This window comes from Pseudomonas sp. NY5710, from assembly GCF_013305665.1.
GTDB lineage: Bacteria > Pseudomonadota > Gammaproteobacteria > Pseudomonadales > Pseudomonadaceae > Aquipseudomonas > Aquipseudomonas juntendi.
In genome coordinates this window covers 1,431,571-1,656,907 of record NZ_CP045554.1, presented here as the reverse complement: position 1 = coordinate 1,656,907, position 225,337 = coordinate 1,431,571, and the positions used below count along the sequence as shown (strand labels likewise).

Annotated in this window: 204 protein-coding genes, 7 tRNA genes and 7 pseudogenes (2 of these 218 running past the window's edge); 89 read left to right on the top strand and 129 right to left on the bottom strand. The window is 61.4% G+C overall.

The genetic code is table 11. The annotated features are described in order from the left end of the window. From flgD to GEV39_RS07535, 5 genes are all read right to left on the bottom strand, one after another. Window positions 1-39, bottom strand: partial view of a flagellar hook assembly protein FlgD gene (gene flgD / locus GEV39_RS07555; RefSeq protein WP_054913399.1) — the beginning only. The gene continues 666 nt to the left of window position 1, outside the view; the window shows 39 of its 705 coding nt (coding positions 1-39); its start codon is at window positions 37-39; its stop codon lies beyond the left edge, outside the window. Window positions 40-54: 15 nt separating this feature from the next. Beyond that, window positions 55-498, bottom strand: a complete 444-nt coding sequence (gene flgC, locus GEV39_RS07550) for a flagellar basal body rod protein FlgC (RefSeq protein WP_025340101.1) — start codon at window positions 496-498, stop codon at window positions 55-57. 2 nt (window positions 499-500) lie between these two features. Beyond that, complete coding sequence (flgB, locus tag GEV39_RS07545) at window positions 501-911, bottom strand: flagellar basal body rod protein FlgB (protein ID WP_009684247.1); 411 nt, start codon at window positions 909-911, stop codon at window positions 501-503. Between the two features lie 322 nt (window positions 912-1,233). After that, window positions 1,234-2,061 carry a protein-glutamate O-methyltransferase CheR gene (gene cheR / locus GEV39_RS07540; protein WP_173888040.1) on the bottom strand — a complete coding sequence of 276 codons (828 nt, stop codon included), beginning with the start codon at window positions 2,059-2,061 and terminating at the stop codon, window positions 1,234-1,236. A 49-nt stretch (window positions 2,062-2,110) separates the two neighbouring features. Continuing rightward, window positions 2,111-3,040 carry a chemotaxis protein CheV gene (locus GEV39_RS07535; RefSeq protein WP_009684249.1) on the bottom strand — a complete coding sequence of 310 codons (930 nt, stop codon included), beginning with the start codon at window positions 3,038-3,040 and terminating at the stop codon, window positions 2,111-2,113. Between the two features lie 77 nt (window positions 3,041-3,117). Between GEV39_RS07535 and flgA the strand changes: the two genes are divergently transcribed. From flgA to GEV39_RS07510, 5 genes are all read left to right on the top strand, one after another. Beyond that, window positions 3,118-3,870, top strand: a complete 753-nt coding sequence (gene flgA, locus GEV39_RS07530) for a flagellar basal body P-ring formation chaperone FlgA (protein ID WP_173888039.1) — start codon at window positions 3,118-3,120, stop codon at window positions 3,868-3,870. A 163-nt stretch (window positions 3,871-4,033) separates the two neighbouring features. Continuing rightward, window positions 4,034-4,348 (top strand): flagellar biosynthesis anti-sigma factor FlgM, encoded by a 315-nt coding sequence (gene flgM / locus GEV39_RS07525; protein ID WP_009684251.1) that lies wholly within the window; start codon window positions 4,034-4,036, stop codon window positions 4,346-4,348. 49 nt (window positions 4,349-4,397) lie between these two features. Continuing rightward, window positions 4,398-4,865, top strand: a complete 468-nt coding sequence (locus GEV39_RS07520) for a flagella synthesis protein FlgN (protein ID WP_054913401.1) — start codon at window positions 4,398-4,400, stop codon at window positions 4,863-4,865. Window positions 4,866-4,944: 79 nt separating this feature from the next. After that, a complete protein-coding gene (locus GEV39_RS07515) occupies window positions 4,945-5,688 on the top strand; it encodes a flagellar brake protein (protein WP_173888038.1) in 744 nt (247 codons plus the stop codon). Window positions 5,689-6,060: 372 nt separating this feature from the next. Then, window positions 6,061-7,421, top strand: a protein-coding gene (locus GEV39_RS07510; RefSeq protein WP_238706607.1) for an IS3 family transposase whose coding sequence is annotated in 2 segments (ribosomal slippage) — window positions 6,061-6,529 and window positions 6,529-7,421 — 1,362 coding nt in all. Because the reading frame shifts where the segments join, the coding sequence is not laid out codon by codon here. Between the two features lie 102 nt (window positions 7,422-7,523). On the opposite strand, the gene GEV39_RS07505 is transcribed toward GEV39_RS07510, so the two are convergent. Further along, entirely contained in the window at window positions 7,524-8,864 is a 1,341-nt protein-coding gene (locus tag GEV39_RS07505; protein ID WP_173888037.1) for an MFS transporter, read from the bottom strand. 230 nt (window positions 8,865-9,094) lie between these two features. After that, a complete protein-coding gene (gene bkdR / locus GEV39_RS07500; RefSeq protein ID WP_003254485.1) occupies window positions 9,095-9,580 on the bottom strand; it encodes a Bkd operon transcriptional regulator BkdR in 486 nt (161 codons plus the stop codon). 198 nt (window positions 9,581-9,778) lie between these two features. Between bkdR and GEV39_RS07495 the strand changes: the two genes are divergently transcribed. Genes GEV39_RS07495 through lpdA form a run of 4 tightly spaced genes read left to right on the top strand, consistent with a single transcriptional unit; the run spans window position 9,779 to window position 14,713 of the window. Next, window positions 9,779-11,011, top strand: a complete 1,233-nt coding sequence (locus GEV39_RS07495) for a 3-methyl-2-oxobutanoate dehydrogenase (2-methylpropanoyl-transferring) subunit alpha (RefSeq protein WP_029887003.1) — start codon at window positions 9,779-9,781, stop codon at window positions 11,009-11,011. 1 nt (window position 11,012) lies between these two features. Beyond that, window positions 11,013-12,071: an alpha-ketoacid dehydrogenase subunit beta gene (locus GEV39_RS07490; protein ID WP_173888036.1), complete on the top strand. Its 1,059-nt coding sequence runs from the start codon at window positions 11,013-11,015 to the stop codon at window positions 12,069-12,071. Further along, window positions 12,072-13,331: a dihydrolipoamide acetyltransferase family protein gene (locus tag GEV39_RS07485; protein WP_173888035.1), complete on the top strand. Its 1,260-nt coding sequence runs from the start codon at window positions 12,072-12,074 to the stop codon at window positions 13,329-13,331. Window positions 13,332-13,333: 2 nt separating this feature from the next. Beyond that, window positions 13,334-14,713, top strand: a complete 1,380-nt coding sequence (gene lpdA, locus GEV39_RS07480) for a dihydrolipoyl dehydrogenase (protein WP_173888034.1) — start codon at window positions 13,334-13,336, stop codon at window positions 14,711-14,713. An 81-nt stretch (window positions 14,714-14,794) separates the two neighbouring features. Here the strand turns inward: lpdA and GEV39_RS07475 are convergent, their stop codons facing one another. Both GEV39_RS07475 and GEV39_RS07470 read right to left on the bottom strand, forming a co-directional pair. After that, window positions 14,795-15,793 (bottom strand): sensor domain-containing diguanylate cyclase, encoded by a 999-nt coding sequence (locus GEV39_RS07475; protein ID WP_173888033.1) that lies wholly within the window; start codon window positions 15,791-15,793, stop codon window positions 14,795-14,797. A gap of 471 nt (window positions 15,794-16,264) precedes the next feature. After that, window positions 16,265-16,917, bottom strand: a pseudogene (locus GEV39_RS07470) (IS3 family transposase); the annotation flags it as partial. A gap of 584 nt (window positions 16,918-17,501) precedes the next feature. Here GEV39_RS07470 and GEV39_RS07465 point away from each other — a divergent pair. Further along, window positions 17,502-18,518, top strand: coding sequence for a Tle-like phospholipase domain-containing protein (locus GEV39_RS07465; RefSeq protein ID WP_173888032.1), 1,017 nt, complete (start codon window positions 17,502-17,504; stop codon window positions 18,516-18,518). 120 nt (window positions 18,519-18,638) lie between these two features. Here GEV39_RS07465 and GEV39_RS07460 read toward each other — a convergent pair whose 3' ends face one another. Together GEV39_RS07460 and GEV39_RS07455 are read right to left on the bottom strand one after the other, a co-directional pair. Then, window positions 18,639-19,322, bottom strand: a complete 684-nt coding sequence (locus GEV39_RS07460) for a metallophosphoesterase family protein (RefSeq protein WP_173888031.1) — start codon at window positions 19,320-19,322, stop codon at window positions 18,639-18,641. A gap of 106 nt (window positions 19,323-19,428) precedes the next feature. Further along, entirely contained in the window at window positions 19,429-20,277 is an 849-nt protein-coding gene (locus tag GEV39_RS07455) for a hypothetical protein (protein ID WP_173888030.1), read from the bottom strand. Window positions 20,278-20,784: 507 nt separating this feature from the next. Here GEV39_RS07455 and GEV39_RS07450 point away from each other — a divergent pair. Then, complete coding sequence (locus GEV39_RS07450) at window positions 20,785-22,581, top strand: reverse transcriptase domain-containing protein (protein WP_173888029.1); 1,797 nt, start codon at window positions 20,785-20,787, stop codon at window positions 22,579-22,581. Between the two features lie 291 nt (window positions 22,582-22,872). Here the strand turns inward: GEV39_RS07450 and drt2 are convergent, their stop codons facing one another. The 4 genes and pseudogenes from drt2 to GEV39_RS07435 all read right to left on the bottom strand — a co-directional run bounded on the left by drt2 (window position 22,873) and on the right by GEV39_RS07435 (window position 26,786). Continuing rightward, entirely contained in the window at window positions 22,873-24,168 is a 1,296-nt protein-coding gene (gene drt2 / locus GEV39_RS07445) for an antiviral reverse transcriptase Drt2 (RefSeq protein ID WP_249414326.1), read from the bottom strand. A gap of 691 nt (window positions 24,169-24,859) precedes the next feature. Next, window positions 24,860-25,072, bottom strand: a pseudogene (locus GEV39_RS25995) (hypothetical protein). 194 nt (window positions 25,073-25,266) lie between these two features. Further along, complete coding sequence (locus GEV39_RS07440; RefSeq protein WP_173888028.1) at window positions 25,267-25,494, bottom strand: hypothetical protein; 228 nt, start codon at window positions 25,492-25,494, stop codon at window positions 25,267-25,269. Between the two features lie 129 nt (window positions 25,495-25,623). Continuing rightward, a protein-coding gene (locus tag GEV39_RS07435) for an IS3 family transposase (protein WP_173888027.1) occupies window positions 25,624-26,786 on the bottom strand; the annotation gives its coding sequence in 2 pieces (ribosomal slippage) (window positions 25,624-26,531 and window positions 26,531-26,786; 1,164 coding nt in all). A 266-nt stretch (window positions 26,787-27,052) separates the two neighbouring features. On the opposite strand from GEV39_RS07435, the gene GEV39_RS07430 reads away from it, so the two are divergent. Both GEV39_RS07430 and GEV39_RS07425 read left to right on the top strand, forming a co-directional pair. Continuing rightward, entirely contained in the window at window positions 27,053-27,385 is a 333-nt protein-coding gene (locus tag GEV39_RS07430) for a DUF7693 family protein (RefSeq protein WP_173888026.1), read from the top strand. A 249-nt stretch (window positions 27,386-27,634) separates the two neighbouring features. Further along, window positions 27,635-28,774, top strand: coding sequence for an AAA family ATPase (locus tag GEV39_RS07425; protein ID WP_173888025.1), 1,140 nt, complete (start codon window positions 27,635-27,637; stop codon window positions 28,772-28,774). A gap of 234 nt (window positions 28,775-29,008) precedes the next feature. Here GEV39_RS07425 and GEV39_RS07420 read toward each other — a convergent pair whose 3' ends face one another. Further along, on the bottom strand, window positions 29,009-29,572 hold the full coding sequence (locus GEV39_RS07420) for a hypothetical protein (RefSeq protein WP_173888024.1): 564 nt from the start codon (window positions 29,570-29,572) through the stop codon (window positions 29,009-29,011). A gap of 8 nt (window positions 29,573-29,580) precedes the next feature. Then, window positions 29,581-33,525, bottom strand: coding sequence for a YobI family P-loop NTPase (locus GEV39_RS07415; RefSeq protein ID WP_173888023.1), 3,945 nt, complete (start codon window positions 33,523-33,525; stop codon window positions 29,581-29,583). A gap of 525 nt (window positions 33,526-34,050) precedes the next feature. Between GEV39_RS07415 and GEV39_RS07410 the strand changes: the two genes are divergently transcribed. Further along, on the top strand, window positions 34,051-34,251 hold the full coding sequence (locus tag GEV39_RS07410) for a hypothetical protein (protein ID WP_173888022.1): 201 nt from the start codon (window positions 34,051-34,053) through the stop codon (window positions 34,249-34,251). After that, the gene (locus GEV39_RS07405) at window positions 34,208-35,179 is read left to right on the top strand and encodes a hypothetical protein (protein ID WP_249414325.1); all 972 of its coding nucleotides are present in this window, start codon (window positions 34,208-34,210) and stop codon (window positions 35,177-35,179) included. Before GEV39_RS07410 ends, GEV39_RS07405 begins: the two co-directional genes overlap by 44 nt. A gap of 152 nt (window positions 35,180-35,331) precedes the next feature. On the opposite strand, the gene GEV39_RS07400 is transcribed toward GEV39_RS07405, so the two are convergent. The 6 genes from GEV39_RS07400 to phnN form a co-directional block, all read right to left on the bottom strand. Further along, on the bottom strand, window positions 35,332-36,507 hold the full coding sequence (locus GEV39_RS07400; protein WP_173888021.1) for a restriction endonuclease: 1,176 nt from the start codon (window positions 36,505-36,507) through the stop codon (window positions 35,332-35,334). Between the two features lie 45 nt (window positions 36,508-36,552). After that, complete coding sequence (locus GEV39_RS07395) at window positions 36,553-37,911, bottom strand: SNIPE associated domain-containing protein (RefSeq protein ID WP_173888020.1); 1,359 nt, start codon at window positions 37,909-37,911, stop codon at window positions 36,553-36,555. A 566-nt stretch (window positions 37,912-38,477) separates the two neighbouring features. Then, window positions 38,478-38,930 carry a DUF8453 domain-containing protein gene (locus GEV39_RS07390; RefSeq protein WP_218581701.1) on the bottom strand — a complete coding sequence of 151 codons (453 nt, stop codon included), beginning with the start codon at window positions 38,928-38,930 and terminating at the stop codon, window positions 38,478-38,480. An 81-nt stretch (window positions 38,931-39,011) separates the two neighbouring features. After that, window positions 39,012-39,284, bottom strand: coding sequence for a hypothetical protein (locus GEV39_RS07385; RefSeq protein WP_173888019.1), 273 nt, complete (start codon window positions 39,282-39,284; stop codon window positions 39,012-39,014). Window positions 39,285-39,534: 250 nt separating this feature from the next. Further along, window positions 39,535-39,611: transfer RNA gene (locus GEV39_RS07380), tRNA-Arg, on the bottom strand. 108 nt (window positions 39,612-39,719) lie between these two features. Further along, complete coding sequence (gene phnN, locus GEV39_RS07375) at window positions 39,720-40,316, bottom strand: phosphonate metabolism protein/1,5-bisphosphokinase (PRPP-forming) PhnN (RefSeq protein ID WP_173888018.1); 597 nt, start codon at window positions 40,314-40,316, stop codon at window positions 39,720-39,722. A 346-nt stretch (window positions 40,317-40,662) separates the two neighbouring features. On the opposite strand from phnN, the gene GEV39_RS07370 reads away from it, so the two are divergent. Beyond that, window positions 40,663-40,989 carry an Arc family DNA-binding protein gene (locus GEV39_RS07370; RefSeq protein ID WP_009681471.1) on the top strand — a complete coding sequence of 109 codons (327 nt, stop codon included), beginning with the start codon at window positions 40,663-40,665 and terminating at the stop codon, window positions 40,987-40,989. A 213-nt stretch (window positions 40,990-41,202) separates the two neighbouring features. Here the strand turns inward: GEV39_RS07370 and mgtE are convergent, their stop codons facing one another. The 9 genes from mgtE to alaS form a co-directional block, all read right to left on the bottom strand. After that, entirely contained in the window at window positions 41,203-42,645 is a 1,443-nt protein-coding gene (mgtE, locus tag GEV39_RS07365) for a magnesium transporter (protein WP_009681472.1), read from the bottom strand. Window positions 42,646-43,065: 420 nt separating this feature from the next. Next, window positions 43,066-43,142 (bottom strand) — tRNA-Arg (locus tag GEV39_RS07360). A gap of 72 nt (window positions 43,143-43,214) precedes the next feature. Beyond that, window positions 43,215-43,291 (bottom strand) — tRNA-Arg (locus tag GEV39_RS07355). A gap of 72 nt (window positions 43,292-43,363) precedes the next feature. After that, a tRNA-Arg gene (locus GEV39_RS07350) sits at window positions 43,364-43,440 on the bottom strand. 71 nt (window positions 43,441-43,511) lie between these two features. After that, a tRNA-Arg gene (locus tag GEV39_RS07345) sits at window positions 43,512-43,588 on the bottom strand. A gap of 106 nt (window positions 43,589-43,694) precedes the next feature. After that, window positions 43,695-43,785, bottom strand: a tRNA-Ser gene (locus GEV39_RS07340). A gap of 72 nt (window positions 43,786-43,857) precedes the next feature. Continuing rightward, window positions 43,858-44,046: a carbon storage regulator CsrA gene (csrA, locus tag GEV39_RS07335; protein ID WP_003254503.1), complete on the bottom strand. Its 189-nt coding sequence runs from the start codon at window positions 44,044-44,046 to the stop codon at window positions 43,858-43,860. 165 nt (window positions 44,047-44,211) lie between these two features. After that, window positions 44,212-45,447 (bottom strand): aspartate kinase, encoded by a 1,236-nt coding sequence (locus GEV39_RS07330; protein WP_009681473.1) that lies wholly within the window; start codon window positions 45,445-45,447, stop codon window positions 44,212-44,214. Window positions 45,448-45,592: 145 nt separating this feature from the next. After that, a complete protein-coding gene (gene alaS, locus GEV39_RS07325) occupies window positions 45,593-48,217 on the bottom strand; it encodes an alanine--tRNA ligase (RefSeq protein ID WP_009681474.1) in 2,625 nt (874 codons plus the stop codon). 136 nt (window positions 48,218-48,353) lie between these two features. On the opposite strand from alaS, the gene GEV39_RS07320 reads away from it, so the two are divergent. Next, window positions 48,354-49,760, top strand: coding sequence for a M91 family zinc metallopeptidase (locus tag GEV39_RS07320; RefSeq protein WP_236184172.1), 1,407 nt, complete (start codon window positions 48,354-48,356; stop codon window positions 49,758-49,760). A gap of 8 nt (window positions 49,761-49,768) precedes the next feature. Here GEV39_RS07320 and astE read toward each other — a convergent pair whose 3' ends face one another. The 13 genes from astE to acs all read right to left on the bottom strand — a co-directional run bounded on the left by astE (window position 49,769) and on the right by acs (window position 64,643). Continuing rightward, complete coding sequence (gene astE / locus GEV39_RS07315; RefSeq protein WP_173888017.1) at window positions 49,769-50,776, bottom strand: succinylglutamate desuccinylase; 1,008 nt, start codon at window positions 50,774-50,776, stop codon at window positions 49,769-49,771. Between the two features lie 10 nt (window positions 50,777-50,786). Then, window positions 50,787-51,077, bottom strand: a complete 291-nt coding sequence (locus tag GEV39_RS07310; RefSeq protein WP_009681477.1) for a hypothetical protein — start codon at window positions 51,075-51,077, stop codon at window positions 50,787-50,789. 13 nt (window positions 51,078-51,090) lie between these two features. After that, window positions 51,091-52,440: an N-succinylarginine dihydrolase gene (gene astB, locus GEV39_RS07305; protein WP_009681478.1), complete on the bottom strand. Its 1,350-nt coding sequence runs from the start codon at window positions 52,438-52,440 to the stop codon at window positions 51,091-51,093. A 23-nt stretch (window positions 52,441-52,463) separates the two neighbouring features. After that, window positions 52,464-53,927 (bottom strand): succinylglutamate-semialdehyde dehydrogenase, encoded by a 1,464-nt coding sequence (astD, locus tag GEV39_RS07300; protein WP_173888016.1) that lies wholly within the window; start codon window positions 53,925-53,927, stop codon window positions 52,464-52,466. Beyond that, entirely contained in the window at window positions 53,928-54,956 is a 1,029-nt protein-coding gene (gene astA / locus GEV39_RS07295; RefSeq protein WP_054912724.1) for an arginine N-succinyltransferase, read from the bottom strand. A gap of 78 nt (window positions 54,957-55,034) precedes the next feature. Beyond that, window positions 55,035-56,054, bottom strand: a complete 1,020-nt coding sequence (aruF, locus tag GEV39_RS07290) for an arginine/ornithine succinyltransferase subunit alpha (RefSeq protein WP_054912723.1) — start codon at window positions 56,052-56,054, stop codon at window positions 55,035-55,037. 135 nt (window positions 56,055-56,189) lie between these two features. Continuing rightward, window positions 56,190-57,410: an aspartate aminotransferase family protein gene (locus GEV39_RS07285; RefSeq protein ID WP_054881942.1), complete on the bottom strand. Its 1,221-nt coding sequence runs from the start codon at window positions 57,408-57,410 to the stop codon at window positions 56,190-56,192. 371 nt (window positions 57,411-57,781) lie between these two features. Next, window positions 57,782-58,762, bottom strand: coding sequence for a transcriptional regulator ArgR (gene argR / locus GEV39_RS07280; protein ID WP_009681484.1), 981 nt, complete (start codon window positions 58,760-58,762; stop codon window positions 57,782-57,784). 98 nt (window positions 58,763-58,860) lie between these two features. Beyond that, window positions 58,861-59,625: an ABC transporter ATP-binding protein gene (locus tag GEV39_RS07275; RefSeq protein WP_009681485.1), complete on the bottom strand. Its 765-nt coding sequence runs from the start codon at window positions 59,623-59,625 to the stop codon at window positions 58,861-58,863. Window positions 59,626-59,647: 22 nt separating this feature from the next. Further along, window positions 59,648-60,346, bottom strand: a complete 699-nt coding sequence (locus tag GEV39_RS07270) for an ABC transporter permease (protein ID WP_029887202.1) — start codon at window positions 60,344-60,346, stop codon at window positions 59,648-59,650. Continuing rightward, window positions 60,343-61,032 carry an ABC transporter permease gene (locus GEV39_RS07265; RefSeq protein ID WP_173888015.1) on the bottom strand — a complete coding sequence of 230 codons (690 nt, stop codon included), beginning with the start codon at window positions 61,030-61,032 and terminating at the stop codon, window positions 60,343-60,345. The genes GEV39_RS07270 and GEV39_RS07265 overlap by 4 nt, the downstream gene beginning before the upstream one ends. An 88-nt stretch (window positions 61,033-61,120) precedes the next feature. After that, window positions 61,121-61,906 (bottom strand): L-arginine-binding protein AotJ, encoded by a 786-nt coding sequence (aotJ, locus tag GEV39_RS07260; RefSeq protein WP_173888014.1) that lies wholly within the window; start codon window positions 61,904-61,906, stop codon window positions 61,121-61,123. Window positions 61,907-62,681: 775 nt separating this feature from the next. Then, window positions 62,682-64,643 (bottom strand): acetate--CoA ligase, encoded by a 1,962-nt coding sequence (gene acs, locus GEV39_RS07255; RefSeq protein WP_173888013.1) that lies wholly within the window; start codon window positions 64,641-64,643, stop codon window positions 62,682-62,684. Between the two features lie 398 nt (window positions 64,644-65,041). Between acs and GEV39_RS07250 the strand changes: the two genes are divergently transcribed. After that, complete coding sequence (locus GEV39_RS07250) at window positions 65,042-65,296, top strand: DUF2790 domain-containing protein (protein WP_009681490.1); 255 nt, start codon at window positions 65,042-65,044, stop codon at window positions 65,294-65,296. Between the two features lie 84 nt (window positions 65,297-65,380). Here the strand turns inward: GEV39_RS07250 and GEV39_RS07245 are convergent, their stop codons facing one another. Then, window positions 65,381-66,940, bottom strand: a complete 1,560-nt coding sequence (locus GEV39_RS07245) for a sigma-54-dependent transcriptional regulator (protein WP_173888012.1) — start codon at window positions 66,938-66,940, stop codon at window positions 65,381-65,383. Between the two features lie 253 nt (window positions 66,941-67,193). Here GEV39_RS07245 and phhA point away from each other — a divergent pair, with 253 nt between their 5' ends. The 4 genes from phhA (at window position 67,194) to GEV39_RS07230 (ending at window position 70,030) form a co-directional block, all read left to right on the top strand. Beyond that, window positions 67,194-67,982: a phenylalanine 4-monooxygenase gene (gene phhA / locus GEV39_RS07240; protein WP_173888011.1), complete on the top strand. Its 789-nt coding sequence runs from the start codon at window positions 67,194-67,196 to the stop codon at window positions 67,980-67,982. 39 nt (window positions 67,983-68,021) lie between these two features. Continuing rightward, a complete protein-coding gene (locus tag GEV39_RS07235; protein ID WP_173888010.1) occupies window positions 68,022-68,378 on the top strand; it encodes a 4a-hydroxytetrahydrobiopterin dehydratase in 357 nt (118 codons plus the stop codon). Window positions 68,379-68,623: 245 nt separating this feature from the next. Beyond that, window positions 68,624-68,752: a hypothetical protein gene (locus GEV39_RS26340; RefSeq protein ID WP_009681494.1), complete on the top strand. Its 129-nt coding sequence runs from the start codon at window positions 68,624-68,626 to the stop codon at window positions 68,750-68,752. A gap of 90 nt (window positions 68,753-68,842) precedes the next feature. Next, window positions 68,843-70,030, top strand: coding sequence for an MFS transporter (locus tag GEV39_RS07230; protein ID WP_173888009.1), 1,188 nt, complete (start codon window positions 68,843-68,845; stop codon window positions 70,028-70,030). Between the two features lie 44 nt (window positions 70,031-70,074). Here the strand turns inward: GEV39_RS07230 and ydiJ are convergent, their stop codons facing one another. Beyond that, entirely contained in the window at window positions 70,075-73,095 is a 3,021-nt protein-coding gene (gene ydiJ / locus GEV39_RS07225; protein WP_173888008.1) for a D-2-hydroxyglutarate dehydrogenase YdiJ, read from the bottom strand. 151 nt (window positions 73,096-73,246) lie between these two features. Between ydiJ and GEV39_RS07220 the strand changes: the two genes are divergently transcribed. After that, window positions 73,247-74,131, top strand: a complete 885-nt coding sequence (locus GEV39_RS07220) for a LysR substrate-binding domain-containing protein (protein ID WP_173888007.1) — start codon at window positions 73,247-73,249, stop codon at window positions 74,129-74,131. Window positions 74,132-74,599: 468 nt separating this feature from the next. On the opposite strand, the gene GEV39_RS07215 is transcribed toward GEV39_RS07220, so the two are convergent. The 6 genes from GEV39_RS07215 to GEV39_RS07190 all read right to left on the bottom strand — a co-directional run bounded on the left by GEV39_RS07215 (window position 74,600) and on the right by GEV39_RS07190 (window position 81,085). Continuing rightward, window positions 74,600-76,018, bottom strand: coding sequence for an amino acid permease (locus GEV39_RS07215; protein ID WP_173888006.1), 1,419 nt, complete (start codon window positions 76,016-76,018; stop codon window positions 74,600-74,602). A gap of 702 nt (window positions 76,019-76,720) precedes the next feature. Then, window positions 76,721-77,788, bottom strand: coding sequence for a 23S rRNA pseudouridine(2605) synthase RluB (gene rluB / locus GEV39_RS07210; RefSeq protein WP_009683647.1), 1,068 nt, complete (start codon window positions 77,786-77,788; stop codon window positions 76,721-76,723). A 185-nt stretch (window positions 77,789-77,973) separates the two neighbouring features. Continuing rightward, window positions 77,974-78,744, bottom strand: a complete 771-nt coding sequence (gene scpB / locus GEV39_RS07205; protein WP_173888005.1) for an SMC-Scp complex subunit ScpB — start codon at window positions 78,742-78,744, stop codon at window positions 77,974-77,976. Continuing rightward, the gene (locus tag GEV39_RS07200; RefSeq protein WP_009683649.1) at window positions 78,731-79,585 is read right to left on the bottom strand and encodes a segregation and condensation protein A; all 855 of its coding nucleotides are present in this window, start codon (window positions 79,583-79,585) and stop codon (window positions 78,731-78,733) included. The genes scpB and GEV39_RS07200 overlap by 14 nt, the downstream gene beginning before the upstream one ends. Further along, window positions 79,582-80,211 carry an L-threonylcarbamoyladenylate synthase gene (locus GEV39_RS07195; RefSeq protein ID WP_173888004.1) on the bottom strand — a complete coding sequence of 210 codons (630 nt, stop codon included), beginning with the start codon at window positions 80,209-80,211 and terminating at the stop codon, window positions 79,582-79,584. The genes GEV39_RS07200 and GEV39_RS07195 overlap by 4 nt, the downstream gene beginning before the upstream one ends. 13 nt (window positions 80,212-80,224) lie before the next feature. Beyond that, the gene (locus GEV39_RS07190) at window positions 80,225-81,085 is read right to left on the bottom strand and encodes a PHP domain-containing protein (protein ID WP_029887819.1); all 861 of its coding nucleotides are present in this window, start codon (window positions 81,083-81,085) and stop codon (window positions 80,225-80,227) included. Between the two features lie 67 nt (window positions 81,086-81,152). On the opposite strand from GEV39_RS07190, the gene GEV39_RS07185 reads away from it, so the two are divergent. The 5 genes from GEV39_RS07185 to GEV39_RS07165 all read left to right on the top strand — a co-directional run bounded on the left by GEV39_RS07185 (window position 81,153) and on the right by GEV39_RS07165 (window position 84,906). Next, complete coding sequence (locus GEV39_RS07185; protein WP_029887818.1) at window positions 81,153-81,746, top strand: septation protein A; 594 nt, start codon at window positions 81,153-81,155, stop codon at window positions 81,744-81,746. Window position 81,747: 1 nt separating this feature from the next. After that, window positions 81,748-82,047, top strand: a complete 300-nt coding sequence (locus GEV39_RS07180) for a YciI family protein (protein WP_054881893.1) — start codon at window positions 81,748-81,750, stop codon at window positions 82,045-82,047. A gap of 207 nt (window positions 82,048-82,254) precedes the next feature. Next, window positions 82,255-82,932, top strand: a complete 678-nt coding sequence (locus GEV39_RS07175) for a response regulator transcription factor (RefSeq protein WP_029887817.1) — start codon at window positions 82,255-82,257, stop codon at window positions 82,930-82,932. Between the two features lie 160 nt (window positions 82,933-83,092). After that, on the top strand, window positions 83,093-83,509 hold the full coding sequence (locus GEV39_RS07170; RefSeq protein WP_009683655.1) for a Spy/CpxP family protein refolding chaperone: 417 nt from the start codon (window positions 83,093-83,095) through the stop codon (window positions 83,507-83,509). Window positions 83,510-83,568: 59 nt separating this feature from the next. After that, a complete protein-coding gene (locus tag GEV39_RS07165) occupies window positions 83,569-84,906 on the top strand; it encodes a sensor histidine kinase (RefSeq protein ID WP_110678668.1) in 1,338 nt (445 codons plus the stop codon). A gap of 56 nt (window positions 84,907-84,962) precedes the next feature. On the opposite strand, the gene GEV39_RS07160 is transcribed toward GEV39_RS07165, so the two are convergent. Continuing rightward, on the bottom strand, window positions 84,963-85,520 hold the full coding sequence (locus GEV39_RS07160; protein WP_054905570.1) for an NAD(P)H nitroreductase: 558 nt from the start codon (window positions 85,518-85,520) through the stop codon (window positions 84,963-84,965). A gap of 171 nt (window positions 85,521-85,691) precedes the next feature. Between GEV39_RS07160 and GEV39_RS07155 the strand changes: the two genes are divergently transcribed. Further along, window positions 85,692-87,146 carry a TrkH family potassium uptake protein gene (locus GEV39_RS07155; protein WP_054881891.1) on the top strand — a complete coding sequence of 485 codons (1,455 nt, stop codon included), beginning with the start codon at window positions 85,692-85,694 and terminating at the stop codon, window positions 87,144-87,146. Here the strand turns inward: GEV39_RS07155 and GEV39_RS07150 are convergent. Then, the gene (locus GEV39_RS07150; protein ID WP_173888003.1) at window positions 87,103-88,164 is read right to left on the bottom strand and encodes an AraC family transcriptional regulator; all 1,062 of its coding nucleotides are present in this window, start codon (window positions 88,162-88,164) and stop codon (window positions 87,103-87,105) included. The genes GEV39_RS07155 and GEV39_RS07150 overlap by 44 nt on opposite strands. A 152-nt stretch (window positions 88,165-88,316) precedes the next feature. Between GEV39_RS07150 and GEV39_RS07145 the strand changes: the two genes are divergently transcribed. Then, window positions 88,317-88,628 carry an Mpo1-like protein gene (locus tag GEV39_RS07145; RefSeq protein WP_009683661.1) on the top strand — a complete coding sequence of 104 codons (312 nt, stop codon included), beginning with the start codon at window positions 88,317-88,319 and terminating at the stop codon, window positions 88,626-88,628. A 90-nt stretch (window positions 88,629-88,718) separates the two neighbouring features. Further along, window positions 88,719-89,603: a DMT family transporter gene (locus GEV39_RS07140; protein WP_173888002.1), complete on the top strand. Its 885-nt coding sequence runs from the start codon at window positions 88,719-88,721 to the stop codon at window positions 89,601-89,603. A 1-nt stretch (window position 89,604) separates the two neighbouring features. Here the strand turns inward: GEV39_RS07140 and GEV39_RS07135 are convergent, their stop codons facing one another. Next, window positions 89,605-89,886 carry an Rdx family protein gene (locus GEV39_RS07135; protein WP_009683663.1) on the bottom strand — a complete coding sequence of 94 codons (282 nt, stop codon included), beginning with the start codon at window positions 89,884-89,886 and terminating at the stop codon, window positions 89,605-89,607. Window positions 89,887-89,953: 67 nt separating this feature from the next. On the opposite strand from GEV39_RS07135, the gene GEV39_RS07130 reads away from it, so the two are divergent. Beyond that, window positions 89,954-92,140: a patatin-like phospholipase family protein gene (locus GEV39_RS07130; RefSeq protein ID WP_173888001.1), complete on the top strand. Its 2,187-nt coding sequence runs from the start codon at window positions 89,954-89,956 to the stop codon at window positions 92,138-92,140. Between the two features lie 80 nt (window positions 92,141-92,220). Here GEV39_RS07130 and GEV39_RS07125 read toward each other — a convergent pair whose 3' ends face one another. Together GEV39_RS07125 and recQ are read right to left on the bottom strand one after the other, a co-directional pair. Further along, the gene (locus GEV39_RS07125) at window positions 92,221-92,658 is read right to left on the bottom strand and encodes a MarR family transcriptional regulator (RefSeq protein WP_054914113.1); all 438 of its coding nucleotides are present in this window, start codon (window positions 92,656-92,658) and stop codon (window positions 92,221-92,223) included. A 150-nt stretch (window positions 92,659-92,808) separates the two neighbouring features. Continuing rightward, a complete protein-coding gene (gene recQ / locus GEV39_RS07120) occupies window positions 92,809-94,956 on the bottom strand; it encodes a DNA helicase RecQ (RefSeq protein WP_173888000.1) in 2,148 nt (715 codons plus the stop codon). A gap of 242 nt (window positions 94,957-95,198) precedes the next feature. Here recQ and GEV39_RS07115 point away from each other — a divergent pair, with 242 nt between their 5' ends. From GEV39_RS07115 to GEV39_RS07105, 3 genes are all read left to right on the top strand, one after another. After that, window positions 95,199-95,786 carry a YecA/YgfB family protein gene (locus tag GEV39_RS07115; protein WP_009683669.1) on the top strand — a complete coding sequence of 196 codons (588 nt, stop codon included), beginning with the start codon at window positions 95,199-95,201 and terminating at the stop codon, window positions 95,784-95,786. A gap of 7 nt (window positions 95,787-95,793) precedes the next feature. Continuing rightward, window positions 95,794-96,159: a YbaN family protein gene (locus GEV39_RS07110; RefSeq protein ID WP_173887999.1), complete on the top strand. Its 366-nt coding sequence runs from the start codon at window positions 95,794-95,796 to the stop codon at window positions 96,157-96,159. 310 nt (window positions 96,160-96,469) lie between these two features. Then, on the top strand, window positions 96,470-97,828 hold the full coding sequence (locus tag GEV39_RS07105; protein ID WP_009683671.1) for a TolC family outer membrane protein: 1,359 nt from the start codon (window positions 96,470-96,472) through the stop codon (window positions 97,826-97,828). Between the two features lie 574 nt (window positions 97,829-98,402). Here the strand turns inward: GEV39_RS07105 and GEV39_RS07100 are convergent. The 4 genes and pseudogenes from GEV39_RS07100 to GEV39_RS07090 all read right to left on the bottom strand — a co-directional run bounded on the left by GEV39_RS07100 (window position 98,403) and on the right by GEV39_RS07090 (window position 101,693). Beyond that, on the bottom strand, window positions 98,403-99,002 hold the full coding sequence (locus GEV39_RS07100) for a tRNA-uridine aminocarboxypropyltransferase (RefSeq protein ID WP_173887998.1): 600 nt from the start codon (window positions 99,000-99,002) through the stop codon (window positions 98,403-98,405). A gap of 93 nt (window positions 99,003-99,095) precedes the next feature. Next, window positions 99,096-100,073, bottom strand: a pseudogene (locus GEV39_RS26490) (methyl-accepting chemotaxis protein); the annotation flags it as partial. Between the two features lie 279 nt (window positions 100,074-100,352). Continuing rightward, window positions 100,353-100,655: pseudogene (locus GEV39_RS26485) on the bottom strand (PAS domain-containing protein); the annotation flags it as partial. Between the two features lie 144 nt (window positions 100,656-100,799). Next, window positions 100,800-101,693: a LysR family transcriptional regulator gene (locus tag GEV39_RS07090; RefSeq protein WP_054881883.1), complete on the bottom strand. Its 894-nt coding sequence runs from the start codon at window positions 101,691-101,693 to the stop codon at window positions 100,800-100,802. A 223-nt stretch (window positions 101,694-101,916) separates the two neighbouring features. Between GEV39_RS07090 and speB the strand changes: the two genes are divergently transcribed. Both speB and GEV39_RS07080 read left to right on the top strand, forming a co-directional pair. Continuing rightward, window positions 101,917-102,867 (top strand): agmatinase, encoded by a 951-nt coding sequence (gene speB, locus GEV39_RS07085; protein WP_173887996.1) that lies wholly within the window; start codon window positions 101,917-101,919, stop codon window positions 102,865-102,867. A gap of 105 nt (window positions 102,868-102,972) precedes the next feature. Continuing rightward, the gene (locus GEV39_RS07080) at window positions 102,973-104,352 is read left to right on the top strand and encodes a sodium:solute symporter family protein (RefSeq protein ID WP_173887995.1); all 1,380 of its coding nucleotides are present in this window, start codon (window positions 102,973-102,975) and stop codon (window positions 104,350-104,352) included. Between the two features lie 128 nt (window positions 104,353-104,480). On the opposite strand, the gene GEV39_RS26335 is transcribed toward GEV39_RS07080, so the two are convergent. From GEV39_RS26335 to GEV39_RS25930, 5 genes and pseudogenes are all read right to left on the bottom strand, one after another. Beyond that, the gene (locus tag GEV39_RS26335; protein WP_009683677.1) at window positions 104,481-104,609 is read right to left on the bottom strand and encodes a PA1414 family protein; all 129 of its coding nucleotides are present in this window, start codon (window positions 104,607-104,609) and stop codon (window positions 104,481-104,483) included. A 187-nt stretch (window positions 104,610-104,796) separates the two neighbouring features. Then, window positions 104,797-105,723: a DMT family transporter gene (locus GEV39_RS07075; RefSeq protein WP_173887994.1), complete on the bottom strand. Its 927-nt coding sequence runs from the start codon at window positions 105,721-105,723 to the stop codon at window positions 104,797-104,799. A gap of 106 nt (window positions 105,724-105,829) precedes the next feature. Further along, a complete protein-coding gene (locus GEV39_RS07070; RefSeq protein ID WP_173887993.1) occupies window positions 105,830-106,225 on the bottom strand; it encodes a transcriptional regulator in 396 nt (131 codons plus the stop codon). Window positions 106,226-106,300: 75 nt separating this feature from the next. Further along, entirely contained in the window at window positions 106,301-106,555 is a 255-nt protein-coding gene (locus tag GEV39_RS07065; RefSeq protein WP_173891662.1) for a BrnA antitoxin family protein, read from the bottom strand. Between the two features lie 21 nt (window positions 106,556-106,576). Further along, window positions 106,577-106,675 (bottom strand): annotated as a pseudogene (locus tag GEV39_RS25930) (BrnT family toxin); the annotation flags it as partial. 214 nt (window positions 106,676-106,889) lie between these two features. Between GEV39_RS25930 and GEV39_RS07055 the strand changes: the two are divergent. Then, window positions 106,890-107,162, top strand: a complete 273-nt coding sequence (locus tag GEV39_RS07055; RefSeq protein ID WP_173887992.1) for a hypothetical protein — start codon at window positions 106,890-106,892, stop codon at window positions 107,160-107,162. A gap of 119 nt (window positions 107,163-107,281) precedes the next feature. On the opposite strand, the gene GEV39_RS07050 is transcribed toward GEV39_RS07055, so the two are convergent. After that, window positions 107,282-108,643, bottom strand: coding sequence for a DEAD/DEAH box helicase (locus tag GEV39_RS07050; RefSeq protein ID WP_173887991.1), 1,362 nt, complete (start codon window positions 108,641-108,643; stop codon window positions 107,282-107,284). A gap of 103 nt (window positions 108,644-108,746) precedes the next feature. Between GEV39_RS07050 and GEV39_RS07045 the strand changes: the two genes are divergently transcribed. The 4 genes from GEV39_RS07045 (at window position 108,747) to GEV39_RS25990 (ending at window position 113,111) form a co-directional block, all read left to right on the top strand. Beyond that, window positions 108,747-110,048 carry a mechanosensitive ion channel family protein gene (locus GEV39_RS07045; protein ID WP_173887990.1) on the top strand — a complete coding sequence of 434 codons (1,302 nt, stop codon included), beginning with the start codon at window positions 108,747-108,749 and terminating at the stop codon, window positions 110,046-110,048. A 593-nt stretch (window positions 110,049-110,641) separates the two neighbouring features. Next, a complete protein-coding gene (locus GEV39_RS07040; protein WP_173887989.1) occupies window positions 110,642-112,186 on the top strand; it encodes an ATP-dependent nuclease in 1,545 nt (514 codons plus the stop codon). After that, entirely contained in the window at window positions 112,183-112,842 is a 660-nt protein-coding gene (locus GEV39_RS07035; RefSeq protein WP_249414324.1) for an AbiJ-related protein, read from the top strand. The genes GEV39_RS07040 and GEV39_RS07035 overlap by 4 nt, the downstream gene beginning before the upstream one ends. Before the next feature lie 8 nt (window positions 112,843-112,850). Then, window positions 112,851-113,111, top strand: a complete 261-nt coding sequence (locus GEV39_RS25990) for a putative endonuclease domain-containing protein (RefSeq protein WP_249414323.1) — start codon at window positions 112,851-112,853, stop codon at window positions 113,109-113,111. Window positions 113,112-113,140: 29 nt separating this feature from the next. Here the strand turns inward: GEV39_RS25990 and GEV39_RS07030 are convergent, their stop codons facing one another. Then, complete coding sequence (locus tag GEV39_RS07030; protein ID WP_173887988.1) at window positions 113,141-114,193, bottom strand: DUF3800 domain-containing protein; 1,053 nt, start codon at window positions 114,191-114,193, stop codon at window positions 113,141-113,143. 227 nt (window positions 114,194-114,420) lie between these two features. Between GEV39_RS07030 and GEV39_RS07025 the strand changes: the two genes are divergently transcribed. Next, entirely contained in the window at window positions 114,421-115,182 is a 762-nt protein-coding gene (locus GEV39_RS07025; RefSeq protein WP_173887987.1) for a hypothetical protein, read from the top strand. A 529-nt stretch (window positions 115,183-115,711) separates the two neighbouring features. Here GEV39_RS07025 and GEV39_RS07020 read toward each other — a convergent pair. From GEV39_RS07020 to GEV39_RS07005, 4 genes are read right to left on the bottom strand one after another with little or no spacing between them, the layout of a single operon-like run. Beyond that, entirely contained in the window at window positions 115,712-117,529 is a 1,818-nt protein-coding gene (locus GEV39_RS07020; RefSeq protein WP_173887986.1) for a hypothetical protein, read from the bottom strand. Further along, window positions 117,529-117,960, bottom strand: coding sequence for an ABC-three component system middle component 2 (locus GEV39_RS07015; RefSeq protein ID WP_173887985.1), 432 nt, complete (start codon window positions 117,958-117,960; stop codon window positions 117,529-117,531). Before GEV39_RS07015 ends, GEV39_RS07020 begins: the two co-directional genes overlap by 1 nt. A gap of 3 nt (window positions 117,961-117,963) precedes the next feature. Then, complete coding sequence (locus GEV39_RS07010; protein WP_173887984.1) at window positions 117,964-119,034, bottom strand: ABC-three component system protein; 1,071 nt, start codon at window positions 119,032-119,034, stop codon at window positions 117,964-117,966. Window positions 119,035-119,088: 54 nt separating this feature from the next. Continuing rightward, window positions 119,089-119,394: a hypothetical protein gene (locus tag GEV39_RS07005; protein WP_173887983.1), complete on the bottom strand. Its 306-nt coding sequence runs from the start codon at window positions 119,392-119,394 to the stop codon at window positions 119,089-119,091. 470 nt (window positions 119,395-119,864) lie between these two features. Between GEV39_RS07005 and GEV39_RS07000 the strand changes: the two are divergent. Continuing rightward, window positions 119,865-120,473, top strand: a pseudogene (locus GEV39_RS07000) (mechanosensitive ion channel family protein); the annotation flags it as partial. Between the two features lie 100 nt (window positions 120,474-120,573). Here GEV39_RS07000 and arfB read toward each other — a convergent pair. From arfB to GEV39_RS06980, 4 genes are all read right to left on the bottom strand, one after another. Continuing rightward, window positions 120,574-120,987, bottom strand: a complete 414-nt coding sequence (gene arfB / locus GEV39_RS06995) for an alternative ribosome rescue aminoacyl-tRNA hydrolase ArfB (protein WP_173887982.1) — start codon at window positions 120,985-120,987, stop codon at window positions 120,574-120,576. A gap of 1 nt (window position 120,988) precedes the next feature. Beyond that, complete coding sequence (locus GEV39_RS06990) at window positions 120,989-121,864, bottom strand: carboxylate/amino acid/amine transporter (protein WP_173887981.1); 876 nt, start codon at window positions 121,862-121,864, stop codon at window positions 120,989-120,991. Between the two features lie 286 nt (window positions 121,865-122,150). Beyond that, a complete protein-coding gene (locus GEV39_RS06985; RefSeq protein WP_054882185.1) occupies window positions 122,151-122,750 on the bottom strand; it encodes an FMN-dependent NADH-azoreductase in 600 nt (199 codons plus the stop codon). A 111-nt stretch (window positions 122,751-122,861) separates the two neighbouring features. Further along, complete coding sequence (locus GEV39_RS06980) at window positions 122,862-123,176, bottom strand: 3-phosphoglycerate kinase (RefSeq protein ID WP_173887980.1); 315 nt, start codon at window positions 123,174-123,176, stop codon at window positions 122,862-122,864. Between the two features lie 48 nt (window positions 123,177-123,224). Between GEV39_RS06980 and GEV39_RS06975 the strand changes: the two genes are divergently transcribed. The 4 genes from GEV39_RS06975 to GEV39_RS06960 all read left to right on the top strand — a co-directional run bounded on the left by GEV39_RS06975 (window position 123,225) and on the right by GEV39_RS06960 (window position 127,421). Beyond that, complete coding sequence (locus tag GEV39_RS06975) at window positions 123,225-124,148, top strand: LysR family transcriptional regulator (protein ID WP_009683100.1); 924 nt, start codon at window positions 123,225-123,227, stop codon at window positions 124,146-124,148. A 13-nt stretch (window positions 124,149-124,161) separates the two neighbouring features. Further along, window positions 124,162-124,974, top strand: a complete 813-nt coding sequence (locus GEV39_RS06970; RefSeq protein WP_009683101.1) for an alpha/beta fold hydrolase — start codon at window positions 124,162-124,164, stop codon at window positions 124,972-124,974. Beyond that, entirely contained in the window at window positions 124,968-125,525 is a 558-nt protein-coding gene (locus GEV39_RS06965) for a peptidylprolyl isomerase (protein WP_173887979.1), read from the top strand. The genes GEV39_RS06970 and GEV39_RS06965 overlap by 7 nt, the downstream gene beginning before the upstream one ends. 63 nt (window positions 125,526-125,588) lie before the next feature. Then, window positions 125,589-127,421 (top strand): ABC transporter ATP-binding protein, encoded by a 1,833-nt coding sequence (locus GEV39_RS06960; RefSeq protein WP_173887978.1) that lies wholly within the window; start codon window positions 125,589-125,591, stop codon window positions 127,419-127,421. Between the two features lie 207 nt (window positions 127,422-127,628). Here GEV39_RS06960 and GEV39_RS06955 read toward each other — a convergent pair whose 3' ends face one another. Continuing rightward, window positions 127,629-128,756 carry a GNAT family N-acetyltransferase gene (locus GEV39_RS06955; protein WP_173887977.1) on the bottom strand — a complete coding sequence of 376 codons (1,128 nt, stop codon included), beginning with the start codon at window positions 128,754-128,756 and terminating at the stop codon, window positions 127,629-127,631. A 262-nt stretch (window positions 128,757-129,018) separates the two neighbouring features. Here GEV39_RS06955 and GEV39_RS06950 point away from each other — a divergent pair, with 262 nt between their 5' ends. After that, complete coding sequence (locus tag GEV39_RS06950) at window positions 129,019-130,263, top strand: putative porin (protein ID WP_173887976.1); 1,245 nt, start codon at window positions 129,019-129,021, stop codon at window positions 130,261-130,263. A 128-nt stretch (window positions 130,264-130,391) separates the two neighbouring features. Here GEV39_RS06950 and GEV39_RS06945 read toward each other — a convergent pair whose 3' ends face one another. Both GEV39_RS06945 and hrpA read right to left on the bottom strand, forming a co-directional pair. Continuing rightward, on the bottom strand, window positions 130,392-131,513 hold the full coding sequence (locus GEV39_RS06945; protein ID WP_173887975.1) for a beta-ketoacyl-ACP synthase III: 1,122 nt from the start codon (window positions 131,511-131,513) through the stop codon (window positions 130,392-130,394). Window positions 131,514-131,669: 156 nt separating this feature from the next. Then, complete coding sequence (hrpA, locus tag GEV39_RS06940) at window positions 131,670-135,575, bottom strand: ATP-dependent RNA helicase HrpA (protein ID WP_173887974.1); 3,906 nt, start codon at window positions 135,573-135,575, stop codon at window positions 131,670-131,672. A 320-nt stretch (window positions 135,576-135,895) separates the two neighbouring features. On the opposite strand from hrpA, the gene GEV39_RS06935 reads away from it, so the two are divergent. From GEV39_RS06935 to GEV39_RS06925, 3 genes are all read left to right on the top strand, one after another. Further along, window positions 135,896-136,060 carry a hypothetical protein gene (locus GEV39_RS06935; protein ID WP_009686760.1) on the top strand — a complete coding sequence of 55 codons (165 nt, stop codon included), beginning with the start codon at window positions 135,896-135,898 and terminating at the stop codon, window positions 136,058-136,060. 85 nt (window positions 136,061-136,145) lie between these two features. Further along, window positions 136,146-137,510 carry a glutamine synthetase family protein gene (locus tag GEV39_RS06930; protein WP_173887973.1) on the top strand — a complete coding sequence of 455 codons (1,365 nt, stop codon included), beginning with the start codon at window positions 136,146-136,148 and terminating at the stop codon, window positions 137,508-137,510. Between the two features lie 25 nt (window positions 137,511-137,535). After that, window positions 137,536-138,843, top strand: a complete 1,308-nt coding sequence (locus GEV39_RS06925) for an NAD(P)/FAD-dependent oxidoreductase (protein ID WP_029885384.1) — start codon at window positions 137,536-137,538, stop codon at window positions 138,841-138,843. A 150-nt stretch (window positions 138,844-138,993) separates the two neighbouring features. On the opposite strand, the gene fadD1 is transcribed toward GEV39_RS06925, so the two are convergent. Next, window positions 138,994-140,691, bottom strand: a complete 1,698-nt coding sequence (gene fadD1 / locus GEV39_RS06920) for a long-chain-fatty-acid--CoA ligase FadD1 (protein ID WP_173887972.1) — start codon at window positions 140,689-140,691, stop codon at window positions 138,994-138,996. Window positions 140,692-141,025: 334 nt separating this feature from the next. After that, entirely contained in the window at window positions 141,026-142,714 is a 1,689-nt protein-coding gene (gene fadD2 / locus GEV39_RS06915) for a long-chain-fatty-acid--CoA ligase FadD2 (protein WP_173887971.1), read from the bottom strand. A gap of 219 nt (window positions 142,715-142,933) precedes the next feature. Between fadD2 and GEV39_RS06910 the strand changes: the two genes are divergently transcribed. Continuing rightward, complete coding sequence (locus GEV39_RS06910; protein WP_173887970.1) at window positions 142,934-143,878, top strand: alpha/beta hydrolase; 945 nt, start codon at window positions 142,934-142,936, stop codon at window positions 143,876-143,878. Between the two features lie 34 nt (window positions 143,879-143,912). Then, window positions 143,913-144,383 carry a MaoC family dehydratase gene (locus GEV39_RS06905; RefSeq protein ID WP_009686767.1) on the top strand — a complete coding sequence of 157 codons (471 nt, stop codon included), beginning with the start codon at window positions 143,913-143,915 and terminating at the stop codon, window positions 144,381-144,383. 56 nt (window positions 144,384-144,439) lie between these two features. On the opposite strand, the pseudogene GEV39_RS06900 reads toward GEV39_RS06905, so the two are convergent. Next, window positions 144,440-144,568 (bottom strand): annotated as a pseudogene (locus GEV39_RS06900) (polyketide cyclase); the annotation flags it as partial. A gap of 36 nt (window positions 144,569-144,604) precedes the next feature. Then, the gene (locus GEV39_RS06895) at window positions 144,605-144,862 is read right to left on the bottom strand and encodes a DUF2790 domain-containing protein (RefSeq protein WP_173887969.1); all 258 of its coding nucleotides are present in this window, start codon (window positions 144,860-144,862) and stop codon (window positions 144,605-144,607) included. A gap of 351 nt (window positions 144,863-145,213) precedes the next feature. Here GEV39_RS06895 and GEV39_RS06890 point away from each other — a divergent pair, with 351 nt between their 5' ends. Next, window positions 145,214-145,582 carry a GNAT family N-acetyltransferase gene (locus tag GEV39_RS06890; protein ID WP_173887968.1) on the top strand — a complete coding sequence of 123 codons (369 nt, stop codon included), beginning with the start codon at window positions 145,214-145,216 and terminating at the stop codon, window positions 145,580-145,582. On the opposite strand, the gene def is transcribed toward GEV39_RS06890, so the two are convergent. From def to GEV39_RS06875, 3 genes are all read right to left on the bottom strand, one after another. After that, complete coding sequence (gene def, locus GEV39_RS06885; RefSeq protein ID WP_173887967.1) at window positions 145,537-146,073, bottom strand: peptide deformylase; 537 nt, start codon at window positions 146,071-146,073, stop codon at window positions 145,537-145,539. The two genes, GEV39_RS06890 and def, sit on opposite strands and share 46 nt — an antisense overlap. Then, entirely contained in the window at window positions 146,070-147,029 is a 960-nt protein-coding gene (locus GEV39_RS06880) for a YihY/virulence factor BrkB family protein (RefSeq protein WP_009686772.1), read from the bottom strand. Before GEV39_RS06880 ends, def begins: the two co-directional genes overlap by 4 nt. Before the next feature lie 152 nt (window positions 147,030-147,181). Continuing rightward, entirely contained in the window at window positions 147,182-147,361 is a 180-nt protein-coding gene (locus tag GEV39_RS06875; protein WP_173887966.1) for a CsbD family protein, read from the bottom strand. A gap of 242 nt (window positions 147,362-147,603) precedes the next feature. Between GEV39_RS06875 and GEV39_RS06870 the strand changes: the two genes are divergently transcribed. Next, window positions 147,604-149,076, top strand: coding sequence for a right-handed parallel beta-helix repeat-containing protein (locus tag GEV39_RS06870; protein WP_173887965.1), 1,473 nt, complete (start codon window positions 147,604-147,606; stop codon window positions 149,074-149,076). A gap of 164 nt (window positions 149,077-149,240) precedes the next feature. Next, window positions 149,241-149,621 (top strand): hypothetical protein, encoded by a 381-nt coding sequence (locus GEV39_RS06865; protein ID WP_173887964.1) that lies wholly within the window; start codon window positions 149,241-149,243, stop codon window positions 149,619-149,621. On the opposite strand, the gene GEV39_RS06860 is transcribed toward GEV39_RS06865, so the two are convergent. Next, window positions 149,622-150,458, bottom strand: a complete 837-nt coding sequence (locus GEV39_RS06860) for a CvfB family protein (RefSeq protein ID WP_009686776.1) — start codon at window positions 150,456-150,458, stop codon at window positions 149,622-149,624. A 131-nt stretch (window positions 150,459-150,589) separates the two neighbouring features. Between GEV39_RS06860 and GEV39_RS06855 the strand changes: the two genes are divergently transcribed. Beyond that, on the top strand, window positions 150,590-151,450 hold the full coding sequence (locus GEV39_RS06855) for a DUF6279 family lipoprotein (protein WP_173887963.1): 861 nt from the start codon (window positions 150,590-150,592) through the stop codon (window positions 151,448-151,450). Window positions 151,451-151,474: 24 nt separating this feature from the next. Here the strand turns inward: GEV39_RS06855 and aceK are convergent, their stop codons facing one another. Then, window positions 151,475-153,190: a bifunctional isocitrate dehydrogenase kinase/phosphatase gene (gene aceK / locus GEV39_RS06850; protein WP_173887962.1), complete on the bottom strand. Its 1,716-nt coding sequence runs from the start codon at window positions 153,188-153,190 to the stop codon at window positions 151,475-151,477. A gap of 149 nt (window positions 153,191-153,339) precedes the next feature. Here aceK and GEV39_RS06845 point away from each other — a divergent pair, with 149 nt between their 5' ends. Both GEV39_RS06845 and GEV39_RS06840 read left to right on the top strand, forming a co-directional pair. Then, window positions 153,340-154,215, top strand: a complete 876-nt coding sequence (locus tag GEV39_RS06845; RefSeq protein WP_029885395.1) for a DMT family transporter — start codon at window positions 153,340-153,342, stop codon at window positions 154,213-154,215. 13 nt (window positions 154,216-154,228) lie between these two features. Then, a complete protein-coding gene (locus GEV39_RS06840; protein ID WP_054881627.1) occupies window positions 154,229-154,687 on the top strand; it encodes a DUF4265 domain-containing protein in 459 nt (152 codons plus the stop codon). 3 nt (window positions 154,688-154,690) lie between these two features. Here GEV39_RS06840 and GEV39_RS06835 read toward each other — a convergent pair whose 3' ends face one another. From GEV39_RS06835 to cysK, 4 genes are all read right to left on the bottom strand, one after another. After that, entirely contained in the window at window positions 154,691-155,572 is an 882-nt protein-coding gene (locus tag GEV39_RS06835) for a DMT family transporter (protein WP_173887961.1), read from the bottom strand. A 115-nt stretch (window positions 155,573-155,687) separates the two neighbouring features. Next, window positions 155,688-155,849 carry a hypothetical protein gene (locus GEV39_RS06830; protein WP_009686782.1) on the bottom strand — a complete coding sequence of 54 codons (162 nt, stop codon included), beginning with the start codon at window positions 155,847-155,849 and terminating at the stop codon, window positions 155,688-155,690. 128 nt (window positions 155,850-155,977) lie between these two features. Next, window positions 155,978-156,913, bottom strand: a complete 936-nt coding sequence (locus GEV39_RS06825; protein WP_173887960.1) for an aspartyl/asparaginyl beta-hydroxylase domain-containing protein — start codon at window positions 156,911-156,913, stop codon at window positions 155,978-155,980. Window positions 156,914-157,085: 172 nt separating this feature from the next. Continuing rightward, window positions 157,086-158,060: a cysteine synthase A gene (gene cysK, locus GEV39_RS06820; protein WP_009686784.1), complete on the bottom strand. Its 975-nt coding sequence runs from the start codon at window positions 158,058-158,060 to the stop codon at window positions 157,086-157,088. Window positions 158,061-158,194: 134 nt separating this feature from the next. Between cysK and GEV39_RS06815 the strand changes: the two genes are divergently transcribed. The 3 genes from GEV39_RS06815 to GEV39_RS06805 all read left to right on the top strand — a co-directional run bounded on the left by GEV39_RS06815 (window position 158,195) and on the right by GEV39_RS06805 (window position 161,526). Beyond that, window positions 158,195-159,268 carry a DUF748 domain-containing protein gene (locus GEV39_RS06815; RefSeq protein WP_009686785.1) on the top strand — a complete coding sequence of 358 codons (1,074 nt, stop codon included), beginning with the start codon at window positions 158,195-158,197 and terminating at the stop codon, window positions 159,266-159,268. A gap of 220 nt (window positions 159,269-159,488) precedes the next feature. Then, window positions 159,489-160,334 (top strand): AAA family ATPase, encoded by an 846-nt coding sequence (locus tag GEV39_RS06810; protein WP_009686786.1) that lies wholly within the window; start codon window positions 159,489-159,491, stop codon window positions 160,332-160,334. Window positions 160,335-160,347: 13 nt separating this feature from the next. Further along, complete coding sequence (locus GEV39_RS06805) at window positions 160,348-161,526, top strand: vWA domain-containing protein (protein WP_173887959.1); 1,179 nt, start codon at window positions 160,348-160,350, stop codon at window positions 161,524-161,526. Window positions 161,527-161,643: 117 nt separating this feature from the next. On the opposite strand, the gene GEV39_RS06800 is transcribed toward GEV39_RS06805, so the two are convergent. Genes GEV39_RS06800 through GEV39_RS06790 form a run of 3 tightly spaced genes read right to left on the bottom strand, consistent with a single transcriptional unit; the run spans window position 161,644 to window position 164,020 of the window. Continuing rightward, entirely contained in the window at window positions 161,644-162,561 is a 918-nt protein-coding gene (locus GEV39_RS06800) for a 5-oxoprolinase subunit C family protein (RefSeq protein WP_173887958.1), read from the bottom strand. Beyond that, on the bottom strand, window positions 162,558-163,244 hold the full coding sequence (gene pxpB / locus GEV39_RS06795; protein WP_173887957.1) for a 5-oxoprolinase subunit PxpB: 687 nt from the start codon (window positions 163,242-163,244) through the stop codon (window positions 162,558-162,560). The genes GEV39_RS06800 and pxpB overlap by 4 nt, the downstream gene beginning before the upstream one ends. Beyond that, window positions 163,244-164,020, bottom strand: coding sequence for a 5-oxoprolinase subunit PxpA (locus GEV39_RS06790; protein ID WP_173887956.1), 777 nt, complete (start codon window positions 164,018-164,020; stop codon window positions 163,244-163,246). Before GEV39_RS06790 ends, pxpB begins: the two co-directional genes overlap by 1 nt. 259 nt (window positions 164,021-164,279) lie before the next feature. Between GEV39_RS06790 and GEV39_RS06785 the strand changes: the two genes are divergently transcribed. Both GEV39_RS06785 and GEV39_RS06780 read left to right on the top strand, forming a co-directional pair. Continuing rightward, complete coding sequence (locus GEV39_RS06785; protein ID WP_173887955.1) at window positions 164,280-164,765, top strand: Hcp family type VI secretion system effector; 486 nt, start codon at window positions 164,280-164,282, stop codon at window positions 164,763-164,765. A gap of 104 nt (window positions 164,766-164,869) precedes the next feature. Continuing rightward, window positions 164,870-165,478: a DUF4225 domain-containing protein gene (locus tag GEV39_RS06780; protein WP_173887954.1), complete on the top strand. Its 609-nt coding sequence runs from the start codon at window positions 164,870-164,872 to the stop codon at window positions 165,476-165,478. A 345-nt stretch (window positions 165,479-165,823) separates the two neighbouring features. Here GEV39_RS06780 and GEV39_RS06775 read toward each other — a convergent pair whose 3' ends face one another. From GEV39_RS06775 to GEV39_RS06765, 3 genes are read right to left on the bottom strand one after another with little or no spacing between them, the layout of a single operon-like run. Further along, on the bottom strand, window positions 165,824-166,345 hold the full coding sequence (locus tag GEV39_RS06775) for a DUF2937 family protein (RefSeq protein WP_173887953.1): 522 nt from the start codon (window positions 166,343-166,345) through the stop codon (window positions 165,824-165,826). A 9-nt stretch (window positions 166,346-166,354) separates the two neighbouring features. After that, window positions 166,355-167,128: a class II glutamine amidotransferase gene (locus GEV39_RS06770; RefSeq protein ID WP_054881632.1), complete on the bottom strand. Its 774-nt coding sequence runs from the start codon at window positions 167,126-167,128 to the stop codon at window positions 166,355-166,357. A gap of 14 nt (window positions 167,129-167,142) precedes the next feature. After that, window positions 167,143-167,640 carry an MFS transporter gene (locus GEV39_RS06765; protein ID WP_173887952.1) on the bottom strand — a complete coding sequence of 166 codons (498 nt, stop codon included), beginning with the start codon at window positions 167,638-167,640 and terminating at the stop codon, window positions 167,143-167,145. Between the two features lie 122 nt (window positions 167,641-167,762). On the opposite strand from GEV39_RS06765, the gene GEV39_RS06760 reads away from it, so the two are divergent. Further along, a complete protein-coding gene (locus GEV39_RS06760) occupies window positions 167,763-169,805 on the top strand; it encodes a S9 family peptidase (RefSeq protein WP_173887951.1) in 2,043 nt (680 codons plus the stop codon). A gap of 288 nt (window positions 169,806-170,093) precedes the next feature. Here GEV39_RS06760 and GEV39_RS06755 read toward each other — a convergent pair whose 3' ends face one another. After that, a complete protein-coding gene (locus GEV39_RS06755) occupies window positions 170,094-170,372 on the bottom strand; it encodes a hypothetical protein (protein WP_009686797.1) in 279 nt (92 codons plus the stop codon). Between the two features lie 132 nt (window positions 170,373-170,504). Here GEV39_RS06755 and GEV39_RS06750 point away from each other — a divergent pair, with 132 nt between their 5' ends. Together GEV39_RS06750 and GEV39_RS06745 are read left to right on the top strand one after the other, a co-directional pair. Next, entirely contained in the window at window positions 170,505-170,876 is a 372-nt protein-coding gene (locus tag GEV39_RS06750) for a YajD family HNH nuclease (protein WP_009686798.1), read from the top strand. A gap of 72 nt (window positions 170,877-170,948) precedes the next feature. After that, entirely contained in the window at window positions 170,949-171,419 is a 471-nt protein-coding gene (locus GEV39_RS06745) for an RNA methyltransferase (RefSeq protein WP_009686799.1), read from the top strand. 102 nt (window positions 171,420-171,521) lie between these two features. On the opposite strand, the gene GEV39_RS06740 is transcribed toward GEV39_RS06745, so the two are convergent. The 5 genes from GEV39_RS06740 to GEV39_RS06720 form a co-directional block, all read right to left on the bottom strand. Continuing rightward, window positions 171,522-173,012, bottom strand: a complete 1,491-nt coding sequence (locus GEV39_RS06740) for an aldehyde dehydrogenase (RefSeq protein ID WP_173887950.1) — start codon at window positions 173,010-173,012, stop codon at window positions 171,522-171,524. A 14-nt stretch (window positions 173,013-173,026) separates the two neighbouring features. Next, a complete protein-coding gene (locus GEV39_RS06735; protein WP_173887949.1) occupies window positions 173,027-173,920 on the bottom strand; it encodes a dihydrodipicolinate synthase family protein in 894 nt (297 codons plus the stop codon). Window positions 173,921-173,992: 72 nt separating this feature from the next. Next, the gene (locus tag GEV39_RS06730) at window positions 173,993-175,321 is read right to left on the bottom strand and encodes an MFS transporter (RefSeq protein WP_173887948.1); all 1,329 of its coding nucleotides are present in this window, start codon (window positions 175,319-175,321) and stop codon (window positions 173,993-173,995) included. Between the two features lie 182 nt (window positions 175,322-175,503). Next, window positions 175,504-176,823 carry an NAD(P)/FAD-dependent oxidoreductase gene (locus tag GEV39_RS06725; RefSeq protein WP_173887947.1) on the bottom strand — a complete coding sequence of 440 codons (1,320 nt, stop codon included), beginning with the start codon at window positions 176,821-176,823 and terminating at the stop codon, window positions 175,504-175,506. Window positions 176,824-176,884: 61 nt separating this feature from the next. Further along, the gene (locus GEV39_RS06720) at window positions 176,885-177,601 is read right to left on the bottom strand and encodes a GntR family transcriptional regulator (RefSeq protein ID WP_173887946.1); all 717 of its coding nucleotides are present in this window, start codon (window positions 177,599-177,601) and stop codon (window positions 176,885-176,887) included. 325 nt (window positions 177,602-177,926) lie between these two features. Between GEV39_RS06720 and GEV39_RS06715 the strand changes: the two genes are divergently transcribed. Continuing rightward, window positions 177,927-178,265: a DUF2892 domain-containing protein gene (locus tag GEV39_RS06715; RefSeq protein ID WP_173887945.1), complete on the top strand. Its 339-nt coding sequence runs from the start codon at window positions 177,927-177,929 to the stop codon at window positions 178,263-178,265. Between the two features lie 132 nt (window positions 178,266-178,397). Here GEV39_RS06715 and GEV39_RS06710 read toward each other — a convergent pair whose 3' ends face one another. After that, entirely contained in the window at window positions 178,398-179,606 is a 1,209-nt protein-coding gene (locus tag GEV39_RS06710) for a hypothetical protein (RefSeq protein ID WP_173887944.1), read from the bottom strand. Window positions 179,607-179,646: 40 nt separating this feature from the next. Beyond that, a complete protein-coding gene (locus tag GEV39_RS06705) occupies window positions 179,647-180,096 on the bottom strand; it encodes a YcgN family cysteine cluster protein (protein WP_009686804.1) in 450 nt (149 codons plus the stop codon). A 143-nt stretch (window positions 180,097-180,239) separates the two neighbouring features. On the opposite strand from GEV39_RS06705, the gene GEV39_RS06700 reads away from it, so the two are divergent. Beyond that, a complete protein-coding gene (locus GEV39_RS06700) occupies window positions 180,240-180,833 on the top strand; it encodes a nitroreductase family protein (RefSeq protein ID WP_173887943.1) in 594 nt (197 codons plus the stop codon). 104 nt (window positions 180,834-180,937) lie between these two features. Here GEV39_RS06700 and GEV39_RS06695 read toward each other — a convergent pair whose 3' ends face one another. The 4 genes from GEV39_RS06695 to GEV39_RS06680 form a co-directional block, all read right to left on the bottom strand. Then, entirely contained in the window at window positions 180,938-181,870 is a 933-nt protein-coding gene (locus GEV39_RS06695; protein WP_173887942.1) for a D-2-hydroxyacid dehydrogenase, read from the bottom strand. Window positions 181,871-181,872: 2 nt separating this feature from the next. Next, a complete protein-coding gene (locus GEV39_RS06690) occupies window positions 181,873-182,166 on the bottom strand; it encodes a YcgL domain-containing protein (protein ID WP_009686808.1) in 294 nt (97 codons plus the stop codon). Further along, window positions 182,163-183,296, bottom strand: a complete 1,134-nt coding sequence (gene rnd / locus GEV39_RS06685; RefSeq protein WP_173887941.1) for a ribonuclease D — start codon at window positions 183,294-183,296, stop codon at window positions 182,163-182,165. Before rnd ends, GEV39_RS06690 begins: the two co-directional genes overlap by 4 nt. 112 nt (window positions 183,297-183,408) lie before the next feature. Beyond that, window positions 183,409-185,046, bottom strand: coding sequence for a phosphoethanolamine transferase (locus tag GEV39_RS06680; protein ID WP_173887940.1), 1,638 nt, complete (start codon window positions 185,044-185,046; stop codon window positions 183,409-183,411). A gap of 252 nt (window positions 185,047-185,298) precedes the next feature. Between GEV39_RS06680 and GEV39_RS06675 the strand changes: the two genes are divergently transcribed. Then, window positions 185,299-185,535, top strand: coding sequence for an HP1242/YdcH family protein (locus tag GEV39_RS06675; protein ID WP_029886178.1), 237 nt, complete (start codon window positions 185,299-185,301; stop codon window positions 185,533-185,535). Between the two features lie 126 nt (window positions 185,536-185,661). Here the strand turns inward: GEV39_RS06675 and GEV39_RS06670 are convergent, their stop codons facing one another. Next, window positions 185,662-186,843: a trans-sulfuration enzyme family protein gene (locus GEV39_RS06670; protein WP_173891661.1), complete on the bottom strand. Its 1,182-nt coding sequence runs from the start codon at window positions 186,841-186,843 to the stop codon at window positions 185,662-185,664. A 92-nt stretch (window positions 186,844-186,935) separates the two neighbouring features. On the opposite strand from GEV39_RS06670, the gene GEV39_RS06665 reads away from it, so the two are divergent. Continuing rightward, window positions 186,936-187,397, top strand: a complete 462-nt coding sequence (locus GEV39_RS06665; RefSeq protein ID WP_173891660.1) for an Lrp/AsnC family transcriptional regulator — start codon at window positions 186,936-186,938, stop codon at window positions 187,395-187,397. A 368-nt stretch (window positions 187,398-187,765) separates the two neighbouring features. Here GEV39_RS06665 and GEV39_RS06660 read toward each other — a convergent pair whose 3' ends face one another. Next, window positions 187,766-190,096 (bottom strand): FdhF/YdeP family oxidoreductase, encoded by a 2,331-nt coding sequence (locus GEV39_RS06660; protein WP_173887939.1) that lies wholly within the window; start codon window positions 190,094-190,096, stop codon window positions 187,766-187,768. A gap of 237 nt (window positions 190,097-190,333) precedes the next feature. On the opposite strand from GEV39_RS06660, the gene moaA reads away from it, so the two are divergent. Both moaA and GEV39_RS06650 read left to right on the top strand, forming a co-directional pair. Further along, entirely contained in the window at window positions 190,334-191,338 is a 1,005-nt protein-coding gene (gene moaA / locus GEV39_RS06655) for a GTP 3',8-cyclase MoaA (protein WP_009686815.1), read from the top strand. Window positions 191,339-191,358: 20 nt separating this feature from the next. Further along, window positions 191,359-192,258, top strand: a complete 900-nt coding sequence (locus tag GEV39_RS06650) for a bestrophin family protein (RefSeq protein ID WP_173887938.1) — start codon at window positions 191,359-191,361, stop codon at window positions 192,256-192,258. Between the two features lie 110 nt (window positions 192,259-192,368). Here the strand turns inward: GEV39_RS06650 and moaB are convergent, their stop codons facing one another. Continuing rightward, window positions 192,369-192,908: a molybdenum cofactor biosynthesis protein B gene (moaB, locus tag GEV39_RS06645; RefSeq protein ID WP_173887937.1), complete on the bottom strand. Its 540-nt coding sequence runs from the start codon at window positions 192,906-192,908 to the stop codon at window positions 192,369-192,371. 517 nt (window positions 192,909-193,425) lie between these two features. Here moaB and GEV39_RS06640 point away from each other — a divergent pair. After that, window positions 193,426-194,313 carry a LysR family transcriptional regulator gene (locus GEV39_RS06640; RefSeq protein WP_173887936.1) on the top strand — a complete coding sequence of 296 codons (888 nt, stop codon included), beginning with the start codon at window positions 193,426-193,428 and terminating at the stop codon, window positions 194,311-194,313. Here the strand turns inward: GEV39_RS06640 and GEV39_RS06635 are convergent. Next, window positions 194,301-195,083, bottom strand: a complete 783-nt coding sequence (locus GEV39_RS06635; RefSeq protein WP_173887935.1) for an AraC family transcriptional regulator — start codon at window positions 195,081-195,083, stop codon at window positions 194,301-194,303. The genes GEV39_RS06640 and GEV39_RS06635 overlap by 13 nt on opposite strands. A gap of 376 nt (window positions 195,084-195,459) precedes the next feature. On the opposite strand from GEV39_RS06635, the gene GEV39_RS06630 reads away from it, so the two are divergent. The 5 genes from GEV39_RS06630 (at window position 195,460) to GEV39_RS06610 (ending at window position 202,146) form a co-directional block, all read left to right on the top strand. Beyond that, window positions 195,460-197,076: an APC family permease gene (locus GEV39_RS06630; protein ID WP_173887934.1), complete on the top strand. Its 1,617-nt coding sequence runs from the start codon at window positions 195,460-195,462 to the stop codon at window positions 197,074-197,076. Between the two features lie 175 nt (window positions 197,077-197,251). Then, window positions 197,252-198,178 (top strand): 4-hydroxyproline epimerase, encoded by a 927-nt coding sequence (locus tag GEV39_RS06625; protein ID WP_173887933.1) that lies wholly within the window; start codon window positions 197,252-197,254, stop codon window positions 198,176-198,178. A 45-nt stretch (window positions 198,179-198,223) separates the two neighbouring features. Next, on the top strand, window positions 198,224-199,171 hold the full coding sequence (locus GEV39_RS06620; RefSeq protein WP_173887932.1) for a dihydrodipicolinate synthase family protein: 948 nt from the start codon (window positions 198,224-198,226) through the stop codon (window positions 199,169-199,171). Between the two features lie 147 nt (window positions 199,172-199,318). Continuing rightward, window positions 199,319-200,896 (top strand): aldehyde dehydrogenase (NADP(+)), encoded by a 1,578-nt coding sequence (locus GEV39_RS06615; protein ID WP_173887931.1) that lies wholly within the window; start codon window positions 199,319-199,321, stop codon window positions 200,894-200,896. 2 nt (window positions 200,897-200,898) lie between these two features. After that, on the top strand, window positions 200,899-202,146 hold the full coding sequence (locus tag GEV39_RS06610; protein ID WP_173887930.1) for an NAD(P)/FAD-dependent oxidoreductase: 1,248 nt from the start codon (window positions 200,899-200,901) through the stop codon (window positions 202,144-202,146). A gap of 54 nt (window positions 202,147-202,200) precedes the next feature. On the opposite strand, the gene xenA is transcribed toward GEV39_RS06610, so the two are convergent. After that, the gene (xenA, locus tag GEV39_RS06605) at window positions 202,201-203,292 is read right to left on the bottom strand and encodes a xenobiotic reductase XenA (protein ID WP_029886570.1); all 1,092 of its coding nucleotides are present in this window, start codon (window positions 203,290-203,292) and stop codon (window positions 202,201-202,203) included. A 49-nt stretch (window positions 203,293-203,341) separates the two neighbouring features. Here xenA and GEV39_RS06600 point away from each other — a divergent pair, with 49 nt between their 5' ends. Further along, entirely contained in the window at window positions 203,342-203,677 is a 336-nt protein-coding gene (locus GEV39_RS06600; protein ID WP_173887929.1) for an ArsR/SmtB family transcription factor, read from the top strand. Between the two features lie 90 nt (window positions 203,678-203,767). On the opposite strand, the gene mqo is transcribed toward GEV39_RS06600, so the two are convergent. After that, complete coding sequence (gene mqo, locus GEV39_RS06595) at window positions 203,768-205,405, bottom strand: malate dehydrogenase (quinone) (RefSeq protein WP_173887928.1); 1,638 nt, start codon at window positions 205,403-205,405, stop codon at window positions 203,768-203,770. A 333-nt stretch (window positions 205,406-205,738) separates the two neighbouring features. On the opposite strand from mqo, the gene GEV39_RS06590 reads away from it, so the two are divergent. The 3 genes from GEV39_RS06590 (at window position 205,739) to GEV39_RS06580 (ending at window position 209,922) form a co-directional block, all read left to right on the top strand. Then, window positions 205,739-206,269, top strand: a complete 531-nt coding sequence (locus GEV39_RS06590) for a sigma-70 family RNA polymerase sigma factor (RefSeq protein WP_173887927.1) — start codon at window positions 205,739-205,741, stop codon at window positions 206,267-206,269. A gap of 4 nt (window positions 206,270-206,273) precedes the next feature. Beyond that, window positions 206,274-207,239, top strand: a complete 966-nt coding sequence (locus GEV39_RS06585) for a FecR domain-containing protein (RefSeq protein WP_173887926.1) — start codon at window positions 206,274-206,276, stop codon at window positions 207,237-207,239. Window positions 207,240-207,486: 247 nt separating this feature from the next. Next, window positions 207,487-209,922, top strand: a complete 2,436-nt coding sequence (locus tag GEV39_RS06580) for a TonB-dependent siderophore receptor (RefSeq protein ID WP_173887925.1) — start codon at window positions 207,487-207,489, stop codon at window positions 209,920-209,922. Window positions 209,923-210,013: 91 nt separating this feature from the next. Here the strand turns inward: GEV39_RS06580 and GEV39_RS06575 are convergent, their stop codons facing one another. From GEV39_RS06575 to dapA, 9 genes are all read right to left on the bottom strand, one after another. Beyond that, complete coding sequence (locus GEV39_RS06575) at window positions 210,014-210,205, bottom strand: YhfL family protein (protein ID WP_003254720.1); 192 nt, start codon at window positions 210,203-210,205, stop codon at window positions 210,014-210,016. A 113-nt stretch (window positions 210,206-210,318) separates the two neighbouring features. Further along, window positions 210,319-211,527: a hypothetical protein gene (locus tag GEV39_RS06570; protein WP_173887924.1), complete on the bottom strand. Its 1,209-nt coding sequence runs from the start codon at window positions 211,525-211,527 to the stop codon at window positions 210,319-210,321. Window positions 211,528-211,537: 10 nt separating this feature from the next. Next, entirely contained in the window at window positions 211,538-213,370 is a 1,833-nt protein-coding gene (locus GEV39_RS06565) for a hypothetical protein (RefSeq protein WP_173887923.1), read from the bottom strand. Between the two features lie 7 nt (window positions 213,371-213,377). Then, on the bottom strand, window positions 213,378-214,238 hold the full coding sequence (locus GEV39_RS06560; RefSeq protein ID WP_173887922.1) for an SH3 domain-containing protein: 861 nt from the start codon (window positions 214,236-214,238) through the stop codon (window positions 213,378-213,380). Between the two features lie 572 nt (window positions 214,239-214,810). After that, window positions 214,811-214,900: transfer RNA gene (locus tag GEV39_RS06555), tRNA-Ser, on the bottom strand. 91 nt (window positions 214,901-214,991) lie between these two features. Continuing rightward, window positions 214,992-215,702, bottom strand: a complete 711-nt coding sequence (purC, locus tag GEV39_RS06550; protein ID WP_004375217.1) for a phosphoribosylaminoimidazolesuccinocarboxamide synthase — start codon at window positions 215,700-215,702, stop codon at window positions 214,992-214,994. Between the two features lie 30 nt (window positions 215,703-215,732). Beyond that, entirely contained in the window at window positions 215,733-216,491 is a 759-nt protein-coding gene (locus tag GEV39_RS06545; RefSeq protein WP_009682009.1) for an MBL fold metallo-hydrolase, read from the bottom strand. Further along, window positions 216,492-217,613: an NlpB/DapX family lipoprotein gene (bamC, locus tag GEV39_RS06540; RefSeq protein WP_173887921.1), complete on the bottom strand. Its 1,122-nt coding sequence runs from the start codon at window positions 217,611-217,613 to the stop codon at window positions 216,492-216,494. It abuts the gene before it with no gap. 15 nt (window positions 217,614-217,628) lie between these two features. Next, a complete protein-coding gene (gene dapA, locus GEV39_RS06535; RefSeq protein WP_173887920.1) occupies window positions 217,629-218,516 on the bottom strand; it encodes a 4-hydroxy-tetrahydrodipicolinate synthase in 888 nt (295 codons plus the stop codon). A gap of 259 nt (window positions 218,517-218,775) precedes the next feature. On the opposite strand from dapA, the gene GEV39_RS06530 reads away from it, so the two are divergent. Together GEV39_RS06530 and GEV39_RS06525 are read left to right on the top strand one after the other, a co-directional pair. After that, entirely contained in the window at window positions 218,776-219,336 is a 561-nt protein-coding gene (locus GEV39_RS06530; RefSeq protein WP_009682012.1) for a glycine cleavage system transcriptional repressor, read from the top strand. Between the two features lie 10 nt (window positions 219,337-219,346). Continuing rightward, on the top strand, window positions 219,347-219,820 hold the full coding sequence (locus tag GEV39_RS06525) for a peroxiredoxin (protein ID WP_173887919.1): 474 nt from the start codon (window positions 219,347-219,349) through the stop codon (window positions 219,818-219,820). 794 nt (window positions 219,821-220,614) lie between these two features. On the opposite strand, the gene GEV39_RS06520 is transcribed toward GEV39_RS06525, so the two are convergent. Then, window positions 220,615-221,685 (bottom strand): AI-2E family transporter, encoded by a 1,071-nt coding sequence (locus GEV39_RS06520; RefSeq protein ID WP_029887111.1) that lies wholly within the window; start codon window positions 221,683-221,685, stop codon window positions 220,615-220,617. A gap of 20 nt (window positions 221,686-221,705) precedes the next feature. Continuing rightward, the gene (locus tag GEV39_RS06515) at window positions 221,706-221,945 is read right to left on the bottom strand and encodes a sulfurtransferase TusA family protein (RefSeq protein WP_009682015.1); all 240 of its coding nucleotides are present in this window, start codon (window positions 221,943-221,945) and stop codon (window positions 221,706-221,708) included. Window positions 221,946-222,068: 123 nt separating this feature from the next. Between GEV39_RS06515 and GEV39_RS06510 the strand changes: the two genes are divergently transcribed. After that, complete coding sequence (locus tag GEV39_RS06510) at window positions 222,069-223,505, top strand: M48 family metalloprotease (RefSeq protein ID WP_154211255.1); 1,437 nt, start codon at window positions 222,069-222,071, stop codon at window positions 223,503-223,505. A gap of 54 nt (window positions 223,506-223,559) precedes the next feature. On the opposite strand, the gene GEV39_RS06505 is transcribed toward GEV39_RS06510, so the two are convergent. Then, window positions 223,560-224,291 (bottom strand): amidotransferase, encoded by a 732-nt coding sequence (locus GEV39_RS06505; RefSeq protein WP_009682018.1) that lies wholly within the window; start codon window positions 224,289-224,291, stop codon window positions 223,560-223,562. A 218-nt stretch (window positions 224,292-224,509) separates the two neighbouring features. On the opposite strand from GEV39_RS06505, the gene GEV39_RS06500 reads away from it, so the two are divergent. After that, complete coding sequence (locus GEV39_RS06500) at window positions 224,510-224,752, top strand: hypothetical protein (protein ID WP_173887061.1); 243 nt, start codon at window positions 224,510-224,512, stop codon at window positions 224,750-224,752. A 66-nt stretch (window positions 224,753-224,818) separates the two neighbouring features. Beyond that, on the top strand, window positions 224,819-225,337 hold the 5' portion of the coding sequence (locus GEV39_RS06495; RefSeq protein ID WP_173887918.1) for a cytochrome c. It continues 282 nt past the right edge of the window; only the first 519 of its 801 coding nucleotides appear in the window; the start codon lies at window positions 224,819-224,821; the stop codon falls past the right edge of the window.

The window sequence follows — 225,337 nt, the reverse complement described above, 5'->3', positions numbered from 1 at the left end:
CACATCATTGAGGTTGACGCCGGTAGTCTCGATTGCCATGGTCTGGATTCCTTATCACTGCCCGAGGGTCAGCACTTTCTGCATCATGCTCTTGGCCGTGTTCATCAGCTCGGCGTTGGTCTGGAACGCGCGGCTGGCCGAGATCATGTCAGCCATCTCCTCGACCACGTTGACGTTCGGGTAGTAGACATAGCCGTCCTTGTTCGCCGCCGGGTGGTTCGGCTCGTAGCGGGCTTCAAGGTTGCTCTGGTCTTCGACGATGCCCTTTACCTGCACGCCCTGCCCGGCTTCACCCTGGTCCTCGAACAGCGACTGGCTGCCGCCAGCCTGTGCATCCTGGAAGGTCGTGGCGAACACCGGATGGCGAGCGCGGTAGGTCTGGTCGATGCTCGACGAGACTGTCTCGGCGTTGGCGATGTTGGAAGCGACGGTGTTCAGGCGCGTGTTCTGCGCGCTCATGCCGCTACCGGCAATATTGAAGACACTGGAAAGGGACATGGTCATTCTCCCCGCAGGGCGGAAACCAGCCCTTTGAATTTACTGTTGAGCAAGGTGAAGCTGGCCTGGAAGCCAATGGCGTTTTCGGTGTAGTTCGACTGCTCGATCTGTGCGTCGACGGTGTTCTGGTCTATCGAAGGCTGCAGCGGCGTGCGGTATTTGAGCGTGTCGTCAGCAGCGACGGCCAGGCCTTCGGCTTCGATGTGCCGGCTGTTGGTCCGCTCCATGGCAAAGCGGCCACTTTGCTGCTTGCTGGTTTCGGCGGCGAGCACCGAAGAGAAGTCCATGTCACGCGCCTTGTAGTTGGGCGTGTCGGCGTTGGCAATGTTGTTGGCCAACACTTCGGCGCGCTGGGCGCGGAAGCCCAAAGCCTTTTCGTGAATACCAAGCGCCTTGTCGAAACTGATGCTCATATCGGGGAAACCTTCAGAGGTTGACCGGTGTTTTGTTGAGCAAGCTATAGCAAGGGCTGTGCCAACCCCCGTGAGCCCCGAAATTACGGGGTATGCGCGCGGCATGCTGTCAGGGTGATGCCAGAAAAGCGGCAAAGGCCTTCCGCCTTTGGCAGTGAAAGCGGCAATTGCCGGTTGGCAAAAGCGGCAAAACAAAAATTTGACGTCAGGTTTTCCTGAGCCGGCCTCTTCGCGGGCATGCCCGCTCCCACAGGGGCCATGCAGGCCTGAAGGCGGTACAGGCAAACAAAAAGGCCGGCAACTTTCGCCGCCGGCCTTCTGCTTACTTGGCCTGGTAGATGATCCCCGGGCTGCACTGCACCATCTGGTAATGATCCGGCAACCCGTTCAACGCCTCCGAGGCGCCGAGGAACAAGTAGCCACCCGGCTTCAGTGTGCTGTGAATACGCAGCAGGATGTCGCGCTTCACCTGTGCCGAGAAGTAGATCAACACGTTGCGGCAGAACACGATGTCGAACTTGCCCAGGCTGGCATAGCTGTCGAGCAGGTTGAAGGCACGAAACTCGACGCGGCTGCGGATCGCCGGCTTGACCGCCCAGCGCCCAGGCCCCTTGGGGTCGAAATAACGTTGCAGGCGCTCCTGGGACAAACCGCGGGCAATCGCCAGGCTGTCGTACTCACCGGTCTTGCAGTTGGTCAGCATGGTACCGGAGAGGTCGGTAGCCACGATTTGCGCACCCATCTTCAGCTGGCCGAGGTTGCTGCGCTCGAACTCGTCAATGGCCATCGAGATGGAATACGGCTCCTGGCCCGACGAGCAGGCAGCGGACCATATGCGCAGCCGCTGCCCAGGGTTGTTGCGAATGAACTCGGGAATGACCTTGTTCTTCAGCACTTCGAACGGATAGGTGTCGCGAAACCACAAGGTCTCGTTGGTGGTCATGGCATCGACCACCTGCTCGCGCAGGCCGCCGCGCGGCTGGGTCTGGATGCGCTGCACCAGCTCACCCAGGCTCTTGATGCCCTGTTGCTCCATCAGCTTGTTGAGACGGCTGGAAACCAGGTACTGCTTATTTTCCCCCAGCAGGATGCCACAGGCTTTCTCCAGGAAGACCCGGAACTGTTCGAAATCCAAATTACCCGTAGACACTACTGCCGCCTCTTTTCAATCACTGGTGCCAGGGCTAGCCCCGGCTGCTTCAATGCGCTGCCTTGATCCGGTCGACCACCCGCTGGGCCAGGTCGTCCGGCTTGAACTTGGCCAGGAAGTCATCAGCGCCGACCTTCTTGACCATCGCCTGGTTGAACACCCCGGAAAGCGAAGTATGCAGGCAGATGTGCAGTTTTTGCATGCGCGGGTCACTGCGAATTTCTGCGGTAAGCGTATAGCCGTCCATTTCCGGCATTTCAATGTCGGAGATCATCATCAGGAACTCCTCTTCCGGCTTCTTGCCCTCCTCCACCAGCTGGCGCAGGTAGTTCAAGGCCTGGCGGCCATCATTGAGCGCCACCACTTCCACCCCGACGGTCTGCAGGCAGCGGCTGACCTGCTTGCGTGCCACCGACGAATCGTCGACGGTCAGCACCCGCAGCAGCACGGCCTTGTCCTGCACCTCGGCATCGACCACCCCGGCCGATACCGATTCGGAAGAAGGTGCCACCTCGGCCAGCACTTTCTCCACGTCGATGATCTCGACCATGCGGTTATCCACCCGGGTGACGGCGGTCAGGTAGTGGTCCCGGCCGGTGCCCTTGGGTGGTGGGTGGATCTCTTCCCAGTTCATGTTGACGATGCGTTCGACCGAATGCACCAGAAAGCCCTGAGTCTTGGTGTTGTACTCGGTGATGATCACGAAACTCTTGCGCGTGTCTTCCTGCAGCGGTCGCAGCCCGGTCGCCATCGACAAGTCGAGGATCGGGATGGTCGCCCCACGAATGTTGGCCACCCCGCGCACCACCGGGTGCGCCTTGGGCAGCAGGGTCAGCGCAGGGCATTGCAGCACTTCCCTGACCTTGAATACGTTGATGCCGTAAAGCTGTTCGCCATTGAGGCGGAACAGCAGCAACTCCAGGCGATTCTGCCCCACCAGCTGCGTGCGCTGGTTGACCGAATCCATCACACCCGCCATGCCAGACTCCTTAACATTTCAGCCTTACGTTGCAACTCGAACAGTGAGTCGGCACGGGCTTTGCTTTTTTGAGCGTCATGTACACGAAAACGACATTTTTCCGACGATTGACGCGCCTGCTGACTGGCTCGCTGGCCACGCTGTGCCTGCTGATGCCCGGCGTTCGCACGCTAGCGGACGCGTTCACCTTGCCTGAACAGCTTATCGGTGTCACCCAAGGGTTTCTTGAATTTACCGTCGAAGATTATCTGGCCAGTACCCAGACCGCCGGCCGCTATGAAATCGAGGTCAGCTCGCTGGACCCGCGCCTGCGCATGCCGTTGTGCAGCCAGCAACTGGACGCCTCGCTGGAAAGCCCCGCGCAGCCACTGGGCCGGGTGACCGTACGGGTGCGCTGCAACGGCGCCGCGCCGTGGACGGTATTCGTTCCCGCCACGGTGCGGCTGTTCCGCGACGTGGTGGTGGTAACCCGCCCGCTCAAGCGTGACAACGTCGTTGGTGAAGGCGACGTGGCCCTGCGCGAACGGGATGTCGGCACCCTGGGCCAAGGCTTCCTCAGCGAACTGGACCAAGCCGTGGGCATGAAGATGCTGCGCCCCACGGTGATCGACCAGGTGCTCACCCCGCAGCACCTGGAGCAGGCCGAGGTGGTGCGCAAGGGTGATCAGGTGGTCATCGTGGCGCGCACCGGCAGCCTGAGCGTGCGCATGCCAGGCGAAGCCCTGAGCAAGGGCGGCCTCAGCGAGCAGATAAGGGTACGCAACCTCCATTCGAAACGGGTGGTCAAGGCCAGGGTCACCGGCCCAGGCCAGGTCGAGGTCAGCATGTAGACCAATCGCCAGAAGGCGCTGGCGGTGCGGAACCGCATTTCCTAAACTGTGTCAGAAAACGGGTGGCGAGCTTGCTGACAGGCGGCAACGCATTTGTGCCTAAAGTTTCTATCGGGTTGGCCGAAAACAAGGCAAGCGTCCAAATACCCAGAGGTTTCTGATCATGGTCATCGACTTCAGTCGTTTGAATAACTCTCCGTCCGTCACGGGCGGCGTGCGCGGTAACAGCGCCACCGGCAGCGCCGAAAAACCGGCAGCCAGCCAGGAAGCGGTGAAAGACACCGGCGCCAGCGGAGAAGCGGTACACCTCAGCCAAGAGGCCCAGCAGTTGCAGAAGATCAGCGACAAGCTGCGCGACGAACCGGTGGTCAACAGCGCCCGTGTGGCCCAGTTGAAACAGGCTATCGCCGACGGCAGCTACCAGGTCGATGCCGGCCGGGTCGCCAGCAAACTGCTTGATTTCGAAGCCCAGCGCTGACCGAGCGGCGCGCTGACTTCACGGACGCTAGAAAAGCCAAGAGTTAGCCATGCACGACACCACATTGCTGCAACTGATCGAAGATGACATTGCCCCGCTGCAGGAGCTGCTTGAGCTCCTGCAGAAAGAAGCCGTTGCTTTGCATGGTCGCGACATGTCGCCACTGGAGAGCATCTTGGCGCGCAAGCAGTCTTTGATCGTGCTGCTCGAGCAGCAAGGGATCCGTCGCGGCAACCTGCTCACCAGCCTAGGCCTTAGCGCCGATCGCGCAGGGGTCGAGGCCGTTGCCGCTCAATCGCCAAATGGTGCATTGCTACTGCAGCAACTCGACGTCATTAGCCAGCTGATGCAAGCCTGCCAGCAAGTCAATGAGACCAATGGCCGTATCATCCAGGTGCAGCAACACGTCACCAATAACCAGATCCGCATCCTTCAAGGCGGTGATTCACCGTCGCTGTACAATAGCCGTGGCGGCACATCGCTGCTGAGCAAGCCACGCGCCCTCAGCCAAGTCTGATTTTTCTATCAAGGCACGGAACATACTGGCAAAATGCCGTTACTTGCGTGAGTCGCTTTTGCCTGGAGAACGATAAGCCGTGTTCAATGAATCAGATGCCCCGCAACCGCCAAAGGTGCTGAGCACCCCTTTGGAGATTGCGGCCAACTTGCGGCAACTGCAAGAAAGCCACGACCCGCTGATCATCACTTTCCATGACCGCAGCCACCGCTTCCAGAGCTACGTGACGCACGTGGACCGTGAAAGCAACACCCTGGCGCTGGATGAAATGATCCCCCGTGACGGCGAGAAGTTCATCGAGAGCGGTGAACACTTCCGTGTCGAAGGCTTCCACGACGGCGTGCGTATTGCCTGGGAATGCAACCACGCACTGAAGATCAGCGAAGTCAACGGCCACCGCTGCTACAGCGGCCCCTTGCCACTCGAGATGACCTACCACCAGCGCCGCAATGCCTTCCGCGCCGCGCTAAAGCTGTCGCAACTGGTCGACGTGATCCTTGACGGTACCCACCTCAAAGGCAACGGTGCCCTGCGCGGCAAGCTGCTGGACATCTCCGCCACCGGCTGCAAACTGCGCTTCGAGGGCGATGTCGAAAGCCGCCTGCAACTGGGCCAGGTGTATGAGCGCTTCAAGGCGGGTAACCCGCTGGGCCTGGTCGACACCATGGTCGAGCTGCGCCACCTGCATTATGAAGAGCGCATCAACACCACCTTTGCCGGCGTACGCTTCCACAACCTCAGCGGCCCGGCACAGCGCAAGGTCGAGAGTTTCGTGTACCAGCTGCAGCGTGAGGCGCGGCGGTTCGACAAAGACGACTATTGACCGTCGGCTGGTTGAAGCAGAAACGCCACCTTTCGAGGTGGCGTTTTCGTTTGTGTTTCTCCTGTGCTGGCCCCTTCGCGGGCTTGCCCGCTCCCACAGGGTTCACCGCCAGCCTCGAGGGCTGTGCAGTACCTGTAGGAGCGGGCGAGCCCGCGAAGAGGCCAGCACAGGCTTACACTGACTTGATCGCGTCTTCAGCCTCGGGCGCCTGTTGGTCGGACAACCAGCCCAGCGTCAGCGTAACGCCACCGTTCGAGGTGGCGTTTTCGTTTGTGTTTCTCCTGTGCTGGCCCCTTCGCGGGCTTGCCCGCTCCCACAGGGTGGACTGCCCCCAAGAAGTTGGACACCAATCCAATTTCTTGGGGTGTCCATATGAGCAAGTACTCAGACCAATTCAAGCTTACAGCCGTTCATGCCTACCTGGAGGGTGGTGAAGGTTTCCGAAAAGTAGCCCAGCGACTTGCAGTGGACTTCAGCCTGCTGCGGCGCTGGGTCTCCAGCTTCCAGAAACATGGCCAGTTCAGTCTGCGTAAACCAGGCCAGCGGTACAGTGCGACCTACAAGCGCTCAGTCCTTGAGTACATGCACAAGCATCAGCTTTCCTTGCGCCAGACCGCCGCCCATTTTGGTCTTGGTCAGTCTTCGCAGATAGGCATTTGGGCGCGGCAGTACTACAGTGGAAGTCCGGCTTCGCCTGCTCCCAAGAGAAGAAAACCTGCTGCCATGTCGAAAAAGCCTTACCCCATCAAACCCACAACCTCTGATGACACCGATAAAAGCCGCGACCAGTTGCTGGCTGAGCTTGAATGGCTGCGCATGGAGAACGCTTACCTAAAAAAGCTGGAAGAGTTGAAGAAGCAGGAGCGAAGGCAGCCCAAAAAACCCTGATCGTGTCTGCGCTCAAGGACAGGTTTCCCTTGGCCGCTGTTCTGGAGTTGGCGGATCTGCCGCGCAGTACGTTCTATTACCAGCTTCAAGCGCAGGCCAAACCTGATAAGCATGCTGCTCTGAAGCAGATGATTCAGCGTGTCTATCACGAGGAAAAAGGGCTTTACGGTTACCGGCGCGTTGCGATCGTGATCCGCAATGGCGGGACCTTGGTTAACAAAAAAGTGGTGGAGCGTTTGATGATCGAGCTTGATCTTCGCTCACTCGTGCGGCCGAAAAAATATCGGTCGTACAAGGGAGTCGTCGGCACCATCGCGCCCAACCTGCTGGAGCGAAACTTTATCGCCCAGCGCCCGAATCAGAAGTGGGTGACCGATGTGACCGAGTTCAAAGTGGCTCAGGAAAAAGTCTACCTCTCCCCCGTGATGGACTTGTACAACGCCGAAATTGTGGCCTACGAAGTGGCCAGCAGGCCATGCCTTGGGCTGGTTACCAACATGCTGGGCAAGGCCTTCAAGCGCCTGGGAAACAAGCCGAAACTGGTACTCCACTCGGATCAAGGCTGGCACTACCAACACTCGCAGTACCGCCACAAACTGGCCGAGCAAGGGGTGAAGCAGAGCATGTCACGCAAAGGAAACTGCTTGGATAATGCGGCTATGGAGAGCTTTTTTGGTACGCTTAAGTCCGAATTTTTCTACCCGCAGCGCTTCAAGAGCGTTGAAGAACTGAAATCCGGTCTGGATGAGTACATCCACTACTACAACCATGACCGCATCAAGCTAAAGCTCAATGGCATGAGCCCTGTGAAATACAGGGCTCATGCTGCAGGGGCTGCTAGCTGAAACTGTCCAACTTATTGGGGGCAGTCCAGGGTTCACCGCCAGCCTCGAGGGCAGTGCAGTACCTGTGGGAGCGGGCAAGCCCGCGAAGAGGCCAGCACAGGCTTACACTGACTTGCTCGCTTCTTCAGCCTCGGGCGCCTGTTGCTCAGCCCCCTTCTCTTCCGCCTCGGTATCCTCTGCCGCCACCGGCGCCTGCATTACATCCTGCACGGTCTGCTCATCCACGCGCGGGTCCAGGGCCGCCGACAATGGCGAACCGGCCGCCGGCATCGCCACGTGACCAAGCGGTGCGTCCTGCACCTGGTGCAAGCCGGTAACCGCCTTCGGCCGGATGCGCCACACCAGCACCAGCGCAAAGAACACGAAGAAGGCATACAGCATCTGCGCGCCTAGCACCTTCATCAGCACGCCAGCCGCCAATGGCCCGATACAGGCGCCAACGCCGTAAGTCACCAGCAGCATCGCGGTCAACGACACCCGCCGCTCACTTTCCACGTGGTCGTTGGAAAACGCCACCGCCAGCGGATACAGGCAGAACTGCAACAGCGAAATTACGAAGCCGATGCCGAACAGCAACTCCAGCGGCACGCTGGGCAGTACTGCCAACGGCGCTGCCGCCAGTGCCAGGCCCACCGCCACGCTGCGGATCAGTACCGCACGGTCGTAACGGTCGGACAACCAGCCCAGCGGCCACTGCACCAGCAGGCCGGCAAAGATGCAACTACCCATGAACAGACCGATCTGCTCCGTGCTCATGCCCTGGCTGGAGGCATACAACGGCGCCAGGCCGTAGAACGAACCCACGATCAGCCCCGAGCCGAGCACGGTGCTGAGCGACTGCGGCACGCGCTTGATGAAGAACTTCGGCTCCATCGGGGCCGGGCGCAAGGGTGCCGGGTGAATACGCCGGGTCATGGCCACGGGCACCAGGCACAGGGCAAAGCACATAGCCACCAGCATCAGCAATTCCGGGCCAAGCGCCGGGTGCACCACCAAAATCAGCTGGCCGAGTACCAGGCCCAGGTACGAGGCAATCATGTACCCGCTGAACACCGCGCCGCGGTGCTTCACATCCGCCTGCTCGTTGAGCCAACTCTCGATGACCATGTACTGGCACATCATGCCCAGGCCAACAATCATACGCAGGCCGACCCACGCCGGCAGCCAGTTGGTCAGGCCATGGCCAAGCACCGCCGCGCCAACGATGCCGGCGCAGGTGGCATAAGCGCGTATGTGCCCGACCCGACCGATCAGCCGGTGGCCGACCTTGCCGCCCACTGCCAGGCCAAAGTAGTTGGCCGCCATCAAGGCACCTACCCACAAGCTGTCGACGTGGTCGGCGGCCAGGCGCAGGGCGAGGTAGGTACTGAGCAGACCCGAGCCGATCAACATCATCAGCGCGGCGAAATACAACGACTGAAACGGCTTCCATACATTTCGCATAGGTACCGAGGAGCTCCCTGGTCAGGTGGCGGGCTGCTAGCAGCATAAGGGCAAAACCCGCTCGGCGCAGGCCCCCTTGAGCGATTTGCCGCCATGGCGGCGTGTCCGGTGCAGGTGGTGTCGCGATCAGGCTGGTACTGCCAGCACGCGCTGTTTGGCACGGCTGCTGGCGACCTAGCCTTCGATGAATTCGCAGTTCAACAGTTCCCAAGGCAACGGCGCTGCATGGCTCACTCGCGCAAGGTCATGCCATTGGCTGGCAGCGGCAGGGCGGTTTTATAGCGCACCTGCTTCAGGGCAAAACTCGAGCGAATATTGGCCACACCCGGCAACCGGGTCAGGTAATCGAGAAACCGCTCCAGCGCCTGGATGCTGGGCAGCAGTACCCGCAGCAGGTAGTCAGGGTCACCGGTCATCAGGTAGCACTCCATCACCTCGGGCCGCTCGGCGATTTCTTCCTCGAAGCGATGCAGCGACTGCTCCACCTGTTTCTCCAGGCTGACATGAATGAACACGTTCACATCCAGCCCCAGCACTTCGGGGGACAACAACGTCACCTGCTGCCGGATCACGCCAAGCTCTTCCATGGCCCGCACCCGATTGAAACAGGGCGTGGGCGACAGGTTCACAGAGCGTGCCAGCTCGGCGTTGGTGATGCGGGCGTTCTCCTGCAGACTGTTGAGAATGCCGATATCGGTACGATCGAGTTTGCGCATGAGACAAAATCACCGGTTTTTTTTGGTTATGCGGAATGTTTATCTGCCGCGCACGGCAAAGGCAATCAACTTGAGAGAAAAATTCTCCTGCCGGGCCACTAAGATGTAGGTGACGCTGACCTGCCAGTCACAAGCCGGCACTCAGCGGCGGCCGCTTCAAAGCTCACAAAAACAAATACCCGAGCGAGCGTAAAAAGCATGAACGAGTACGCCCCCCTGCGTTTGCATGTGCCCGAGCCCACCGGCCGGCCAGGCTGCCAGACCGATTTTTCCTACCTGCGCCTGAACGACGCAGGTCAAGCCCGCAAGCCCCCCGTGGATGTCGATGCTGCCGACACCGCCGACCTTTCCTACAGCCTGGTCCGCGTCCTTGACGAGCAAGGTAACGCTCAGGGCCCGTGGGCTGCAGACATCGACCCGCAGGTCCTGCGCCAGGGCATGCGCGCCATGCTCAAGACCCGGGTGTTCGACAGCCGCATGGTGGTTGCCCAGCGCCAGAAGAAGATGTCTTTCTACATGCAGAGCCTGGGCGAGGAAGCCATCGGCAGCGGCCAGGCACTGGCATTGAACCGCACCGACATGTGCTTCCCCACCTACCGCCAGCAAAGCATCCTGATGGCCCGCGACGTGTCACTGGTGGACATGATCTGCCAGTTGCTGTCCAACGAGCGCGATCCGCTCAAGGGCCGCCAGCTGCCGATCATGTACTCGGTACGCGAGGCCGGCTTCTTCACCATCAGCGGCAACCTGGCCACCCAGTTCGTGCAAGCCGTCGGCTGGGCGATGGCCTCGGCGATCAAGGGCGATACCAAGATCGCCTCGGCATGGATCGGCGACGGCGCCACCGCCGAGTCGGACTTCCACACCGCCCTGACCTTCGCTCACGTGTACCGGGCGCCGGTCATTCTCAACGTGGTCAACAACCAGTGGGCCATCTCGACCTTCCAGGCCATTGCCGGTGGCGAATCGACCACCTTTGCCGGCCGTGGCGTGGGCTGCGGCATCGCCTCGCTAAGGGTCGATGGCAACGACTTCGTTGCGGTGTATGCCGCTTCGCGTTGGGCCGCCGAACGCGCGCGCCGTGGCATGGGCCCCAGCCTGATCGAGTGGGTCACCTACCGTGCCGGCCCGCACTCGACCTCTGACGACCCGTCCAAGTACCGCCCCGCCGATGACTGGAGCCACTTCCCGCTGGGTGACCCGATCGCCCGGCTTAAGCAGCACCTGATCAAGATCGGCCACTGGTCCGAAGAAGAACACCAGGCCACCACCGCCGAATTCGAAGCGGCGGTGATCGCCGCGCAGAAAGAGGCCGAGCAATACGGCACCCTGGCCAACGGTCACATCCCGAGCGCTGCCTCGATGTTCGAGGACGTGTACAAGGAAATGCCCGACCACCTGCGCCGCCAACGCCAGGAACTGGGGGTTTGACATGAACGACCACAACAACAGCATCAACCCGGAAACCGCCATGGCCACCACCACCATGACCATGATCCAGGCCCTGCGCTCGGCCATGGATGTCATGCTTGAACGCGACGACAATGTAGTGGTGTACGGCCAGGACGTCGGCTACTTTGGCGGCGTGTTCCGCTGCACCGAGGGCCTGCAGGCCAAGTACGGCAAGTCGCGCGTATTCGACGCGCCGATCTCCGAGAGTGGTATCGTCGGCACCGCGGTAGGCATGGGCGCCTACGGTTTGCGCCCGGTGGTGGAAATCCAGTTTGCCGACTACTTCTACCCTGCCTCCGACCAGATCGTTTCCGAAATGGCCCGCCTGCGTTACCGCTCGGCCGGTGAATTCATCGCCCCGCTGACCCTGCGCATGCCCTGCGGCGGCGGCATTTACGGTGGCCAGACCCACAGCCAGAGCCCAGAAGCCATGTTCACCCAGGTGTGCGGCCTGCGTACGGTCATGCCATCGAACCCGTACGACGCCAAGGGCCTGCTGATCGCCTCGATCGAATGCGACGACCCGGTGATTTTCCTGGAGCCCAAGCGCCTGTACAACGGCCCGTTCGACGGCCACCACGACCGCCCCGTGACACCCTGGTCGAAACACCCGCACAGTGCCGTGCCCGACGGCTACTACAGCGTACCGCTGGACAAGGCCGCCATTGCCCGGCCAGGCAGTGACGTGACCGTGTTGACGTACGGCACCACCGTGTACGTGGCCCAGGTGGCAGCCGAAGAGAGCGGCGTCGATGCCGAAGTGATCGACCTGCGCAGCCTCTGGCCGCTGGACCTCGAGGCCATTGTCGCGTCGGTGAAAAAAACCGGCCGCTGCGTGGTAGTGCACGAGGCCACCCGCACCTGTGGCTTTGGTGCCGAACTGGTGTCGCTGGTGCAGGAGCACTGCTTCCACCACCTGGAGGCGCCAATCGAGCGCGTCACCGGCTGGGACACCCCCTACCCTCACGCACAGGAATGGGCTTACTTCCCTGGGCCTTCGCGGGTAGGTGCGGCACTGAAAAAGGTCATGGAGGTCTGAATGGGCACGCACGTCATCAAGATGCCGGACATTGGCGAAGGCATTGCGCAGGTCGAGTTGGTGGAATGGTTCGTCAAGGTCGGCGACACCATCGCCGAAGACCAGGTGGTGGCCGATGTCATGACCGACAAGGCAACTGTGGAAATCCCTTCGCCGGTCAGTGGCAAAGTATTGGCCTTGGGCGGCCAACCCGGGGAAGTGATGGCGGTCGGCAGCGAGCTGATCCGCATCGAGGTGGAAGGCAGCGGTAACCATGTGGATGTGCCGCAGGCCAAACAGGTGGAAACTGCAGCTTCGCCGGCAGCGCCGCAGGAACCCATGAAGCCGGCCGCCTGCCAGGCACCGGCCAACCACGAAACCGCGCCCATCGTGCCGCGTCAGCCGGGCGACAAGCCGCTGGCTTCGCCCGCCGTGCGCAAGCGCGCCCTGGATGCGGGTATCGAACTTCGCTACGTGCATGGCAGCGGCCCGGCCGGGCGCATTCTGCACGAAGACCTCGACGCCTTCATGAGCAAGCCGCAAAGCAGCACTGGGCAGGCGCCGAATGGCTATGCCAAGCGCACCGACAGCCAGCAGGTGCCGGTGATCGGCCTGCGCCGCAAGATTGCCCAGCGCATGCAGGACGCCAAGCGCCGGGTCGCGCACTTCAGCTACGTGGAAGAAATCGACGTCACGGCCCTCGAAGCCCTGCGCCAGCAACTCAACAGCAAGCACGGCGACAGCCGCGGCAAACTCACCCTGCTGCCGTTCCTGGTGCGTGCGCTGGTGGTGGCGTTGCGTGATTTCCCGCAGATCAACGCGACCTACGACGACGAAGCGCAGGTCATCACCCGCCATGGTGCGGTGCATGTCGGCATCGCCACGCAAGGGGACAACGGGCTGATGGTGCCGGTGCTGCGCCACGCCGAAGCAGGCAGCCTGTGGGCCAACGCCAGCGAGATCACGCGCCTGGCCCATGCCGCGCGCAACAACAAGGCCAACCGCGAAGAACTGTCCGGTTCGACCATCACCCTGACCAGCCTCGGTGCGCTGGGCGGTATCGTCAGCACGCCCGTGGTGAACACGCCGGAGGTGGCGATCGTCGGCGTCAACCGCATGGTCGAGCGGCCGGTGGTGATCGACGGCCAGATCGTCGTGCGCAAGATGATGAACCTGTCCAGCTCGTTCGACCACCGGGTGGTCGATGGCATGGACGCCGCCCTGTTCATCCAGGCCGTGCGTGGCCTGCTCGAACAACCTGCCTGCCTGTTCGTGGAGTGATCATGCAACAAACCCTACAAACCACCTTGCTGATCATCGGCGGCGGCCCTGGCGGCTATGTCGCGGCCATCCGCGCCGGGCAACTGGGCATACCCACGGTGCTGGTCGAGGGCCAGGCGCTGGGCGGTACTTGCCTGAACATCGGCTGCATCCCGTCCAAGGCACTGATCCACGTGGCCGAGCAGTTCCACCAGGCAACCCGCTACACCGAAGCCTCACCGCTGGGCATCAGCGTGGCTTCGCCGCACCTGGACATCGGCCAGAGCGTGGCCTGGAAGGACGGGATCGTCGACCGCCTGACAACCGGGGTCGCCGCCTTGCTGAAAAAACACGGAGTCAAGGTTGTGCATGGCTGGGCCAAGCTGCTCGACGGCAAGCAGGTCGAGGTCGATGGCCAACGTATCCAGTGCGAACACCTGCTACTGGCCACCGGTTCCAGCAGCGTTGAACTGCCGATGCTGCCGCTGGGTGGCGCGGTCATTTCCTCCACCGAAGCGCTGGCACCCAAAGCCCTGCCCCAACACCTGGTGGTGGTGGGCGGTGGTTACATCGGCCTGGAGCTGGGTATCGCCTATCGCAAACTGGGCGCGCGGGTCAGCGTAGTGGAAGCGCGCGAGCGCATTCTGCCGACTTACGACACTGAACTGACGGCACCGGTGGCGGAGTCGCTGAAAAAGCTGGGCATCGCCTTGCACCTGGGCCATACCGTCGAGGGTTACCGAGATGGCTGCCTGCTGGCCAATGATGGCCAGGGTGGGCAGTTGCGCCTGGAGGCTGACCAGGTACTGGTGGCGGTCGGCCGCCGACCACGCACCCGCGGCTTCAACCTGGAATGCCTGGACCTGAAGATGAACGGCGCCGGCATCGCCATCGACGAGCGCTGCCAGACCAGCATGCACAATGTCTGGGCCATCGGTGACGTGGCTGGCGAGCCGATGCTGGCGCACCGGGCCATGGCCCAGGGCGAGATGGTGGCCGAGATCATCGCCGGCAAAACCCGCCGTTTCGAGCCGGCAGCCATTGCCGCCGTGTGCTTCACCGACCCGGAAGTGGTGGTGGTCGGCAAAACCCCGGAGCAGGCCAGCCAGCAGGGCCTGGACTGCATCGTCGCGCAGTTCCCGTTTGCTGCCAATGGCCGGGCCATGAGCCTGGAGTCGAAAAGCGGTTTCGTGCGCGTGGTGGCGCGCCGTGACAACCATCTGATCGTGGGTTGGCAGGCGGTTGGCGTGGCCGTTTCCGAGCTGTCCACGGCGTTTGCCCAGTCGCTGGAGATGGGCGCATGCCTGGAGGATGTGGCCGGCACCATCCATGCCCACCCGACGCTGGGTGAGGCGGTACAGGAAGCGGCACTGCGCGCCTTGGGGCACGCCCTGCATATCTGACACTGAAGCGGCCAAGGCCGATTTGGCCCGCGGCGCCGTGAGGCGCCGCGGGTCTTTTTTTACTCACGGGGCCGGCACAGGCTACTCGGCTATGACGTTCTTGCCATTACCCTTGGCCCGGTACAGCGCCTGGTCCGCCCGCGCCAGCAGCTCAACCTGGTCCTCACCGCCGCGCCGCTGCACCACGCCGTAGCTCATGGTCAACCGGCAGTCGCCTACCGGCTCCAGCTGCTGTACGGCCTGGCGCAGGCGCGTTGCTACGTCCAACGCCTCGCTCAGGGCGGTCTGCGGCAGCACGATGATGAACTCGTCACCCCCCCAACGCGCCAACAGGTCAAAATCACGCAGGCAGCTGCTCAGGTTTTCCGCCACCTGCACCAATGCCCTGTCACCCTGCGCGTGGCCATAGCGGTCATTGATCGGCTTGAAATCATCCATGTCCATGGCAATCAGTGACAACGGCTGGCGAAAGCGCTGAGCGCGCTGACACTCCAGTTGCAGCTCCTTTTCCAGCCGGTAGCGACTGGCGACGCGGGTCAGGGCATCGCGTTCGGCCAGCTCGCGGTTTTCATCCAGCTGGCGCTGCAACTGCTGGTTGACCCAGGACAGTTCGCGGGTTCGTTCGGCAACCAGGCTCTCCAGCGATTGGTTCTTCTGTTGCAGCTGCGCAACCAGGCGCTTGCCAGCGTCAATGTTGCGGTGCGCACCGAGCATGCGTGCCACCGAGCCATCGGCGTTGCGGTCGATGATGTAGCCAGTGTCCTCGATCCACAGGTAACTGCCATCCTGGCAGCGGCAACGGTACTCGATAAGGTAACGCTCGGTGCGCTGCTCGATGTAGGCCTCGAAATGCGCCATCACCCGGGGGTAGTCTTCGGGATGGATCACACTTTCCCAGGTGAATACCGAGTTGGCCTTGGAATGGTTGGCATAGCCCAGCATGGCGTACCAACCGGGGTTGCGATAAACGTAGCCGGTGTTGGCGTTCCAATCCCAGATGCCATCGCTGACCAACTCGAACAAGGTGTGCAACTGCTGCTCACTGAAGCCGGCGGGCACCGGCCTGGTTTCCTGATTCATGCGCTCTCCCTGATGCCCAGCAACTGCGTGCCCATCAAGGGGCTGCCGACATTATGTGTTTGCCGCAGGCGGCAAGATCATGTCTGTCAGTGGCAAGCATAAGCCTGGCGCTGGGAGACCGGAAGAGATCCAACGGCGTCTATTTTTACCGGCCATGGCGGCCTGATCGGCGGCAAGCCTCAGGGCTTTGGAGAGGTAGGCAAACAGAGGGGGAAATGGCGTCCCAGGCAGGAATTGAACTGTTATCCGGGCAGGCAGCCCTCCCCCTCACACAGGCAAAACCAAATAACCTACTGATTCCAAATAGAAAAAAATCGCCATTTCCGCTTCGGCTGAATAGGCGTCCTGCCGCCTATTGGACGCGCGGACGACAAACTGACTCAGGTGCAGAGGATCGCTTACCGACCTATAACGAAGGGGAATCTGTGATAGCAAAGCTCTATAAAGTTTCGGATCATCGATGCCAATGACAGGGGCGGCCCAGCTGAGAGATGAGCTGAGGTAGTTCGGCGAGGCTACGGTTGGCTTCCCGCCATAAAATCCTGGGCGCCGCCGATAGCCCGTTTGCGAACGCAGCCACTCTGCCTGCATCGGGCGCCCGACCCGATTTCGCCTGCAGGTTTCTCCCAGTTCACGCAGGTCATCGTGAATTTTGCGATAGCCGTACACACTGCCACTTCCCAGCCAAGCATGCTTGATCAAGCCAAGTAGCCGTTGAACTTCTTTGGCTCGGGCAGACTGAGGCTCGGCCAGCCAGGCGTAGTAGCCGCTGGGATGTACCTTGAGGGTTTGGCAAAGGCGACGTACCGGGTAATCCGTCGAGTGCTTCTTAATAAAGGCGTACTTCAGCCGCACTCCTTGGCAAAGTACGCGGCGGCCTTCTTTAAGATGTCTCGCTCTTCCGTCACGCGTTTGAGTTCAGCGCGTAGCTTACGCAGCTCGGCCTGCTGATCATCGTCTTGCTGACGCTGTTCTTGGGGCTTGCTGTAGAGCTTGATCCAGGCGTAAAGGCTGCGAACGGACATCCCCAGACGCTGGGCAACATCGGCGACAGGCTTGCCTTTCTCGGTCACTTGCTTGACCGCTTCGTTCTTGAATTCTTCGGGGTAACGCTGACGACTCATAGCACCTCCTATTTGGGCCTCGTTATGAGGTTTGGAGGTGTCTACGAAACCAGCGGCGATTCACTATTGAAGGCCATGCGTAAGGCATACCGATCCATGAGGCCGGTACAGCAGATCATGGTTCTTACCCTGTTGCACCTTTACCGTGGGGGGCGCGACAAAACTTTTCTCATCGGCGGATGCCCAACGAAAATTTCTGCAGTAGAGGCTCTCAAAGCCCTTCGCCAAGATGGCGAGGCATTGAAGGTTTGGGCACACCTCGTAACTCATTACGCGGGGTGGTGATCGCTCCGATCCGATTCTCCAGCCGTCTTCGAGTCCAGGAATGCAACCACAGCCCCTGCGGGGAGACTCGATAGGTATCCCGCCTTCATCACATCACGTAGATCTCGTAGCCGCGCCTCCGCCCGGTAGCGCTCACCGGTGAATCGATCTCTTCGAGCCCGAAGGTTCGATTGCACTAAGCGAGCGACTCATCGTGTCATCCTCACATCAAGCTTGCTGATTCAAATGCTCCTCAGCCTATTGCATTAATGATGGCGGTAAGCCATACAGGCAGATCAGAACACATGGAGGGGTGGGCTATGAAGAAAACTGCGTTTCTCATATTGGTCGCTAGTACGCTGAGCGGTTGCTCTTGGTTTAATCCTTACGATACTTGGGGTGAATCAGGCTATGTCTGGTGCAATGACAGATATCTAGAGCATCGGAATTGGGACGCCCAAACAGAAGACGCTGCTACGAGAGGGTACATGTATGGCCTAGCTGCAGCGCTTACCCTGCAGGGAGATCGATCTGACAAAAGTTCTCGGGCTCACTGGTTTACTGATCCATCGAACCTTCGGCCTCTTGAGCCACCAGGCAAAAAGGATTGGTCGGGGTTCGAAGCTGCAACGTTTGTGCACAAACCCCGCGACTCCAGGCAGCCTGAAGAGATCATCATTGCTTTCACTGGATCAAACGATTTTCGCGATTGGGCGACGAATTTTGACCCGTTCGCGACCAGGCAGTACGACTTGGCGGTGGCATACACCAAGAAGCAGTTGAGTGATCCGCAGGTTCAGGGGAAAAGGGTTGTGTTGACGGGCATATCTCTAGGTGGAGCGCTCGCTGTACACGTCCTGAAGGTTTCGGGGTTAGAACCGTTCATCAGCGAGGTGTGGGCGATCAACCCAAGCCCTAAAATCTACTCAAAACTGGCTGCCAGCGAGTCCATGAAGAAAAAGACTTGGCTTGCTTATTCAAGTGGCGAAGCTCTCAGTGCGCTGAGGTCGCCTTGGTTCAGCTGGCTGCCAACCATGGGCACAATCGAACCAGGCAAAGGTCAGACGGCGGTTTTCGAACTCGTGGACTCTAATGGGATTTACGCGCACTACCGCTGGGGGGCCGCGAGACAGATGCTGTGGATTGCAGACTCCCGCCTATCCAAGGGGCACAAGGATCAATGGACTGAGCCGCTTGAGATCATCGCGCACAGCTGTTTCCGTAGCTGCCTCACCCAAGAAAAGTCTGAGATCCCCATCAGGAAAGAGCTGCAGCCTACAGCTCCGCTTGAGTCAAAATTTTTCCCGCACGCCTATAGCTGTGTACTTGAAGACTAACTCTGTTTGAGCCGGCCGGGATTCTCCCGGCCATTCCAACAAGCCCATATGACTCTGAGGTCAACGTCTTCTCGCAGGAATGGAAAGAGTTTATGACGAAGCGGCTCCCCCCTCCACGCCTCAGTTGATGACCGATCCATCGATAGCCATTATGGATCTGAATGCTACTCCGTAAGCCTCAAATCCCAGCTTCGGCCACTTAGACCTGTAGTCGAGAGAGTCATGATGGTGCCCATGAACAACCATTCGTGCGCCCATTGCCTGGGCGAGCTCATCAATCTCTGAGTAGCCATATGGGTGACAGCTAGGGGCCTCATGGCAGACCAGAATGTCTGATTTCTCCATTGCGAGAGTGAAGTAGTCGTCCGGAAAAATTGCCGAACGCGCGCTCTGCTTTTTGGTGGCTACGATGTCTGCATGCTGCGGCCGGAGAGCTAGGCGCTCGAGAAAGTCCTCATAATTCTGGATGCCGGTATCTGGGCTGCCTGGTAGCCAAACTTGGGACTCGAAGGTGCCACCCAGCCCCGCTATGCGATGACCTGCAACCACCACTACCCGACCATGCAGGCTGCGGCCAGCGAAGCCGCTGCCATGCAGATTGTGCCAGTAGCTCCTTTGATCCGTGTCGTGATTACCATGTATGTACCAGATCTCGGTAAGTCCAAGGATCGGACGCAGGATCGTGTCTAGAGGCAAGCTGCATTCAAGGTCACCTAGGAAGACAACTGCGTCGGGACGATGGACTTTCACGAGTCGAATTACATGATCGAAGTGCCCATGCACGTCGCCGAGAAAGCAAATCATTCCTAAGACCCTGCTGAAAATTTCCGGTTGGTTTGCGATGAACCGCCCTTCAAGTGCGTCCCACCCTTCCCGTGCACACCAATCCGTTCTTGGTGCCGCCAATCCATCACTGCCTGGCCAGCAGCTCGCTTTGGATGATTTCAAAGCTCATCGCAACGACACGAAGCGCCAACTCATAGCCTTTCCAGAGGTTCACCCGATCATCTGGGAGGTCACCGTAGCGCGCAGAGACTTCGGGGTAGATCGCGAGCTCTGCCTCGGTGAAGCCTGGGTCTGGCTTGACCTTAAGCAGCTCCGTCCTCAGCGGTACAAGTCGGTGGCTGAACCGCTTCTGAAGCGTCGCATCCGTATGCCCCAACATTAGGACGAGCACAGCCTTGATGGATATCTCCACAGCTAGACGTGCGTCCTCCAGGGCCTTCGCACTGGGAGGGGAGCTAAGAAGTGCTGCGGTTGCGCTAGTGAGCTGACGGGAGGCCGCCACCACGAACTGGCAAACAGCTGACGGGTTAGCCTCGTCGAGGCGCCTGATGTTCTCTTCCATCACAAAGACGCCATAGGCGTTACTAAAGTGCTGTTCGTAGGCCTCAAGAGATTCAGGGGAGCTGGCCAGACGCTGCACCAGATAAGTTGGTACGTTTCTGAACTGCTCCAGCGGAGAGATCTGCGGACGCCCGTAGACCACAGGCATTACGACCTCGACGAAGGCCATGTCCCAATAGAACGCGGCCCTGCCGAAAGGCTGGCGGACATGTAGCCCATAGGTGGTGTTCCTACTGAACCACTCCCCTATGACTTTGGTTGCCTCCGCGCCGAAGGCCAGGCTTTGCTGAGAATCAATGCACCACCTGCGAAACGCCTCGATCGGGCGACGCTCAGGGATCAATCCCTCCTTGGCCAGCGTCTCGTTGATTCCTTCAAGCCATGACTCTGTTGGCAGCTTTATCCCTGACACAACTAGTCCTCACTCAGATCAAGATGTGAGCGGGATAATCGCACATGCGCTCGTCATCTTGCCTCAATTTTGCACAGGCACTGGTCACCGAAAAGGCAGTTGGAAGCGGTTTCAGCCGTTGAGCGGCACCCAAACGATTTGGGCGCAGCCTTCGGGATCTGCTGCAACCAGCTGCCCTGTAGGCAGGAGTCTGGAGCATGAACGTTCGAGTTTGCCAGATCTATACACACACCAGTGCCAAACCTCTAAACAAGCTGAATCAAGAAAACGAAAAATGTCGCTTTTGAGCTTGATTCTCTGAAACCGGCCCGGAGACTCTTCGAGTACACGTTGACCACAAATGCGTGCCGTGATATCACTTTACCATCGGGCTCGGGGCACGATTTAACTTTCCACTGACTATATGCGGTGGCCACTGCAAGGGTAGCTTTGCCTGATCGTGCTCGGAGTTGACGTTAACGATGGCGCTGGTAGAAGAGAAAATAGCCCCGAGACCCGGTACTACGAATGGATATCGACGAAATTCTCAAGAATTTATTTGCCCCAGGCTTTAGCAGCCTTGATAGTTTCTGCCAGCTTTTAAAGGTTGACCAGAACAAATTACTGTACTTTCTTTACAAAAGGAAGGGCAGCCACTACGTCAGCTTTTCCATTTTGAAGAAAAATAAAACCCATCGATCCATCAAAGCCCCAAAACGGGTGATGAAATCAATTCAGCATGCACTTTTGCCGCACTTGGAAAAGTTTTACTCCCCTAAATCTTCCAGCCATGGCTTCGTCAAGGGCAGGAACGTTAAGACAAATGCCCAGATTCACTCCAGAAAAAGATATGTATTCAACATTGATTTGAAAGATTTTTTCGAAAGCATTCACTTCGGGCGAGTCAGAAACTTATTTATGGCTCATCCATTTAATGCTCCCCACAATGTTGCTACGGTGATGGCACAAATCTGTTGTAGCGATGGAAAATTAGCTCAGGGCGCCCCTACGTCACCGCTGATATCTAACATGATCTGCCGGAAGCTTGACTCACAGCTGCAGGCGCTAGCGAAGTCAGGCAAATGTCATTTCACCAGATATGCTGATGACATCACTTTTTCGTTTACCAGCACCGCAAAACATCTACCGAAGGATATTGTCGAAATTTCCCAAGACGGCAGAGCGATACCTGGGCGTGAGCTGGAAGAAATTATCAAATCCAATGGGTTCATCATAAATCCTGAAAAGACGCGCCTTCAGCACCGAACGCAGCGACAAATGGTAACGGGGCTTGTCGTTAACGATATGCCGAACGTCACCAGAGAGTTTATCCGTTTAACGAGTTCAATGATCAATGCCCTTAAGCGCTACGGGCCTGAGCTAGCAGAGGCCAGATATCTGGAGATCCTTGAGGGCCAGAATCAGCCGCTGCAGCCACGACAAATTCTGCGAACAAAGGACAATGCGGGCGATTTTTATATCAAGGTGGTCAAAGGAAGATTGAATTATATCCAGATGGTTAGAGGGCGAGGGGACAAGATATACCGTCGATTGGCGTACGAGTTCACAGTTGCAATAGGCAAAGAAAATCCTGAATTCAAAAAATCGCCGGAAGAAATTCTAGGAAACTCTATTTTTGTTGTGAAGAACATCATTGAGGAAAGCCAAGGAACAGCCTTCCTTCTGGAGGGTGTCGGCATTGTGACCAACGAACACGTCGTGACCGGTGTATCAAAAACCATCGCTCGTCACGCGATTTCGTTACACCGTGCCGGTGATCCGAAAGAATACACCGCAGAGCTTATCCTTTCGGACAAGAAAGCAGATTTGGCTGTTTTCCATCCCAACGAGGAGTTTCAAAATATCCCTGCCCTGCGAAAATGTGACAAAACTGTTATTCGCCCCACTGATCCGGTTTTATCTATCGGTTTCCCTAAACATCGAGACGGTACGGAACACTACATCGCGAAAGGCCATACTACTCAACGGCGTCGACAGGTTGACCTCGACCTCTGGCTGGTAGATTTTACGCTAATGGAGGGAAATAGCGGTGGCCCTATGTTCAACGACTCAATGAAAGTGATCGGCGTTACAGCTAGGGGCGCTAAAAACAATATCGACGCAGCGCTTTACGGTTTCATACCACTGGAGAGCTTGAATAACTTTACAAAAAGAGCCGACTTTCAGCTTCTAAAAAGGCTGTACGACCATCTGGAGAATGGATCGCTAAACCTCTTGCCCCACATTCTCGGCAAGGGCATTTTTAGCAGCAGCTACCAAACAGAGCACCATAAAGAACTCTTTCAGAAGGCTAAGTCAGCTTGATGGATGACCAGAGCTCGATGGGGCTTTGCCGCGCCGTCAGCGATGGACTACGTAGTTGTATCAATACCCTGTCCCAAATGACCGGGATCTGGTTGCAGGATAGCTGACTGATCAATGGCCAGCCCAGGGCAGGCAGACCTAGCAGCCAAGTACACATCACACCACTCTCTAACACGAATGGTATGATATGCGACCAAGCGCGCCACCCTCATCGCCACCAAGCTGTCCCTATCGCCGACAATTCATCATCGCTCGGCCAGACAAGTGCTGGGGCTCATTCAAGGTGTGAGCTCAGGCTCTGATTTCTTTCTGGATTTTACGCCAGTGAGAGCGGAGCTGTTGACGAATGGTTTTAGAATCCATAATGTCTGCGGCTCTGTACCCGTATGTTATGAAGTTCCGGCGTCCGAGATGTGAATATCCTTTATATATCGATTTGAGAAATAGCTCACGATCCACCTCACCCCTTTCTCTACGAAGAGCATTGATCCGTTCTCTAGACTTCTTGGCTAGCCGAATTTTTACACGCATTTTACGATAGTAGCGTGTCAAAGATGCGGGCCGAAGGTAAATGCGACTCCCATCAAACATGAAACCCAGATACTGTATTGGCTTTTCTGCAGCTAGTTCACCACGGCGATTACGTTTAAACTGCCGGACGTCTGTTTTCTTATGCTGTATTTCAAGCCTAAGCTTTCGTATTTCCTCAACAACAAAATCATGCGCCTTTGTTTCAAATTCGATTGGACAAACCACCATAATGTCATCGCAGTACCGGTAGTACACCGACTCTGTTGCGGCCAAAAAGGCAATCATTTGACGATCAAATTCTAGCATATAGAAGTTGGATATTAGCGCACTAATTGGAGACCCTTGAGGTATACCAAATGCCTCCAGATTCGGGTTGATTAACTCTCCAGCGCGCACAACCTCCCTGAAAGCTTCAGGCATGCACAAGCGATTATTTTCAACGGAGGGATTGTGAATCGAGACACCTAGAGCCTCAAACGCTGCGACCTTGCTAACCCAAGAATATTTCGTTATAGCCTTATAAACGGCAAAATGATCTTTGGGAAGAATTTTCAACCCGAGCAATCTTGCCCAAGCTTTTTTGATAAGGCCATGGTCAAGCTCATCGAAAAAACTCTTAATATCAAAACAAAGTACGCTGCACTCGTCGCGTGATTTGATCTCTTCGAACGCCGCGTGAGCATGGTGGATATTACTTTTGCCATCTACTGAGCGAAACGCTAACACCGAAGTACCCAAGCCGTGCAGTGCAAGCTCCTTTTCATACGCGGCACTTAAAATAGCTGAATAATAAGCATATATATGCGAATCTATATGCGCAGCATAAGAAATATTTCGCCGCTTATTAACCTGAGTAAATATTTTATGCTTAGAATTGTAGCTTATTTTAGTGGAAAGCGCGACATTACGAATAAAAGGATAAAATGAATGCGTACTAACCTTATCAGGATTTGCTACATAATTTAATGCTTTATTCACGCCAACAGGGCGATCAAAATGAAGATATTTCCTGGGCTTATACCACTCGCGGCTATCCATTTCAGCTAATTTATCCATGAAATAAGCCAACCGGTGAGGCTAGGATGGCGGCATTCCCTGGCTACCTCACCGGCTAATCTTAAATGTTCCCCACACTATCCATTCCCGCGTACCGAAACGGTAACGTGAACTAGGCCGCAATTGCTAGGGATGACGTATAATGTCAGGATCACGATAATTGTTTCGCTCGGAGGTGCTCAATGAAGAACAAGTTCCGCTCGTTCGCTCTCAGCCTGTTGGTCGCCTGGGCGACAAATATGGTTGAGATTGACAATCTGTGATTCACCTCGTGATCATATACCACGAGCGCTTGAGAATTTAGCAGAGCCCACCAAGTAAAACAAGCCCAACAATCCTCTATCAACCTTCGGCGAACTGAATCGCCCACACCACTCTAGAGCTCTTAAATCAAGCAGATTTGGCGTCAAAAAGCTGACTAATTTTCCAATTAAACCACGGATAGCACTGACCGATAACCTCAAATCTAAATTGTCATCAGTATTATCTTTGAAAGGTAAAAGCCACGACCTGATGGTTGTCAAGTCAGGCTTGGCAGCATCTAGATGACTGTGGCCTGCTGACTAACCGTGCGGGAGGGCAGATTCCAACTCGTCAGCATTAGGTCGATGTGGACAGACTGAACCTGGGAGAGGGCCTTTACTCCACCACTCTTGGGGCAGACAGACCGCACTGCGTTTAGCGTTCCTTACTAATGGCTGGTCTTGGATGGCCCGCCAAGCGCCTGGAATTGATAGTCGGTGACTGCCTGAAAGCCGTGTTCAGCTAACAGCCGTAGGCGCTCAAGCTCAGCGCCACCGATACAATCGGCTTGGGCTTGGTGATACCTCTTCATAGCCTCCACGGCATCCGACTACATCGGATGATCAGGAGGCAATACGCTGCTGAGATTCTTCTCCACCATGTTCACTCCGAGGGTCTGACTAACGGGCGTTCGGTGTCGATGACTACGCTCGATTATCTTGGAAGTCGCGGGCATGGAGGTCAGCTGGGTACCGGCATTTCAGGTAAACCTCCGTTGCCACCATTACACGCGACGCCGCTGAATCTCGACACAGAGGGAGACCCGCCGTGAGCAATAGGGCAGCACCAAAGGCATCAAGGTGAAATCGAACTCACGAATTCGGAGATCTGCCTCCAGTAGTGAAGCAGCAGATACCCGCTGATTACAACGGCCTCAGGGAACGCGACGTAAGCCACAACGGGGTTCACGAATCTGTCATCGATGCCAAGCACGAGCAACAATCCGAGGCACAGGATGATGCACGATATCAGGACGACAGTGAACACTGTCATAGCCACGCTCACCGCGAATATCAACTCCATGATCGTCCTTAACACCAGGCTTTGCTCCTTGAGATTATGCTATCGCCTGGAGGCAGATCTGGCCGTTACTGCCTCTAGAGAGGATTTTACAGCGGCAGTAGCCCCTGCGGGGATTGGCGAGTGTAGTGGTCAACTCATCCCGGACACGGTTTTGAGTTTTTCTTCTGCTTTCGCTGGAGCTAGTCCATCGTTGAACTGATGAGGCCGGATCCAGTTGTAGTGGCCCATTAGGTATTGGCCAATGTCTCGTTGAGCTTGCTGCCCGGTCAGGTAGCCCGTGGTCGGTATCCACTCTGATTTCAAGCTGCGGAAGACTCGCTCCATCGGTGCATTATCCCAACAGTTGCCTCGGCGGCTCATGCTCTGGCGTATGCGGTAGCGCCACAGTCTCTGGCGGAACTGACGGCTGCCATATTGCGATCCCTGGTCGGAGTGGAACAGTAGTCCTTGAGGCTTTCCACGCTGTTCGTAAGCTACGTCCAGCGCTTTGACGACTAAGTCTGCATCCGGCTTCTCTGATAAGGCCCAGCCCACCACTCTGCGTGCGTAGAGATCCAGTACAACTGCGAGATAGTGCCATTTGCCTTGAGCCCAGACGTAAGTTATGTCTCCACACCAGACCTGATTTGGCGCTTCGACATCAAACGCTCGGTTCAAGGTATTCGGAATATCTGGCCGCTGCACTGTGGCCTTTTTGTACGCATGTGATCCTGGCTGCTTGCTGATCAACGCCAGCTCACGCATCAGGCTGCGTACCTTGAACCGCCCGATTTGCTCACCTTCTTCTTGCATCATTGCCTTGATGGTACGGCTGCCGGGCGCACCTCGACCTCGCGTGAACAACTCATTCACTCGACTGCGCAACCGCAGTCGTTCAACGTCCGGAGTTCGCCTTCTGTGACGATGTGCGTAGTAACTTGAGCGAGTGACTTCAAACACTTCGCACAAACAATCAACGGGCTCATGATCGCTGAGCTGGCGGATCAGCGCGTACGCTCGAGATCTTCCGACATCAAGAGCGCGGTAGCCTTTTTTAGTATCGATTTCTCGCGTTCAAGGCGCGTGATCCGGGCTTCCAACTCTTGGATTTTTTGCTGCTCTGGCGTCAACGCTTTGCTGGCCGGCGTAACGCCGCCGCGCTCCTGCTGAAGCTGATTAACCCATCGGCGCAGTGCCGACTCGACCAAGCCGAGCGAACGGGCCGCTTCGGCATGGCTGTAGCCTTGATCGAGCACCAGGCAGGCAGCTTCGCGCTTGAACTCAGGGGTAAAGGTACGGCGTTGCTTGGTCATCAGACACCTCTCTGTGGCGAGCATTCTCGCCTAAATGGGTGTCCGGGGTTAGTAGACCACTACAGTAAACGCTATTGGAGGCCAAGCATGCGAGCTGAAAAGTTTTTGCGGAAGTAAACCTTGGAACGCCCTCCTAACGCGGCGCAGGATCTAACCCGCACATTCAATCGGCTAATCGTGCGCGCGTGGCTCGCCGGGATAACTCTCGAGAGTACGCGCCTTCATTGTGGTATACCCGACTGGATAAAGGAGGGACTCACCTGCGCATGAATACAGAACGCTACCACGACATACCACCAGGCGCGCTGACGGCCCGAGAGGTCTGCCAGGTGTTGCGAGAGGTGGTGCTCGGACGCCGGACAATGACTAAGGTCGGTAACCAGTCTTGGGAACAGCTATACGCCGGCCATTTCGAGGTCGATGTAGAGGGATGGCGGATCACGATCTACAACGACTGTGATGAGCTGGACTACTGCGAGCGGTGCGTGAGTCCGGAGGGAAACAGCTGGGGTTTCGATCCAGGTGATCGGACAGATCCGATTGCTCTGCTATCGACATGGGAGCATCAGAGCCTAGAGCGGATGCTGAAAGCTCTTTAGTCAGGAGCTGGCGTACCCCAGATGGCCCAGCTGTTGTGAACCAAGCCACGGCTTATAGCGATGTCTCAGCCCTGTGCGTTTCCATCCGTGACGCCCATGGGCCCCGATTGCTCCCCGCACCTAAAGCTCTTCCCCCGTGCTCATCCCAGCACAATGCTCATAGTGAAAAAAAGACCGGCACATTGCTCATAATTTCGCGCCATCTCGGATTTGGTTAGGCTGCGGCTTTCCCAAATTCGGAGGACGATCATGGACAACCAACTGCGAAAGCACGCGAAAGAACTGCGCGAAGCTGCAGACGTTAGCGTCAACCTCGCAGCAATGTGGGCCAACGTTGCTGAGCGAACCTGGAGATCTTGGGAAACCGAGAGCGGCAACGTCACCTCACGCTTACCTTCCCCCGCTGCGCTATGGAGCTTCCTGGCTCGTTCAGGGATCAACATTCGAAAACTGGGTCTTCAGATCGAAGCAAAACCGCGCGGGCTTGCCCTCGCTGTCGCCTGCTACAAGGGAGGCGTCGGGAAGACATCCATCACTGTGAACCTCGCTGCCGCACTTGCTGAATTAGGCTTCAGGGTGGCCGTGGTGACCAATGACTTTAACCACCGTTATGCATGTGAAGATGGCGAGGTGCCGGAGCCTGGTAGCTGGGCGGGTCGAGTTGGGTTCTACGATGAGCGTGATCTCATCACCTTCCCGTCTGCAGTAAAGCAACGACGTAAAAAGATTCGCGACCACCTGGCGGCCCTGCCCCCGAAAGAACGAGCTAGCTACCAGCTTGTACATGCTGAAGAACTGGAAGCTCTGGAGCGGAAACAGCGAGCCACCGAGAAGCTGAGCAGTCTGATCGCGCGGCACGACTACGTGTTGTTTGACGTGAATGGTGAGCTGGAGCTTGTGCGGCGCTTCGCAAACTTGGTTGCCGTGGTCGTGGACACCAACTGTTCGATGGCTGTACGCAGCGCTGGAAAATTCGTCACAGCACTGCAGGACGTCAAATGTCGTGAGACGGCACCCAGCTATTTCGGCTTGCTGACCAATTGTGATGTGGGAGGCGTCAGCACGGCGTTTGAGGAGTTTGTTGGTGACTTCGTGGAACTGAGCGATGAGCAGTACCAGGAGATCAACGAATCAAAATACTCGATCTGTCGGCGCCGCGAGCGGGTACTTGAGCTGGTCGATTCGTTGAGGTTTCCTCTACTGCATACTGAATTGACCGGCGCGTATCGGATTGCCATTGAGATGCTGGAAGACGCTCTGCCTCCGGAACAAGAGTATGGGTATTACAGCGCATTCGTGGACTTCGCACCGCGCTCTCACGCTGCTCGAGAGATGCGGCGCCTAGCAGATGAGCTCATCCATTGGCGGCTTCGCCACATCTGGAATTGACATAGGCGGCCACTTCGTGTCCGTAGCAGCGACATTCTCGTAGCTTCGGTGTCAATGCCGTCGACAGCGAGCTACTTAATTGCTTGGTTCTAAATAAACGGTCAACGAGTACGCAGGCCTTCTCAACCCTACCAATGCCTAGGAGCAGTGGTAGGGGAATTTAAGGAATGGGCAGGAGTCTAGGGGTCACCTGATTTCGCTGCCCATTACCGGCTTATCAGCCGCGCCGCCCGATCATGCGGCTTCCTCAGACTCGTTATTCGCCTTCGCTCGATTTACTTCCCAGGGCAAAGCAGGCTGAGAGCGGATCTTCTTGTACTTACCCTTGGCAAACATGTAGGTCTGCAGCTCCTTGAAACGCCGGCTGCTCCCGACCATCTCGTAGGTAATCAAGAAAGCTACCAGTGGCTTGTTTGCAGTCTGCCAGTGCTCGCAGATCTGATCTGTCGTCAGCTTGAGATCGGTAACCCTGCTGTAGCCAATGAAGGTCTGGAAAACAGCCCCATCGGTCTTTTGTAGCAGCTTAGAGAACTCATTGATGTCAGTGTGGGCTCGCTTCCACTCCCATTCCACAAACGAAAGTGTGTCAGCGTCGCTATAGCGAATCACCGCATCTGTACGCCCCCCTTGCTCAAACAAAGCTCTCGCGCCAAGCAGCGTGGCGCACTGCCTTACGACCAGTCCAAGATGGATTGTCCAGTCGGCACGTCCTGCTATGGCATGCGCCTCAGACACCGGGAAATCCCGGTACCACAGACAATTAAACAATGTGATGAAATCCCTTTCGACTCGCTTCATGTGTTCCCTTAGAGCCATCCATTCTCTGATGTCATTGATGAGGGCCTGGTGGTTGCGATGATGACGTCCTTCTCAATGGTCACCGTTGCCAGGCACCCCTCAGATTTCATCGCGTTGACTAACCTCCGATTTGACTCGGTGTTTCTCACCTTGATCTTCTTGACCTTCGCGCTCACGGTTTTGAAGTCCTCATCGTCGAGCAACCCTAGAGCTGCAGCAATGTCCGGCCACTTCATCCCGGGAAGACATTGTGTCAGCATTTCAGAGCGCTGCTCCGGGGTGAGGCTCGCGTTGCAAACCAGATGTCGCAGTACAGGCATCAGCGAATCAGCAAACCTTGCCCCGGCTTGATTGGCCAGCATAGATACACGGCCGAGCTCTGGAACCGCTTCCGGTTTGCTTTCAATCGTCTCCAGGCTAAGCCCTGACCACATCTGAATTTTCTGTGTGAGTGACAGCGCTTTGCTTTTGCTCAGCGTGAGCATCGTGTCGAGCTGGAGCGAGCTGATATCGATCTCTGCTTTTGCTAGATCCCACCGTTCAACCAGGTACTTGCCTTCGAGGTGAGGGCAAGTATTCAGTACGATCTCCCTGACTTCCGAGCTGTATGGCAAAAATGATGAGGCTACCAGCATGCCCCAGCGACCCTCAGGTAGCGCTGTTTTTATCATTGCTAGGTCTTGAAGCACGACGCCATTGAGCAATACCTGGAGCACGTCATTACTGATACCGGTGGAGCTGAGAAGATACTGTTGCAGCGACCAGTCTGCGCTCGTTGACTGCCACAGCGTGCCCTTGAGAGACGAAGCATTCCGAGCGATGAAGCCGGTGAATACGGCTGTGGGTTCCGATCCGATTTCTTCGTCCGAGACGTTGCCGTTTGGCCCAACGACTTTCTCAAAAAAAATCCACACGACGTCAGCTTTGGCCACCAGGCGATCACTCTCAAGTGCCTTTGCCCAAAGATATCTCGGGGCGTAAGTAAGTGTGTGTAGGTCACAGGTCGTGTGATCGAAGAGTCTATTTGTCAGATCGTGATCTGCGTCCAATTCTGCTATTAAGCTGGTCAAGGAGTCGCTTGATTCATCCAGGACAGCAGACTGATCTAGCAATGCGCTACCGAGCTCATCGGCGTGAGAGAGCAGATAATTACCGAGCCCATTGATGCCCAAAGCCTGTAGCCTACGCAAGGACACGATGCCCACATCTGCAGGTTCGGATTTGGCGTCTTTAGAATCCTGTCCAGCTTCTGACTTCGCGCATATCAGCGATAGCATAGGCAGGTTGATCTTGATGCAGCCCCAGTCGATCAGCCTTTCGAGGTCTGCGAGACTCATCGTATGGCCCAGTGAGGCAAACTGAACCGGGTAAGCCCTGAGCCACGCCCAGGCTCCCACATTGCTCTCTAACCCAGGCATCAGTCGTGAAGCATCTTCCAGCCCATCGATTGTAGGCACCAGATCCGTCGAGGCATCACCGGCCAGGGTCTTGAAGTCGGATTCTGGCAGGTTGTCGACGATTGCTTTGACGAGGGACTGACGGGCCTCGCTTCCTTCAAAAACGCCACCAGCGTCCCCCGTGCCTCTAGCGTTGAAAAGGCTATTAAACAGTTTGGGTTCGAGGCGGTACACGGCGCGAATAAATCCAGCTGCGTCTGTTCGACTCAACAGCTCGCGCACTGCGATGGCCATTCGTTCGGTGTGCCCGTCCAGGCCGCTCCTCAGTATATGGCTTAGCTGTGTGTCTGCTGAGCCAGCCGCGAGCGAGGTTGGCCGGACGCTGAGACAGGCGATCAAATCGACGATGATCCCCCTACCGTCGTCGAGCTCGTCGCTCTTAAGCTTCTCCAGCACGGTACTCGGGCTGTCGACAGGAGTGGACACTTCAGGCAACACGCCACGTCTCAATGAAAGGATCAGATCTTTGTCACCAGGCGTCAGCGATCCCTGATAGAAATAACCTAGGTAGTCGGTGTAGTCGGCATCGAGAAAGCCATGCTGCATCAGATAGCTCACGACATCCAAGCCTGGAAGATTGCTCCTTACGACCTCGCCATACCCTTTCTTGACGGCGGTCGTGAACGACATCCTGATGACCTGATCCGATTGCCTCTGCACCGACGCGATTTCATCTGCGATTGTGCTAAGTCGCCGGCCAAGCAAAGCATGGCGCCGCTCATAGGATGTAGCGGTGAGCAGCTCAGCCTTCGAGACATTTCGAGATGAGTTTCTGGCCCGCCCGTATTGATCCAAGGCAGCCATTGAGAGGGGTCCGGCTTGATTCATTAATACGTCGAACACCTCGTCGGTCACGAACTGCTTCTGCGTGTACTGGGTACCAGTGATTAGGACATGGGTTGCCGTGTCCATTTCGGTCAGTCGAAGAAGCGTGAACCAAACGTAGGCCCTCAGCTCAGTGACATTGTTGGCCAATTCTGAGATTCGATCATCTCGCTCACGTCGCAAGCCATCAAGCTGTCTGGCGTAGGCGCTGTTCTGCTGGATTTTCCAGGCATCGAGGCCCTTAATGACCCCATAGATCGCCCCCCGCCGTTTGACCAGGTCGGCATACGCGCCGGGATGCAGATTGCGAATGGCGACAATCGCAAACAGCTTGTCTGGCTCTAGGCGTAGGCCACTGGCAAGGATATTGGAAAACATATCGAATTCATTGACGATATTTTTCACCAGCCGGAGGTCATCGATGTAGTAGCAGACCGTCTCCACCAGTCGACGGTCAAGGTGTTCGCCCAAGGGTTTCGATTTGAAGGTTCGAAGGTTCAGAAGCTCCATCATCTTTTCTTGTGAGTTTTCCGAGTTGATGACGGGGATCACTGGGACGATGAGGTCAAAAAACTTGGTTTTCTCGCCGACGACGAACATTTCATCGCGCAGCGCGTAGACGAAATAGACGGGTCGTTTCACCTGAGGTGATTGCTTGATGATGAAATTGATTTCCCGCAATCGGGTGAACACGTCATGAATGCCGAATCGGTCGAGATCCTCAATGATCACCACGTCAATGCTGCTTCGCTCAAAGCAGTAAATGATCTCATCGATATTTTTGTGCAGGACGGAGCCATGGTGGGTGGTCTCCAGCTTGCCACCTTTGAGTGTCAAACCATCAATACTGAACAGCGAACTCAGGCGTAGGCACGTGTGTAGCAGGTGTATGCACCCTAACGCGGCGATTCCGACGGCGAGCGGGCTCGGGATCCACAGCAGCCATTCCAGGAGCCAGGCCGGTTCAATCTTGGGCAGCTTCTCTGCCACAGGAAAGTACAGTCTCAGCGCCGCCAAAATGAGGAGGCCATAGCAGAGGGTTTTCCACCAGATTTTCAGGCCAGATGCCTGGTCGATCCTCTTAAAGCGAGTCTTGGGGAGTGTCTTTGCAGGAACGGCGTACAGGAGCTGCTGGACGATCGTCTCCTCGATCCGGGCAACGAGATCAGATTCAGCCTTGTTTTCTTCGGATTTAGAATCCTGCCCTGCCTTTGCAGAGGGCTCGGTTGAGCGAGGAGATTCCGAGGCCGCGTCGGTATCGGTAACAAGCTCATACGCCCCAGAGATCTCAGTGTTCTTGCCGAATGTGGCTAGCGAAACAAATGCGTAGACGAATTCAGGGTGGCGATGGACGAAGGTTCGAAGCACGCTGCTCTTCCCTGCCCCGTACTCCCCCGTGATCGCGATGTTCCTGACTTGATCGTTCCTCAGCCCATTCAATAACTCACGCTCATACCGCTGGATCTTCCCAGGCTCGATGAGTATTGGGGTTAGCGGCTGGAACAGATTCTCATGAGAGGGCGCGGCCAAGAATGCACGTGCGGCTTGATAGGCGCTGACGGCCGCACGTGGGTACCGCTTCAAAGCGGCTAGCTTGCTGCGAGTCTTGTTAGTCCAGGCGTTAGAGGCATCTAATGCCCGGTTATAGAAGGCGCGCAAGCAAATGAACATCCATGTCTCCAAGCAGGCTGACGGCTATCAGGCATTCATCTGCCGAAGATTGAATGATCGATCTTGGGTCTGAGCTGGAAGGTTAACTTCCGGTTAGCCTGATACAAAGGCTGGAATGATAGCTCACTGCCATCTTCGCATACGAGCTCTTTACGCCGGGGATACCGTCACTAAGAATTGCGTCCTCGCACCAAACCATGTGCCGATTGAGCTATTGACCTTTCTCTTGACGCATGGCCAAATGCACATAAGGCTTCCGATTCGTGATGATAAGGTCAGCCAGTAGGCGGGAGGCCCGGGGCTTGCCCCGGGCCTCCCGCCTACTGGCTGAGTGAAAGCAGAGCATTTTAGGGGCCTCCTCGCATGATCGTCCTTGCGAGCTCGGCACTCAACGCTTATGCTTCGACCCATACACATGCGTTTGCTGCGACTCGTCGGCATCCTGAGCAACGTAGGATGCTACAAGACAATGCGTGTGTTAGCCTTTACGTGGATACCTTTTCAGTCTAGACAGGCGCTATAGCGATGAACCTGATCAACGTGCAAGCCCAAAGCCTCAGCTTTTCCAATATCATGGCCTTTAAGGACATGGCACGAGAGCAACAGGTGCAAGCAGTGTACAGCGCTGATCGTAATGCTCTGGAGATGGCTGCCAGCCTAGTAAAATCGGCTCTGAGAGGGAATGCAGCAGCGATTGCGCGCCCTCGACGCTTTTCGGCAGCCTAAAAGAGTGTCGCAGCCCGAGCAACTGCCTGAGGTTGCACCCGATCTGGCTGTAAACGTCACACTATCCCCTTTCCAGCTTTTGGAACGATCCGAAGTTTTTGTCACACTTCGCGATCTGATTCAACGTGCCTATCAGCCTTCAGCGCAAGAGGTTGTGAAGCAACATCACCTCGTGATTGTCGGCGGCCAGTCACTGGCCTTGTGGGCAAGGCAGTATCTCATCGACGAACTGACCGGCGAAGAAGTCGCATTTGTGACCAGCGACGATTTGGACTTCATTGGCAACAGCTCGTCTATCGAACATTGCCGACAAGCCCTCAAAATCGATTTCCGTAAGGCATCAATCGAAGATAACACGCCCAATTTAGCTATAGGTCTTTACGAATGGCAAAAGGACAAACGGCTTGTTGTGGATATTTTGGGGGAAATTGCAGGCGTCGAAGAGAAGGTCTTGCTCAAGAACTTGTCCCTCATCGACCTGGAAGGTGTAGCTATCGCGGTCATTGACCCTGTCACCTGCATTCAATCGCGCCTAGCCAATCTTTTCGCCCTATGGCAGTCAAATCCCCAACGTGAAGCTATCCGAACGAAGATCGCAATCAGAGCCGCGAACTGCTTCATCCGGGAAATCCTCGTTCATGATGGGTACCGTGCAGCCGCCCCAGTCATTAGGCGAGTCAAGAGGCTAGCTCTTTCAGACTACGGCAAGCGTGTATTTGTCGAGTACGGCATCGACGTATTTAATGCAACCCCGAACGACCCAGCCATATTCCCTGCACTGTATAGCACTCGCGAGCGACCAAAGAACGTAAAACAGCTACAGGACATCCGCCGGAGAAAGCTCGTTCAATACAATCGCTTCGGACGAGGCGGCGACATTCACGAGTCCCATACACAGCCGCAGATAATGCCGTTTGACAATCGCTAAGCGAACAATAGCTCAATCGTCTACTATGCCGCTGCGGTCGCGGGAAGGCTTCACATCGCTGCCTGAAAGGTAGATTTCGGTGGTGCTGGGTTGCACGGCCTATTCGTTTAAGTCAGGTCATCACAGCCAAAGCAGGTGGCGATTGCACCTAGCTAAGTCTCTTCCATCTCGGCTTCAGCCTGGAATACCTCAATGAGCTTCTGGTTGTAGTCGTCGAGGTAAGTTTGGAGTCCTTCGCGATCGACCAGTCGTACCCCCGCCGTAGCTGCCAGCTCCTTGGCTGACCTGGTGAAGTATGAGTTGGTGACAACCATGGCTTCATCGCAGCCGTAAAGAGCTTTGGCAGAGATAGCCTGCTGCAACGCTGCGTTACCTACCGAGCCGCTGTAGTTCTTTGCCTGGATGACCATCGTCTTGCCGAAACGGCTCACAAACAGATCTGCGCCTTGATCGGCGGTCTTCTGTGTCTCACGGACGTCGTATCCGATGGTTTGGAAAATCTCGACCAAGAAAGCCTCAAACTGGAACCCATCCATCGCGTCGACCAGGTACATGGTGATGAAGCGATTGGGGTTGAAGTGCTCGAGCTGGCTTCCCAAGCGCTCAACTAGGATGTCGAAGTAGATTTCTTCGCAAAGGCCCAACCCAGACTGGAATGTCTGAAGGGGAAGCAATGGAACGCCGGTCGTGGTGGCAGCCTCGGGGTTGAACTGCAGTCCCGGGAAGGAGGCGTCGCTTTCCCAGAGGTAGTAGTAAAACAGCGCAAGGTCAGCCCGGTATGTCGTACCGGCTTCCTCAATCCACGACCTCAGCGAGCTGGCTAGGTCGGATCGGATGTGGCGAGTAACCTCGCGCGAGAAGCCGGCGTACACAGAATTGAAAGCGGTCTTGAGCAGCAATTTGTCCAACAGCGTAGGCAACTGCTCAAGCTCGTCAAAGCCTCTGCGAATCAATACCTCTCTGAAAAGCTCACGTTCTGAGTAGACGCCATTCATACGTGCGCCTGGCACTGCAGCCTCATCCCCTCCTCGACCCACAGGATCGCGAGTGGTGTGAATGAAGTTGGTGAAATACGGCTGCTTCAGCTCTGAGTACTTTCTGAGAACGCTGTTCAGAAGGTCGTTGAGCTGGGCCTGCTCCTTTTTCTTACCCCAGATGTCCTTCAGGAAGCCCTTCGACTGATACTGAAAATCTGGGTAAAACGATGGATCAAGGGGCGTCAAACCTTGCTGAGCTTGCTGAGGTAGTGAGGCAGAGTCAGCAGACCCGCATTGGGAGCAATAGGTCTCAAAGGTTGAGCGATGACAGTGGTTGCATTGATAGATCACGGTGCGTCCCTGAGTCGTTACGCTGCACATGCACTTGGTCACGAATTAGCTTTGCGCAACCATGCGCTCTGATTGCTGGATCGCCGGCTTGGGCAATGCCATGCGCAGGCTTTCACGGTACTGCTCCGCCGGAGCCTCATGCATGACCTCGACGACAGCATCATAATTATCTCGAATGACCTTCTCGATCTCAGCAATCTCGGCTCGGAAGAACTCTTTCCGCCCGTTGACCTTGTTGAGCCGACCAGCTGCAAAATGCTCGTGGAGCTTCGCTTCCAATGCAGGAGCGTTGTTCGAGAAAACCATCGCATGCACGTCGAACCAGAACGGTACCGACGCGTCACCAAGCTCATCAACTCGATCCATAGGCTCAAGGCGACGAGTCATGCCGATCTTGTAAATCCCTTCCCCGAATGCACCCAGGTTAGAGATCACATACACATACCCGGCCTTAGCATTCTGCTCACGATAATCAATGAGCTTTTCTTCGCTCTCGAGCTCGGCTCGGCCTGCTTCAACCTCGGCCAACTTCACCAGCAGCGCTGAACGCTCTTCTTCAGATTGCACTTGCGCAAGGCGGGCCTGTAGGTCACGCATAGCGGTCGTGAAGTGTTTCCGCTCTTTGGCGATTTTCTCCCGGGCTGCGCGAATTTCCTGCTCGAGCTTCTGCTGCTCTCGAAGCTCTTCTCGGGCGCGTTTGGCCTCTTCCTTTTCCTCTTGCTTCTTGATCTGGAATTCGTGGGCAAGGTGCAGCTCATCGAGCTTAAGGTCGAGGTAAACCCCAGAAATCTCTACGCTCATGATCTTGCCTAGCCGGTTGCAAGCTTCATAGGACTTGAGGATTCGCTTCTCGCCCAGCTCGACGTTGTCGAATTTCACGTTGGCCACGCAGGCATCAGCTTCGTTGTTGAACGAGCGAATCACCAGCTTGATCATGTCGTTGACGAGCTTACGACCTTGGGCCTGGCTGTTGTTCACCGTCCAGTTCGTGTTGCCGGTGGCTGCCTGCCCATTCCTGATCAGGACTTTCTGACGATCACGAACATGATCCAGTCGCGCTTTGTACTCTTGGCTGGAAGTCAGCTTGAACTTAGGCTCATAGAGGGCAAAGCTTTCCAGGAGCAACGTTTCTTCCCAGACGAGTATCTGCCCCTGCAGGTCAGTGGAGCGCTGTGCGAGTGCAGCCAACTCCCTCTCTGAGCGTCGGGTCTCATCGCGTACATCTGCCAGCCTCGCTTGCTCTTGCTCTATCAGCTTCTGGATATTCACCACGTCCATGGCGCCGATTTTCGTAACGAGCTCTTGCAGCTGCGAATGCTGTACCTGGAGCTCCGCAAGCTGTGCTTCAAAAGCGTCTGCACGCTGTCGGTGAGCTGGGCCTTTGAGATAGTCGCTAAACGACATGGGTTCCTTCCTCGTTTTGAGTCGAATGCATAGACCGGAGAAGCACGAGGTAGGTATGGAACGCCCTACGATGATTTGCCGTGCAAAGCCCACACGGCACTAGCTCAATGCACCTCTTCCCTGCTGCGAATGAGCGTAACCGGAGTGGAAGCATAAAGCCATCATGACGACAGCTAGGGTGAAGAGGTTTACGAGTGAATAGTGGTGCTCATATCAAGCTGCTGCCTGGCCTCACTCAACTCCACCTCCGCTTGCCGTAGCTCATTCTTGATGCCCGTCCACACAGAACCAAGCTGGCAATTTTTTCGCGAGAGGCGGTCAACTCCTCTCCCATCACGACCAGCTCATTCTCAAGTAGAAGGCACTGATGCTCGAGCAGCTCCTCTCGAGAGAAAAACGCGAAGCAGTCGTCCTGGGTCTCGTGTGAATTCTTCATAGCGCTCGTCACCGCATGGAGTACAAATGTTCTCCTTCTGAGCTTAGCGAGATACACTGTATGCATCAACAGTGCGTCGACGTAGGGGAACGCTCGTCACACCTCCTCGCTGTCCTGAACAGAGGAACATTCAGACTGAGGCAGGCCGTGACCTCACATTGCTGCCGTGGCGCCACGAAACAGCTACCTCGAACGCCTTCCCCTCAAGCACGTCAATGTCAGCCAGGTAGCTCCGCAGCTCCTGACCTGGTTTTAATACGCTCACCCGCTGAAACGGAATTTTCGCGTCCTCCCGTCTGGCCTCACCATTCTCAAGCGGAGGATTGAAGACAATCCTTATGTCGTAGGCTGTCGCGTTGCCAGTGTTATCCACAACAAGGTCGAAATGTCGCAGTGACCAGCGATTAGGGCTCAAGGTCGCGACCACATGCGGCTGATCTGATGCTTCAACCATCCTTGTGGTTTCTTTTGCAAGCAGCTTCGTCACACGCCAGAGAAATAGAGTGGCGACGGCTGTCACGACTGTCGCAAGCATGCCCCCCACACCGAGCGCTGTGGTTATCCATGATGGATGATCGGGCATAGATTCCCTCCTGAAACGATTTCCGTGAGTTTTCCATGATCAGGGGCCTCCTTAAATCTGAGGCCACCCGCCAGTATACTTTTACGGCCGGTGCTTTTTGAGGAACTGCTGTCCTTGCGCTGCAACCCTGATAGTGGCCCACGACGCCGATACCTCGATAATCGCGATTCCATCATTGCCGTCGCAGTAGTCAAGAAGGTAATCCCGTACCTGTACTGCGGTTCGATTGGTGTCCAGCAGCCAAACGGACGCAAGCAGCTTGGCGTCAGTACCCAAAGACGCCAGCCCCTTCTTCATTCTCTCGTAATCCCTACCGGCCTGGTGCAGGTCGTAAGACACAACGTACTGAGGCATATCCTTTCCCTTTGATTGAGTTGAGCCGAAAACAGGCGCGCTGGCGACTCATATCAATATGCCACGCAGCAAGCTTGCAGCAACAGACCTTGACCGCCGCGGCCAAACGGGGAGCCTGGGTTTAGTGGCGCACATGAAAAAGCCCCGCCAGATCGTCTCTGTGCGGGGCTCATCTAAACCTTGCGCTGGTACGCTGCTGGTACGGCTACCGGGTTCTGGTAGGAAAAAACAGCGTATCCATTGAATTTTATGGCGTCCCAGGCAGGAATTGAACCTGCAACCTTCCCCTTAGGAGGGGGATGCTCTATCCAATTGAGCTACTGAGACGCAAACACCGGCAGCGAGCGCTGCACAGCGGGACGGCGAGCATGTTAACCAGCATGCCAGCGTTTGTCATGCCTGTACCGGGCTTTTTCGCGTAATCCTTTTCTGGCACTACGTCGCCCCGGGCAGCACGCCCGTTTCGCGCAGCAGTGTGAACAGGCCGGCGACGGCTGTTTCCAGGCGCTTGGAATTGTCCAGCACATGCACGGTGGGGTCGCTGGTGTGCTGTAAACGTGCATTACGGGCAAGGCGCTGCTCGACTTGCGCCGCCGTTTCCCGCCCGCGGGCCAACAAGCGCTCGCGCAGCACTTCGGGGCTGACTTCGACCAGCACCGCCAACAGGTCCGGGTAACGCGCACGGGCTTCGGCCAAATAGGCGCGCGAGCCATTGACCAGCACCGGCCTGCCTGCCTGCAGCCAGTGGTCCACCTGCACCGGAATGCCATAGTCCAGGCCATTGGCCTGCCAATGCATGGCGAACGCGCCATGCGCGAGCAGGTCGGCGAATTGCTGCGGGGTAACGCCATGGGCCGCTTCGCCCCGCGCTTCGGCCGAGCGGGTAATGACCCTGCGGGCGACTTCCACGCCCGCGGCAGCCAGTCGTTCACGGGAAGCGTCCAAGATGGAATCCTTTCCGGCCCCTGATGGGCCCATCAAAAATATCAGCCGCCCTGCCCCTGATCGGCGGTCGCTTGCGTCATGTTGCATAGCCACTATGCTCTATGGAGGGAACCCGGCGCATTCTAGGGGTTTTCCTGGTCTTTTGCTGTTTTTTACCAGTTTTTGACGGCAAAAGGCTGACGGTCAAGCGAGCCGGAGCATGTAAAACTTTTCAAACCAGTACTCATTTCTGATAATTGGTACTGGCACAAAGCCTTTACCCGGCTCACTATTTGTCACAGAATTGACGCCAAGGAAACGGCGACCTTGAGGCAAGATGAGCATCCAATTTTCACTGACGGTTGAACATTTTGTCGCCACGACGGTCGTATTTTCACCCCCGTGCGGCCAATTTGAGAACCGCTTCCCCTGAACCAAAATCCGGTCAATTTATATGCGCCCAATGAAACAGGCTATTTATTCGAGCCGCACCGCTGACAAGTTCGTCGTCCGCCTGCCAGACGGAATGCGTGAGCGCATTGCCGAGGTAGCGCGCAACCATCACCGCAGCATGAACTCCGAAATCATCGCACGCCTGGAGCAGAGCCTTATCCAGGAAGGCGCGTTGGGTGACGAGCTGAGCATGCGCCTGGACAGCCCGGAGCTGTCCCTGCATGAACGCGAGTTGCTGCAACGTTTCCGTCAGCTCTCCCACCGCCAGCAAAACGCCTTGGTTGCGCTGATCGCGCACGATGCAGAGATGGCAGCCGACGCTTCCTGAAGGTTGCCAGCGGATACAAAAAAGCCAGCGTCAGCTGGCTTTTTTGTGGGTCACTACAGGGAATTCGCCCCCCTGTAGGAGCGGCCTTGTGTCGCGATGGGGCGCGCAGCGGCCCTGGGTTCTGGCGTTACAGCCGACATTGCCGGGGCCGCGCTGCGGCCCTTTCGCGACACAAGGCCGCTCCTACCGGGATCGCGTAAGGCAAGAAAGGGGTTACAGCAAGAATAGCGTCGCCAGCCCCAGGAAGATGAAGAACCCGCCACTGTCGGTAACAGCCGTGATCATCACACTCGCGCCCATCGCCGGGTCCCGCCCCAGTCGCGCCAGGGTCATCGGGATAAGCACGCCCATCAGCGCGGCCAGCAACAGGTTGAGGGTCATCGCTGCGGTCATCACCACCCCCAATGACCAGCTGCCATACAGCCAGAAAGCCACCGCACCGATCACCCCGCCCCACACCAGGCCGTTGATCAGCGATACCGCCAGCTCTTTACGCATCAAACGGCTGGTATTGCCCGGCGACACCTGATCCAGCGCCATGGCACGGACGATCATGGTGATGGTCTGGTTACCGGAGTTGCCACCAATACCGGCAACGATCGGCATCAACGCGGCCAAGGCCACCAGTTTTTCAATCGAACCCTCGAACACGCCGATGACCCGCGAAGCCAGAAACGCGGTGATCAGGTTGATCGCCAGCCAGGCCCAACGGTTGCGGAACGAACGCCAGACCGAGGCGAAGATGTCCTCTTCTTCGCGCAGACCGGCCATGTTGAGGACTTCGCTCTCGCTTTCCTCACGAATCAGGTCGACCATTTCGTCGATGGTCAAACGGCCGATCAGGCGCTCGCTCTTGTCGACCACCGGCGCCGATACCAGGTCGTAACGCTCAAAGGCCTGCGCGGCATCGTAGGCATCTTCCTCGGGCTGGAAAGACACGGGGTCGGTCGCCATGACCTCCGCGACTTTCTTCTCCGGGTCGTTGACCAACAGGCGCTTGATCGGCAACACCCCTTTGAGGATGCCGTCGTAATCGACCACGAACAGTTTGTCGGTATGGTTGGGCAGTTCTTTGAGGCGGCGCAGGTAGCGCAGCACCACTTCCAGGCTGACGTCTTCGCGGATGGTGACCATCTCGAAGTCCATCAGCGCACCGACCTGCTCCTCGTCGTAGCTCAGCGCGGAACGCACCCGCTCGCGTTGCTGGGCATCCAGCGTTTCCATCAGCTCGTGGACAACGTCACGCGGCAACTCAGGCGCCAGGTCAGCCAGTTCGTCGGCGTCCATTTCCTTGGCCGCCGCCAGCAGCTCGTGGTCGTCCATGTCGGCAATCAGCGACTGACGTACGGAGTCGGAGACTTCGAGCAGGATGTCGCCGTCGCGATCCGAGCGCACCAGCTGCCAGACCGTCAGGCGGTCTTCCAGGGGCAAGGCTTCGAGGATGTAGGCGACGTCGGCGGGGTGAAGGTCATCGAGCTTGCGCTGCAACTCGACGAGGTTCTGGCGGTGGACCAGGTTCTCGACCAGGTCGTTGTGCGCACCTTCCTGGCGGTGGGTCAGGTCTTCGACCACACGCTGGCGCTGCAGCAACTCGATCACTTGGGCCAGGCGATCCTGCAGGCTGTCCTGTGCTTTTTTTACTTCTACTTCGGTCATAGGCGAACTCCACTCCCAGCAGCGGAGCACGCCGGGAGAATCAATCGGTCAGATCTTTCGGTATGAATCGTGTTAGCGAGTAACTACTGGGTAAGTCCATGGTGGTTTTCCACAAGCCCCGGCGGGGCTGACGGGCGCAATCATACACTGCTAAAGCTGTCAGATCGCTTAAATTTTTGGCTAGAACAATCGTTTGCGCGATAAAGCTGGGACAACGCACGAAGCCAACAGTGCGACGGTTGTCATGGGTACGAAAGCACATTGAATTTCGCATATGTCGCGGCAGTGCGGCCTTGGGGCTGCGAAGCGCCACGGCCACGGCACAACCTTTACAGGAAAGCTTAGATGGCCATGGTCGACAATTCTGTGACACGCAGAAACAAAAAGCCCGCTCTGTTGAGCGGGCTTTTTGATGGGGTATGGCGGACTCAGCAGGATTCGAACCTGCGACCGCTCGGTTCGTAGCCGAGTACTCTATCCAGCTGAGCTATGAGTCCGTGATGGTAGTTTTAGACCAGATTACCACTGGTTGACTGAAGTAGCCTTGCAAGCAAAACCACTTCAAAAAGTGGCGGACTCAGCAGGATTCGAACCTGCGACCGCTCGGTTCGTAGCCGAGTACTCTATCCAGCTGAGCTATGAGTCCGCGATTGGCAGTTTTAGACCAGATACCGCTGGTTGACTGAAGCAGCCTTGCAAGCAAAACCACTTCAAAAAGTGGCGGACTCAGCAGGATTCGAACCTGCGACCGCTCGGTTCGTAGCCGAGTACTCTATCCAGCTGAGCTATGAGTCCGCGATTGGCAGTTTTAGACCAGATACCGCTGGTTGATTGAAGCAGCCTTGAAAACAAAGCCACTTCAAAAGTGGCGGACTCAGCAGGATTCGAACCTGCGACCGCTCGGTTCGTAGCCGAGTACTCTATCCAGCTGAGCTATGAGTCCGTGTCTTGCCGCGCATTATAGGTCGCTGAAACATTTTTGCAAGAACGTTTTCGTTTAAAATCAACTACTTAGCGTTCCTACCCGTTACAGCGCCCTACGCAAATAATGGCGGTGAAGGGGGGATTCGAACCCCCGATACCCTTATGAGGTATACTCCCTTAGCAGGGGAGCGCCTTCGGCCACTCGGCCACCTCACCGCAACACGAGGCGAATATTAAAGAACCTCTTTCACCTTTGCAACCCTTTTTTTGAAAAAAACTTCAAAAAAATTAAAGGCTTGGCTCTTCATCCTTCTCTTTCTTGATCCGCAGGTAGATTTCCTCGCGGTGAACAGCCACTTCCTTCGGCGCGCTAACGCCTATACGTACCTGGTTGCCCTTCACGCCGAGCACCGTCACGGTAATCTCGCCGTCTCCAATGATCAGGCTCTCGGCGCACCGACGAGTCAGAATCAACATAGCTTTCTCCTTACGCAAAACATTCAGGGGTAACAGTCTTGGGGTCAGGGCCGGCCGCGGACGACGACCAGCCCGGTCGCACGCTGCACAGGGCAGGACAGGGCCTGCGCAGCGAGCAGAAACACGAAGGGCGCGGCTGGTGCCGCGCCCTTGCAGTGCAGCGCCTTACTCGCCCTGTCGGGCTGGGGCGTCAAGCTCGAACGCGGTGTGCAGCGCGCGTACGGCCAGCTCCAGGTACTTTTCTTCGATCACGACCGAAACCTTGATCTCGGAGGTGGAGATCATCTGGATGTTGATGCTCTCCTTGGCCAGCGCCTCGAACATGCGGCTGGCAACCCCGGCGTGCGAGCGCATGCCGACGCCAACGATGGAGACCTTGGCGATCTTGGTGTCGCCGATCACTTCGCGGGCACCGATTTCGCGGGCGGTGTTTTCCAGCACGCTCTGCGCCTTCTCGTACTCGTTGCGGTGCACGGTGAAGGTGAAGTCGGTGGTGTTATCGTGGGCAACGTTCTGCACGATCATGTCCACTTCGATGTTCGAAGCACTGATCGGGCCGAGGATCTTGAAGGCCACGCCCGGGGTGTCCGGCACGCCGCGAATGGTCAGCTTGGCTTCATCACGGTTGAAGGCGATACCGGAAATGATCGGCTGTTCCATGGATTCCTCTTCATCAATGGTAATGAGGGTACCCGGACCCTCCTTGAAGCTGTGCAGCACGCGCAGCGGAACGTTGTACTTGCCGGCGAACTCCACCGAACGGATCTGCAGCACCTTGGAACCGAGGCTGGCCATTTCCAGCATCTCTTCGAAGGTGATCTTCTCCAGGCGACGGGCCTGCGGCACTACGCGCGGGTCGGTGGTGTAGACGCCATCCACATCGGTGTAGATCTGGCACTCGTCAGCTTTCAGCGCCGCCGCCAGGGCCACGCCGGTGGTGTCGGAGCCGCCGCGACCGAGGGTGGTGATGCTGCCGTGCTCGTCGACCCCCTGGAAGCCCGCAACCACGACCACGCGGCCTTCCTTGAGGTCGGCACGAATCTTGTGGTCGTCGATTTGCAGGATGCGCGCCTTGTTGTGCGCGCTGTCAGTGAGAATGCGCACCTGGTTGCCGGTGTAGGACACCGCTGGCACACCACGCTTGATCAAGGCCATGGTCAGCAAGGCAATGGTCACCTGCTCACCGGTCGACACGATCACGTCCAGTTCACGCGGAACCGGCTGATCGGTGATCTGCTTGGCCAGGTCGATCAGGCGATTGGTTTCACCGCTCATGGCCGACAGCACGACGACCAGGTCGTCGCCCGCTTCACGGTGTTTCTTGACCTTATCGGCTACCTGCTCGATCCGCTCGATGGAACCGACAGAGGTGCCGCCAAATTTCTGTACGATCAACGCCATTTCAATGGTGCCTCAGCCCATACAGGGCCCCAAAAAACAATCCAACATGAAGGGGTGGCGGAAGTGGCCGGTGACGCTGCTGCCTGCCACCGGGTGCGGCACCCGGGGGCTTCGCACCCGCCACTGAACCGCCTACCCCTTCATCTCAAAGTCCCTGCTCTGCGAATGGCACGGCCAGCGCCAGGGCCTTGTCCAGCGCAGCGACGTCGACGCCACCGCCCTGGGCCATGTCCGGACGGCCACCGCCTTTGCCACCCACCGCCGCAGCGGCTTGCTTCATCAGATCGCCAGCCTTGAGTTGGCTGGAGAGGTCCTTGGTCACGCCGGCCACCAACACGACCTTGCCCTCATGCTCGCTGCCCAGCAGGATCACTGCGTGGCCGAGCTTGTTCTTCAACTGATCGACCAGGGCCAGCAGGGCCTTGCCATCCTGCCCATCCAGGCGGGCGGCGAGGACCTTGGCACCCTTGACCTCAACAGCCGCGTTGGAGAGATCGTCCCCTGCGGCGCTGGCGGCCTTGGCCTGCAGCTGTTCCAGCTGCTTCTCCAGCTGACGGTTGCGCTCAAGCACAGCCGACAACTTGTCGATCAGGTTGTCACGGTTACCCTTGACCAGTTGCGCGGCTTCCTTGACCTGCTCTTCGGCAGCGTTCAGGTAGGCCAGCGCAGCGGCGCCGGTGACTGCTTCGATACGGCGTACGCCAGAGGCCACGCCGCCTTCGCTGATGATCTTGAACAGGCTGATGTCACCGGTACGCTTGGCGTGGATACCGCCACACAGCTCTACCGAGAAATCGCCACCCATGGTCAGCACGCGCACGGTATCGCCGTATTTCTCACCGAACAGCGCCATGGCACCTTTGGCCTTGGCGGTTTCGATATCGGTCAGTTCGGTCTCGACCGGCGTGTTCTTGCGCACTTCGCGGTTGACGATGTCTTCCAGCTGCTTGAGCTGCTCCGGCTTCACTGCTTCGAAGTGGCTGAAGTCGAAACGCAGGCGCTGGCTGTCGACCAGCGAGCCCTTCTGTTGCACGTGCTCACCCAGCACCTGACGCAACGCTTCGTGCAGCAGGTGGGTAGCCGAGTGGTTCAGCGAGGTGGCGTGCTGAACGTCTGCATCGACCTTGGCCTCCACCGGCGCACCGATCAGCAGCGCACCGCTGGTGACCACACCGTGGTGCAGGAAGGCCCCGCCGGTCTTGGTGGTATCACGTACGTCAAAGCGTGCAGCACCCGCCTGCAGGTACCCGCTGTCACCCACCTGGCCGCCGGACTCGGCGTAGAACGGCGTGCGGTCGAGCACCACTACGCCCTGCTCGCCCACCCCCAGCTGGTCGACCGATTGGCCGTCCTTGTACAGGGCGATGATCTTGCCCTGGCCTTCGGTTGCGTCGTAGCCGAGGAACTCGGTGGCGCTGTCGACCTTGACCAGGCTGTTGTAGTCCATGCCGAAGGCGCTCGCAGAACGGGCGCGCTCCCGCTGGGCGTCCATTTCGCGTTCGAAGCCGGCTTCGTCGATGGTCAACTCGCGCTCACGGGCAATGTCGGCCGTCAGGTCCATCGGGAAACCGTAGGTGTCATACAGCTTGAACACCACATCGCCGGGTACCACGGCGCCTTGCAACTGGGCCAGATCTTGCTCGAGGATGCGCAGGCCCTGCTCCAGGGTCTTGGCAAACTGCTCTTCTTCGGCCTTGAGCACGCGCTCGATGTGCGCTTGCTGGCTGGTCAGCTCGGGGAAGGCTTCGCCCATTTCGGCCACCAGGGCAGCAACGATCTGGTAGAAGAAGCTGCCCTTGGCGCCCAGCTTGTTACCGTGGCGGCAAGCGCGGCGGATGATGCGGCGCAGTACATAGCCACGGCCTTCGTTGGATGGCAGCACGCCGTCGGCAATCAGGAAGCCGCAGGAGCGGATGTGGTCGGCCACCACTTTCAGCGAAGCCTGGCCGTCATTGCTGCAACCGATGGCCTTGGCCGCCGCTGCCAGCAGGTTCTGGAACAGGTCGATCTCGTAGTTGGAGTGCACGTGCTGCAGCACGGCGCTGACACGCTCCAGGCCCATGCCGGTGTCCACCGACGGCGCTGGCAGTGGGTGCAGCACGCCATCGGCAGTGCGGTTGAACTGCATGAAGACGTTGTTCCAGATCTCGATGTAGCGGTCACCGTCTTCTTCCGGCGAACCGGGCGGGCCACCCCAGATGTCCGGGCCGTGGTCGTAGAAGATCTCGGTGCATGGGCCACACGGGCCAGTATCGCCCATGGTCCAGAAGTTGTCGGATGCGTAGGGGGCGCCCTTGTTGTCACCGATGCGCACCATGCGCTCGGCAGGCACGCCTACTTCCTTGGTCCAGATGTCGTAGGCTTCGTCGTCGGTGGCGTAGACCGTGACCCAGAGCTTTTCCTTGGGCAGGTTCAGCCATTTTTCCGAGGTCAGGAAGGTCCAGGCGAAGGTGATGGCGTCGCGCTTGAAGTAGTCGCCGAAGCTGAAGTTGCCCAGCATTTCGAAGAACGTGTGGTGACGCGCGGTGTAACCGACGTTTTCCAGGTCGTTGTGCTTGCCGCCCGCGCGCACGCACTTCTGGCTGCTGACCGCACGGGTATAGGCACGCTTCTCGGCACCGAGGAAGCAGTCCTTGAACTGGTTCATGCCTGCGTTGGTGAACAGCAGGGTCGGGTCGTTGTTCGGGATCAGCGAACTGGAGGCAACTCGGGTATGGCCCTGCTCTTCGAAGAAGCGAAGGAAGGCTTCACGGATTTCTGCGCTTTTCATAGGTTCTTCCACGGAAACGGCGGCCGTTTGGGCTAATACGTCGAATCGACGAAACGACGGCAAAGGGCGCCATTATAGCCAGCCTGAACAGGAGATACAGTGTGTTTGTACACCAGAACGGCATTGCGCGGATGAAATGCCGTTCATCGACACTGTCAAGGTCGCCTGGCAGCGCTGCACAGCCACGCTGGCGGTACATAAGCAACACCTGGGCACCCAGCCCAAAGGGGATGCTGCGCCTTTCTTCTCGATACCGGAATGCGCCATGCCTGAGCTGAACCTGTCCAAACTGCACTCGGACCCACACCCGCTCCCCCACCCTACGCCATTGATCAATGCCAGCCCCGTCTATTACCTCGACGATCGACAGGCTGGCAGCCACCACACCGCATTCATCAACAAGGACCACCCCCAGCAGCAGACAGAGGTGAAGTACATCCAGGCTGATGGCAATGTGCGTATCACCCTGGAACGCGCCTATGCGCTGGGGCGACGCTACCGTCGCCTGGCGCCCAGCACCGAGCTGCTGGTGTTCAATGTCGCCCCGCGCGCCACAGGTTCGGATGCACGGCAAAAACGTGTGCAGATCACGACCCACGACTGCTTGCTGGAAGTCACGGTCAACGGCGCGGTATTCATGGTCGCCCAGCATACCGCTGAAGCCATTGCCATTCGCCTGACCGACGGCGGGCACCAGGTGGTCATTACCGGGCAGGTCCGCAAGCCGGTACTGATCGACATGATCGGCAGCGGCAACAGCATCGAGACAGGGGCCGGCATGGTGCACATTGATGCGCACACCGGCACGCACCAGGTAGTCGTCGGTAGCGGCCCTGTCCTGATCGACAAAGGCGATGCGGTGGTCAATGTCACCGGCCACTGCCTGCTTGGCCAGGCCAATTCCAGCACCGTGCTCTACCGCAACACGGCGTACGATGCGCACCTGGCCCAGCCTGTAGCGGCCGAGCATCAGGCGCTAGGCCGCGTCGGCGTGCAAGTGACGGGTGATGAGGCGTTCCGCCAGGCGGTAGAAGATGCGCTGGTGCTGATGCGCAAATTGCCGTGCGGCCAAGCACTGCTGGCAGGCCTGGACAACAAGGCCGGGCATACCGGAAAACCGATCAGGGTGAGCGAAGCGGCCAGGCAACAATTCACTTGCTACACCCCCAGCGATGACGAGCAGGACGAAGACGAAGGCCACTTCATCATCAACGAAAACCAGAGCAGCTGGGGCTACAGCGGTGGCATGCTGGCCTACAACCCGAACTGGTCGACGGCAACCCAATTGCCGCTGCTGGACCTGTACCGCTGCCTGTGCCAGGGCTGGAACTCCATGACCGGCACCGTGTTCCCAGGCCAGACAGAGGTTCAGGGCACTTACGGCGCCTACCCGGTAGACAACCTGTTACTGCAAAGCATCGGCTTGCCCACCGACTGCAAATTCAACTTTGGAGGCGCTACTGCACTGAACACCAACCCCGCCGCTTTCACTGAGAACGGATTACGCCAGGCACTGCAACTGGAACTGCGCACGCAACTGTAAGCAACCCCTCAGCTCAACCGCTGCCCCGCATCGGGCACGATCAGAAGCCCTGCCCTGAGGCCATTCTTGACCTTGGGGTTGGGGAAGATGATGCGCGTGCCCTCTTCCTCGACCACCCAGCGCATCTCGGCCAGGTCTTCAGCCAGCAGGTAACCTTTGCTCAGTTCGGAAAAATTCTCGATATCCGCCGGCAGGTGCAGGTGAAAGCTGTCGCTGTGCTTGATGATTTCGCGGGAGACACTGAACAGCTGCAGGCCACCCAGCGAGTCTTCGTCTTCGGGTTCTTCAGCCGTGATGATCCTGATCAGGCGGTCTTGGAGCTTGTCGAGGTTGACTTGCTCGTTCTGGCCGAACGGGCGGGCCTTGCCCAGCTCCAGGGTGAACGCTTCAGCCTCCAGCTGTTCGTAGGTAAAGGCGCTGAAGGTGATGGAAGGCTTGCTTTGCAGCAACACCGCCTGCATGCCCGCCGCTGCCAGGCGTGCCAGTTGGCGACGGGAGTGCTGGCGCCCCTCTTTATAGGGGTACAAGGCAAACTGCTCGATCTTCGAACCGCGGATGGCAGTATGCAGGTCGTAATGCAGGCGGCTGCGCCCCGGCTTGCTGAAGAACACCCGGGCGAACTGCTCGAGCTCGGCCGCACGCAACGCCTCGAAACCGCTGGACAGCTCGTGGCGCCCGTTGAACAGGCGGTTGATGTCCTGTTCGATGAAACGCTCACCCTTGCGCATCGCCACCGGGTTGCCGAACAGGAACAACACCCGCGCCTTGGGCTTGATCGACCCGTCGGCCACGCCATGCAGCAGCCGTTCGAGCAACTCGATCGGCGCTGTCTCGTTACCATGAATACCGGCAGACAACAGCAAGTCCAGGCCGCAATCCTCGCTGTCGGGTGGGCGCACTTCGAGCGCCCCCTCCCCTAGCCAGCGCAAACGCGTGCCCTTGGTGGTCACTTGGGTCTTCTCGGCCGGTTCGTGATCGGTGAGGGTCAGCTCAAGCAATTTACCAAGGGCGAGCATAGGAACTTCCTTAGTGGGTGTGGCCGCAGTCGGGGCCATGGACGTGATCGTCGTCTTCGCCAAGCTCTGCAGGTTCCATTTCCAGCTGCAGGCTGACCAGGTTGGTGGCCATGGGCCGCAGCAGCAGGTTGGCGTACTCGGCGTCGCCTTCCTCGACATCCACACCGATCAGCAACTGGCCGCGGCCATCCTGCTGGATCCACACTTCCTTGCCTTGCCAAACCACGGCAAAACGGGTGCAGGAGGTTTCGAGCTGGGTGCCGTCTTCATCTTCGAGGATCAGGCGCAGGGCGTCGGTCATTACAATTCTCTCTTCAAGGTTGGCGTTGGAACGGGTACACCGAGCCCAACTTCAGAATCTGGGTCAATTCATCCAGTGCGGTACGGCACTCCACCAGCAGTTGCGGGTCGGCCAGGTCCGCCTCGACCAGGCGATCACGGTAGTGCTTGTCGACCCATTGCAGCAGGGTGTCGTACAGCGGGGCGGTCATGATAACGCCTTGGTTGACCGCCGCCAGTTCCGTTTCATTCAAGGCCACGCGCAAACGCAGGCAAGCCGGGCCACCGCCGTTCTGCATGCTCTGCTTGAGGTCGAACACCTTGACCTCCTTCACCGGGCCGCCCTGGCGGGTCAACTGCCCAAGGTACGCCCAGACGCGTTCATTGTTGCGGCACTCTTCCGGCACCACCAGCAGCATGGAGCCGTCGTCACGGCTGAGCAACTGGCTGTTGAACAGGTAGGAACGCACTGCATCCTCTACCGCCACTGCCGACCGCGGCACGCAGATGGCCTGGAAACGGCCGCCCTTGCTGGCCAGTTTAGCGCGCAACTGGCCCAGTACCGTGTCAGTCTCGAGGAAAGCGTCCTCGTGGTAGAACAGCACCTCGCCATTGCCCACCGCAATCACGTCATTGTGGAACACGCCCTGGTCGATCACCGCCGGGTTCTGTTGAGCGTAGACCACCCCGTCCTCATGCAGGCCATGCAAACGGGCCACCGCCTGCGAAGCCTCCAGGGTCTGCCGGGCGGGGTATTTCTGCGGTGCCGGGTAACGGCTGTCGAATGCACTGCGGCCGTAGACGAAGAACTCCACGCCAGCCTCCCCATAGGCGCGGCAGAAGCGCGTATGGTTGGCAGCGCCCTCGTCACCGAACTGCGCCACGGCAGGCAACGCCGGGTGGTGGGCGAAGCGTTGCTCGTCGTTGAACATCGCGGCCAGCACGCGACTGGTGGTCGGGTGCTCGATGCTGCGGTGGTATTTGCAATTGAGGTTGGCGGCAGTGAAGTGCACGCGGCCATCGGCGGTGTCGGCACTGGGGCTGACCGTGGCAGCGTTGGCCACCCACATGCTCGAAGCCGAACAGGTGGCCACCAGCAACGGCATGGCCTCTTTGGCAGCGCGCTGGATCACGTCGGCATCGCTGCCGCTGAAGCCCAGACGGCGGAGCGCGGCCACATCCGGGCGCTCCTGCGGCGCCAGCACGCCCTGCTTGAAGCCCATGTCGGCCAATGCCTTCATCTTCGCCAGGCCCTGGCGTGCAGCTTCGCGCGGGCTGGAGCCTTGCTGGCTGTTGCTTTGCGAAGCCACGTTACCGTAGGACAGGCCGCCGTAGTTGTGGGTAGGCCCCACCAGGCCATCAAAATTCACTTCATAGGATTTCATCGGCAAGGCTCCGTGACCTGTTGTTATAGGGTGACGCCCGGCGTAAGGGTGGCCGGCAAGGCAAGGCTGGCAGTCTCCAGCGAAGCCACGGGGTAAGCGCAGTAGTCGGCCGCGTAATAAGCACTGGCGCGATGGTTGCCACTGGCACCGACGCCACCGAAGGGTGCACTGCTGGCTGCACCGGTCAGTTGCTTGTTCCAGTTGACGATGCCGGCGCGGCTGCGCAGCCAGAAATGCTGGTAGCGGGCGCGCGAATCGGACAGCAAGCCGGCAGCCAGGCCGTACTGGGTGTTGTTGGCTTCATCGATGGCCGCATCGAAATCGGCATAGCGGACCACTTGCAGCAGCGGCCCGAAGAACTCTTCATCCGGGCGCTGCGCCACGGCGCTGACATCGACGATGCCAGGGGTAAGCAATGCGGCATCGGCTTGCGGCTGCGTCATTTCCAGGAGTTTCACCCCGCCCTTGGCGGCCAGTTCGGCCTGGGCAGCCAGCAGCGCCTGCGCGGCCTGCAGCGAAATCACCGAGCCCATGAACGGTGCCGGCTGCTCATCGAACGCCCCCACCGTGATGGTTCTGCACACCTCGACCAAGCGCGCGAGCAGCGCATCGCCCCAGGCACCCTGGGGCACCAGCAGGCGACGTGCGCAGGTGCAGCGCTGGCCGGCGGAAATGAACGCCGACTGAATGATGGTGTAAACCGCAGCGTCGAGGTCCTTGACCTCGTCTACCAGCAATGGGTTGTTGCCGCCCATTTCCAGCGCCAGGATCTTGTCTGGGCGCCCGGCAAACTGCTGGTGCAACAGGTTGCCAGTGCGGCTGGAACCGGTAAAGAACACGCCATCGATACCTGGGTCGCCAGCCAGTGCCACGCCGGTTTCACGCCCGCCCTGAACCAGGTTCAGCACACCCGCCGGCAGGCCGGCGGCGATCCAGCAGTGCACCGTCAGTTCGGCCACCTTGGGGGTCAGCTCACTCGGTTTGAACACCACGCAGTTGCCCGCCAGCAGCGCCGGAACGATATGCCCGTTCGGCAGGTGGCCTGGGAAGTTGTAAGGGCCGAACACCGCGACCACACCATGGGGCTTGTGCCGCAGCACTGCCGTGGCATCGGCCAGCGGGCCGCTCTTTTCACCGGTACGCTCGCGGTAACTTTGTACGGAAATGGCCACCTTGTTGATCATGCTGGTCACTTCGGTGGCCGACTCCCACAGCGGTTTGCCGGTTTCCTCGCCAATGCACTGGGCCATGGCTTCGGCATGCGCCTTCAACTGTGCGGCAAATTGCTCCAGCACACCGATGCGCGCGTCCAGGCTCAGTTGCGCCCAGGCTGGGAACGCCTGGCGCGCAGCCTTTACGGCGGCGCCGACCTGGCTGGCGTCGGCGCCCTGCCCCTGCCAGATCACGGCCTGGGTGACCGGGTTCAGCGATTGCAGGGGCTCGCCCTGGCCGGCCTGCCAATTGCCGGCGATGTAGTGCGTGGTCATTTACTGGCCCTCCCGGCTCGCCGACATAGGTACCGCGCGCACATTGTCGCCGGCGCCCATGCGCAGGCGTTTGGCGGTCAGCGGGTCGACCACCAGGGTTCCGGCGGCCAGCCGCGCAGGTGCAGCGGTGATACGGCAGTCGTCGCGCTTGCGGTTGTGGATGATGTAGGGGGTGGCGTCATCGCCCGGCGTGCCGACCGCCAGCACCAGCGTCTGGCTGTCGCGCACGGCGCGGATCCTGGCGGTGTCACACTCGATGGCCGGGCCGGCGTCGAAAATGTCGACGTAGCCCTGGTAAGTGAAACCTTCCTGCTTGAGCATGGCCAGTGCCGGCTCGGTGTCCTTGTGCACACGGCCGATCACGTTGCGCGCCGCGTCGGACAGGAAGCAGGTGTACAGCGGGAACTTCGGCATCAGCTCGGCGATGAACGACTTGTTGCCCACGCCGGTCAGGTAGTCCGCCTGGCTGAACTCCATCTTGAAGAAGTGCCGGCCCAGGCTTTCCCAGAACGGCGAACGCCCCTGCTCATCCGACATGCCGCGCATTTCGGCGATGATCTTCTTGCCGAACAACTCGGGGAACTCGGCAATGAACAGCATGCGCGCCCGCGACAGCAAGCGGCCGTTGAGCCCGGCGCGGTAGTCGCTGCGCAGGAACAGCGAGCACAGCTCGGAGTTGCCGGTCAGGTCGTTGGCCAGAAACAGCGTAGGGATTTCGCGGTAGATCTTCAGCTCCTGCGAGGCACTGACGGTCAGGCCGACCCGGTAGTTGTACCAAGGCTCGCGCAAGCCAACGGCACCGGCGATGGCACTGATGCCTACCACCAGGCCTTCGTCGTTTTCCAGCACGAACAGGTAGTCGGTGTCGCCGCGCTCGGCCTCGCCCCGAAAGCTCTTTTCCGCCCAACCTACGCGATGCTCCAGGCGCTCTTCGTTGGCCGGCAGCGTGGTCAGCCCGGTGGTGCCGGTGCTGCGTGCCAATTCGATCAACGCAGGCAAATCGCTGCTGCGTACAGGACGAACGATCATGCTATCTCCTTGTGCGGCGGCATGGGCCGGCGCGAAACTCTGCTAACGCATCAATCCCGAAACGCCTGTTGCCAGACCTCAGGCCGCCACCAGGCGCACGCTGGCGCCCTCACCCACGCCCAGCGCCTCGGCTGCTGCAACGCTCAGGCTGACCGGCTTGCCGGGCACCCAATCCAGCTCCAGCAGCACTGCCCGGTAGTCCTGCAACAGGCCGTTGCACACCAGGTACGGGCGCCCGCCCTTGGTTGGCGCGTCGTCGATTTTCACCGGGGCCACCCGGCTCTGGGCGATCGAGCGGATGCCCGAGGTACGCGCATGCAAGGTTGGGCCGCCGTCGAATATGTCGATGTAGTGCTCGGTCTCGAAGCCCTCACGCATGAGGATGTCGAAGGTGATCTGCGCCCGCGGGTGCACCTGGCCCATGGCTTCCTGCGCCAGGTCTGGCAGCAGCGGCACGTAGATCGGGTAGTGCGGCATGAGTTCGGCGAGAAAGGTGCGGCTCTTCAGGCCGCACAGGCGCTCGGCATCGGCATAGTTGAGGTCGAAGAAATTGCGCCCAATGGCGTCCCAGAACGGCGATTCGCCCTTTTCGTCGCTGTAACCGACGATCTCGGTCACCACCGAGTCAGCGAAGCGTTCCGGGTGCGCAGCCATGAACAGCAGGCGGCCGCGGGAATTGAGTTCGGCCCAGCCGCTGTTCACCAGCTCTGGCAACACGTAGAAACTGGTCAGCAGGCTGTTGCCGGTCAGGTCATGGCACAGCGAGAGCACGTGGATCTTGTTGTGGATCTTCAGCTCGCGCGAGGCGTGCACGAAGGTCTCGTTGCGAAAACTGTAGAACGGCTCGGAGTAGCCAGCCGAGGCCACGATGGCCGAGCAGCCGGCGAGCTTGCCGGTTTCGCTGTCTTCGAGCACGAAGAAGTAGCTTTCCTCGCCATTGAAGCTGACCTCCGCGGCGAAGGACGTCTCGGAGGCGGCAATCTTGTCGCCCAGGCGAGCAGAGTCGTCCGGCAGCGAGGTGACACCAATGGGGCTGTCGGCAGCCATGCGCTGCACTTCGTTCAGATCAGCCATTTGCGCGGGGCGCATCACCAGCATGGTGTCACTCCTTTGGAATACGGGCCGCTCATGGCGGCACGGAAAAACGGCAGGCGCATGGGCACCTGCTGTGGAATCGCAAATCGCCGGCCTGGTACAACCTTGGCTGCGGCCGGCGAAGGGACCGCAGGCGGATCAGCCTTGGGTCAGCGTGGCAACGGCGCGCTCGAAGCGGTCCAGGCCTGCATCGATATCGGCGTCTTCAACCACCAGGCTTGGCGCGAAGCGGACCACGTCCGGACCGGCCTGCAGCACCATCACGCCTTCTTTCTCGGCGGCATTGAGTACGTCCTTGGCCTTGCCTTGCCAGGCCTCGGCCAAGACGCAACCCAGCAGCAGGCCAACACCACGCACCTGGCTGAACAGGCTGTACTTCTGCCCGATCTGCTCCAGGCGGGCCTTGAACCGCGCGTGCTTGGCCTTGATGCCGGCCAGGGTTTCCGGGGTGTTGACCACGTCCAGCACCGCGCAGGCAACCGCGCAGCCCAGCGGGTTGCCGCCGTAGGTGGTGCCGTGGGTGCCCACAGCCAGGTGCTTGGCCAGCTCGGTGGTGGTCAGCATGGCGCCGATCGGGAAGCCACCGCCCAAGCTCTTGGCGCTGGTGAGGATATCCGGGGTCACGCCGTAGTGCTGGTAGGCATACAGCGAGCCGGTACGGCCCACACCCGTCTGCACTTCGTCGAAGATCAGCAGGGCATTGTGCTCGTCACACAGCTTGCGAGCGCCTTCAAGGTAAGCCTTGTCGGCCGGCACCACGCCGCTCTCACCCTGGATCGGCTCGATCACCACGGCGCACGTCTTGTCGGAAATCTGTGCCTTCAACGCTTCCAGGTCGTTGTACGGCACGTGGCTGATGCCGGTGATCTTCGGGCCGAAGCCATCGGAGTACTTCGGCTGGCCGCCGACGCTGACGGTAAACAGGGTACGACCGTGGAAACTGTTCACGGTGGCGATGATTTCGTGCTTTTCAGGGCCGAAGCGGTCATGGGCAACCCGGCGGGCCAGCTTGAAGGCAGCCTCGTTGGCCTCGGCGCCGGAGTTGCAGAAGAACGCACGGTCGGCAAAGGTGGCGCTTACCAGCTTGTGGGCCAGGCGCAAAGCCGGTTCGTTGGTGAATACGTTGGAGACGTGCCAGAGGGTGTTGGCCTGCTCGGTCAAGGCCTTGACCAGCGCCGGGTGGCAGTGGCCCAGGGCGTTTACCGCGATGCCGCCGGCAAAGTCGATCAACTCGCGACCGGACTGGTCCCAGACACGGGAACCCTCGCCTCGCACAGGAATGAAGGCCGCCGGAGAATAGTTGGGGACCATGACCTGGTCGAAATCGGCACGTTGCACCGGGGCTTGCTCAACGGACATCTGAGTCTCCTGAAGAGGAACGCTGGCCTGGAAGTGGCGAGCGATGGGGGGATTGTAAGGACTGATCTGCGCCTGTCCTTGCGGCCAAGCGACAACTTGTTACAGCGCAAAACCCAGTTTTAGCAAGGTTTTCGGCAATGCGACAAACACTGTCGCAATCGCGCAGTGTACGGGAGAGAGGGGGCTGGGTGAACGGGTGTTCACCTGGAGATGAAGGAGTAGAAGGTGCAAGCCGATATTTTTATGCCGGGGCGGGTGTGAGGCGTTGGTATCGCGCCGTGGCGGGTGCATGACGTTGTTCTAGTAGCGCGGCGCACGATATCCGCCCCACCATCACCTTCAAGGCATACACCCCGACCCCAACCGAGCTATCAACCCTTTTCAGCCGGCGCCGAACTCAACTCGAACGGGCTGCTGCTACGCCGCTGGTTACGGTCTTCCCGCGGCGTGGCACCAAAGAAATTGCGGTACGCACTGGAAAAATGCGGCCCCGACGAGAAACCACAGGAAAGCCCGATCTGGATGATCGATTTGCTGGTCTGCATCAGCATCTGCCGCGCCTTGTTCAGCCGCAGCTCCAGGTAGTACTGGCTCGGCACGCGGTTCAGGTACTGCTTGAAAATGCGCTCCAACTGCCGGCGCGAGACGCATACGTGCTGGGCAATTTCGTCGGTGGTCAGCGGTTCTTCGATATTGGCTTCCATCAGCAACACCGCCTGGGTCAGCTTGGGGTGGCTGGAGCCAAGACGATTCTGCAGCGGAATGCGTTGGCGCTCGCCCCCTTCGCGGATACGCTCGACCACCAGTTCCTCCGACACCGCACCGGCAAGCTCGGCGCCGTGATCGCGGGCCAGCACCGCCAGCAGCAGGTCGGTAACGGCCATGCCGCCGCACGCCGTGAGGCGGTCACGATCCCAGTCAAACAGGTGGCTGGTGGCGATGACCCTGGGGAAGCGCTCGGCAAAATCATCCTGCCAACGCCAGTGTACGGCAGCCCGGTAACCATCGAGCAAACCCAGCATCGCCAGCGGGTACACACCGGCTGCAAGCCCCCCGATCATGCAGCCGCTGCGCGCCAGCTGCTTGAGCGCGGCCGACAACGCAGCCCCTACCGCCACGGGTGGCTCGTCTGCCAGCAGGAACAGCTTGTGACAACCTTCCAGGCCACCGTTCCAGGGCTCGCCTGGCAGGCGCCAGGCACCTTCCGGCGCAGGCTCGGCCTGCAGGAACGACAGTTCGTAGACCACGTCCGGATGCACCCGCTGCGCCACCTGCAACACTTCCTCGGCCAGCGCCAGGGTCAAGGGCCTGGTGCTGGGCCAGATGAGAAAACCGATTCGCTGGGTGGTCATAAGGTACGGTCCGAAACCTGAGGTCGTTCGAGTCTGTGCGCCGGGTCAGGCCGCGCTCGCCGCGCAGCATGCCCTATTCTGGTGCAAAAATGCAGCTTTTACTTCAGGCTGCCGGAGAGGAACTGCTTCAGGCGTTCCGACTGCGGGTTGGCCAGCACTTCACGCGGGCAGCCGGTCTCTTCCACCAGCCCCTTGTGCAAGAACACCAACTGGTTGGACACCTCGCGGGCAAAGCCCATTTCGTGGGTGACCACGACCATGGTCCGGCCTTCCTGGGCCAGCGCCTGCATTACCTTCAGCACATCGCCGACCAGCTCGGGGTCGAGTGCCGAAGTCGGCTCGTCGAACAGCATAACCTCCGGCTCCACCGCCAGGGCGCGGGCAATTGCCACACGTTGTTGCTCCCCGCCAGACATGTGCCCCGGGAAGGCGTCCTTGCGGTGGGCGACACCCACCTTGGCCAGGTAGTGCTCGGCCTTTTCCAGGGCTTCCTTGCGGTTCACGCCCAACACATGCACCGGCGCCTCGATGATGTTCTCCAGCGCGGTCATGTGCGACCACAGGTTGAAATGCTGAAACACCATCGACAGCCGCGAGCGCATGCGCTGCAGCTGACGCGGGTCTGCGGCCTTCAGCGCGCCGTCCTTGCCAGCGACCAGCCTGAGCTCTTCGTTGTTGAGCAGGATCTTGCCGGCGTGCGGCTGCTCCAGCAGGTTGATGCAACGCAGGAAGGTCGACTTGCCCGAACCGCTGGAGCCGATGATGCTGATGACGTCGCCGGCCTTGGCCGCCAGCGACACGCCCTTGAGTACTTCATGGCTGCCGTAGCGCTTGTGCAGGTCTTGGACTTCGAGTTTGTACATGCTGTCGATTCTCACAAAGCGGTCAGTGCTTGCGTGGCGCCAGGTAGCCGAGCCAGCGGCGTTCGGCCATCTTGAACAGGCGCACCAGGATGAAGGTCAGGCACAGGTAGAACACGCCCGCCGTGATATAGGCCTCGAAAGGCAGGTAGTACTGCGCATTGACCGTGCGTGCGGCCCCGGTTATGTCGATCAGGGTGACGATCGACGCCAGGCTGGTGGTCTGCAGCATCATGATCACTTCGTTGCTGTACTGCGGCAGCGCCCGGCGCAGGGCCGAAGGCAGCAGGATGCGGCGGTACATCTTCATGCGTGACATGCCCATGGCCTTGGCCGCCTCGATCTCGCCATGCGGCGTGGCCTTGAGGCTGCCGGCGATGATTTCTGCGGTGTAGGCACTGGTGTTGATGCCAAACGCCAGGCACGCACAGAAGGTGGCGCTGGACAACAGCGGCCAGAAGACACTGTCGCGTACCGCTTCGAACTGGGCCAGGCCGTAGTAGATCAGAAACAGCTGCACCAGCATCGGCGTCCCGCGGATCACATAGGTATAGAGCCAGGCGGTGAAGTTGACCACCGGCTGGCGCGACACCCGCATCAAGCCCAACGGAATAGCCCCCAGCAAGCCGAAGAACAACGAAATGGCCAGCAGCTTGAGGGTGGTCAGCAGGCCGCCGAAGTACATCGGCAACGCCTCCCAGATGACGTTGTAGTCGAAGATCATAGTTCAGCCACCTTGACGCCCACCGAGTAGCGGCGCTCCAGAAACTTCAGGGCCAGCAGCGAAACACTGGTCAGCACCAGGTACAACGCGGCCACCGCCAGGAAGAAGGTGAACGGCTCGCGCGTGGCGTCGGCCGCCTGTTTGGCCTTGAACATCATGTCCTGCAGGCCGACCACCGAAATCAGCGCGGTGGCTTTGGTCAGCACCAGCCAGTTGTTGGTGAAACCAGGAATCGCCAGGCGGATCATTTGCGGAACCTGGATACGGAAGAACACCTGGCGCGCGTTCATGCCATAGGCGAACCCCGCCTCGGCCTGCCCCTTTGGAATGCCGAGGAAGGCGCCGCGAAAGGTTTCCGACAGGTAGGCACCGAAGATGAAGCCCAGGGTACCGATGCCCGCGATCAGCGGGTTGAGGTCGATGTAGTCTTCGTAGCCGAGCAGCGGCGCCACCCGGTTGATGATGTCTTGCCCGCCGTAGAAGATCAGCAGGATCAGGACCAGGTCCGGAATGCCACGGATGACCGTGGAATACAGGTCGCCAAGCCAGGCCAGCCAGCGCACCGGCGACAAGCGCAGCGCCACACCGATCAGGCCGAGCACGATGGCCAGGGCCATCGACGACAGGGCAAGCTGCAGCGTCAGCCACGCCCCGTCGAGGATGACTGCCCCGTAGCCTTTCAACATGATGAGGTCCTCGACCTAGAGAATGAAAAATGGTGCAAACCTCAGAGCCTCTGCTGTTTGCACCATTGCACAGGTGAAACCCGACGTCTTAGTTCGAGTCTGGACCGTAGATGTCGAAGTTGAAGTACTTCTTCTCGATTTCTTTGTACTTGCCGTTGGCCCGAATGGCATCGATGGCCGCGTTGATACGGTCGACGTTGGCCTTGTCACCCTTGCGCACGGCGATGCCGATGCCATCACCGAAGTACTTGGCGTCGGTGAAGGCCGGGCCTACGAAGGCAAAGCCCTTGCCGGCGTCGGTTTTCAGGAAGCCGTCTTCCAGCAGGGTGGCGTCAGCCACGGTGCCATCGAGGCGACCGGCTGCCACGTCCAGGTAGATTTCGTTCTGGGTGCCGTAAGGCACGACGGTGGCACCTTTGGCGCCCAGCACTTCCTTGGCGAAGCGGTCGTGGATCGAGCCGCGCTGTACGCCGATCTTCTTGCCCTTGAGTTCGTCCAGGCTGGCGCTGACGGTGGTGCCTTCCTTCATGACCAGGCGCGCCGGGGTCAGGTAGTAGCGCTTGGTGAAGTCGACCGACTTCTTGCGGTCTTCGGTGATCGACATCGACGACAGGATGGCGTCGATCTTGCGCACCTTCAGCGCCGGAATCAGGCCATCGAATTCTTGCTCGACCCAGGTGCACTTGGCCTTCATCTCTTCGCACAAGGCGTTGCCGATGTCGTAGTCGAAGCCAGCGATGCTGCCGTCGGGCTGTTTGAAGGCGAAGGGTGGGTAAGCGGCCTCGATGCCGATTTTCAACGGCTTTTCATCGGCCTGCGATACCAGGGAAAACACGGACAGCGCCAGGGCGCCAAGCAGTGCAAGCTTCTTCATCAGGTAACTCCATCGGTACGGGGCAATACAAGGCAGATCACGGCTGCCCGATATGCGAATGAGTACAACGCGAGCCGCGCAGGGTTCGACCAAGGCCGCATACCACGAGCGAGTGAGTGGCATTCTAACGACAGCCCGGTAGTCGATATTTCTTCAAAGCGACAACTACTTATAGAAGCGCCTGAAACCGCCGCGGGCGATGTTGACAGCCATTGCAAAATATGCAAAAGCGCAAGAAATAGAACCTATAGAACTAGCAATTCCTGGGCCTATTATTGGCAAAGCCTCGAATTACGGCAAGTGGGGCGAGCCGCAGGGCGTCAAATGTCATGAACCTGCACTGATATGGGCCGGTTTTGTTTCCGCGCGCCCCGCCATTGTGCGGCACCGGTGACAGAACGGTTACCGATGATTGTCGGGTAACAGTAAAGCAAAAACCCCGCCGGTTGCCCGGGCAGGGTTTCTGTAGGAGCAACTGTCTTTCCCAAAATTTGAAAAGCCTGCACGATTCATTGTGGGAGCGGGCTTGCCCGCGAAGCAGGCGACGCGGTATGTGGCACCGGCTGCGCCGGTGTTCGCGGGCACGCCCGCTCCCACAAGTGGAACGGTGAATGACAGCTTCTGCTCCTACTCGTGCTCTAGGCACCTGCGGCATGCAGCTTGTCATTCACCGCTCTCACTCCAGATGCTAATCCCCTCTCAAGACACAAGCGGCCTTGCGTCGCGATGGGTCGCAAAGCGGCCCCTGTCATTCAGCGCACCCGCGGGGCCGCCATCAGGCCGAAGCCAGGCTCATCGCCTTGTGAGTGTCGATCAGGTGCTGCACCACTCCAGGGTCGGCCAGGGTCGAGATATCGCCCAACGCATCGTACTCACCGGTAGCAATCTTGCGCAGGATGCGGCGCATGATCTTGCCGGAGCGGGTCTTGGGCAGCCCAGGCGCCCACTGGATCACATCCGGTGAAGCGATAGGGCCGATCTCCTTGCGCACCCAGTTCTTCAATTCCAGGCGCAACTGCTCGCTGGCCTCGACACCCGCATTGAGGGTGACATACACGTAAATGCCCTGCCCCTTGATGTCGTGGGGTACACCCACCACTGCAGCTTCGGCCACCTTGGCGTGAGCCACCATGGCGCTTTCGATCTCGGCCGTGCCCATGCGGTGGCCCGACACGTTGAGCACGTCGTCCACGCGACCGGTGATCCAGTAGTAACCGTCCTCGTCCCGGCGCGCGCCGTCGCCAGTGAAGTACATGCCGCGGAAGGTCTTGAAATAGGTATCCACGAAACGGTCGTGGTCGCCATACAGCGAACGCGACTGCCCAGGCCAGGAATCGAGGATCACCAGGTTGCCCTCGGCCGCACCGTCGATCAGGTTGCCCAGGTTGTCCACCAGTGCCGGCACCACGCCGAAGAACGGCCGGGTTGCAGACCCTGGTTTCAGGCCGGTGGCACCCGGCAGCGGGCTGATCAGGATGCCGCCGGTTTCGGTCTGCCACCAGGTGTCGACGATCGGGCAGCGCTCCTTGCCCACGGCCTTGTAATACCAGTTCCACGCTTCCGGGTTGATCGGCTCGCCCACCGACCCCAGCAGGCGCAGGCTGGAGCCATCGGCCCCGGTCACGGCAGCCTGCCCTTCGGCCATCATGGCGCGGATGGCCGTTGGCGCGGTGTAGAGGATGTTGACCTTGTGCTTGTCGATGATCTTCGACACCCGGGTGATGTCCGGGTAGTTCGGCACACCCTCGAACAGCAAGGTGGTGGCGCCGTTGGCCAGCGGGCCATAGACGATATAGCTGTGGCCAGTGACCCAGCCCACGTCGGCGGTGCACCAGTACACCTCGCCGGGGCGGTAGTCGAACACGCGCTCATGGGTCAGCGCGGCATACACCAGGTAACCGCCCGTGGTGTGCAGCACCCCTTTTGGCTTACCGGTGGAACCCGAGGTATAGAGGATGAACAGCGCTTCTTCGGCGCCCATTTCTTTCGGCGCGCAATGGCTGGAAGCCACCTTCATCAGGTCTTCGTACCAGATGTCGCGGTGCTGGTGCCAGGCGATGTCGCCACCGGTGCGCTTGCACACGATGATTTTCTGCACGCTGTTGGTTTCAGGGTTGGTCAACGCCAGGTCGACGTTGGCCTTGAGTGGGGTACGACGACCACCGCGCAGGCCCTCGTCGGCAGTGATCACCACCTTGGACTTGCAGTCGATGATCCGGCCGGCCAGCGCTTCGGGCGAGAAGCCGCCGAACACCACCGAATGGATCGCCCCGATGCGCGCACAGGCCAGCATGGCGACCACGGCTTCGGGGATCATCGGCATGTAGATGGTGACCACGTCACCACGGTGCACGTCCTGGCCACGCAGGGCGTTGGCAAACTTGCAGACCTGCTCGTGCAGTTCGCGGTAGGTAATGTTGCGGTGTTCGGAAGGGTCGTCACCTTCCCAGATGATCGCCAGCTGGTCACCGCGCTCTTCTAGGTGACGGTCCAGGCAGTTGGAGGAAACGTTCAGAGTGCCGTCGGCGAACCATTTGATATCGACGTGGTGGTCGTCGAACGAGGTCTGCTTGACCTTGGTGAACGGCTTGATCCAGTCGATACGCTGGGCCTGCTCGCGCCAGAAGCCGTCCGGGTTGATCACCGATTGCTGGTACATGGCCTTGTAGGTGGCCTCGTCGGTCAGCGTAGTGGCCGCAACCTCGGGACGAACGGGATACAATGGAGCCGCACTCATCTGTGTTACCTCGGTGTAATAGTTGTTTTTGTATGGGACCGTTTGTAACTGTACCAGAGCAACAAAAGCCATTCGACGTTGGTAGTAATTTGGTACGGCCGTACCGGCAGAAAGCTCTGGCGCGGGCCTTACAGCCTGCCTGGCATGCAGCGAAACGCGCCGGCCGAAGGATTGTTACAGATTCTGTTAAAAGACTTTATCAAAACACCCCCTGTTTCAGCCCAGGTGGCAGCCATAAAATTCACCTCGCCAGCAACGGCAAGGCGATTAACAACTGGTAACAGCCCCCACGAAGGCACACGTTGATCTCCCTTTATCTGGTTTAGTTGAAACTTGTTGTACACGCGGCGCCACAAGTGCCGCGCGCCCCCTCACGACCTTAGGCAGGTATATTTAAAATGAAAGCTTTACTGGTATTGGTACTGGGTAGTCTTTGCGGCGCGGCACTGGCCGATGAAGCCAAAGATGCCGAGCAGATTCCGGTTGAACAATACAGTTACTCTCAGCACCTGGATATTGCGCGCGTCATCTCCATGAGCGAAGTGCCCAATGTGTGCGAAGTCGTGCCAGCGCGCATGACCTACGAGGACTCCCAAGGGCAGAAGCACATTCTCGAATACCGCGTGATGGGGAACGGCTGCTCTAACGGCTGAAGACCTTGAATCGGGGGCCCTGCGGCCCCCTTCGCAACGCAACACCTGTAACTTGAAAGCAGTACAAAAGTTGTTGCCCGACCTCTAATCGCCCGACTTGTTAAGCGAATAATCCCTCAACTTGTTGGCAATGGTGGTATGCGAAACACCCAATCTTTTCCCCAGCGCCCGGCTACTGGGAAACTCGCCCATCAAACTTTCCAGCACCGCTTTTTCAAAGCGCCCGACGATCTGCGAAAGATCCCCTTCCAGCGAAAAATCACCCAGCGGCTGGCGCACGCCATAATCAGGCAACCGTATATGCTCGCTCTTGACCACGCCGCCTTCGCATAACGAAACTGCCTGGAACAAGACGTTTTCCAACTGCCTTACATTACCCGGCCAATGATAGTGCCCAAGTTTGTCCATCGCTGCCGGTGCCAAACGCGGCAAGGCACAGCCGATCTGCCGGCTGGCCTGATCAAGAAAATGCTGCACCAGCCCTTCCAGGCCATCCATGCACTCGCGCAAGGGCGGAATGTGCAGCGACAATACGTTGAGGCGGTGATACAAGTCCTGGCGGAACTCACCACGGGCACACAATTCGGACAAGTCCACCTGCGTGGCGCAGATCACCCGTACATCCAGGTAGACCTCTTCATCGCTGCCGACCCGGCGGAAGCAACCGTCCTGCAGGAAGCGCAGCAGCTTGACCTGCAGGCGCGGGCTCATCTCCCCCACCCCGTCAAGGAACAAGGTGCCCCCCGCAGTCAGTTCCAGTAACCCAAGCTTGCCCTCGGCCCGCGCCCCTTCGAATGCCCCCGGGCCATAGCCGAACAGCTCGGTCTCGGCCATCGACTCTGGCAACCCGGCACAGTTCAGCGCCATCAATGGCGACTGCCCGCGCGGGCTGGCCAGGTGGCACGCCCGCGCCAGCAGCTCCTTGCCGGTGCCGGTCTCGCCCTCGATCAGCAACGGCGCATCCAGCGGCGCCATGCGCCGCGCTTCACGCACCACGGCTGCCATCACCCGCGAACTCTGGAAGATGCTGTCGAAACCCCGCAACTCCTGCTTGCGCACGTTGTAGATGCGCTCGCCAATGCGGTCGGCACGGTGCAGGGTAAGCACGGCACCGGCCAGCGCCTCGCTCTCGTCATGCTCGGACTGCAGCGGCGCGATATCGGCCAGGAACACATCACCCTTGACCTGGATGCGCAGGCCGTTGATACGCGACTTGTTGGCGCGCACCAGCTCCGGCAGGTCGAAATCTTCGACGTAGCGGGCCAATGGCATGCCCGGCACTTCGTCCACGCGTACCCCCAGCAGCTGCGCCGCGGCACGGTTGGCCGCAACGATGCTGCCGCCCATGTCTACCGACAGCACCGGGAAATCCAGGGCCCCCAGTAGCGCATTCAGCTCCATGTGCCGGCGCTCGCTGGGCATCAGCCCCACGCGCTTTACGCCGAACACCCCGGCAATGGCCTCGAACTTCGGGCGCAGGGCCTGGAACTGCAAATTGACCAGGTTCGGGCAGTGCAGGTAGATGGCGTTGCCATGGTCACCCCCCACCTCGCCGCGCAACACGTTGATGCCGTATTCGACCAGCAGGTTAAGGATGTCCCGCAGGATGCCAATGCGATTCTGGCAATGCACTTTGATACGCATGAGGGCTCTCGCAGCGCCGATGTTCTTCAACACAGCGCAAAAATTCGTAAAGATAAGCTGACAAAAGCCGGACAAACATCAGCCGGATACGGCGTATTTTCCACACCACCGCCAAACTTGTAAAATTTTCGTTACGAAATTCACCTGGCGCGGCGCTTCAACGCAGCCAGCCCCCCGTGCAAAGCGGTGAGCAAAAGCCTAATGCTTGGGTATGTGCCGTACATAACAAGAAAGCCCTCACCAGGAGAGCCTTATGAAACAGACGCACTACGTGGCCCGCGAGCCCGATGCGCATGGTTTTATCGATTACCCGCAGCAAGAGCATGCGGTATGGAATACCCTGATCACCCGCCAGTTGAAGGTGATCGAAGGCCGCGCGTGCCAGGAATACCTGGATGGTATCGAGCAACTCAAGCTGCCCCATGAGCGCATTCCGCAGCTGGGTGAAATCAACAAGGTGCTAGGTGCCACCACCGGTTGGCAGGTGGCCCGGGTACCTGCCCTCATCCCCTTCCAGACCTTTTTCGAACTGCTGGCCAGCAAGCGCTTCCCGGTCGCTACCTTCATTCGCACCCCGCAGGAGTTGGACTACCTGCAGGAACCAGACATCTTCCACGAGATTTTTGGCCACTGCCCGCTGCTGACCAACCCCTGGTTTGCTGAATTCACCCACACCTATGGCAAGCTAGGCCTGGCCGCGACCAAGGAACAACGGGTGTACCTGGCCCGTCTGTACTGGATGACCATCGAATTCGGCCTGATGGAAACCGCCCAAGGCTGCAAAATCTACGGTGGCGGCATTCTTTCATCGCCTAAAGAGACCGTATATTGCCTGTCTGGCGAACCCGAACACCAGGCTTTCGACCCCGTCGAAGCCATGCGTACACCGTACCGCATCGACATCCTGCAGCCCCTGTACTTCGTGTTGCCAAACATGAAGCGCCTGTTCGACCTGGCCCACGAGGACATCATGGGCATGGTCCACACCGCCATGCAGCTGGGCCTGCATGCGCCTAAATTTCCACCCAAGGTTGCTGCCTGAGCGACCTTGCCGATAACAACTCGAAGCGGAAACCATTCCATGAATGCCTTGAACCAAGCCCACTGCGAAGCCTGCCGCGCCGACGCGCCGAAAGTCACCGACCAAGAGCTGGCAGAACTGATTCGCGAGATCCCGGACTGGAACATCGAAGTACGTGACGGCCATATGGAGCTGGAGCGCGTCTTCCTGTTCAAGAACTTCAAGCACGCCTTGGCGTTCACCAATGCCGTTGGCGAAATCGCCGAAGCCGAAGGCCACCACCCTGGGCTGCTGACCGAGTGGGGCAAGGTGACCGTGACCTGGTGGAGCCACTCGATCAAGGGCCTGCACCGCAACGACTTCATCATGTGCGCGCGTACCGACAAGGTGGCGGAATCGGCTGAAGGCCGCAAATAAAGCCGCGGCTGCCCCACTGGCACCGGCAAGGCCGGTGCCCTGCGCCCACCCCTGCCTGGCGGGCGAATGCGCCACATAGCCGCCTCTTTTCGGCCAGACGTTGTGCGCTGTTCGCCCGCAAACCCGACCGGCGAGCGGGAAAAAAACCAAACTGTCATCCAGACTTGTGTATCCTGCCCCAGCTTTGTAAAGCTTCAAACGCGCCTGGCGCAGACTTTTCACTCACACTTGCGAGGAACGACGAGATGCATGAGATCCCGAATCTTCCCTTCCCAAGCCTGAACCCAGAAGAGCCAACCGTGACCGCCCACGCCGAACCGGCAGCTGCCGTCGAGCAGGATGGTGACGATCAATCCAGCGCTGACCAGGACTAACTGCGCATCCCCGACTGTGTGAAAACGGCTGACCTGCGGGCCACCCCCGTCAGCACGTTTTCACACCGTCCAGAACCCATGTAGGCCCTCATGCCCGACTCACCCCGCCCCCTTGCGGTCACCCTGCAAGTCGTCTCCATCGTTCTGTTCACCTTCATTGGCTACCTGAACATCGGCATTCCGCTGGCCGTACTGCCCGGCTACGTGCACAACGACCTGGGTTTCAGTACCGTCGTCGCCGGCCTGGTGATCAGCGTGCAGTACCTCGCGACCCTGCTCAGCCGCCCCACCGCCAGCCGCATCATCGACAACCACGGCAGCAAGAAAGCCGTGATCTACGGCCTTGCCGGCTGCGGCATCAGCGGCGTGTTCATGCTGGCCTGCGCCTTCCTGACACACCTGCCCGGGTGGAGCCTGGCCTGCCTGCTGGCTGGCCGACTGGTGTTGGGCAGCGCCGAAAGCCTGGTGGGTTCGGGCTCGATAGGCTGGGGCATCGGTCGGGTCGGGGCTGCCAACACGGCCAAAGTCATTTCCTGGAACGGTATCGCCAGCTACGGCGCCCTGGCCATCGGCGCGCCGCTGGGCGTACTGATGGTCAAGGGCCTTGGGCTATGGAGCATGGGCCTGAGCATCATCCTGCTGTGCGCGGTCGGCCTGCTGCTGGCCTGGCCCAAACAGGCTGCGCCCATCGTCCATGGTGTGCGCCTGCCGTTCCTGAGCGTACTGGGCAAAGTCTTCCCGCATGGCTCGGGGCTGGCCCTGGGCTCGATCGGCTTTGGCACCATCGCCACCTTCATCACCCTGTATTACGCCAGCCAGGGCTGGGCCAACGCCGCACTGACCTTGAGCCTGTTCGGTGCCAGCTTCATCAGTGCTCGCCTGCTGTTTGGCAACCTGATCAACCGGATTGGCGGGTTTCGCGTGGCCATTGCCTGCCTGGCGGTAGAAACGCTGGGGCTGCTGATGCTGTGGTTGGCGCCCAGCGCAGAGCTGGCACTGGCAGGGGCAGCACTGAGCGGGTTTGGCTTTTCGCTGGTATTCCCGGCGCTGGGCGTGGAGGCAGTGAACCAGGTCTCGGCGGCCAACCGCGGGGCGGCGGTAGGGGCGTATTCGCTGTTCATCGACTTGTCACTGGGGGTAACCGGGCCTTTGGTGGGCGCGGTGGCGGCCGGGTTCGGGTTTGCCTCGATGTTCGTGTTTGCCGCGGCCGCTGCGGCCTGTGGGTTGCTGTTGAGCCTGTATCTGTACCGGCAGGCTCAACAGGCCCGGGCGCGGTAAAACGCAGCCGCGCTGGGCTGCAAGGCAGCCCGCGCCGCTGAAGGTCAGCGCTGAGCGTACTGCAACACCACTTCCAGCGGGTGGCGCAGCTGGCGTTCGGTCATGCGCTTGACCTGGCTGCGGCACGAATACCCGGTAGCCAAGGGTTCGCCCTCCTTGTCCAGCTTGGTGGCCCAGCTTTGCTCGAAGATGGTCCGCGAGGTTTGCTGATTGCGCGCCTCATGCCCGTAGGTACCGGACATACCGCAGCAACCAGTGGCTTCGGTCACCAGCTTCAGGCCCAAACGGGCAAACACTTGCTCCCATTGGCGGGTACTGGCCGGCACATTGGTCTTCTCGGTGCAGTGCGCCATCAGGCGGAAGTTGCCCGGCGCGGTCGGTGCCTGTTCGGGCAGCACATTCATCAGCCATTCCTGCGGCAGCAGCACCTGCGGGCAACCGTCCACGCCAGGTACTTTCTGGTACTCCTGGCGGTACACCAGGGTCATGGCCGGGTCCAGGCCCACCAGCGGCACGCCGCAATCGGCCAGGGCCTTGAGCTGGCTGGCATTGCGGATCGCCGCCTTGGCGAATGCACCGAGGAACCCCTGCACATGCAGCGGCTTGCCGTTGGCGCTATACGGCGCCAGGAACACCCGATGACCGAGGCGATTGGCCAGGTCGATGAACGCCGAGAGCAACGGTGTTTCGAAGTAACGGGTGAAGGCATCCTGCACCAGCACGATGCTGCGCTCGCGCTGGGCCGGGGTCAGTTCGCGAAGCGCCGGCACCGTGGCCACGCCAACCCGGCAGCGGGTCAGGGTGGCCTGGAAGTTGAAGCGGCTGATCAATGGGCTGTCGACCATGCCGACCTTTTCGGCCAGCAGCCTGCTCACCCATTTCGACCCCATCACCGCGTTGTACAGCCCCGGTGCGTGTGCCAGGTAGGGGATGGTGTACTCCAGCGAGCCGATCAGGTAGTCACGCAGGGGGCGCTGATAACGGCCGTGGTACAGCTCGAGAAAGCGCGAGCGGAAGTCCGGCACGTTGACCTTGATCGGGCACTGCCCGGCGCAGGACTTGCACGCCAGGCAGCCGGCCATGGCGTCATACACCTCATGGGAGAAGTCGGCCTGGCCCTGGTTGCGGGCGCGGTTGTTACGCAGGCGCGCCGGCAGGCCCTTTAGCCACGAGACCTTGTTACGCGCCGCAGCCAGCACGTCGATGTTCGCTTCGCCCTGCAGGCGCAGCCATTCGCGCATCAACGAGGCACGGCCCTTGGGCGAGTGCTGGCGCTCACGAGTGGCTTTCCATGAGGGGCACATGGCGTCGTTGGGGTCGTAGTTGTAGCAGGCGCCGTTGCCGTTGCAGTGCACGGCGCTGCCGAAGTCTTGCCAGACTCGTTCGTCGATGCTGCGGTCCAGGTCCCCGCGCAGGGTCACGCCATCGACCTTGGTCAGGCCTTCGGGGCTGTCAGGCGGCGTGCAGATCTTGCCCGGGTTCAGCTGGTTATGCGGGTCGAAGGCGCCCTTCAGGCGCTGCAGTGCTGGGTACAGTTCGCCAAAATACTCCGGCACGTACTCCGAACGCAGGCCCTTGCCATGCTCGCCCCACAACAGGCCGCCATAGCGTTTGGTCAATGCCGCCACCGCATCGGAAATCGGCTTGACCAGCGCGGCCTGGGCCGGGTCTTTAATGTCCAGCGCGGGGCGTACGTGCAGCACGCCGGCATCCACGTGGCCGAACATGCCGTAGGCCAGGCCATAACCATCGAGCAAGGCCCGGAAGTCGGCGATGTAGTCGGCCAGTTGCTCCGGCGGCACCGCGGTGTCCTCGACGAAAGGTTGCGGGCGCACCTCGCCCTCGACGTTACCCAGCAGGCCCACCGAGCGCTTGCGCATGGTGTAGACGCGGGTGACGGCCTCGGAACCCTCGGCCAGTGTGTGGCCCAGGCGCTCGACACTGGTGTCGCTCTGCAGGTGCTGGATGAACGCCTGCACCTTGGCGTTGACCTGCGCCGGCTCGTCCCCGCAGAACTCCACCAGGTTGATGCCCAGGGTCGGCCGCTCGGGGTCGGCCGGGAAGTATTCGGCAACGCTGTGCCAGACGATATCCTTCATCGCCAGCATGAGCACCTTGGAGTCCACGGTTTCGATGGACAGCGGCTTGTGCGCCATCAGCGCGTTGGCGTCGCGCAGGGCATCCATGAAACTGCTGTAGCGCACATTGACCAGTACCGCGTACTTGGGGATCGGCAGCACATTGAGCTTGGCTTCGACCACATACCCAAGCGAGCCCTCGGCACCGCACAGCACGCTATTGAGGTTGAAACGGCCCTGTTCGTCGCGCAGGTGCGCCAGGTCGTAGCCGGTCAGGCAGCGGTTGAGCTTGGGGAAGGTGCGCTCGATCAGGTCGCCCTGGGTTTGCTGGATGTCCCGCGCCATGCGGTACACCTCGCCCACCCGGCCAGGCGCGGCACAGGCCTGCTCCAGCGCGGCCTCATCGATCGGCAGGCTGTGCAGGCGCTCGCCACCGAGCAGCACGCTGTGCAACTCCAGTACGTGGTCGCGGGTTTTGCCATAGGTGCAGCTGCCCTGGCCGCTGGCGTCGGTGTTGATCATTCCGCCGACGGTGGCGCGGTTGGACGTGGACAGCTCAGGGGCGAAGAACAGCCCGTACGGCTTCAGCGCAGCATTGAGCTGGTCCTTGACGGTGCCAGCCTGCACCCGCACCCAGCGCTCCTCGACGTTGATTTCGAGGATGTTGTTCATGTGCCGCGACAGGTCGACGACAATGCCATCGGTCAGCGACTGGCCGTTGGTGCCGGTGCCCCCGCCGCGCGGGGTGAGCTTGACGTGCCGAAAGCGTGCTTCGGCCATCAGCGTGGCCACGCGCGCCACATCGTCGGCATCCAGCGGGAACACCGCAGCCTGCGGCAGGCGCTGATAGATCGAGTTGTCGGTGGCCAACACCGTGCGGGTCGCGTAGTCGGCGCTGATCTGGCCACGGAAGCCGCTGTTGCGCAGGGCTTCGAGGAATTCGGGGTAGTTGGCGCTGGGTGCAACGGTTGGCAGCTGGGCGATCATCGAAGGATGGCCTCTTGATATTGGCTATTCACGGGATTCCTGTCGCCCCGGCATGGGTCAAACCAGGCGGGGGTGACGTATAAGCCAATGTTCCTGTAGTTTGCGCTCAGGGGCAAACGGATAATCCTGCCGCTATCAATGACTTTTATGAATGAATTACCGCCACCTGACTCCGTCCATGTCGCTGCTGCTGGCCTTCGAGGCCGCCGCCCGGCATGAAAGCTACACCCGCGCCGCTGCCGAACTGTCGCTGACCCAGAGCGCGGTCAGCCGGCAGGTGCAGGCACTGGAACAACAACTGGGCCTGACCCTGTTCCGCCGTGAAGGGCGCCAGGTGCAGCTGACCGATGTCGGCCGGCTGTACCACGGCGAGCTCAGCGAGGCGCTGGGGCGCATCCGCAGCGCCACCCTGCAAGCGCTGGCTTACCAGTCAGGGGTCGGCACCTTGCGCCTGGCCACCCTGCCCACCTTCGGCTCCAAGTGGCTGTTGCCGCGCTTGCATGCGTTCTACAGCGCGCACCCTGGCATGCTGGTGCACATTCATTCACGCATCGAAGCCATCAATTTCGAAACCAGCGAGATCGATGCCGCCATTGGCGTGGCCAGCCACGACCTGCCCGGGCTGGTCTGCCATCGCCTGCATGCCGAGGAACTGGTGGTGATCGTACCGCCGCAGGCCAGCGCCGACCGCCAGGGCTGGAGCCCCGCCAGCATCAGCGAAGAGGTGCTGCTGAACGTGGCCAACAACCCGCACGCCTGGGGCGAGTGGTTTTCCCACCATGGCCTGCCGCACCGGGCGATGCGCCTGGGGCCTAGTTTCGAGCTCACCTCCCACCTGATCCAGGCCGTGCGCGCCGGGATTGGCATCGGGCTGGTGCCGCGCATTCTCGTGGAAGAAGAACTGGCCAAGGGTGAACTGCACAGCCCCGGGGCAGCTTTTGCCAGCCAGCGCAGTTACTACCTGATCTACCCGCCGAGGAATGAGGCATTACCGTCGTTGCGGGCGTTCAGGGGGTGGTTGCTGGAGCAGATCTGAGTCCTGCCTCGACCGCATAGGCCCCAAGCCCTGTGCAGTACCTGTAGGAGATTCTATGGTTTCTGGCAAGGGTAGCCGCAGCATCTTCAGCGCCTGTGAGAGCGAGCGCCGCCCGCGCGGCGCTTCGCGGGTAAACCCGCTCCTACCTTTGTTTCGGGCCAGTATTGCCTGTGCCGGACGCGCGCGACCGCCTTGTTTTTACGACGCGATATCGTGGTGGGCGCCAAGGCGTTCGCGCGCAAATCCCACAGGCATAATTGGCCCGAAACAAACGTAGGAGCGGGTTTACCCGCGAAGCGCCGCGCGGGCGGCGCTCGATCTCACGGGCGCTGCATATCTTCTGACAAACACCTATCAGCCCTGATGCGATCCCTGTGGGAGCTGGCTTGCCGGCGATAGGGCCCAAACAGGCAATAAAAAACCCGAAGCCAGTCCCCGGCTTCGGGTTTCTCAATATCCTGCAGAGCCTTACTTGGCTACGGTTCCAGCAACCCCACCGGTATTCAGCCGCCGACGTGGCTTGACCATGTACACCACGAACATCGCAAACAGCCAGATCGGAATCGCGTACACCGACACCTTAATGCCTGGAATCATCAGCATGATGCCGAGAATCAGCACCACGAAGGCCAGCACCACATAGTTGCCATAGGGGTACCACAGCGCCTTGAACAGCGGCTTCTGGCCAGTGCGGTCAAGGTGCTGGCGGAATTTCAGGTGCGAATAACTGATCATCGCCCAGTTGATCACCAGGGTAGCCACCACCAGCGACATCAGCAGTTCCAGAGCATTTTGCGGCATCAGGTAGTTGAGCAGCACGGCCACGAAGGTCACCGCTGCCGACACCAGAATCGAGCGCACCGGCACACCGCGCTTGTCGACCTTGGCCAGCGCTGCCGGGGCATCACCCTGCTCGGCCATGCCCAGCAGCATGCGGGCATTGCAATAGGTGCCGCTGTTGTACACCGACAGCGCGGCCGTCAGCACCACGAAGTTCAGCAGGTTGGCGGCCACGTCACTGCCCAGCAGCGAGAACACCTGCACGAATGGGCTGCTGCCATAACTGCCGCCCGAGGCGTCGATGCTGGCCACCAGGTTGTCCCACGGGGTCAGCGACAGCAGCACCACCAAGGCACCGACGTAGAAGATCAGGATACGGTAGATGACCTGGTTGATCGCCTTGGGGATCACGGTCTTGGGCTTGTCGGCTTCGGCAGCGGTGAAACCGAGCATTTCCAGGCCGCCGAACGAGAACATGATGAAGGCCAGGGCCATGACCAGACCGCTGACGCCATTGGGGAAGAACCCGCCATGCGACCAGAGGTTGGCGACGGTGGCCTCCGGGCCGCCGCTGCCGCTGGTCAGCAGGTAGGCGCCCAGGCCGATCATGCTGACGATGGCAACCACCTTGATGATGGCGAACCAGAATTCGGCTTCACCAAAGAACTTCACGTTCATCAGGTTGATGGCGTTGATCAGCACGAAGAAGGCGGCTGCGGTAACCCAGGTCGGGATTTCCGGCCACCAGTAGTGGACATACTTGCCAACCGCCGACAGCTCCGACATGCCCACCAGGATATACAGCACCCAGCAGTTCCAGCCAGACAGGAAACCGGCGAAGCCGCCCCAGTAGGTGTGGGCAAAATGGCTGAATGAGCCGGCCACCGGCTCCTCGACGATCATCTCGCCAAGCTGGCGCATGATCATGAAGGCGATGAAGCCGCAGATGGCGTAACCGAGGATCATCGACGGGCCGGCGGATTTCATCACGCCTGCCGAGCCGAGGAACAGGCCGGTACCAATTGCGCCGCCAAGGGCGATCAACTGGATGTGACGGTTCTTCAGGCCCCGCTTGAGCTCGCCTGAATGCATGTTTTGTCCACTCATGAACGAAGTCACCTGCATTGTTTTTATCTGTGACGGAATCGGACCCACCGCGCTCGTGGCGCAGCGGAATGGGCAAGGTGGTTACCTTGGGTTTCTCGACCTCAGGTGCCGCCGGAGCGGGTCAACCAGGCGTGATCAAGAGTGCGCGGTACGCAAGGGGGTCACAGGTAAAACGCGGCGCACTGTATACCCCTGCAAACGCGCAGGCGTCAACGCGTTGCATCCTTTCCTCGGGAAAAAACGCAGCGATCCTGTGGTGTGGGCCTTCAAAGGCGGAGTGATCGGCGTACATGGCGCCTCCATTTGTTGTTTTGTCAGCCAGGCGCTGTGGACCGGCTGTTGCACACGGCAATAGCGGCTATAACACCGTGGGGCGGGGGTTTGGGCAAGGGTGGTGGGGATTGGCGCAGGGGGTTTGCAGCGTTGGCAGCGGCAAGTTTTTTTGACAGGACGGGGCGAATTCCGAAAGACGAACGGAAACCGGCTGACTTTGTACACATTTCTTTACAGCGTGGTGCGAGGACTTGCCAGTCGTCCGAAAAATTCTTTTGCTTCAGTGTCTTGGGGCTGCTTTGCAGCCCTTCGCGGGCACGCCCGCTCCCACACGTTTGGCGCTGAACTCAAGCAATGCGCGACCCCCTGTGGGAGCGGGCGTGCCCGCGAAGGGCCGCAAAGCGGCCCCAAATGACTTAACTGGGCCAATCAACCACGCGGTTTGCCGCGGCCACGGCCGGCAGGCTTGTCGCCCTCAGGCTTGGCGGGGCGCTTGCGCATTTCGCTTGGGCGCTCGGCCACGGCGCTGCCGCGGTTGCCTTTGCGTGGCGCTTCTTCACGCGGCTGGCGTGCCGGGCGCTCGCCAGCGGCAGCACCTTCGTGGGCCGGGCGCAGGTTGCGCACGCGCTCGCCACGGCCCAGCGGGCGGGACGATTTACGCTGCAGGCGCTCCATCTTGTCCTTGGCCTTGAGGTTCAAGGCAGGCAGCGCAACCGGCTGCAAGCCGACTTCAGCGGCCAGGATGTCGATTTCGCCCTGGGACATTTCCCGCCAGCGGCCCATCGGCAGGTCGGAGTTGAGGAACACCGGGCCGAAGCGCACGCGCTTCAGGCGGCTGACCACCATGCCCTGGGATTCCCACAGGCGACGCACCTCGCGGTTACGGCCTTCCATCACCACGCAGTGGTACCAGTGGTTGAAACCTTCGCCACCGGGTGCCTTCTGGATATCGGTGAACTTGGCCGGGCCGTCTTCGAGCATTACACCGGCCTTCAGGCGCTCGATCATCTCGTCATCGACTTCACCACGCACACGCACCGCGTACTCGCGGTCCATCTCGTAGGACGGGTGCATCAGGCGGTTGGCCAACTCACCGTCGGTGGTGAACAGCAGCAGGCCGGTGGTGTTGATGTCGAGTCGGCCAATGTTGATCCAACGGCCTTCTTTTGGCCGCGGCAGGCGATCGAACACGGTCGGGCGGCCTTCCGGGTCGTCACGGGTGCAGATCTCGCCATCGGGTTTGTTGTACATGATCACCCGGCGGGTGGCCTCGGCAGCCTCCTCGCGCTTGATCAGCTTGCCGTCAACGGCAATGGCATCGTGCAGGTCGACGCGTTGGCCGAGGGTAGCCGCGACGCCGTTGACCTTGATCCGGCCCTGGCTGATCCAGGCCTCGACGTCACGGCGCGAGCCCACGCCGATGCGGGCCAGCACTTTCTGCAGTTTTTCGCCGGACGGCGGGGTAATTGCGGTGTCTTGCAGGTCTTGCTCACTCATCTGGGCACCTCCCGGTGTAGGAATGACAAAGGGTTTCTGGCAACGAATGCGCCAAAAGGCCGCGCATCATACGCGGTTCGGCGGGGGAACGCACTGCAGGTTAGAAGGTTTTGCGGGGGCAGCGAGAGGTTTCTGCCTAACGGTGAGGTGCTTGCCGCGCAGGGCCGCTACAGGCAACCGCACGATCAGGGCTGCAGCTTGCCCTCTTCTTCCACCGCGGCCTCAGGTGCTTGCCCACGCAAATCGTCAAAGTCGGTCTTCAGCCCTTCTTCCATGGCATCCAGCTCCACCAGCAAGCTGCGGAAGCTGGTTTCCTCCTTCGGCTCCTCAACCGCTTCCTGCTCGCCCAGGCTGGCATCGGCCAGGGCCTGCAGGTGGGCCGGCACCGGTGCATCATCCGGGTCGAGCAGCGGCTCAGGCTGCAGCTCGCGCAACTCGGCCAACGCCGGCAACTGCTCCAGGCTCTTGAGGTTGAAGTGGTCCAGGAACGCCTTGGTGGTGGCGAACATCGCCGGCCGGCCGGGCACCTCGCGGTAGCCCACCACGCGTATCCACTCGCGCTCCATCAGGGTCTTGATGATATTGCTGTTCACCGCCACCCCGCGCACATCCTCGATCTCGCCACGGGTGATCGGCTGGCGATAGGCGATCAACGCCAGGGTTTCCAGCAAGGCACGCGAATAGCGCTGCGGGCGCTCTTCCCACAAGCGGCCGACCCAGGGGGCGTAGGCTTCGCGAATTTGCAGGCGGTAGCCGCTGGCCACCTCCTTGAGCTCGAAAGCGCGGCCGTTGCACGATTTGCCCAGCACCTCCAGGGCCTGCCTGAAAACCTTGGGCTCGGGGCGCTCGGCTTCCTCGAACAACTCGAACAGACGCTCCAGTGATTGCGGTTTGCCCGACGCCAGCAGGAAGGCTTCGATCAGCGACGCCAGGTCGCGGGGTTCATTCAGGTTCATCGGGTTCTTCAACAAGCGCCGGGCGAAGCCGCACGTGGATGGCGGCGAAGGGTTCATTCTGCACCAGTTCGATCAGCGCTTCCTTAACCAGTTCGAGAATCGCCATGAAGGTGACCACCACCCCCAGCTTGCCCTCGTCGTGCCCGAACAGCTCGACGAACGGCACGAAAGCACCGCCCTTGAGGCGCTCCAGCACCTGGCTCATGCGCTCGCGAGTGGACAGCGTTTCACGGCTGATCTGGTGGCTCTCGAACAGATCGTTGCGCCGCATCACCTCGGCCATGGACACCAGCAGCTCTTCCAGGCTGACCTGCGGCAACAGCTTGCGTACCTTGGCCTGCGGCGCCTCCAGGCGCGGCACCCGCACCTCACGGCCAACCCGTGGCAACGCGTCGATGCCTTCGGCTGCGGCCTTGAAACGCTCGTACTCTTGCAGCCGGCGGATCAACTCGGCGCGCGGGTCACCCTCCTCTTCCTCGGCCTCAGCCGAGCGCGGCAGCAGCATGCGCGACTTGATCTCGGCAAGCATGGCCGCCATTACCAGGTATTCGGCGGCCAGTTCCAGGCGCACGCTTTTCATCAGCTCCACATAGCCCATGTACTGGCGGGTGATTTCAGCCACGGGGATGTCGAGGATATCGATGTTCTGCTTGCGGATCAGGTACAGCAACAGGTCCAGCGGCCCTTCGAAGGCTTCCAGGATGACTTCCAGGGCGTCTGGCGGGATGTACAGGTCCAGCGGCATCTCGGTCAGGGCTTCGCCGTAGACCAAGGCCAGTTGCAACTGCCGCGGCTCGTCGACCTGCGTGGCCGGCGCCTCGGGCGCTTGCAGCTGGCTCACGCGCTGGCCATGAACGGCGAAGGGTCGCCGCAGCCTTCGCGAATCAGCTCAGGTTCGTCGCCGGAAAGGTCGATGATGGTCGACGCCTTGAGGTCACCGTAGCCGCCATCAATCACCAGGTCGACATGGTGCTCCAGGCGCTCACGAATTTCGTAAGGGTCGGTCATCGGCTCGTTATCGCCAGGCAGGATCAGGCTCACGCTCATCAGCGGCTCGCCCAGCTCAGCCAGCAACGCCAGGGTAATGGCGTGGTCTGGTACCCGCAGGCCGATGGTGCGGCGTTTTTCGTGCAGCAGCAGGCGGGGCACTTCGCGGGTGCCGTTGAGGATGAAGGTATACGGCCCAGGCACGTGCGCCTTGAGCAGGCGGAAGGTGCCGGTATCGACCTTGGCATACAACCCCAGCTGCGACATGTCGCAGCACATCAGGGTGAAGTTGTGGGTCTTGTCCAGGCCACGCAGGCGCCGGACACGCTCGATCGCCGCCTTGTCGCCGATCTGGCAACCCAACGCATAGGCCGAATCGGTGGGGTACACCACCACGCCCCCCTTGCGGATGATCTCTACCGCCTGGCGGATCAGCCGCGGCTGGGGGTTCTCCGGATGAATCTGGAAAAATTGGCTCACGTAGTCGTCCTGTTCATACCGTAATAGGCTGTTCATGGCTGAATCGGCGCCACAAAGGCGGCAGGTCCTCGGGCAAAGGCCGGTAGGCACCGATCTCGCCCCAGGTGCCGGGGCCGTGGAAGTCACTGCCAGCGCTTGCCAGCAGGCCGAACTCACGGGTAAGGATGGACAGGGTGCCCACCTGCTCGGCAGGCATCATCCCGTTGACCACTTCAAGCGCCTGCCCACCTGCCTGAATATAGTCGGCAATCAGCCGCCTGCGCTTGCTGCGGGTCAGGTCGTAGTGCATGGGATGGGCCAGGCTCACCCAGGCTTTGGACTGGCGCAGCGTGGCAACGGTTTCATCAAGGGTGGGCCAATGCTGCTTGACGTCGCCCAGCTTGCCCGCCCCCAGCCACTTGCGAAACGCCTCGCCGCGGTCCTTGACGTGCCCGGCACGCACCAGGTATTCGGCAAAGTGCGGGCGCGCCGGTGCGTTGCCGCTGTCGCCCAGCTCGTGCTGCACGGCGCGGGCGCCGTCGAGGGTGCCTGGCATGCCCTTGGCGGCCAACCGCTTGTCGATTTCTTCGGCGCGCAGCCAGCGGCCGCGGTGCAATGCTTCGATCGCCGCCAGCAATGGCGGCGCATCGAGCGGGAAGTCGTAGCCCAGCACGTGAATGGTGGCGCCCCCCCAGGTGCACGAAAGCTCGACCCCGCTGACCCAGCGCATGCCCCGCTCAACGCAGGCCAGGCGCGCTTCGGGCAGGCCTTCGAGGGTGTCATGGTCGGTCAGGGCCAGCGTTTGCACCCCGTGCTCATGGGCCCGGGCGACCAGCGCCGTGGGCGACAGGGCGCCGTCGGAGGCCGTGCTGTGACAGTGCAGATCAACATTCATGGAGGAGCGCTTTCGCTGGAATCGATGTTTGTTATTATGCCGTCACATCCCGATTCTGGCTGCCATTGTGAAACAATTCATCGATTTCATCCCGCTGTTGCTGTTCTTCATCGTGTACAAGCTGGACCCACGCCCGCTTGAAGTCGCTGGCCACAGCTTCGAATTCGGCGGCATCTACAGTGCCACGGCCATGCTGATCGTCAGCTCGCTGGTGGTGTACGGCGCGCTGTTCCTGCGCCAGCGCAAGCTGGAAAAGGGTCAGTGGCTGACCCTGGTGGCCTGTCTGGTGTTCGGCGGCCTGACCCTGACCTTCCACAGCGAAACCTTCCTCAAGTGGAAGGCGCCGGTGGTCAACTGGCTGTTCGCCCTGGGCTTTGCCGGCAGCCACTTCATCGGTGACCGGGTGCTGATCAAACGCATCATGGGCCACGCCCTCACCCTCCCGGATGCCATCTGGACGCGCTTGAACCTGGCCTGGATCGCGTTCTTCCTGTTCTGTGGTGCGGCCAACCTGTTCGTCGCCTTCACCTTCCAGGACTTCTGGGTAGACTTCAAGGTGTTCGGCAGCCTGGGCATGACCGTGATCTTCCTGGTGGCCCAAGGCGTGTACCTGTCGCGCCACCTGCACGACGACCCTTCTACCTCCAAACCCAAGGATTGACATGCTCTACGCCATCATTGCCAGCGACGTCGCGAACTCCCTGGAAAAACGCCTGGCTGCCCGCCCGGCGCACATCGAACGCCTGCAGCAGCTCAAGGCCGAAGGCCGCGTGGTGCTGGCCGGCCCACACCCGGCCATCGACAGCAATGACCCGGGCGAAGCCGGCTTCAGCGGCAGCCTGATCGTCGCCGAGTTTGCCTCGCTGGCCGAAGCCCAGGCCTGGGCCGATGCCGACCCGTACATTGCCGCAGGCGTGTACGACAAGGTCGTGGTCAAGCCATTCAAGCAAGTATTGCCGTGATCCGAGACCGCATCGCTTTCTTCGCGGGCTTGCCCGCTCCCACAGTGGCCCGCACAGACCTTCGGAACTGCACGGTCGTTGTAGGAGCGGGTTTACCCGCGAAGCAGGCGATGCGGGATCAGCAGTTATACGGTTGCCATCAGTCTGCGGTATCTTTGCCATTGGCGGGCCGACTTGACCGCCGTCAATGGTGGAATTGAGTGAGTCATGAGCGAGCTGTTACTGATTGATGATGACCAGGAACTGTGCGAGCTGCTGTGCAGCTGGCTGACCCAGGAAGGGTTTTCCGTACGTGCCTGCCACGATGGCCAGAGTGCACGCCAGGCCTTGGCCGAGCATGCACCTGCGGCCGTGGTGCTGGATGTCATGTTGCCCGACGGCAGCGGCCTGGAGTTGCTCAAACAACTGCGCAGCGAGCACGCCGAACTGCCGGTGCTGATGCTGTCGGCCCGTGGCGAGCCGCTTGACCGTATTCTTGGCCTGGAACTGGGTGCCGACGATTACCTGGCCAAACCGTGCGACCCACGCGAGCTTACCGCGCGCCTGCGTGCCGTACTGCGCCGCAGCCACCCCGTTGCCGCCACCAGCCAGTTGGAGCTGGGCGACCTGGTCTACAGCCCGGCCCGCGGCGTGGCCAGCATCGATGGCCGGGAAATGACCCTGACCTTGTCCGAAAGCCGCATACTTGAAGCGCTGCTGCGCCAGCCTGGCGAGCCGCTGGACAAACAGGAACTGGCGCAGATCGGCCTGGGCCGCAAGCTCACCCTCTACGACCGCAGCCTGGACATGCACGTCAGCAACCTGCGCAAGAAGATCGGCCCGCATGCCGATGGCCGGCCACGCATCGTCGCCCTGCGCAGCCGCGGCTATTACTACTGCCTGTGAGCAGCTGCAAGCTGCAAGAAAGAGCAGAATAGCGATCGGCTTCACTTGCAGCTTCCAGCTGTTCTTTACCCAGCCTTTACCATCCACTGACTGCGCTTGACGGTGATCTCCCTAGACTGTGCTCATCCGGTAACCACCGGCCTATGAAAGGAGAGACACCATGCGCAAGACCCTTATCGCCCTGATGTTCGCCGCCGCCCTGCCGACCGTAGCCATGGCTATGCCTGACGGCGGCCCACGTCACGACGGCCCGCATCACCGCGGTGAAGCGGCCTTCCAGCAACTGGACCTGAGCCGTGACCAGCGCCAGCAGATCGGCAAGCTGATGGGCGAGCAAATGCAGCAGCGCCGCGACATTACCGAGCGTTACCTGGCCAAACTGCCGGCTGCCGACCAGAAAGCCATGAAGGACGAACTGCAAGCCAGCCGCGCCAAGACCGACACCGCCGTGCGCAACCTGCTCAAGCCAGACCAGCAGAAGAAGTTCGACGAACTGCAAAAGGAACGCGCTGCCAAGAAAGCCGAGTGGCAGGAGTTCCAGGCCTGGAAAGCTGAAAAAGCCAAAAAGGCCCAGTAAGCTGTCAGCCCGATGCCCGGCTCGCCCCAGCGCGAGCCGGGCTTTTTCTGTTTTAGGAGGTGCTCTTGCGTTCACTGTTCTGGCGCATCCTGGCCAGCTTCTGGTTGGCCATCACCCTGGTTGCAGGCCTGTCGATCTTGCTTGGGCACATGCTCAACCAGGACGCCTGGATCCTCAGCCGCCACCCCGGCCTGAACACGCTGGCCAGCCAGTGGGCCAGGCACTACGAGCAGGAGGGCGTGAATGCCGCGCAGCAGTTCCTGGAACAACGCAAGGACCGCTACAAGATCGACGTGCAGGTGCTCGATGACAGTGGTGACGCGGTGGTGCCCGGCACGTTCCCACGCCGGGCAGCAGCCTTCGAGGCACGCCAGCACAACGACCAGCGCCGCTTGCCTTGGCGCCGGCTGACCGAGGAATACACCAGCCCCGACACCGGCCAGACCTACCTGCTGATCTACCGCATACCCCACCCGGCGCTGGATGAGTGGCACCGGGACAGCCTGATGTGGCCACTCAGCGCACTGGGCATCGCCCTGGTAGTGTTGACCCTGTTCAGCCTGCTGGTCACGCTGTCCATCACGCGCCCGTTGAGCCGCCTGCGCAGCGCTGTGCACGACCTGGGCCAGAGCACCTATCAGCAGAACAGCCTGGCGCGCCTGGCAGCCCGGCGTGACGAATTCGGCGTGCTGGCCAACGACTTCAACAAAATGGGTGCGCGCCTGCAAAGCACCCTCGCCAGCCAGCGCCAATTGCTGCGCGACGTGTCCCACGAGCTGCGCTCACCGCTGGCCAGGCTGCGCATTGCCCTGGCCCTGGCCGAACGCGCCGAGCCCGAACAGCGCCAGGCCCTGTGGCCGCGCCTGACCCGCGAGTGCGACAGGCTGGAAGACCTGATCAGCGAAATACTCACCCTGGCCCGCGTGGATGCCGAACAGGCCCACGCCGAAGCGGTGGACCTCAATGCCTTGCTGGGCAGTGTGCGCAAGGACGCCCTGCTCGGCGCGCCCGACCAGGACGTGCGCCTGGAGGCGCAACCGGGGCTGGTCTTGCAAGGTTGGCCGACACTGATCGAGCGGGCCGTGGACAACCTGCTGCGCAACGCCCTGCGCTTCAACCCGGCAGGCCAGCCCATCGAAGTCAGTGCCGTGCGCGATCAGGCGCGGGTGGTGATCTGTGTGCGCGACCATGGCCCGGGTGCAGCCCCGGAGCACCTCGCCCAGCTGGGTGAGCCGTTCTTCCGCGCACCGGGGCAGGAAGCCCCAGGGCACGGCCTGGGGTTGGCGATTGCGCGCAAGGCGGCGGAGCGGCATGGCGGCAGCCTGGTACTGGACAACCACCCGCAGGGCGGCTTTGTCGCCCGGCTTGAACTACCCTTGCAAGCCGCTTCAGCGTAAGGCTGCCAGGGCCGTGTACGTTCAGGGCTGCAGCGCAGCCCTTGCTCGCGCCCGCGTCACTCGCCCCAGCCCGTGACGAAATCAGCGGTGGCCAGCACCGGCGCGGTCCGTGGCTCGGTCATTGGCGTGCCGACGTACAGGTAGCCGATCAGTTCCTCGTTCTCCGCCAGCCCCAGCCCCTTGTGCACATGCGCGTCGAAGGCCATGTCCCCGGTGCGCCACACGGCGCCGATGCCCTGCGCATGGGCAGCGATCAGGATGCCATGTGCCGCACAGCCCGCCGCCAGGCGCTGCTCGGACTTGGGCACCTTGAAGTGGTCCTGCAAGCTGGCCACCACCACGATCAGCAACGGTGCGCGCAGCGGCATGGCGCGGGCTTTGTCCAGCGCAGCCTGGGTGGCTTCACCTTTGTGCTGCACCGCTTCGGCGAACAGCTCGCCCAGCTTCTCGCGGCCCTGCCCTTCGATGGTCAGGAACCGCCAAGGCCGCAGTTGGCCGTGGTCCGGCGCCCGCAGGGCAGCCTGGAACAGCGCCTCGCGCTGGGCGGCATTGGGGGCAGGGTCGGTCAGGCGTGGCACGGAAACACGGTTGAGCAATGCGTCGAGAGCCTCCATCGGCTACCCTCCTGGCAGTGGAATGTGCGGCCATTCTCAAGCTGCACGCCCTAAGCTGCAAGCTGCAAGCGGCAGCACGCGGGCTTTTCGTGCAGCGTGCCGCGCCTGGCTTGCAGCGGCCCGGCCCATAGGTAGAATGGCGCCCTTCCGTTTCGAGTCAGAGCAGATCACATGGCGTTGCCGACCTTAAGGATCATTGGTTTCATCATCGGCATCTTCCTGATCACCCTGGCTGTGGGCATGGCCGTGCCCATGGCGACCTTGGTGATATTCGAACGCACCGGCGACATGCCGTCGTTCCTGTGGTCCAGCCTGATCACCTTCATTGCCGGGCTGGCCATGGTGCTGCAAGGGCGGCCCGAGCATGTGCACCTGCGGCCACGCGACATGTACCTGCTGACGGTCTGCAGCTGGCTGGTGGTCTGCGTGTTCGCCGCCCTTCCCTTCCTGCTGACCCAGCACATCAGCTACACCGACGCCTTCTTCGAAAGCATGTCGGGCATCACCGCCACCGGCGCCACCGTGCTCAGCGGGCTCGACAGCATGTCGCCAGGCATCCTGATGTGGCGCTCGATGCTGCACTGGCTGGGCGGTATCGGCTTCATCGCCATGGCGGTGGCCATCCTGCCGCTGCTGCGCATTGGTGGCATGCGCCTGTTCCAGACCGAGTCTTCCGACCGCTCCGAAAAGGTCATGCCGCGCTCGCACATGGTCGCCAAGTCGATCGTGGGGGTGTACGTCGGCTTCTCGATTCTTGGCGCGCTGGCTTTCTGGTGGGCCGGCATGAGCCCGTTCGATGCCATCAACCACGCCATGTCGGCGATTTCCACCGGTGGTTTTTCCACCTCCGACCAGTCCCTGGCGAAATGGGACATTCCCGCCGTGCACTGGGTGGCAGTGGTAGTAATGATCATGGGCAGCCTGCCGTTCACCCTGTACGTGGCCACCCTGCGCGGCAACCGCAGGGCGCTGCTCCGCGACCAGCAGGTGCAGGGCTTGCTGGGCATGCTGCTGGTCACCTGGCTGGTTCTGGGCACCTGGTACTGGTACAGCACCAACCTGCACTGGCTGGACGCGCTGCGTCACGTGGCGCTGAACGTAACCTCGGTCGTCACCACCACCGGTTTCGCCCTGGGTGACTACAGCCTGTGGGGCAATTTTTCGCTGATGCTGTTCTTCTACCTGGGTTTCGTCGGTGGCTGTTCCGGCTCGACCGCGGGCGGGATCAAGATCTTCCGCTTCCAGGTCGCCTACATCCTGCTCAAGGCCAGCCTCAACCAGCTGATCCACCCTCGCGCGGTGATCAAGCAGAAGTACAACGGCCACCGCCTCGATGAAGATATCGTGCGTTCGATTCTCACGTTCTCGTTCTTCTTCGCCATCACCATCTGCGTCATGGCGCTGCTGCTGTCGCTGCTGGGGGTGGACTGGATGACCGCCCTGACCGGGGCTGCCGGTACGGTCTCCGGGGTGGGGCCTGGCCTGGGTGAAGTGATCGGGCCGTCAGGCAACTACGCCACGCTGCCAGACGCCGCCAAGTGGATCCTGGCTGCCGGCATGCTGCTTGGCCGGCTGGAAATCATCACCGTGCTAGTGTTGTGCATGCCGGCGTTCTGGCGTCACTGAGCCCTTCGCCCACGGCGCCGAGCCGGGCACGGTACTCGCTGGGCGTGGTATCGAACCACCGGCGGAACGCGCGGTAGAAGTTGCTGGGGTCGGCGAAGCCCAGCAGGTAGGCGGTTTCCAGCAGGGTCATGCCCGGCTGGGCCAGGTACTGTTCGGCCAGTTCACGCCGGGTGTCGTCGAGCAACGCCTGGAAGCTGGTGCCCTCTTCCTGCAGCCGCCGCTGCAGGGTACGCTGCGACAAGTGCAAGGCCTGCGCCAGGGTCTCACGCTTGGGCTCCCCCTGCGGCAAGATGCGGCACAGCACCTGGCGCACCCGGTGGGTCACGCGGCTTTCGGAAAACCGCGCCAGGTACTCCCCGGCAAACCGGTCGTGCAGCACTGCCATGGCTTCATTGGCCGTGGGCAAGGGTGCCTCCATGTCGGCCCGCTCGAACACCAGCGCGTCATACGGCGCGTCGAAGATCAGCGGCGAATGGAACGCCACCTTGTACGGCTCGATATTCCTGGGTTGCGGCCCCTGCACCAAAACCCGGCGTGGCTGCACCGGGCGGCCGCTCAACCATTTGCACAGCGCCAGCGCACAGGCCAACGACGCTTCGGCACTGTGCCGGGTAGGCGGCAGATGGTCGCCATGCACGGTGAGGATCAACGAATAGCCCTCGGCGCCGAGCACGAAACTGAGATCGGAGCTTTCGGCGATAATGCGCTGGTACCGCACCAGCCGCTCGAAACCCTCGGCCAACGTGCGGCTGGACATCAGCGCATAGCCCACCACGTGAAACGATGCCGGGCGCACCACACGCGCCATGTTCAGGCCAATGGCCTCGTTGCCGGACAGTTCCACTGCCAATTGCCATAGTCGGGTCATGGAGTCCTGGGGAAAGCGCGCATCGGGATCGTCGAGGGCGGCGAAATCCAGCCCCAGTTGCTTGAACATGGCCCGACAGTCCAGTCCTTCCAGCTCGAGTGCTTTGACAATCCCTGATGCCCAACTGGCTGACGTGGTTCTTTCGCTCATGACAGGTTACTTTCCTGACCGCTCCTGCGGTGAACCCCAAGGATACTCAATTGGCGCCTATTGTCACTGGTAGGCACTGCCAATCACTCTAGACTCGAATAAGGCTCCACGCCGTGCATCTTGTCCAGAAGTATTAATCCCGGAGCACTGCCATGAACCGCACAGCGCAGTTTCGCAGTTTTGCCGAGTTCTACCCGTATTACTTGGGTGAGCACAGCAACCCCACCTGCCGCCGCCTGCATTTTGTCGGCACCAGCCTGGTGATCGCCCTGCTGGCCTATACCATCGGCAGCGGCAAATGGCTATTGCTGCTGGCCGTGCCGCTGTTCGGCTACGGCTTTGCCTGGGTGGGGCATTTCTTTTTTGAAAAGAACCGGCCGGCGACATTCACCTACCCGTTCTACAGCCTTGCCGGCGACTTCGTGATGTTCCGCGACATTCTGCTCGGCAAGCTCAGGCTGTAAGCAGCGCGCCTGCGCCCGCGGCCACCCGGTCCTCGCCATGCACGGCTTCAGGCACAATGGCCGATTGCCTTGCGAGGAATGCCCCCTGTCATGAACCACCGCACCGCCCTCGGCGCCCTGCATATCGGCGCGCTGTTCTTTGGCCTGACCGGCGTATTCGGCAAGCTGGCAGCCAGCGCCAGCCCGGTGATCATCGTGTTCGGCCGCGCCGCTTTCGCCGTGCTCGCCCTGGCGCTGTTCGCCAGTGTCACCGGCCCTGGCTGGCAACGCCTGAACGGTCAGGATGCGCGCCGCCTGTTGCTCGGCGGGGTGCTGCTGGCCGGCCACTGGGTCAGCTTCTTCATCGCCGTCAAGGTCGGCGGCGTGGCCATCGCCACCCTCGGCTTCGCCAGTTTCCCGGCCTTTACCGTGCTGCTCGAAGGGCTGCTGTTCCGCGAGCGCATCCGCCGCAACGAAGCGCTGCTGGTGCTGCTGGTCAGCCTCGGCCTGATACTGGTCACGCCAGCCTTCGATCTGGCCAGCGAAGCGACCGGCGGCCTGCTGTGGGCCCTGTTCTCGGGCCTGCTGTTTTCACTGCTGTCCCTGACCAATCGCGCAGGCTCTGGTCGCTTGCCTGCGGTGCAGGCAGCACTGTGGCAAAACCTGGTGGTAAGCCTGAGCCTGCTGGCGTTCGCTGCCCCTGGGCTGGGCGCGGTCGCGCCGGTGGACTGGCTGTGGATCGGCCTGCTCGGCATTTTCTGCACCGGCGTGGCGCACAGCCTGTTCGTCGCCAGCCTGGCGGTCATCAAGGCCCGGACTGCCGCCGTGGTGTTCGGCATGGAGCCGGTCTACGGCATTGCCGTAGCCTGGCTGGTGTTTGCCGAGACCCCCACGGTGCGTATGCTGCTGGGCGGCGCACTGATCATCCTCGCCATCGTGCTGTCCAGCCGCCTGGCCGCCGAGCCAGCGCAGCGGCCGCTGGCCGAGGGCGGGTGACTCAGCGGTCGTTGTGGCCCAGGTCGCGCTGGGGGTCGATCTGGTCACGCACCCGCTGCTTCAGCACCTTGGCCTCGGGGAAGCCGCCGTCGGCCTTGCGCTCCCAAATCTGCACGCCGTTGCAGGTGATGCGGAAAATACCGCCGGTACCGGGTTCCAGCGCCACCCGGCCGAGGTCGTCGGCAAACGTGCTGAGCAACTCCTGGGCCAGCCACGCGGCCCGCAGCAGCCACTGGCACTGGGTGCAATAATTGATGACGATTTCCGGCTTGTGGTCGGCCATGTTGAGATAACTCCAGCTGAGGGGCGGCTTATACTAGCGGTCTTTGACCCACGGTTTGAGACCCACGATGCGCCGTTTGCTGTTCTGCTTGCTGCTCACCCTCACCTCGCTTACAGCAACCGCCGCCGAACCGGCACGGCCCAAGGTCGGCCTGGTGCTGTCGGGCGGCGCGGCCCGTGGCCTGGCGCACATCGGCGTGCTCAAGGCGCTGGAGGAACAGGGTGTACGCATCGACGCCATTGCCGGCACCAGCATGGGGGCTGTAGTCGGCGGGCTGTACGCCTCGGGCTACAGTGTCGAAGAGCTGGAACACCTCGCCACCACCCTCGACTGGCAGCAGGCGCTGTCTGACAGCCCACCCCGCGAGGACGTGCCATTCCGCCGCAAGCAGGATGACCGCGATTTTCTGGTCAAGCAAAAGCTCAGTTTTCGTGACGACGGCAGCCTGGGCCTGCCGCTGGGGGTAATTCAAGGCCAGAACCTGTCGTTGCTGCTGGAAAGCAAGTTGGCGCACACCGCCGACACGCGCGACTTCGACAAGCTGCCCATCCCCTTCCGCGCCGTGGCCACCGACATCGCCAGTGGCGAAAAAGTGATATTCCGCCGCGGCCACCTGCCGCAGGTGATCCGCGCCAGCATGTCGATCCCGGCAGTGTTCGCCCCGGTCGAACTGGACGGCCGCCTGCTGGTGGACGGCGGCATGGTCGACAATATTCCGCTCGATGTGGCACGCGATATGGGGGTGGACCTGGCCATCGTGGTGGATATCGGTACGCCGCTGCGCGACCGCAAGCAGTTGCTGACCGTGGTCGATGTGCTGAACCAGTCCATCACGCTGACAACCCGGCGCAACTCGGAAGAGCAACTGGCCAGCCTGCACCGCGACGATATCCTCATCCAACCACCGCTGGCAGCCTACGGCGTGACCGACTTCGGCCGCGCGCGGGACATGATCGACGCCGGCTACCGCGCTACCCGCCTGCTCGACGCGCGCCTGGCGGCGCTGCGCCACCCAGACGCCGGCACCAGCCTGGCCGCAGCCCGGTCACCGCGCCAACGCACGCCCATCATCACCGCCATCAAAATCGAGAACGACGCCAAGGTCAGTGACGATGTGATCCGCTCGTACATTCGCCAGCCCATCAATGCCCCGCTGGAGCTTGGCCGCCTGGAGACCGACATGGGCACCCTATACGGCCTGGACTACTTCGACCGGGTGCAGTACCGCGTGGTGCACAAGGGCGATGAAAACACCCTGGTGATCAACGCCCGCGGCCGCCGCGGGGGCACCGACTACTTGCGCCTGGGCCTGAACCTGTCGGACGACCTGCGCGGCGACAGCGCCTTCAACCTGGGCGCCAGCTACCGGGTCAACGGCATCAACAGCCTGGGTGCCGAGTGGCTGACCCGCGGCCAGATCGGCGACCAGCAAGCGCTGTACAGCGAGTTCTACCAACCGCTGGATGTCGGCTCACGCTACTTCGTCGCCCCCTACCTGGACTTCGGCTCACAGAACATCGAGGCCACCCTCGACAACGACCCGGTGGCCGAGTACCGCCTGGAGCGCTACGGCTTTGGCCTGAACGTGGGCCGGCAGATCGGCAACAGCGGCGAAGTGCGCCTGGGGGTCGGCAAGGCCTGGGGCGAGGCCGAGGTGCGCATTGGCGACCAGGACTTGCCCAAGGTCAGTTTCAACGAAGGCTTCTACGAGCTGAAGTATTCGTTCGACACCCTCGACAACGTGTATTTCCCACACCATGGCGAAGACATCGGCCTGACCTTGCGCAAGTACGACAAGTCGCTGGATTCCGACCAGGATTACCGGCAATGGCTGTTCAACCTCGACAAGGCCATCAGCAGCGGCCCGAACACCTTCGTGCTGGGCGGCCGCTACGGGCGCACGCTGGATGCCACCGAAGTGGTGACCTCCAGCTTCGTGCTGGGCGGGGCGCGGGAGCTGTCGGGCTTTCGCCAAGACTCGGTATCGGGCCAGAACATGAGCCTGATGCGGGTGGTCTACTACCGCCGGCTGACGCCACGGGCGTATGTGCCGCTGGACTTCCCGTTGTACATCGGCGGTTCGCTGGAGCGCGGACGGGCGTGGAACAACGACAATGCGTTCGACAGTGGCTACATCAATGCGGCGAGTATTTTCCTCGGGCTGGAAACGCCGCTGGGCCCGTTGAATTTCACCTATGGCACCAACAGTGCGCATGAGCAGGCGGTGTACCTGAACCTGGGGCATACCTTCTAGGCATTACGTCCAGGGCCTGGGCATAGTGCCCGCCAAGCCGAGCGTGCGAGCCGGCGAAAGGCTGCAAGGCAACCCCTGCCTCAGGATTTTTCCAGGTTGCCGAGGATCTTGGCATGCACCCGCATGCACACCTGCAGGTCGGCTTCATCCACCCCGCTGAACAGTTCGATGCGCAGCTGGTTGGCGATGGTCTCGATCTGTTCGATCAGCGGCTTGGCCGGCGGGCACAACACGATCTTCTTCGCCCGCCGGTCTTCCAGCACTGCCTGGCGGCGCACAAGCCCCTGGGCCTCCAGGCTATCGAGCAGACGCGCCAGGGTCGGGCCTTCGACACCCACACTCTGGGCCAGCTCACGCTGGGTCGGGGCGTCTTCGAAGCGGGCGAGGTGCAGCAACACCAGCCAGCGCGCCTGCGACAGATTGAGCCCGGCCAGGCGGCGATCCAGTTCGGCACGCCAACCCCGGGACATCTGGGCCAGTTGCATGCCGAAGCGGTGTTGGTTGTCGGTTAGAGGCATAGGTAACTCATCGAGTAGATCTAATTATTAGGCAGCTAACCATGCCCCGCCCCATGAGGCAAGGCTCGGCCAGGGTAACTTGGGCGAAAATCGTCAAAAAGCATGACAAAGGTCAGCAGATGGCGCATGTGCCTGCGAACAGGCGCAGGCCTACAGCTCGAACTCAGCTGCCAGTGCCGCGCGTACGCAATACAGCACCCCTTCCGGCACTCGCCCGGCAAACAGGGGGGCGATGGTCGCAACCGGCGGCAGCTCGCCCTCGCCATCGAGGAAGGCGTCCTGCACCTCCATCAGCAGGTCTTCTGGCAAGTCCAGCGCCTGGTCCAGGCTCAGCTCCTGGCGCCCCAGGGCCTCGGCCAGCAAGCTGTACACATTCTTTTCGCTGCAGTTGAGCTGCCCGGCGATTTGCGCTGGGGTCATGCCGGCGCGGGCCAGGCTGACCAGTTCATGGCGCAGGTCGAGCACCACCTTCGGCGCCTCGCTGGTGCCGCCGCTGTCGTTCAGTACCTCAAGGAATGCCTGGCCATAGCGCTCCAGTTTGCGCGCGCCCACGCCACTGACCTGGGCCATGTCGCTGAGGCTGACCGGCTGGCTGCGCAACATTTCCAGCAACGTGGAGTCGGGGAAGATGACGTAAGGCGGTACGCTGTGTTCTTCGGCCAGCTTGCGCCGCAAGGTGCGCAACGCCTCCCACAGTTCCCGCTCTTCGGCCCGCACCAGTTGGCTGGCCGGGCTGCCGCCACTGGACGACGCGCTTTTGGCAGTGATCTGCGGCTTGAGGTCACGGCGCAGTTGCAAGGTGACCTCGCCACGCAACAGAGGCCGGCAGCTGTCGGACAAGCGCAGGCCGCCGTAGCCTTCCAAGTCGATGTCGACCAGCCCGCGCGCCACCAACTGGCGGAACAGCGAACGCCATTCGGCTTCGGCCAGGCCTTTGCCCACGCCGAAGACCGAAAGCTTTTCATGGCCGAAATTGCGCACCTTTTCGGTGTCCTTGCCCAGCAACACGTCGACCAGGTGGCCCACACCATAGCGCTGGCCAGTGCGAAACACCGCCGACAGGGCTTGGCGCGCCGGCTCGGTAGCATCCCAGGTCTGGACGTTGTCGACGCAGTTGTCACAGTGCCCGCACGGCTGCTCAAGGATTTCGTCGAAGTAGGCCAGCAGCGACTGGCGGCGGCAGCGGGTTTCTTCGCACAGCGCCAGCATGGCATCGAGCTTGTGCTGCTCGATGCGTTTGTGGCGTTCGTCCCCTTCGGAGTTCTGCAGCATCTGCTTGAGCATGACCATGTCCTGCAGGCCATAAGCCATCCAGGCATCGGACGGCAGGCCGTCTCGGCCGGCACGGCCGGTTTCCTGGTAGTAGGCCTCAAGGGACTTGGGCAGGTCGAGGTGGGCCACGAAGCGTACGTTGGGTTTGTCGATACCCATGCCGAACGCAATGGTGGCGACCATGATCAGCCCCTCTTCGTTGAGGAAGCGGTGCTGGTTGGCGGCGCGTGTTTCGGCCGCCAGGCCGGCATGGTACGGCAGCGCCGGGAAGCCCTGCTGGCAAAGAAAGGCGGCGGTTTCGTCGACCTTCTTGCGCGACAGGCAGTAAACGATGCCGGCGTTGCCGCGGCGCTCGGCAAGGAACGCCATCAATTGCTTGCGCGGCGCTTCCTTGGGCACGATGCGGTAGAAGATGTTCGGCCGGTCGAAGCTCGACAAGAAGCGCTCTGCGCCCTGCAAGTGCAGGCGCTGAACGATTTCTTCGCGGGTACGCATGTCGGCGGTGGCGGTAAGGGCAATGCGCGGAACATGCGGGAACAGTTCGGCCAACTGGCCCAGTTGCAGGTATTCGGGGCGGAAGTCATGGCCCCATTGCGAAACGCAATGGGCTTCGTCGATGGCGAACAGCGAGATATCCAGGTCGCGCAGGAAGTCGAGCATGCGCGGTTGCACCAGGCGTTCGGGTGCCAGGTACAGCATTTTCACTTCGCCACGGCGCAGGCGCCCGGCCAGGTCGCGCTGCTGCTCGGCCGTGAGCGTGGAGTTCAGGGCGGCTGCGGCTACGCCCAGCTCGTCAAGCGTGGCAACCTGGTCGTCCATCAGCGCGATCAGCGGCGAGACCACCACGGTCAGGCCAGGGCGCAGCAGGCCCGGCACCTGGAAACACAACGACTTGCCGCCGCCGGTCGGCATCAGCACCAGGGCGTCGCCACCATTGGCCACGCATTCGATGATCGCTGCCTGGCGCCCTCGGAAACTGTCGTAGCCAAAGATGTCCTTGAGAACGCGCTGAGCCTGTTCGAGCATGTGCAACTCCAAATCGCCGTACCACCCTGCACACAGGCTGGACGAAAAACCCGCCCCTTACACGCCAAATGCGTAAGCGGTTTTTGCCAGGCCGCTGGTAAAACCGCACCTGGATGAAAAATCGCGGAGTATACCGCAGCACCGGCCTGCGCAGGGCACCACGGCGATAGACGTTCCTTTGCCCCGCTGCCGCCGCAAGGTGCTAGAATTCGTTATCGTTTATTCCCCAAGGTAGCCCTGTAATGTCCTTCGCCGAGCAACTGACCCGCCTGCAAGCCTTCCTCGACGCCGACGAGCTGCACGAAGAAGCGCTGGACTATGTCGCCGCCCACGGCTACCTCACCGCGCTGTCGATCAACGCCGAAGACGTGCCCGAGCGCGAGTGGATCGACGCCCTGTTCGCCGAAGAGCCGCACTACAGCAGCGAAGCCCAGCGTACCGAAATCGAGGCGACCCTGGTGGCGCTCAAGGCCCACATTGCACGTCAGCTGGCCAGCGACGATGAATTCGAACTGCCCTGCGACCTCGACCTGACCGACGAGCCGGACGATTCCGACCTGCGCGGCTGGTGCATCGGTTTCATGGAAGGCGTGTTCCTGCGCGAAGAGGCCTGGTTCGAGAACGCAGAAGAGGAAGTCAGCGAAATGTTGCTGCCGATCATGGTGGGTTCGGGCCTGTTCGACGAGCAGCCGGAATTCGCCGACATCGCCAGCAACGCCAACCTGCAGGACGACATGATCGTGCAAATTCCCGAAGCGCTGACGGCCTTGTTCCTGCTGCTGCACGCACCTGACGAAAAGCCGGCGCTGCTCAAGCCACGCCACCACTAAGCCAGCTGTGCGCTACCTGCTGCTGGCCATCGGCTGGCTCAGCGTCGCACTGGGGGTGTTGGGGATATTCCTGCCGGTGTTGCCCACCACCCCGTTTCTTCTGTTGGCGGCCGCCTGCTTCGCTCGCAGCTCGCCACGCTTTCACCACTGGCTGGTCCACCACCCCAAACTGGGGCCGTGGATTCGCGACTACCTCAGTGGCGAAGGCATTCCCCTCAAAGGCAAGGTCTACGCCATTGGCCTGATGTGGGCCAGCATCGGGCTGTCCTGCTACCTGGTGCCTTTGTTCTGGGCCCGCGCGTTCATGTTGACCAGCGCCGTGCTGGTAACCCTGTATATCCTTAAGCAAAAAACCCTGCACAGGCCAAAGTGACAATAATTTGTCGCCAAATATCACTTTCGCCTAACCCGCTGAGTATTTAGCCAAATTCGTTCTGAAACCGCCTGAAGGCCTTGAGAATATGGGCTTTACCGATGTTTGACACCTCGCCAGAGCGCTGGAAAAACAAGCCCTATTAGACATTTCCGCTATTTAATGTCATTTTGATATGAATAAATCTTCTTATCTATCGCGATGAATGTACTTAGCTGTCAGGTTAAAAACCTGCAACACTATACGCGATAAATAATCGTCATTTTTTTGGCGAGAAGCAGGACCAAATTCAAGATCAGGGAGATGTACCATGCGCGTTTTGAACCCCATCACCACCGCATTACTGTTGGCCCTGGCGAGTGCCAACGTGCAGGCGATGTCGATCACCGAAGCCGTCCAAAGCGCCGTGGACTATCACCCACAGGTCAGCTCCAACCGTAACAGCAAGCTGTCGGCTGATGAGGACGTGAAATTCGCGCGTGGTGGCTACTTCCCTACCGTTGACCTGGTCGCCGGCTACGGCCGCCAGCGTTCGGACAACACCACGACCCGTGCCGCGGGTAACCACAACAAAGAAACCCTGAACTACACCCAGTCCGAGCTGCGCCTGCGGCAGATGATCTTCGACGGCTTCAACACCGCGAACGAAGTGGGCCGGACCGAAGCGGTTTCCACCTCGCGAGCCTACTACACCCAGGCGGTTGCGCAGGATGTCGCCCTGCGTGCGATCGAGGTGTACCTGGAGGTACTCAAGCGCCGTGAACTGGTGGCCCTGGCCAGGAACAACCTGCAAGCCCACCTGCGGGTCAATGACCAGATCGGCCTGCGTAACGAGCGTGGCGTTGGCAGCACGGCCGACCTTGACCAGTCCCGCGCCCGCCGCGCCCTGGCAGAAAACAACCTGGACACCGCCGAAGTAGACCTGGCCGATGCCGAGGCCAACTTCTTCAGCGTGATCGGGCGCATGCCAGACGAACTGGAAAGCCCGCCCACCATCAAGGCCGAGGTGCCTGCCACGCTTGAAGAGGCCCGTGACGGCATGCGCCAGAACAACCCCTACATCAAGTCGGCCCAGGCTGATGTGAATGCGGCCGAGCAGCAGTACGAGGTTGGCAAGTCGACCTTCTACCCACGCTTCGACGCCATTCTGGCCACCGGTGCCAACAACAACACCGGTGGCGAGAAGGGCCACAACAACAACGACTGGCAAGCCGGCGTGGAGATGAACTACAACCTGTTCCGCGGCGGCAGCGACAAGGCTCGCCTGCAATCCGACGCGCACAAAATCAACCAGGCCTTGGACATCCGCAACAACGCCCTGCGCGAGTTGACCGAAAACCTGAGCCTGGCGTGGAACGCCATGAACAACGCCAGCAAGCAGCTGCCGACCGCGCGGGAATACGCCGAAACAACCAAGCGCGTGCGCGCCGCCTACCAGGACCAGTTCGGCCTGGGCCAACGCACCCTGCTGGACGTGCTCGACAGTGAAAACGAACTGTACAACGCCGACCGTCGCTACACCGAAGTGCGCTACACCGAAGAGTACTCACGCTACCGGGTACTGGCGACCATGGGTGAATTGCTCAGCAAGCAGCGTATTTCGCTGCCGCCAGAGGCACTGGCCGCGACCGAAGTACGTACCGAGGCACGCTTGCCCGAGATGCGTTGATCAGGATTGCCGGGGCCGCTGTGCGGCCCATCGCGACGCCGCGGTAGCGGTATCGCTACACCGCGCCCGACGTAGGAGCGGGTTCACCCGCGAAGGGGTCGGGCCTGCTGGCCAATATCTTCTGGGCATTCACCGTTGCCGCCACCACCGTATTCGCGGCTAAAGCCGCTCCTACATGGGGCGGTGGTGGCCATAGATCTGCGATAGCGGTATCTCTACACCGCCCGACGTAGGAGCGGGTTCACCCGCGAAAGGGCCGGGCCTGCTGGCCAATATCTTCTGGGCACTCACCGTTGCCACCACCACCGTATTCGCGGCTAAAGCCGCTCCTACATGGGGCGGTGGTGGGCATAGATCCGCGGTAGCGGTATCTCTACACCGCCCGACGTAGGAGCGGGTTCACCCGCGAAAGGGCCGGGCCTGCTGGCCAACATCTTCTGGGCTTTCACCGTCGCCGCCACCACCGTATTCGCGGCTAAAGCCGCTCCACAGAGATCGCCCATGCCAATGGCGGGTGCGATGGCCTGTAGGAGCGGCCTTGTGTCGCGATGGGCTGCGCAGCGGCCCCCTGCCCTCACTCGGTGCCATGATTACGCTGGAACGTCTCTTCGCCCATGGCCCTGATCTGCCCCTCTATCAAGGCCTCGAACGGTGCCAGCAGCGCATCGAAGCAGGCCGGTTGCTCCAGTGCATTCAGCGCCCCCACCACGGCCTCAATCGTCGACAACGCTCCCGCCTGCGGCGCCTTGCGCAGGCGATAGCGTGAAGCGGCCACCTGCCCCAAGGTCACCCTCGGCAACGCCTGCAGCAGCGGATTCAGGTACAGCAGCTTGCGCGCCTTGCGCCAGGTGCCGTCGGGCACGATCAGCAGCAAGGGTTGCTCATCCATTGGGCCGTAGGCTGCCAGGGGCTGCGCTTCAGCGCCTGGGAACAACAGCGCCGGGCGGTACCCCGGGCTTGCCAGCAGCGCTGGCAGATCGTCGAATACCTCCCCAACCCGCAGTTCGGCATTGCTCAGGCCTAGCGCAGCCAACCGTGCGGTATTCAGCGCGTGGGCGCTTTCACTGGGGTGCTGCAGCAAGATCACACGGGTTCGGCTGCTTAGCGCAGGGATCAGCGAGCAAAGGCAATGATCAAGCGGGCGCTGGCAGCGCTCGCAACGGGGTCTGGGCATGAGGGTCTCCTTGGCGGGGCATTTTGCCACAGAACCCAGGCCCGGCTGGCGGGCCTTGCCCTATGCCCTGGCCGCAATGCGGCCAAGGCAACCTCAACGGTTGAAGCGCTCCGCCAGGCTATGCAGGTACTCCGCCATGCGCTCGAGGTCCTGGCTGATTTCTGCCCCCTGGCGCGCTTGCCCGGCACTTTGATCGCACAGCTGGGCGATGCGCACGATTTGCTGGTTGATGTCTTCAGCCACGTGGCTTTGCTGCTCCGATGCCGTAGCCATCTGCTGGCTCATGCCGGTGATGCGGCTCACCGCCTGGGCTATGCCGCTCAACGCCGCCTGCACCGCCTCGACACTGTGCACGCTGTCACGCGAGATCTGCTCGCCACGGCTGGCGCTAGTCACTGCGCGTTCTGCCCCGGCCCGCAACGAGGCGATGATCTGGTGGATTTCCTGGGTGGAGGTGCGGGTACGCTGGGCCAACGAGCGTACCTCGTCGGCCACCACGGCAAACCCGCGGCCCTGCTCGCCGGCCCGCGCCGCTTCAATGGCGGCGTTGAGCGCCAGCAGGTTGGTTTGTTCGGCAATCGAGGTGATCACATCCACCACGCTGCCGATCGACTGGGTCTGTTCCGCCAGGGCATTCACCGCCTGGCCAATGTCATTGACTGCATCGCTCATGCTGCCCATGGCCTTCAGGCTCTGCAGCGCCAGCTCGCTGCCCTGCTGCGCCAGCTGGTCGGCATCGCCTGCGGCATGCGCCGTGCTCTGCACGTTATGCGTAACCTCCTGGATGGTTGCCGCCATCTGCGCAATGGCGGTGGCCGACTGGTCGGTCTCGCTGCGCTGGCGGTCGAGCATCTGCGCCTGCGCGCCCGACAGGTCGGAAGATTGCGCAGCGCGTGATTTTACCCCGACCCCGGCGTCTACCAGGCGCGTCAGCGCGGTTTGCAGCCGCGCTTCTTCACTGATGATGGCAAGGTCCAACTGGCCCTGCAGCCCGGGGTTGTCGCTGTAGGTCAGCGCCACCAGCGGGCTGGTGAACGCCTTGGGGTGCTCGGCCAGCGTGCGGCGGATGGCCTGGTTCTGGCGGTGCTCGACCAGGTACCAGGCTACCAGCAGTACAGCCATCAACACCCCTAGCGCGGCATAGGGTGGCAACCACAGGTAGCCCGCCGCCGACACCAGGCCGGCGCCGAGCAATGGCCAGCCCTGGCGCAGGCCATGACCCAGGCGCGCCGCCCACGATACCGGCCGGCGGCCGTCGCGCAGGCGTGCGTACAACGCCTCGGCACGGCGGATCTGCTCACGAGTGGGCACCGAACGCACCGACTCGTAGCCGCTGATCCGGCCCTGTTCGTAGACTGCCGTCACGTAGGCACTGACCCAGTAGTAATCGCCGTTTTTTCCCCGGTTCTTGACCACGCCCATCCACGGCTTGCCTTGCTTGATGGTGTCCCACATATGGCCGAACACCGCCGGCGGCATGTCTGGGTGACGCACCAGGTTGTGCGGCTGGCCCACCAGCTCGTCGTAGGTGAACCCGCTGATCGCCACGAAGGCGTCGTTGCAATACGTGATGCGGCTGTTCAAGTCGGTGGTGGAAATCAGCCGTTGTTCACTGGGGAATGTTCTTTCGTGTTCAGTGACTGGCAAATTCATGCGCATCGTTGGGCGATCCTGGCAGGATGAAAAGAAGGGAAATCATCAACGCAAGTTGATATGTAGCAGAGCGCTATAAGGTTAGCGGCACACGTGTGCAGGAATTTAGCGGCCTGCCGACAGAATGTATGAACAGCCTGTTTATCAGCCCACGTTGAGCTGGCTTTTCAGCAGGTCGCGGAAGGTCTGGATCAGCGGTTCGCGGCTGCGCCCACGCCGGATGATCAACGAGAACGGTGCCTGGTAACCGAACGTCGCCGGCGACAACACGCGCAAGTCCCCTTTGTCGACCCAGGCCTGGGCGTAGTGCTCGGGCAAGTAACCGATATAGGCGCCCGAGAGAATCAGGATCAGCTGCGCCTCCATGCTCTCTACCGTGGCCGCGCTGTGCTTGAAACCATGCCGGGCCAGCTCGGCCTGGCTCCAGTAGCCGCGCCCGACCATGCGCTGCTGGGTCACCACCTGCTCGGGAATGCGCCGCTCGCTGTACAACGGGTGGCGGCTACTGCAGTACAGCCAGTGCTGCTCGCGGTACAGCGGCTGGTACAGCAGGCCACTCATGCGTGAAGAAAACGCGCCAATCGCCAGGTCCAGGCGGTTGTCCTGCACCCCCAGCTGCAGCTCGTAAGGGCTGGACACCGACAAGTGCAGGTGCACGGCCGGGTGCTCCTGGCTGTAGGCACCAATGGCTTCAGCCAGCGGCAGGGCGCGATCACCCACCGTGGAGTCGATCACCCCCAGGTTGAGGGTGCCACGCAGTTCGCCCTTAAGGGCCGCCGCGTATTGCTCGAACCCGTCCAGTTCGGCCAACAGGCGCAGGGTTTCCTGGTGGAACAGCTCACCCTTGCTGGTCAGGCTGAAACCGCCCCGGCCGCGGTGGCACAGCACGATACCCAGGGCACCCTCCAGCTGGCTCATGTAGGTGCTGATGGCCGAAGTGGACAGGTTCAGCTCACGCTGGGCGTTGGCGAAACCCTGGTGGCGCACCACGCTGATGAAGATACGCAGCAGTTTCAGGTCGGGCAAAGTCGAGGCCATGGGGCAAGGGTTCCACAGGGTGTTTGCGCGCAGTCTAACCGCTGCGCCGGGCTTTAGTTCAGAAATTCCTGAACTAAGTATTTGTCGGTAGCGATTCTTCCATGGCACTACCTTGCGCAGACTGGCCGAAATGTCCCTGCCCGCTGGCAAAAACCGAACTGGAAAGCGCGCAGCGGCACAGGTTCGAACAAACAGAACAATCGACCGACTGATGAGGCCCACCGTGGACAAGACTCTTCACCAACCACTGGGCGGCAACGAAATGCCGCGTTTCGGCGGCATCGCCACCATGCTCCGTCTCCCCCACCTGCAAAGCGCCGAAGGCCTGGACGCAGCCTTCATTGGTGTGCCGCTGGACATTGGCACCTCGCTGCGCTCCGGCACGCGCTTCGGCCCCCGGCAAATCCGCGCCGAATCGGTGATGATCCGCCCGTACAACATGGCCACCGGTGCCGCTCCGTTCGACTCGCTGTCGGTCGCCGACATAGGCGATGTGGCGATCAACACCTTCAACCTGCTGGACGCCGTGCGCATCATCGAAGAGGCCTACGACCAGATCGTCGAGCACAATGTCATTCCCCTGACCCTGGGCGGTGACCACACCATCACCTTGCCGATCCTGCGGGCGCTGCACAAGAAGCACGGCAAGATCGGCCTGGTGCACATCGACGCCCACGCCGACGTCAACGACCACATGTTCGGTGAGAAGATCGCCCACGGCACCACCTTCCGCCGGGCGGTGGAAGAAGGCCTGCTCGACTGCGAGCGCGTGGTGCAGATCGGCCTGCGCGCCCAAGGCTATACCGCAGACGACTTCAACTGGAGCCGCCGCCAGGGCTTTCGCGTGGTTCAGGCCGAAGAGTGCTGGCACAAGTCGCTGGAGCCCTTGATGGCCGAAGTGCGGGAAAAAGTCGGCGGCGGCCCGGTTTACCTGTCGTTCGACATCGACGGCATCGATCCGGCCTGGGCACCTGGCACCGGCACCCCGGAAATCGGCGGCTTGACCACCATCCAGGCAATGGAGATCATTCGCGGCTGCCACGGCCTGGACCTGATCGGTTGTGACCTTGTCGAAGTCTCCCCGCCTTATGACACCACCGGCAATACCTCGTTGCTCGGCGCCAACCTGCTGTTCGAAATGCTCTGCGTACTGCCGGGTGTAGTCCGCCGCTAATGTGGTCGGGCCACCGAGGCCCGCCAATACCACAAGACCACCGGGCGCCGTGCCAACGCCCGCGTGGCCGATCTCGCCATAATAAAGATAATCGGGAGACCCCCAATGGCCTTGGACATCATAGTTGTAATGCTTTACACCGCAGGCATGCTCGGGCTTGGCTGGTATGGCATGCGACGCGCGAAAACCCATGAAGACTACCTGGTCGCCGGGCGCAACCTGGGCCCGATGTTGTACATGGGCACCATGGCCACCACCGTGCTGGGTGGCGCCTCCACCGTGGGTACCGTGCGCCTGGGCTACGTTCACGGCATTTCCGGCTTCTGGCTGTGTGCCGCGCTGGGCCTGGGCATCATCGCCATCAACCTGTTCCTGGCCAAGCCGCTGCTACGCCTGCGCATCTTCACCGTGACCCAGGTGCTGGAACAGCGCTACAACCCGACCGCGCGCCAGGCCAGCGCGGTGATCATGCTGGCGTACGCGCTGATGATCGGCGTGACGTCCACCCTGGCCATGGCCACCGTGCTGCAAGTGCTGCTGGACCTGCCGTTCTGGGCCTCGCTGCTGCTGGGCGGGGGTGTGGTGGTGGTGTACTCGACCATTGGCGGCATGTGGTCGCTGACCCTAACCGATATCGTGCAGTTCGTGATCAAGACCGTGGGCCTGATGTTCATCCTGTTGCCCGTGTGCCTGTACAAGGCCGGCGGCTGGGACACCCTGGTGGCCAAGTTGCCGGCGCCCAGCTTCCAGCTGACCACCATCGGTTGGGATACCATCATCACCTACTTCCTGATCTACTTCTTCGGCATCCTGATTGGCCAGGATATCTGGCAGCGGGTCTTCACCGCCCGTGACGAAAAGGTCTGCCAGCGTGCCGGTACCACTGCCGGGGTGTATTGCGTGCTGTATGGCCTGGCCTGTGCCGTGATCGGCATGGCCGCCCATGTGCTGATGCCCGACCTGGCCAACCCGAACAATGCCTTCGCCGAAATGATCAAGACCACACTGCCTGATGGCATCCGGGGCCTGCTGATGGCAGCGGCGCTGGCGGCCATGATGTCGACCGCCAGCGCAGGCCTGCTGGCGGCCTCGACCACCATCACCGAAGACCTGTTGCCCAAGCTGCGTGGCGGCAAGCAGTCCAGCCTGGGTATCAGCCGCCTGTTCACTTTGCTGACCGGTTTGGTGGTGTTGGGTATCGCGTTGATGGTGAACGACGTGATCAGCGCCCTGACCCTGGCTTACAACCTGCTGGTGGGCGGCATGCTGATTCCGCTGATTGGCGCCATTTTCTGGAAACGCGCCACCACCGCTGGCGCCATCGCCAGCATGTCGCTGGGCTTTGCGACTGCCCTGTTGTTCATGTTCAAGGACGGGCTGGAGGCGAATACGCCGATCTACTACAGCCTCGCCATTGGCCTGGTGAGCTTTGTAGTGGTGAGCCTGCTGTCGCGTAAACCGCTGGCAGCGGTCAAGCTGGCCTGACCTTCGGCCTGTACTGCCCCTATCGCTGGCGAGCTCCATGGCCAGCGATGGGCCCAGAGCAGCCGAGCCAATTGCCCAGACACAAAAAGGCCGCAGCCCCCACCCAGGTGCTGCGGCCTTTGCTTGTATCAGCGACGACGCGGTTGGCGCTTGCGCTGCTCTTCATCAGTCGGGATCGGCACCGGCTGCAAGGGTGGTGGAATCAGCCCCAAGGCGACCGCCAGGTCGTGGAGCCAGTTGGACAGTGGTTTATTCATAATGCCCCCTTGACGGGTCAGCCTCACGGCGAATCAATCCTGCAATGTTTCATACAGATCATAGCCCGATGTCCTGTATTACGCATGCCTCTGCTTTTACAGATAGGGGCCATTCTGACCCGGATCAAGCCATAGCGGCGCATTCCGACGACTGGTTAATCGTTTCGCTTTGTTGCAAGTCGGTCCACTACCCCACCCACTTGCGCAGTTGCTGCTTAACCCAAGGTTCGGCACTCACCAGAATCACCCCCAGCAGCACCATCAACGCACCGCCCACGAAATTCGCGGTCAGTGGCTCGTTCAGCAGCAAGACCCCAAAAGTTACGCCGAACAAAGGGGTGATGAAGGAAAACACCGCCAGGTTCGATGCCAGGTATTTGCGCAGTAGCCAGAACCAGGTCAGGTAGCTGACGAACGACACTACAACCCCCTGGAACAGCACGCTACCCATGGCCAAAGGCGTGAGCGACACCTCGCCGATCTGCCCGCTGAGCAGGGCAATCAGCAACAATCCGGCAAACCCCACCGCCAGTTGATAGAACAAGGTCAGGGTCGCCGGGGCTTCCGACAAGCGTGAGCAGCGCACCACCACCGTGGTGGCGCCCCAGGCCAGCCCGGCGATCACGCCAAACGCGTCGCCCAGCAAGGTGCGGCTATCCATGTGCTCGAACGACATGCCTCCGGCAAAGGCCATGGCAATGCCACCGAAGGCCAGCAGGATGCCAAGCCATTGCAACAGGCGCAGCCGCTCACTGGCCAGGCGCACGTGCAACCCCAACGCGGTGAAGACTGGCGCCGTATAAAGAAACACCGACATGTGCGCCGCCGAGGTCAGCTTCAGGCCCTCGGCAATGAACAGGAACTCGATACCGAACAAAGCACCCGCGACCAACCCGGGGCGCCAGGTGCCACCGACCTGCTCCCAGCTGCCACGCCAACACAGCATCAGGCCGACCAACACTGCGGCGATACCATTACGCAATGCCGCCTGCATCACCGGGGCGATATCCACGGCGGCGGTCTTGATCAGCACCTGCTGGCAGCCCCAGATCAGGCACAGGCCCAGCATGACCTGGAAGGCAAAGGCGTCTGGGTTCTTGCGGGCCGCAGTCATGGGCGGGCCTCTGAGGTGAACGTAGGCATGGGCAGCAACTCGGCAGCGTTCAGAAGCTACCGATTATCGGGTTTTCATGGCCACCCATGCCAGCCTTAAAACGACCTCAAGCGATCTGCGCTTTCGCGGACACCTGTTCAAAGGTGGTCTCGTCCAGCGCATCCTCCTGCTCATCCAGCACCTGGCGCGGGTGCTCGAAGCCAGGGATGCTGCTGTCGATCAGGCTCATCAAACGCGAGCCGCGCTCGGTCAGCACAAAGTTTTCGCCGTTGCCGCCGTCTTCTTCGGGCCGGCTTTCGATATAGCCACGCTCGAACAGGAGCTTTTCATATTCACAGGCACGGGTTTTCAAGTGATCCAGGTCACCCACCGGCTCACCCTTGGCGGCCAGCGCGGCAGCGTGCTGCTCGGCGTAGGGGCGTGGCGTGAAGCTGTGACCGGCGCCGTTCTGCACCTCGTGCAGCAAGCGTTCGATCAGGTCCCAGTCGTAGGTGTTGCTCATGGCTACGGGCTCCTGCTGTGGACGAAAGGGGTACAACAGTGGGACTCATCAGGTTGCCGTGCGTTCCGAGAAAGCTCAGCGCTGTCGTCGTTGCGCGTGCATGTACTGGCGCAGTAACTGGTTTATGCGAGTCTGGTAGCCGCTACCCTGCTCTTTGAACCAGGCGAGAACATCAGCGTCCAGCCGAATGGTCACCGCCTGTTTGGCGGGTACGTGCAGCTCGGCCTGGCGGAAAAACGCCTGGTCCAATTCCGGGATATCGGTTGTGTCGATGTCCTTGTCGTCCTGTCGGGCCAGTCGGCCCCAGTCAGTTTTCGATGATTCGGTCATAATGCCTGGCCTCCCACTTGTCAGCATGGGGTGGTTGAACATTTCAGGAACGTCGGCGAAGTCGATGCCGTGCTTGCGGATATTGATCTGGTTCTTGGCTTCGTCCCATTCAAAGAACATAGGCCGACCTGTATTTACAGATGTACATACAATCCCCCCTCTTTTCCTCTGAGACTAGAGCGGTGTAGCACGCTGTTCAACGCCGCACAGGCGGTTTAAGGTCATTTCAGAAGCGGACTACGCCATCATGGAAACGATCCACCGATCGCAAGCCATGAACTTCCAAGGACGCCAAGGTCTCCACCGCGCATAGCCACCGCTGGAGGTAGAAAGGATGAAACCGCTGCTACCCATTGTTTGCTCCACCGCCCTGACCTGCGCCCTGCCCACCTGGGCCTGCACACCGGAAGAAGCGTCGCAGAAACGTGAAGAGCTGGCCGGGCTGGTTACCCAATTGACCGAACAGAACCCGCAAAAGGCCAAGGAAATCAATGAAGAGCTGCAGGGGATGGACCTGGGGACGGCGAGCAAGGACTTGCCCGACAAGTGTCAGCTGATTGACCAGCGGATCAAAGAGTTGAAGGTAGCGGAGCAGAATGCTGAGTGATGGGGTGTTTCCAATGGCCCTATCGCTGGCAAGCCGGCGCCCAAAGGTTTCACACATGCTGAATACTGTGTGAGCCCTGTGGGAGCTGGCTTGCCAGGGTTAGGGCCATTGAGCGCTATTTATTCGGCAGCAGGCTTACGCTTCTTCAGCGGCGCCAGGCCATCGGCGCTGGCCAGTGGCGCGTTGGCCTTGGGCTTGGCGGTAGGCTTGCGCTTGGCGGGCGCCTTCTTGTCGCCGGATTTTTTCTCGATCTTTTTCTTCTTGCTCCCGGCCGCCTTGCCCGAGGCCTTGACCTTCTTCGGCCCGTTGTAGGTGCCCTTCACTTCCTTGATGACGCGGCGCTCGAACTGCTGCTTGAGGTAGCGCTCGATGCTGGACATCAAGTTCCAGTCATTGTGGGTGATCAGCGAGATTGCCAACCCTTCACCACCGGCACGCCCGGTACGGCCCACGCGGTGCACGTACTCGTCGCCGCTGCGCGGCATGTCGAAGTTGATCACCAGATCGAGACCGTCGATGTCCAGGCCACGGGCCGCAACGTCGGTGGCCACCAGCACCTTGGAGCTGCCCTGCTTGAAGCGTTCGATGGCCAGCTTGCGGTCCTTCTGGTCCTTCTCGCCGTGCAGTACGAAGGCCTTCACATCCTTGGCCACCAGGTGGCCGTAGATACGGTCGGCCAGGGCGCGGGTATTGGTGAAGATGATTGCCTTGTCGAAGGTTTCATTGGCCAGCAGCCACTGCACGATCTGCTCTTTGTGCTGATCGTGGTCGGCCATGATGATCTGCTGGCGAGTGCCTTCGGCCAGCTGCGAGACACTGTTGAGCATCAGGTGCTCCGGGTCTTTCAGCACCTTGCCGATGATGTCGCGCAGGGCCGCACCGCCAGTGGTGGCCGAGAACAGCAGGGTCTGCTCACGGTTCTCGCACTCCTTGCACAGGCGCTCCATGTCTTCGGCGAAGCCCATGTCGAGCATGCGGTCGGCTTCATCGAGGATCAGCACCTGCACGTGGGACAGGTCGAGGTTGCCGGCATTGAGTTGCTCAAGCAAACGGCCCGGGGTGCCGATCAGCACGTCCGGCACCTTGCGCAGCATGGCGGCCTGCTCCTTGAAGTCTTCACCGCCGGTGACCAGGCCCGCCTTGATGTAGGTGAACTGCGAGAACAGCTGCACCTGCTTCAGGGTTTGCTGAGCCAGTTCGCGGGTCGGCAGCAGGATCAGCGAACGGATCTCGACGCGCCCGCCTTTCAGGTCGACCAGGCGGTTGAGCAGCGGCAGCACGAAAGCTGCCGTCTTGCCGCTGCCGGTCTGCGCGGTCACACGCAGGTCACGCCCTTGCAGGGCCAAGGGGATGGCCGCGGCCTGCACCGGGGTTGGCTCGACAAATTTAAGCTCGGCCACGGCTTTAAGCAGGCGTTCATGCAGGGCGAATTGGGAGAACACGGAGGTAACCTCAGGCAAGTGCGGGAAATTCAGTTGCATAGGGTAACGTTTTCTGCCGCCTTAGCCGAATTTCTTTTGGCAACTTTGTCGCCATCCGCGCTCTAATGGCACCTCGTTTCGCAACAAGACTGTATGCAAGCCCATGGATATCCAACAAATCTGGCGTGACTCCCTCGACCTGTGGGGCACCCTCGACCAACACCCCATGCTGCACGCGGCCATCGGCCTGGCGGTGCTACTGCTCATCTCCCTGGTCATCGGCCGCCTGGCACGCTTCCTGATGCTGCACGGCGCGCGCCTGCTGGCACGCCAGCCGGCACTCAAGTGGCTGGACGACCTGCGTCACAACAAGGTCTTCCACCGCCTGGCGCAGACCACCCCGTCACTGGTGGTGCAGTTTGGCCTGAAACTGGTACCGGAGCTGTCCGATACCGCCCAGCACTTCCTGAGTAACGTCGCCCTGGCGTTCACCCTGCTGTTCATGACCATGGCGCTGTCGTGCCTGCTGGATGCCCTGCTCGACATCTATGCGCGCACCGAGCACGCCCGCACCCGCTCGATCAAGGGTTATGTGCAGCTGGCCAAGATGATGCTGTGGATCTTCGCTTCGATCGTCATCGTCGCCACCCTGATCGACCGCTCGCCCCTGCTGCTGCTGTCGGGCCTGGGCGCCATGTCGGCGGTGCTGCTGTTGGTCTACAAGGACACCCTGCTGTCGTTCGTCGCCAGCGTGCAGTTGACCAGCAACGACATGCTGCATGTCGGTGACTGGATCGAAATGCCCCAGGTTGGCGCCGATGGCGACGTGGTGGACATTACCCTGCATACGGTGAAGGTGCAGAACTTCGACAAGACCATTGTCTCCGTGCCCACCTGGCGCCTGATGAGCGAGTCGTTCCGCAACTACCGCGGCATGCAGCAATCCGGCGGCCGGCGGATCAAGCGCAGCCTGTTCATCGACGCCGCAGGGGTACGCTTCCTCACCCGCGAGGAGGAACAGCGCCTGTCCCAGGTCAGCCTGCTGGGCGACTACCTGGCAGGCAAACGCCAGGAGCTGCAAAGCTGGAACGAAGCGCTGGGCCCGGTGGCCGAACTGTCGGCCAACCGGCGCAAGCTGACCAATATCGGCACCTTCCGCGCGTTTGCCCTGGCCTACCTGAAAAACCACCCCAATGTGCACCCGAACATGACCTGCATGGTGCGGCAGATGCAGACCACCGCCGAAGGCGTGCCGCTGGAAATCTACTGCTTTACCACCACCACGGTGTGGGCGGACTACGAGCGCATCCAGGGGGATATCTTCGATTACTTGCTGGCGGTATTGCCGGAATTCGGCTTGAGCCTGTATCAGCAGCCGAGTGGCAACGACATGCGCGTGGGGTTGAGCACACGGGTGGCGCAAGAGCCTGTGCCGCGTCGGCTGGAAGAGATGAGCGAGGCTTGAGATTGCGGGGGCTGCTGTTCAAGAGAGCGGCTGGAGAATAAAGCCAATCCCCTGCAAGCCGGACTTCCCCAGGAACAGTGAAGACCTCAAGCATTCGCGGTCCCTGTGGGATCGGGCATGCCCGCGAAGAGGCCGGGCCTGCTGGCCAGTATCTTCCGGCATTCCCCATTACAGCCACCACCGCATTCGCGGGTAAACCCGCTCCTACACTGGCGGTGATGGTCACATATCGGTGGCTCTACCCTGCCCGTTGTAGGAGCGGGTTCACCCGCGAAGAGGCCGGGCCTGCTGGCCAGTATCTTACGGCATTCGCCGTTACACCCGCCACCGCATTCGCGGGTAAGCGAAGCGAACCATTCCGCGTAGGGCGTGTTGGGTGACCTTTTGGCGGTTGTAGTCCGGGCTGCCATCAGTTCTCCAAACGTCACCACGCTCGCTACTGCCAGCACGACCAGTGATATATACTGGCGCATCGCCAGCCAATCACTCCTGGCAAGCTTACACCCTGATATTAGACAACAAGGACGATCTTTGATGGCTAAAGAGCTGCACACCTTCCACACTGGGTTAACCATTGTGATGGAGCGCTCGATATGAAGTATCGGGAGAGTCAGCAGGACAAACGCCTGCGACAGTGGTTCTTAAATGACAACACCAAAGCACTCTTGAGATCAATTTCAATAAAATCCGGAGCGATAAGAGGATTAACTCCGTTCCGCGTTGACTTCGAATATCCTATAACTGCGTTTGCAGGAGTGAACGGAGCAGGAAAATCAACCTTACTCGCTCTAGCATGCTGCGCATATCACAACAGCCCGAAAAGCTTCAAGCTACCCAAAAGAAAAAACAGCTACTACACATTTTCTGATTTTTTTGTTCAGCATTCCGAGGAGCAAGGCCCTCAAGGTATATCGATATATTATGGTATCGCTCACGACAATTGGCGAAATCACCCGCCCGGCGTGCGCTATCAAGAACGTCGAAAAAAAACTGGTGGCAAATGGAATGATTATCACGTAAGAGTTCCTAAAACGGTCGTATTTTTAGGCATCGAACGCATAGTACCGCACGCCGAAAGAAGTCAGTCTAGATCTTACTCTCGAGCATTCAAAAACCTGAAAATCAAAGGATGGGAGAACAATGTCAAAGATGCCGTAGGTTATATCCTTGGAAAAAGATACGACGACTACCGGCATCTTGAGCATACAAAATATAGCCTACCCATCGTAAAGATTGGAGATTTAACATACTCAGGTTTCAATATGGGCGCTGGGGAAAATGCGCTTTTTGAGATTTTTTCAACCATCTATTCTTGCGGAGAGAACTCCTTGCTGGTTTTAGATGAAATAGAGCTAGGACTCCATGCCAAAGCCCAGCGCCTGTTTATTGAAAAGCTCAAAGAAGTGTGTATGCAAACCCACACACAGGTCATATGTACCACCCATTCCCGGGAAATATTTCAGTGCTTGCCTGATGACGCTCGCTTCTTTATAGAGTGCGTCGGATCAAAGACAAAAATCACACCAGGTATATCTTCTGAGTTTGCGTTTTCAAAGCTTGGTGCAGTTGGAGCGAAAGAGCTAGAAATTTTCGTTGAAGATCAGGTTGCCAAAACTCTACTTGAAACTGCTCTTGGCGCAACGGTACGGTCCCGCGTTTCGATAACTGATATTGGATCAGCTACCGCAATATCCAAGCAGCTGGCTGCTTTCTTTTCCCGTAAGGATGAAAGGAACATTCTTGCAGTTTTTGACGGCGACCAGCGAGCGTTAGAGAGAGATAACGTTGGCCACGCCGAAAAAATGTCTGAGAAGCCTGGAGAGGCATTCAAGACCTGGATCACCTCAAAGTTCCAGTATCTCCCAGGTGAATCTTGGCCAGAGGCCTGGATAGTCCAGAAGTGCAAAGAAGTACCTGAGGCAACGGCACTAGCGCTAGGCATAGATATCGATCAAGTAGCCGAGATTCTTGAATACGCGCTTCAAGCTGGAAAACACAATGAATTTCATGAAATTGCGACGCAGGTCGGACTAAGCAAGGAGCGTTGTCTTGGTTTGTTGTGCAATGTGCTGTGCTCAAACCTACCGGATGAGTTTGATGAAATTCGTCAAACCATCAATCAGCAGTTGAACCAGTGAACTCGGAGAGTGAGCAAAAGAAATGGCTGCCAGCCACGACAGTAACGCTCTTCGACAAGCTCGGTGCATTTCAATCATCCCACGCCCGGTTTGGCCGATTCGTCGAAGCGATGGCTTCGTCACAGGCGCTACCGAGCGAACCCGCTCAGCGAAAATTTATCGGGATCGTCAACGATACCCTCAAAGCATGTGGAGTCCACATTGTCGTAGGATTGGGAGAGGATGCGTTTCTGACCGCCTGTTTGGCCTACGTGGGGTCGAGCAAGCAGTCATCCCCTAAGAACCTAATCTTCGCTTCCACAAAGAAGCCCGACCTGCGCCTGGGCAATGCGCTGGACAATGATATCGAAGTCGTCACCGGCATTGAGGACGTCCTGATTTATGACCGCCCTATCGGGAGTTCCGGACTCTTATGGCGCGAACTCCAGGCTTGGTACGCACAGACATATGGCGTCGATGAAGGCCAGGCCAAGAATCGCCTGCATCAACGACTGAAAGACTGCCTGCCAAAATCATCGCCCCCTCAACGGCTCGCCTTTTCCAGCTTCTTCAAAGCCTTCACAACAGCGATTCCTGAGCTTCCGGTTTTGCTGCCCGAAGTCTGGTTTCACTGGGATCCCCAGACAGTTCACGGCGCGGCAAGGATGCACTGCTGAGGTCACGCATGGACTTCCTTCTGCTGCTACCTGGTGGGGTACGGGTTGTTATTGAGATTGATGGCAAACACCACTATTCCACCCAAGACGGAAGCTCAAGCCCCCGCCTCTACAGCGAGATGATGGCCGCTGACAGGGCCCTGAGGCTGGTGGGGTATGAGGTCTACCGGTTTGGTGCTTCCGAGCTCCTGGAGCCCAATGCCGAGGAGGTGATGATTGGATTCTATCGCTCGCTGTTTGAGCGGTACTCGCTGTTGCCGGCATCGTGATTCACTGAGCCCATGAGCCGAAGATCGCGCTACCGGGGCGATGAGAAATTTTCCGCGAAGTAATCGATCAACGCTGCAGCCTGCGTACCCTTCCTGAATTCACGCTGCTCATCCAAATCCACGGATGGCAGCATGTGGATAATCTGATCATCGCGATACAACTCACCAAGACGCTGAGGATCCAACCCATCAGCGATCCTTCCAGTCATACGCTGCGCGGACTCAATCGTGGCTCCGATGAGAACGTCCGCAAGCTGGACGGCTGGACTCGTCTTGGAGTCAACCTGGGTCACCTCGCTGAGCTTCAACGGATAGCGAATACTCGCAAGCGCAGACTGTCGAAATTCAGCCTCACCCGTGTGATCGATCTGACGCTGGAGCAGATCATGGTAGGTCAGCAGATTCTTCGACTGATCATGCTCCACCCTATACGGCCCGTCACTCATCAGCTCCATCCGAGTGATGAGTGCCAAGAGAACAGGTAATGCCACGTCGGTCGTAACCCCCGGCGTTGCAATGGCGCATAGACAATCAGGATCGGCGTGTGCCATAGGCCCCATAGCCTCTGCGAGCTTCCTCCAGTCGGTCTGCCGGGCAGCGTTAACTAGGTCGGAAAGCGCTGCGGGGCTTTTGAGCTTCATAGCATTTTGAAATGCACACTCCAGGTGCCTCATCGCCTCTTCACCCAGCAATCGAGCCCCTGCGTAATACAACACACACGCTAAGGCGTAATTTCGCCCATCTTTGTAGAAATCGATGTTGCGCTCGTAGTAATAAGGCTCAACCCCGTAATCTACAAACTTCAAGAGCAATGCGAAGCGCTTGTCACAGAGGTAGGTAATGCACTTGTGGTTAGCCAGTAGATCGCCGATTAGGCCCAACAACCTGGGGTGGTTGCTCGCACGCTTCGAAAGCGACCGGTATTTCAGCTCAGGTGCCTGAAGCTTGGGGAAATACTCACGAATCAGACGCGCAGCCTCTGCGTCATCGATTCCAATCGCTGCCGCCCCCTGGAAGGGTTGTGCTTCGTTCAACAGGTCGAACCCGGTGTAGCCGCTCTCATCTATTCGAAAGCATTCCATGCAGATCACCCCGTATCCCGATGGCCCGGGAGAGACAAAATTGTGCTATCCATAACCGTCCGTCCAGCCAGGCCTGACGCGCAGCGCCAATCTTGATCGGGCAAGACGGATTGAACAGTGAAAAGGAAGCAGTCGGAGAAAACGCGTGCGCTCACCCCCTTGATGACGGCAACTCAGCCACACCTTGAAAAGGTCGCGGCCATAAGCCATCGGAGCAGTATTCACCGATGACCACTCAACCTCAAGCTAGCGTACGTGATATGAAAAGATGCAATTGGGCGTTTCTCGTCAAAGGGCCACGCTCGTCATTGGAATGCCTTCCATCGGTCAGTCCGTGGTGGTCGATCGCTTTTGCAACCGACCGCTCAGAATGGGAGGCATTCATACCGGACTACCAACATGAGGCTGATTCAAACCGGCAGTTCGACCTGGCCATGCAAGCCATAACCCGAATGAATGGCTTAGCCGTAAGCTCGGGCCACCCAGGCTTGATCGAAATGACGCACCTTGTGGCCTATGACCCAGAGAACAACAGAACTGTAGCTATCCCACTCAAATTAGTGATCACCGTCACCAATCTTGGGGGACTTGGCCCGACCAAACCAGCAGCGGTGGATTTCTCAAGGATTCGCCCTGAAAGCCTCCCTAGACTGGCTACCCTGATGGACTATTGGGGACAACCCAATGCCGAGTCGTACGAGGGGTTGTACAAAATCGTGGAGTTTATCGAGTCTGGAAACAGGGAGATTCTCGAAAGCGTTTCACGCAATGCCCTTAGACGACTGAACAATACCTGTAACAACTTCCATACTGGCCTATCAGCGCGCCACTCAGATGAGAGGGAGCCGCCGGTATCCAAACCCATGCCGCTGGGCGAAATCCGGAAAATTGTTCGCGGTTTCACTGAGCTCTACATCAGGTCGATAACTCTGCCAGACCATCCGTCCAACGAGCCTGCGCCAGAGCAATCTGATGTGCTTGTAAAATGAGGACACCAGACTAGGTTTATGTTCCAGTGCCCTCCCCTTTCGACCTACAGCCTTCTCCTCTGCCCTTGAGGGCGAACAGGGAGAAGAGCTTCATCATATTCCCGCTAGTGGGTCGATCAGTAGTTCAGGCATCTGGCGCCCTTGTACAACAGGATCAGCACCGACCTATGCCTTTGCATACTGAATTCCTCAATGTTCCCAAGCAACACCCGCAACGCCATAACCAACCCAGGCAAATTTGCCCATTATGGGCCTGGCCTTCTCGGAAAAAGGTGTCGTTCGGAAGCTTGAGAGATTGCGTGGAATCAGCCGTCAAGGGCCGACGCTCTATCAGCAAGCCTACATGGTTAAACTGAGTTGCTACGACCTGACCTTGCTGCCCTGAACCGAATGGTCAGCTGGGCTATCAGGCGAAATGCCAAGCGTAAAAAAACCGCCCTCCGGGGCGGTCTTCTTCACTCGTCACTATCCAGCCGTTAATCGATCACCTCGCCATCTGGCGGGTGACCGACAACATCACAGCATCGAATCAGAATTTAAGCGGAAAGAAGCCATATCGACCATTCCCTCTGCTCTTAGTGAAATGTTCATAATTGAGCTGTGGAATGATCGCCACATCAGGCTCCTTATTTTCAAATATGATTACTTGAGAGTCCTTGAAATTATCTGCAATATCTTGATAGAAGGCATATATCATGTCTTCAGCCACTTCTTTATCCTCATCCCCTGGCTCCGGATCCCCTTCCTTGTACGTAGTCAGTGGTGAATCGAGCACAACAAAACCAGGGTGGCGCCCAGTAAGCTTCAGTAAATTCATCAGTCCTAGTGCAAATGCAGCAGAAGCGATTGCTCTATACCCCTTGCCGAAATTGCCTCTCGCACTCCCACCAATGTTGATATCTCGTGTTCCGAAATTGAATGTTACCGGGAGATAATTCGGGAAGCTCCAACGCTCCAAAATCGCCTGAATCTCTTCCACAAGCGGCTGTGCTGATTGCTCAAAGTCTTCAGGCGTGTAGGTGTTTTGTTCTTCAAGTAGCAGAACCCCAAGCCGTTTTAGCTCTGCCCTCAGCTTGACCTTATCGGCAAGGCGCCGTTCCAGTGCCGACAGGTCATGCTTGAGGCACGAAGCAAGTTCCTTAAGATCAGCCACCGTCTGTACCGAATCCTGGATCTCGGACGTGATCAGCTTCTCCAGTGCAGAAATCGAGACCTTGGTGGCATCAGCGCTGCTGGCGTTACGCTCGATCGCTGCCGTCAGGGATCCTTGGGCTTCCGCGAGCTCGTGGATGTTCTTCGAGATTCGATCCAATTCGAAGGAAACACCTTTTTTGATGTCATCAACGTTCGTCGTGCATGACTCGGAGTCAAAATGGTTGCCGCAGGTTGGACATAGCACAGCATCCGAATCATCAAGCAGAACTGCCGCCTGCTCGATACCCTGCAGGCGCTGGCGGTCTGATTCGTACTTCTGACCAAGCATGTCAAACCTACCTAGGAGCGCCTTGTCTTCAGCAATTTTTCCTTCCACTACCTCCAGCTCAGAAATGTGCTTGGCCTTCTGGGTGAACAAGTCTTCACTCGAATGGAACGCGCCTTCTAGCTCAGTTTCAGCCACCCCCAGCCTGAGGGCGACCTGGGCGGTAAACGAATTGAGCTTCTGGAGCTCAAGAGCCTCAGTGGCGTCATCATCCGGAAAGAATTGCCTGATGATATCTTCAACCGCAGCAACCCGATGCCTCAACGCTCCCTTGGACGCTAGCTCCTTCTTCGCCTGTTTAACCCCGGTGTCATCTCTACCGGTAAGCAATAACTTCAGAATGGATTTTTCTTTAGTAGCCTCATCTTTCTGGCCAGTACCCAGAGGGGAATAATCAGCCACAATTCGCGTTTCATCCATCAAAAAAACTTTTTCGAAATCGCGGAGAGAGAAAGAAGCATTGTTTAATGAAGTGGTGCCTTTCAGTAAAAGCTTTCCATTGAGCCCCAACCTGTCCAAGACCTGGTTAGAGATAGAGTTCATTTTCGTAGGGTTATGCTTTACACCTAGAACCTGAACCTTCCCTTCTTCATCATAAAAAGTTGGCTTTGAACTCGCAACAAGCTCTCTCTCGATCGTAAATGAAGTCTTATCTTCATTTACAAACCTTACCCTGAGCGTCGTATAACCCAAAGACTCATCAATAGACTTTGGGGGCGTATTCGAACCCAAGGCAAACTTGATGCACTGAACAATGTAGGACTTACCCGTATTGGAACCACCCTGAACAACGTTAGCACCCTTTGTGAAAAAAACGGAAGCATCCTTACGCTCAGGGCCACTCACAATCACACTTTCAATATACATCAGACCACCCTGTCAACTTTATAAATAGCTCGACGCTGAACCGCGAGGTAATCAATATTCTCCTCAACCCATGAAACGCGCCGCCTAAAATCGGCGTGGTACTCAGTGGTTAACCTAGCGGCAAACGTCCTGCCTGCGTCAGTGATAAAATATCGAACGCCCTTCTCGTCAACCTGAGAGGTCATCAGCCCCTTCGAAGAAAAAAGCTTGATTGCGTCAGGGAAAATTTCCCGCCGACGCACCAATTCAGCCAGACGATTTAGCATCACTGGATGCAGACTTGACTCTCCTTTAAAGTCACTACTATAGATGGAGGCGTAGTCCAAGAAAATCAGCTCATCCAGGTCAAGCTTCCGGGAAAGGCCGGCGAGCAAGAGAACGATGCGCGCGCCTATCTCCACAGAGCTATTATACAAATCCTTTGAATTCATAATCTATTTCTTGATCCATTTAAACTTCAGGTCATTGACCAACTGATGGCACAACCCCTTTCGATCGGAGGTCTGCAAAAAATGACGAAGTGGATGGGAATCATAGGGTATTTTCACGCAGTGGGTGCTCACATCGAGAAACCGCTGATATCCATCATCAAACTTTTTACGTACAACACTGTGAATACCTTCGTGGCACTCACCTTTGAGGCTTTCATAGCAGCCTGTAGGAAACGCATCGCGCGAAAAAATCTCTAGCGACTCAGCGCTGAAGAAATTAATCCTTGCTCGCTCAAGATCGTCTTTATATTCAGAGTCCATGACACTCTCAAATGAGTACTCTGCCCCGTCGGCATCAGAGAACGCGTCCAAAAGCGCGCCAATGTAGACTTTCTCATTATCACCAACAGCATCAGACTCAGGCTTACGTACCTGGGGCCTTTTTAAATGGTAAACCCCGAATCGCGTTGTGTGATAAGGCGTAAGTGCATGCTTATCAATTAAATCCTGGGAAGACATCTCATCAACAAAAGAAAAGTCGAGGGTATTGAGATAATCCAACAGGGCTCCCTCAAGAGGAATCGACTCTGTCTTCGTGATCTTGTCCTTACAGGCCTTATCCCAGCGCTTGATGATCTCAGCCTTGATGCGAGACTTCTTAGCCAGCATATCAATGCAATCAGAACTGCAGCCTTTCGGCGACACGAAGCGATACTCGCGTGGCAGGGTGTAGTCTTCTTTCCAGGTGTAATACACCAGCTTACCCAGTTCAGCCACTACGTTTGCAACGCTCAACTTGTCTTTGTAGTGTTTGCACTGGTAATTGTCCCATCCCTCAGCATGCCGGGCGATGACGTCGCGCCCCTTGTCTCCCGCACCAGCACAGCGGGTGACTGACTCGTAGTCCTTACCTAGGTAAGAAACGAATTCCAGCGTAAAGACTTCCCAAGTATCCGCAGACATGATCTGTAAGCGATCCAGGGGATGAACTGGTTCACCTTTTTCTACATCCAGTGCCGTAAGCTCGAATTCCGGGGGCGGAGGGAGCTTAATGGCGTTCTCACCAAATGACATTAGCTACACCTCTGCGACAAGGTACTTTGCTTGCTGAATTGTAATTAGCCAACTTCATAATCCGAGGTCGCGCTCCACCTGAAGAGTCTGGATACGATCTGGCATCTCACCAATAATTTTACTTGGATTCTTCCGCAAGGCACTTGTAAGCTTCTTCAGGAAACGCTGATTCATCTCCATGTTTCCCTCCAGCTCGGCAATGATGATTTCAGAGTCAACGTCAGCGTCTTCAAGTCCAATGGTCAGCGCCGCGCGGGCTGCGCCAATGGGTTTGTCCATCGCGTATTCGACTAGGTCGGCAGGATGGAAAGCATATTCCTGCTTTTGTTCCTGCCCCTTTTCCAGTTCCTGCTCACTCATGCATGAGTACCTTAGTTGTTTAAATGCTGTGCGTTTGGAGATCAGCCTAGATCTTGAGTTACTAGGCATTCAGGCCGACGCTCATCAAATCGCAGGCACGACGAGGACTCCCAAGTAATTGCCTCGGGATATGATGGCTGTCTGTCTGCGGTTCTGTGGGGTGTGGCTGATCCATGCCGAGCTCCTACCGCCCTCCTCCCTCTCTAGGCGAGGGTGACTAGGCATCTGGGTGTCCCTGTGTAATGGCACAATACTATCGTTATTGCGCTGTTCTGGGGAACCCGATAGTCAGGTTGTGGCTGCCTGGGAGGGTCTTGTGGGGTTCTGCCAGCAGGAAGGCTTATGAGGCTGCGAGTATTGCGTGGTGGCGGGCTGTCCATCGATTTTAGAAAAAATGGACAATGGACAAAAAATCCCAAGCTGCTGATTTGTATGGGTTTTTTATGTCCATTTAGAACCTAAGCTCACACGTGCTCGACTTCGACAAGACCATTGTCTCCGTGCCCACCTGGCGCCTGATGAGCGAGTCGTTCCGCAACTACCGCGGCATGCAGCAATCCGGCGGCCGGCGGATCAAGCGCAGCCTGTTCATCGACGCCGCAGGTGTACGCTTCCTCACCCGCGAGGAGGAACAGCGCCTGTCCCAGGTCAGCCTGCTGGGCGACTACCTGGCCGGCAAACGCCAGGAGCTGCAAAGCTGGAACGAAGCGCTGGGCCCGGTGGCCGAACTGTCGGCCAACCGGCGCAAGCTGACCAATATCGGCACCTTCCGCGCGTTTGCCCTGGCCTACCTGAAAAACCACCCCAATGTGCACCCGAACATGACCTGCATGGTGCGGCAGGTGCAGACCACCGCCGAAGGCGTGCCGCTGGAAATCTACTGCTTTACCACCACCACGGTGTGGGCGGACTACGAGCGCATCCAGGGGGATATCTTCGATTACCTGCTGGCGGTGTTACCGGAATTCGGCTTGAGCCTGTATCAGCAGCCGAGTGGTAACGACATGCGCGTGGGGTTGGCCGGGCGCACGGCGGCAGAGCCGATGCCGCGACGCCTTGAAGAAATGAGCGAGGCTTGAGATTGCGGGGGCTGCTGCGCAGCCCATCGCGACACAAGGCCGCTCCTACAAGGGCGCGCAGCCATTCAAGCCTGCGCAATAGCCCGTTCCGCCTACGGCCTCAGAAGTCCACCTTGCCCCGCCCCGCCTTGACCGTACTGCGCCTGGCTTTCCCTTCAAGCCGGCGGGTCTTCGAGCCGAGAGTGGGCTTGGTGGGGCGGCGTTTCTTTTCGGTCTTGCCGGCAGCGATGATCAACTCGGTAAGGCGTGCCAAGGCATCCGCGCGGTTCTGCTCCTGGGTACGGAACTGCTGGGCCTTGATGATCAACACGCCATCGCCGGTAATGCGGCTGTCCCGTAGCGCCAGCAGCCGCTCCTTGTAAAACGCGGGCAGCGATGAGGCGCGTATGTCGAAGCGCAGGTGCACGGCGCTGGACACCTTGTTGACGTTCTGCCCACCCGCACCTTGGGCACGGATGTAGCTCAGCTCGATGTCCGTATCCGGCAGCTGCACACTATTGGAGAGGGTCAGCATGTCAGGCCTTGCCAGCCAGCGGCGCTCGCCCACGGCCACCCAGGCGGCTCAGCCATACCGAGGCGAGGATGATCGCACCGCCAATGAACAGCCGCCCCAGTGGCTCGTGCTGGTTCCAGATCAGCAGGTTGAGCAGCAGCCCCACAGGCACATGCAGGTTGTTCATCACCGCCAGGGTACCGCCAGATACCAGGCACGCGCCCTTGTTCCACCAGTACAAGCCCAGCGCCGTCGGGCACAACCCGAGGAACAGCAACACCAGCCATTGCACATCGGTACTCGGCAGGTGCTGGGCATTGCCGAACAGCAGGAAGGCCGGCAGCACCACCAGCAGGGCGCCGAGGTAGAAGTAGCCAAAACGGGTGTAGTGCGGCAGGTCGCTGGGGTTGCGTGCGACCAGGTGGCGGTACAGCACCTGGCCGGCGGCGTAGGTGAAGTTGGCCAACTGCAGCAGCAGGAAACCGGTGAAGAACTCACCGCTGATGCTGTCGAAGCGGATCACCGCCGCGCCAGCCACGGCCACCAGTGCCGCCAGCAATGCCCACGGGTTGAAACGCCGGTTCATGGCGTCTTCGATCAGGGTTACATGCAATGGCGTGAGGATGGTGAACAGCAGTACTTCCGGCACCGTGAGCACGCGAAAGCTCAGGTACAGGCAGACGTAGGTGATGCCGTACTGCAACGCACCGATCAGTAGCATCGAGCGCATGAAGCGCGGCTCGATCTGGCGCCAGCGGGTCAGCGGCAGGAACACCAGGCCGGCCAGCAGCACCCGCGCCAGCACGGCGAAGTAGCTGTCGACGTGCCCGGCCAGGTACTCGCCGATCAGGCTGAAGGAAAACGCCTGGATCAGCGCGACGATTATCAGGTAGCCCATGGTTGTCTCTCGTAAATCAAGGCGGCGACCTTAGCGGGTTGCAGGCTTTGTGATCAACCATGAGGAATGTGGGGGCTGTGCCGGCCTGTTCGCGGGCTTGCCCGCTCCCACAGGTATATCACCGCACCTGAGCCCTGTGATGTACCTGTGGGAGCGGGCAAGCCCGCGAACAGGCCGGCACAGCCATCCACAAATAACCAGGCATAAAAAAAGCCCGGCCATCAAGGCCGGGCAGGTACACCCAAAGGAGCAAAAACAGGTGTCAGGGTTGGGAATTCGATAACGTTCAGGCCACCGCCGCCAGTTTGGCCTTGGCCTGGTTGAGGCCCTTTTCGTGGAACTCGCCGCTCATGTTCAGGCCCTCGGCATGGATGAAGTCGACATCGTGAATGCCGATGAAGGCCATCACCTGCCGCAGGTACGGTTCCTGGTGGTCGCTGCTGGCACCGGCATGGATGCCGCCACGGGCGGTCAGGACAATGGCGCGCTTGCCGGTCAGCAGGCCCTGCGGGCCAGTCGGGGTGTACTTGAAGGTGATGCCGGCACGCAGCACATGGTCCAGCCAGGCTTTCAGGGTGCTGGGGATGGTGAAGTTGTACATGGGAGCAGCCATTACCAGCACATCGGCCGCCAGCAATTCGTCGGTCAGTTCGTTGGAGCGGGCCAGGGCCTCCAGCTCGGCAGCGCTGCGCTGCGCTTCGGGTTTCATCCAGCCGCCCAGCAGGTTGGCATCCAGGTGCGGCACCGGGTTCAGCGCCAGGTCGCGCAGCGTGATCTGATCGGCCGGGTGGGCAGCTTGCCATTGCGCAATGAAGTCCTGGGTCAGCTGGCGGGAAACGGAATCCTGCTGGCGGGCGCTGCTTTCGATGATCAGTACGTGGGCCATTGGGCGGTGCCTCCATCGGCAAAAGGGTTGCGATTCGATGGAGGAGAGATTAAGGCTTGACCTATCGATAAAAAAGCGTAAAAAGTGGGTTCAACCTATCGATTAATCAGTTTATTCCGCACTGCATTGCAAGGTGATGCGCAGCTTGATGATCTGCCGGTTGAATTTGGCCGTGACGTCGGCGCTTTTCCCGGCTGCTACGGTCACCCGGCGAACCCGTGGTGCCTCCGGGCCATTACGGAAGGTCACCTTGCAGGCCGCCGCGACCTGCCCATAGTTGTTCAGGGTAATGGCGCCAATGTCGTAGGCGGTGTCGTACGCGGTGTAGTCGAGCTTGACCCCGTCCAGGTGCTTGTCCACATCGATGGGATAAGCCATGGCCCCGAGGGGCAGGCACATCAATATTGCCGCACAACATTTCTTCATGGCCGCTCTCCTTGCAAAGAGCGCAGCTTAGGACAACAGGAGCGAAAGATGAAAGCGCCGCGCGTAACCCTTGACCAGTGGCGGACCCTGCAAGCAGTGGTCGACCATGGCGGGTTTGCCCAGGCTGCGGAGGCCCTGCACCGCTCGCAATCTTCGGTCAGCTACACCGTGGCCCGCATGCAGGAACAACTGGGCGTGCCCTTGTTGCGCATCGACGGCCGCAAGGCGGTGCTGACCGAAGCCGGCAGTGTGCTGCTGCGCCGCTCGCGCCACCTGGTCAAGCAGGCCAGCCAGCTCGAGGACCTGGCCCACCACATGGAGCAGGGCTGGGAAGCCGAAGTACGCCTGGTGGTCGACGCCGCCTACCCCAGCGCCCGGCTGGTGCGCGCGCTGGCCGCCTTCATGCCGCAAAGCCGTGGCTGCCGCGTGCGCCTGCGTGAAGAAGTGCTGTCGGGCGTGGAAGAAGTGATGCACGAAGGCATCGCCGACCTGGCCATCAGCAGCTACAGCATCGGCGGCTACCTGGGCGCCGAGCTGAGTGCCGTGGAATTCGTTGCCGTTGCCCACCCCGAACACAGCTTGCACCGCCTGGGCCGTGAACTGACCTTCCAGGACCTGGAAAGCCAGCTGCAAGTGGTGATCCGCGACTCTGGCCGGGCCCAGCCACGCGACGTTGGCTGGCTGGGTGCAGAACAGCGCTGGACCGTCGGTAGCCTGGGCACCGCCGCCACCTTCGTCAGCAGCGGCCTGGGCTTTGCCTGGCTGCCCCGGCACATGATCGAGCGCGAGCTGCGCGAAGGCGTACTCAAGCCATTGCCGCTGGACCAGGGTGGCAGCCGCCACCCACTGTTCTACCTTTATTCGAGCAAGGAAAAGACCCTGGGCCCGGCCACGCAGATTCTCATCGACTTACTGCGCAACTTCGACACTGCGCCGCTGGACGTGCCCTTCGCAGCCCCCCCACAAGCTTGAAAGGACCGCGCCCATGGCCTACTTCGAACACGAAGGATGCACGCTGCATTATCAGGAATACGGCCAAGGCCAACCCCTGGTGTTGTTGCATGGGCTGGGCTCCAGCAGCCAGGACTGGGAGCTTCAGGTGCCCGTGCTCAGCCAGCACTACCGGGTGATCCTCATGGACATCCGTGGCCACGGCCGCTCCGACAAGCCACAGGACGGCTACCACATTGCAACCTTCAGTGCCGACCTGCTGGCCCTGCTCGAACACCTGCACACCGGCCCGGTGCACTTCGTTGGCCTGTCGATGGGCGGCATGGTCGGTTTCCAGTTTGCCGTCGACCACCCTCAGTGGCTGCGCAGCCTGTGCATCGTCAACAGTGCCCCCGAGGTCAAGCGCCGCAGCCGCAGTGACTGGTTGTGGTGGCTCAAGCGCTGGGGCCTGGCACGCGTCCTGAGTGTCGAAACCGTGGGCAAAGGCCTGGCCGAACGGCTGTTCCCCAAGCCCGAGCAGGCCGCGCTGCGGCAGAAAATGGCCCAGCGCTGGGCGCGCAACGACAAGCGCGCCTACCTCAAAAGCTTTGATGCCATCGTCGACTGGGGCGTGCAGGAACGCATCGGCCAGATCCAGTGTCCTACCCTGGTGATTGCCGCCGACCACGATTACACCCCGATACAACTGAAACAACGCTACGTCGCCCTGATCCCCAACGCCAGGCTGGTCGTCGTCGACGATTCCCGGCACGCTACACCCCTCGATCAACCCGAGGTCTTCAACCAGACCCTGCTGCAGTTCCTCGCAGCCGCTTCCACCCCTCAAGGATCTTTGAGCCCATGCTGAAAAAACTCCTGCTCACCGCCTGCTCACTCGCCTTCGCCACCAGCGTCATGGCCTCCGACAAGACCCCGCACGTGCTGCTGGACACCAACTTCGGCCAGGTCGAAATCGAGCTGAACGCCGAGAAGGCCCCGGTCAGCACGAAGAACTTCCTGCAGTACGTCGACAGCGGCTTCTACAACAACACCATTTTTCACCGGGTAATCCCCGGCTTCATGGTCCAGGGGGGCGGCTTTACCGAGCAGATGGTGCAGAAAGAAACCCAGGACCCGATCAAGAACGAAGCCAGCAATGGTTTGCAGAACACCCGCGGCACCCTGTCGATGGCGCGCACCTCCAACCCGAACTCGGCTACCAGCCAGTTCTTCATCAACGTCGCCGACAACGATTTCCTCAACCCGGGTCGCGATGCCGGTTACGCCGTGTTCGGCAAGGTAACCAAAGGCATGGAGGTGGTCGACCAGATCGTCAACTCGCCCACTACCGTCAAAAAAGGCATGCGCGATGTGCCGGCTGACCCGGTGTTCATCAAGTCGGCCAAACGTATCGACTGACCGCAGGCTGCACAGGGACTTGCAACCGCCTGAAGGCAGGCTGGAACAGGAGTGTCGCTACCCATGCTGTACCGTCGTTTCGAGCAACTGATCGACATCTTCCGCGAAGCACCCAGCGAATCGCCGCCGAGCACCGTGTGGGCGTTCTACCTGTATTACCTGCGCCAGGTCTGGCCCAGCTTCCTGGCGCTGCTGGTGGTCGGCCTGTTCGCCTCGCTGATCGAGGTAGCGATGTTCAGCTACCTCAGCCGCATCATCGACCTGGCCCAAGGCACGCCCAACGTCAACTTCTTCAGTGAGCACAAGGGCGAGCTGGCCTGGATGCTGGTCGTGATCCTGCTGCTGCGGCCGCTGTTCTTCGGCCTGCACGACCTGCTGGTGCACCAGACCATCAACCCCGGCATGACCAGCCTGATCCGCTGGCAAAACCACAGCTACGTGCTCAAACAGAGCCTGAACTTCTTCCAGAGCGACTTTGCCGGGCGCATTGCCCAACGCATCATGCAAACCGGCAACTCACTGCGTGACTCCGCCGTGCAGGCGGTGGACGCGCTGTGGCATGTGCTGATCTACGCCGTTACCTCGCTGGTGCTGTTCGCCGAGGCCGACTGGCGCCTGATGCTGCCACTGCTGCTGTGGATCGTCGGCTACATCGGCGCGCTGTGCTACTTCGTACCCCGGGTGAAAGAGCGGTCGGTGATCTCATCCGACGCCCGCTCCAAACTGATGGGGCGTATCGTGGACGGCTATACCAACATCGCTACGTTGAAGCTGTTCGCCCACACCGATCACGAGCAGCAGTACGCGCGCGAAGCGATCCGCGAACAGACCGAGAAAACCCAACTGGCCTCGCGCGTGGTTACCAGCATGGACGTGGTCATCACCACCCTCAACGGCCTGCTGGTGGTCAGCACCACCGGCCTGGCGCTGTGGCTGTGGAGCCAATCGCTGATCACCGTCGGCGCCATTGCCCTGGCCACGGGCCTGGTGATCCGCATCGTCAACATGTCCGGCTGGATCATGTGGGTGGTCAACGGCATCTTCGAAAACATCGGCATGGTGCAGGATGGCCTGCAGACCATCGCCCAGCCTGTCACCGTCACCGACCGGCCCAACGCCCCGGCCCTGAAAGTCAGCCGTGGCGCGGTACGTTTCGACAATGTCGACTTTCATTACGGCAAGGCCGGCAACGTGATCGAAGGCCTGAACCTGGACATCCGCCCAGGCGAGAAAATCGGCTTGATCGGCCCATCCGGGGCCGGCAAGTCGACCCTGGTCAACCTGCTGCTACGGCTGTACGACGTGCAGGGCGGGCGCATCCTGATCGACGGCCAGGACATTGCCGAAGTCAGCCAGGCCAGCCTGCACGCGCAGATCGGCATGATCACCCAGGACACCTCGTTGCTGCACCGTTCCATCCGCGACAACCTGCTTTACGGCCGCCCCGGCGCCAGCGACGCCGAACTTCAGGAAGCCGTGCACCGGGCCAGGGCCGACGAGTTCATCCCACAGCTCTCGGATGCCCAGGGCCGCAGCGGTTTCGATGCCCATGTGGGCGAACGCGGGGTCAAGTTGTCGGGCGGCCAGCGCCAGCGTATTGCGATTGCCCGGGTACTGCTGAAGAATGCGCCGATCCTGATCATGGACGAAGCTACGTCGGCGCTGGACTCAGAGGTAGAGGCAGCAATCCAGGAAAGCCTGGAGACGCTGATGCAGGGCAAGACGGTGATCGCCATTGCCCACCGGCTTTCCACCATTGCCCGGATGGACCGGCTGGTGGTGCTGGACAAAGGGCGCATTGTCGAGAGTGGCAGTCATAGCGAACTGCTGGAACAGCAAGGGCTTTATGCCAGGTTGTGGCATCACCAGACAGGGGGGTTTGTCGGGGTTGACTGACGCCTGTAATGGCCCTATCGCTGGCAAGCCAGCTCCCACAGGTACCCACAGATATCAAGGTGTGGGGTGATCCTGTGGGAGATTCTATGGTTTCTGGCAAGGGCACCAGGGTTGCCAGGTGCTCGCCACAGTATCTGTTAGCCCTGAGGCGATCTCTGTGGGAGCTGGCTTGCCAGCGATAGGGCCATTACAAGCAATACAAGTCTCTCAGTCCCGGCGGTAAGGCAACATCCCCCGCGCCTCCTCGGCATAACCCTTCACCCCTTCCCGCTCCTGCACCAGAAAATCTTCCACCGCCCGCCGCAACCCAGGGTGCAGCAGGTAATGCCACGACCGCGTCAGCACCGGCTCAAACCCGCGAATCAGCTTGTGTTCACCTTGCGCACCAGCATCGAAGCGCTGCAAACCTTCAGCAATGGCGAAGTCCATGCCCTGGTAGAAACAGGTTTCGAAATGCAGCCGGTCGAATTCGTCCAGGCAACCCCAATAGCGGCCAAACAAGCTGTCCCCCCCCACCAGGCTCAAGGCCATGGCCACATCCCGCCCGCCCTGGCGGGCCATCACCACCCGTAGCGCCTCGGGCATGCGCTCGGCAAGCAGGCTGAAGAACGCACGGGTCAGGTAGGGCGCACGGCGCCGCACGGCATAGGTGTTGGCGTAGCAGCGGAACACGAAGTCCCACTGCGCCTCGTCCAGTTCATTGCCCCGGTACCAACGAAAATCGATGCCCTGCCCCGCCACCTGCTCGCGCTCCTTGCGCATCTGCTTACGCTTGCGCGAGCTGAGGCTGTCGAGAAAGTCCTGGAAGTCGCGATAGCCGCGGTTTTGCCAGTGAAACTGGCACCCCAGGCGCTCCAGCCAGCCCGGCAGGCGGGCCAACTGCTGGTCCAGTGCCGCATCGGTGAAATTGATGTGGGCACCCGACAGCCCGCCCTTGCCCAGGTATTCAGGTAACGCCTGCAGCAACAGCAGCCCATCGGCCGGGTCGCCGGCCAGCAAACGCGGGCCGCTGACCGGGCTGAACGGGACCGCCCCCAGCAACTTGGGGTAATAGGCAATGCCGGCCCGCTCACAGGCCTCGGCCCAACCGTGGTCGAACACGTACTCGCCAAACGAATGCCACTTGCGGTAGGCCGGCAACAGCGCCCGCACCTGCCCGTCACGCTCCAGCACCAGGTGCTCGGCAGCCCAGCCCGTCTGGGGAGCAACGCTGGCGCTGTCCTCCATGGCGCTGAGAAAGCCATGGCGCAGGAAGGGTTGGCCGGCAGGCACCAAGGCATCCCAGGTGGTCGCCGGAAGATCACGCAAATGGGCAAGGCTGTACAGGCTGGTCACGGTTTTGGCTCGCAGTCGGGAGGCGTTCAGTATCACCAACCCAGGCGCGTCACTCAAATGATGAACGCCAGGCTGACTCGCTTATTCTCAATTACTTAACAACAGTGCCACTAATCAGACATTAATCTGTCACCGCCCCTCGCAATACTTGCGCCTGTTTTCCGGAACACCAGAACCTGTCTATTCAGGCCCTTTCCGAAGACATGCCAACACAGGGGCAGGCGCTTGAGCCTCCCCCATTTTTTTCAGTAGGGAGAACCTTATGCGTCTTGTTTCTACACTTACCGGAATGAGCCTCACCGGCATGATGCTGGCCCTGAGCGCCCCGGCCAGTGCTGCTGTCGACGCCAAGCTGCTCGAAATGCTGCGCGCCAACGGCTCGATCAACCAGGCGCAGTACAATGAACTGCAAGGCGATCTGGCAAAAGAAACCAAGGAAAAGGCCGATCAGAAAGCTCAGTCCGAACGTATGAGCTCCTTCGAACAGAAAGTGGCATGGGCCGCCAAGACCCAGATCAAGGGCGATGTGCGCCTGCGTTACGAAGACGTCAACGTCGACAACCCGATCTCCCGCAGTGGCAACCAGGACCGTGAGCGAGTACGTGCCCGTGTCGGCTTCTACAGCGAGATCAACCCGCAAGTCGACGCCGGCGTGCGTGTAGCCACCGGCAGCAGCGCCGATGCCCGCTCGACCAACCAGAGCCTGGACAACTACTTCGAGAAGAAATCGCTGTGGGTCGACCTGGCCTACCTCGACTGGCACCCGACTGCCGTGCCCAACCTGCACCTGATCGGCGGCAAGATGAACCAGCCGTGGGTCAGCATGGGCGACATCATCTGGGACAGCGACATCAACCCGGAAGGTGTGGCAGCTACCTACAAGATGAACGTTGGCCCGGCTGAAGTCTTCGGCAGCCTTGGTCACTACAACCTGAAAGACAACGTCGATGGCGACGGCGTGCAGTTCAAGCATGACGCGCAGCTGTACGCTGGCCAGCTGGGCACCAAGTTCAACGCAGCCGACACCGTCAAGGTGACCGTGGGCGGCAGCATCTACGGCTACGACAACGACAAGGCTTCGGCCGCCCTGGCCTCGCTGGGCAACACTACCAACGAGTTCAACCTGGTGGAAGGCTTCGGACAGGTCGACTTCACCGGCTTTGCCATACCGCTGTCTGCCTACGGCCAGTTCGTCAAGAATACCGAAAGCACCGACGGCAAGGACAAAGCCTGGCTGGCCGGCCTGAAGAGCAAGATCGGCGCCTGGAGCCTGGACTACAACTACCGCGACGTGCAGCGTAATGGTGTGGTCAGCCTGTTCACCGACTCTGACTTCGGCGCCGGCTTCACAGGTTCGCGTGGCCACAAATTCAAGGTCGGTTATGAAATCGACAAGAACTTCGGCGTAGGTGCAACCTACCTGATGGCCAAGACCGACTACTCCAACCTGCCTAACAGCAATGCTGACGTGGATACCCTGCAGCTAGACCTGGAAGCCAAGTTCTAATCAGCACCTTCGTCTGCTTTACGCAAAAGCGGGAAACGCCGACCCCATCCGGCGTCTCCCGCTTTTTTTGCCTGTGAAATAGTTGGGGCTGCTTTGCAGCCCCGGCTATCTCGGATCAGACCAGGTAATCAGCGCTTGCGCAGGATCACACTGCCAATCGAATACCCCGCACCGAACGAGCTCAACACCCCCAGCGCGCCCTTGGCCAGGTCATCCTGGTACAGGTGGAAGGCAATGACCGAGCCTGCCGAGCTGGTATTGGCGTAACGGTCCAGAATCACCGGGGCGTCTTCCTCGGCCACTTCTCGCCCCAGCAGCTTCTTGACGATCAGGTGGTTCATGCTGAGGTTGGCCTGGTGCAACCAGAAGCGCTTCACATCGCTTGGGTTCAGGCCGTTTTCCTGCAGGTGCTCACCGATCAGTTCGGCCACTTTCGGGCACACCTCGCGGAACACCTTGCGGCCTTCCTGGATGAACAGCTTGTCCGCAGCGCCCTGCCCCTCTTCCGCCGCACGGTTGAGGAAGCCGAAATTGTTGCGGATATTGTTGGAGAATTCGGTCCACAGCTTGCTGCTGACGATATCGAACTGGTGCGCCGAGCTGGCCTTGTCGGCGCGCTCAAGCACCACGGCGGTGGCCGCATCACCGAAGATGAAGTGGCTGTCGCGGTCACGGAAGTTCAAGTGCCCAGTGCACACCTCGGGGTTGACCATCAGTACTGCACGCGCCTGGCCCAGGGCCACGCTGTTGGCTGCGGTCTGGATGCCGAAGGTGGCCGAGGAACAGGCTACGTTCATGTCGAAGGCAAAGCCCTGAATGCCCAGCGCCTGCTGCACTTCGATGGCGATGGCCGGGTACGGGCGCTGCAGGTTGGAGCAGGCGACGATCACGCCGTCGATGTCAGCAGCCGTGCGGCCCGCACGCTGCAAGGCCTGGCGGGCAGCGGCCACGGCCATTTCGCAAAGCACCGAGGGTTCGTCATTGGAACGCTCCGGCAGGCGTGGCTTCATGCGCTGGGGGTCGAGGATGCCGGCCTTGTCCATCACGAAGCGGCTCTTGATGCCCGAGGCCTTTTCGATGAACGCAGCATCCGACAAGGGCGCCGCTTCGACTTCGCCACGCTCGATGGCGGCGGCGTTGTCCTGGTTGAACTGCTGGGACCAGGCGTTGAAGGAGGCCACCAGTTCTTCGTTGGAAATACTCTGGGCCGGGGTGTACAGGCCGGTGCCGCTGATCACGACGTTATGCACGGTCGTTCCTCTGTTCGAAGGCCATCGCCACGGGGGCGCTGGCGGGAATAGGACAGCCTAGTGGCACTTTAGTGCCAAGTTAGGGGCGAGGGGCTCACCCGCGAAGGGCCGCCAGGCGGCCCCAAATTGCATCAATACTGCCACAACTGTGAAAGTTTAGCCTTCCACCTGGCCCCACTGCTTGCTCAATCTTTTGTCAGAAATCGGCACTTTGGTGCCCAGTTGCTGAGCGAACAGTGACACCCGGTATTCCTCCAGCCACCAACGGTACAGGGTCAGTTGCTCATCGCGCTTGCCCTCCTGGGCATGCTTGTCGGCGCGAGCCTTGTACTGCGCCCACAGGTTGGCCAGCTCGCCGCTCCATACCCGGTCCTTCTGCACCTGCGCGCCGAGTTTCTCCAGGCGCAGTTCCACTGCCTTGAGGTAACGCGGCAGTTCCTTGAACCAGGTGGCCGGGGTTTCGCGCACGAACCCTGGGTATACCAGGTTGCCCAACTGCTGCTTGATGTCATTTAGCGCCACGGCCTGGCTGAGGTCGATCTTGCCTTTGAAGCGCTTCTGCAGGCCGTGCCACAGCTTCAACACTTCCAGCGTCTGCCGGGCCAGGCGCTCGGCGTGCTCGGCCCAACTGCCGCGCTTGCGTTCGGCCAGCCCGGCCAAGGCCGCCCCCTCGCGTGGCAAGGGCTGTTCACCCTCGAGGATGCAGCTGTCCAGGCTGGCCAGCAGAATGTCCTCGACCAGCGCGTCGACACGCCCCAGCTCGCGGTACAGCAGGCCCAGTTCGGTCAGCCCCGGCAGCTTGCCCCGCAGGAACTTGGCCGGCTCGGCCAGTTGCTGCAGCAGCAGCCGCTGCAAGGCACGGCGGTGCTGGAACTCGGCTTCGGCCTGGGTCGAGAAGCGGCCTTCGCGCACCGTACCGTTTTCGTCCACCAATGCCGGGTAGACCGTCATCGACAGGCCGGCGATCTTTTGCTGAGTGGTCTGCGCCACGGGGCTGAAGGCCTTGGCCTGCACCGGCTTTTCGGCGTCAGCCGTGCGCGGTACGGCCAACGCGGCCTGGCTGGCGGCGGCAAAGCGGGCGGTCAGCTCGGCCAGGTCGCGGCCCTCGCCCAGGAATTTGCCCTGGCCGTCGACCACCTCGATATTCATCCGCAGGTGGCCCTCGACCAGGCTCACCGACTCGGCCCAGGCTTCGTCGGGTACACGCACACCGGTCATGCGCAACAATTCCTGGCCCAGGGCCTGGGGCAAGGCCCCTTGGGCGAACGGCATGCGTGCCAGCGATGCCTTGACGAAGTCAGGCACCGGCACGAAGTTCTTGCGCAGGGCCTTGGGCAGGTTGCGTACCAGCGCCACGCATTTGGCTTCGAGCAGGCCCGGCACCAGCCACTCGAGGCGTTCACCCGGCAGGTTCGGCAACAACGGCGCAGGCACGCGCACGGTCACGCCATCGCGCGGGTGCCCCGGTTCAAAGTGATAGGCCAGCGGCAGGCGCAGTTCGCCCACCTGCAGGCTGTCGGGGTACTGGGCCGCCGTGACCTCGCTGGCCTCACGCGCCAGCACGTCCTCTTCGCGCATGATCAGCAGGTTGGCATCCTTCTGGCTGCCCATGCGGTACCAGGCATCGAAGGTCGCGGTCTGGTGAATTTCTTCGGGCAGGCGCGCTTCGTAGAACGCATACAGCGTTTCTTCATCGGCGAGAATATCGCGCCGACGCGCTTTGGCCTCCAGTTCATCAAGCTGCTCCAGCAGGCGCTTGTTGGCCGCCAGGCATTTGGCCCGCGACTGGATCTCGCCGCCTACCAGGCCCTCGCGGATGAACAGCTCACGCGAGGTGGCCGGGTCGATCGGGCCAAAATGCACCGGGCGCCGCCCGACCAGAATCAGGCCATACAAGGTGATCTGCTCATAGGCCACGACCTGCCCGCGCTTTTTCTCCCAGTGCGGCTCGAAGTGGTTCTTCTTGACCAGGTGGCCGGCCAGCGGCTCGATCCAATCCGGTTCGATCCGGGCCACCACGCGTGCATACAACTTGGTGGTTTCGACCAACTCGGCGGCCATCACCCACTGCGGACGCTTACGCCCCAGGCCCGACGACGGGTGTACCCAGAAGCGCCGCTGGCGAGCCCCCTGGTAGTCGCCCTCTTCGGTTTTGTGGCCGATCTGGCTGAGCAGGCCGCTGAGGATGGCCTTGTGAAACTTCTGGTAGTCGGACGGTTCCTTGTTCACCGTCAGTTGCAGGTCACGGCAAATCAATGCCAGCTGGCGATGGGCATCGCGCCATTCGCGCAGGCGCAGGTAATTGAGAAAGTGCTTGCGGCACCAGTTGCGCAACGGGTTGGCGGTCAGCGCCTGGCGCTGTTCTTCAAAGCCGCGCCACAAATTCACCAACGCAGCGAAGTCGGAGTCCACATCCTTCCATTGCGCGTGCGCCTGGTCCGCCGCCTGCTGGCGCTCGGGCGGGCGTTCGCGCGGGTCCTGCACCGACAACGCGCTGGTGACGATCAACACTTCCTGCAAACTACCCTGGCGTGCGCCTTCCAGCAGCATGCGGCCCAGCCGCGGGTCGATGGGCAGGCGCGCCAACTGGCGGCCGATTGGCGTCAGCTGGTTCTCGCGGTTGACCGCTGACAGTTCCTGCAACAGGTTGAAGCCGTCGCTGATGGCCTTGCCATCTGGCGGCTCGATGAACGGGAAAGCGTCAATGGCACCCAGGCGCAGGTGCAGCATTTGCAGAATCACCGCCGCCAGGTTGGTACGCAGGATTTCCGGGTCGGTGAACGCCGGCCGGCTGTTGAAATCCTCTTCGCTGTACAAGCGCACGCAAATGCCCGGCTCAACCCGGCCGCAACGGCCTTTACGCTGGTTGGCACTGGCCTGCGACACCGCCTCGATGGGCAGGCGCTGAACCTTGGCGCGGTAGCTGTAGCGGCTGATGCGCGCAGTACCGGTGTCGATCACATAGCGAATGCCCGGTACGGTCAGCGAGGTTTCGGCGACGTTGGTGGCCAGCACCACGCGGCGCCCGGTGTGCGGCTGGAAGATGCGCTGCTGCTCGGCCGGCGACAGGCGCGCGTAAAGCGGCAGAATCTCGGTATGGCGCAGTTGCGCCTTGCGCAGGATCTCGGCGGCATCGCGGATTTCCCGCTCGCCCGGCAAGAAGATCAACACGTCGCCAGGGCCTTTGCCTTGGCTGCGCTCATGCTGGGCCAGCTCCTCGAGGGTGGCGAGAATCGCCTGGTCGACCGTCAGGTCGTCCTCGATCTGGTTGCCCTCTTCGTCCTGCTCGCTGGTCAGCGGGCGGTACCAGGTTTCCACAGGGAAGGTGCGGCCAGACACCTCGATGATCGGCGCATTGTCGAAGTGTTTGGAGAAGCGCTCCAGGTCGATGGTCGCCGAGGTGATGATCAGCTTCAGTTCGGGCCGGCGGTGCAGCAAGGTCTTCAGGTAGCCGAGCAGGAAGTCGATGTTCAGGCTGCGCTCGTGGGCTTCGTCGACGATGATCGTGTCGTAGCGTTCGAGAAAGCGGTCATGCTGGGTTTCGGCCAGCAGGATGCCGTCGGTCATCAGCTTGACCAGGGTGTTGGCGTCGCTCTGGTCTTCGAAACGGACTTGGTAGCCGACCAACCCACCCAGCGGCGTACCCAGCTCTTCGGCCACCCGCGCCGCCACGCTGCGCGCGGCAATGCGCCGTGGCTGGGTGTGGGCAATCAGGCCATGGCTGCCACGGCCCAGTTCCAGGCAGATCTTCGGCAACTGCGTGGTCTTGCCCGAACCGGTTTCACCGGCGATCACCAGCACCTGGTGTTCGGCGAGGGCCTTCTTGATTTCGTCGCGTTTGGCGGCGATCGGCAGGTTGTCGTCGTAGCGCACGACCGGCACGCTCTGCTGGCGCGCGGTAACCTGGGCACAAGAGGCCTGGACCTTGTCCACCCACTGCGCCAGCTTGGCCTCGTCTGGGCGCTTGCGCAGCTCATGCAATTGCCGCCGCAAGCGGTGGCGGTCGGCAATCATGGCGTGGTCGAGGTTGTGCAGCAATTTGTCGATGGCGTGGTCAGTCATGGGGCTTTTTAATGATGCAGGTGAGCCTGCTTTTTCATGATCGGCATTCTGAGGATGCGCGATTGTCGCAGATTTGCGCCTGTTTTGCTGTCCAGGCTGGCGCGCACCGTGTAGGAGCGGCCTTGCGTCGCGATGGGCTGCGCAGCAGCCCCGTGGTTTTGTGCCGGGGCGCAGATTTGGGGGCTGCTACCGCAGCCCATCGCGACGCAAGGCCGCTCCTACAAGAGATCGCACAGTGGCTGAAAGTTTAGCAAGTCCTTATGTAAAGGTTGCCATTCACTGCTTTAATCACCCTTACGCCGCATGTGAGTATCAAAACCATGACGCCCGCCCAGCCCATCGCCCCACCGTTGCCGCGCCCTTCGCTACCGAAGGCCCGCAGCCGTGCCGGGGAAAACCCGCTGGTGCACATCATCCTCGCCTTCTGGGCCTTGTGGCACTGCCGCCACGCCCGCCCACCGGATACCGCCCTCACGCCGTTGTGACCAAACCCGGCCAGCCTCTGGCCGTTTGCCCCAGCCGGGCCGCCCGCCAGTGCGGTGGCCCTGCGCAGCCGTGAGCGAACCCAACATGCATTTTGCCCCCGTAGAGCACGCCGCCCGTTTTCTGGCCGACAACCCTGATATCGAGTTGTTCGAGCTGTTCATTCTCGACGCCAACGGCGTACCCCGCGGCAAGCTGCTGCACCGCGACGAGTTGCTGGCCGTGTACCAGAGCGGCCGGCCGCTACCCAGTACCATTCTCGGCCTGACCCTGAACGGCGACGATGTGGAAAGCTCTGGGCTGGTCTGGGATGTGGGTGATATCGACTGCCGCGCCTACCCGCTCGAGGGCAGCCTGGCAAGGTTGCCCTGGCGCCGGGTGCCGACCGCCGCGGTGCAGGTGAGCATGCACCCGAGCGAGGGTTTGCCTGCCAGCATCGCCGACCCGCGCCACGTGCTGCTGCGCACCATCGAGGCGCTGCAGGCCGACGGCTACCACCCGGTGATGGCCTGCGAACTGGAGTTCTACCTGCTTGACCAGCAGCGCGACGCCCAAGGCCGCCCGCAACCGGCACTGGACAACGATGGCGGGCGCCCGCGCAGCACCCAGGTGTACGGCCTGCGCGAACTGGAACAGATCGAGCCGTTTCTCGCCGATCTGTATGCCGCCTGCAAAGCCCAGGGCATCCCGGCCCGTACGGCCATTTCCGAATACGCCCCCGGCCAAGTGGAAATCACCCTGGAGCACGGTGACGCACTGCAGGCCATGGACCAGGCGGTACGCTACAAGCGCCTGGTCAAGGGCGTGGCCCATGCCCACGGCATGCAGGCCTGCTTCATGGCCAAGCCATTCGCGCACCTGGCGGGTACTGGCATGCACATGCACCTGAGCCTGGCTGACCACGTTGGCACCAATCTGTTCGCCAGCGACGACAAGGCTGGCACGCCGCTGCTGCGCCAGGCGGTCGCCGGCATGCTGCGCCACCTGCGCGAGTCACTGCTGCTGTTCTGCCCCAACGCCAATTCGTTCCGCCGCTTCCAGGCCAACAGTTATGCACCACTGGCACCCACCTGGGGCGTGGACAACCGCACTGTGAGCCTGCGCGTACCCGGTGGCCCGGCCAACAGCCGGCATGTGGAGCACCGCATCTGCGGCGCCGATGCCAACCCCTACCTGGCGGCGGCAGCGATCCTGGCAGCCAGCCACCGTGGCATTCGCGAACAGCTGGACCCAGGGGCACCGGTGCAAGGCAACGGTTATGCCCAGGCCACCGAACACCTGCCCACCGACTGGCTGACGGCGCTCGACGCCCTGCAGCAGTCGGCTTGGGCCCGCGAAGCATTGGGCGAGGACTTCCTCGGCGTGTACCTGAAGGTCAAGCGCGCAGAGTACCGCCAGTTCATGGCCGAAGTCAGCGAACAGGACTGGCGCTGGTACCTGCACCAGGCCTGAGCCCCTCAACATTCAAGGAACACCCATGAACGCAGCATTGCACAAAGGCCCGGCGCAGCGCGCGCCGTCCTACTACAGCGCCACCCTCAACGACCCTACCGAGTACCCGCAACTCAAGGGCACGGTGCAGGTGGATGTGGCAATCATCGGCGGCGGCTTTACCGGCGTGGCCACGGCAGTCGAGCTGGCCGAGCGCGGCCTCAAGGTGGCCATCGTCGAAACCAACCGTATAGGCTGGGGTGCCAGCGGCCGTAACGGTGGCCAAGTCACTGGCAGCCTGTCGGGCGACGAAGCCATGCGCTCACAGATGCGCAACCACCTGGGCGCCGAGGTCGATGACTTCATCTGGCACCTGCGCTGGCGTGGCCACCAGGTAATCGAGCAGCGCGTAGCGCGCTACGGCATCGATTGTGACCTCAAGCGCGGTCACCTGCATGCCGCCATGAAACCCTCGCACATGAACGAGCTACGCGCGTTCGAGGCCGAAGCGCAACGCCGGGGCATGGGCGAGCAGGTTCAAATGCTCGACCGCGCGGCAGTGGCTGAGCACCTGCAGAGCCCACTGTACATGGGCGCCTTGAAGAACCTGCGTAACCTGCACCTGCACCCGCTCAACCTGTGCCTGGGTGAGGCCCGCGCCGCACACGGCCTGGGCGCGCTGGTGTTCGAAAACTCCGAAGTGCTGGACATCGTGCATGGCCCGCGCCCGGCGGTGGTTACCGCCCACGGCCGGGTCGAGGCACGCCAGGTGATGCTGGCCGGCGATGTGTACCACAAGCTGGAAAAGCGCCAACTCAAGGGCAAGATATTCCCGGCCATGGGCGGGATCGTCACCACCGCGCCACTGGGCGAACTGGCCGAGCAGATCAACCCCCACGACCTGGCGGTGTACGACTGCCGCTTCGTGCTCGACTATTACCGCCTGACAGCCGACAAGCGCCTGCTGTTCGGTGGCGGCGCCAACTACTCCGGCCGTGACTCGCGGGACATCGAAGGCGAACTGCGGCCATGCATCGAGCGCACGTTCCCGGCATTGAAGGGCGTGCCGATCGAGTTCCAGTGGAGCTGCGCCATGGGCATCGTGGTCAACCGCATTCCACAGCTGGGCAAGCTGTCGGACAACGTGTGGTATTGCCAGGGGTATTCCGGGCACGGCATTGCCACCAGCCACATCATGGGCGAGATCATGGCCGAGGCGTTGACCGGTACGCTCGAGCAGTTCGACACCTTCGCCCAGTGCAAGCATGTGCGGGTGCCGATGGGTGACTTGCTGGGCAACCCGCTGCTGGCGGCCGGCATGTGGTATTACCAGATGCTGGAAAAACTGCGCTGAGCCCAGAACCCATGCCCTCGCTGTAGGAGCGGCCTTGTGTCGCGATGGGCCGCAAAGCGGCCCCTGGATCCTGGCATGGGTGCTGAAATGGACGGGGCCGCTTCGCGGCCCATCGCGACACAAGGCCGCTCCTACAGGGGCAGCGCAGGGTCAGGCGATCTTCTTCAGGCCCTGCTTCTTCAGCTCTTCATCACGCAGCTCGCGGCGCAGGATCTTGCCCACGTTGGTGGTCGGCAGCGCATCGCGGAACTCGATATAGCGCGGCACCTTGTAGCCGGTCACGTTGGCACGCATGTGCTCCATCACCTGCTCCTTGGTCACGGTCATGCCCGGCTTGACCACGATGAACACCTTGATCACTTCGCCCGACTTCTCGTCCGGCACCCCGATGGCCGCGCACTGCAACACGCCAGGCAAGCCGACAAGCACATCTTCCAGCTCGTTGGGGTACACATTGAAGCCGGAGACCAGGATCATGTCCTTCTTGCGGTCGACGATACGCATGTAGCCGTCTGGCTGGATCAAGGCGATGTCGCCGGTCTTCAGCCAACCCTGGTTGTCGAGGATCTCGGCAGTGGCCTCTTCACGCTGCCAATAGCCCTTCATGACCTGCGGGCCCTTGATGCACAGTTCGCCGACTTCGCCCAACGGCAACTCGTTGCCAGCCTCGTCGATCACCTTGCACAGGGTCGACGGCACCGGAATACCAATGGTGCCGACCTGGTTCGCTTCGGAAGGGTTGACCGTGGCCACCGGGCTGGTTTCCGTCATGCCGTAGCCTTCGCAGATGGCGCAACCGGTCACCGCCTTCCAGCGCTCGGCCACGCTCAACTGCAGGGCCATGCCGCCCGACAAGGTGATTTTCAACGCCGAGAAGTCCAGGGCACGGAACCCATCGTTGTTGCACAGGGCAACGAACAGGGTGTTCAGGCCGACAAAGCCGGTGAACTTCCACTTGCCCAGTTCCTTGACCATCGCCGGCAGGTCACGCGGGTTGCTGATCAACACGTTGTGGTTGCCGATCAGCATCATCGCCATGCAATGGAAGGTGAACGCGTAGATGTGGTACAGCGGCAGCGGGGTGATGAGAATTTCACAGCCTTCGTGCAGGTTCGAGCCCATCAGCGCCCGGCACTGCAGCATGTTGGCCACCAGGTTGCGGTGGGTCAGCATGGCACCCTTGGCCACGCCAGTGGTGCCGCCGGTGTACTGCAGCACCGCCACATCGTTGGCCTGCGGGTTGGCCTCGGTTACCGGCTGGCCCTTGCCCAGTGCCAGCGCAGCGTTGAAACGCACGGCCTGCGGCAGGTGGTAGGCCGGCACCATCTTTTTCACGTACTTGATCACGCTGTTGATCAGCAAGCGCTTGACCGGCGGCAACAGGTCGGCCACCTCGGTGACGATGACGTGCCGGACCTGGGTCTTGGGCACCACTTTCTCAGCCAGGTGGGCCATGTTGGCCAGGCACACCAAGGCTTTGGCGCCAGAGTCGTTGAACTGATGTTCCATTTCCCGCGCGGTGTACAGCGGGTTGGTGTTGACCACGATCAGCCCGGCGCGTATGGCACCGAACACCGCGACCGGGTACTGCAGGACATTGGGCAGTTGCACGGCAATGCGATCACCCGGCTTGAGGTCGGTATGCTGCTGCAACCAGGCGGCAAATGCCCCCGACAGCGCATACAACTCGCCATAAGTGATAGTCTTGCCCAGGTTGCTAAAGGCCGGTTTGTCGGCAAAGCGTTGGCAGGATTGCTTGAGTACTGCCTGGATATTGGGGAATTCGTCAGGATTGATTTCCGCCGTAATCCCGGCTGGGTACTTATCCTTCCAAAAATGTTCGATCATGGAAGCCCACTCCTTCAGCAACAGCGAAGTTCGATTCACGCGTCGATGCGCTTATTATTGATATGAGATGACGGTTCGTTGCAAACCGGATCATCTGAAAGCGGGCCGAGAGTAACAGCTTTGCCTGGGGTCGCCTAGAGGCCAAAACTGGCCTTAAGGTCACAAAAATGACTCAATGAACAATTTGGGTCATTTTTAGAGTATTTAGCTTAAAGTGGCAAGTTACAAGCTTCAAGCGGCAAGATAGAGCGCGCCAAAGGCTCAGATTCACCGCTTGCAGCTTGTAGCTTGTAGCTTGTAGCTTGTAGCTTGTAGCTTGCAGCTTGCCGCTGACTCAAGCGATATCCCGCAGCTCCCGGCGCAGAATCTTGCCCACCGGCGTCATCGGCAGGGACTCGCGCAGCACGATGTGCTTGGGCACCTTGTAACCGGTGAAGTTGGCCTTGCAGTAGGCCTTGAGCTCGTCCACGCTCAGCCCCCCCTCGCGCGGCACCACGAACAGCTTCACCGCCTCGCCGGAACGCTCGTCGGGCACGCCGATGGCCGCACAGTTGGCGACCTGCGGGTGGCCCATCACCACGTCTTCGATCTCGTTGGGGTACACGTTGAAACCCGAAACGATGATCATGTCCTTCTTGCGGTCGACGATCCGCGTGAAACCGTCCGGGTCGATCACGGCGATATCACCGGTTTTGAACCAACCGTCCGCATCCAGGGCCTGGGCGGTGGCCTCAGGCTGCTGCCAGTAGCCCTTCATCACCTGCGGCCCCTTGATGCACAACTCGCCACGCTCGCCCAACGGCAGCTCGTTGCCGTCATCATCGATGACCTTGAAGGCGGTACCGGCCACCGGGATGCCCACCGTACCCAGCCGCGCCAACTGACCGTAGGGGTTGGTGCTGGCCACCGGCGAGGTTTCGGTCAGGCCATAGCCTTCGACAATGCGGCAGCCGGTAAGCGCCTCCCAGCGTTCGGCAGTGGCCTTGACCAGCGCCGTGCCACCGGAGTTGGTAACTTTCAGTGCCGAGAAATCCAGCCGGCGAAAGCCCGGGTGATCCATCAGCGCCACGAACAGGGTGTTGAGCCCGAGCAATGCAGAGAAACGCCACTTGCCCAGCTCCTTGATGAAGCCAGGAATATCCCGCGGGTTGGTGATCAGCACGTTGTGGTTGCCGGTGACCATCATGCACATGCAGTTCGCGGTGAACGCGTAGATGTGGTACAGCGGCAGCGGCGCGATCATCACCTCCTGGCCATCCTTGAGCAGCTTCTGCCCATCCGGGCCGTGCTGCGAAAAGCACGCCAGCACCTGCAGCATGTTGGCCACCAGGTTGCCGTGGGTGAGCATGGCGCCTTTGGCCAGCCCGGTGGTGCCGCCGGTGTACTGCAGCACGGCGATGTCGTCCAGGCTCTGCGGCACCGGTTGCGGCGCCAGGCCGCGCCCCTGGCGCAGCACCTGCTTGAACGAGAGTGCCTGGGGCAAGTGGTAGGCCGGCACCATCTTTTTCAGCTTGTCGACCACCGTGTTGATCAACCAACCCTTGGCGGTGGGCAGCAGGTCGCCCATTTTCGCTTCGATCAGGTACTCGATGCCGGTGTCGGGCAACACGGCCTGCACCCGCTTGCCGAACATGTTCAGGTAGACCAACGCCCGCGCGCCGCTGTCATTGAACTGGTGGCGCATCTCGCGCTCGGTGTACAGCGGGTTGGTATTGACCACAATCAGCCCGGCACGCATGGCACCGAACACGGCGATCGGGTACTGCAGCACGTTGGGCATCTGCACCGCGATGCGGTCGCCAGGCTGCAGGTCGGTGTGTTGCTGCAACCATGCGGCAAAGGCGGCTGAATGTTGCTCCAATTGCGCGTAGGTCAGGGTCACGCCCAGGTTGCTGAATGCCGGGCGGTCGGCAAAGCGCTTGCAAGAGCGCTCGAACACCTCGACCACCGAGGCATAGGCATTGATGTCGATGGTGGAAGGCACGCCCGCCGGGCGCTTGTCATTCCAGAAGTCGGCTTGCATTTATTATTGTTCCTCTGCCTGGACCTGCACTGCGTCCTTGGATCCTTGACCTGGTCGCCAACCGGCAAACAGGCGTTGCTTCGACGTTAGCAGGTAAGCCCGGGGTGGCCTATACGCCAAGTGCCGCCATTAACATTGTGAATCTTATTTGTGCCCTTCCTGCAATCGGGCCGGTTGTGCATACACTGTTCCGGTACCCCGTGCGCACAAGGAGCCGCCATGCCCCACGACGCCTTCTGGCTGCCCGTCAGCGAGCACTGCCGCCTGTACGTGCAGCAATGGCTGCCAGCCACGCCGGTGAAAGCCGTAGTCTTGCTGGCCCATGGCATGGCCGAGCATGCCGGGCGCTACCAGCGCCTGGGCCTGGCCCTGGCCGCGGCTGGCTTTGCCGTGTTCGCCGCTGACCAGCGTGGCCACGGGCGTAGCGCCGAGCACGGCAGCCTGGGCCTGTTCAACCGCCATCATGGCTGGAATGCCGTGGTCGACGACGTCGGCCGGCTGGCCCAGTACATTGGCCAACACTACCCGGGCACACCGCTGTTCCTGTTCGGCCACAGCATGGGCAGCTACATCGCCCAGGCTTACCTGCTGCACCACAGCGCCAGCCTGCACGGGGCGATCCTGAGCGGTTCCAACTACCAGCCTGCCGCGCTGTACCGCATGGCCCGGCTAGTGGCGCGGCTGGAGGCCTGGCGCCAGGGGCCGTTGGGTAAAAGCGCGGTGATCGAATGGCTGTCCTTCGGCGCGTTCAACAAGGCCTTCAAGCCCAACCGCACGGCGTTCGACTGGCTCAGCCGCGACACGGCCGAGGTCGACCGCTACGTCAACGACCCACTGTGCGGCTTTCGGTGCAGCAACCAGCTGTGGCTGGACCTGCTGCAAGGCTTGGCGCAGATCAGCCAGCCGGGTAACCTCGCACAGATCGATCCGAACCTGCCGATACTGATATTGGGTGGGGAATGTGATCCGGTCAGTGCCGGCAAGCGTCTCACCCATCTGGCCGACGCCCTGCGCGCCACCGGCAATCGACATGTACAGCTACGCGTCTATCCTGAAGCGCGGCATGAAGTACTCAACGAAACCAACCGTAACGAGGTCACTGCCGACATTGTCGGCTGGCTCGAACAGGCACTGGCCATTGATCGGCCTGTGCGCAGTGAATGACAGCCACCCTCGCCTACCGCTCAAGGAAACCCCGATGTCCCAGGTCACCAACACGCCTTACGAAGCCCTCGAAGTAGGCCAGAAGGCGCAATATCAGAAGTCCGTCGAAGAGCGCGACATCCAGCTGTTCGCGGCGATGTCCGGTGACCACAACCCGGTGCACCTGGACGCCGAGTTCGCGGCCAAGAGCATGTTCCGCGAGCGCATCGCCCACGGCATGTTCAGCGGCGCGTTGATCAGTGCGGCAGTGGCCTGCACCCTGCCAGGCCCTGGCACCATCTACCTGGGCCAGCAGATGAGCTTCCAGAAGCCGGTGAAGATTGGCGATACCCTCACCGTACGCCTGGAAATTCTGGAAAAACTGCCCAAGTTCAAAGTGCGCATCGCGACCAATGTGTACAACCAGAACGATGAGCTGGTGGTGCAGGGCGAGGCGGAAATCCTGGCGCCACGCAAGCAGCAGACCGTGGAACTGGTATCGCCACCGAATTTCGTGGCCAGCTGAGCACAGCGCTGGCACTACCGGCCCTGCGGCGGGTGAATGCCTGCCCCAGGGCAACCTCAGTCTGGCATCCGCTGGGGGACCAACTCCACCAGGCGGTCCAGGCTTTCACCCCACCCCTGGTAGAACCCCATGTCCTCGTGGGCCTGGCAATCGGCAGCATTCCAGTGCCAGGCCCGGGCGGTATACGAGCGCCGCGCGGGGGCGCTCGAACCTGTAGCCGATCAACCCTGCTGGCAGCCCTCGCCCATGGCACGGTACTGGATGGTATGCACCTGGCCTTGGTGGTCTTCATAGGTCATGGTGGCAGGCACCACTTCGCAGACATTGGGAATGGTCGACAGCTCGATTACCCGCTTGATATCCAGGTTCATGGAGTAGTCGTACTGCTGGGCCACTGGCTGGGTGGAGACGGGCTTGGCCTCATCGGCGAGGGCGAACGAGGACATACCGACCAATGCAAGAATCAGTAATGGTTTCATGGTGTTTTGCCTTTTGAGCGTTCAAGCTGATCGATTGACTTCTAATGCCGTTTCCGGCGCGGAGAAGTTGCCATCTACGGTGAAGATGGCACGAAGTACCGATCCCGCTTCGTACTGCAGGGGGGATGCCTGAAATTCTACGCCTGGCCGTTAATAGTTGAACCCCGAACTCGGATATTCACTCTTGCCGAATTTGCAACAATCTGCGACAAGATAGCCGCAAAGCATTACGCCAGAGCCTCTGCTCTGGACTCTGGGGAATTCGCCATTACTGAACACTTAACCTGCACAGCACTTGCGGATACAGAACGCCGGCTGCTGGACCACTTTTACCGGCACCAGGGCTCGCGTATGCGCGCGGCAAGCGATGCGCAGTTGTGGGTAGCCAGGGGGCCGGGGATCATTGCCGGGCTGAGCCTGGCCAAGGTACCCGACGGTTTCTGGCTGACCGGCCTATTCGTCGACCCGCAACGGCGCCAGCAAGGGGTAGCCGGCAAACTGGTCAAAGCGGCGCTGGCCCAGGCTGACGGGCCAACCTGGCTGTTTTGCCACCCCGACCTACTGGCGTTCTATCAACGCCTGGGTTTCGAACTGGCGCAGTGCCTGCCCGACACCTTGCGTGGCCGCTTGCAACGTTACCAGCGCAGCAAGCGCCTGGTGGCCCTGCAGCATGGTCAGTCGTCGCCTGCTTCCAGCCCCGGGAACAGCACCTCGGTGTAGCCGAACTTGGTGAAGTCCTGGATCCGCGATGGGTACAAACGGCCGATCAGGTGGTCGCACTCATGCTGCACCACCCGCGCGTGGAAGCCGTCGGCAAAGCGGTGGATCGCGTTGCCCTGTGGGTCGATGCCCTCATAGCAAATGTGCTTGAAGCGTGGCACCACGCCGCGCAAGCCGGGCACCGACAGGCAGCCTTCCCAACCGTCTTCCAATTCAGTGGAGGTCGGGGTGATGACCGGGTTCAGCAGGATGGTCTGCGGCACCGCCTCGGCGTCCGGGTAACGCTCGCTGCGTTCGAAGCCGAAAATCACCAGTTGCAGGTCGATGCCTACCTGCGGCGCAGCCAGGCCCACGCCGCCGACATGGCGCATGGTTTCAAACATGTCGTCGATCAGTTGCTGCAGCTCGCCGCTGCCCAGCAGCTGCGCGGGCACCGGCGCGGCGACGCGCAGCAGGCGCTCGTCGCCCATCTTGAGAATGTCACGGATCATCGGGGGTTGGGCTCGGAAGTCTGCGCCTGGCCCGAAGTGGGGTGCTCATGGCCCAGAACACTGATGGTCTGCGCGGGCGCGTGCTCGTCGAAATCCTTTTCACCGGGGTTTTTGCCCTCGGCCGACATGTGCTCGATCACCGCATTCATTTCGGCGCCAAGCAACAGCACGGCAGCCGAGATGTAGAAATACAGCAACAGCACGATGATTGCACCAATGCTGCCGTACATGGCGTTGTAGTCAGCGAAGGTTTTCACGTAGTAGGCAAAGCCCAGTGACGCGATGATCCACACCACCACCGCCAGCACCGAGCCCGGCGTGATGAAGCGGAACTTCTGTTTCACATCAGGCATTACGTAGTAGATCAACGCGACCGCCACCATCAGCAGAAAAACGATCACCGGCCAGCGCAACACCGTCCACAAGGTGACGATGAACTCCTGCATGCCGATCTGGGCGGCGATCCACTCCATGACCTGCGGGCCAAGCACCATCAGCGCGGCGGCTGCCAACAGCATGCCGGCCAGGCCCACGGTATAGAAAATGGATAACGGGATGCGTTTCCAAACCGGCCGCCCCTCGGGCACATCATAGGCGGCGTTCATGGCGCTCATCATCAGGCGCACACCGGCCGATGCGGTCCACAAGGCAATCACGATACCGACCGACAACAGCCCGCCCTTGGATTGCTGTAGCTGGTCGATTACCGGGTTCACCTGCTCCAGGGCCTGGGGTGGCAATACCAGCTCCGATTGCAGGCGCAACCAGGAGAAAAAGTCGGGCAGGTGCAAAAAGCCGATCAGGGCAATCAGGAACAGCAAGAATGGGAATAGCGAGAACAGCGCCTGGTAGGCCAGCGCCGACGCATAGGTGGACATCTCGTCATCGAGAAATTCCTTGACGGTGCGCGCCAGCACGCGGTGCAAAGGCAGGCCCTGCAGGGCGGAAAAAATCATAGCGTCTCCTTTCGCCGCTTGATCGAATCAACACACAAGTCTAATAGACCGTGCCGAAGCTGTGCTGCTCCCAGTCGCGATTGAAGAAATTGGCGGCAAAAGTAACGGCCTCTCCGCACGTATGCGAAGAGGCCGGCACAGGCTTGCTCAGATCACGGTTTTTTTACCGCGTCCTTCACATCGCCCTTCACTTGCTGCGCCTCGCCTTTGAGCTCTTGCGCCTTGCCCTCGGCACGCAGCTTTTCGTTGTCGGTCATCTTGCCGACACCTTGTTTCACGTTGCCCACCGCCTCATTGGCCAGGCCTTTGACTTTGTCTTTAGTACCGCTCATGGCAAAACTCCTGCAAATGGAGACACGTGTACAGTGTCGACAAAAGGTGGACCCAGCACCCAGCGCAAGAGTTTCAACGAGTTTTCACCCCGCAAGCCAAGCGGTCAATCTACGGGCGAATACCGCACCAAATCACACAGGCAGCCCTGCGTTGACGCCACGGCTCCCCTAGAATGCCGTGCAAATGTGCGCCTCAAGCAGGCGAGCACACCACAAGAACAATGTTTTCGGATACCCGCCCCATGCGTCTGATGCCTGCACTGCTGGCCTTGCTGCCACTGCTGCCCCTGCCTACCCTGGCCACCGCTGCCGCCAGCCCTGAAACCCTGCGTGTCGAGCGCTACACCGACGACGGCAACCCCGGCACCCTGCGCTGGGCCATTGAAACCAGTAACCGGAACCCCGGCCATTACCGTATCGACATCGCCGCCGTGGGCAAGCCACCTTATGTGATCCGCCCCAGCCACGCGCTGCCGGAAATCAAAGGCCCGGTCAGCATCACCGGGCTGGCCTGGGCACGCGAGGGTCAGTACATTGCCATCGACGGCTCCGCCTACATCAAGGACCAGGGTGTTCGCACCTGCCCCGGTGCCCTGCCCGGCCAGTTCGGCACCAACGTGCGCACCACCACCAACCCTGGGCTGGTGCTGCGTGACACTCAGGGTGTGCAACTGCGCGGCCTTGAGGTGCGCAATTTCTGCATCGGCATCCTGGTCAACCGCGCCAGCCACAACGTCATCGAAGACAACCGCATCGTCGCCAATAAAGGCGGCGCCGGGATCATGCTGACTGGCGACGACGGCGCGGGCAACCCCACTGCCACCACGACCAACAACAACAAGGTGCTGCGCAATCAGCTGATCGACAACGGGGATGGCCTGGAGCTGACCCGTGGCGCCGCATTCAACCTGGTAGCCGACAACCTGTTCCGCTCCACAGCAGCCAACCCCGAGCCCTCACAGGGTATCGAGATTCTGCTGGGCAACGACAACAGCGTGGTGCGCAACCGCTTCGAGAACTACTCCGACGGCCTGCAGATCAACTGGGGCAAACGCAACTACCTGGCGGCCAACACCTTCAGCGGCAACTCGATCGGGGTCAGCGTCACCGGCGAGGGCAACATCCTGGACGGCAACCTGATCCACGGCAACCGCATCGGCGTGGCCCTGCGCCCGGAGCCTGAGGTGACTACCACGCGCCTCAGCGGTAACCGCATCTGGGGCAACAGCCAGGATATCCGCCGCTGCCAGGCGGGCGGCTCATGCGTACCCGGGCAGCGCACCGGGGCCATCGTGTTTGGCGTGCCAGCCCAGGCACACGCCTTGTATGTGGGCTCACGCGGGGTTGGCGCCGACCTGCCGAAGCAGGACCAGGCACTCATCTGCAACGCCAAGGGCGAGCCCAAGCCATGCCAGCCGCTGCCCAATCACAATCAGCCGGCACCACGGCTGCTGGCGCTGGAAGGCAATGTGCTGCGCGGTGAAGTACAGGGGCCGGCATCGAGCCTGCTGCGCGTTGAGTTCTTCGGCAATGCCCAGGCCGACGCCACCGAGGCCGAGCACTACCTTGGCGAAGTGCAGGTGAACAGCGACGCACAAGGGCAGGCACGGTTTGCCCAGGCGCTGGACGACATCGCTGGGTTGCGCAGCTTCACCGCGACCGTGACTACCGCTGATGGGGCAACCTCCGAGCTGAGCCTGCCGCTTCGTCGCTGACGCACCGCCAGGGCCGGCTGATGGCGGGGGTGGGGCGCAACACAAGGCAGCACCCGCGCCCCCCACCTGGCGCGCCCGCAGCAGGCACAACCATCAAACCTTGCCCCGCCCCGTGGCACCCCTCACAATGCAGGCCTTCATAGCGTCAACCCGCAGGAACCTGCATGAAACTCGACAAACCCGCTGCCATCGACCGGCGCAACCAAGCACTGGCCCGCCCGGTGCTGAACAGCAGCAACACCCTGTTCGCCATTCTGGACAACAAACGCAACCTGTGGTGGTTTGAAGTGCCGGTGGCGCTGCTGGGCAAGGGCCAGGCCGACTGGGTCAACCTGCTGCTGCACACCCCGCAAACCGACGAGCTGCAGCACCTGAAAGTCCCGACCAACTTCCTCAAGGCCCACCTGGAACAGATGGAAGTGCGCAAGCCTGGCAAGCGCCGCTCGACCATCAGCCTGGCGCTGAGCGCCGACCGCGACTCGCTGCTGCGCGACACCCGCCCAGGTGGCGAGCAGCTGGACTTCCGCAACTTCGTTCAGGCCTGATCAGGCCTTTTCGATCCGGTCGTCATGGATGACGATCAAGCCCTGCTTGAACAAGCCGCCAATGGCTTTCTTGAAGTTGCCCTTGCTGACATTGAACAGCTTGCTGATCAACGCCGGGTCGCTCTTGTCACACACCCCCAGCACCCCGCCTTCGGCCTCCAGGCGCGCCATGATCTGCTCCTGCAGGCTGTCGGCAAGGGCCGCGCCCACCGGCTGCAGGCTGAGGGCGATCTTGCCGTCGTGGCGCAGTTCCTTGATGAAACCCTTCTCGTGCATGCCCGAGCGCAGGAACTTGAACACTTCGTTCTTGTGGATCAGGCCCCAGTGGCGGTTGTTGATGATGGCTTTGAAGCCCATCGGCGTTTCGCCAGCCACCAACAGCTCGACCGGCTGCCCTACCTTGTAATCGGCCGGGGCCACGTCAAGGTAGCGGTCCAGGCGGGAAGTGGCGGTGATGCGGCGGGTGCGCTTGTCGAGGTACACGTGCACCACGCAGTAGTCGCCGATCTTCAACGGCCGCGCCTCTTCCGAGTACGGCATCAACAGGTCCTTGGACAAGCCCCAGTCGAGGAAGATGCCGGCACCGTTGATGTCCTTGACCTTCAGGCTGGCAAACTCACCGACCTGCACCTTGGGCTTCTCGGTGGTCGCAATCAGCTGGTCTTCGCTGTCCAGGTAGATGAACACGTTCAACCAGTCATCGACTTCGGTTTCGGCGTTTTTCGGGATGTAGCGCCCGGGCAGCAGGATCTCGCCATCGGCGCCGCCGTCCAGGTACAGACCGAAGTCCACGTGTTTCACGATTTGCAAACTGTTGTAACGCCCAAGCAGAGCCATTTCCGATGATCCTCATAACAAGGCGGCTATTCTACACCTGAAGCCAGCGCGCCGCCCGACCGCTGATGCAGTGGAACCGCCGTGCCCCCCCTCGCGTCTACCGTCTGGCCAGCCACTGCAAGGAACAGCACATGCCTTCACGCCTGTCCAAAGCCCTGCTCATCGCCCTTGGATTCGCCCTGGCCCTTGGCGCCTGCAGCCGCATGGACCTGGCCTACCGCAACCTCGATCGCCTGGTGCCGTGGTCGCTGGGCGACTACCTGGACATGAACGGCACGCAAAAGGCCTTGCTCGACGACCGCCTCAAGCAACACCTGGCCTGGCACTGCAAGACCCAGTTACCGGGCTACCTTGACTGGCTGGAGCGGGTCCGCGCCATGGTCGCCAACAACCAGGTGACCGACCAGGCGCTGCAGCAACGCACCCGCGAAGCGCGCCTGGCGATTGGCCGTGTGGCCGAGGAAATCACCCCTTCGGCGACCGAGTTGTTGCGCGGCATGAGCGACAGCCAGGTGGCCGAAATGCGTGAAGCGTTCCGCGACGACATCGCCGAGCGGCAAAAAGAGTACGTCGATACCCCGTTGGCCGAGCAGGTCAGCGAGCGCAGCGCGCGTATGGAAAAACGCCTGACCGCCTGGTTCGGCCCACTGTCCGCGGTGCAGAAGCAACGCGTACAAGCCTGGTCAGCAGCGTTGGGCGACCAGAACCGCGAATGGATCGCCAACCGCGCCCACTGGCAGCAACAGCTGCTGCTGGCGATGAACCAACGCAACGACGCCAGCTTCGAGCCGCGCCTGGCAACCTTGTTGCAACACAAGGAAAGCCTGTGGACGCCGGAATACCGCACGGCCTTCCAGAACACCGAGCAACAGGCGCGCAGCCTGTTGGTAGACCTGGTGCAGCAAAGTAGCGTGCAGCAGCGGCAGTTGCTGCAAGCGCGGTTGGCCAAGGTGCACGGCCACTTCAGCGAGCTGAAGTGCCTGAAGGAGTGAGGGGCCTGGCCTGCAACACCGCCATCAGCGCCCCTTGCGCCGATACGGGAACACGTCGATCACCTTCCCTTCGCCAATGGCCGCCTGCAAGCCCTTCCAGTAATCGGCGTCATACAGCTCGCCGTGCAAACGGCTGAACAAGCGCCGCAGGCCCATGTCGGCAAACAGAAACGGCGGGAACTCTTCGGGGAACACATCGTGCGGTCCGATCGAATACCACGGCTCGCCCGACAGCTCGTCTTCTGGGTACCGCGGTGGCGGTATGTGACGGAAATTCACCTCGGTCAGAAAGCAGATTTCGTCATAGTCATAGAACACCACGCGCCCATGCCGGGTAACGCCAAAGTTCTTCAACAGCATGTCACCGGGAAAAATGTTCGCTGCTGCCAGTTGCTTGATGGCCAGGCCGTAGTCTTCCAGCGCCGCCAGCACCTGGCCTTCGCCCGCGCGCTCCAGGTACAGGTTCAACGGGGTCATGCGCCGCTCGGTCCAGCAGTGGCGCACCAGCACCGTGTCGCCCTCCAGGACAACGGTCGAGGGCGCCACTTCGAGCAACTCGGCCAGGCAATCGGGCTCGAACTTGCTGCGTGGGAAACGAAAATCGGCGAACTCCTGGGTATCGGCCATGCGCCCAACCCGGTCCACGCTTTTGACCAACCGGTACTTGTCGATCACCGTGGCGCGGTTAACGGTTTTCGACGGTGAAAAGCGGTCTTTGATGACCTTGAACACGGTGTTGAAGCCCGGCAGGGTGAACACACTCATGACCATGCCGCGCACCCCCGGCGCCATGACGAAGCGGTCGTCGCTGTTGGCCAGGTGGTTGATCAAGGCCCGGTAGAACTCCGACTTGCCTTGCTTGTAGAAACCGATCGACGTGTACAGCTCGGCAATGTGCTTGCCCGGCAGAATGCGCTTGAGAAAATGCACGAACTCGGCCGGCACCGGCACATCGGCCATGAAGTAGGAGCGGGTGAACGAGAAAATGATCGACACCTCGGCTTCGTCGGTGATCAACCCGTCCACCTCGATGCCATGGCCCTCGCGGTGCAGCAAGGGAATCACCAAGGGCCATTGCTCATCGCGGTTGTACAGGCGGCCGACCAGGTAGGCCCCTTTGTTGCGGTACAGCACGGGCACGAACAGTTCCACCGCCAGCTCCGGGTCCTTGCAGACCCAGTCGGGCAGGCATTCGCGCACCTGCGCTTGCAGCCGTGCCAGGTCACCCTCCAGGTCACCGTAGGCGACATCGAACGGGTAGTCGGCGAAGATCGCCTGCAACATTCCCTTGAGGCTACCGCCCAGCGCATAGGTACGGGTTTGCGCGGCGCGCTCACGCCCGCGCAGCGACGGCCGGGTGGTGTGGATGAACATGCAACCATCACTGATCTGGTCGTGGCTGAACAGGCTGCAGAACAGCGAGTTGTACCAGGTCTCGGCCAACTCATCGTCCAGCCGGGGGTCAATCTGCTGGATGTAGGCGTGTTTGGCCAGCGGCCACTGCGCCACGTCCAGCAACACCGGCGCGGGGAAGGCCTGGCGCAGCCAGCCGTTGACCTCGGCGACTTTCTCTTCATACAGGCTGATGCGCGCAGCCGCGGCCTGTTGGATTTCCTGCCAGCGCGCCTGTTCGAAGCGCTGGCGGGCGCCGAGGGTGATGCGCTGGAAGTGGTCACGGTAATCGTCGAAGCCCGCCAGGATGGTGCGGGCGATTTCGACAGCGGGCCAGGGTTGGGGCATGCCAGGCACCTCATGGGTGAATGAGTTACACAGCTTAGTCGGCCTGATGCAAATGCGGGCCAGGTTCACTGCGCAAGAAAGCACAAGTATCGCCCCGCCCCCTCGCGTACACTCGCGCCCCTGCCCTGCCCTGCCCTCCGGAGACCGTTGTGAGCCCGATTGCTTTAACCCGCCTGCTGACCCTTGCTGCCGTCTGGGGGGCGAGTTTCCTGTTCATGCGCATTATCGCCCCCGAGCTGGGCACGGTGCCGACCGCGTTCTTTCGCGTCTCGATCGCCTGCCTGGGCCTGGTCGCCATCGTCGCCGCCAGCCGCGTGCGCTGGGACTTCCAGGGCAAGCTCGGGGCCTGCCTGGTACTGGGCATGATCAACTCCGGCATCCCGGCAACCTTCTATTCCGTAGCTGCCCAGGTGCTGCCAGCCGGTTACTCGGCGATCTTCAACGCCACCACGCCATTGATGGGCGTGCTGATCGGCGTGCTGTGCTTCCGTGAACCCATGACGTTGGCCAAGCTCTGCGGCATTTTCCTTGGCCTGCTCGGTGTCGGCATCCTCAGCGGGGCCGGGCCGGTGGCCCTGGACATGGCCCTGCTGCAAGGCGCCCTGGCGTGCCTGGCAGCTACCACCTGCTACGGCTTTGCCGGGTTCCTCGCGCGGCGTTGGATCAGTGGCCTGGACAGCCGCCTGTCGGCGCTGGGCAGCATGCTCGGCGCTACGCTGATGCTGAGCCCGCTGTTCGCCTGGAGCGCCCTCAGCCAGCCGCCCGCCAGCTGGGGCGGCTGGCAGGTCTGGCTGTCGCTGCTCGGCCTGGGCCTGCTGTGCACGGCATTCGCCTATATCCTGTACTTCCGTCTGCTGGCAGAAATAGGCCCGGTAAAGGCCAGCACCGTGACCTTCCTGATCCCGGTGTTCGGCGTGCTGTGGGGCGCATGGCTGCTGGACGAGCCGCTGTCGCTGGCGCACCTGTATGGCGGCCTGCTGATTGCTGTGGCCTTGTGGCTGGTACTGCGCCCGGCGCGCAATTGACCGGGAGAACGGCATGAGCCCAACCTGCAAGAAGGTGCTGTTCCGCCTGGAACAGGACGCCAACGGCTACCCACCGGCCTCGGTCGAAGGCCTTTGGGCCAAGGCTGTGGAAGGCGGCCATGCCGTGGACAACATCCCCTTTCATGTGTACGGCATCGCGCCGGGTGACCTTATCGGCACCTATGAAGAAGACGGCCAGACCTGGTTCGCCGAACTGCGCCAAAGCAGCGGCACCTCAGTATTCCGGGTGCTGGTCAAGCCCCCGGAAACCCTCGATCAGGTTCGCGCTGCCTTGCAGGATTTCGGCTGCGCCTGTGAAACCGAGCAGTCGGTAAGGCTGCTGGCCGTGGCAGTACCGCAACAGCGCTCAATCGACACCCTGCTCTACTACCTGCTCACCCAGCGCGAAGCCGGGCTGCTGGACTTCGAGGAAGGCGTACTCCGGCACGCCATCCCCGCCGAGTTCCGCTAGGGCTCAGGCCTCGGCCAGGCGCTTGACAGGCTTGCGGAACACGAACAGCAGGCCGACCACGATCAAGCCCATGCCCAGCAGGCTGAGCGGCGCCAGGCGGTTGCCGAAGATCAGCAAGTCCATCACCGCGGTCACTGCCGGCACCAGGTAGAAAAGGCTGGTGACGTTGACCAGGTTACCCTTGGCGATCAGCCGATACAGCAGCAAGGTGGCCAGCAGCGAAACCACCAGGCCCATCCACAGCAAGGCAGCCACGAAACCCCCGGTCCACTGCACCTGTAAGGGTTGCGAGGGTGCGAACAGCGCGCACAGGGCAAAGCCGGCCAGGTACTGCAGCGGCAGCGTGCCCATGGGGTTGTCGGTGATGCGTTTTTGCAGAATCGAACCGCAAGTCATGCTGGCCAGCGCCAGCAGGGCGAACAGCATGCCCGCCAGCGACACCCCACCCAGGTTGAGCCCCTGGTAGACCACCATGATCAAGCCGCTCAAGCCCAGCCCCAGGCCGAACAGGCGGCTGATCGAACGCTGGCGCTCCATCAGCACGACGGTGAGGATCGGTTGCACGCCCATGACCGTGGCCATGATGCCTGGCGTGACGTGGGTGTCGAGGGCCAGCAGATAGAAGATCTGGTAAGCCCCGAGCAACACGCAGCCAGTGCCCAGGGCACGCAGCATGGCGCCCTTACGGCGTGGCCAGCGCAGCCCCAGCAACGGCCCGATCAGCAACAGGCCTGCCAGGGCCAAGGCAGAACGCAGCAGCAGGAAGGCGAACGGGCTGGCATGCGCCAGGCCAAGTTTGGAAACGATCGCCCCGCTGCTCCACAGCAGAACGAACAGGCTGGTAGTGGCCGCCGAGGCCACGGATGCTTTGTTGAAAAAGGACATGTATTGCCACCTGATGATAGGCAGATAAGCCAAGCGGACGGCCTGTGCTAAAGCGCGCTAAGTAGCCGGCCGGGTTCAGTGGGTTGCGTGTGCGAAGGGACTCGGCCGAAGCCGATCAGCCCAGCACGACCACGCAGCATGGCGGAGCTACGCCGCCTACGGCGCCACTGACAGGTGGTGGGTAATGACTGACCATGGCCGGCTGCTGGCTGCCACGCACGACCATGCCCGCGACTGGCGCGATGGCAAAGCTGGTGGTGGAGGGCTTGGCGGGCATGATTCAGGCTTCAGGGAAGGAAGTGTTGTGGAGAATAGCGGTGAACCCACGATTGGGCAATAGCGGGCGCCAGTGTGAGGTGAGCTGGCCTGTGCGCGGGTGAACCCGCGCCAAGGCCTGGCCTGCGTTCAGAACAACCAGCGGTAAAGCAGATAAGCCACGACCACCGCCAGCACCGGGCGCAGGACCCGGTAGGCCTTGGGGTTGGCCCGCTTGAACTGCTTCACGTGGGTGCTGAGCTTGTTGGAGAAGCGCTTGCTCCAGGCATACGCCTGGTTGATGCCGCCCACCCGCTCGTCGTCGGTGTTCTGTGGCGCGGTTGCGCGGCCCAGGAAGGCACTGACCTGGCGGTTGATGCGGGTCATCAGCGGGCTGCTCAACGGCCGCTCGATGTCGCAGAACAGGATCACCCGGGTCACATCGGTCTCGTTCTTCACCCAGTGCACGTAGGTTTCATCGAACATCACGTCTTCGCCGTCCCGCCAGGCGTACTCCTGCCCATCGACGTAGATGCGGCAGGCGTCGGAGTTCGGCGTGGACAGGCCCAGGTGGTAACGCAACGAACCGGCGAATGGATCGCGGTGCGGGTTCAGGTGGCTACCGCCAGGCAGCAGGGCGAACATCGCGCCCTTGACGTTGGGAATGCTGCTGACCAGTTCTACGGTTTTCGGGCACAGCGCCTCGGCCGATGGCAGCGGCTTGTCGTACCACTTCAGGTAAAACCGCTTCCAACCCTTCTTGAAGAACGAACCGAAGCCGGCGTCGTTGTCCTTTTCGGCGGCGCGGATATAGCCCTCGTCAAACAGGCGCATGGCCTCTTCGCGGATTTCCTGCCAGTTGTCTTTGAGCACATCCAGTTCCGGGAAGCGCTGGCGGTCCAGGTAGGGTTTGGACGGCACCCCGGAAAACAGGTACATCAAGGCGTTGTAGGGGGCGAACAGCGCCGAATGGTTGACGAACTGGCGCAACACCGGCAGGCGGGCCTTGCCGCGCAGGTGCACGAACAGCACGCTGGCGAAGAACACCAGCAAGACACCCGCCTTGGCTGCAAAGGATAAGGTCATGCATCACTCCTAGGGGAAGAAACAGGGCTGCGCGGCCTGCTCTCCTGAAAATCATCCTGCCATCATAAACCGATCCCGCCGCGGTACAAACCACCCGGGCGGGATCGTGTCGATGAAGATGGTGCAGTCAACCAGGCCGCCGAACATTGAGCCCGGTCAGCGGCATGGCCGGTTACTGCTGGTTTTCCTGGTCGCTGAACATGTCGCTGAACAGCATGCTCGACAAATAACGCTCGCCGGAATCGGGCAGCACCACGACGATGGTCTTGCCTTGCATTTCCGGTTTTTCCGCCAGGCGCACGGCCGCCGCCATGGCTGCGCCGCAAGAAATGCCGCAGAGAATGCCTTCTTCCTGCATCAGGCGAATGGCCATGGCCTTGGCCTCTTCGTCGGCCACCGTCAGCACCTGGTCGACGATCGACAGGTCGAGGTTTTTCGGTACGAAGCCAGCCCCGATGCCCTGGATCTTGTGTGGGCTGGGCTTGAGCTCTTCGCCGGCCAGGGTCTGGGTGATCAGTGGCGAAGCCTCGGGCTCCACGGCCACCGACAGGATCGCCTTGCCCTGGGTATGCTTGATGTAGCGCGACACACCGGTGATGGTGCCGCCAGTGCCCACCCCCGCCACCAGCACGTCCACCGCGCCGTCGGTGTCGTTCCAGATTTCCGGCCCCGTGGTTTTTTCGTGAATGGCGGGGTTGGCCGGGTTCTCGAACTGGCCTGGCAGGAAGTACTGCGCCGGGTCTGAGGCCACGATTTCGTTGGCCTTGTCGATGGCGCCCTTCATGCCTTTGGCCGGCTCGGTCAGCACCAGTTCGGCGCCTAGCGCCTTCAGCACCTTGCGCCGTTCGAGGCTCATCGACGCGGGCATGGTCAGCATCAGCTTGTAGCCACGCGCGGCGGCAACGAAGGCCAGGCCGATACCGGTGTTGCCCGAGGTGGGCTCGACAATGGTCATGCCCGGCTTGAGCCGGCCGCTGCTTTCGGCATCCCAGACCATGTTCGCGCCAATGCGGCACTTGACCGAGTAGCCGGGGTTGCGCCCCTCGATCTTGGCCAGGATGGTCACGCCACGCGGGGCGATCCGGTTGATCTGCACCAGCGGCGTGTTGCCGATGGAATGGGCGTTGTCTGCAAAGATACGGCTCATGGCAGGGGTCCTTGGCATGAAAGCGAGCAGGAAAAGACCTCAAGGGTAAGCCCCGGCCGTAGGCCCGTAAAGCCTGTTCGAACTCAGCCGGGCGCATTGCGGTCCACCGCTCATCCCTCCTAGGAGACACCCCGATGAAAGCCCGTTATCGCTGGCCGTTGATCGGCCTGGCCAGCCTGGTGGCGCTGCTGGTGGCGTTGCACCTGGCCCTGCCCTACCTGGTGCGCGACTACCTCAACGACAAGCTGGCCGACATGGGCGACTACCGTGGCCACGTGGCCGACGTGGACCTGGCCTGGTGGCGCGGAGCCTACCGGATCAACGGCCTGCGGATCGTCAAGACCAGCGGCAAGGTGCCAGTGCCGCTGCTGGATGCACCGGTTATCGACCTGTCGGTCAGCTGGCACTCGCTGATCTACGACAAGGCCGTGGTGGCGAAAGTGATCTTCGAGCAGCCCGAACTGAACTTCGTCGACGGCGGCAACAAGCAGGCCTCGCAGACCGGCCAGGGCACCGATTGGCGGCAACAACTGGAAAAGCTGCTGCCGATTACCCTCGATGAAGTGCATATCGACAATGGCACCCTCACCTTTCGCAATTTCAATTCCAACCCCCCGGTCAACCTCAAGGCAACCCGGCTGGACGCCACCATCAGCAACCTGACCAACGTGCGCGACAAACAAGGCCGGCGCGACGCCAGCTTCGAGGGCACGGCGCTGATCGCCGGCAATGCCAAGGTCGAAAGCCGCGCCACCTTCGACCCGTTCAGTGACTTCGATGACTTCGAGTTCCGCCTGCGTGCCACCGGCATAGAACTGCGCAACCTGAATGACTTCGCCAGTGCCTACGGCAAGTTCGACTTCAGCGCAGGGCATGGTGACGTGGTCATCGAGGCGCAGGCGGAAAACGGTCGCCTCAATGGCTACATCAAACCCCTGCTGCGTGACGTGGACGTGTTCGACTGGCAGCAGGATGTCGAGAACAAGGACAAAGGCTTCTTCCGCTCGGTGTGGGAGGCCCTGGTGGGCGCCTCCGAGACGGTGCTGAAGAACCAGCCGAAAAACCAGTTCGCCACCCGGGTGGAGCTCAGCGGCAGCGTGCACAAGCAGAACATCAGCGCCTTCGAGGCCTTCCTGCAGATCCTGCGCAACGGTTTCATCCAGGCGTTCAATGCACGCTATGAGCAACCGGCGCCGAAGTCCGACTGAAACAGCGTGACGGGGCATTCAGGGACTGAATACCCGGTCCGCGTTTGCAGGTGCCCGGGCCCGCGTTATAGTCGGTAACAAATCGAAAACAGGTGTTGGCCCATTCGCGGGCGCGCCCGCTCCCACAGGTACCCCGCAGATTCAGCAGTTTGTGCAATTCCTGTGGGAGCGGGCGTGCCCGCGAAGAGGCCGGCACAGGCTTACAACAGAGGACAGCCCCATGAAGTTCGAAGGCACCCGCGACTACGTCGCCACAGACGACCTGAAACTGGCAGTAAACGCGGCCATCACCCTCGAACGCCCGCTGTTGGTCAAGGGCGAACCCGGCACCGGCAAGACCATGCTCGCCGAGCAGTTGGCAGCTTCGTTCGGCGCGCGCCTGATCACCTGGCACATCAAGTCCACCACCAAGGCCCACCAGGGCCTCTACGAGTACGACGCGGTCAGCCGCCTGCGCGACTCGCAGTTGGGCGTGGACAAGGTCCATGACGTGCGCAACTACCTGAAGAAGGGCAAGCTTTGGGAGGCCTTCGAGGCCGAGGAGCGGGTCATCCTGCTGATCGACGAAATCGACAAGGCCGACATCGAGTTCCCCAACGACCTGTTGCAGGAACTGGACAAGATGGAGTTCTACGTTTACGAAATCGACGAGACCATCAAGGCCCGGCAGCGCCCGATCATCATCATTACCTCGAACAACGAAAAGGAGCTGCCCGACGCCTTCCTGCGCCGCTGCTTCTTCCACTACATCGCCTTCCCCGACCGCAGCACCCTGCAGCAGATCGTCGACGTGCACTACCCGAACATCAGCCAGGCGCTGGTCAGCGAGGCGCTGGACGTGTTCTTCGACGTACGCAAGGTGCCTGGCCTGAAGAAAAAGCCTTCCACCTCCGAGCTGGTCGACTGGCTCAAGCTGCTGATGGCCGACAACATTGGTGAAGCGGTGTTGCGCGAACGCGACCCGACCAAGGCGATCCCGCCGCTGGCCGGTGCGCTGGTGAAGAACGAGCAGGACGTGCAACTGCTCGAGCGCCTGGCGTTCATGAGCCGGCGCGGCAACCGCTGACAGGAGCCGGGCCATGCTGCTCAACCTGTTCAATGAAATGCGTGCGGCCAAGGTGCCGGTGTCGGTGCGTGAACTGCTCGACCTGCACCAGGCCTTGCAAAAGCACGTGGTGTTCGCCGACATGGACGAATTCTATTACCTCGCCCGTGCCACTCTGGTGAAAGACGAACGCCATTTCGACAAGTTCGACCGCGCCTTCGCCGCTTACTTCAAAGGCCTGGAAAACCTCGACCAGCACATCGAGGCGCTGATCCCGGAAGACTGGCTGCGCAAGGAGTTCGAGCGCTCGCTCAGCGACGAAGAACGGGCGCAAATCCAGTCGCTGGGCGGCCTGGACAAGCTCATCGAGGCCTTCAAGCAGCGCCTGGAAGAGCAGAAGGCGCGCCACGCCGGCGGCAACAAGTGGATCGGCACCGGCGGCACCAGCCCGTTCGGCTCGGGCGGCTACAACCCCGAGGGCATCCGCGTGGGCGAGGCAGGCAAACGCCAGGGCAAGGCGGTGAAGGTCTGGGACCAGCGCGAGTACAAGAACCTCGACGACCAGGTGGAACTGGGCACGCGCAACATCAAGCTGGCCCTGCGCCGGCTGCGCAAGTTCGCCCGTGAAGGCGCCGCCGAAGAGCTCGACATCGACGGCACCATCGACCACACCGCGCGCGATGCCGGGTTGTTGAACATCCAGATGCGCCCGGAGCGGCGCAACACCGTGAAGCTGCTGTTGCTGTTCGACATCGGTGGTTCCATGGACGCCCACGTCAAGGTGTGCGAAGAACTGTTCTCGGCCTGCAAGACCGAGTTCAAGCACCTGGAGTACTACTACTTCCACAACTGCGTGTACGAGTCGGTTTGGAAGAACAACCTGCGCCGCACCTCGGAGCGGTTTTCCACGTTCGATCTGCTGCACAAGTATGGTGACGACTACAAAGTGATCTTCGTTGGCGATGCGGCCATGGCGCCTTACGAAATCACCCAGCCCGGTGGCAGCGTGGAGCACTGGAACGAAGAAGCCGGGTATGTGTGGCTGCAGCGTTTCATGGAGAAATTCCGCAAGATCATCTGGATCAACCCCTATCCCCGGCAGGCTTGGGACTACACCGCCTCGACCCACCTGGTGCGGGAGTTGATCGAAGACAAGATGTATCCGCTGACCTTGCAGGGGTTGGAGGAAGGGATGCGGTATCTCTCAAAGTGAGATAGAGAACGGGCTGCCACTTGCCAGCGTTCGAGGCTCTTCGCGGGCACGCCCTCTCCCACAGGTATGGCGCAGGCCTGTGTGGGAGCGGGCGTGCCCGCGAAAGGGCCCGCAGCCTTACAACCACCGGCCCAAGTATTGCTGCTGCTCCCGCCACGCCTCATCCTGCACCACCGCCCTGAACTTCACCTGCGCCCCCGGCATGCACTGCGCCAGTTGCGCCAGCGCCAGCGGCGTCAACGCCCCCAGCCGCGGGTAACCGCCAATGGTCTGCCGGTCATTGAGCAACACAATCGGTTGCCCGTCCGGCGGCACCTGCACCGCCCCCAGGGGAATGCCCTCGGAAATCATCGGCGCGCCCTGGTAGACCAGCTGCGGCCCCAGCAAGCGGATGCCCATGCGGTCGGCCCGGCTGTCCAGGGTCCAGTCCGTGTTGAATGCCTGGTACAGGCTGGTACCGCTGAAATCGCCGAGCTGCGCGCCCATCACCAGGTCGAGCACAGGCTTGTGGTGATAGCGCGGGCGCAAGGCATCCGGCACTTCACGAAGGGTTGCCGGCGTACCCGCAAAAGCCAGCAGCTGGCCTTCACCAAGCGCAGCGCCCTGGCCGTCTGTACCGCCCAGCGCTTCGCGCACCACGGTGGCACAGCTGCCCAGCACCGCCTCGCCGCGAAACCCGCCAGGCGCCGCCAGGTACGCCCTAACGCCCTGCCTGGGCTGCTTCAGGGCCAAGCGCTGCCCTTTGCCCAAAGCAAAGCTGCGCCAGGGCGCGACCGGCTGGTCATCAACTCGCGCATCCAGGTCGGCACCGGCCAGCGCCAGCACGCAATCGTGCTGCGCCACCACACAGAAGCCACCCAGCGCGACCTCCACCACAGGTGCGGCCAGCGAATTGCCCAACAGCCAGTTGGCCCAGTACATCGCCACCCAGTCCAGCGCCCCGCCCTGGGTCACGCCCAGGTGCCGTACGCCGAAGCGCCCGGCGTCCTGCAACTGGCACAAGGCGTTGCTGGCCTCGATCGACAACTGCTTCATCCTTGCGCCTCCACATCGCCGCCCAGGGCCAGAAACTCATCACGCGTAACCGCCACGAAACGCACCCGGTCACCGGGTTGCAACAGGCTATAACCCTCACGTTCATGGTCGAACAAACGCACCGGTGTTCGCCCGATCAGGTTCCAGCCCCCCGGCGACACCGCCGGGTACGCTGCTGTCTGGCGCTCGGCAATACCCACGCTGCCCGCCGCCACGCGCTTGCGCGGGGTGCTCAGGCGGGGGCTGGCCAGGCGTTCATCGACCAGGCCCATGAAGCCGAACCCAGGGGCGAAGCCCAAGGCAAAAACCGGGTACTCGCGCTCGCTGTGCAAGCGGACCACTTCACCCTCGGTCAAGCCGCTGCGGGCAGCCAGTACAGGCAGCTCCGGGCCGACGCTGGCGTGGTACCACACCGGGATCTCGTGGCGCCGGCCAGCACTGCCGGCGTCCGGCTGCAAACCGTCCAGGGCCTGGGCGATCAGCGCCCTCGCCTCGGCCGGCGGCAGGTCGAAGTGCACCATGAGCGTGGTGTACGACGGCACCACGTCCAGCAGGTGCTGGCCGAACGCTGCGCGCAAGCACTGGCTGGCAGCGAGCATCCACGGCATGTTGGCCTCGTCGATACGCTCGAACAGGCGCACCATCAGGCTGTCGAACGCGACCACTTCGATACGCAGCTTCATCATCGCTCCATGGCATCGAGGGCTTGGCGGATCTGCCGCACCGCTGCTACCGAACTGTCGTTGTCGCCATGCACACACAGTGTGCTGGCCGCCAGCTTCAAGGCACTGCCATCGTTCGCCACCAACGTATGGCCACGGGCCAGGCGCTCGGCCTGCTCCACCACACGCGCCGGGTCGTGATGCACGGCGCCAGGCAGGCGCCGCGAGACCAGGTGGCCGCTGGCGGTATAGGCCCGGTCGGCGAATGCCTCGAACCACAGCGGCACGCCGATTTCATCGCCCAGCGCCTGGGCCGCACGGTTGTCGGCGGTGGCCATCAGCATCAGCGGCAGGTCGCTGCCGTAAGCCGCCACAGCTTCCAGCACGGTGCGCAGCTTGAGCGGGTCGGCCATCATGTCGTTGTACAGCGCGCCATGCGGCTTGATATAGGCCACCCGGCCGCCGAGCACCTTGCAGATGCCCTCCAGTGCGCCGATCTGGTAGTGCAGCAAATCGCGAATTTCCTCGGGGCTGCAGGCCATGGACCGGCGCCCGAAGCCGACCAGGTCCGGGTAGGCCGGGTGGGCACCGATCGCCACCCCGTGCTCCAGTGCCAGGGCCACGGTGCGGCGCATGATGCCCGGGTCACCGGCATGGTAACCGCAGGCGATGTTGGCGCAGTCGATGTAGGGCATGACCTCGGCATCCAGGCCCATGCGCCAGCTGCCGAAACTTTCACCCATGTCGCAATTGAGTAGCAGGCGTTCCACCACACAGCCTCCGTTGTTGTCGTGCATGTGCCTACCTTACCGCGTTTGCAGACGCTTGCTGCAAGCTTGCGCCAACATCTCTAACGCAGATCCTGTAGTCAAACTCGGTCGAGTGATTGGGCATAGTAATCCTACAAGCACGCGTTGATACGCAGCGAACTGACGCGCTCCACAACGAGCGGAAATATTTGTTATCAATTGTCACCATAATATCAGAAGCGTCCTACATACATCTGCCCCGTGCACACTCTAGCTTTTGAACCTTCACTGACAGGGAGTTGTAGATATGGCTTTCCATGGATATATGACTATGACGGGCAGGCAACAAGGGCTGATCTCAGCGGGCTGCTCCACAACTGAATCCATCGGTAACCGATGCCAGAGTGCCCACCGTGATGAAATCATGGTGCTTTCGTTCAGTCATAGCCTTGCCAGCCTGGGCAATACCAAGGCTGCAACTCATCGACCTATTCTGATTACAAAGCATGTTGACAAATCGACGCCTCTACTCGCCCAAGCATTGACGAACCGCGAGATAGTAGAATGCAAGATCAATTTTTTCCGCAGAAACAACAATAGCGAGTATGAGCACTACTTTCAAATAACTCTGTCCGATGGGTTACTTGTGGACCACCGCATCGAGATGCCGCACTCCATCTTGCTCAACGACCAGGACCCACAGGAGTACCTTGCCATTCGCTATGGATTCGTCGGCTGGCATCATCTGGGAGCGAATACCAGTGGCTACGCGAATTGGGGCGAGGGGGTGTGAAGCCGCTTGACAGCAGTACACTCGCCACCTCCCCCGAAACATCCGAAGTCAATGATATGGCAAATCGCTTGACGCTATATGCACGCCACGTTGGGGTGCAATGCTTGAGTGACGAACGGCTTCGGGCCAAGTTTACCCAGGAAATATCACGTGCGGGGCAGGCAATCGTTACTGCGACTCAAGATGGTCGGCTATCGCCTGAAGAAGCGCAAAAGGCACTAACCAAGGAATATTCACTCCTTTTCGAACAAGCACTAGAATATAGCAAGCTGGTTGCGGGGGTTGCAGCCGGAGTACTTCAGATAGGTACCGGGGTGGCGGTGTGTAAATTGTCTCTTGGGTTGGGCTGCACGCTTGGGGGGCTACCGCTGATACTCCATGGTGCCAACAACATTTACGAAAACGGGCGTAATATTGCTACCGGCCGAAATGACACCATTGGCCCAGTACGTAAAGGCTACCAGAGAATAGCTGAAATAGCAGGTGGACGCGCATCGCAAGGCAACATTGGGTACGGCGCTGTGGATATAGGTCTGTCAGCATTCGGCATGAGTCACATGATCCTAAAAACCGGCACATGGCGACTTTTCCGTTACATTGAAGCCGACAAAATTCGGGCTTACAGGGAGATGGGAAAAGGTTCGATCATGTTTGAAGTTGGAATAGACATAATGACGGGAGAGCAAATCCTGGTTGAGTGGAAAAAACAATGAATACCCTGTCTTTTTCAATAATGATCATAGGCAGCGTAGTCATTGCATTCACATTGCGGCACCTGTGCTCCGGACGACATCTAGGTTATTCGCTGCTCTTTATCTGCTTTGCCTACAACGTGTTCTTTATAACGTATTATATGAGAGCAATCGAACAATCCTACTTCTTGTTTGTCGGCTACCAACCACTCTTACTGACGTCAAATCCAGCGTTAGGGTGGATGACTCTGTTGGGCATTTTCCTGCATTGCGGAGCGATGCCTAGCAAGCGAGTGCCTGGAAGAAAATGCCGTTAATCCTATAAGCGCAAAACTGGCGTGAACAGCGGCACCTGCGCGCCAGCACTCAGCGCCAGCTCTCTTTCACCACCCGACGCCGCCCCCCGAGGATCACCCAACCAAGCCCCAGCAATAGGCTTTCGACCAAGAACGCCAGCACAAACCCTGTGCCAACACCCCAGCCGATGGCCTCGGGCACCAGCAGAATCTGGTAGCTGTAGCCGTTGAGGGTTTCTTCACGCAGCTGCGGGTCGGCCTGCACCAGCACATGCCAGGTGCGTGCGGCCCAAGGCCCTTGCAGGGCCTGCCACTCGTTCTCCAGCAACTGGTTGCGGATGATCAGGCTTTCGATGCTGTTGGCGTCACTGTTGAACACTGGGTCATCACTGCTGCGGTAGTGCCGTAGCAAGGCCTGCAGGTCGCCATTGAAAAAGCGCTCGGCCGTCTGCTTGAAGCCGTCCAGCGCCTCGCGCGACTCGTACAGGTGCGCCTCCACCCGCTGGCTGTAGTCTTTCACCAGCCCCGGCACCTGAATACCGGCCAACAGGCCGAAGGTGAACAGCAGCAACCGCAGGTAACTTCTGAACATGCAGCGTCCTTAGCTCTGGCCGTGCGCCACACATTCACCGTGCCGCCACAGGGCCCATTGACCCGGCGCGTAGCGCTGCCAGGTCTCGTTCTCGGTCAGGGCCTCGGTGGCAATCACCGTGACCACGTCGTTGGGGGTGGTTTGCGTATGGAAGTCGACGATCAGGTCGACATCCTTCAAGCGTGCCGCACCAAACGGCGCACGCCGGGTAATGTGCACCAGCTTGGTCGAACAGAAGCAGAACAGCCAGTCACCGTCGCTGAGCATGCAGTTGAACACGCCCTGCCCGCGGTAACCGGCACAGGCTTCGACCAGCACCGGCAACAGCTGTTCCACCGGCACCGGCTCGGGGAAGGCGCTGCGAATGCGGTTGAGCAGGTCGCAAAAGGCCGCCTCGCTGTCGGTATCACCTACCGGCCGATAGAAACTGCCCAAGCCCTTGAAGGCGCCCAACTGGCCGTTGTGCGCAAAGCACCAGTTACGGCCCCACATTTCGCGCATGAACGGGTGGGTGTTGGCCAGGCAGACCTTGCCGACGTTGGCCTGGCGGATATGGCCAATGACCACTTCGCTCTTGATCGGGTAGCGCTGCACCAGGCTGGCTACCTCCGACTCGCTGCTGGCAGCCGGGTCCTGGAACAGGCGCAGGCCGCGCCCTTCATAGAAGCCGATGCCCCAGCCGTCGCGATGCGGGCCGGTGCGGCCACCGCGCTGCATCAGGCCGGTAAAGCTGAAGACAATGTCGGTAGGGACGTTGGCACTCATGCCCAACAGTTCGCACATGGCTGTGTCTCCGCTTACAGACGGGGCTCGACCCGGCCATTTCCCCCGGGTGCCGCAGGTGGCGGGAGGTCACGGTAACGGTCGCTGCGCTCGGCGGCCAAAGGGGCCTGGGCGCCAAGCCGGTCATCTTCGGCCTGCTCGCGCTGGGCCGCGGCCTCAGCCTGGGCACGCCGCTCGCGAGCGCGCTTTTCCAGCGGCCAGCGCAGCAATACGAAAAGGGCATACAAGGCAAAGGCGATCATGCCGTACATGGCAAAATCGGAAACTGCGCGCCAGGCATTGTTGCCAACCTTGAACGCCACATCCAGGGTGGTGATGGCGATGGCCGGGGCGAAGCTGTCCTTGACCGGGTCAACCACGGTCGGCGTCAGCAACAGCACCGCCAGCACCACGCGCAGGGGCTCGCGCAACCAGCGCCACATCCAGCCGGTCAGTTTGAAGCCCACCAGCAGGCAGCCCAAAGCGGCAACCGCGTACAGGCCCCAGGCCAAGGTGTAGTCGTTCTCGATCATGGTGTTCGTGCAAGCCAGGCAAAGAGGTGCCTATGATAAACACTTTTCCGGGCGCACACAGTGTTTGCCTGCGCCGGCCGCTTCGCAGCCGGGCCCAGGCCACCCCAACCAAGAGATTCTCGATGCCGACCAAGCCCCAACCGCCGATTGCCCATGCCGACCAGGCCGCCGACCCGTATGCCTGGCTGCAACAGCGCGACACCCCCGAGGTGCTCGCCTACCTGCAGGCCGAAAACGCCTACCAGCAAGCCTGCCTGGCCGACCAGGCGCCCCTGCGCGAGCAATTGTTCGAAGAGATCAAGGGCCGCATCCAGGAAACCGACCTGTCGCTGCCTTCACCCTGGGGACCGTACCTGTACTACACCCGCACCACCGCTGGCGACGAGTACCCGCGCCACTACCGCTGCCCACGCCCGGCCGACGACAGCAACACCGTCGATGAAAGCCAGGAACAGCTGTTGCTCGACCCCAACGCACTGGCCAACGGCGGCTTCCTCTCGCTGGGCGCGTTCAGTGTCAGCCCCGACCACCGCCTGCTGGCCTACAGCCTGGATACCAGTGGCGACGAGGTCTACAGCCTGTACGTGAAAGACCTCGCCAGCGGCGCGATCACCGCCCTGCCCTTTGAAGACTGCGACGGCAGCATGACCTGGGCCAACGACAGCCAGACACTGTTCTTCGCCGAGCTGGACGACACCCACCGGCCATGGCGCCTGTGCCGCCATACGCTGGGCAGCCCCGGTGCCGAGCGCGTGTTCGAGGAGCCCGACGGGCGCTTCTTCCTGCATTGCTATCGCACCAGTTCCGAGCGCCAGCTGGTGCTGCTGCTGAACAGCAAGACCACCAGCGAAGCCTGGGTGCTGAACGCCGAAACCCCACAGGCGCCATTCGTTTGCCTGGCGCCACGTGTCGAGGGCCATGAATACTTCCCCGACCACGGCCAGCTCGACGGCGCGTGGTGCTGGTTTATCCGCACCAACCAGGATGGCATCAACTTCGCCTTGTACCAGGCCCCGGCTACCCAGGTGCCTGGCCGCGAGCAATGGCAGGTGCTAGTGCCGCACCGCGAGACGGTCATGCTTGAAGGGCTGAGCCTGAATGCCGGCGCACTCACCCTGAGCCTGCGCGAAGGTGGCTTGCCGATCATCGAAGTGCGCCCGCAAGGTCTGGCGGCCTACCGTGTCGAGCTGCCGGATGCCGCCTACAGCCTGTACGTGCAAGACAGCCTGGAGTTCGCCAGCCCCCGCCTGCGCCTGCGCTACGAAGCACTCAACCGCCCGGCCCAGGTACGCCAGCTGGAGCTGGCCAGCGGCGCCCAGGTGGTGCTCAAGCAAACCCCGGTACTGGGCGCCTTCGATGCCGACGACTATGTCAGCGAACGCTTGTGGGCGACTGCCGCCGACGGCACCCAGGTGCCGATCAGCCTGGTGCGGCGCCGCCAGGACCTGGGCCAGACCGTGCCGCTGTACCTGTACGGCTACGGCGCCTATGGCGAAAGCCTCGACCCATGGTTCTCGCATGCACGCCTGAGCCTGCTGCAGCGCGGCGTGGCCTTCGCCATCGCCCATGTACGCGGTGGTGGCGAGCTGGGCGAAGCCTGGTACCGTGCCGGCAAGCAGGCGCACAAGCACAACACCTTCAGCGACTTCATCGCCTGTGCCGAACACCTGGTCGCCCAGGGCGTGACGGCGCCCGACCGGCTGGCCATCAGTGGTGGCAGTGCCGGTGGCCTGTTGATCGGCGCGGTGCTCAACCTGCGCCCCGAACTGTTCCGCTGTGCGGTCGCCGAGGTGCCGTTCGTCGACGTGCTCAACACCATGCTCGACCCCGACCTGCCGTTGACCGTGACCGAGTACGACGAGTGGGGCAACCCTGAGGAGCCGGAAGTGTATGCGCGGATCAAGGCTTATGCGCCCTACGAGAACGTGAAGGCCCAGGCCTACCCGGCGATGCTGGTGGTGGCGGGCTACAACGACAGCCGCGTGCAGTACTGGGAGGCGGCCAAGTGGGTGGCGCGGCTGCGCACGCGCAAGACCGATGACAACCTGCTGTTGCTCAAGACCGAGATGGGCGCCGGGCACGGCGGGATGAGCGGGCGGTATCAGGGGCTCAAGGATGTGGCGCTGGAGTATGCGTTCGTGTTTGGCGAATTGGGTATTGCTTGAGATGGCCGGGGCGCTTTGCGCCCCTTTCACGACACAAGGCCGCTCTCATAGAACAGTACATAACTTATTGATTTAGCGGGGTCTTTGTGGGAGCGGGCGTGCCCGCGAACACCGGCGTAGCCGGTGCCAGCCACCGCGCTGGATTCTTCGCGGGCACGCCCGCTCCCACACAGGCCGCGTCGCGGTTACGAATTGAGTTCTCTGCGCGACAGCGCAGCCCGTAGGGCTGTGTTATCTCCCTCAGGGCACTGCCCCCCCTAAAATCCCACCGCCAACGCACCGCCGCAGTCAATCATCATCCTGCGCCGGCTTCGCCGGCTCCGGCCGCAACCCCGGCAAGGGCTGGTCCTTGGGCGGCCCGGGCACCGGCATCGGTGGCAGCAAAGGCGCACCCGGCTGGCTGTCGTAAGCCTTGGGCGGCGTGCTCGGGGTGATCTGCGGGTAAGGCGTAGGCGTTGGCGTACCCGGCGCACCGGGCACCGGTGTCGCCAGCCGGGGCGGCGTACTGGCGGCATCGGCCATGGGCAGGCCCGCCAGCCACAGCACGGCTAGGATCGCGCGCAACATCAGTAACCTCCTGTCGGGAACCTTCCTACAGGCTACGCCTAAATCAACGCTTTCGCCTGTCCGCCCGCCCTGCAAGCGCGCTAGACTCAATGGCATAACCGTCACCTGCCTGATCAGAACAAAGGAAACACCATGAGCGCCTCCTCTTCCGCTGCCGCCACCGCGCGCCTGGACCGCATTCTCGCCGACGCCAAGCGTGACAAGGAAATGGGCTACCGCGACAAGGCCCTGAGAATGTACCCGCACGTGTGCGGCCGCTGCGCCCGCGAGTTCGCCGGCAAGCGCCTGAGCGAGCTGACCGTGCACCACCGCGACCACAACCACGACAACAACCCCCAGGACGGCTCGAACTGGGAGCTGCTGTGCCTGTACTGCCACGACAACGAGCATTCGCGCTACACCGACCAGCAGTACTTCAGCGAAGGCTCCACCAGCACCCCGAGCATCGCCAAGGCCACGCACAACCCGTTTGCCGGCCTGGCTGGCTTGCTGAAGAAAGACTGACCATCGATTCGCCCCCCGCTGCTACCGGGCAGCCCGTATAATCGCGCTTTTTTTCGCGAAGGGCCCCGGTACGTGGCAAACAAACGATACAGCTGCATCGGCCTGTTCAACCCCAAGTCGCCGGAAAACGTCGGCTCGGTGATGCGCGCCGCGGGCTGCTATGGCGTCAACTCGGTGTTCTACACCGGCAAACGGTATGAGCGCGCCCGTGACTTCGTCACCGACACCAAGCGCGTGCACTACGACATCCCGCTGATCGGCATCGATGACCTGCAACGCATCATTCCGCTGGGCTGCACCCCGGTGGCGGTAGAGCTGGTGGACGGCGCCCGGCCCCTGCCGGAATACACCCACCCGGACCGCGCCATCTACATCTTCGGCCCAGAAGACGGGTCGCTGAGCGAAGAAGTGCGCGGTTGGTGTGAAGAGACCATCTACATCCCGACCGAGGGCTGCATGAACCTGGCGGCGACGGTGAATGTGGTGCTGTACGACCGTATGGCCAAGGGGCTGAATACCCGTTCGGGGCCCAAATTCAAGTAAAAAGCCGCCATTGCAGTGGCTGTACCGGCTCACCGCCGGTACAGCCACCACAAAAGCGGCCAGGTGCCGAACTCCGTCAGAACAGCACCGGTCTTGCTCAGCTCACGAAGCGTTGATCCAGATGGTCTTCAGTTCCGTGTATTGGTCATGGGCCCAGATGGACTTGTCGCGCCCACCAAAGCCAGACTCCTTGTAGCCACCGAACGGCGTGGTCACGTCACCTTCGCCGAAGCAGTTGACCGTGACCACCCCGGCGCGGATTTCACGCGACAGGCGCAGCGCATTGCGCAGGCTGCCGGTGTAGGCCGAGGCGGCCAGGCCGTAGACGGTGTCGTTGGCCAGCTCGATGGCTTCATCAATCGTTGCGAAGCTGGTCACGCTCAGCACCGGGCCGAAGATCTCCTCGACGAACAGCTTGCTGTCACGGCCAACATTGTCAACGATGGTCGGCTGCACATACACGCCGCTCTCGGTTTCGCCGCCCTGAACGATGCTGAGTTTTTGCCCGGCAGCGTATTCCAGGTACGACTTGACCTTCTCGAAATGCGACTTGCTGACCATCGCGCCCAGGCGGTTGTCCGGGTCCAGCGGGTCGCCCAGCTTCCAGTCCTTCAAGTGCTTGGCGATCAGGCCCAGCAGTTCGTCTTTCACGTCCTGGTGCACGATCAGGCGCGAGGAGGCCGAACAGTTCTCACCCATGTTCCAGAACGCACCGGCGGTGACGAACTGCGCCACTTCATCGAGGTCTTCGCAGTCGTTCATGACCACGGCCGGGTTCTTGCCACCCAGCTCCAGAACGATGCGCTTGAGGTTGGACTCGGCAGCATATTTCAGGAACAGGCGGCCGGTGTCGGTGGAGCCAGTGAAGCTGACCATCGGGATGTCCATGTGGCGGCCAATGGCCTCGCCCACTTCACGGCCACCACCGGGCACCAGGTTGAACACACCGGCCGGGATACCGGCTTCATGGGCCAGCTCGGCCACACGCAGGGCACTGAGGGTGGTTTCCTTGGCCGGCTTGACCACGATCGAGCAGCCGGCGGCCAGCGACGGGGCGATCTTCCAGGCCAGCATCAGCAGCGGGAAGTTCCACGGCAGCACCAGGCCGACCACGCCAATGGCTTCACGCACCACCATGGTCACGGCAGCGTTGCCGGTCGGGGCGGTGGCGTCGTAGATCTTGTCGATCAGCTCGGCGTGCCAGCGGATAGTGTGGATGGTCTCCGGCACGTCGACGGTCTGGCATTCACTGACCGGCTTGCCGCTGTCCAGCGCTTCCAGCACTGCCAGTTCGTGGGCGTTGTCTTCCAGCAACTGGGCGAATTTCTGCAGCACGTGCTTGCGATCGTTCGGCTGCATCTTCGACCAGGTGCCTGCCTCGAACACCCGCTTGGCCGCCGCCACGGCGACGTTCACGTCGTTGACGTCGCAGGCGGCGACTTCGGCCAGCTGCTTGCCGGTGGCCGGGTTGGTGGTGACGAAGGTGCGGCCAGAGATTGCATCGCGGAACTCACCGTCGATGAACGCCTGGGTGCGCAGTTGCAGGTCGGCGGCGATGGCCGCGTATTGTTCCTTGCTCAGCAATTCAGCCATTTTTTCCAGCCTCCTTATTTGATCTGGGCGATGGTGACCTTGAGTTCGGTGACCACACGCTGAAGTTCGGCCTTCTCGGCGTCATCCAGGTCATACAGCGGCTTGCGCACACCACCGGTCTTCAGGCCGTTGAGGGCAACGCCGTGCTTGATCGCCTGAACGAACTTGCCACCTTCGAGGAAGTCCATCAGCGGCATCATGGCGGCCATGATCTTGCGGCCTTTGTCGAAGTTCTTCTCGATCACGCAGGCCTCGTACAGGGCAACGTGCTCGCGCGGGATGAAGTTGGAGCCGGCGCAGACCCAGCTCTGAGCGCCCCAGGCGAAGAACTCCAGGGCCTGATCGTCCCAGCCGCAGGACAACTGGATGTTCGGGCGCTGGATGGCCAGGCGGTGCAGTTGGCCCATATCGCCGGAGCTTTCCTTGATGGCGACGATGTTCTGCACGTCGGCCACGGCGTCGAAAAACGCCTCGCCCATGCTCACGCTCATGCGGCCTGGGTAGTTGTAGAGCATGATCGGCAGGCCGGCGGCAGCGTCCACGGCTTTGACGTGCAGGGCGATTTCCTGCTGGGTCGGCAGCGCGTACGGCGGGGTACCGACCAGCAGCGCATCGGCCTTGATTTCCTTGGCATGCTGGGCGAAGGCCACGGCGTCTTCGGTGCGGATGCCACCGGTGCCAACGATCAGCGGCAGGCGGCCGTTGAGCACGTCCTTGGCCTGGGCGGCCAACTCGATACGCTCCTGGGCGGTGTGGGCGTAGTACTCACCGGTGGAGCCACCAATGATGACGCCGTGGATCTTCGCTTCGACCAGGTATTCGAGGACCTCGGCGAACGCCGCCTTGTCGATCGAGCCGTCCGCAGCCAGCGGGGTGATTGCCGGGGTGTAGATGCCTTCGAATTTCACGGTAGATTCTCCAGTGCGTTGCTCAGTGTTTTGAAGGCCGCAGCACACGTGGCTGCGGCGGGTCATACGCATTCAGCTCAGCGAAGCCGCTTGTTGCAGGTTCAGCGAGCGGGTTTCCGGGGCCAGCGCGACGGAAATCGCCAGGCCAATGAACGTCACCGCTGCAGCGGCGTACATGGTCGCGCCGATGCCATAGCTGTCCAGGGCGATGGGCACCAGCCAGGTGCCGATCGCGGCGCCAACGCGCGACAGCGAGGTGCCCACGCCCACCGCGCCTGCGCGGATCTCGGTGGGGAACAGTTCGTTGGGGTAGACCAGTTGCAGCACCTGGGCGCCGCCGATGAACAGCGCGTAGGCACCGAACAGCGCCAGGATGAGCATCTCGCTGGCGTTGCTGAAGGCACCGAGGCCCAGCAGCGCCAGCCCCGACCAGAAGAAGCTGTGCAGCAGCGTGGTGCGCCGGCCAATGGTATTCAGCAGGCGGGTACCGATAATGCAGCCCACCACGAACAGGCAGGTGATCGCCACCGAACCAATGGCAGCCCAGTCCCCTTTCAGGTTCAGTGCGCCCAGCACCTTGGGCGCGAAGGCATACACGGCGAACACCGGGATCACCGAGCACGTCCAGAACAGGCTGACGAACAACATGCGCTTGCCGTAACCGGAGTGCAGCAGGCTGAGGAACGACAGCTTGCGGGTCTTGGGCTCTTCCGGCAGGTTGTTCAGCGAGAAGCCAGGGCCGTACACACGCTTGATCACCTGCTCGGCTTCGGCCGAACGGCCCTTGCTGATCAGCCAGCGTGGCGATTCCGGGGTACCCAGGCGCAGGGCAAACAGCAGTGCACCGATCACCGCGGCACTGGCCAGCACCAGCCGCCAGGCGTCTTCACCGCCGTGGCGCAGAATGGCCTCACCGACCATGTAGGCGGTGGCCGCACCGGCGAACCACAGCACGGTCAGGGTGGCCAGGCGCGGCCCGCGGTTTTTCTTCGGCAGGAACTCCACCAGCAACGAGGTGGCCACCGGGTATTCAATGCCTACGGCAATGCCGATGGCAAACCGCAGCAGGAACAACGCCAGGGCCGACTCCACCCAGAACTGCGCCAGCGAGGCCAGGATGAACAAGGTCGGGCCGACGAAGAACACCCTTTTGCGGCCAAAGCGGTCGGTGAGCCAGCCGCCGAAGAAGCCACCGAAGAAAATGCCGATCAGCGCCGATGCGGCAATCATGCCTTGCCAGAAGCTGCTCAGGCTCAAGCCTGCGGACATCTGCACCATGGCCACGCCAATGATGCTCAGTACATAGCCGTCAACGAACGAGCCGCCGCCGGAACGCAAAGTCAGCAACTGGTGAAAGTTGTTGATCGGTACTTCTTCAATCGAAACATTCGGACTTGTCATTATTGTTCCTACCATTTCTGCTTACTACGTGTTTTCAAGGCGAACGCGCCCGCGAAACTGAAAAGACTGTTCAGCCCCGGGGACCCGGTAATAACCACCGGTGGTCAATTTCGGGCCGAGTGAGCCCGTGCCGGCTAACTGGGTGCCGACCTGTCTGTGCTATGCCTGATGCCTGTCAGCGATCAGCTTTCTTTGCCAGCGCGGAACTGCCCCCACATCAAGTTGGCGTTCAAACCCAGCGAAACCAGGGGTTGCGGCGGGTTCGCGGAAGGCCCGGGGGCATTTAGCAAAAACTCTATAAGTTCGTTCTTGTCGCCCGCCAGCCAGTCAGCCAGCAACTTGCCGGTGACCGTGCCACGGGTAACACCGAGGCCGTTGCAGCACAGTGCGCCGACCACATTGGGCGCCAACTTGCCGAAGAACCCCATGTGGTTGCGCGACAGCGCCAGGGCACCGCCCCAGGTGTACTCGAAGTCCACCCCGGGCAACATTGGAAAGCGCCGGGCGAACGATTCACGGTGGCGCTCGGCGAAGCGCTGCAGATACTTGCGGTTGCTGCGCCCGTCGGGGTTGTAACTGAAGCTGTTGCGGATCAGCAGGCGGTTGTCGACGGTACGGCGCAGGGTGGTGCCGAACGGGTCAGCAGGGATCACGCCCCAGTACGGGTTGCCGCCCAGCCGCGCCTGCTCTTCAGCGGTCAGTGGGCGGGTGATGCTGCCGTAGGTGAACACCGGCAGCATGCGGCCCTTGAGGAAGCCGAAGCTCATGCCGAAGGCATTGGTGGTCAGCACCAGCTTGTCGGCTGTGATCGAGCCCTTGGCGTGGCGCAGCACGACCTTGTCGCCATATTCCACATCGGTGATGGGCGTGTGCTCGTATAGCGAAACATTGCTCGGCAAGCTGTCGGCCAGGCCCTTGACCAGGGCCGAGGGCTGCAGCAGGGCAGTGCCCGGGGTGAACAGGCCTTTGCGGTAGAAATGCGTGCCAATGTGCCCGGGCAAGTCACGGGCCTCGATCACCTCATAAGGCTGGCCCAGCTTGTCCAGGCCGCGGCGGTAGGCGTCCAGCACGGCAATACCGCGGTCCTCGACGGCCGCCTGGTACTTGCCGCAGTGGCGGAACTGGCACTCGATGGCGTAGCGCTCGATCAGCTCCTTGAGGTACGACTGCCCGCCCAGGTTGAGCTTGAGCACGGTTTTGGCGATATCGATGTCGCCAATGTAGTCCTCGGCACCGATGTCGTGCGGCAGGTCGATGGCAAAACCGGCGTTACGCCCGGAGGTACCAAAGCCGACCTCCTGGGCTTCGACCAACACCACTTCGTCATGCGGAAAGTTCGTTGCCAGTTGGCGCGCAGCAGCCAGGCCGGTGAATCCGGCGCCGACGATCACCCAGCGGGCCTGGGTGTTGCCGCTGTGGGCCGGCCTTGGCGTGCGGGGCTTGCTCAGGTGATACCAGCCACAGGTGGCATCATCGGCAGGTAACGAACTTATTCTTGTCATTGGACTAACCTGGTGCTTGTTGTCGTCGAGCGGTCAGCCACTGCCGGCCTGACCGGGTCATTCATATCTGTAGCGGTACATCCAGCCCTTGTGGTGCGGCGTATTCGGCCATGCGCCGGCGCGACAGCTCGAAGTGCTCACGCACCAGTTGCCCAGCCATTTGCGGGTCACGGCGCTCGATCGCATCGATCATCTGGTCGTGCTGCGCGCAAGCGGTTTCCAGGTCACGTTGCATGTCATCGGTGGTCGGGTGGCGATAGAAGATCTTGCCCAGCCGGGTGTGGTCGATCAGCAAGCGACGCAGGCTCGGCAGCAGGTAGTCGTTGTGCGCCATCTTGCCGATTTCCAGGTGGAAGGCGTCGTTGTAGAGCACGCGGTTTTCCACATCACGGTCTTCGATCGCCTGGCGGAACTGGACCTGGATGGCCTTGAGCGCGTCGATTTCATCGGCACTGGCATAGGTGGCGGCCAGCTGCGTGGTGGCGATGTAGATCAGCGGCGCGGCAACGAAAAAACTGTGCAGCGACTCGTGGTTCATGGCCGCCACCCGCGGTGCGCGGTTGGCTTCCAGTTCGATGTAGCCCTCGGCGGCGATCTGGCGCAGCAGTTCACGCACGGGTGGGCGCGACAGGCCGAATTCGTCGCACAGGGCCAATTCGTCCACTACTGCCCCCGGGGCCAGTTCCATGCTCAGGATCCGGCGGCGCAGCGCCTCGGCCAATACGGCCTTGCGGTCCGGTGGCACTTGCGCTTCGAGGGGTTGAACGGCGGTTTTCATGGCGGCCTTTTTTGTGGTCATGGCGCTGTGTCTACTATTTGTATAACGACTATAGGTCACTGTTAGACAATGTGTCTACAGCATTTCAGATAAACGGCTGAATCTGTCTGAGCCTTTGTTTTCAAGGCTTCCAGCGGTTTCGACAGCGGTGATTAAACACCCTTGAAGCTGCATTGCCAAACCGGACAGGGTATTCGCCATATACGACACAGCCCGCTGCTTTTCACCGTTTCAAGCCCACCCAGGGCTCGCCGCCGAGCGATGCAACTGAACGCAGGCGTTGCCGTGCAGGTCAGCTGCTTACATTCCACAAGGAGGGTTTGCCATGCTCGATAGCCATTCCGCTGCGCCGTCGCAGCACAATGTTCATGGCCTGGAACGTGCCAGCTCACTGGCCGGTGGGGCGCTGATGTTCAGCAAAGGGCTGCGCCGTGGCGGCCTGGTTGGCTTGCTGCAGATGGCGGTGGGTGGCCTGGCCGTGGCGCGTGGGGTCAGCGGGCACTGCGCCACCAAGGCTTGGTGGCTGCGGCACCGGCAGGAGTATCAGCGCTTGCGGTCGGATATCGAGCGTAGCGCGGCGGACCTGGAGGCGTTGAAAGCCAGCGCCGAGGCGGCCACGCGCGGAGTGACGGTGACCGGGAAAGATCCGTTGGCTGGCGGTTGATTCCTGCATTGCCTGTGCCGGCCTCTTCGCGGGCTTGCCGCTCCCACAGGTGTTGCGCATGCCTGGAGGGCAGTGCTGTCCTTGTGGGAGCGGGCGAGCCCGCGAAGAGGCCGGCACAGGCAAAAAGAATATCTAGCGCAACGCCTTGCTCTGCAACACCTCAGACCGCCGCCCCAGCACATTCTCGCTGATCTGCACGAACTCTTCGGTACTCACGCTCGGCAAGCGCATCAGCCCGAGCACCACATCATCCAACGAACGCTTGGCCTGGGTATGAATGCGGATTTCCTTGTCCAGCGCCTGCAGCAGCATCACACCACGGGCGACCTGCGCCGGGGTGGCCTGTTCGCCACGCAGCCGGGTCACCTTCGCGCCCTGCTTGCTCAGGCGCGCCTGCCAGGCCTGGTAGCGGTCGTCGCTCACCCCGCCAGAGCGGCGCAGCAACTCGCTGGCGTAGTAATCGGTCAAGCTTTCGACCAGCCAGTCATTGCCGTCACGCCCACGGATCTGCGCAAACAACTGCACCACTTCACGCAGCAACGGGCTGCTGCCGTTCTCGCTGACCATCGGCCTGCCACTGTGCAGGTACACCGACCCCTGCGCCGCCAGCGCCCCACGCCACATACCGTCGCGCGCGCCCACCAGCAGCAGCTTCGGCGGGTTACGCGGGAACACTGCCTGCAGTTGCGGCCAGACGAAGGTGAGCAAGGTCAGGCTGTCCATGCGCCGCATGCCCTGCCCCACCGGCGCGGCCACGGTCACGTCGGTATCGCCCAGACGGGCACGGCGGCTGCCCAGGTCACCGGCGAGCATCCAGCCAGTAGGGCGGTCGAACAGGCGCGATACATTGTCGATGCGGAACTTGTCCTGGCCGACGCGCGGCCAGGGCGTTTCGATGCTCTTCCAGCCCGCTGGCAGGTCGAAGGCCAGGCGCGCCACCAGCTCGGTCCCATCCTGCTGGTCGAGGCGCGCAGGCGGCACCAACTGGTCGCCCAGGAACAGCGCCCAGTGCGGGGTGATACGCGACGAAAACACGCCGCTGGCAAGCTTCTGGTCCAGCAGCACGCGGTAGCTGAGGCTGGTCTTGCCGGCCGCAGGCTGCCATACGCCCCGCTGACCTTTCAGTTGCCATTGGCCATCGGCCTGGAAGCCGCTGTAGGCCCCGGCCTTGCCCAGGTCGAAGTCAAGGCTGCGCACCGCGCTGCCGTCCGCCAGGGTCAGGCGAACTTCTGCCTGGCCGCTGGCAGGCAGCAGGCGCACTTCGTAATCGAGATTGACCTTTTTCGCCCAGGCGGGCGCACTGGCCATCAGGCCCAACAGCAACAACAGCTGGCAACGCATACAGAAACTCCTTGTTCCCCGTGGCAGCGGGCCGCGCTGCTCAGCTGGCGCGGAAAATCAGGTGGTCTTCCCAGTCGTCTTCGTGCACATCCTGCTCCCTGAGCATACGCCCCGCCTGGGAAATGCGCTGTTCATGGACCTGTTGGCGGTCGCCACAGACCAGGTGGTGCCAAGCGGGCAAGTCCTTGCCCTCGCTGACCAGGCGGTAACCACAGGTACTGGGCAGCCAGGTGAACTGGTCGGCCTTGCCCGGGGTGAGCTGGATGCAATCCGGCACCTGGGCGAAGCGGTTGGGGTAGTCGCTGCACTGGCAGGTTTGCAGGTCCAACAGCTTGCACGCGATACGCGTGTAATAGACGCTGTTGTCGTCCTCGTCCTCGAGCTTTTGCAGGCAGCACAGGCCGCACCCGTCGCACAGCGACTCCCACTCCTGGGCATTGAGTTGTTCGAGGGTCTTGCGCCGCCAGAACGGCGCGTTGTCAGCGATCATTACACGGTTACCTGCATTCATCTTGTGGTCGCGGCGCGCAGCGGCGCCAGTCTAGAGCCTGGCCTTGAGCAAAGCCAGGCCGCTTGTCAGTCGCAACGCGAAGCAGTAGCGTGCGCGTTTTCCGTCCGTTTGCAGGAGCCGCCATGAGCGCCACCCCCCGCGTTGCCGATTACGCCATCAACGAGCAGTTCATCAACCGCTGGTCGCCCCGCGCCTTCACCGCCGAACCGATCAGCGAAGAAACCCTGCTGAGCTTCCTCGAAGCTGCCCGCTGGGCACCGTCGGCGTACAACTCGCAGCCTTGGCGCTTCCTGTATGCCCGCCGTGACACCCCGAACTGGGAGCGCTACCTGAGCCTGCTGGTACCGTTCAACCGTAGCTGGGCGCAACAGGCGTCGGCGCTGGTGCTGGTGATGTCCAAAACCACTTTCGCCGCCCCGGGTGCCACCGAAGAAAAACCGGCGCTGTGGCATACCTTCGACACCGGCTCCGCCTGGGGCCACCTGGCCCTGCAGGCCAGCATCAGTGGTTGGCATACCCACGGCATGGCCGGTTTCGACCAGGCCCTGACGCGTCAGGAGCTGAAGATCCCTGAAGGCTACGAGCTGCATGCCATGGTGGCGATCGGCAAGCTCGGCGACAAGGCCAGCCTGGACGAAGCGCTGCAGGCGCGTGAAATGCCTAGCCCGCGCAAGCCGCTGAGCGAGCTGGCGGCTGAGGGGGATTTCAGCCTGTAAGTTTTGGGTTGGCAGTACTGGCCCATTCGCGGGTAAACCCGCTCCTACGCCACCCGTTGTAGGAGCGGGTTCACCCGCGAACAGGCCGGCACAGGCCAAAGCAGTCAGTAGCCCCTGGCGAAGTCCACTTCACCGCGCAACCCCTGCCCGGCTTCATACGCCCGCATATTCTCGACAAACAACCGCACCATCGCCGCCGGCGAGGTGGGCGCCGAGCTGTGCCCGGTCAACAACAAGCCCCAGGCCGTCCAGAACGGGTGCTGCCTGGGCAACGGCTCCTGGCGGCACACATCGATCACCGCCCCGGCCAGATGCCCCTCTTTCAACGCCGCTACCAGGTCGGCATCGACCACCGCTGCACCCCGCCCGGCATTGATGAACAGCGCCGTGGGCTGGAAGCACTTGAACAGTGCAGCGTTGTACAAGTCGTGGGTAGCCGGGGTATCCGGCAGCAGGTTGAGCACGTAGTCGACCTGGCCAACCATGCGCGGCAGGTCGGCCAGCGCCGCCACTTCGACGAACGGTGCCTGCTCGCGGGCGCTGCTGGCAACGCCGTACAGCACCACGCCAAACGGCTGCAGAAACTCGGCCACGCGCTGGCCGATGTCGCCGGTGCCCACGATCAGCACCCTGCGCCCTTCCAGCGTTCGCCCCGGGCGGTCGTCCCAGCGCCGCTCGACCTGGCTGACCAGCCGCGACAGCACCTCGCGCTCATGGCCAAGCATGTAGGTGAGCATGTACTCGGCCATTACCTGGCCGAAAATGCCCACCGCTCGGGTCAGGCGATAGTCACGCGGCAAGCCGTCGGCCAGCAACGGTGTGATGCCGGCCCAGGTCGACTGCAGCCAGCGCGGTTGGTGGCCCTGGCGCAGCAAGCTCGCCAGCAGGTCGGGCTGGCCCAGCCACACCGGGCAACGCGGTGCCTGGCGGGCCAGTTCGGCCGAGTCGCCACTGGTCAGGATTTCCACTTCAGACGCGGCTGCGCGCAAAAGCGCGGCGTAGCGGGCATGGTCATGCTCGGCAATCAGTACGCGCATGTTCAGGCCGGGTCGTTGCGGCGCAGCAGCTCTTCGGGCAGGTGCTCGATGTACTCGTCATCCGGCGGTGGCATCTGCAGGTGGTAGCCCTGGTTGTCGAGGTTCTCCAAGACCTTGGTGATGTCTTCGCGGGCCAGCTTGCGTTCCGGGCTGAGCACCAGGTCGAAGGCATGCACGGGGGTGCCGAAGAACGGCAGCAGGCCTTCTGGCACGCGCTCAAGGCCGTCAGCCTTGAGCACGTACAGGTACATTTCGTTCTTGCGGGGGCTCTTGTAGATGGAGCAAATGCGTTTCATCGGGTCTCTCCGGCGCCTGCAAGGCTGTCCAGCAGGGCCTGGCCCATGCGCTCACGGCGCCAGCCGCGCAGCGAATCGGGCAATTGATAAGGGCCATTGGGGTAACCGCTCTTGAGCAGTGCCTCCAGGGCTTTTTTACGCAGCATCAGCTCAGGGGCAATGCCCAGGCGCTCGCCTTCGGCCTGGCCGATGGCGCGCAGCTGCTTGAGGATGCCGCTGGCTTCGATCGGCAGCGGCTCGGGCAAGGGCGCTGGCCACTGCTCGGCAGGCAGGCTGGCGGCGCGCTTGATCAGTTGGATGAGAAACTCACCGTCCTGACGAATGGTGCGCGGGTGCATCTCTTCAACCTTGGCCAGTGCCGACAGGTTGCTCGGCTGGTTCTTGGCAATGGGCCACAGCGAGTGCTCCTTGAGCACGCGGTTGCGGGGCACATCGCGGCTGCGGGCAGTACGCTCGCGCCAGGCGCACAGCTCACGCAGCACGGCCAACTGCTGGGGCGCCAGCTTCCAGGCCAGCTTGACGTCACGGTACAAGGTGGCTGGCTCGACTTCGCGACGCAAGGCGGCGACCAGCTCGGCGCCATCCTCCAGCACCCAGGCATACTTGTCGTCGCTCAGGCGCGGGCGCAGCACATTGAACAGCTCGGCCAGGTGCACGGCATCTTCGGCCGCGTAGCTGACCTGGGTGTCCGACAATGGGCGCTGCAGCCAGTCGGAGCGGGTTTCGCCCTTGGGCAGGTCGATGCCCAGCACTTCCTGCACCAGGCGCGAGTAGCCCATGGAAAAGCCAAGGTTCAGGTAACCGGCGGCCAGCTGGGTGTCGAACAACGGTTGTGGCAACTTGCCGGTCAGGCGCAACAGCACTTCGAGGTCTTCGCTGCAGGCATGCAGCACCTTGACCACACCGCTGTTTTCCAGCAGGTCGGCCAGGGGTTGCCAGTTGCCGATCAGCAGCGGGTCGATCAGAAAGGCCCGTTGGCCGTCGCCAATCTGGATCAGCCCGGCCTTCGGGTAAAAGGTATCGACCCGCATGAACTCGGTATCGACGGCGACAAACGGCAGTTGCTGCCAGTCGCGGCAGTGTTCAGCCAGGCTCTGGTCGTCACATATCCAGTGAATTTCGATGGCCACAAGGCTCTCCCACTAACATTGGCGCGCAGTATATACGGCGCGGGCACTGCTGGTGAAACCCGGGCCATCCTTGATATCGATCAATGGTGCGTTTGCACGCAGGGTGCAGGCATCAGCGCTTGGCCGTCAGCCACGGGCGGCAACTGGCGAACATGTCCAGCGACCGTTGGTAGACCTCGGTGTGCACCTGCAGCAGGCCAAGCATCGAGTGGAACAGGTTGTCTTGCGACAGCGGGGCGTCGCTGAGCTTGGCCAGGCAATCGGTATCGAGGCCGAAGTCCTCCTTGTAGCTGTCGGAGAACCAGGTCAGCAGCGGAACGTGCTTCTGCTGCTCGGGGGCGATGGCGTACGGTGTGCCGTGCAGGAACAGGTTGTACTCACCCAGCGACTCGCCATGGTCGGACAGGTAGATCATCGCCGTGTCCACCTTGTCCTGCTTGCTGCGCAGGGTGTCGATCAACGAGGCCAGCACCTTGTCGGTATAGGCCAGGGTGTTGTCGTAGCCGTTGATGATTTGCTGTTCGCTGCACTGGTTCAGGGCATTGCTCTGGCACACCGGGCTGAAACGCTCGCCGCCCTCGGGGTAGCGCTTGAAGTACTCGGGGCCATGGCTGCCCATCTGGTGCAGCACCAGCACGGTGTCCTTGTCGAGGTTGTCGATCAGCGCATCCAGGCCTTGCAACAGGATCTGGTCATGGCATTCACCGCCGGCGCACAGTTGCGGGTCTTTGAGGTTGCTGACATCGATGAACTGCACGCGATCGCAAGTGCCCTTGCAACCCGACTGGTTGTCCCGCCACTGCACAGCAAGGCCGGCACGCTGGAGGATGTCCAGCAACCCTTCGCGGTTCTTGGCAACACTGGCGTCGTAGTCCTTGCGCTGCATGCCAGAGAACATGCACGGTACCGAAACCGCCGTTTCCGTGCCGCACGAATGCACGTCGGAGAACGCCAGCAGGCCCTGTTCCTTGGCCAGGTTCGGCGTGGTATCGCGGCCATAGCCCAAGACACCGAAGTGGTCTGCCCGGGCACTTTCCCCGACCACCAGCACGGTCAGCGATTTGCGCTCATGCTTCTGCCAGGCCACATCACGCTTGGCATCTTCGCCGTAATGCTGGAACGGCCGCGCTGCGGTACCAACGCGTTCGCCGACATAACCAATGGAGGCGCCCACGATATTGCTTGGGGTCAGCATCAGGCGCAGTTCGTGGTGGTTGCGAAACAGCGACGAAAGCCCTTGGTAGTTGACCAGCGCCACCGAGCCCAGCGCCACCACGCAAGCACCGCTCACCAGCAGCTTGCCCAGCAGTTCGTGATGCCAGCGGCGGTAGGCGATCTGCGCCTTGCACACCAGCACCGAAGGCAACACACCCAGCAGCAGGATGTAAGCGGCAAACTTGAATGACATCAGGTCGCGCACTTCCGCCACATTGGTTTCGGCCATGTTGCGGAACATGCCCGCATCGATAAGTACGCCGTACTGGTTCATGAAGTAAGCCACGCCGGCGCCACTGATGAACAAGACCACAAGTAACGGCTTCAACACATAACGGAAGGCAAATAAAGTGAGTACCAGGTTGAACGCGAACAGCATCAGCACGGCGAACGCCAGAATCAACCACAACCCCGACATGCCGGGGGGCACGACCGCTTGCAGATGCTCCCAAAGGAGCATGTTGAAGCCGATCAGCAGGTACAGGCTGGCCAGCAGCGTGACCCATTCAGTCCGCAGGGATTTGAAATTGAGCATCAGTGTTCGCAATCAAGAGTGGTTATCAACCCCGCGGCCCGACGGCACCGTGGGAAAGTTGGGCGAACTCTAGAAAGCGCACCATCAATTTTTTGTGAAAAAGTCGGTAACAATTTAGTGATGGAGAGGCTTTTGCCCGTTAATACCGTTTTCTTCAGCTGCCGTTCAGCCTGCAGCCCGTGAACGGCTTGCGCAAAGACGGCTATCCTCAGTGGTCAGGACCTAATCGACAAACCCGACAGAGGTGAAGAAATGCCAGTTCCGCATGATCTGCTCGCTGACCTGCACATTACCGCTGAGAAGTTCCAGGCACTGATGGACAACGACCAGGCGCTGCATGCACTGCACAAGGAATACAACGCCAAAGACAAGGAGGTGGTGGCCGCCGAAGGCAACGGCACCAACGACGACGCCGTCAACCGCCTGCGCAAGGAGCGGTTGCTGATCAAGGACAAGATCGAACGGATCATTCATCCGCCCAAATCCTGACTGACCATTTTCTTTGAATTGACCGGCCCTATCGCCGGCAAGCCAGCTCCCACAGGGGCCCCACAGTACTGCGAACCTGTGATGCACCTGTGGGAGCTGGCTTGCCGGCGATAGGGCCGCAAACCCTTACACAGCAACCAGCGCTTTCAACGCCCCATCCAGGTCTTCGATCAGGTCGCGGTAATCCTCGATCCCCACCGACAGCCGCAGCAGGTTCTCGCTGATGCCCATCACACCCTTCTGCTCCGGGCTCAGCGAGCAGTGCGACATGCTCCACGAGTGGTTGATCATGCTCTCCACCCCGCCCAGCGAGTCGGCCAATACAAAGATCTGCAGCGCCTCGACCAGGCGGTTGAGCGCGGCGCGGTCGCCCTTGACCTTCATCGCCACCACCGCGCCGCCACTGCGCATCTGGCGCTTGCACAGTTCATGCTGCGGGTGGCTTTCCAGCCCGGGGTAATACACCTGCTCGACCTGCGCGTGGGTTTCCAGAAAGCGCGCCACCTGCAGGGCATTGGCGCACTGGCGCTCCATGCGCACATCCAGGGTCTTGAGGCCGCGCAGGGCCAGGTAACAGTCGAACGGCCCTTGCACCGCGCCGATGGCCATGCTGATGCGGCGCAGGCGCGCCAGCAGCGCGTCATTGGCCGCGACCACCACACCGCCAGTCAGGTCAGAGTGGCCGCCAATGTATTTGCTGGCCGAGTGCATCACCAGGTCCACCCCCAAGTTGATCGGGCGCTGGTTCCACGGCGAGCAGAAGGTGTTGTCGATGCAGGTGAGGATGCCCTTGGCCCGCGCCAGGTCGCACACCGCCTTGATGTCGACCAGGTGCAACAACGGGTTGGTCGGCGACTCGATCCAGATCAACTGGGTTTCGGGCTTGATCGCCGCGGCCACCGCGCCCAGGTCGTTGAGGTCGACATAGGTGGTGGTCAGGCCTGAAGTACGGCTGCGGTAGTCTTCCAGGATGCGGAAAGTGCCCCCGTACACGCCGTTCATCACGACCACGTGGGCATCCTTGGGCAGCAGCTCCAGTACCGTGGCGGTGGCATTAACCCCCGAGGCGCAGGCCACGGCACCCACGCCTTCTTCCAGCGCCGCTACGCAGGTTTCGTAAGCATGCCGGGTGGGGTTGCCCACGCGGCTGTAGGAGTACTCCGGCTTGTCGTCGAGGCTGCGTTTGGTGAACGAGCTGGCGGTGACGATGGCCGGGAAAATGGCATTGTCGGCAACACTGAACTGCTCGCCAGCGTGAATGGCACGGGTGGCGAAATTGCGCGGCTTGTCGGACATGGTCAGGCCCATTGGCAGAATGAAAGCTGCCACTATGGCACAAGCCAAATCGCCTGGCCTTGGGGTAACCTGTGAAATATTTTCCGGCACGGCCAGCGCGCGATATGGACAGCTTCGACCAGCACATTCTTACCCTGCTTCAGCGCGATGCCTCGATGTCGCTCAAGGACTTGGCCGAAGCCGTCAACCTGTCCACCACCCCGTGCTGGAAGCGGGTCAAGCGCCTGGAAGAAGAAGGCTACATACTCGGCCGTGTCGCCCTGCTGGCCCCTGAACGGCTAGGGCTGGGGCTGACGGTGTTCGTCCAGCTCAAGACTCAGCGCCACGACAGCGCCTGGCTGGCGCAGTTTGCCGCGACCGTGACCGGGTTCGAGGAGGTGATGGAGTGCTACCGCATGTCTGGCGACTGGGACTACATGCTGCGGGTGGTGGTGGGGGATATTGCGGCGTATGACCGGTTTTACAAAAAGCTGATTACCAGCACCGAGGGGTTGTCGAACATTACCTCCAGTTTTGCCATGGAACAGATGAAGTACACCACGGCTTTACCGGTGAACCGTGGCTGATGGCTGTGGGGCATATTGCCGGCAAGGCGCACAGGGATTGCATCAGGGCTGACAGGTGGTTGCCAGAAGATATGCAGCGCCTGTGAGATTGAGCGCCGCCCGCGCGGCGCTTCGCGGGTAAACCCGCTCCTACGTTTGTTTCGGGCCAGTCCATCCTGTGCCAGGCGCGCGCGACCGCCTTGTTTGTACGGCGCGATATTGAGGTGGGCGCCAAGGCGTTCGCGCGCAAATCCCACGGGAATAATTGGCCCGAAACAAGCGTAGGAGCGGGTTTACCCGCGAAGCGCCGCGCGGGCGGCGCTCGATCTCGCAGGCGCTGAAGATGCTGCGCCTTCCGGGGCCCGCCGCAGGGCCCTTGCAGGCGCCCGTCAATCCGAAGCCAGCACCGCCGCAATCCGGTTCCCGGCTTTGGCCTTCTCCAGCTTGATCGCCACAAACTTCGAGGTCGGGGTGTACGTCCCCTCGCCATAACTCTCCAGCGGCACCAGCGGGTTGGTCTCGGGGTAGTAAGCCGCCGCCTGCCCTTGCGGCACGTCATACGCCACCAGGCGGAACCCCGACACCCGCCGCTCCACACCATCCTCCCACAGCGACACCAGGTCCACGTGCTCACCCGGTTCGAAGCCCAGGCGGCGGATATCGGCCTCGTTGACGAACACCACTTCGCGCAGGCCGAACACCCCACGGTAGCGGTCGTCCAGGCCATACAGGGTGGTGTTGTACTGGTCGTGCGAACGCAGGGTCTGCAAGATCAGGTCGGGCTTGTCCCCGCGGGCCAGCACCTTGGCGTTGACCAATGCCTCGGGCAGCGTGTGGGGCATGAAGCGCGCCTTGCCGGTGGCCGTGCGGAAGTTGCGCTCGGCAGCGTGGTTACCCAGGTGGAACCCGCCAGGGCTGTTCAGGCGTTCATTGAAACGCGCGAAGCCGGGGATGACGTCGGCAATCATGTCGCGGATGCGGTTGTAGTCGGCCACCGCATAGGCCCAGTCGATCGGCTGGTTGCCCAGCGTGGCCTTGGCCATGCCGGCGATGATCCATGGCTCCGAACGCATGTGCGGCGAGCGCGGGCGCAACTGGCCATGGGAGAGGTGCACCATGCTGAAGGTGTCTTCCACGGTCACGCCCTGCGGCCCTGCGGCCTGCAGGTCGATTTCGGTGCGGCCCAGGCATGGCAGGATCAGCGCGTCGCGGCCGGTGACCAGGTGCGAGCGGTTGAGCTTGGTGGAAATCTGCACAGTCAGCGCACACTTTTGCAGCGCGGCATGGGTACGCGGCGTATCCGGGGTGGCTTGGGCAAAGTTGCCGCCCAGGGCGACGAACACCTTGGCCCGCCCCTCCTCCATGGCCTTTATCGCCAGCACCGCATTGTGCCCGTGGGCACGCGGCACACGGAAGCGGAAGCGTTTTTCCAGGGCGTCGAGCAGTGCTGCCCGGGGCTTCTCGTCGATGCCCATGGTGCGGTCGCCCTGCACGTTGCTGTGGCCGCGCACCGGCGACAGGCCAGCGCCGGGCTTGCCGACGTTGCCGCGCAGAAGCTGCAGGTTGACGATTTCCTGCACGGTTGCCACCGAATGGCGGTGCTGCGTCACGCCCATGGCCCAGCACATGATGACCCGCTCGGCCTTGCGGTACATACGCGCGGCCAGTTCGATCTCGGCCAGGGTCAGGCCAGACTGCTCAACGATGTGTTCCCACGCCGTGGCGTCGACCGCCGCCAGGTAGCCATCGATACCGCTGGTATGCTCGGCGATGAAGGCGTGGTCGAACACCGGCGGTTCGCCCTTGGCCTGGGCCTCGCGTTCCCACTGCAAAAGGAACTTGGCAATACCGCGCATGGCCGCCATGTCGCCCCCCAAGGCTGGGCGGAAGTACGCGCTGGAAGTCGGCTCAGAGCCATTGCTGAGCATTTCGAACGGGTGCTGCGGGTGCTGGAAGCGCTCCAGGCCACGCTCTTTGAGCGGGTTGAAGCACACCACCTGGGCACCGCGCTTGACCGCTTCACGCAGCGGTTCGAGCATGCGCGGGTGGTTGGTGCCGGGGTTCTGGCCAATCACGAAAATGGCATCGGCCAGTTCCAGGTCGTGAAACACCACGGTGCCTTTGCCCACCCCCAGGGTTTCCGACATGCCCGAGCCGCTGGCTTCGTGGCACATGTTGGAGCAGTCCGGGAAATTGTTGGTGCCATAGGCACGCACGAACAGCTGGTAGAGAAACGCCGCTTCATTGCTGGCCCGGCCCGAGGTGTAGAACTCGGCTTCGTCCGGCGATTGCAGTGCGCGCAGGTGCCGGGCAACCAGCTCGAACGCTTCTGCCCAGGTGGTTTCCACGTAATGGTCGGTGGCTGCGTCATAGCGCATCGGGTGCGTCAGGCGGCCTTGGTATTCAAGCCAATAGTCGGTCTGTTGCTTCAACGCGCTGACGCTGTACTTGGCAAAGAAGGCCGGGTCCACCGAGCGGCCGGTGGCTTCCCAGTTGACCGCCTTGGCGCCGTTTTCGCAGAACTTGACCATGTCGCTTTCCGGCGACTCGCCCCAGGCACAGCCTGGGCAGTCGAAGCCGCCGTTCTGGTTGGTCTTGAGCATGGCCCGCAGGTTCTTGAAGGCGTTGTCACTGCCCAGCCAGCTCTTGGTCACGCTTTTCAGCGCCCCCCAGCCGGCGGCGGCGCCTTTGTAGTCCCTGGTGTGTTCGTCCTGGCTCATGCGGTGAATCCTCACGCTTCGGTGCTTTGTTTCAGCCTATGGAGCGTGGGGCGGGGCGTCCAATCGAAAGATCTTACGGCGTGATAAGCGCTTTCGATCACGGCAGGCAGGCGACGAGCTGCCAGGCCGCATGATAGAGACCGTCGATCATGCAGTCGGACAAAGCAATTTGACGGCCCTGCGCCCAGGTTATAGCTTGGACAGAAATGCCCCCCCTTCCCAGACGCGAGCGCGAACGTGGAACAGAACAGCCGGGCCCTGATCGACGGCTTCAACCGGAAAATCGACTACCTGCGGATGTCGGTCACCGACCGCTGCGACTTCCGTTGCGTGTACTGCATGGCCGAAGACATGCAGTTCCTGCCGCGCCAGCAGATTCTCAGCCTGGAGGAACTGTTCCAGGTGGCCGAGCGTTTCGTCGCCCTCGGCACCCGCAAAATCCGCCTGACCGGTGGCGAACCCCTGGTGCGCCAGGGCATCGTCGACTTATGCGGGCGCATCGCCGCCCTGCCCGGCCTGCGCGAACTGTGCCTGACCAGCAACGGCTCGCAGCTTGGCCGCCTGGCCCAGCCGCTGTTCGACGCCGGCGTTACACGCCTGAACATCAGCCTCGACAGCCTGGACGCCGACCGCTTCAAACAACTGACCCGCACCGGCGACCTGCACCAGGTCATTGCCGGCATCGACGCAGCCCGGCAGGCCGGCTTCAAGCGCACCAAACTCAACTGCGTGGTGCTCAAGGGCCGCAACGACCATGAACTGGTCGACCTGGTGCGCTTTGCCATCGACCGCGAGCTGGACATCACCTTCATCGAAGAAATGCCCCTGGGGGTTATCAGCGAGCATGAACGTGGCGAGTCGTTCTGCTCCAGCGATGAAGTACGGGCGCTGCTGGCTGAACAGTTCACCCTGGTCGAGTCTACCGAAACGTCGCAGGGGCCGGCCCGTTACTGGCGCCTGGCCGAAGCGGCCAACACCCGGGTCGGCTTCATTTCGCCGCACAGCCACAACTTCTGCGCCACCTGCAACCGCGTGCGCCTGACCGTCGAGGGCCGGCTGCTGCTGTGCCTGGGCAACGAGCATTCGGTAGACCTCAAGCACGTGCTGCGCGCCCACCCGGGCGACCCCGACCGCCTGGAAAAGGCCATCCGCGACTCGCTGCACCTCAAGCCCTACCGCCATCACTTCGAAGTCGGTGGTGACGTACAGATCCTGCGTTTCATGAACATGACCGGCGGCTGAGCAGCTGCCTCTGGATTGCCATGATCGTCCACCCCGCACCCGATGTGTTGCGCGTGTTGTTCACCCTCAAGGGTTCGATCATCAAGCGCATTGCCCTGCGCTGCCTGACGGTCACCCTGCTGGCCGCATTGATCGTGCTGGTCGAGCGGCATTACCCGGCGTTTTTCTACCCGGTCAGCGCCACCCCATTCACCTTGCTGGGCCTGTCGCTGTCGATCTTCATGAGCTTTCGCAACAACGCCTGCTATGACCGTTGGTGGGAAGGGCGCAAGGCCTGGGGCAAGCTCATCATCGAAACCCGCTCGTTCGTGCGTGAGAGCGTGGTGATCGGCGATGAAGCACTACGCCAAGAGCTGCTGCGCAGCCTGTGCGGGTTTGCCCATGCGCTGAATGCGCGGTTGCGCAACGAAGACGACCTGGCTGCCGCCCGCCCATGGTTGCCCCGGCCCGAGGCGATCAGCCCGCACAATGTGTGCGACGGTATCCTGCGTGAGGTAGGCAGCCAATGCTCGCGGCTGGCCGAGCGACAACAGATCACTGACTGGCGTTACAGCCTGCTGGAGCAGCGGCTGGTGGGGCTGACCGAGGTGCAGGCCACCTGCGAGCGCATCAAGGGCACGCCACTGCCGTTTCCCTACACGCTGTTGTTGCACCGCACCATCTACATCTTCTGCCTGTTGTTGCCGTTTGCCCTGGCCGAGCCGCTGGGCTGGCTGGCGCCGCTGTTCACCACCCTCGTCGGCTACACGTTCTTTGGCCTGGATGCGATTGGCAACGAACTGGAAGACCCGTTCGGGCGGGATGAAAACGACCTGCCGACCGATGCCCTGGTGCGGACCGTGGAGCGGGATGTACTGGCGGGGTTGGGGGAACAGCAGTTGCCGCCGGCGTTGTTGCCGGCGGGGCATGTGCTGAGCTAAGGGCCCTATCGCCGGCAAGCCAGCTCCCACAGGGACCACACAGATTTCAGAACCTGTGCAATACCTGTGGGAGCCGGCTTGCCGGCGATAGGGCCGGTACAGGCGAACGATCAGCCCCGGCTTGCACAGGCCTCGATAGGCAGCAGGTGCTTGACGAAGTTGCACGGCCGGTGCCGGGCATCCAGCTGCTCGGCCAGGATCCCCTCCCACGCTGTACGGCAAGCCCCGGTAGACCCCGGCAGGCAGCACACCAGCGTGCGGTTGGCCAGCCCGGCCAGCGCCCGGCTCTGCACGGTCGAGCTGCCGATATCCAGAATCGACAACGCGCGGAACAGCTCGCCAAAGCCATCGATGCGTTTGTCCAGCAGGCACCCGACCGCCTCTGGCGTGCTGTCGCGGCCGGTAAAACCGGTACCGCCGGTGATCAGCACCGCCTGCACCTGGTCATCGGCAATCCAGGTGGCCACCTGGGCGCGGATCTTGTACAGGTCGTCCTTGAGCAGCGCCCGTGCCACCAGGCGGTGGCCGACCTCTACCGAACGGCTGGCCAGCAGTTCGCCGGAGGTGTCGTTGTCGAAGGTGCGGGTATCGCTGACAGTCAGCACGGCGATGTTCAGCGGTACGAAGACCGCATCGGGTTGGACGCGCACAACAGGAACTCCTTGAATGGCCTTTTCGCCACGCTAAGGGGATGCTCCGAGGGCGTCCAATCGATATGGCGAACCGTTCCATCGACAGGCTCTATCGCTGCCTGGAGGTAGCCGCAGCATCTTCAGCGCCTGTGAGATCGAGCGCCGCCCACGCGGCGCTTCGCGGGTAAACCCGCTCCTACGTTTGTTTCGGGCCAATTATGCCTGGGGGATTTTCGCGCGAACGCCTTGGCGCCCGCCACGATATCGCGTCGTAAAAACAAGGCGGTCGCGCGCGTCCGGCACAGGCAATACTGGCCCGAAACAAACGTAGGAGCGGGTTTACCCGCGAAGCGCCGCGCGGGCGGCGCTCGATCTCACAGGCCCTGCATTTCTTGTAACAAACACCTGTCAGCCCTGACGCCATCCCAGCGGAAGCTGGCTTGCCAGCGACAGGGCCCGCACAGGCACCATCAAACAATGGCCAGCCACCGCAGAGTTGGTTAAGGTCAACACACCCCGCACGCCAGGCATTTCCATGGACATCAAGCAGCTCAAGTTCCTCATCGCCCTCGACCAGACCCGCCATTTCGGCCAGGCGGCGGCGCTGTGCCATATCACCCAGCCGACGCTTTCCATGCGCCTGCGCAACCTGGAGGACGAACTGGACCTGGTGCTGGTCAAACGTGGCCAGCGCTTTGAAGGCTTTACCGAAGCCGGCGAGCGCATTCTGGCCTGGGCCCGCACCCTGCTCGCCGCGCACGACGGCCTGCAGGCCGAGGCGGCCAGCTGCCGCGGCCAGGTGGTCGGCAGCCTGCGCCTGGGCACGGTACCGCTGGCCAGCTTCAACCCCATGCACCTGCTGCTGCCGCTGCGGGAAAAATACCCGGAGCTGCACTTCCAGCTCAGTTCGCTGAGCTCGGAACAGGTCATCGACGGCCTTAGCCGGAACCAGCTCGACCTGGGTATCTGTTACCTGGACCAGGTCAACACCCGCTTCTTCGAAGTGATCGAACTGGGCACCACCACCATGGGCCTTTTGCACGACACCCGGCACTTCCGCTTCGCCAGCGACACCTTGCGCTGGGCCGAGCTGGGCGACATCCCCCTGGGGCTGCTGAGCAAAGGCATGCACTACCGCCAGTCACTGGACCTGAGCTTTCGCAGCCGTGGCCTGGAGCCCAACGCGGTGCTGGAAAGCGATTCGAGCTTCCAACTGATCCAGGCCATCAACACCGGCATGTGCTGCGCGATCATGCCACTGGACTGCGGCCTGGAAGACCTCAGCGAGCACTTGCGCATCCTGCCGGTGGCCGACGCCGCCATCCACAGCCCGGTCGGCCTGCTGCTGCGCCGCAGCGAGCCACGTTCGGCGATTGCCGAGCAGTGCTTTGCCGAGGCGCAGGCACTGTTTCAGGCGGGCTGATCGCTGGTCGCCTGGCGGTATTGGCGCGGCGTAAAGCCGGTCAGTTGCTTGAACTGGCGGCTGAAGGCGCTGTGGTCGGTGTAGCCGCAGCACATGGCAACCTCAGTGATCGGCAAGTCTGAATGCAGTAGGCGATGCGCGTGCTCCAGGCGCGCCTTGTGGATCATCTGCCGTGGCGTGAGGTGGAACACCCGTTTGCAATAGCGCTCCAGCTGGGCCACCGAAATGCCCGCGATGCGGGTCAGCTCGCGCATGCTTATGGGCTGGTGAAAATGCTGGCGGATATGTTCGTCCACCGCGGCCAGGCGCTGGTACGCAGGGTGGCTGTCGGCCGCTGACTGCAGGTCGACCGAGATGCCGACCAGGCCAATGATCTCGCCCGCCTGGTTGTACAACGGGCGCTTGTGGGTCAGGCACCAGCCTGGCTCGCGGCTGCCGTACAGGTGCAACTCCAGCTGGTCTTCCAGCACCAGGCCCTCCTTGAGCACACGGCGGTCCTGTTCGGTGTAGCCGGGGCCGAGCTGCGCCGGAAACACTTCGGCGCTGGTCTTGCCCAGCAACGGTTGCAGGCGCTTCAGGCCACAGCGCTGGACCAAGGTGTTGTTGGCCAGCACGTAGCGGGCAGCCGGGTCCTTGATGAAGATCGCAGCGTTGGGGATGGCGTCGAGGATCGGCAGCAACAGCGAGACACCAGCCAGCAGGGCCTCGAGGGAGGCGGGACGGTGCTGGCCCAGGGAGTGGTAGAGGGGTGCCAGGGGGGTGTCGGTCATCTGCTCGATCTCTGTTGGCTTTGTCGGCCCTTTCGCGGGCATGCCCGCTCCCACAGGTACCTCACAAATCCCGAATCCTGTGCTGTACCTGTGGGAGCGGGCGAGCCCGCGAAGAGGCCGGCACTACTCACACATACATACAGCCCTTATACGGTATGGCCTACAGCCTATTCCCCACCCTTGTGGCTGACCACTGCTTTTTCCCAACTGTGCCGATTTCGTCATACCCCTTGCAGAAAACCATCAAGAACCGCCGCCCCGATCGGTCCACTCTATGCCCCACGCAAGCCGCCCAAGCCCTACAAGAACGCGGCCCGAAAGCCGCACCTGGTGACATCAGACCTGCCTATCCAATAACCAACAAAAAGGCGAACCCATGTCAGGCAAATTCAAGAAACAGTTATCGCTGCTGGACCTCACCTTCATCGGCCTCGGCGCCATTTTCGGCTCCGGCTGGCTGTTCGCCGCCAGCCACGTTTCGGCCATCGCCGGCCCGGCCGGCATCCTCTCCTGGTTCCTCGGCGGCTTCGCCGTGCTGCTGCTGGGCATCGTGTACTGCGAACTGGGCGCCGCCCTGCCCCGCGCCGGTGGCGTGGTGCGCTACCCGGTGTACTCGCACGGCCCGCTGCTGGGCTACCTGATGGGCTTCATCACCCTGATCGCCTTCTCCAGCCTGATCGCCATCGAGGTGGTCGCTTCGCGCCAATATGCTGCCGCCTGGTTTCCCGAACTGACCAAGGCCGGCTCCAGTGACCCCACCGTGCTTGGCTGGCTGGTGCAGTTCGCCTTGCTGGGGCTGTTCTTCTTCCTCAACTACCGCAGCGTGAAAACCTTTGCCAAGGCCAACAACCTGATCAGCGTGTTCAAGTTCATCGTGCCGCTGCTGGTGATCGGCGTGCTGTTCACCTTCTTCAAGCCGCAGAACTTCACCGTGCAAGGCTTTGCCCCGTTCGGCCTGTCTGGCGTGGAGATGGCCGTGTCGGCCGGTGGCATCATCTTCGCCTACCTGGGCCTGACACCGATCATTTCAGTGGCCAGCGAAGTGAAGAACCCGCAGCGCACCATCCCGATTGCGCTGATCCTGTCGGTGCTGCTGTCCACCGCCATCTACGCCCTGCTGCAACTGGCCTTCCTCGGCAGCGTACCCACCGAAATGCTGGCCAACGGCTGGGCCAGCGTAACCAAGGAACTGGCCCTGCCCTACCGTGATATCGCCCTGGCACTGGGGGTGGGCTGGCTGGCCTACCTGGTGGTGGCCGACGCCGTGATCTCGCCCAGTGGCTGCGGCAACATCTACATGAACGCCACCCCACGGGTGATCTATGGCTGGGCGCAAACCGGCACCTTCTTCCGCTACTTCACCCGTATCGACGCCGAGTCCGGCATCCCGCGCCCGGCGCTGTGGCTGACCTTCGCGCTGTCGGTGTTCTGGACTCTGCCCTTCCCGTCTTGGGAGGCGCTGATCAACGTGGTGTCCGCAGCCCTGGTGCTGAGCTATGCCGTGGCCCCGGTCAGTGTCGCCGCGCTGCGCCGCAACGCCCCCGCGATGCCGCGCCCGTTCCGGGTCAAGGGCATGGCGGTGCTGGGCCCCCTGTCGTTCATCATCGCCGCACTGATCGTGTACTGGTCGGGCTGGAACACCGTGTCCTGGCTGCTGGCCCTGCAAATCGTGATGTTCGTGCTGTACCTGGTGTGCAAACGCTTCGTACCGACCCAGCACCTGACCCTGGCCCAGCAAGTGCGCAGCTCGGCGTGGCTGATCGGCTTCTACGCGGTGACCATCCTGCTGTCCTGGCTGGGCAGCTTCGGCGGCCTGGGCGTGCTTGGCCACCCACTCGACACGGTGGCGGTGGCTGTGAGTGCGCTGGGCATCTACTACTGGGGTGCCGCTACCGGTGTGCCTGCCCACCTGGTACGCCTGGAAGGCGAGGACGAAAGCGAAGCCATCCAAGAGCCGCTGGCAGGCCAACGCCCGGCCGCGCTGGCTCGGTGAAGGCTACTGGCCCTATCGCCGGCAAGCCAGCTCCCACAGGGGCTGCGCTGCCCTTGAGGCGCATGCAATAGCAATACCCCAGAGGCCAATGCAATACCTGTGGGAGCTGGCTTGCCGGCGATGAGGCCCAGCCTATACAGCACAAGACCCTGCAGATCAAAGAATGGACGAGCCCATGAAACAGATTCACGTCATCGACTCCCACACCGGCGGCGAACCTACCCGCCTGGTGATGAAAGGTTTCCCGCAATTGTACGGCCGCAGCATGGCCGAGCAGCGCGACGAACTGCGCGAGCTGCACGACCCGTGGCGCCGCGCCTGCCTGCTGGAGCCACGCGGCAACGATGTGCTGGTGGGCGCGCTGTACTGCCCGCCAGTGTCTGCCGACGCCACCTGCGGGGTGATCTTCTTCAACAACGCCGGTTACCTGAACATGTGCGGCCACGGCACCATCGGCCTGGTCGCTTCGCTGCAGCACCTGGGCCTGATCGCACCCGGCGTGCACAAGATCGACACCCCGGTCGGCCAGGTCAGCGCCACCTTGCATGAAGACGGCGCCGTCACTGTCGCCAACGTGCCCGCCTACCGCTACCGCCAGCACGTGGCGGTGGACGTGCCCGGGCACGGCGTGGTGCATGGCGACATCGCCTGGGGTGGCAACTGGTTCTTCCTGGTTGCCGAACACGGCCAGCGCATTGAACTGGATAACCGCGAGGCCCTGACCGCGTACACCTGGGCCATGCTCAACGCCCTGCAAGCGCAAGGCATTACCGGCGAGCATGGCGCGCCCATCGACCACGTCGAGCTGTTTGCCGACGACGCCAACGCCGACAGCCGCAACTTCGTGATGTGCCCCGGCAAGGCCTACGACCGCTCGCCCTGCGGCACCGGCACCAGCGCCAAGCTGGCCTGCCTGGCGGCCGACGGCAAGCTGGCCGAGGGCCAGACCTGGGTGCAGGCCAGCATCACCGGCAGCCAGTTCCAGGGCCGCTACCAGCGCGACGGCGAGCGGATTCGCCCGTTCATCACCGGCCGCGCCTACATGACCGCCGACAGCATCCTGCTGATCGACGAACAGGACCCATTCGCCTGGGGCATCTGAGCCCCCGGCTTTTGACCCACCCGAATTTCGCCAGGAGTAACTTGCATGAACAACAACATCTTCACCGGCACCATGCCCGCCCTGATGACCCCTTGCACCGCCGAGCGCAAGCCGGACTTCGACGCGCTGGTGCGCAAAGGCCGTGAACTGATCGAGGCCGGCATGAGCGCCGTGGTGTACTGCGGCTCGATGGGCGACTGGCCGCTGCTGACCGAGGCCGAGCGCCAGGAAGGCGTGGCTCGCCTTGTGGGCGCCGGCATCCCGACCATCGTCGGCACTGGCGCGGTGAACACCCGCGAGGCGGTGGCGCATGCCGCCCACGCCGCCAAGGTTGGCGCCGCCGGGCTGATGGTCATCCCCCGCGTGCTTAGCCGCGGCGCCTCGCTGATCGCGCAAAAACACCACTTCTCGGCCATTCTCGCCGCGGCACCGAAGCTGCCGGCCGTGATCTACAACAGCCCCTACTACGGCTTTGCCACCCGCGCCGACCTGTTCTTCGAACTGCGCAGCGCATACCCCAACCTGATCGGTTTCAAAGAGTTCGGCGGTGGCGCCGACCTGCGCTACGCCGCCGAACACATCACCTCCAAGGACGACGACGTGACCCTGATGGTCGGCGTCGATACCCAGGTGGTGCATGGCTTCGTCAACTGCAACGCCACCGGTGCCATCACCGGCATCGGCAACGCCCTGCCGCGTGAAGTGCTGCAACTGGTAAGCCTGAGCAAGCAGGCGGCCAAGGGCGACGCCCGCGCCCGCCGCCTGGCGCGTGAGCTGGAAGCGGCGTTGGCGGTGCTGTCGTCGTTCGATGAAGGCTGCGACCTGGTGCTGTACTACAAGCATTTGATGGTGCTCAACGGCGATCGCGAATACAGCCTGCATTTCAACGAGACCGACGCCCTGACCGACGCCCAGCGCAACTATGCCGAGCAGCAGTACGCCCTGTTCCGCACCTGGTACGCCAGCTGGTCGGCCGAGCAGAACCTGGCCTGATCCAGCGGCCCCTGTGGGAGCGGGCATGCCCGCGAAGTAAACGCCGCGGTGCATGGCACCGGCTTCGCCGGTGTTCGCGGGCGCGGCCGCTCCCACAGGGTAAGCAGTACACCCTTGCTATTGCATGTGATTTCCCAAGGAGGCTCCATGACCCTGACAGGCAACCTGCTCATCGGCCAGACGCCGGTAACCGGCAGCCGCGAAGCCATCCAGGCGGTCAACCCGGCCACCGGCCAGGTACTGCAACCCGCCTACCTCGGCGGCACCGGCGAACACGTAGCCCAGGCCTGTGCCCTGGCCTGGGCGGCGTTCGATGCCTACCGCGAAACCTCGCTCGAACAACGGGCCCACTTTCTCGAAACCATCGCCGCGCAGATCGAAGCGCTGGGCGATGCCCTGATCGACCGGGCCGTGGCCGAAACCGGCCTGCCCAAGGCGCGCATCCAGGGCGAACGCGGCCGAACCTGCACCCAGCTGCGCACCTTCGCCCGCGTGGTTCGGGCCGGCGAATGGCTGGACGTGCGGGTCGACAACGCCCTGCCCGAACGCCAGCCGTTGCCACGCGCCGACCTGCGCCAGCGCCAGGTGGCCCTGGGGCCGGTGGCTGTGTTCGGCGCCAGCAATTTCCCGCTGGCGTTCTCGGTGGCCGGTGGCGATACCGCCTCGGCCCTGGCCGCTGGCTGCCCGGTAGTGGTCAAGGCCCACGGCGCTCACCCCGGCACCAGCGAGCTGGTCGGCCAGGCGGTGGCACAAGCGGTGAAGTTGTGTGGCCTGCCGGCCGGGGTGTTCTCGTTGCTGTACGGTGCTGGCCGCGAAGTCGGCATCGCACTGGTCAGCGACCCGCGCATCAAGGCGGTTGGCTTCACCGGCTCGCGCAGCGGTGGGGTGGCCTTGTGCCAGGCGGCACAGGCGCGCCCGGAACCCATCCCGGTGTACGCCGAGATGAGTTCGATCAACCCGGTATTCCTGTTCGATGCCGCGCTGCAGGCGCGCGCCGAGGCACTGGCGCAAGGTTTCGTCGCCTCGCTGACCCAGGGTGCAGGCCAGTTCTGCACCAACCCCGGCCTGGTGATCGCCCGCCAGGGGCCGGCACTGCAGCGTTTTATCAGCGCCGCCAGCGAGCACGTGCACCAAGCCGCAGCGCAGACCATGCTCACAGCAGGCATCTTCAGCGCCTACCAGAACGGTGTCGACGCCCTGGCACACAACCCCAACGCGCAGGCGGCCGCCAACGGCCAGGTCGGCCAGGGCCCCAACCAGTGCCAGGCGCATCTGTTCGTCACCCAGGCCGAAGCGTTCCTGGCCGACCCTGCGTTGCAAGCCGAAGTGTTCGGCGCGGCATCGTTGGTCGTGGCCTGCGCCAGCGATGAGCAGGTACGCCAGGTGGCCGAACACCTGGAAGGCCAGCTGACCGCCACCCTGCAACTGGATGAGGCCGACATCGCCAGCGCACGCGCGCTGCTGCCAACCCTTGAGCGCAAGGCCGGGCGCATCCTGGTCAACGGCTGGCCGACCGGTGTCGAGGTGTGTGACGCAATGGTGCATGGCGGCCCGTTCCCGGCCACCACCGATGCGCGCACCACTTCGGTGGGTACAGCGGCGATCCTGCGTTTCCTGCGCCCAGTGTGCTACCAGGACTTCCCCGATGCGCTGCTGCCACAGGCCCTGCAACAGGCCAACCCGCTGCAACTGCGGCGCCTGCTGGACGGTAAACGGGAAGGCTGAACATGCACGAAACCGCTGAAACCGATATCGCCGTGGTGGGCGCCGGCATCGTCGGCGTCGCCTGCGCCCTGCAACTGGCCCGTCAGGGCCGCCGGGTCACCTTGCTCGACCGCCAGGCGCCCGGCCATGGCGCCTCGTTCGGCAATGCCGGGCACCTGGCGACCGAGCAAGTGTTCCCGATTGCCGACCTGTCGATCCTCAAGCGCCTGCCACGCATGCTGCTCGACCCCATGGGCCCGCTGCGGCTGGACTGGAAGTACCTGCCCAAGGCCATGCCGTGGTTCACCCGGCTGCTGCTTAACCTGCGCCCGGCGCCGTTCCAGCGCAGCGTGGCCGGCATTCGTCGGTTGAACGAAGCCAGCCTGGGGGCCTGGCAACAGCTGCTGGGCTCGATCGGGCGCAGCGAGCTGTTCCACGAAGCAGGCTCGCTGCTGGTGTTCGAGCGCCCCGAATCACGGCAGGCGCTGGCGGCGTTGCAGGCGCGCCTGCAACAACAGGCCGTGCCCGTGGATTACTGGTCGGCACACGCCGTACGCGCAGCCGCGCCCCAGTTGAGCCAGGCGTTGCTTGGCGGGTTGTTTTTCCCCAACACCGGGCATTTCATCGACCCCTACCGGGTGGTCTGCGCGTTGTTCGAGGCGGCCAAGGCCAGCGGCGTGCGCTTTGTACAAGCGCAGGTGGAGGGTGGCCACCTGCACAGCGGCGGGGTCAGCCTGGCCAGCGCCCAGGGCACGTTCAACGCCCGCCAGGTGCTGCTCAGTTGCGGTGCGCATTCGGCACGGCTCACCGCGGCCCTGACCGGCAAACGGGTGCCGCTGGACACCGAGCGTGGCTACCACCTGATGCTGCCTGGCGAACACCAGCGCCTGCCCTTTGCGGTCACTTCGCTGGAGCGCAAGTTCATCATGACCCCCATGGCCGAAGGCCTGCGCCTGGCTGGCACGGTAGAGTTCGCCGGGCTGGAGGCGCCGCCGAGCATGCAGCGGGCGTGGCAGTTGCACCGCTTGAGCAAAGGCTTGTTTCAGCAGGAGCTGAGTGTTGAAGGCGCCACGCCGTGGATGGGCTTTCGGCCTTCGCTGCCGGATTCACTGCCGGTGATCGACCGTGTGTGTGACGGGCGGGTGCTGTTGGCCTTCGGGCACCAACACCTGGGGTTGACCCAGGCGGCGGTCACGGCGCAATGGGTGGGGCGTTTGGCTGAGCGGGCTGGCGGGGCCGAGCTGGCGGCTTACCGGCTGGGCCGTTTTTAGGCCCAGCGGGCCGCTGGGCGGCCCAGCCGCCACGCAGCCCGCACAGAGCGTGTCTCAGCGATAACGCTCAAGCCAGTGCGCATAAGGCGCTGGCAAGGTCCAGGAGGCTTTTTCCACCCCCAACTCCTTGGCCGCAAAGTAGGCCCAGTGCGGGTCGGCCAAGTGCGCGCGGCCTACCGACACCAGGTCCAGCTGGTTGGCCTGCAATGCCGCTTCGGCCAGCTGCGGGGTACCGAAACCCCACGCCGACGTCACCGGCAGCTTGGCCTCACGGCGCACACGTTCGGCAATCGGCCCCATGAACGCCGGGCCCCATGGGATGTTGGTATCAGGGATGGTAAAGCCGACACTCACGCTCAGCAGGTCCAGGCCACCAGCCTTGAACCGCCGCGCCAACTCGATCGACTCTTCCAGGGTCTGCTCATCACGGCCGTCGTATTCCAGCACGCCAAAACGCGCCGTCAGCGGCAGGTTTTCTGGCCACACTTCACGTACTGCCGCCAGGGTTTCCAGCAGGAAGCGGCTGCGGTTGTCGAAACTGCCACCGTAGGCATCGGTACGCTTGTTGGAATGCTCGGAGAAGAAGCTCTGCCCCAGGTAGCCGTGGGCAAAGTGCAGCTCGATCCACTCGAAGCCGGCATCGCGTGCACGGCGGGCGGCATCGACGAAGTCCTGCTTGACCCGGGCGATGTCGTCCAGGGTCATGGCACGCGGCACTTTGGGCAGGTGTGCACCAAAGGCAATGGCCGACGGGGCAATGGTTTCCCAGCCGCGGGCATCGTCGGCGGCAATATGGTCGTCACCTTCCCAGGGCCGGTTGGCGCTGGCCTTGCGCCCGGCGTGGGCGATCTGAATGCCCGGTACGGAACCTGCTGCCTTGATCGCCTGTACCACCGGTACGAACGCCTGGGCATGGGCGTCGCTCCAGATGCCAGCGCAGCCGGGGGTGATGCGGCCTTCCGGTGCCACCGCCGTGGCTTCGACCACCAGCAAGCCGGCACCGCCCCGGGCCATGCCGGCCAGGTGCACATGGTGCCAGTCGTTGATCATGCCGTCCTCGGCCATGTACTGGCACATTGGCGGAATGGCAATGCGGTTGCGCAGGGTGACGTCCTTGAGGGTGTAAGGTTGGAACAACGCGGACATGGGAAACTCCCGGGCTATATGGATACGATTGTTCGATCATAATCGAACTATGGCAATAATGGAAACCCCCGGTATCATGCGCAGCATGCGAGCCTATAAACATCCCAACCCTGAAGACCTGGTGCTGGAGCGCCTGCTGTACGCCCTGAGCGACCCCGTGCGCATGGGCATCGTGCGCCAGCTGGCCGGTGTGGCCGAAGCCACGTGCGGCGAACTGGACGGCGGCCGGCCCAAGTCGAGCATGTCCCACCACTTTCGCGTCTTGCGTGATGCAGGATTGGTGCATACCCGCAATGTGGGCACAACCCATATGAATTCGCTGCGCAGCGAAATGCTGGAGGCCCGCTTCCCGGGGTTGCTGGCGTGCATTCTGCGCCAGCAGTAATACCTGCCCTGCGCCGCAAACAGCCCCAAACAGGCAACAAAAAAGCCACGAGGTCACCCCCGTGGCTTTCGGTCACAACCTGGCCGCCAATTACAGCGCCATGTCGTTCTCTGGCTTGCTTTCAACCGGTTGGCTTGGCGCAACGGTGGTACCGACGCTGGCGTCGATCACCGGTGGCTTCTCCAGTTGCAGTACTTCAGCGGTGTAGTTCCACTCTTTCTGGGTGGCCGCTGCCGAATCATTGAGCTTGGTGCCGTAGCTCGGAACGATCTGCTTGATCTTGGCCTGCCACTCTGGGGTAGCGACCTTCTCCTTGAACACGGTTTCCAGCACGTTGAGCATGATCGGCGCAGCGGTCGAAGCACCTGGCGAGGCGCCCAGCAGGCCTGCGATGGTGCGGTCTTCGGAGGCCACCACTTCGGTACCCAGCTTCAGCACACCGCCCTTCTCGGCATCACGCTTGATGATCTGCACGCGCTGGCCGGCCTGCCACAGTTTCCAGTCCTCCTTCTTGGCGTTCGGGAAGTAGGTGCGCAGGGCTTCGAAGCGGTCGTCGTCAGACAGCATCAGCTGGCCAGCGAGGTACTCCACCAGCGGGTACTGCTCGATACCGACCTTGGTCATCGGCCACACGTTGTGGGGGGTGGTGGTGCTCAGCAGGTCCAGGTACGAACCGTTCTTCAGGAACTTGGTCGAGAAGGTGGCGAACGGGCCAAACAGGACCACGCGCTTGCCGTCCAGCACGCGGGTGTCCAGGTGCGGTACCGACATGGGTGGCGCGCCGGTCGAAGCAATACCGTAGGCCTTGGCCATGTGCTGCATGGCCACGGTCGGGTTCTCGGTGACCAGGAACGAGCCACCCACCGGGAAGCCTGCGTATTCCTTGGCTTCTGGAATGCCCGACTTCTGCAGCAGCTTCAGGGCACCACCGCCGGCACCGATGAACAGGAACTTGGCGTCGGTGGCCGACTCGGTGCCGTCCTTCAGGTTCTTGTACTCGACGTGCCAGGAGCCGTCCTTGTTGCGGGTGATGTCCTGCACTTCGCTGGACAGCTTCAGGTCGAAGCCTTTCTGAGTTTGCAGGTGGCCAACGAACTGGCGGGTGATCTCGCCGAAGTTCACGTCGGTGCCGATTGGCGTCCAGGTCACGGCCAGCTTCTGGTTCGGGTCGCGGCCTTCCATCATCAGCGGGACCCACTTGGCGATCTGCGCGTGGTCCTCGGAGTACTGCATCGGGCGGAACAGCGGGCTGGCCTGCAGCGCGTCGTAACGCTTCTTCAGGAACTTGATGTTGTCATCGCCCCAGACGAAGCTCATGTGCGGGGTGGTGTTGATGAACGAATGCGGGTTCTTCAGCACGCCCTGGCGGACCTGCCACGACCAGAACTGACGGGAAATCTGGAAGGCCTCGTTGATTTCGATGGCCTTGGCGATATTGATGTTGCCGTCTTTGTCTTCCGGGGTGTAGTTCAGCTCGGCAAGCGCCGAGTGGCCGGTACCGGCGTTGTTCCAGCCGTTGGAGCTTTCTTCGGCCACGCCGTCCAGGCGCTCGACCATTTCCATCGACCAGCTTGGCTCCAGCTCGTGCAGCCACACGGCCAGGGTGGAGCTCATGATGCCGCCGCCGACCAGCAGTACGTCGACTTTCTTGGTTTCTGCGGCGTGCGCTTGCATGCAGCTTGCAGCGACAGCCAGACCCAGCAAGGTCTTGCCAGCTTTCTTGAACATTGATCAATTCCAGTCATAAGAACAGAGGGAGGGCCTGTGGCTGGCCCAAGTAAAGCGTGTTCTTCAGCGCAGGCTTGTTATTGATCATTGTTCAGCAGCTAGAGAACGAGAAAACGACCCTGCCTTTTGTCGAATTGACTGACTTGGCTGAATCGTTTTGCCGATTGTACTTGAAATGCCTGCACAAACAAATTGCAGCCCTTTACGTCAAGGCGGCAGGTTGTCCCATGGCGCGCAGGCAAAACATCTTCCCGATTGCAGTATTGCGCCGACAGCCCTACTATTGCGATCATTTCTCATTCGCACCCTTTCGCGCTCGCGCCGGATGCCGCCGTGGTTTCGATACCCGAGTTGAATCACCCGCTTCATCGCCTGTACCACAGCCATTCGCGCTGGCTGCTCGGCTTTTTGTACCGCCGGCTGGGTTGCCGCTGCGATGCCGCCGACCTGGTTCAGGACACCTTCGTGCGGATGCTCAAACGCCCGCTGCCGCAGGGTGGCGAGCGTGGCCAGCGCTCGTACCTGGCGACCATCGCCCGCGGCCTGTGCGTGGACCACTGGCGCCGGCAGAAGCTGGAGCACGCCTGGTTACAGTACCTGGCCCTGCAGCCCGAGGCCGTGCAGCCCTCCCCCGAACAACGCGCGATCATCGTCGAAACCCTGCACGAGGTAGATGCCATGCTGCTGCGCTTGCCGGGCAAGGTGCGCCAGGCGTTCCTGTTGGCGCAGATAGACGGCCTGGCCTACCGCGACATTGCCGCCCACCTGGGCGTGAGCGAACGCATGATCAAGAAGTACCTGGCCCAGGCGTTTCTGCACTGCGCCATTCTGGAAGCCGAACTTGACGGCTTGGTGGTGGAGTAACGGCATGACCGCACCCACGCACACGCTCAGCCACGCCAGCCTGCAGCAGGCCGCCCACTGGTACGTGCAACTGCAGGACGAACATGCCACCCCTCAGTTGCACCAGCAATGGCTGCACTGGCTGCAGCAGCACAGCGACCATCAGGCGGCCTGGCACTATGTGCAGCGGGTGGGCCAGCGCTTTGCCCCACTACAGGGCGAAGGGGCGGCGGCCAGCCAGGCATTGCGCCAGCAGGACGCGCGCCGCTTCAGCCGGCGCAGCGGGCTTAAGTCGCTGCTGGTACTGGGCGCGGGCTCGCTGCTGGGCTGGCGGGCCTGGCAAGGCGCACCACTGGCGGGTTGGGGGGCAGACCTGGCCACTGGTATCGGTGAAATCCGCGAAACCCGCCTGGCCGATGGCAGCCAACTGTGGCTGGCCGCACAAAGTGCCGTGGACCTACAGTTCACCCCGCTTAGCCGGGTGTTGGCGCTGCGCTTCGGCGAACTGCTGATGGAAACCGCCCACGACCCGCGTCGCCCCTTCTTCGTCGACACCGCGCAAGGGCGCATGCAGGCGCTGGGAACCCGCTTTGCGGTGTGCCAGCAAGGCGCGAACACTAGGCTGAATGTGTATGCCGGCGCCGTGGAGGTGTGCACCGCGCTCAGCGGTGAGCGCTGCATCGTGCAGGCTGGCCAGCAGGTGGATTTCAGTGCCGAAGGTATCGGCAGCACCCGCCCGGCACAAAGCGCAGGTGAGTCGTGGATTCACCACCGCCTGAATGCCGAAGACATGCCCTTGGCGCATTTGCTGCAAACGCTCGGGCGCTATCGCCATGGGCACCTGGGCTGGCACCCGGAGGTGGCGACGTTGTCGGTGATGGGGGCGTTTGCGCTCAACGATACCGACCGGGCGCTGGAATTGCTGCAAGCGGCACTGCCGGTGCGGGTGCAGCGGCTGACGCCGTGGTGGGTCACAGTCGAGCCGGCTTGATACCTGAACACCTTTGAAACCAGCGCCTTGCATCGCGCTGGATTCTTCGCGGGCATGCCCGCTCCCACAGAGACAGGGTGAACTCGAAGCCGGCGCAGTACCTGTGGGAGCGGGCGAGCCCGCGAAGCAGGCGACGCGGTGTTCATCAGTAATGAAAATTAATGCCAAGCCAGTTCCCTTTTTCCAATCGCGTTCGGTTAACCCGGCATAGCCCGTCCAACTCACCTTACCGACTCCAGAGACCCGCATGCCGACGCCCTTCCAACCCATACTTCGCCTGGCGCTTGCCGCGCCCCTTTCGCTGTGTGCCGCCGCACCGCTGATGTTGCCGGCCAACCCGGCGCATGCCGAACAGCCCGCCGAAACCCGCTTCGATATCGCCGCCGGCTCGCTCGCCAGCGCCCTCAACCAGTTCAGCAGCCAGGCCGGCATCTACCTGGCCGGCAGCAACGAGCTGGCCGCCGGCAAGCTCAGCCAGGGCCTGCAAGGCCGCTACAGCGTGGCCCAGGGCCTGGCCCGCCTGCTACAGGGCAGCGGCTTGCAAGCGGTTGCACAAGGCAACGCCGGCTATGTGCTGCAACCGCAGGCCGAGGGCAACGCCCTGCAACTGGACGCTACCTCGATCAATGCAGCCACCCTGCTGGTCAGCAACGGCCAGAGCGACACGGGTTACCGTGCGGTCGCCAGCAGCACGGCCAGTAAGACCAGCAGCGCCCTGGCCGATACCCCACGCTCTGTCTCGGTGGTGACCCGCCAGCGCCTGGACGACCAGCAGTCACAAACCCTCACCGAAGTGCTGGGCTATGTGCCGGGCATTTTCTCGCCGCCCTTCGCCGGCGGCGATGGCCAGGCCGGCGACCTGTTCTTCATCCGCGGCTTCAACGCTACCGATTACGGTTATGGCCTGCTGCGCGACGGCCTGCGGGTACAGGGCAACCGCTACGACACCAGCAGCGAACCCTATGGCCTGGAGCGGGTGGAAGTGTTCCGCGGGCCGACTTCGATCCTGTACGGTGAAAACGCCCCCGGCGGCGTGGTCAACCTGGTCACCAAGCAGCCCACCGCCGAGCCCCGCGGGGAAGTGCAACTGAGCTACGGCTCGCACAACCGCCGCCAGCTGGGCGTGGACATTTCCGGGCCATTGACCGATGCGGGCAATGTACTGGGCCGCCTGGTGATGCTGGGCCGCAACGCCGACACCCAGGTCGACCACCAGCCCGACGACCGCCTGTACCTTGCCCCCTCGCTGACGCTGAATTTCGATGATGACAACAGCCTGACCGTGCTGGCCACCTATCAGCGCGACCGCACCCTGATGGAGCTGGGCTTCCCCGCCGCCGGTACCCTGCTGCACAACCCCAACGGCAAGATCGACAAGGACCAGTTGTCCGGCAACCCGGACTGGGACAACTTCGAGCGGGAAACCTGGAGCCTGGGTTACGCGTTCAGCCACCGCTTCAACGACACCTGGCAGTTCCGCCAGAACTCGCGCTACCTGCAGTCGCGCATCGACCGCCAGGAAATGTGGCCAGGCAACCTGAACGACAACGGCTTCGGCAGTACCCTCGGCAACACGGCCTACGACCGCTATAACAAGTCCATCGCCTACTCGCTGGACAACCAGTTCGAAGGCCACTTCACCCCCGGCGCCTTCGACCACACCGTGCTGGCAGGGCTGAGCCTGGACCGCACCTCATTCAACCAGGACTGGAATGCCGGCAACGGCGGCACCATCAACGTATTCGCGCCGGTCTGGAACGGCAAGCCGAGTACGCCGACGCCTGTGCAGAATGCCCTGCTGGAACAGACCATGTACGGCCTCTATAGCCAGCTGCAAACCAAGGTCGACCGGTGGGTGCTGCTGCTGGGCGGGCGCCTGGACCGGGTCAACAGCCAGTACCGCAACAAGGCAGGCACCCTCAACGCCGCGGCCGACATGAACAGCTGGGACAGCAAGTTCACCTGGCAAACCGGCGTGATGTACCAGTTCGACAATGGCCTGTCACCGTACGCCAGCTATGCCACCGCCTTCGCCCCGATCCAGCAGACCGAAAGCAGAAGCGGCCCACTCGACCCCACCACCAGCGAGCAGTACGAACTCGGCATCAAGTACGAACCCAAGGGCTGGAACACCGCCGTTACCGCATCGGTGTTCGACCTGCGCAAAAAGGACGATGTGCTCTACGACGCGGCCGTGGGTGACTACCGTCAGATCGGCGCCAGCCGCGCCAAGGGTGTGGAGCTTGAACTGAACAGCGACCTCAGCGAGCACGTCAACCTGACGGCCGCCTACACCTACACCGATTCGCGCATTACCAAGGACGTGGCAGGGTCGTTGTACGAAGACCACCAGATGACCGGCGTGCCGCGCAACCAGGCATCGGTATGGGGCACCTACCGCTGGCGTGACGGGCTGCTCAAGGGCCTGCAGCTTGGCGGCGGGGTGCGCCACTTCGACAGCACCTTCGCCTACACCCCGGCCAGCCTGTACGGCACGCTGGATACGGGTGACGTAACCTTGGTAGACGCCAAGGTAGGCTACGAGATAGACGACAACTGGTCGGTAGAGGTGAACGCGCGCAACCTGTTCGACAAAGAATACGTGGCAGGCTGCAATAACGCCGGGCGCTGCTACTGGGGTGAAGAGCGCACCTTGCTCGGCACCGTCTCGCTGCGCTGGTAACCCTTGCCGGGAAAACAAAAACCCCCGGCCATTTGCATGACCGGGGGCCTTGGATCACGCCGCAAGGGGCGCGATCAGGGTACCGCCAAGATTACTGCTGCTGAGGCAGTTTATCGATCGGGCCGCAGCCACCGATGATCTTGGAGATGGAAACCGAAGGGTGGAACAGGTAGTCGTAGGTGCAGTTTTTCGGTTGGTTGTAGACCTGGCCAGTGCAACCCGACAGCAGGGCAACACCCGAAACGACAGCAACGGCTACAGTGGCCTTGAACAGCTTTTTCATTACTAAGTCCTTTGAATGAAACATTTGCGGCCATCGTCTGATGGCGGCGGGATGATACAGAAACTGAGCATTGGATCCAAGTCGCAGGGTCTTAAATGCTCAGCCCTTCCCCATCAATCGGTTTCCAGCTGGTACGCCTTGCTCACAAACACCGCCGCGAACAGGCTCTTGCCTTCCTTGAAGGTGTAGGTTTCCTCGAACTTGCCGTCTTCGACCAGCTTCTGCCCGATGGCACATTCGGAGTCGCTGTGGTTCTTCGCCTTCGCGCCGAAATCACTGCTCCACGATGACAGCCCCACATCCTGGCAGAATGCCGCGAACTTGGCCTTGGGAACCCGCTGCTGGTAATCGTTGAACGCCTGCTTGAGCGGCTTGAAGCCGCTGTAGCTCAAGGTGTAGTTCTCGACCTTGGCCTTGCGGGCAAAGGCGCTCACCGCCTCCGCCAGCACCGCCTGGCCGGAATACGCGCTGTAGGCGCCGATCACCATGGCACTCAGGGCGCTCTTGAGCTGGGTTTCAACATCGTCGAGCTCCGGCAGCGACTGGAACTCGGCCTTGCGCACGATCTCACCGACCTTGGAGCCGTCGTTGCGGTGGGTAACCACGAACGTCATCGAACCTTCACCGTCGCTGGAGCGCTTGATGGTGAAGTCCAGGTCGACCGTGGTACCAAACTCGCCGGTACTGCTCACCAAGAAGGCACCGGTCACCGGCTGGCGCACGGCCATGTTGGCCCCCCAGTTGAAACTCGACGGGGCGGCGCGCCCGTTGGCGAGTAGCTCGGCCCGTGGCTGGATCTCGTCGCTGACATCGGCCACCAACACCACCTCGGCGCCCTTGGTGGCCACGAACGGGTTGCCCATTTGCATGCCCAGCAACTGCACATGGATGCTGCCGTCCTTGCTGTCCCCGTCATGGGCCAGCTTCAGCGCATCTGCCTTCAGGTACACGCCGGCCACATCACGGCTGGCGTTGAGCTGGTACTTGGCCCAACCGGCCAGGCCTTCCTCAGCCGAACCGCCCTGCACCGATTCCATCAGGCCTGACAGGCCGCGCATGAACTGCTGAGCCCCGTTGGTCTGTGCAGCGGCCACGCGGATCTCCGGGTCGGCCACGGTCAGGTTGCCGGAAAACGCCGAGTAGGAAATGTCGCCCTCGGACAAGACGTCTTCCAGGAAGTAGCGCTCCTTGAAGTCGTCGTAGTAGGCCATCGCAGCCTTCTTGCCCGAGCTGGAAAGCAGGGCATAGCCACCGCCAAGCACCAGCACCGCTGCGGCCACACCGCCCATCAGCAGCTGCTTCTTGTTCATCTGTTTGATCATGGTGTTTGCCTCACTGGACCATGGCGGAAGCGTTGTTCCAGTCGTTCACGTACTGTTGGGAGACCTCGGGGGTCCAGCTGAAATCGATGCCGGCGTTGGGGAATTCCTTGGCCAGTACGGCACCGAACGACACGCGGTCGGCACAGTGCTCCTGCTTGCACGCCTCTGGCTCGCCGGCGCTGTAGGCGCGGTAGGTGGGCACCGCGCGGCCGTCGTCCAGCGGGTAGTACGGCGTGGCGTTGGCCACTTGGGTTACGTACCAGCCCTCGCCGTATTCCTCGTCCGCGACCAGGCGGCCTTTGCTCGGGAAATCGATGGTGTAGAAGTCGCCCTGCTTGCCGGTCACATGCACCATCATCGTCGCCACAGTGGCCGAGGTCGCCGGGTTCTGCTGCTCCAGTGGCGACGCGAAGCGCACCTTGATGCCGGCCATCTGCGCCAGTGCCTCGGTTTCACGCCCCTTGAACTCGCTCATGCCGTCCTGCAGCTGTTGGTAGCGCTCCAGCACACGGGTGTGCACGCGCGCCAGTTCCTGCTGGCGCTGGCGCTGCTCGCGCTGGCGCTGCTGCTCACGCTGTACCGCCCAGTTGGCACCGTCGCGCACATCGAAGAACAGGCCTTGGCGGTTGATGCCGATGCGGTTACGGGTGATCTTCTGCGCGTCATTGCCCCAAAGGCTGTTGGTGATGGCCGAAATGTCCTTGACGATCAACAGGGTGGCCACATCAGTGGTGGACGGCGAGGCGGTCTTGACCAGGTCGAAGATCTCCAGCGCGGCCTCCTTGTACTTGGCCGGGTCCAGGGCAAATGATTCGTCCGGGGTGACCGCCACGTAGTACGGGTCGCTGCCGAACGGGCGCAACACGCCATAGCTGGAACGGCTAAAGGTCAGGTACACCTTCATTTGCCGGCTGGGGATTTCACCCACCAGGAATGCGGCCTGGTCTGCGTCGGCAGTCAGGTAGGCAACCGCTTTGTCCTTCACTGCGGCCTCAAGGCGCTTGGTGAAGATCAGGCCACTGGGGTGGGCATAGACCTTGTCCCAGTTATCGCCACGATAGGTACCCACCGCTTTCCAGCTGATTCTGTCGAAGCTGCCTTGGCCAAAGCCGGAGGCCGGGCACGGCATGGCCGGGGTGGTGCCGAACGACAGGGTGTCGCCTGCGCCGATGATCGATTTGCTCAGCACCCATTTGCAGCCGGCGCCGTCGGTTACCTGCATCAGGTTGGGGTTTGCCAGGACCACCGGGCGGCCAAAGTCCGAGCTGGGGGCTGCGGCCACTGCTGGGGCTGGGGCCGCGGCGGGTGGTGCAGCAGGGGCTTGGGCGGGTGCAGCAGGCGCTGGTTCTGCGGCTACGGCGGGCGCCGGTGCCGGTTGTGCCGGCGCAGGGGCGGGTTCGGCGGCTGCGGGGGCCTCTGCCGCGGCAGGGGCAGGTGCCTGCTCCGCTGCCGGTGCCGCCGCCGGTTCCGGTGCAGCAGGCGCCGGGGCGGCAACGGCAGGTGCAGCAGCCAGGGTCACCAGCCCCAGGTTGCTGGCGTTGCCCGAGCCGCTGGCGTACAGCTTGCCGTTGCCATCGACTGCCTTCCAACTCACCTTGGCGCTGGAGCAGTCCTTGGCGAACACGAACGGCAGTTTGCTAAGCAGGCCAGTCAGCAGTTCCTGGTTATCCCAGGCTGGGCGGCTAATGGTCAGGTCGACCTGGGGTTTGCACCAGGTGCTGGCGTCGCCAGGCACTTCGACCTTGATGTTGTCTTTCTTGGAATAGGCCAGCTCATGGGCGAACGCTTGCGGTACCAGACCACAAGCGCCGACCACAGCCAACGCGAGCGCGTGCTTTTTCATGGAGTCCTCAGATCAGTTCCCAGGTGCCGTTGGCTTGTTTGCAGAAGGTGTTCTGCTCTTGTTCGGTCTTCCCGTTTTGCGCCTTCAGGCTGACGGTGACCGGGCGGCAGGCCGCTTCGGCGGCAACGGTCTGGGTGGGCAGCGACTGCACCGAGTCCAGGTCGAAGGCTTGGGTTTCCTTGCTGGCGGCGACGTCCAGCTCGTCCAGGTTTACCGCCGGGGTCACGCGCTTGGCCACGGCCTGCGCCTTGGGCTCCACGTAGTCCTTGTGCACGTAGCCCACGGTCACCCCCTTGCGCCCGACCAGGATCCAGTCGCCGGTGGCGCCCACTGCGGTGAACTCGGTGTGGTTCTTCAGGCTGCCGACCTTCTCGCCAGAGGCGTTCGGCGCGGCGCGTACGTTCAGGTTGTCGCTGGTGGTCACATACGGTTCGTTGATCAGCTTCATCGAAGGCACGGCCTGGATCTTGGGCGCGCGCTTGACCTCGACCTGCTTGGTCTTGGTGTATTCCTTGCCTGGCACGATCTGCGCGCTGGCACCAGAGTGGTCGGACTTCCAGGTCACGGGCTGGGCGCTGGCCGTAACCTGTTGCTGGCTCAGTACTTCCTGGGTGCGCAGCGCCAGGGCCTGCTGGTCCTTCTCATCGAGCATATTGCCGATGCGGTTGCCGACGTAGGCGCCAATACCACCCGCGATCAGCGCGGCGGCAATCTTGCCGTTGCCACTGCCCAGGGTCGAACCGATGGCCACACCGGCCAGGCCACCGATCACCGTGCCCGCTTGCTCTTTGCTGATCCCGAGCTGTGCACAGGCCGTGGTAGAAGCGATGGCGACCGCCAGAAGGGACGCGACGAATTTCTTACGCAAGTGGAGCACTCCATTTTCGATGGGGCGCACAGCCGCGTGCCGCAGCCAATGGCAGGCGGCAGCAGGCGAAGGTGTGCGGGGATTTCAGAGAAGGCGCAGCACTGGTCGCGAGCGGCAATTCAGCCGCCCGGCGCGGGGCAAAAAGGAAGACCAGTACGGCGCGAAGCATCCAACGAATCCATGTCAGAAAAAGTCACCGCCCAGCGCGCGTAATCATTACGGCGTTTGGCCTGGGCGTGAGTGGCATAAGTAGAGGGCTGCATTGTAGCCCAAGGTGCTATTGGCAGTTCAAGACAAAATGTTGCGGTCCTCAGCGTCGGCTGGCCCGGCCCCTTCGCGGGCACGCCCGCTCCCACAGGTTTGTGCCCATCTCGGGTGCGGCACCGTACCTGTGGGAGCGGGCGTGCCCGCGAAGGGGCCGGCCCGGCAAACACGATTCCAGGGCAATAAAAACACTGCCCACCGACACCATCACACAACCATTTTGCCTATGGCTACACTGTCCCAAACCACCAAAACGACGAAGCCCCCGAAAACTTCAACGTTTTCGGGGGCTTCGGCTACTTCGCGTATGGCGGAGAGATAGGGATTTGAACCCTAGGTACTGTTGCCAGTACAACGGATTTCGAATCCGTCCCGTTCGACCACTCCGGCATCTCTCCAATGCCGCGCATCATACCAGCGTTCTTTTAAAACGCAAACCTTTTTTTAAAAAAAATCGCGTGGTATCAGGCGCTTGCGTGAACGCACCGCTTACAGCGGCACGCCCAGGCGCTTGGCAACTTCTTCGTAGGCTTCGATTACGTCGCCCAGGCCCTGGCGGAAGCGGTCCTTGTCCATCTTCTTGCGGGTTTCTTTGTCCCACAGGCGGCAACCGTCTGGGCTGAACTCGTCACCCAGCACGATCTGGCCGTGGAATACGCCGAACTCCAGTTTGAAGTCGACCAGCAGCAGGCCGGCGTCATCGAACAGCTTGCTCAGCACTTCGTTGACCTTCAACGACAGCTTTTTCATTTCTGCCAGCTGCTCGGCGGTGCCCCAGCCGAACGCGACAACGTGGGACTCGTTGATGAACGGGTCGCCCTTCTCGTCGTTTTTCAGGAACAGCTCGAAGGTGGAGGGCTCCAGCTTGATGCCCTCTTCAACGCCCAGGCGCTTGACCAAGCTGCCGGCCGCGTAGTTACGCACTACGCATTCGACCGGGATCATGTCCAGCTTCTTGACCAGGCACTCGTTGTCGCCCAGCAGCTTGTCGAACTGGGTCGGCACGCCGGCTTCTTCCAGCTTTTGCATGATGAAGGCGTTGAACTTGTTGTTCACCATGCCTTTACGGTCGAGCTGTTCGATGCGCTTGCCGTCGAACGCCGACGTGTCGTTACGGAACAGCAGGATCAAGCGGTCGGCGTCATCGGTCTTGTAAACCGATTTGGCCTTGCCGCGGTAGAGTTCGTCGCGTTTTTCCATGATTGGGCTCCGCTTGCTTGAGGTGTTGGGCTAGGCGATTTCGCGCCAGTCGAGCCCGTGTTCCTGATTCGCCACCTGGAGCCAGTCCGGGTCGCACCCGAGGGTGTCGACAAAGCACTGGCGCGCCAGATGTGGCAGGTTGTTCTTGCTGCTGAGGTGGGCCAGCACCAAGTGCTGCAGGTTGTTCCAGCCCAACTCGTGCACCAGGCGCGCGGCCTGGTGATTGTTCAAATGCCCTTGCATGCCCCCTACCCGCCGCTTCAAGAACGCCGGGTAGTGACCGCGCGCCAGCAGGTCGCGGCAGTGGTTGGCCTCGATCAGCAGTGCATCCAGGCCTTGGTAGCGTTCCAGCAACAGCGCGTCGTACGAGCCCAGGTCGGTGAGCATGCCAAAACGGCGCTTGCCGTCACTGACCACATATTGCAAGGGCTCGTAGGCGTCGTGCTCTACCCGCGCGGCGTTCACTTGCAGGCTGCCGATATGCAGGCTTTGGCCACAGGCGAGAAAACCGGCCACCTCCACCGGTTTGCGCATGCCGCGCAAGGTGCCTTGGCTGAGGTAGACCGGTACATTGTAGCGCCGTGACAGCAAGCCGACCCCATGCACGTGGTCGGCATGTTCGTGGGTGACCAGCACAGCGCTCAGTTGCGCCGGCGAAACCCCGAGCAGCGCCAGGCGCCGCTCCGTTTCGCGCAGGGAAAACCCGCAATCGACCAGGATGAACGTGTCACCACTGGCGATCAGCGTGCCGTTCCCTTGGCTGCCGCTTCCGAGTACCGCGAAGCGCACTTAGCCCAGGTGGTCCTGAATGGCGCTCAGCACACGGCGGGCGACATCGGGCGGCGCCACGGTGTTGATGTTTTTCTCGACGGTGACCTGCACGCTTTCACCCACCTTGCTCAGGCGGACCTGGTAGCGCTCGGCACGGGCTTCACGCTCTTCCTTGGTGGGCTCGCTGCCGAACAGGCGACCGAAGAAGCCAGGCTGGTTCTGCTTGTCTTCAGGCTTTTCCGACAGGTTGATGTAGTACAGGCCCAGGCTGCGGTTGATATCTTCGACACGCCACTGGCCACCCTGCTCCAGGGCTCGGCCCACACCCGACCAGGCGCGGTCCAGGTCGGAGCCCAGGTAGAGTACCGGGTTACCGCTGCCGTCCTCGCTCAGGCTGACGCGGCTTGGCGCGTCGAAATCACGCGCAGCCAGCAGCGACACCGAACCGCCCTTCTCGGCGCTGCGGTTCATGCTGGCCAGCATTTCGTCGACCAGCAGGGCATCGGCGCCGGTATTGGCGGAGGTGGACGGGAACGCAGGCTCGGCGGTGCTGCCGGCCGGGCGCTCGACGCTGACCACATACACCTCGGAGGTGTTGCGTTGCACGCCAGGCTCCATGCGCACACGTACGCGCACTTCGCTGTCACCGCTGCTGGCAGTGCTGGCCAGGCGCTGGCCAAGCGATGCCGACAGCTCGTCGAAGCGCTGCCAGCTGGTGTTGAATTCACCGGTCTGCGGGCGCTCTTCGTCGATACGGAAGCCGTTGTCCTCGAAGAACTGGCGGGCCACCGGCCACACCTCGGCCGGTGAGTGCTGGGCCAGCACCCAACGGCTGCTGCCGCTGCGCTGCAGGCTGTAGTCGGTGACCTGGCCAGCGCCACCGGTCAACGGTTGCGGCCGCGGCACTTCGTACTCGCCTGTGACGGTGTCGTCGGCGACGTTACGCGGAATTGGCAACAGCGGGTCGAGCCGCTTGACGTTGCTGGCGTCCGGCGGCAGCTGCATGGGCGCGGTAGGGTGCGCCTGCAGGTAGTCGCTGCCGCGGTCGCGGAAATAGCCATCCTCGCCCCACAGCCAGCCACACCCACTGGTGCTGGAGATAATCAGGGCAAGGGCAGAAAGACCAGCCAGTCGCTTCATGCGGTGTACTTCCTCTTAAACCAGTACGCCGGACTGGCGCAAGGCAGTACGGACTTTGTCGTGGCAACCTTCGCTGAGCCAGGTCAGCGGCAGGCGGATACCCTTTTTCATCAGGCCCATTTCAACGAGCGCCCACTTCACCGGGATGGGGTTGGCTTCGCAGAACAGCTCTTTGTGCAGTGGCATGAGTTTTTCGTTGATAGCGCGGGCCTTCTCGGCATCGCCCGCAAGGGCGGCCTCGCACATATGGGCCATTTCGCGCGGGGCGACGTTGGCGGTGACGGAGATGTTGCCCTTGCCGCCCATCAGGATCAACTCGACAGCGGTCGGGTCATCGCCAGACATGACGATGAAATCGCTGCTGACGCCCTCCAGGATGGCCTTGGCACGGGCCAGGTCGCCGGTGGCTTCCTTGATACCGATGATGTTCGGCACAGTCGACAGGCGGATCACGGTCTCGGCCTGCATGTCGCAGGAGGTGCGGCCCGGCACGTTGTAGAGGATCTGCGGGATGTCGACGGCTTCGGCAATGTGCTTGAAGTGCTGGTACAGGCCTTCTTGCGTTGGCTTGTTGTAGTACGGCACCACCAGCAGGCAGGCATCGGCGCCGGCATTCTTGGCGTTCTGGGTCAGGTGCACGGCTTCGGCAGTGGAGTTGGCACCGGTACCGGCGATGACCGGGATGGGCTTGTTGCTGCGCTTGACGCGCTCGACCACATGCTTGATGACCAGGATGTGCTCTTCGACATCGAGCGTGGCCGACTCACCGGTGGTGCCGACAGCGACGATCGCATGGGTGCCGTTTTCCAGGTGGAAGTCTACAAGTTTGTCGAGGCTGCCCCAGTCAACACGCCCTTGTGCATCCATGGGTGTGACCAATGCCACCATACTGCCCGCAATCATGTAACTGCTCCTGCCGGAAAAAGAGAGCGGTAATGGTACTGGGGGCATCGGCCTTGCACAAGCGAAGCAGGCGGGCGGAGCATTCCCCTCGGCGCCTTATTTCGCTACCCTTGATGCTTTGATCGGTGCAGCGCGGCCCGCCGGGCCGTCGACCTTGCTCCCGGCCAGCGTCCAAGACCTCGCATGCGAGCCCCGGGCCCTGCCGACTGGAGGCTTTCTCCCGTCCTGTACCGACCGCTCATCGCTTTAGGAATGCTGCATGTCCACCCCCACCGTCCGCGAACAATTCCTCGTCATCAGTGCCTTGGGGCCCAACCCCATGGAACTGGCCAACGTCCTCAGCCGCGCTGCCTTCGAAAACCGCTGCGCGGTGGTTACCTCGCGCCTGAGCCGCCACGGCGAAACCAGCGCCCTGGTGCTACAGGTAGGCGGCAGCTGGGACGCCCTCGCCCGCCTTGAAGCCATGCTGCCAAGCCTGGGCAAGAAGCACGGCCTGACCCTGGACGTGGTGCGCAGCGCCGACCAGGAGGTACGCCCGCAGGCCCTACCTTATGTGGCCTACGTCAGCGCCGCCTACCGCCCGGACATCATCAACGAGCTGTGCCAGTTCTTCCTCGACCACCGCGTCGAGCTGGAAGCCATGACGTGCGATACCTACCTGGCGCCGCAGACCGGCAGCAGCATGCTCAATGCCCAGTTCACCGTCATTTTGCCGGCCGGCACGCAAATCAGCTGGCTGCGTGACCAGTTCCTGGACTTTGCCGACGCCCTGAACCTCGATGCGCTGATCGAGCCATGGCGCCCACAGAACCCAATGTAAGGAAGCGATCATGGCTGTAGCACTCGACCAACCTGTAGCGCACTTCCAGGCCCAGGCCACCGGCGGGCAAACCGTGAGCCTGGCCGACCTCAAGGGCCGGCAGGTGGTGCTGTACTTCTACCCGAAGGACAGCACCCCGGGCTGCACCACCGAAGGCCAGGGCTTCCGCGACCAGCATGAAGCCTTTGCCGCGGCCAACACCTTGGTGTTCGGCGTGTCGCGTGACGGCCTGAAGTCGCACGAGAACTTCAAGGCCAAGCAAGGCTTCCCGTTCGAGCTGATCAGCGACAAGGACGAAGCCCTGTGCCAGCTGTTCGACGTGATCAAGCTGAAGAAGCTGTATGGCAAGGAGTACATGGGCGTCGATCGCAGCACCTTCCTGGTCGACAAGGACGGTGTGCTGCGCCAGGAATGGCGTGGGGTGAAGGTGCCCGGGCATGTGGATGCCGTGTTGGCAGCGGCTCAGGCACTGAACAAGGCTTGAGATCGCTGGGGGCGCTTTGCGCCCCTTTCGCGACACGAGGCCGCTCCTACGCCGGGCGGGGGTGGCCGACAGTCCTGCGGGGCCGGGCCGGCATCATCGATCGATGTAGGAGCGGGTTCACCCGCGAATACGGTGGTACCGGCAATGCACAATGCCTGGCAGAAACTGGCCCGCAGGCCCGGCCCTTTCGCGGGTAAACCCGCTCCTACAACGGGCGAAGGTGGCCCGTAGCCCTGCGGAGCCGAGCCGGCATCATCGATCGGTGTAGGAGCGGGTTCACCCGCGAATACGGTGGTACCGGCAGCGCAAAATGCTGGCAGAAACTGGCCAGCAGACCTGGCCCTTTCGCGGGTAAACCCGCTCCTACAACGGGCGGGGGTGGCCGGTAGCCCTGCGGGGCCGGGCCGGCATCATCGATCGGTGTAGGAGCGGGTTCACCCGCGAATACGGTGGTACCGGCAGCGCAAAATGCTGGCAGAAACTGGCCAGCAGACCTGGCCCTTTCGCGGGTAAACCCGCTCCTACAACGGGCGGGGGTGGCCGGTAGTTCTGCGGGCCCGGGCGGCATCCTCGATCGATGTCGGGGCGGGTTCACCCGCGAATACGGTGGCGCCGGCAACGCACAATGCCTGGCAGAAATCGGTCCGCAGGCCCGGCCCTTTCGCGGGTAAACCCGCTCCTATAACGGGCTTGGGTGGCCGGCAGGCCTGCGGGGCCGGGCCGGCATCATCGGAAATCGCGGATCCCTGTAGGAGCGGCCTTGTGTCGCGATGGGCTGCAAAGCAGCCCCAAAATTACAGCATCGGTGACACAATAGGCTCCTGCCGCGGCCAGGCATCCAGCACAGCCTTGATCAGGGTCGCCAGCGGGATGGCAAAGAAGATCCCCCAGAACCCCCACAGCCCGCCAAACAACAACACCGCGCAAATGATCGCCACCGGGTGCAGGCTCACGGCCTCGGAAAACAGCAGCGGCACCAGCACGTTGCCGTCCAGCGCCTGGATGATCGCGTACACCGTCATCAGGTAGATGAACTGATCGCCCCAGCCCCACTGGAACAGTGCAATCAGCGTGACCGGCACCGTTACCACTACCGCGCCCACATAGGGCACCACCACCGACAGCCCCACCAGCAACGCCAATAGCGCGGCATAGTTGAGCCCAAGGCTGATGAACGCGATGTAGGTGGCAATGCCACAAATCAGAATCTCGATGCCCTTGCCACGGATGTAGTTGGCGATCTGCCGGTTCATCTCGCTACCCACCCGGTTCAGCAGGGTGCGCTGGCGTGGCAGGTAGCCACTGACCCAGCGGCCGATGAGTTCGCGGTCCTTGAGGAAGAAGAACACCAGGATCGGCACCAGCACCAGGTAGATCATGGCATTGACCAGCAACGGCAGGCTGGACAGCGAGAAGGTCAGCGCCCATTGGCCAAACTTGCCGATTTCACCGCGCACCGATTCGATGGCATGCAGCACCTGCTCGTCCGACACCAGGTGCGGATAACGCTCGGGCAACAACAGCAACAACGACTGCCACTTGCCCAGCATGCCCGGTAGCTCATTGAACAGGGTGATCAGCTGGTGCCACAACAGCGGCACCAACACCAGCATGAACAGCGCCAGCGCCCCCATGAACAGGGCAAATACCAACATCACCGCCAACCGCGTGGGCACCCGCAAGCGCTCCAGGGCATTGACCAGACCCTGCATGAGGAACGCCAGCACCATACCCGCCAGCACCGGCGCGAGCATGCCACCCAGGGTAAGCACGGCCGTGAACGCCAGGAACAGCAAGACCGCCAGCACCACCGCTTCTTCATCGGAGAAGTAGCGCTGCACCCAGTCGCGAAGCACTTTGAACATTGACGATCCTTGGTAAAGACTCAGGCCTTGCGCAGCCAGTAGGTGTAGGTGCCGGCCTCGGCCGTTTCCTGCAGCAGGGTATGACCGGCCAACGTGGCGAAAGTGCGGAAGTCGCGCTGCGAGCCGGTGTCGGTGGCGATCACCTTGAGCACCGCGCCGCTGGCCAGGCGGTTGAGCTCCATCTTGGCCTTGAGCAGCGGCAAAGGGCAATTCAGCCCGCTGGCGTCGAGTACGGCGTCGCAGGTCAGGGTGTCACTCATTGCAGGGTCTCCAAAGGCATTACCAGACTGCTTGTTGGCAGGGCTGTCTAGGATAGCGCCACTGGTCGCCAACGTGTGAGCCCGCTACAGTACCTATCTTTGACACCGACGCGAGCTTCGTGCATGAAACTACTGCGCCCTACCCTGCTGACGCTGGCCTGCCTGTTGGCCCTCCCCGGCCATGCTGACGACCTGCCATCACTGGGTGACGCCAGCTCCGCGATCGTTTCGCCGCAGCAGGAACACCAACTTGGCCGCGCCTGGCTGAGCCTGTTGCGCGGCCAGGTCAACCAGCTCAACGACCCACAACTCAAGGACTATGTCGAAACCAGCGTGTACAAGCTGGCCGAGACCAGCCAGCTGCAAGACCGGCGCCTGGAGTTCATCCTCATCGACAGCCGTGAGCTCAACGCCTTCGCTGCGCCCGGGGGCATTGTGGGGGTCAACGGCGGGCTGTTCCTCAACGCACAGACGGAAGGCGAATATGCCTCGGTGCTGGCGCACGAACTGGCGCACTTGTCGCAACGCCACTTCGCCCGCGGCGTCGAGGCCCAGCAACGCATGCAACTGCCGATGATGGCAGCGCTGCTGGCCGGGATCGTGCTGGCGGCGGGGGGTGCTGGCGACGCCGGCATCGGCATGATCGCCGGCACCCAGGCGGCGGCCATTCAGGAACAGCGCCGGTTCTCGCGGCAAAATGAGCAGGAAGCGGACCGTATCGGCATCCTGAACCTGGAAAAGGCCGGCTACGACCCACGCAACATGCCAACCATGTTCGAGCGCCTGGCCCGCCAGTATCGCTATGACGCCAAGCCACCGGAATTTCTGCTGACGCACCCGGTGACCGAGTCGCGGATCGCCGACACCCGCAACCGCGCCGACCAGGCGCCACCGGGCGGCATCGAAGACAGCGCACGCTACCAGCTGATTCGCGCCCGGGTGGCGCTTATCTATGAAGGCACCCCGGGGCTGGCGGCCAAACGCTTCCGTGCCCAGCTCGACGAAGACCCCAAACTCGATGCTGCGCGCTATGGCCTGGCCCTGGCCCAGATCAAGGGCGGCCAGCTGAACGAAGCGCGGGAAATGCTCAAGCCGCTACTGGCCAAGGCGCCTAACGACATCACCTACAACCTGGCGCAGATTGACCTGGACATCACCAACAACCGCCTGGCCGATGCCCAGCAGCGCGCCGAGCGCATGCAGCAGCTATACCCGGGCAACTACCCGCTGAAACAGGTGCGCGCCGATTTGCTGGTGAAGCTGAACAAGCCTGCTCAAGCCGAGAAAGTGCTGGACGAGCTGGTGAAAAGCCGGCCGGATGATCCGGACGTGTGGTACGACATGGCCGAGGTGCGCGGCTTGTCGGGCAATACCATCGGCTTGCACCGGGCGCGGGCGGAGTACTTCACCTTGGTGGGGGACTTTGACCAGGCGATCCAGCAGCTGGATTACGCCAAGCGCCGGGCCGGCGGGAATTTCCCGCTGGCTTCGCAGATTGACCAGCGCCAGCGCGAGATCATGGAGCAGCAGCGCATGGTCCGGGACATGATGGGGCGCTGAGCCCCGGGGCGGCCGTGGGCCACGATTGGGCTGCTGCGCAGCAGCCCCCGGCCATTACGCCGCGTCGTGTTTGGTTACCGGCTGCTGGATGAACCGCAACATCCACTCGCCCACCAAGTCGCCCTGGTGCTCGCTGGCCAGGCTGGCCACCGCCTTCTGGTACACCTCGTCGCCCAGGTATTCCTGGCGCGCATCGAGCAGCGCGCGGGAGTAGTCGTGGACAAACTCCGGGTGGCCCTGGAAGCACAGCACCTGGTCGCGGATGTGGTACGCCGCATTCGGGCAGAAATCGCTGGAGGCAATGACCGTGGCGCCTTCCGGCAGTTCGGTCACCTGGTCTTGGTGGCTGATCAGCAAGGTCAGCTCCGACACCTCAGGGTCCATCCACGGGGCGTGCGCCGCCAGCGAGTAGCGGTGAATGCCCACGCCCCAGCCCTTGTCGGCACGCTCGGCCTTGCCACCCAGGGTCAACGCCAGCAGCTGGTGGCCAAAACACACACCCAGCAATTTCTCGCCACGCGCGTAAAGCTTCAACAGGTAGGCCTTCAGCGTCTGGATCCAGGCATCGGTACCAAACGAGTCTGCCTTGCTGCCCGTGACCAGGTAGGCATCGAACACTTCGCTGTCGGCGGGGTAATCGCCATTCATCACGTTGTACACACGAAACTCTGCGGCAATCGGCTGCCGCGAGAACAGCTGCTCGAACATCCTGCCGTAGCCCTGGTATTGCGCCGTCAATTCCGGCCGCAGAACATCGGTCTCAAGGATGCAGATGCGTAACGACATAGGATTAGTCCTGAACGACATGGATGGGAATCTGCTGTAGAGCCTGACGCGAAAGGCACGTACAAGCAAGTAGGCGGCACTGACGAACGGTCACATTTTGTCGGCGCCCCATGGATGGCTGCGCCACCGTCTAGCGAGAGCATGCTAGCGAGATGGCACATGGCCTCATAGCCATGAGGCCTCAAAGTCGCGACTACTAGAACAAAGAGTTCTCGAACATGGATAACGCACGCCCTACTGTTGGTTGTATATCCACTCATAAAAGGCAAGCAGTTAAAGCGCCACACTACGCTACTGCGATCGACCCGAAGCGCGACAAGGAAGCCAACGGGTACTCAGGAATAACAACAAGAAGGCGGTCCGCCATGTTCAGACATTCGAAAATTCGCCAAGCCGGGCTTATTTTATTCGCCACTACATTGCTGCTGATCGTGCCGAACCTGACACGGTTGTTCGGCTGACTGCAGCAGTGGCGTCGACATGCAGTGCGCAGGTAACCTGCTGGCCTCTTCGGTCGGAGTGTACCCATGCGCGATTGCCTTGCCCTGCTTGCGCTGCTGCTGAGCCTGCCACTGTCGGCGGCACAACTGCACCTTGAACTCGGCGCTACCCAGCGCCAGTGGAGCAGCGACGAACTGCTCAGCCACCCGCAAGCGCAGACCATCCGCATCGAGCAGGACGTAGCCTACAACCGCCCCATGCAGTACCGGGCAGTGCCGTTGGCTGCACTGTTGCCTGGCGTTACCGCCAGCGACCACCTGCAGGCGGTAGCGCTGGACGGTTTCGCCGCAGAAATGCCCGCTGCGCCGCTGTTGCAGAAAGGCCCGGCGCAGGCCTGGCTAGCCGTGGAAGACCCCAACCAACCTTGGCCACCGCTGGGTGCAGGCAAACCTGGCGCAGGGCCGTTCTACCTAGTGTGGACAGCAGCGCAGGCCGGCGGGATTCGCCCGGAGCAATGGCCATTCCAGATCGCCACCTTGCGCCAGCTCGCCCCGGTAGCGCAGCGGTACCCGGCATTGCTGCCCGACCCGACGCTACCCGCCGAC

What these genes read in the sequence shown, in the direction of transcription:
- GEV39_RS06715 (WP_173887945.1), top strand. Translation starts at nt 177,927, where the DNA reads ATGCTCGATAGCCATTCCGCTGCGCCGTCGCAGCACAATGTTCATGGC.
- GEV39_RS07235 (WP_173888010.1), top strand. Translation starts at nt 68,022, where the DNA reads ATGAATGCCTTGAACCAAGCCCACTGCGAAGCCTGCCGCGCCGACGCG.
- GEV39_RS07050 (WP_173887991.1), bottom strand. Translation starts at nt 108,643, where the DNA reads ATGCAACTGAATTTCCCGCACTTGCCTGAGGTTACCTCCGTGTTCTCC.
- GEV39_RS07145 (WP_009683661.1), top strand. Translation starts at nt 88,317, where the DNA reads ATGAACCGCACAGCGCAGTTTCGCAGTTTTGCCGAGTTCTACCCGTAT.
- flgA (WP_173888039.1), top strand. Translation starts at nt 3,118, where the DNA reads ATGTACACGAAAACGACATTTTTCCGACGATTGACGCGCCTGCTGACT.
- alaS (WP_009681474.1), bottom strand. Translation starts at nt 48,217, where the DNA reads ATGAAAAGCGCAGAAATCCGTGAAGCCTTCCTTCGCTTCTTCGAAGAG.
- GEV39_RS07425 (WP_173888025.1), top strand. Translation starts at nt 27,635, where the DNA reads ATGGACAACCAACTGCGAAAGCACGCGAAAGAACTGCGCGAAGCTGCA.
- GEV39_RS07025 (WP_173887987.1), top strand. Translation starts at nt 114,421, where the DNA reads ATGACCACTCAACCTCAAGCTAGCGTACGTGATATGAAAAGATGCAAT.
- GEV39_RS06985 (WP_054882185.1), bottom strand. Translation starts at nt 122,750, where the DNA reads ATGGCCCACGTACTGATCATCGAAAGCAGCGCCCGCCAGCAGGATTCC.
- GEV39_RS07420 (WP_173888024.1), bottom strand. Translation starts at nt 29,572, where the DNA reads ATGAAGCGAGTCGAAAGGGATTTCATCACATTGTTTAATTGTCTGTGG.
- GEV39_RS07270 (WP_029887202.1), bottom strand. Translation starts at nt 60,346, where the DNA reads ATGATCTTCGACTACAACGTCATCTGGGAGGCGTTGCCGATGTACTTC.
- GEV39_RS06890 (WP_173887968.1), top strand. Translation starts at nt 145,214, where the DNA reads ATGCGCGCGGCAAGCGATGCGCAGTTGTGGGTAGCCAGGGGGCCGGGG.
- GEV39_RS06585 (WP_173887926.1), top strand. Translation starts at nt 206,274, where the DNA reads ATGACCGCACCCACGCACACGCTCAGCCACGCCAGCCTGCAGCAGGCC.
- GEV39_RS06600 (WP_173887929.1), top strand. Translation starts at nt 203,342, where the DNA reads ATGGCAATAATGGAAACCCCCGGTATCATGCGCAGCATGCGAGCCTAT.
- GEV39_RS06720 (WP_173887946.1), bottom strand. Translation starts at nt 177,601, where the DNA reads ATGAAAACCGCCGTTCAACCCCTCGAAGCGCAAGTGCCACCGGACCGC.
- GEV39_RS07170 (WP_009683655.1), top strand. Translation starts at nt 83,093, where the DNA reads ATGCGCAAGACCCTTATCGCCCTGATGTTCGCCGCCGCCCTGCCGACC.
- GEV39_RS06725 (WP_173887947.1), bottom strand. Translation starts at nt 176,823, where the DNA reads ATGACAAGAATAAGTTCGTTACCTGCCGATGATGCCACCTGTGGCTGG.
- GEV39_RS07215 (WP_173888006.1), bottom strand. Translation starts at nt 76,018, where the DNA reads ATGAGTGGACAAAACATGCATTCAGGCGAGCTCAAGCGGGGCCTGAAG.
- GEV39_RS06755 (WP_009686797.1), bottom strand. Translation starts at nt 170,372, where the DNA reads ATGTTGCGCGCGATCCTAGCCGTGCTGTGGCTGGCGGGCCTGCCCATG.
- GEV39_RS06505 (WP_009682018.1), bottom strand. Translation starts at nt 224,291, where the DNA reads ATGTCGTTACGCATCTGCATCCTTGAGACCGATGTTCTGCGGCCGGAA.
- GEV39_RS06740 (WP_173887950.1), bottom strand. Translation starts at nt 173,012, where the DNA reads ATGGCTGAATTGCTGAGCAAGGAACAATACGCGGCCATCGCCGCCGAC.
- GEV39_RS07190 (WP_029887819.1), bottom strand. Translation starts at nt 81,085, where the DNA reads ATGAATGTTGATCTGCACTGTCACAGCACGGCCTCCGACGGCGCCCTG.
- GEV39_RS07080 (WP_173887995.1), top strand. Translation starts at nt 102,973, where the DNA reads ATGGCCTTGGACATCATAGTTGTAATGCTTTACACCGCAGGCATGCTC.
- drt2 (WP_249414326.1), bottom strand. Translation starts at nt 24,168, where the DNA reads ATGGATAAATTAGCTGAAATGGATAGCCGCGAGTGGTATAAGCCCAGG.
- GEV39_RS07045 (WP_173887990.1), top strand. Translation starts at nt 108,747, where the DNA reads ATGGATATCCAACAAATCTGGCGTGACTCCCTCGACCTGTGGGGCACC.
- GEV39_RS07460 (WP_173888031.1), bottom strand. Translation starts at nt 19,322, where the DNA reads ATGATTTGCTTTCTCGGCGACGTGCATGGGCACTTCGATCATGTAATT.
- GEV39_RS07385 (WP_173888019.1), bottom strand. Translation starts at nt 39,284, where the DNA reads ATGCCTCAGTACGTTGTGTCTTACGACCTGCACCAGGCCGGTAGGGAT.
- GEV39_RS07405 (WP_249414325.1), top strand. Translation starts at nt 34,208, where the DNA reads ATGCAGCAGCGATTGCGCGCCCTCGACGCTTTTCGGCAGCCTAAAAGA.
- aruF (WP_054912723.1), bottom strand. Translation starts at nt 56,054, where the DNA reads ATGCTGGTGATGCGCCCCGCGCAAATGGCTGATCTGAACGAAGTGCAG.
- GEV39_RS07115 (WP_009683669.1), top strand. Translation starts at nt 95,199, where the DNA reads ATGTCCTTCGCCGAGCAACTGACCCGCCTGCAAGCCTTCCTCGACGCC.
- GEV39_RS06650 (WP_173887938.1), top strand. Translation starts at nt 191,359, where the DNA reads ATGATCGTCCACCCCGCACCCGATGTGTTGCGCGTGTTGTTCACCCTC.
- GEV39_RS07495 (WP_029887003.1), top strand. Translation starts at nt 9,779, where the DNA reads ATGAACGAGTACGCCCCCCTGCGTTTGCATGTGCCCGAGCCCACCGGC.
- GEV39_RS07265 (WP_173888015.1), bottom strand. Translation starts at nt 61,032, where the DNA reads ATGTTGAAAGGCTACGGGGCAGTCATCCTCGACGGGGCGTGGCTGACG.
- GEV39_RS06580 (WP_173887925.1), top strand. Translation starts at nt 207,487, where the DNA reads ATGCCGACGCCCTTCCAACCCATACTTCGCCTGGCGCTTGCCGCGCCC.
- GEV39_RS06895 (WP_173887969.1), bottom strand. Translation starts at nt 144,862, where the DNA reads ATGAAACCATTACTGATTCTTGCATTGGTCGGTATGTCCTCGTTCGCC.
- GEV39_RS07130 (WP_173888001.1), top strand. Translation starts at nt 89,954, where the DNA reads ATGCGCCGTTTGCTGTTCTGCTTGCTGCTCACCCTCACCTCGCTTACA.
- GEV39_RS06730 (WP_173887948.1), bottom strand. Translation starts at nt 175,321, where the DNA reads ATGACAAGTCCGAATGTTTCGATTGAAGAAGTACCGATCAACAACTTT.
- GEV39_RS07055 (WP_173887992.1), top strand. Translation starts at nt 106,890, where the DNA reads ATGAAACCGCTGCTACCCATTGTTTGCTCCACCGCCCTGACCTGCGCC.
- GEV39_RS26340 (WP_009681494.1), top strand. Translation starts at nt 68,624, where the DNA reads ATGCATGAGATCCCGAATCTTCCCTTCCCAAGCCTGAACCCAGAAGAG.
- GEV39_RS07100 (WP_173887998.1), bottom strand. Translation starts at nt 99,002, where the DNA reads ATGCCCAGACCCCGTTGCGAGCGCTGCCAGCGCCCGCTTGATCATTGC.
- GEV39_RS06670 (WP_173891661.1), bottom strand. Translation starts at nt 186,843, where the DNA reads ATGGGCCTGACCATGTCCGACAAGCCGCGCAATTTCGCCACCCGTGCC.
- GEV39_RS07250 (WP_009681490.1), top strand. Translation starts at nt 65,042, where the DNA reads ATGAAAGCTTTACTGGTATTGGTACTGGGTAGTCTTTGCGGCGCGGCA.
- flgC (WP_025340101.1), bottom strand. Translation starts at nt 498, where the DNA reads ATGTCCCTTTCCAGTGTCTTCAATATTGCCGGTAGCGGCATGAGCGCG.
- GEV39_RS06660 (WP_173887939.1), bottom strand. Translation starts at nt 190,096, where the DNA reads ATGAGCCAGGACGAACACACCAGGGACTACAAAGGCGCCGCCGCCGGC.
- GEV39_RS07040 (WP_173887989.1), top strand. Translation starts at nt 110,642, where the DNA reads ATGAAGTATCGGGAGAGTCAGCAGGACAAACGCCTGCGACAGTGGTTC.
- recQ (WP_173888000.1), bottom strand. Translation starts at nt 94,956, where the DNA reads ATGCTCGAACAGGCTCAGCGCGTTCTCAAGGACATCTTTGGCTACGAC.
- GEV39_RS26335 (WP_009683677.1), bottom strand. Translation starts at nt 104,609, where the DNA reads ATGAATAAACCACTGTCCAACTGGCTCCACGACCTGGCGGTCGCCTTG.
- GEV39_RS07220 (WP_173888007.1), top strand. Translation starts at nt 73,247, where the DNA reads ATGAATTACCGCCACCTGACTCCGTCCATGTCGCTGCTGCTGGCCTTC.
- arfB (WP_173887982.1), bottom strand. Translation starts at nt 120,987, where the DNA reads ATGCTGACCCTCTCCAATAGTGTGCAGCTGCCGGATACGGACATCGAG.
- GEV39_RS06620 (WP_173887932.1), top strand. Translation starts at nt 198,224, where the DNA reads ATGAACAACAACATCTTCACCGGCACCATGCCCGCCCTGATGACCCCT.
- GEV39_RS06965 (WP_173887979.1), top strand. Translation starts at nt 124,968, where the DNA reads ATGCTGAAAAAACTCCTGCTCACCGCCTGCTCACTCGCCTTCGCCACC.
- mqo (WP_173887928.1), bottom strand. Translation starts at nt 205,405, where the DNA reads ATGTTCAAGAAAGCTGGCAAGACCTTGCTGGGTCTGGCTGTCGCTGCA.
- GEV39_RS06635 (WP_173887935.1), bottom strand. Translation starts at nt 195,083, where the DNA reads ATGACCGACACCCCCCTGGCACCCCTCTACCACTCCCTGGGCCAGCAC.
- GEV39_RS06855 (WP_173887963.1), top strand. Translation starts at nt 150,590, where the DNA reads ATGCCTTCACGCCTGTCCAAAGCCCTGCTCATCGCCCTTGGATTCGCC.
- GEV39_RS06625 (WP_173887933.1), top strand. Translation starts at nt 197,252, where the DNA reads ATGAAACAGATTCACGTCATCGACTCCCACACCGGCGGCGAACCTACC.
- argR (WP_009681484.1), bottom strand. Translation starts at nt 58,762, where the DNA reads ATGACCACCCAGCGAATCGGTTTTCTCATCTGGCCCAGCACCAGGCCC.
- bamC (WP_173887921.1), bottom strand. Translation starts at nt 217,613, where the DNA reads ATGAAGCGACTGGCTGGTCTTTCTGCCCTTGCCCTGATTATCTCCAGC.
- GEV39_RS07230 (WP_173888009.1), top strand. Translation starts at nt 68,843, where the DNA reads ATGCCCGACTCACCCCGCCCCCTTGCGGTCACCCTGCAAGTCGTCTCC.
- GEV39_RS07070 (WP_173887993.1), bottom strand. Translation starts at nt 106,225, where the DNA reads ATGAGCAACACCTACGACTGGGACCTGATCGAACGCTTGCTGCACGAG.
- scpB (WP_173888005.1), bottom strand. Translation starts at nt 78,744, where the DNA reads ATGAACCTGAATGAACCCCGCGACCTGGCGTCGCTGATCGAAGCCTTC.
- ydiJ (WP_173888008.1), bottom strand. Translation starts at nt 73,095, where the DNA reads ATGATCGCCCAGCTGCCAACCGTTGCACCCAGCGCCAACTACCCCGAA.
- GEV39_RS07010 (WP_173887984.1), bottom strand. Translation starts at nt 119,034, where the DNA reads ATGTCATTTGGTGAGAACGCCATTAAGCTCCCTCCGCCCCCGGAATTC.
- GEV39_RS06665 (WP_173891660.1), top strand. Translation starts at nt 186,936, where the DNA reads ATGGACAGCTTCGACCAGCACATTCTTACCCTGCTTCAGCGCGATGCC.
- GEV39_RS07370 (WP_009681471.1), top strand. Translation starts at nt 40,663, where the DNA reads ATGCGCCCAATGAAACAGGCTATTTATTCGAGCCGCACCGCTGACAAG.
- GEV39_RS07535 (WP_009684249.1), bottom strand. Translation starts at nt 3,040, where the DNA reads ATGGCGGGTGTGATGGATTCGGTCAACCAGCGCACGCAGCTGGTGGGG.
- phnN (WP_173888018.1), bottom strand. Translation starts at nt 40,316, where the DNA reads ATGCAACATGACGCAAGCGACCGCCGATCAGGGGCAGGGCGGCTGATA.
- GEV39_RS06975 (WP_009683100.1), top strand. Translation starts at nt 123,225, where the DNA reads ATGAAAGCGCCGCGCGTAACCCTTGACCAGTGGCGGACCCTGCAAGCA.
- GEV39_RS07410 (WP_173888022.1), top strand. Translation starts at nt 34,051, where the DNA reads ATGAACCTGATCAACGTGCAAGCCCAAAGCCTCAGCTTTTCCAATATC.
- purC (WP_004375217.1), bottom strand. Translation starts at nt 215,702, where the DNA reads ATGGAAAAACGCGACGAACTCTACCGCGGCAAGGCCAAATCGGTTTAC.
- astD (WP_173888016.1), bottom strand. Translation starts at nt 53,927, where the DNA reads ATGACCACGCACTACATCGCCGGCAATTGGCAGGCCGGCCAGGGCGAG.
- GEV39_RS06970 (WP_009683101.1), top strand. Translation starts at nt 124,162, where the DNA reads ATGGCCTACTTCGAACACGAAGGATGCACGCTGCATTATCAGGAATAC.
- flgB (WP_009684247.1), bottom strand. Translation starts at nt 911, where the DNA reads ATGAGCATCAGTTTCGACAAGGCGCTTGGTATTCACGAAAAGGCTTTG.
- xenA (WP_029886570.1), bottom strand. Translation starts at nt 203,292, where the DNA reads ATGTCCGCGTTGTTCCAACCTTACACCCTCAAGGACGTCACCCTGCGC.
- hrpA (WP_173887974.1), bottom strand. Translation starts at nt 135,575, where the DNA reads ATGACTGACCACGCCATCGACAAATTGCTGCACAACCTCGACCACGCC.
- GEV39_RS07320 (WP_236184172.1), top strand. Translation starts at nt 48,354, where the DNA reads ATGCCGTTCATCGACACTGTCAAGGTCGCCTGGCAGCGCTGCACAGCC.
- GEV39_RS07180 (WP_054881893.1), top strand. Translation starts at nt 81,748, where the DNA reads ATGCTCTACGCCATCATTGCCAGCGACGTCGCGAACTCCCTGGAAAAA.
- fadD2 (WP_173887971.1), bottom strand. Translation starts at nt 142,714, where the DNA reads ATGCAAGCCGACTTCTGGAATGACAAGCGCCCGGCGGGCGTGCCTTCC.
- GEV39_RS06980 (WP_173887980.1), bottom strand. Translation starts at nt 123,176, where the DNA reads ATGAAGAAATGTTGTGCGGCAATATTGATGTGCCTGCCCCTCGGGGCC.
- GEV39_RS06710 (WP_173887944.1), bottom strand. Translation starts at nt 179,606, where the DNA reads ATGCGTTGCCAGCTGTTGTTGCTGTTGGGCCTGATGGCCAGTGCGCCC.
- GEV39_RS06930 (WP_173887973.1), top strand. Translation starts at nt 136,146, where the DNA reads ATGCATTTTGCCCCCGTAGAGCACGCCGCCCGTTTTCTGGCCGACAAC.
- GEV39_RS06760 (WP_173887951.1), top strand. Translation starts at nt 167,763, where the DNA reads ATGCCGACCAAGCCCCAACCGCCGATTGCCCATGCCGACCAGGCCGCC.
- GEV39_RS07415 (WP_173888023.1), bottom strand. Translation starts at nt 33,525, where the DNA reads ATGTTCATTTGCTTGCGCGCCTTCTATAACCGGGCATTAGATGCCTCT.
- astA (WP_054912724.1), bottom strand. Translation starts at nt 54,956, where the DNA reads ATGATCGTTCGTCCTGTACGCAGCAGCGATTTGCCTGCGTTGATCGAA.
- GEV39_RS06640 (WP_173887936.1), top strand. Translation starts at nt 193,426, where the DNA reads ATGGACATCAAGCAGCTCAAGTTCCTCATCGCCCTCGACCAGACCCGC.
- GEV39_RS07155 (WP_054881891.1), top strand. Translation starts at nt 85,692, where the DNA reads ATGGCGTTGCCGACCTTAAGGATCATTGGTTTCATCATCGGCATCTTC.
- GEV39_RS07090 (WP_054881883.1), bottom strand. Translation starts at nt 101,693, where the DNA reads ATGGCCTCGACTTTGCCCGACCTGAAACTGCTGCGTATCTTCATCAGC.
- GEV39_RS07175 (WP_029887817.1), top strand. Translation starts at nt 82,255, where the DNA reads ATGAGCGAGCTGTTACTGATTGATGATGACCAGGAACTGTGCGAGCTG.
- GEV39_RS07245 (WP_173888012.1), bottom strand. Translation starts at nt 66,940, where the DNA reads ATGCGTATCAAAGTGCATTGCCAGAATCGCATTGGCATCCTGCGGGAC.
- GEV39_RS07075 (WP_173887994.1), bottom strand. Translation starts at nt 105,723, where the DNA reads ATGACTGCGGCCCGCAAGAACCCAGACGCCTTTGCCTTCCAGGTCATG.
- astB (WP_009681478.1), bottom strand. Translation starts at nt 52,440, where the DNA reads ATGAAATCCTATGAAGTGAATTTTGATGGCCTGGTGGGGCCTACCCAC.
- GEV39_RS06870 (WP_173887965.1), top strand. Translation starts at nt 147,604, where the DNA reads ATGCGTCTGATGCCTGCACTGCTGGCCTTGCTGCCACTGCTGCCCCTG.
- GEV39_RS07275 (WP_009681485.1), bottom strand. Translation starts at nt 59,625, where the DNA reads ATGTACAAACTCGAAGTCCAAGACCTGCACAAGCGCTACGGCAGCCAT.
- lpdA (WP_173888034.1), top strand. Translation starts at nt 13,334, where the DNA reads ATGCAACAAACCCTACAAACCACCTTGCTGATCATCGGCGGCGGCCCT.
- cysK (WP_009686784.1), bottom strand. Translation starts at nt 158,060, where the DNA reads ATGAGCCGTATCTTTGCAGACAACGCCCATTCCATCGGCAACACGCCG.
- GEV39_RS06695 (WP_173887942.1), bottom strand. Translation starts at nt 181,870, where the DNA reads ATGCGCGTACTGATTGCCGAGCATGACCATGCCCGCTACGCCGCGCTT.
- rluB (WP_009683647.1), bottom strand. Translation starts at nt 77,788, where the DNA reads ATGAGTGAGCAAGACCTGCAAGACACCGCAATTACCCCGCCGTCCGGC.
- GEV39_RS06575 (WP_003254720.1), bottom strand. Translation starts at nt 210,205, where the DNA reads ATGAAAAAGCTGTTCAAGGCCACTGTAGCCGTTGCTGTCGTTTCGGGT.
- GEV39_RS06825 (WP_173887960.1), bottom strand. Translation starts at nt 156,913, where the DNA reads ATGACCTTATCCTTTGCAGCCAAGGCGGGTGTCTTGCTGGTGTTCTTC.
- GEV39_RS07135 (WP_009683663.1), bottom strand. Translation starts at nt 89,886, where the DNA reads ATGGCCGACCACAAGCCGGAAATCGTCATCAATTATTGCACCCAGTGC.
- GEV39_RS07440 (WP_173888028.1), bottom strand. Translation starts at nt 25,494, where the DNA reads ATGGAGTTGATATTCGCGGTGAGCGTGGCTATGACAGTGTTCACTGTC.
- GEV39_RS07285 (WP_054881942.1), bottom strand. Translation starts at nt 57,410, where the DNA reads ATGTCCGTTGAGCAAGCCCCGGTGCAACGTGCCGATTTCGACCAGGTC.
- GEV39_RS07430 (WP_173888026.1), top strand. Translation starts at nt 27,053, where the DNA reads ATGAATACAGAACGCTACCACGACATACCACCAGGCGCGCTGACGGCC.
- GEV39_RS07485 (WP_173888035.1), top strand. Translation starts at nt 12,072, where the DNA reads ATGGGCACGCACGTCATCAAGATGCCGGACATTGGCGAAGGCATTGCG.
- GEV39_RS07015 (WP_173887985.1), bottom strand. Translation starts at nt 117,960, where the DNA reads ATGAATTCAAAGGATTTGTATAATAGCTCTGTGGAGATAGGCGCGCGC.
- GEV39_RS06880 (WP_009686772.1), bottom strand. Translation starts at nt 147,029, where the DNA reads ATGATTTTTTCCGCCCTGCAGGGCCTGCCTTTGCACCGCGTGCTGGCG.
- GEV39_RS06565 (WP_173887923.1), bottom strand. Translation starts at nt 213,370, where the DNA reads ATGAAAAAGCACGCGCTCGCGTTGGCTGTGGTCGGCGCTTGTGGTCTG.
- def (WP_173887967.1), bottom strand. Translation starts at nt 146,073, where the DNA reads ATGATCCGTGACATTCTCAAGATGGGCGACGAGCGCCTGCTGCGCGTC.
- GEV39_RS06805 (WP_173887959.1), top strand. Translation starts at nt 160,348, where the DNA reads ATGCTGCTCAACCTGTTCAATGAAATGCGTGCGGCCAAGGTGCCGGTG.
- astE (WP_173888017.1), bottom strand. Translation starts at nt 50,776, where the DNA reads ATGCTCGCCCTTGGTAAATTGCTTGAGCTGACCCTCACCGATCACGAA.
- GEV39_RS06610 (WP_173887930.1), top strand. Translation starts at nt 200,899, where the DNA reads ATGCACGAAACCGCTGAAACCGATATCGCCGTGGTGGGCGCCGGCATC.
- GEV39_RS06615 (WP_173887931.1), top strand. Translation starts at nt 199,319, where the DNA reads ATGACCCTGACAGGCAACCTGCTCATCGGCCAGACGCCGGTAACCGGC.
- GEV39_RS07310 (WP_009681477.1), bottom strand. Translation starts at nt 51,077, where the DNA reads ATGACCGACGCCCTGCGCCTGATCCTCGAAGATGAAGACGGCACCCAG.
- GEV39_RS06865 (WP_173887964.1), top strand. Translation starts at nt 149,241, where the DNA reads ATGAAACTCGACAAACCCGCTGCCATCGACCGGCGCAACCAAGCACTG.
- GEV39_RS06530 (WP_009682012.1), top strand. Translation starts at nt 218,776, where the DNA reads ATGTCCACCCCCACCGTCCGCGAACAATTCCTCGTCATCAGTGCCTTG.
- GEV39_RS06835 (WP_173887961.1), bottom strand. Translation starts at nt 155,572, where the DNA reads ATGTCCTTTTTCAACAAAGCATCCGTGGCCTCGGCGGCCACTACCAGC.
- GEV39_RS06630 (WP_173887934.1), top strand. Translation starts at nt 195,460, where the DNA reads ATGTCAGGCAAATTCAAGAAACAGTTATCGCTGCTGGACCTCACCTTC.
- GEV39_RS06510 (WP_154211255.1), top strand. Translation starts at nt 222,069, where the DNA reads ATGAAACTACTGCGCCCTACCCTGCTGACGCTGGCCTGCCTGTTGGCC.
- GEV39_RS06765 (WP_173887952.1), bottom strand. Translation starts at nt 167,640, where the DNA reads ATGATCGAGAACGACTACACCTTGGCCTGGGGCCTGTACGCGGTTGCC.
- GEV39_RS06570 (WP_173887924.1), bottom strand. Translation starts at nt 211,527, where the DNA reads ATGATCAAACAGATGAACAAGAAGCAGCTGCTGATGGGCGGTGTGGCC.
- GEV39_RS06810 (WP_009686786.1), top strand. Translation starts at nt 159,489, where the DNA reads ATGAAGTTCGAAGGCACCCGCGACTACGTCGCCACAGACGACCTGAAA.
- GEV39_RS07105 (WP_009683671.1), top strand. Translation starts at nt 96,470, where the DNA reads ATGCGCGTTTTGAACCCCATCACCACCGCATTACTGTTGGCCCTGGCG.
- pxpB (WP_173887957.1), bottom strand. Translation starts at nt 163,244, where the DNA reads ATGAAGCTGCGTATCGAAGTGGTCGCGTTCGACAGCCTGATGGTGCGC.
- GEV39_RS06775 (WP_173887953.1), bottom strand. Translation starts at nt 166,345, where the DNA reads ATGTTCAGAAGTTACCTGCGGTTGCTGCTGTTCACCTTCGGCCTGTTG.
- GEV39_RS06785 (WP_173887955.1), top strand. Translation starts at nt 164,280, where the DNA reads ATGGCTTTCCATGGATATATGACTATGACGGGCAGGCAACAAGGGCTG.
- GEV39_RS06950 (WP_173887976.1), top strand. Translation starts at nt 129,019, where the DNA reads ATGCGTCTTGTTTCTACACTTACCGGAATGAGCCTCACCGGCATGATG.
- GEV39_RS07065 (WP_173891662.1), bottom strand. Translation starts at nt 106,555, where the DNA reads ATGACCGAATCATCGAAAACTGACTGGGGCCGACTGGCCCGACAGGAC.
- GEV39_RS07005 (WP_173887983.1), bottom strand. Translation starts at nt 119,394, where the DNA reads ATGAGTGAGCAGGAACTGGAAAAGGGGCAGGAACAAAAGCAGGAATAT.
- GEV39_RS06520 (WP_029887111.1), bottom strand. Translation starts at nt 221,685, where the DNA reads ATGTTCAAAGTGCTTCGCGACTGGGTGCAGCGCTACTTCTCCGATGAA.
- mgtE (WP_009681472.1), bottom strand. Translation starts at nt 42,645, where the DNA reads ATGACCGAAGTAGAAGTAAAAAAAGCACAGGACAGCCTGCAGGATCGC.
- GEV39_RS25990 (WP_249414323.1), top strand. Translation starts at nt 112,851, where the DNA reads ATGGACTTCCTTCTGCTGCTACCTGGTGGGGTACGGGTTGTTATTGAG.
- csrA (WP_003254503.1), bottom strand. Translation starts at nt 44,046, where the DNA reads ATGTTGATTCTGACTCGTCGGTGCGCCGAGAGCCTGATCATTGGAGAC.
- GEV39_RS06925 (WP_029885384.1), top strand. Translation starts at nt 137,536, where the DNA reads ATGAACGCAGCATTGCACAAAGGCCCGGCGCAGCGCGCGCCGTCCTAC.
- GEV39_RS06830 (WP_009686782.1), bottom strand. Translation starts at nt 155,849, where the DNA reads ATGCCCGCCAAGCCCTCCACCACCAGCTTTGCCATCGCGCCAGTCGCG.
- GEV39_RS07465 (WP_173888032.1), top strand. Translation starts at nt 17,502, where the DNA reads ATGAAGAAAACTGCGTTTCTCATATTGGTCGCTAGTACGCTGAGCGGT.
- GEV39_RS07020 (WP_173887986.1), bottom strand. Translation starts at nt 117,529, where the DNA reads ATGTATATTGAAAGTGTGATTGTGAGTGGCCCTGAGCGTAAGGATGCT.
- GEV39_RS07125 (WP_054914113.1), bottom strand. Translation starts at nt 92,658, where the DNA reads ATGCCTCTAACCGACAACCAACACCGCTTCGGCATGCAACTGGCCCAG.
- flgM (WP_009684251.1), top strand. Translation starts at nt 4,034, where the DNA reads ATGGTCATCGACTTCAGTCGTTTGAATAACTCTCCGTCCGTCACGGGC.
- fadD1 (WP_173887972.1), bottom strand. Translation starts at nt 140,691, where the DNA reads ATGATCGAACATTTTTGGAAGGATAAGTACCCAGCCGGGATTACGGCG.
- acs (WP_173888013.1), bottom strand. Translation starts at nt 64,643, where the DNA reads ATGAGTGCGGCTCCATTGTATCCCGTTCGTCCCGAGGTTGCGGCCACT.
- GEV39_RS06800 (WP_173887958.1), bottom strand. Translation starts at nt 162,561, where the DNA reads ATGAAGCAGTTGTCGATCGAGGCCAGCAACGCCTTGTGCCAGTTGCAG.
- GEV39_RS06815 (WP_009686785.1), top strand. Translation starts at nt 158,195, where the DNA reads ATGAAAGCCCGTTATCGCTGGCCGTTGATCGGCCTGGCCAGCCTGGTG.
- GEV39_RS07490 (WP_173888036.1), top strand. Translation starts at nt 11,013, where the DNA reads ATGAACGACCACAACAACAGCATCAACCCGGAAACCGCCATGGCCACC.
- GEV39_RS06875 (WP_173887966.1), bottom strand. Translation starts at nt 147,361, where the DNA reads ATGAGCGGTACTAAAGACAAAGTCAAAGGCCTGGCCAATGAGGCGGTG.
- GEV39_RS07330 (WP_009681473.1), bottom strand. Translation starts at nt 45,447, where the DNA reads ATGGCGTTGATCGTACAGAAATTTGGCGGCACCTCTGTCGGTTCCATC.
- GEV39_RS06905 (WP_009686767.1), top strand. Translation starts at nt 143,913, where the DNA reads ATGTCCCAGGTCACCAACACGCCTTACGAAGCCCTCGAAGTAGGCCAG.
- aceK (WP_173887962.1), bottom strand. Translation starts at nt 153,190, where the DNA reads ATGCCCCAACCCTGGCCCGCTGTCGAAATCGCCCGCACCATCCTGGCG.
- GEV39_RS06770 (WP_054881632.1), bottom strand. Translation starts at nt 167,128, where the DNA reads ATGTGCGAACTGTTGGGCATGAGTGCCAACGTCCCTACCGACATTGTC.
- GEV39_RS07160 (WP_054905570.1), bottom strand. Translation starts at nt 85,520, where the DNA reads ATGGAGGCTCTCGACGCATTGCTCAACCGTGTTTCCGTGCCACGCCTG.
- GEV39_RS06960 (WP_173887978.1), top strand. Translation starts at nt 125,589, where the DNA reads ATGCTGTACCGTCGTTTCGAGCAACTGATCGACATCTTCCGCGAAGCA.
- GEV39_RS07390 (WP_218581701.1), bottom strand. Translation starts at nt 38,930, where the DNA reads ATGCCCGATCATCCATCATGGATAACCACAGCGCTCGGTGTGGGGGGC.
- GEV39_RS07450 (WP_173888029.1), top strand. Translation starts at nt 20,785, where the DNA reads ATGGATATCGACGAAATTCTCAAGAATTTATTTGCCCCAGGCTTTAGC.
- GEV39_RS06525 (WP_173887919.1), top strand. Translation starts at nt 219,347, where the DNA reads ATGGCTGTAGCACTCGACCAACCTGTAGCGCACTTCCAGGCCCAGGCC.
- aotJ (WP_173888014.1), bottom strand. Translation starts at nt 61,906, where the DNA reads ATGAAGAAGCTTGCACTGCTTGGCGCCCTGGCGCTGTCCGTGTTTTCC.
- GEV39_RS06990 (WP_173887981.1), bottom strand. Translation starts at nt 121,864, where the DNA reads ATGGGCTACCTGATAATCGTCGCGCTGATCCAGGCGTTTTCCTTCAGC.
- GEV39_RS07475 (WP_173888033.1), bottom strand. Translation starts at nt 15,793, where the DNA reads ATGAATCAGGAAACCAGGCCGGTGCCCGCCGGCTTCAGTGAGCAGCAG.
- bkdR (WP_003254485.1), bottom strand. Translation starts at nt 9,580, where the DNA reads ATGCGCAAACTCGATCGTACCGATATCGGCATTCTCAACAGTCTGCAG.
- GEV39_RS06675 (WP_029886178.1), top strand. Translation starts at nt 185,299, where the DNA reads ATGCCAGTTCCGCATGATCTGCTCGCTGACCTGCACATTACCGCTGAG.
- GEV39_RS06840 (WP_054881627.1), top strand. Translation starts at nt 154,229, where the DNA reads ATGAGCCCAACCTGCAAGAAGGTGCTGTTCCGCCTGGAACAGGACGCC.
- GEV39_RS06680 (WP_173887940.1), bottom strand. Translation starts at nt 185,046, where the DNA reads ATGCTCAATTTCAAATCCCTGCGGACTGAATGGGTCACGCTGCTGGCC.
- GEV39_RS07140 (WP_173888002.1), top strand. Translation starts at nt 88,719, where the DNA reads ATGAACCACCGCACCGCCCTCGGCGCCCTGCATATCGGCGCGCTGTTC.
- GEV39_RS07150 (WP_173888003.1), bottom strand. Translation starts at nt 88,164, where the DNA reads ATGAGCGAAAGAACCACGTCAGCCAGTTGGGCATCAGGGATTGTCAAA.
- GEV39_RS06700 (WP_173887943.1), top strand. Translation starts at nt 180,240, where the DNA reads ATGAGCGCCACCCCCCGCGTTGCCGATTACGCCATCAACGAGCAGTTC.
- GEV39_RS06500 (WP_173887061.1), top strand. Translation starts at nt 224,510, where the DNA reads ATGGATAACGCACGCCCTACTGTTGGTTGTATATCCACTCATAAAAGG.
- GEV39_RS07030 (WP_173887988.1), bottom strand. Translation starts at nt 114,193, where the DNA reads ATGGAATGCTTTCGAATAGATGAGAGCGGCTACACCGGGTTCGACCTG.
- GEV39_RS06790 (WP_173887956.1), bottom strand. Translation starts at nt 164,020, where the DNA reads ATGCACGACAACAACGGAGGCTGTGTGGTGGAACGCCTGCTACTCAAT.
- phhA (WP_173888011.1), top strand. Translation starts at nt 67,194, where the DNA reads ATGAAACAGACGCACTACGTGGCCCGCGAGCCCGATGCGCATGGTTTT.
- GEV39_RS06690 (WP_009686808.1), bottom strand. Translation starts at nt 182,166, where the DNA reads ATGAAACGCATTTGCTCCATCTACAAGAGCCCCCGCAAGAACGAAATG.
- GEV39_RS06860 (WP_009686776.1), bottom strand. Translation starts at nt 150,458, where the DNA reads ATGGCTCTGCTTGGGCGTTACAACAGTTTGCAAATCGTGAAACACGTG.
- GEV39_RS07395 (WP_173888020.1), bottom strand. Translation starts at nt 37,911, where the DNA reads ATGTCGTTTAGCGACTATCTCAAAGGCCCAGCTCACCGACAGCGTGCA.
- GEV39_RS07520 (WP_054913401.1), top strand. Translation starts at nt 4,398, where the DNA reads ATGCACGACACCACATTGCTGCAACTGATCGAAGATGACATTGCCCCG.
- GEV39_RS06750 (WP_009686798.1), top strand. Translation starts at nt 170,505, where the DNA reads ATGAGCGCCTCCTCTTCCGCTGCCGCCACCGCGCGCCTGGACCGCATT.
- GEV39_RS06515 (WP_009682015.1), bottom strand. Translation starts at nt 221,945, where the DNA reads ATGAGTGACACCCTGACCTGCGACGCCGTACTCGACGCCAGCGGGCTG.
- GEV39_RS07505 (WP_173888037.1), bottom strand. Translation starts at nt 8,864, where the DNA reads ATGCGAAATGTATGGAAGCCGTTTCAGTCGTTGTATTTCGCCGCGCTG.
- GEV39_RS06935 (WP_009686760.1), top strand. Translation starts at nt 135,896, where the DNA reads ATGACGCCCGCCCAGCCCATCGCCCCACCGTTGCCGCGCCCTTCGCTA.
- GEV39_RS06910 (WP_173887970.1), top strand. Translation starts at nt 142,934, where the DNA reads ATGCCCCACGACGCCTTCTGGCTGCCCGTCAGCGAGCACTGCCGCCTG.
- GEV39_RS06705 (WP_009686804.1), bottom strand. Translation starts at nt 180,096, where the DNA reads ATGATCGCTGACAACGCGCCGTTCTGGCGGCGCAAGACCCTCGAACAA.
- dapA (WP_173887920.1), bottom strand. Translation starts at nt 218,516, where the DNA reads ATGATTGCGGGCAGTATGGTGGCATTGGTCACACCCATGGATGCACAA.